Annotated in this window: 212 protein-coding genes (2 of these 212 cut by a window edge); 109 read left to right on the plus strand and 103 right to left on the minus strand. The window is 56.6% G+C overall.

Features of this window, described 5'->3' with window-relative positions:
• Positions 1-438, plus strand: the 3' portion of a protein-coding gene (gene cydB / locus BMW97_RS03070) for a cytochrome d ubiquinol oxidase subunit II (protein ID WP_045910507.1). It extends 573 nt beyond the left edge of the window; 438 of the gene's 1,011 nt are visible here — the last part of the coding sequence; its start codon lies beyond the left edge, outside the window; the stop codon is at positions 436-438.
• Positions 439-446: 8 nt separating this feature from the next.
• Positions 447-2,072: an alpha-amylase family protein gene (locus tag BMW97_RS03075; RefSeq protein ID WP_045910506.1), complete on the plus strand. Its 1,626-nt coding sequence runs from the start codon at positions 447-449 to the stop codon at positions 2,070-2,072.
• Here the strand turns inward: BMW97_RS03075 and BMW97_RS03080 are convergent, their stop codons facing one another.
• Genes BMW97_RS03080 through BMW97_RS03095 form a run of 4 tightly spaced genes read right to left on the minus strand, consistent with a single transcriptional unit; the run spans position 2,073 to position 4,566 of the window.
• Positions 2,073-3,059 carry an SDR family oxidoreductase gene (locus BMW97_RS03080; RefSeq protein ID WP_045910505.1) on the minus strand — a complete coding sequence of 329 codons (987 nt, stop codon included), beginning with the start codon at positions 3,057-3,059 and terminating at the stop codon, positions 2,073-2,075.
• A 17-nt stretch (positions 3,060-3,076) separates the two neighbouring features.
• Positions 3,077-3,595, minus strand: a complete 519-nt coding sequence (locus BMW97_RS03085) for a 2-oxo-tetronate isomerase (protein ID WP_045910504.1) — start codon at positions 3,593-3,595, stop codon at positions 3,077-3,079.
• 11 nt (positions 3,596-3,606) lie between these two features.
• Positions 3,607-4,053 (minus strand): DUF421 domain-containing protein, encoded by a 447-nt coding sequence (locus tag BMW97_RS03090; protein ID WP_008502280.1) that lies wholly within the window; start codon positions 4,051-4,053, stop codon positions 3,607-3,609.
• A gap of 9 nt (positions 4,054-4,062) precedes the next feature.
• Positions 4,063-4,566, minus strand: a complete 504-nt coding sequence (locus tag BMW97_RS03095) for a hypothetical protein (RefSeq protein WP_045910626.1) — start codon at positions 4,564-4,566, stop codon at positions 4,063-4,065.
• Between the two features lie 138 nt (positions 4,567-4,704).
• On the opposite strand from BMW97_RS03095, the gene BMW97_RS03100 reads away from it, so the two are divergent.
• The 4 genes from BMW97_RS03100 (at position 4,705) to BMW97_RS03115 (ending at position 9,787) form a co-directional block, all read left to right on the plus strand.
• A complete protein-coding gene (locus BMW97_RS03100) occupies positions 4,705-5,094 on the plus strand; it encodes a YdeI family stress tolerance OB fold protein (protein ID WP_045910503.1) in 390 nt (129 codons plus the stop codon).
• A 64-nt stretch (positions 5,095-5,158) separates the two neighbouring features.
• On the plus strand, positions 5,159-6,043 hold the full coding sequence (locus BMW97_RS03105; RefSeq protein ID WP_045910502.1) for an SDR family oxidoreductase: 885 nt from the start codon (positions 5,159-5,161) through the stop codon (positions 6,041-6,043).
• A gap of 181 nt (positions 6,044-6,224) precedes the next feature.
• On the plus strand, positions 6,225-7,148 hold the full coding sequence (locus BMW97_RS03110; protein WP_045910501.1) for a LysR substrate-binding domain-containing protein: 924 nt from the start codon (positions 6,225-6,227) through the stop codon (positions 7,146-7,148).
• A gap of 257 nt (positions 7,149-7,405) precedes the next feature.
• Entirely contained in the window at positions 7,406-9,787 is a 2,382-nt protein-coding gene (locus BMW97_RS03115; RefSeq protein ID WP_045910500.1) for a glucose/quinate/shikimate family membrane-bound PQQ-dependent dehydrogenase, read from the plus strand.
• Positions 9,788-9,905: 118 nt separating this feature from the next.
• Here the strand turns inward: BMW97_RS03115 and BMW97_RS03120 are convergent, their stop codons facing one another.
• The 3 genes from BMW97_RS03120 to BMW97_RS03130 form a co-directional block, all read right to left on the minus strand.
• Positions 9,906-11,597: a methyl-accepting chemotaxis protein gene (locus BMW97_RS03120; RefSeq protein ID WP_045910499.1), complete on the minus strand. Its 1,692-nt coding sequence runs from the start codon at positions 11,595-11,597 to the stop codon at positions 9,906-9,908.
• A gap of 160 nt (positions 11,598-11,757) precedes the next feature.
• A complete protein-coding gene (locus tag BMW97_RS03125) occupies positions 11,758-12,876 on the minus strand; it encodes an S-(hydroxymethyl)glutathione dehydrogenase/class III alcohol dehydrogenase (protein ID WP_021242543.1) in 1,119 nt (372 codons plus the stop codon).
• 31 nt (positions 12,877-12,907) lie between these two features.
• Positions 12,908-13,183 (minus strand): metal/formaldehyde-sensitive transcriptional repressor, encoded by a 276-nt coding sequence (locus tag BMW97_RS03130; RefSeq protein ID WP_008502288.1) that lies wholly within the window; start codon positions 13,181-13,183, stop codon positions 12,908-12,910.
• Between the two features lie 199 nt (positions 13,184-13,382).
• Here BMW97_RS03130 and BMW97_RS03135 point away from each other — a divergent pair, with 199 nt between their 5' ends.
• Positions 13,383-14,006 carry a hypothetical protein gene (locus BMW97_RS03135; RefSeq protein ID WP_032651840.1) on the plus strand — a complete coding sequence of 208 codons (624 nt, stop codon included), beginning with the start codon at positions 13,383-13,385 and terminating at the stop codon, positions 14,004-14,006.
• Complete coding sequence (locus BMW97_RS03140) at positions 14,003-14,500, plus strand: surface-adhesin E family protein (RefSeq protein ID WP_025911200.1); 498 nt, start codon at positions 14,003-14,005, stop codon at positions 14,498-14,500. The genes BMW97_RS03135 and BMW97_RS03140 overlap by 4 nt, the downstream gene beginning before the upstream one ends.
• Before the next feature lie 83 nt (positions 14,501-14,583).
• Here BMW97_RS03140 and BMW97_RS03145 read toward each other — a convergent pair whose 3' ends face one another.
• Entirely contained in the window at positions 14,584-15,513 is a 930-nt protein-coding gene (locus BMW97_RS03145; RefSeq protein ID WP_045910498.1) for a LysR family transcriptional regulator, read from the minus strand.
• A 90-nt stretch (positions 15,514-15,603) separates the two neighbouring features.
• Here BMW97_RS03145 and BMW97_RS03150 point away from each other — a divergent pair, with 90 nt between their 5' ends.
• From BMW97_RS03150 to BMW97_RS03160, 3 genes are all read left to right on the plus strand, one after another.
• Positions 15,604-16,080, plus strand: coding sequence for a GNAT family N-acetyltransferase (locus tag BMW97_RS03150; RefSeq protein ID WP_045910497.1), 477 nt, complete (start codon positions 15,604-15,606; stop codon positions 16,078-16,080).
• Between the two features lie 124 nt (positions 16,081-16,204).
• The gene (locus BMW97_RS03155; RefSeq protein ID WP_045910496.1) at positions 16,205-16,873 is read left to right on the plus strand and encodes an epoxyqueuosine reductase QueH; all 669 of its coding nucleotides are present in this window, start codon (positions 16,205-16,207) and stop codon (positions 16,871-16,873) included.
• 119 nt (positions 16,874-16,992) lie between these two features.
• Entirely contained in the window at positions 16,993-17,265 is a 273-nt protein-coding gene (locus tag BMW97_RS03160) for an ElaB/YgaM/YqjD family protein (protein ID WP_045910495.1), read from the plus strand.
• Positions 17,266-17,296: 31 nt separating this feature from the next.
• On the opposite strand, the gene BMW97_RS03165 is transcribed toward BMW97_RS03160, so the two are convergent.
• Positions 17,297-18,760, minus strand: coding sequence for an EAL domain-containing protein (locus BMW97_RS03165; protein ID WP_045910494.1), 1,464 nt, complete (start codon positions 18,758-18,760; stop codon positions 17,297-17,299).
• 276 nt (positions 18,761-19,036) lie between these two features.
• Here BMW97_RS03165 and BMW97_RS03170 point away from each other — a divergent pair, with 276 nt between their 5' ends.
• A complete protein-coding gene (locus BMW97_RS03170) occupies positions 19,037-19,921 on the plus strand; it encodes a helix-turn-helix domain-containing protein (RefSeq protein ID WP_045910493.1) in 885 nt (294 codons plus the stop codon).
• Positions 19,922-19,956: 35 nt separating this feature from the next.
• Here the strand turns inward: BMW97_RS03170 and BMW97_RS03175 are convergent, their stop codons facing one another.
• The 4 genes from BMW97_RS03175 to BMW97_RS03190 form a co-directional block, all read right to left on the minus strand.
• Positions 19,957-21,132, minus strand: coding sequence for an HlyD family type I secretion periplasmic adaptor subunit (locus BMW97_RS03175; RefSeq protein WP_045910492.1), 1,176 nt, complete (start codon positions 21,130-21,132; stop codon positions 19,957-19,959).
• Positions 21,129-23,309, minus strand: a complete 2,181-nt coding sequence (locus tag BMW97_RS03180) for a type I secretion system permease/ATPase (protein WP_045910491.1) — start codon at positions 23,307-23,309, stop codon at positions 21,129-21,131. Before BMW97_RS03180 ends, BMW97_RS03175 begins: the two co-directional genes overlap by 4 nt.
• A 72-nt stretch (positions 23,310-23,381) precedes the next feature.
• Positions 23,382-41,387 carry an Ig-like domain-containing protein gene (locus BMW97_RS03185; RefSeq protein WP_090392527.1) on the minus strand — a complete coding sequence of 6,002 codons (18,006 nt, stop codon included), beginning with the start codon at positions 41,385-41,387 and terminating at the stop codon, positions 23,382-23,384.
• 121 nt (positions 41,388-41,508) lie between these two features.
• Positions 41,509-42,846, minus strand: coding sequence for a TolC family outer membrane protein (locus BMW97_RS03190; RefSeq protein WP_045910489.1), 1,338 nt, complete (start codon positions 42,844-42,846; stop codon positions 41,509-41,511).
• A 740-nt stretch (positions 42,847-43,586) separates the two neighbouring features.
• On the opposite strand from BMW97_RS03190, the gene BMW97_RS03195 reads away from it, so the two are divergent.
• Together BMW97_RS03195 and BMW97_RS03200 are read left to right on the plus strand one after the other, a co-directional pair.
• On the plus strand, positions 43,587-44,330 hold the full coding sequence (locus BMW97_RS03195; RefSeq protein WP_023618764.1) for a DeoR/GlpR family DNA-binding transcription regulator: 744 nt from the start codon (positions 43,587-43,589) through the stop codon (positions 44,328-44,330).
• A 13-nt stretch (positions 44,331-44,343) separates the two neighbouring features.
• Entirely contained in the window at positions 44,344-45,411 is a 1,068-nt protein-coding gene (locus BMW97_RS03200) for an oxidoreductase (protein WP_045910488.1), read from the plus strand.
• Positions 45,412-45,510: 99 nt separating this feature from the next.
• Here the strand turns inward: BMW97_RS03200 and cybB are convergent, their stop codons facing one another.
• Positions 45,511-46,041, minus strand: a complete 531-nt coding sequence (gene cybB, locus BMW97_RS03205) for a cytochrome b561 (RefSeq protein ID WP_045910487.1) — start codon at positions 46,039-46,041, stop codon at positions 45,511-45,513.
• A gap of 189 nt (positions 46,042-46,230) precedes the next feature.
• Here cybB and gap point away from each other — a divergent pair, with 189 nt between their 5' ends.
• Positions 46,231-47,232, plus strand: a complete 1,002-nt coding sequence (gap, locus tag BMW97_RS03210; RefSeq protein ID WP_024908382.1) for a type I glyceraldehyde-3-phosphate dehydrogenase — start codon at positions 46,231-46,233, stop codon at positions 47,230-47,232.
• 56 nt (positions 47,233-47,288) lie between these two features.
• Here gap and BMW97_RS03215 read toward each other — a convergent pair whose 3' ends face one another.
• The gene (locus BMW97_RS03215) at positions 47,289-48,083 is read right to left on the minus strand and encodes a YdcF family protein (protein WP_045910486.1); all 795 of its coding nucleotides are present in this window, start codon (positions 48,081-48,083) and stop codon (positions 47,289-47,291) included.
• Between the two features lie 327 nt (positions 48,084-48,410).
• Between BMW97_RS03215 and BMW97_RS03220 the strand changes: the two genes are divergently transcribed.
• The 5 genes from BMW97_RS03220 (at position 48,411) to BMW97_RS03240 (ending at position 54,750) form a co-directional block, all read left to right on the plus strand.
• Complete coding sequence (locus tag BMW97_RS03220; protein WP_045910625.1) at positions 48,411-49,730, plus strand: MFS transporter; 1,320 nt, start codon at positions 48,411-48,413, stop codon at positions 49,728-49,730.
• A gap of 158 nt (positions 49,731-49,888) precedes the next feature.
• Positions 49,889-51,541 (plus strand): MFS transporter, encoded by a 1,653-nt coding sequence (locus tag BMW97_RS03225; RefSeq protein ID WP_045910485.1) that lies wholly within the window; start codon positions 49,889-49,891, stop codon positions 51,539-51,541.
• A 22-nt stretch (positions 51,542-51,563) separates the two neighbouring features.
• Positions 51,564-52,643: an HlyD family secretion protein gene (locus BMW97_RS03230; RefSeq protein WP_048223106.1), complete on the plus strand. Its 1,080-nt coding sequence runs from the start codon at positions 51,564-51,566 to the stop codon at positions 52,641-52,643.
• The gene (locus BMW97_RS03235; RefSeq protein ID WP_090392529.1) at positions 52,643-54,022 is read left to right on the plus strand and encodes an efflux transporter outer membrane subunit; all 1,380 of its coding nucleotides are present in this window, start codon (positions 52,643-52,645) and stop codon (positions 54,020-54,022) included. The genes BMW97_RS03230 and BMW97_RS03235 overlap by 1 nt, the downstream gene beginning before the upstream one ends.
• A 68-nt stretch (positions 54,023-54,090) precedes the next feature.
• On the plus strand, positions 54,091-54,750 hold the full coding sequence (locus tag BMW97_RS03240; protein WP_045910482.1) for an O-methyltransferase: 660 nt from the start codon (positions 54,091-54,093) through the stop codon (positions 54,748-54,750).
• An 81-nt stretch (positions 54,751-54,831) separates the two neighbouring features.
• Here the strand turns inward: BMW97_RS03240 and hrpA are convergent, their stop codons facing one another.
• Positions 54,832-58,734 carry an ATP-dependent RNA helicase HrpA gene (gene hrpA / locus BMW97_RS03245; RefSeq protein WP_045910481.1) on the minus strand — a complete coding sequence of 1,301 codons (3,903 nt, stop codon included), beginning with the start codon at positions 58,732-58,734 and terminating at the stop codon, positions 54,832-54,834.
• A gap of 205 nt (positions 58,735-58,939) precedes the next feature.
• On the opposite strand from hrpA, the gene azoR reads away from it, so the two are divergent.
• A complete protein-coding gene (gene azoR / locus BMW97_RS03250) occupies positions 58,940-59,545 on the plus strand; it encodes an FMN-dependent NADH-azoreductase (RefSeq protein ID WP_008502313.1) in 606 nt (201 codons plus the stop codon).
• Between the two features lie 89 nt (positions 59,546-59,634).
• Positions 59,635-60,321, plus strand: a complete 687-nt coding sequence (locus tag BMW97_RS03255; RefSeq protein WP_045910480.1) for an RluA family pseudouridine synthase — start codon at positions 59,635-59,637, stop codon at positions 60,319-60,321.
• 7 nt (positions 60,322-60,328) lie between these two features.
• On the opposite strand, the gene BMW97_RS03260 is transcribed toward BMW97_RS03255, so the two are convergent.
• Positions 60,329-60,868 carry a DUF2058 domain-containing protein gene (locus BMW97_RS03260; protein WP_008502315.1) on the minus strand — a complete coding sequence of 180 codons (540 nt, stop codon included), beginning with the start codon at positions 60,866-60,868 and terminating at the stop codon, positions 60,329-60,331.
• Between the two features lie 390 nt (positions 60,869-61,258).
• Here BMW97_RS03260 and BMW97_RS03265 point away from each other — a divergent pair, with 390 nt between their 5' ends.
• The 4 genes from BMW97_RS03265 to BMW97_RS03280 all read left to right on the plus strand — a co-directional run bounded on the left by BMW97_RS03265 (position 61,259) and on the right by BMW97_RS03280 (position 65,307).
• Positions 61,259-62,374: a DUF8093 domain-containing protein gene (locus tag BMW97_RS03265; protein WP_045910479.1), complete on the plus strand. Its 1,116-nt coding sequence runs from the start codon at positions 61,259-61,261 to the stop codon at positions 62,372-62,374.
• Positions 62,375-62,384: 10 nt separating this feature from the next.
• A complete protein-coding gene (locus BMW97_RS03270) occupies positions 62,385-63,068 on the plus strand; it encodes a YrhA family protein (RefSeq protein ID WP_045910478.1) in 684 nt (227 codons plus the stop codon).
• A gap of 213 nt (positions 63,069-63,281) precedes the next feature.
• The gene (locus tag BMW97_RS03275; RefSeq protein WP_023292484.1) at positions 63,282-64,256 is read left to right on the plus strand and encodes a DUF1852 domain-containing protein; all 975 of its coding nucleotides are present in this window, start codon (positions 63,282-63,284) and stop codon (positions 64,254-64,256) included.
• Positions 64,257-64,278: 22 nt separating this feature from the next.
• Positions 64,279-65,307 (plus strand): methionine synthase, encoded by a 1,029-nt coding sequence (locus BMW97_RS03280; protein WP_045910477.1) that lies wholly within the window; start codon positions 64,279-64,281, stop codon positions 65,305-65,307.
• Positions 65,308-65,312: 5 nt separating this feature from the next.
• Here BMW97_RS03280 and BMW97_RS03285 read toward each other — a convergent pair whose 3' ends face one another.
• Positions 65,313-66,245, minus strand: a complete 933-nt coding sequence (locus tag BMW97_RS03285) for a LysR family transcriptional regulator (RefSeq protein WP_045910476.1) — start codon at positions 66,243-66,245, stop codon at positions 65,313-65,315.
• A gap of 95 nt (positions 66,246-66,340) precedes the next feature.
• On the opposite strand from BMW97_RS03285, the gene BMW97_RS03290 reads away from it, so the two are divergent.
• The gene (locus BMW97_RS03290; RefSeq protein WP_045910475.1) at positions 66,341-66,775 is read left to right on the plus strand and encodes a DMT family transporter; all 435 of its coding nucleotides are present in this window, start codon (positions 66,341-66,343) and stop codon (positions 66,773-66,775) included.
• A 3-nt stretch (positions 66,776-66,778) separates the two neighbouring features.
• The gene (locus BMW97_RS03295; protein WP_045910474.1) at positions 66,779-67,237 is read left to right on the plus strand and encodes a DMT family transporter; all 459 of its coding nucleotides are present in this window, start codon (positions 66,779-66,781) and stop codon (positions 67,235-67,237) included.
• A gap of 423 nt (positions 67,238-67,660) precedes the next feature.
• Here BMW97_RS03295 and BMW97_RS03300 read toward each other — a convergent pair whose 3' ends face one another.
• Genes BMW97_RS03300 through BMW97_RS03335 form a run of 8 tightly spaced genes read right to left on the minus strand, consistent with a single transcriptional unit; the run spans position 67,661 to position 73,532 of the window.
• Complete coding sequence (locus tag BMW97_RS03300; protein WP_045910473.1) at positions 67,661-68,188, minus strand: DUF3833 domain-containing protein; 528 nt, start codon at positions 68,186-68,188, stop codon at positions 67,661-67,663.
• Positions 68,185-68,706 (minus strand): hypothetical protein, encoded by a 522-nt coding sequence (locus BMW97_RS03305; protein ID WP_045910472.1) that lies wholly within the window; start codon positions 68,704-68,706, stop codon positions 68,185-68,187. The genes BMW97_RS03300 and BMW97_RS03305 overlap by 4 nt, the downstream gene beginning before the upstream one ends.
• Positions 68,703-69,188 (minus strand): DUF2878 domain-containing protein, encoded by a 486-nt coding sequence (locus tag BMW97_RS03310; RefSeq protein ID WP_045910471.1) that lies wholly within the window; start codon positions 69,186-69,188, stop codon positions 68,703-68,705. Before BMW97_RS03310 ends, BMW97_RS03305 begins: the two co-directional genes overlap by 4 nt.
• Entirely contained in the window at positions 69,185-70,405 is a 1,221-nt protein-coding gene (locus tag BMW97_RS03315) for an SAM-dependent methyltransferase (protein WP_045910470.1), read from the minus strand. Before BMW97_RS03315 ends, BMW97_RS03310 begins: the two co-directional genes overlap by 4 nt.
• Positions 70,402-71,124 carry a DUF1365 domain-containing protein gene (locus BMW97_RS03320; RefSeq protein WP_045910469.1) on the minus strand — a complete coding sequence of 241 codons (723 nt, stop codon included), beginning with the start codon at positions 71,122-71,124 and terminating at the stop codon, positions 70,402-70,404. The genes BMW97_RS03315 and BMW97_RS03320 overlap by 4 nt, the downstream gene beginning before the upstream one ends.
• A gap of 1 nt (position 71,125) precedes the next feature.
• Positions 71,126-72,385, minus strand: a complete 1,260-nt coding sequence (locus BMW97_RS03325) for an NAD(P)/FAD-dependent oxidoreductase (RefSeq protein ID WP_045910468.1) — start codon at positions 72,383-72,385, stop codon at positions 71,126-71,128.
• The gene (locus BMW97_RS03330; protein WP_045910467.1) at positions 72,382-73,101 is read right to left on the minus strand and encodes an SDR family NAD(P)-dependent oxidoreductase; all 720 of its coding nucleotides are present in this window, start codon (positions 73,099-73,101) and stop codon (positions 72,382-72,384) included. Before BMW97_RS03330 ends, BMW97_RS03325 begins: the two co-directional genes overlap by 4 nt.
• Positions 73,098-73,532: a nuclear transport factor 2 family protein gene (locus BMW97_RS03335; RefSeq protein WP_045910466.1), complete on the minus strand. Its 435-nt coding sequence runs from the start codon at positions 73,530-73,532 to the stop codon at positions 73,098-73,100. The genes BMW97_RS03330 and BMW97_RS03335 overlap by 4 nt, the downstream gene beginning before the upstream one ends.
• 261 nt (positions 73,533-73,793) lie before the next feature.
• Between BMW97_RS03335 and BMW97_RS03340 the strand changes: the two genes are divergently transcribed.
• Positions 73,794-73,991, plus strand: coding sequence for a hypothetical protein (locus tag BMW97_RS03340; protein WP_008502331.1), 198 nt, complete (start codon positions 73,794-73,796; stop codon positions 73,989-73,991).
• A gap of 1 nt (position 73,992) precedes the next feature.
• Positions 73,993-74,781 carry a hypothetical protein gene (locus BMW97_RS03345; RefSeq protein ID WP_045910465.1) on the plus strand — a complete coding sequence of 263 codons (789 nt, stop codon included), beginning with the start codon at positions 73,993-73,995 and terminating at the stop codon, positions 74,779-74,781.
• On the opposite strand, the gene BMW97_RS03350 is transcribed toward BMW97_RS03345, so the two are convergent.
• Genes BMW97_RS03350 through BMW97_RS03365 form a run of 4 tightly spaced genes read right to left on the minus strand, consistent with a single transcriptional unit; the run spans position 74,762 to position 76,752 of the window.
• Positions 74,762-75,274 carry a GNAT family N-acetyltransferase gene (locus BMW97_RS03350; protein ID WP_045910464.1) on the minus strand — a complete coding sequence of 171 codons (513 nt, stop codon included), beginning with the start codon at positions 75,272-75,274 and terminating at the stop codon, positions 74,762-74,764. The genes BMW97_RS03345 and BMW97_RS03350 overlap by 20 nt on opposite strands.
• 18 nt (positions 75,275-75,292) lie before the next feature.
• The gene (locus tag BMW97_RS03355; protein WP_045910463.1) at positions 75,293-75,697 is read right to left on the minus strand and encodes a VOC family protein; all 405 of its coding nucleotides are present in this window, start codon (positions 75,695-75,697) and stop codon (positions 75,293-75,295) included.
• A 30-nt stretch (positions 75,698-75,727) separates the two neighbouring features.
• Positions 75,728-76,360, minus strand: a complete 633-nt coding sequence (locus BMW97_RS03360) for a TetR/AcrR family transcriptional regulator (protein WP_021241367.1) — start codon at positions 76,358-76,360, stop codon at positions 75,728-75,730.
• Complete coding sequence (locus tag BMW97_RS03365; RefSeq protein ID WP_072052297.1) at positions 76,357-76,752, minus strand: DoxX family protein; 396 nt, start codon at positions 76,750-76,752, stop codon at positions 76,357-76,359. The genes BMW97_RS03360 and BMW97_RS03365 overlap by 4 nt, the downstream gene beginning before the upstream one ends.
• A 172-nt stretch (positions 76,753-76,924) precedes the next feature.
• On the opposite strand from BMW97_RS03365, the gene BMW97_RS03370 reads away from it, so the two are divergent.
• Positions 76,925-77,482, plus strand: a complete 558-nt coding sequence (locus BMW97_RS03370) for a histidine phosphatase family protein (RefSeq protein WP_032674726.1) — start codon at positions 76,925-76,927, stop codon at positions 77,480-77,482.
• A 115-nt stretch (positions 77,483-77,597) separates the two neighbouring features.
• On the opposite strand, the gene BMW97_RS03375 is transcribed toward BMW97_RS03370, so the two are convergent.
• Positions 77,598-78,176 (minus strand): TetR/AcrR family transcriptional regulator, encoded by a 579-nt coding sequence (locus tag BMW97_RS03375; RefSeq protein WP_045910462.1) that lies wholly within the window; start codon positions 78,174-78,176, stop codon positions 77,598-77,600.
• 104 nt (positions 78,177-78,280) lie between these two features.
• Here BMW97_RS03375 and BMW97_RS03380 point away from each other — a divergent pair, with 104 nt between their 5' ends.
• Positions 78,281-78,748: a nuclear transport factor 2 family protein gene (locus BMW97_RS03380; protein ID WP_032674724.1), complete on the plus strand. Its 468-nt coding sequence runs from the start codon at positions 78,281-78,283 to the stop codon at positions 78,746-78,748.
• Between the two features lie 39 nt (positions 78,749-78,787).
• Here the strand turns inward: BMW97_RS03380 and BMW97_RS03385 are convergent, their stop codons facing one another.
• From BMW97_RS03385 to BMW97_RS03395, 3 genes are all read right to left on the minus strand, one after another.
• The gene (locus tag BMW97_RS03385) at positions 78,788-79,327 is read right to left on the minus strand and encodes an ester cyclase (protein ID WP_045910461.1); all 540 of its coding nucleotides are present in this window, start codon (positions 79,325-79,327) and stop codon (positions 78,788-78,790) included.
• 65 nt (positions 79,328-79,392) lie between these two features.
• Positions 79,393-80,112: an SDR family oxidoreductase gene (locus BMW97_RS03390; RefSeq protein ID WP_045910460.1), complete on the minus strand. Its 720-nt coding sequence runs from the start codon at positions 80,110-80,112 to the stop codon at positions 79,393-79,395.
• Positions 80,109-81,224, minus strand: coding sequence for an alkene reductase (locus BMW97_RS03395; RefSeq protein ID WP_045910459.1), 1,116 nt, complete (start codon positions 81,222-81,224; stop codon positions 80,109-80,111). The genes BMW97_RS03390 and BMW97_RS03395 overlap by 4 nt, the downstream gene beginning before the upstream one ends.
• A 99-nt stretch (positions 81,225-81,323) precedes the next feature.
• Here BMW97_RS03395 and BMW97_RS03400 point away from each other — a divergent pair, with 99 nt between their 5' ends.
• The 7 genes from BMW97_RS03400 to BMW97_RS03430 all read left to right on the plus strand — a co-directional run bounded on the left by BMW97_RS03400 (position 81,324) and on the right by BMW97_RS03430 (position 89,128).
• A complete protein-coding gene (locus tag BMW97_RS03400) occupies positions 81,324-82,235 on the plus strand; it encodes a LysR family transcriptional regulator (RefSeq protein ID WP_045910458.1) in 912 nt (303 codons plus the stop codon).
• 83 nt (positions 82,236-82,318) lie between these two features.
• Positions 82,319-82,633 carry a PTS sugar transporter subunit IIB gene (locus BMW97_RS03405; protein ID WP_045910457.1) on the plus strand — a complete coding sequence of 105 codons (315 nt, stop codon included), beginning with the start codon at positions 82,319-82,321 and terminating at the stop codon, positions 82,631-82,633.
• A 308-nt stretch (positions 82,634-82,941) separates the two neighbouring features.
• The gene (locus tag BMW97_RS03410; RefSeq protein ID WP_045910456.1) at positions 82,942-83,556 is read left to right on the plus strand and encodes a TetR/AcrR family transcriptional regulator; all 615 of its coding nucleotides are present in this window, start codon (positions 82,942-82,944) and stop codon (positions 83,554-83,556) included.
• Positions 83,557-83,630: 74 nt separating this feature from the next.
• Complete coding sequence (locus tag BMW97_RS03415; protein WP_045910455.1) at positions 83,631-84,740, plus strand: efflux RND transporter periplasmic adaptor subunit; 1,110 nt, start codon at positions 83,631-83,633, stop codon at positions 84,738-84,740.
• Positions 84,737-87,826 carry an efflux RND transporter permease subunit gene (locus BMW97_RS03420; protein WP_090392531.1) on the plus strand — a complete coding sequence of 1,030 codons (3,090 nt, stop codon included), beginning with the start codon at positions 84,737-84,739 and terminating at the stop codon, positions 87,824-87,826. The genes BMW97_RS03415 and BMW97_RS03420 overlap by 4 nt, the downstream gene beginning before the upstream one ends.
• 34 nt (positions 87,827-87,860) lie before the next feature.
• The gene (locus BMW97_RS03425; protein WP_045910453.1) at positions 87,861-88,454 is read left to right on the plus strand and encodes a TetR/AcrR family transcriptional regulator; all 594 of its coding nucleotides are present in this window, start codon (positions 87,861-87,863) and stop codon (positions 88,452-88,454) included.
• Positions 88,455-88,528: 74 nt separating this feature from the next.
• The gene (locus BMW97_RS03430; RefSeq protein WP_045910452.1) at positions 88,529-89,128 is read left to right on the plus strand and encodes an NAD(P)H-dependent oxidoreductase; all 600 of its coding nucleotides are present in this window, start codon (positions 88,529-88,531) and stop codon (positions 89,126-89,128) included.
• A gap of 114 nt (positions 89,129-89,242) precedes the next feature.
• Here BMW97_RS03430 and BMW97_RS03435 read toward each other — a convergent pair whose 3' ends face one another.
• Positions 89,243-89,545, minus strand: a complete 303-nt coding sequence (locus tag BMW97_RS03435) for a hypothetical protein (RefSeq protein WP_045910451.1) — start codon at positions 89,543-89,545, stop codon at positions 89,243-89,245.
• A gap of 400 nt (positions 89,546-89,945) precedes the next feature.
• Between BMW97_RS03435 and BMW97_RS03440 the strand changes: the two genes are divergently transcribed.
• Positions 89,946-90,488: a cysteine hydrolase family protein gene (locus tag BMW97_RS03440; protein ID WP_045910450.1), complete on the plus strand. Its 543-nt coding sequence runs from the start codon at positions 89,946-89,948 to the stop codon at positions 90,486-90,488.
• A gap of 65 nt (positions 90,489-90,553) precedes the next feature.
• On the opposite strand, the gene BMW97_RS03445 is transcribed toward BMW97_RS03440, so the two are convergent.
• Both BMW97_RS03445 and BMW97_RS03450 read right to left on the minus strand, forming a co-directional pair.
• A complete protein-coding gene (locus BMW97_RS03445; protein WP_045910449.1) occupies positions 90,554-91,030 on the minus strand; it encodes a WbuC family cupin fold metalloprotein in 477 nt (158 codons plus the stop codon).
• 140 nt (positions 91,031-91,170) lie between these two features.
• The gene (locus BMW97_RS03450) at positions 91,171-91,848 is read right to left on the minus strand and encodes a DUF1963 domain-containing protein (protein WP_045910448.1); all 678 of its coding nucleotides are present in this window, start codon (positions 91,846-91,848) and stop codon (positions 91,171-91,173) included.
• 250 nt (positions 91,849-92,098) lie between these two features.
• On the opposite strand from BMW97_RS03450, the gene BMW97_RS03455 reads away from it, so the two are divergent.
• Entirely contained in the window at positions 92,099-92,569 is a 471-nt protein-coding gene (locus BMW97_RS03455; RefSeq protein ID WP_045910447.1) for a hypothetical protein, read from the plus strand.
• 47 nt (positions 92,570-92,616) lie between these two features.
• Here the strand turns inward: BMW97_RS03455 and BMW97_RS03460 are convergent, their stop codons facing one another.
• Complete coding sequence (locus BMW97_RS03460; RefSeq protein ID WP_090392533.1) at positions 92,617-93,540, minus strand: LysR substrate-binding domain-containing protein; 924 nt, start codon at positions 93,538-93,540, stop codon at positions 92,617-92,619.
• A 24-nt stretch (positions 93,541-93,564) separates the two neighbouring features.
• The gene (locus tag BMW97_RS03465; RefSeq protein ID WP_045910446.1) at positions 93,565-94,101 is read right to left on the minus strand and encodes a MarR family winged helix-turn-helix transcriptional regulator; all 537 of its coding nucleotides are present in this window, start codon (positions 94,099-94,101) and stop codon (positions 93,565-93,567) included.
• 130 nt (positions 94,102-94,231) lie between these two features.
• Here BMW97_RS03465 and BMW97_RS03470 point away from each other — a divergent pair, with 130 nt between their 5' ends.
• The 3 genes from BMW97_RS03470 (at position 94,232) to BMW97_RS03480 (ending at position 96,360) form a co-directional block, all read left to right on the plus strand.
• The gene (locus BMW97_RS03470; protein WP_045910445.1) at positions 94,232-95,392 is read left to right on the plus strand and encodes an MFS transporter; all 1,161 of its coding nucleotides are present in this window, start codon (positions 94,232-94,234) and stop codon (positions 95,390-95,392) included.
• Between the two features lie 79 nt (positions 95,393-95,471).
• Positions 95,472-95,909 (plus strand): VOC family protein, encoded by a 438-nt coding sequence (locus BMW97_RS03475; protein WP_045910444.1) that lies wholly within the window; start codon positions 95,472-95,474, stop codon positions 95,907-95,909.
• A gap of 13 nt (positions 95,910-95,922) precedes the next feature.
• A complete protein-coding gene (locus BMW97_RS03480; RefSeq protein WP_072052296.1) occupies positions 95,923-96,360 on the plus strand; it encodes a VOC family protein in 438 nt (145 codons plus the stop codon).
• Positions 96,361-96,485: 125 nt separating this feature from the next.
• On the opposite strand, the gene BMW97_RS03485 is transcribed toward BMW97_RS03480, so the two are convergent.
• Positions 96,486-97,379: a dihydrodipicolinate synthase family protein gene (locus BMW97_RS03485; RefSeq protein WP_045910442.1), complete on the minus strand. Its 894-nt coding sequence runs from the start codon at positions 97,377-97,379 to the stop codon at positions 96,486-96,488.
• A 21-nt stretch (positions 97,380-97,400) separates the two neighbouring features.
• Positions 97,401-98,096, minus strand: a complete 696-nt coding sequence (locus BMW97_RS03490; RefSeq protein WP_045910441.1) for a B3/B4 domain-containing protein — start codon at positions 98,094-98,096, stop codon at positions 97,401-97,403.
• A 43-nt stretch (positions 98,097-98,139) separates the two neighbouring features.
• Here BMW97_RS03490 and BMW97_RS03495 point away from each other — a divergent pair, with 43 nt between their 5' ends.
• Both BMW97_RS03495 and BMW97_RS03500 read left to right on the plus strand, forming a co-directional pair.
• Positions 98,140-98,742 carry a helix-turn-helix domain-containing protein gene (locus tag BMW97_RS03495; RefSeq protein ID WP_045910440.1) on the plus strand — a complete coding sequence of 201 codons (603 nt, stop codon included), beginning with the start codon at positions 98,140-98,142 and terminating at the stop codon, positions 98,740-98,742.
• 63 nt (positions 98,743-98,805) lie between these two features.
• A complete protein-coding gene (locus BMW97_RS03500; protein ID WP_008502363.1) occupies positions 98,806-99,267 on the plus strand; it encodes a GNAT family N-acetyltransferase in 462 nt (153 codons plus the stop codon).
• A gap of 240 nt (positions 99,268-99,507) precedes the next feature.
• On the opposite strand, the gene BMW97_RS03505 is transcribed toward BMW97_RS03500, so the two are convergent.
• Positions 99,508-100,080 carry a flavin reductase family protein gene (locus tag BMW97_RS03505; RefSeq protein ID WP_045910439.1) on the minus strand — a complete coding sequence of 191 codons (573 nt, stop codon included), beginning with the start codon at positions 100,078-100,080 and terminating at the stop codon, positions 99,508-99,510.
• Positions 100,081-100,208: 128 nt separating this feature from the next.
• Here BMW97_RS03505 and BMW97_RS03510 point away from each other — a divergent pair, with 128 nt between their 5' ends.
• Positions 100,209-101,108 carry a LysR family transcriptional regulator gene (locus BMW97_RS03510; RefSeq protein WP_045910623.1) on the plus strand — a complete coding sequence of 300 codons (900 nt, stop codon included), beginning with the start codon at positions 100,209-100,211 and terminating at the stop codon, positions 101,106-101,108.
• 89 nt (positions 101,109-101,197) lie between these two features.
• On the opposite strand, the gene BMW97_RS03515 is transcribed toward BMW97_RS03510, so the two are convergent.
• The 15 genes from BMW97_RS03515 to paaA form a co-directional block, all read right to left on the minus strand.
• A complete protein-coding gene (locus tag BMW97_RS03515; protein ID WP_045910438.1) occupies positions 101,198-101,680 on the minus strand; it encodes a glutathione peroxidase in 483 nt (160 codons plus the stop codon).
• A gap of 52 nt (positions 101,681-101,732) precedes the next feature.
• Positions 101,733-102,476: an SDR family oxidoreductase gene (locus BMW97_RS03520; protein ID WP_045910437.1), complete on the minus strand. Its 744-nt coding sequence runs from the start codon at positions 102,474-102,476 to the stop codon at positions 101,733-101,735.
• Positions 102,477-102,578: 102 nt separating this feature from the next.
• Positions 102,579-103,175, minus strand: a complete 597-nt coding sequence (gene paaY, locus BMW97_RS03525; RefSeq protein WP_045910436.1) for a phenylacetic acid degradation protein PaaY — start codon at positions 103,173-103,175, stop codon at positions 102,579-102,581.
• Between the two features lie 9 nt (positions 103,176-103,184).
• Positions 103,185-104,120 (minus strand): phenylacetic acid degradation operon negative regulatory protein PaaX, encoded by a 936-nt coding sequence (gene paaX, locus BMW97_RS03530; protein WP_028016008.1) that lies wholly within the window; start codon positions 104,118-104,120, stop codon positions 103,185-103,187.
• A 185-nt stretch (positions 104,121-104,305) separates the two neighbouring features.
• Complete coding sequence (paaK, locus tag BMW97_RS03535; RefSeq protein ID WP_090392535.1) at positions 104,306-105,622, minus strand: phenylacetate--CoA ligase PaaK; 1,317 nt, start codon at positions 105,620-105,622, stop codon at positions 104,306-104,308.
• Between the two features lie 27 nt (positions 105,623-105,649).
• Positions 105,650-106,786 (minus strand): thiolase family protein, encoded by a 1,137-nt coding sequence (locus BMW97_RS03540; protein ID WP_090392537.1) that lies wholly within the window; start codon positions 106,784-106,786, stop codon positions 105,650-105,652.
• Positions 106,786-107,208: a hydroxyphenylacetyl-CoA thioesterase PaaI gene (paaI, locus tag BMW97_RS03545; RefSeq protein WP_008502373.1), complete on the minus strand. Its 423-nt coding sequence runs from the start codon at positions 107,206-107,208 to the stop codon at positions 106,786-106,788. The genes BMW97_RS03540 and paaI overlap by 1 nt, the downstream gene beginning before the upstream one ends.
• On the minus strand, positions 107,198-108,622 hold the full coding sequence (paaH, locus tag BMW97_RS03550) for a 3-hydroxyacyl-CoA dehydrogenase PaaH (protein ID WP_045910433.1): 1,425 nt from the start codon (positions 108,620-108,622) through the stop codon (positions 107,198-107,200). Before paaH ends, paaI begins: the two co-directional genes overlap by 11 nt.
• Position 108,623: 1 nt before the next feature.
• Entirely contained in the window at positions 108,624-109,412 is a 789-nt protein-coding gene (paaG, locus tag BMW97_RS03555; protein ID WP_086374926.1) for a 2-(1,2-epoxy-1,2-dihydrophenyl)acetyl-CoA isomerase PaaG, read from the minus strand.
• Positions 109,412-110,179, minus strand: coding sequence for a 2,3-dehydroadipyl-CoA hydratase PaaF (gene paaF, locus BMW97_RS03560; RefSeq protein ID WP_045910432.1), 768 nt, complete (start codon positions 110,177-110,179; stop codon positions 109,412-109,414). The genes paaG and paaF overlap by 1 nt, the downstream gene beginning before the upstream one ends.
• A complete protein-coding gene (gene paaE, locus BMW97_RS03565; protein ID WP_045910431.1) occupies positions 110,176-111,246 on the minus strand; it encodes a 1,2-phenylacetyl-CoA epoxidase subunit PaaE in 1,071 nt (356 codons plus the stop codon). Before paaE ends, paaF begins: the two co-directional genes overlap by 4 nt.
• 7 nt (positions 111,247-111,253) lie before the next feature.
• Positions 111,254-111,751, minus strand: a complete 498-nt coding sequence (gene paaD, locus BMW97_RS03570) for a 1,2-phenylacetyl-CoA epoxidase subunit PaaD (RefSeq protein ID WP_045910430.1) — start codon at positions 111,749-111,751, stop codon at positions 111,254-111,256.
• Positions 111,752-111,762: 11 nt separating this feature from the next.
• Positions 111,763-112,509, minus strand: coding sequence for a 1,2-phenylacetyl-CoA epoxidase subunit PaaC (gene paaC, locus BMW97_RS03575; protein ID WP_045910429.1), 747 nt, complete (start codon positions 112,507-112,509; stop codon positions 111,763-111,765).
• 8 nt (positions 112,510-112,517) lie between these two features.
• Positions 112,518-112,805 (minus strand): 1,2-phenylacetyl-CoA epoxidase subunit PaaB, encoded by a 288-nt coding sequence (gene paaB / locus BMW97_RS03580; protein WP_008502380.1) that lies wholly within the window; start codon positions 112,803-112,805, stop codon positions 112,518-112,520.
• 11 nt (positions 112,806-112,816) lie between these two features.
• Positions 112,817-113,746 (minus strand): 1,2-phenylacetyl-CoA epoxidase subunit PaaA, encoded by a 930-nt coding sequence (gene paaA, locus BMW97_RS03585; RefSeq protein WP_045910428.1) that lies wholly within the window; start codon positions 113,744-113,746, stop codon positions 112,817-112,819.
• 284 nt (positions 113,747-114,030) lie between these two features.
• Here paaA and paaZ point away from each other — a divergent pair, with 284 nt between their 5' ends.
• From paaZ to BMW97_RS03600, 3 genes are all read left to right on the plus strand, one after another.
• Complete coding sequence (paaZ, locus tag BMW97_RS03590; protein ID WP_045910427.1) at positions 114,031-116,070, plus strand: phenylacetic acid degradation bifunctional protein PaaZ; 2,040 nt, start codon at positions 114,031-114,033, stop codon at positions 116,068-116,070.
• Positions 116,071-116,275: 205 nt separating this feature from the next.
• A complete protein-coding gene (gene tynA / locus BMW97_RS03595) occupies positions 116,276-118,549 on the plus strand; it encodes a primary-amine oxidase (RefSeq protein WP_045910426.1) in 2,274 nt (757 codons plus the stop codon).
• A 117-nt stretch (positions 118,550-118,666) separates the two neighbouring features.
• The gene (locus tag BMW97_RS03600; protein WP_045910425.1) at positions 118,667-119,773 is read left to right on the plus strand and encodes a GGDEF domain-containing protein; all 1,107 of its coding nucleotides are present in this window, start codon (positions 118,667-118,669) and stop codon (positions 119,771-119,773) included.
• Positions 119,774-119,850: 77 nt separating this feature from the next.
• Here BMW97_RS03600 and BMW97_RS03605 read toward each other — a convergent pair whose 3' ends face one another.
• Positions 119,851-121,350, minus strand: a complete 1,500-nt coding sequence (locus tag BMW97_RS03605) for an aldehyde dehydrogenase family protein (protein ID WP_045910424.1) — start codon at positions 121,348-121,350, stop codon at positions 119,851-119,853.
• Positions 121,351-121,591: 241 nt separating this feature from the next.
• Between BMW97_RS03605 and feaR the strand changes: the two genes are divergently transcribed.
• Entirely contained in the window at positions 121,592-122,500 is a 909-nt protein-coding gene (feaR, locus tag BMW97_RS03610) for a transcriptional regulator FeaR (protein ID WP_090392539.1), read from the plus strand.
• On the opposite strand, the gene BMW97_RS03615 is transcribed toward feaR, so the two are convergent.
• The 4 genes from BMW97_RS03615 to BMW97_RS03630 form a co-directional block, all read right to left on the minus strand.
• On the minus strand, positions 122,501-122,818 hold the full coding sequence (locus BMW97_RS03615; protein WP_008502387.1) for a YdbL family probable chaperone protein: 318 nt from the start codon (positions 122,816-122,818) through the stop codon (positions 122,501-122,503).
• Positions 122,819-122,825: 7 nt separating this feature from the next.
• Positions 122,826-123,017 carry a YnbE family lipoprotein gene (locus BMW97_RS03620; RefSeq protein ID WP_045910423.1) on the minus strand — a complete coding sequence of 64 codons (192 nt, stop codon included), beginning with the start codon at positions 123,015-123,017 and terminating at the stop codon, positions 122,826-122,828.
• Positions 123,014-125,653 (minus strand): YdbH family protein, encoded by a 2,640-nt coding sequence (locus BMW97_RS03625; protein ID WP_045910422.1) that lies wholly within the window; start codon positions 125,651-125,653, stop codon positions 123,014-123,016. Before BMW97_RS03625 ends, BMW97_RS03620 begins: the two co-directional genes overlap by 4 nt.
• Before the next feature lie 215 nt (positions 125,654-125,868).
• Positions 125,869-126,192, minus strand: coding sequence for a hypothetical protein (locus BMW97_RS03630; RefSeq protein WP_045910421.1), 324 nt, complete (start codon positions 126,190-126,192; stop codon positions 125,869-125,871).
• Positions 126,193-126,518: 326 nt separating this feature from the next.
• Here BMW97_RS03630 and BMW97_RS03635 point away from each other — a divergent pair, with 326 nt between their 5' ends.
• Positions 126,519-127,508: a 2-hydroxyacid dehydrogenase gene (locus BMW97_RS03635; protein ID WP_028013015.1), complete on the plus strand. Its 990-nt coding sequence runs from the start codon at positions 126,519-126,521 to the stop codon at positions 127,506-127,508.
• Positions 127,509-127,526: 18 nt separating this feature from the next.
• On the opposite strand, the gene BMW97_RS03640 is transcribed toward BMW97_RS03635, so the two are convergent.
• The gene (locus tag BMW97_RS03640) at positions 127,527-128,732 is read right to left on the minus strand and encodes an MFS transporter (RefSeq protein ID WP_032674689.1); all 1,206 of its coding nucleotides are present in this window, start codon (positions 128,730-128,732) and stop codon (positions 127,527-127,529) included.
• 456 nt (positions 128,733-129,188) lie between these two features.
• Between BMW97_RS03640 and BMW97_RS03645 the strand changes: the two genes are divergently transcribed.
• Positions 129,189-129,860: an MgtC family protein gene (locus tag BMW97_RS03645; protein WP_045910420.1), complete on the plus strand. Its 672-nt coding sequence runs from the start codon at positions 129,189-129,191 to the stop codon at positions 129,858-129,860.
• 71 nt (positions 129,861-129,931) lie between these two features.
• Here BMW97_RS03645 and BMW97_RS03650 read toward each other — a convergent pair whose 3' ends face one another.
• Positions 129,932-130,387, minus strand: coding sequence for a MarR family winged helix-turn-helix transcriptional regulator (locus BMW97_RS03650; protein ID WP_223540411.1), 456 nt, complete (start codon positions 130,385-130,387; stop codon positions 129,932-129,934).
• A 68-nt stretch (positions 130,388-130,455) separates the two neighbouring features.
• Here BMW97_RS03650 and BMW97_RS03655 point away from each other — a divergent pair, with 68 nt between their 5' ends.
• Together BMW97_RS03655 and uspF are read left to right on the plus strand one after the other, a co-directional pair.
• A complete protein-coding gene (locus BMW97_RS03655; RefSeq protein WP_032674687.1) occupies positions 130,456-130,746 on the plus strand; it encodes a DUF1330 domain-containing protein in 291 nt (96 codons plus the stop codon).
• A gap of 125 nt (positions 130,747-130,871) precedes the next feature.
• A complete protein-coding gene (gene uspF, locus BMW97_RS03660) occupies positions 130,872-131,306 on the plus strand; it encodes a universal stress protein UspF (protein ID WP_032674686.1) in 435 nt (144 codons plus the stop codon).
• A 57-nt stretch (positions 131,307-131,363) separates the two neighbouring features.
• Here the strand turns inward: uspF and BMW97_RS03665 are convergent, their stop codons facing one another.
• Together BMW97_RS03665 and dcp are read right to left on the minus strand one after the other, a co-directional pair.
• Positions 131,364-133,946, minus strand: a complete 2,583-nt coding sequence (locus BMW97_RS03665) for a bifunctional diguanylate cyclase/phosphodiesterase (protein WP_090392541.1) — start codon at positions 133,944-133,946, stop codon at positions 131,364-131,366.
• Positions 133,947-134,265: 319 nt separating this feature from the next.
• Complete coding sequence (dcp, locus tag BMW97_RS03670) at positions 134,266-136,299, minus strand: peptidyl-dipeptidase Dcp (protein WP_045910418.1); 2,034 nt, start codon at positions 136,297-136,299, stop codon at positions 134,266-134,268.
• A gap of 142 nt (positions 136,300-136,441) precedes the next feature.
• Here dcp and ydfG point away from each other — a divergent pair, with 142 nt between their 5' ends.
• Together ydfG and BMW97_RS03680 are read left to right on the plus strand one after the other, a co-directional pair.
• Positions 136,442-137,188: a bifunctional NADP-dependent 3-hydroxy acid dehydrogenase/3-hydroxypropionate dehydrogenase YdfG gene (gene ydfG, locus BMW97_RS03675; RefSeq protein ID WP_023292548.1), complete on the plus strand. Its 747-nt coding sequence runs from the start codon at positions 136,442-136,444 to the stop codon at positions 137,186-137,188.
• A 91-nt stretch (positions 137,189-137,279) separates the two neighbouring features.
• Positions 137,280-137,966 (plus strand): GntR family transcriptional regulator, encoded by a 687-nt coding sequence (locus BMW97_RS03680; protein WP_090392543.1) that lies wholly within the window; start codon positions 137,280-137,282, stop codon positions 137,964-137,966.
• Between the two features lie 35 nt (positions 137,967-138,001).
• Here the strand turns inward: BMW97_RS03680 and BMW97_RS03685 are convergent, their stop codons facing one another.
• On the minus strand, positions 138,002-138,433 hold the full coding sequence (locus tag BMW97_RS03685; RefSeq protein WP_045910417.1) for a universal stress protein: 432 nt from the start codon (positions 138,431-138,433) through the stop codon (positions 138,002-138,004).
• 287 nt (positions 138,434-138,720) lie between these two features.
• Here BMW97_RS03685 and ydfZ point away from each other — a divergent pair, with 287 nt between their 5' ends.
• Positions 138,721-138,924, plus strand: a complete 204-nt coding sequence (gene ydfZ / locus BMW97_RS03690) for a putative selenium delivery protein YdfZ (RefSeq protein WP_014883679.1) — start codon at positions 138,721-138,723, stop codon at positions 138,922-138,924.
• 43 nt (positions 138,925-138,967) lie between these two features.
• On the opposite strand, the gene BMW97_RS03695 is transcribed toward ydfZ, so the two are convergent.
• The 5 genes from BMW97_RS03695 to BMW97_RS03715 form a co-directional block, all read right to left on the minus strand.
• Positions 138,968-140,431, minus strand: coding sequence for a mannitol dehydrogenase family protein (locus tag BMW97_RS03695; protein WP_045910416.1), 1,464 nt, complete (start codon positions 140,429-140,431; stop codon positions 138,968-138,970).
• Positions 140,432-140,650: 219 nt separating this feature from the next.
• Positions 140,651-142,018, minus strand: a complete 1,368-nt coding sequence (locus tag BMW97_RS03700) for an MFS transporter (RefSeq protein WP_045910620.1) — start codon at positions 142,016-142,018, stop codon at positions 140,651-140,653.
• A 73-nt stretch (positions 142,019-142,091) separates the two neighbouring features.
• Entirely contained in the window at positions 142,092-143,111 is a 1,020-nt protein-coding gene (locus BMW97_RS03705) for a Zn-dependent oxidoreductase (protein WP_045910415.1), read from the minus strand.
• Positions 143,112-143,125: 14 nt separating this feature from the next.
• Positions 143,126-144,340 carry a D-mannonate dehydratase ManD gene (gene manD / locus BMW97_RS03710; protein ID WP_023292552.1) on the minus strand — a complete coding sequence of 405 codons (1,215 nt, stop codon included), beginning with the start codon at positions 144,338-144,340 and terminating at the stop codon, positions 143,126-143,128.
• A 110-nt stretch (positions 144,341-144,450) separates the two neighbouring features.
• Positions 144,451-144,777: a YnfA family protein gene (locus BMW97_RS03715; protein ID WP_024909097.1), complete on the minus strand. Its 327-nt coding sequence runs from the start codon at positions 144,775-144,777 to the stop codon at positions 144,451-144,453.
• Positions 144,778-144,929: 152 nt separating this feature from the next.
• Between BMW97_RS03715 and BMW97_RS03720 the strand changes: the two genes are divergently transcribed.
• Both BMW97_RS03720 and speG read left to right on the plus strand, forming a co-directional pair.
• Entirely contained in the window at positions 144,930-145,268 is a 339-nt protein-coding gene (locus tag BMW97_RS03720) for a DUF1283 family protein (protein ID WP_023335541.1), read from the plus strand.
• Positions 145,268-145,828: a spermidine N1-acetyltransferase gene (speG, locus tag BMW97_RS03725; protein ID WP_048030664.1), complete on the plus strand. Its 561-nt coding sequence runs from the start codon at positions 145,268-145,270 to the stop codon at positions 145,826-145,828. The genes BMW97_RS03720 and speG overlap by 1 nt, the downstream gene beginning before the upstream one ends.
• Before the next feature lie 143 nt (positions 145,829-145,971).
• Here the strand turns inward: speG and BMW97_RS03730 are convergent, their stop codons facing one another.
• Complete coding sequence (locus BMW97_RS03730) at positions 145,972-146,682, minus strand: YnfC family lipoprotein (protein ID WP_072052294.1); 711 nt, start codon at positions 146,680-146,682, stop codon at positions 145,972-145,974.
• Positions 146,683-146,786: 104 nt separating this feature from the next.
• Here BMW97_RS03730 and BMW97_RS03735 point away from each other — a divergent pair, with 104 nt between their 5' ends.
• The 5 genes from BMW97_RS03735 to BMW97_RS24280 all read left to right on the plus strand — a co-directional run bounded on the left by BMW97_RS03735 (position 146,787) and on the right by BMW97_RS24280 (position 151,533).
• Positions 146,787-147,056 carry a DUF1161 domain-containing protein gene (locus tag BMW97_RS03735; RefSeq protein WP_045910412.1) on the plus strand — a complete coding sequence of 90 codons (270 nt, stop codon included), beginning with the start codon at positions 146,787-146,789 and terminating at the stop codon, positions 147,054-147,056.
• Between the two features lie 131 nt (positions 147,057-147,187).
• Positions 147,188-149,626: a selenate/tellurate reductase subunit YnfE gene (gene ynfE / locus BMW97_RS03740; RefSeq protein WP_045910411.1), complete on the plus strand. Its 2,439-nt coding sequence runs from the start codon at positions 147,188-147,190 to the stop codon at positions 149,624-149,626.
• Positions 149,627-149,719: 93 nt separating this feature from the next.
• On the plus strand, positions 149,720-150,334 hold the full coding sequence (gene dmsD, locus BMW97_RS03745) for a Tat proofreading chaperone DmsD (protein WP_045910410.1): 615 nt from the start codon (positions 149,720-149,722) through the stop codon (positions 150,332-150,334).
• A gap of 156 nt (positions 150,335-150,490) precedes the next feature.
• Positions 150,491-151,060, plus strand: a complete 570-nt coding sequence (locus BMW97_RS03750; RefSeq protein WP_045910409.1) for a hypothetical protein — start codon at positions 150,491-150,493, stop codon at positions 151,058-151,060.
• Between the two features lie 248 nt (positions 151,061-151,308).
• Complete coding sequence (locus tag BMW97_RS24280; protein ID WP_045910408.1) at positions 151,309-151,533, plus strand: hypothetical protein; 225 nt, start codon at positions 151,309-151,311, stop codon at positions 151,531-151,533.
• A gap of 134 nt (positions 151,534-151,667) precedes the next feature.
• Here BMW97_RS24280 and BMW97_RS03760 read toward each other — a convergent pair whose 3' ends face one another.
• Positions 151,668-153,389 carry a SulP family inorganic anion transporter gene (locus tag BMW97_RS03760; RefSeq protein WP_045910407.1) on the minus strand — a complete coding sequence of 574 codons (1,722 nt, stop codon included), beginning with the start codon at positions 153,387-153,389 and terminating at the stop codon, positions 151,668-151,670.
• A gap of 292 nt (positions 153,390-153,681) precedes the next feature.
• On the opposite strand from BMW97_RS03760, the gene BMW97_RS03765 reads away from it, so the two are divergent.
• From BMW97_RS03765 to BMW97_RS03780, 4 genes are all read left to right on the plus strand, one after another.
• Positions 153,682-154,089, plus strand: coding sequence for a cell envelope integrity TolA C-terminal domain-containing protein (locus tag BMW97_RS03765; RefSeq protein WP_090392546.1), 408 nt, complete (start codon positions 153,682-153,684; stop codon positions 154,087-154,089).
• A gap of 229 nt (positions 154,090-154,318) precedes the next feature.
• Complete coding sequence (locus BMW97_RS03770) at positions 154,319-154,798, plus strand: hypothetical protein (protein WP_045910406.1); 480 nt, start codon at positions 154,319-154,321, stop codon at positions 154,796-154,798.
• 236 nt (positions 154,799-155,034) lie between these two features.
• Positions 155,035-155,436, plus strand: coding sequence for a hypothetical protein (locus BMW97_RS03775; protein WP_045910618.1), 402 nt, complete (start codon positions 155,035-155,037; stop codon positions 155,434-155,436).
• Between the two features lie 178 nt (positions 155,437-155,614).
• The gene (locus tag BMW97_RS03780; protein ID WP_045910405.1) at positions 155,615-155,998 is read left to right on the plus strand and encodes a SecDF P1 head subdomain-containing protein; all 384 of its coding nucleotides are present in this window, start codon (positions 155,615-155,617) and stop codon (positions 155,996-155,998) included.
• A 184-nt stretch (positions 155,999-156,182) separates the two neighbouring features.
• Here the strand turns inward: BMW97_RS03780 and BMW97_RS03785 are convergent, their stop codons facing one another.
• A complete protein-coding gene (locus BMW97_RS03785) occupies positions 156,183-156,590 on the minus strand; it encodes a hypothetical protein (protein WP_233100168.1) in 408 nt (135 codons plus the stop codon).
• Between the two features lie 402 nt (positions 156,591-156,992).
• Here BMW97_RS03785 and BMW97_RS03790 point away from each other — a divergent pair, with 402 nt between their 5' ends.
• Positions 156,993-157,541 carry a hypothetical protein gene (locus tag BMW97_RS03790; RefSeq protein WP_231597206.1) on the plus strand — a complete coding sequence of 183 codons (549 nt, stop codon included), beginning with the start codon at positions 156,993-156,995 and terminating at the stop codon, positions 157,539-157,541.
• A gap of 107 nt (positions 157,542-157,648) precedes the next feature.
• Here BMW97_RS03790 and BMW97_RS03795 read toward each other — a convergent pair whose 3' ends face one another.
• On the minus strand, positions 157,649-158,485 hold the full coding sequence (locus BMW97_RS03795) for a MipA/OmpV family protein (RefSeq protein ID WP_045910404.1): 837 nt from the start codon (positions 158,483-158,485) through the stop codon (positions 157,649-157,651).
• A gap of 203 nt (positions 158,486-158,688) precedes the next feature.
• Between BMW97_RS03795 and BMW97_RS03800 the strand changes: the two genes are divergently transcribed.
• The 3 genes from BMW97_RS03800 to BMW97_RS03810 all read left to right on the plus strand — a co-directional run bounded on the left by BMW97_RS03800 (position 158,689) and on the right by BMW97_RS03810 (position 161,371).
• On the plus strand, positions 158,689-159,366 hold the full coding sequence (locus tag BMW97_RS03800; protein WP_045910403.1) for a response regulator: 678 nt from the start codon (positions 158,689-158,691) through the stop codon (positions 159,364-159,366).
• Complete coding sequence (locus tag BMW97_RS03805; RefSeq protein ID WP_045910402.1) at positions 159,366-160,754, plus strand: sensor histidine kinase; 1,389 nt, start codon at positions 159,366-159,368, stop codon at positions 160,752-160,754. Before BMW97_RS03800 ends, BMW97_RS03805 begins: the two co-directional genes overlap by 1 nt.
• 137 nt (positions 160,755-160,891) lie before the next feature.
• A complete protein-coding gene (locus tag BMW97_RS03810; protein ID WP_025760257.1) occupies positions 160,892-161,371 on the plus strand; it encodes an efflux pump transcriptional repressor OqxR in 480 nt (159 codons plus the stop codon).
• A gap of 67 nt (positions 161,372-161,438) precedes the next feature.
• On the opposite strand, the gene oqxB is transcribed toward BMW97_RS03810, so the two are convergent.
• Complete coding sequence (gene oqxB, locus BMW97_RS03815; protein ID WP_021241210.1) at positions 161,439-164,594, minus strand: multidrug efflux RND transporter permease subunit OqxB; 3,156 nt, start codon at positions 164,592-164,594, stop codon at positions 161,439-161,441.
• A gap of 24 nt (positions 164,595-164,618) precedes the next feature.
• Positions 164,619-165,794 carry a multidrug efflux RND transporter periplasmic adaptor subunit OqxA gene (locus BMW97_RS03820; RefSeq protein WP_045910401.1) on the minus strand — a complete coding sequence of 392 codons (1,176 nt, stop codon included), beginning with the start codon at positions 165,792-165,794 and terminating at the stop codon, positions 164,619-164,621.
• Positions 165,795-166,131: 337 nt separating this feature from the next.
• Between BMW97_RS03820 and BMW97_RS03825 the strand changes: the two genes are divergently transcribed.
• The gene (locus BMW97_RS03825) at positions 166,132-166,485 is read left to right on the plus strand and encodes a helix-turn-helix domain-containing protein (protein ID WP_045910400.1); all 354 of its coding nucleotides are present in this window, start codon (positions 166,132-166,134) and stop codon (positions 166,483-166,485) included.
• Positions 166,486-166,555: 70 nt separating this feature from the next.
• Positions 166,556-166,873 carry a YebG family protein gene (locus BMW97_RS03830; protein WP_024909116.1) on the plus strand — a complete coding sequence of 106 codons (318 nt, stop codon included), beginning with the start codon at positions 166,556-166,558 and terminating at the stop codon, positions 166,871-166,873.
• A gap of 187 nt (positions 166,874-167,060) precedes the next feature.
• On the opposite strand, the gene BMW97_RS03835 is transcribed toward BMW97_RS03830, so the two are convergent.
• Positions 167,061-167,771 carry a YnfC family lipoprotein gene (locus tag BMW97_RS03835; RefSeq protein WP_045910399.1) on the minus strand — a complete coding sequence of 237 codons (711 nt, stop codon included), beginning with the start codon at positions 167,769-167,771 and terminating at the stop codon, positions 167,061-167,063.
• Positions 167,772-167,909: 138 nt separating this feature from the next.
• Positions 167,910-168,212 carry a hypothetical protein gene (locus BMW97_RS03840; RefSeq protein ID WP_254783040.1) on the minus strand — a complete coding sequence of 101 codons (303 nt, stop codon included), beginning with the start codon at positions 168,210-168,212 and terminating at the stop codon, positions 167,910-167,912.
• A 321-nt stretch (positions 168,213-168,533) separates the two neighbouring features.
• On the opposite strand from BMW97_RS03840, the gene BMW97_RS03845 reads away from it, so the two are divergent.
• Entirely contained in the window at positions 168,534-168,944 is a 411-nt protein-coding gene (locus BMW97_RS03845; RefSeq protein ID WP_045910398.1) for a YybH family protein, read from the plus strand.
• Between the two features lie 43 nt (positions 168,945-168,987).
• Here the strand turns inward: BMW97_RS03845 and BMW97_RS03850 are convergent, their stop codons facing one another.
• Complete coding sequence (locus BMW97_RS03850) at positions 168,988-169,443, minus strand: hypothetical protein (RefSeq protein ID WP_045910397.1); 456 nt, start codon at positions 169,441-169,443, stop codon at positions 168,988-168,990.
• 398 nt (positions 169,444-169,841) lie between these two features.
• The gene (locus tag BMW97_RS03855; protein WP_045910396.1) at positions 169,842-170,345 is read right to left on the minus strand and encodes a winged helix-turn-helix transcriptional regulator; all 504 of its coding nucleotides are present in this window, start codon (positions 170,343-170,345) and stop codon (positions 169,842-169,844) included.
• 61 nt (positions 170,346-170,406) lie between these two features.
• Here BMW97_RS03855 and BMW97_RS03860 point away from each other — a divergent pair, with 61 nt between their 5' ends.
• Positions 170,407-170,643 carry a tautomerase family protein gene (locus BMW97_RS03860; RefSeq protein WP_045910395.1) on the plus strand — a complete coding sequence of 79 codons (237 nt, stop codon included), beginning with the start codon at positions 170,407-170,409 and terminating at the stop codon, positions 170,641-170,643.
• 65 nt (positions 170,644-170,708) lie between these two features.
• Here BMW97_RS03860 and BMW97_RS03865 read toward each other — a convergent pair whose 3' ends face one another.
• Positions 170,709-171,593: a LysR family transcriptional regulator gene (locus BMW97_RS03865; protein ID WP_045910615.1), complete on the minus strand. Its 885-nt coding sequence runs from the start codon at positions 171,591-171,593 to the stop codon at positions 170,709-170,711.
• Between the two features lie 114 nt (positions 171,594-171,707).
• Here BMW97_RS03865 and BMW97_RS03870 point away from each other — a divergent pair, with 114 nt between their 5' ends.
• The 4 genes from BMW97_RS03870 (at position 171,708) to BMW97_RS03885 (ending at position 175,673) form a co-directional block, all read left to right on the plus strand.
• On the plus strand, positions 171,708-172,835 hold the full coding sequence (locus BMW97_RS03870; RefSeq protein ID WP_045910394.1) for an alpha/beta hydrolase: 1,128 nt from the start codon (positions 171,708-171,710) through the stop codon (positions 172,833-172,835).
• 49 nt (positions 172,836-172,884) lie between these two features.
• Positions 172,885-174,069, plus strand: coding sequence for an MFS transporter (locus BMW97_RS03875; protein ID WP_045910393.1), 1,185 nt, complete (start codon positions 172,885-172,887; stop codon positions 174,067-174,069).
• A gap of 84 nt (positions 174,070-174,153) precedes the next feature.
• Entirely contained in the window at positions 174,154-174,777 is a 624-nt protein-coding gene (locus tag BMW97_RS03880) for a glutathione S-transferase family protein (RefSeq protein WP_045910392.1), read from the plus strand.
• Positions 174,778-174,935: 158 nt separating this feature from the next.
• Positions 174,936-175,673, plus strand: a complete 738-nt coding sequence (locus tag BMW97_RS03885; protein ID WP_045910391.1) for a YoaK family protein — start codon at positions 174,936-174,938, stop codon at positions 175,671-175,673.
• Here the strand turns inward: BMW97_RS03885 and BMW97_RS03890 are convergent.
• A complete protein-coding gene (locus tag BMW97_RS03890; RefSeq protein WP_045910390.1) occupies positions 175,623-176,072 on the minus strand; it encodes a MerR family transcriptional regulator in 450 nt (149 codons plus the stop codon). The genes BMW97_RS03885 and BMW97_RS03890 overlap by 51 nt on opposite strands.
• 91 nt (positions 176,073-176,163) lie before the next feature.
• On the opposite strand from BMW97_RS03890, the gene BMW97_RS03895 reads away from it, so the two are divergent.
• The 6 genes from BMW97_RS03895 (at position 176,164) to clcB (ending at position 182,233) form a co-directional block, all read left to right on the plus strand.
• On the plus strand, positions 176,164-177,111 hold the full coding sequence (locus tag BMW97_RS03895) for an NAD-dependent epimerase/dehydratase family protein (protein WP_045910389.1): 948 nt from the start codon (positions 176,164-176,166) through the stop codon (positions 177,109-177,111).
• Between the two features lie 276 nt (positions 177,112-177,387).
• On the plus strand, positions 177,388-178,098 hold the full coding sequence (osmY, locus tag BMW97_RS03900; RefSeq protein ID WP_045910388.1) for an osmoprotectant ABC transporter permease OsmY: 711 nt from the start codon (positions 177,388-177,390) through the stop codon (positions 178,096-178,098).
• A gap of 18 nt (positions 178,099-178,116) precedes the next feature.
• Positions 178,117-179,016, plus strand: coding sequence for an osmoprotectant ABC transporter substrate-binding protein OsmX (gene osmX, locus BMW97_RS03905; protein ID WP_090392550.1), 900 nt, complete (start codon positions 178,117-178,119; stop codon positions 179,014-179,016).
• 8 nt (positions 179,017-179,024) lie between these two features.
• Entirely contained in the window at positions 179,025-179,672 is a 648-nt protein-coding gene (gene osmW / locus BMW97_RS03910) for an osmoprotectant ABC transporter permease OsmW (RefSeq protein ID WP_014169860.1), read from the plus strand.
• Complete coding sequence (gene osmV, locus BMW97_RS03915; RefSeq protein ID WP_045353850.1) at positions 179,672-180,820, plus strand: osmoprotectant ABC transporter ATP-binding protein OsmV; 1,149 nt, start codon at positions 179,672-179,674, stop codon at positions 180,818-180,820. Before osmW ends, osmV begins: the two co-directional genes overlap by 1 nt.
• A gap of 102 nt (positions 180,821-180,922) precedes the next feature.
• Complete coding sequence (gene clcB, locus BMW97_RS03920) at positions 180,923-182,233, plus strand: voltage-gated ClC-type chloride channel ClcB (protein ID WP_065365952.1); 1,311 nt, start codon at positions 180,923-180,925, stop codon at positions 182,231-182,233.
• Here the strand turns inward: clcB and bioD are convergent.
• The 3 genes from bioD to BMW97_RS03935 all read right to left on the minus strand — a co-directional run bounded on the left by bioD (position 182,168) and on the right by BMW97_RS03935 (position 185,241).
• Positions 182,168-182,863, minus strand: coding sequence for a dethiobiotin synthase (gene bioD, locus BMW97_RS03925; RefSeq protein WP_045910385.1), 696 nt, complete (start codon positions 182,861-182,863; stop codon positions 182,168-182,170). The genes clcB and bioD overlap by 66 nt on opposite strands.
• A 130-nt stretch (positions 182,864-182,993) precedes the next feature.
• Positions 182,994-184,214: a sugar metabolism global transcriptional regulator Mlc gene (mlc, locus tag BMW97_RS03930; RefSeq protein WP_045910384.1), complete on the minus strand. Its 1,221-nt coding sequence runs from the start codon at positions 184,212-184,214 to the stop codon at positions 182,994-182,996.
• 94 nt (positions 184,215-184,308) lie between these two features.
• Positions 184,309-185,241 carry a LysR family transcriptional regulator gene (locus BMW97_RS03935; RefSeq protein ID WP_045910383.1) on the minus strand — a complete coding sequence of 311 codons (933 nt, stop codon included), beginning with the start codon at positions 185,239-185,241 and terminating at the stop codon, positions 184,309-184,311.
• 121 nt (positions 185,242-185,362) lie between these two features.
• Here BMW97_RS03935 and BMW97_RS03940 point away from each other — a divergent pair, with 121 nt between their 5' ends.
• The gene (locus tag BMW97_RS03940) at positions 185,363-186,616 is read left to right on the plus strand and encodes an MFS transporter (protein WP_045910382.1); all 1,254 of its coding nucleotides are present in this window, start codon (positions 185,363-185,365) and stop codon (positions 186,614-186,616) included.
• A gap of 63 nt (positions 186,617-186,679) precedes the next feature.
• Here BMW97_RS03940 and BMW97_RS03945 read toward each other — a convergent pair whose 3' ends face one another.
• A complete protein-coding gene (locus BMW97_RS03945; protein WP_008502450.1) occupies positions 186,680-188,071 on the minus strand; it encodes an APC family permease in 1,392 nt (463 codons plus the stop codon).
• Positions 188,072-188,427: 356 nt separating this feature from the next.
• Positions 188,428-189,846 (minus strand): glutamine synthetase family protein, encoded by a 1,419-nt coding sequence (locus tag BMW97_RS03955; protein WP_008502452.1) that lies wholly within the window; start codon positions 189,844-189,846, stop codon positions 188,428-188,430.
• Between the two features lie 213 nt (positions 189,847-190,059).
• Here BMW97_RS03955 and puuD point away from each other — a divergent pair, with 213 nt between their 5' ends.
• From puuD to BMW97_RS04005, 8 genes are all read left to right on the plus strand, one after another.
• Positions 190,060-190,824: a gamma-glutamyl-gamma-aminobutyrate hydrolase gene (gene puuD, locus BMW97_RS03960; protein WP_045910614.1), complete on the plus strand. Its 765-nt coding sequence runs from the start codon at positions 190,060-190,062 to the stop codon at positions 190,822-190,824.
• A 25-nt stretch (positions 190,825-190,849) separates the two neighbouring features.
• The gene (gene puuR / locus BMW97_RS03965; RefSeq protein ID WP_008502454.1) at positions 190,850-191,407 is read left to right on the plus strand and encodes an HTH-type transcriptional regulator PuuR; all 558 of its coding nucleotides are present in this window, start codon (positions 190,850-190,852) and stop codon (positions 191,405-191,407) included.
• A gap of 157 nt (positions 191,408-191,564) precedes the next feature.
• Positions 191,565-193,058, plus strand: a complete 1,494-nt coding sequence (gene puuC, locus BMW97_RS03970; protein ID WP_045910380.1) for an aldehyde dehydrogenase PuuC — start codon at positions 191,565-191,567, stop codon at positions 193,056-193,058.
• Positions 193,055-194,335, plus strand: coding sequence for an NAD(P)/FAD-dependent oxidoreductase (locus tag BMW97_RS03975; protein WP_045910379.1), 1,281 nt, complete (start codon positions 193,055-193,057; stop codon positions 194,333-194,335). Before puuC ends, BMW97_RS03975 begins: the two co-directional genes overlap by 4 nt.
• Before the next feature lie 26 nt (positions 194,336-194,361).
• Positions 194,362-195,633, plus strand: coding sequence for a 4-aminobutyrate transaminase (gene puuE / locus BMW97_RS03980; RefSeq protein ID WP_045910378.1), 1,272 nt, complete (start codon positions 194,362-194,364; stop codon positions 195,631-195,633).
• A gap of 150 nt (positions 195,634-195,783) precedes the next feature.
• A complete protein-coding gene (locus BMW97_RS03985) occupies positions 195,784-197,271 on the plus strand; it encodes a carboxypeptidase M32 (RefSeq protein WP_045910377.1) in 1,488 nt (495 codons plus the stop codon).
• A gap of 550 nt (positions 197,272-197,821) precedes the next feature.
• Positions 197,822-198,292 carry an acid resistance repetitive basic protein Asr gene (gene asr, locus BMW97_RS03995; RefSeq protein ID WP_045910376.1) on the plus strand — a complete coding sequence of 157 codons (471 nt, stop codon included), beginning with the start codon at positions 197,822-197,824 and terminating at the stop codon, positions 198,290-198,292.
• A 278-nt stretch (positions 198,293-198,570) separates the two neighbouring features.
• Positions 198,571-199,392, plus strand: a complete 822-nt coding sequence (locus BMW97_RS04005; RefSeq protein WP_045910375.1) for a trypsin-like serine peptidase — start codon at positions 198,571-198,573, stop codon at positions 199,390-199,392.
• Between the two features lies 1 nt (position 199,393).
• Here the strand turns inward: BMW97_RS04005 and BMW97_RS04010 are convergent, their stop codons facing one another.
• From BMW97_RS04010 to mdtJ, 3 genes are all read right to left on the minus strand, one after another.
• Positions 199,394-201,556, minus strand: coding sequence for a bifunctional diguanylate cyclase/phosphodiesterase (locus BMW97_RS04010; protein ID WP_045910374.1), 2,163 nt, complete (start codon positions 201,554-201,556; stop codon positions 199,394-199,396).
• An 84-nt stretch (positions 201,557-201,640) separates the two neighbouring features.
• Positions 201,641-201,970, minus strand: a complete 330-nt coding sequence (gene mdtI / locus BMW97_RS04015) for a multidrug/spermidine efflux SMR transporter subunit MdtI (protein ID WP_045910373.1) — start codon at positions 201,968-201,970, stop codon at positions 201,641-201,643.
• The gene (gene mdtJ / locus BMW97_RS04020; RefSeq protein ID WP_008502463.1) at positions 201,957-202,319 is read right to left on the minus strand and encodes a multidrug/spermidine efflux SMR transporter subunit MdtJ; all 363 of its coding nucleotides are present in this window, start codon (positions 202,317-202,319) and stop codon (positions 201,957-201,959) included. The genes mdtI and mdtJ overlap by 14 nt, the downstream gene beginning before the upstream one ends.
• 421 nt (positions 202,320-202,740) lie before the next feature.
• Here mdtJ and BMW97_RS04030 point away from each other — a divergent pair, with 421 nt between their 5' ends.
• On the plus strand, positions 202,741-203,775 hold the full coding sequence (locus BMW97_RS04030; protein ID WP_032651092.1) for an AI-2E family transporter: 1,035 nt from the start codon (positions 202,741-202,743) through the stop codon (positions 203,773-203,775).
• A gap of 3 nt (positions 203,776-203,778) precedes the next feature.
• Here the strand turns inward: BMW97_RS04030 and BMW97_RS04035 are convergent, their stop codons facing one another.
• A complete protein-coding gene (locus tag BMW97_RS04035) occupies positions 203,779-204,726 on the minus strand; it encodes a zinc-dependent alcohol dehydrogenase family protein (RefSeq protein WP_045910372.1) in 948 nt (315 codons plus the stop codon).
• Between the two features lie 25 nt (positions 204,727-204,751).
• A complete protein-coding gene (locus tag BMW97_RS04040) occupies positions 204,752-205,777 on the minus strand; it encodes an LLM class flavin-dependent oxidoreductase (RefSeq protein ID WP_045910371.1) in 1,026 nt (341 codons plus the stop codon).
• A gap of 196 nt (positions 205,778-205,973) precedes the next feature.
• Between BMW97_RS04040 and BMW97_RS04045 the strand changes: the two genes are divergently transcribed.
• Entirely contained in the window at positions 205,974-206,867 is an 894-nt protein-coding gene (locus BMW97_RS04045) for a PhzF family phenazine biosynthesis protein (protein WP_045910370.1), read from the plus strand.
• A gap of 77 nt (positions 206,868-206,944) precedes the next feature.
• Entirely contained in the window at positions 206,945-207,292 is a 348-nt protein-coding gene (gene yajD, locus BMW97_RS04050) for an HNH nuclease YajD (RefSeq protein WP_003857471.1), read from the plus strand.
• 38 nt (positions 207,293-207,330) lie between these two features.
• Here yajD and BMW97_RS04055 read toward each other — a convergent pair whose 3' ends face one another.
• Complete coding sequence (locus BMW97_RS04055; protein WP_045910369.1) at positions 207,331-208,116, minus strand: MipA/OmpV family protein; 786 nt, start codon at positions 208,114-208,116, stop codon at positions 207,331-207,333.
• Between the two features lie 124 nt (positions 208,117-208,240).
• Here BMW97_RS04055 and BMW97_RS04060 point away from each other — a divergent pair, with 124 nt between their 5' ends.
• The 4 genes from BMW97_RS04060 (at position 208,241) to BMW97_RS04075 (ending at position 214,430) form a co-directional block, all read left to right on the plus strand.
• Positions 208,241-208,936 carry a response regulator gene (locus BMW97_RS04060; protein ID WP_045910368.1) on the plus strand — a complete coding sequence of 232 codons (696 nt, stop codon included), beginning with the start codon at positions 208,241-208,243 and terminating at the stop codon, positions 208,934-208,936.
• Positions 208,933-210,129, plus strand: a complete 1,197-nt coding sequence (locus BMW97_RS04065; RefSeq protein ID WP_045910367.1) for a sensor histidine kinase — start codon at positions 208,933-208,935, stop codon at positions 210,127-210,129. Before BMW97_RS04060 ends, BMW97_RS04065 begins: the two co-directional genes overlap by 4 nt.
• A 78-nt stretch (positions 210,130-210,207) precedes the next feature.
• On the plus strand, positions 210,208-211,356 hold the full coding sequence (locus BMW97_RS04070) for an efflux RND transporter periplasmic adaptor subunit (RefSeq protein ID WP_045910366.1): 1,149 nt from the start codon (positions 210,208-210,210) through the stop codon (positions 211,354-211,356).
• Complete coding sequence (locus BMW97_RS04075; RefSeq protein ID WP_090392552.1) at positions 211,353-214,430, plus strand: efflux RND transporter permease subunit; 3,078 nt, start codon at positions 211,353-211,355, stop codon at positions 214,428-214,430. Before BMW97_RS04070 ends, BMW97_RS04075 begins: the two co-directional genes overlap by 4 nt.
• Before the next feature lie 18 nt (positions 214,431-214,448).
• Here the strand turns inward: BMW97_RS04075 and BMW97_RS04080 are convergent, their stop codons facing one another.
• A complete protein-coding gene (locus BMW97_RS04080; protein ID WP_045910364.1) occupies positions 214,449-215,216 on the minus strand; it encodes an arylamine N-acetyltransferase family protein in 768 nt (255 codons plus the stop codon).
• A gap of 96 nt (positions 215,217-215,312) precedes the next feature.
• Here BMW97_RS04080 and BMW97_RS04085 point away from each other — a divergent pair, with 96 nt between their 5' ends.
• Positions 215,313-216,767, plus strand: coding sequence for an aminotransferase-like domain-containing protein (locus BMW97_RS04085; protein WP_090392554.1), 1,455 nt, complete (start codon positions 215,313-215,315; stop codon positions 216,765-216,767).
• Here BMW97_RS04085 and BMW97_RS04090 read toward each other — a convergent pair.
• Complete coding sequence (locus BMW97_RS04090) at positions 216,739-217,623, minus strand: LysR family transcriptional regulator (protein ID WP_045910362.1); 885 nt, start codon at positions 217,621-217,623, stop codon at positions 216,739-216,741. The genes BMW97_RS04085 and BMW97_RS04090 overlap by 29 nt on opposite strands.
• 134 nt (positions 217,624-217,757) lie before the next feature.
• Between BMW97_RS04090 and BMW97_RS04095 the strand changes: the two genes are divergently transcribed.
• On the plus strand, positions 217,758-218,738 hold the full coding sequence (locus BMW97_RS04095; RefSeq protein ID WP_045910361.1) for an NAD(P)H-dependent flavin oxidoreductase: 981 nt from the start codon (positions 217,758-217,760) through the stop codon (positions 218,736-218,738).
• A gap of 40 nt (positions 218,739-218,778) precedes the next feature.
• Here the strand turns inward: BMW97_RS04095 and BMW97_RS04100 are convergent, their stop codons facing one another.
• On the minus strand, positions 218,779-219,834 hold the full coding sequence (locus BMW97_RS04100) for an SDR family oxidoreductase (protein ID WP_045910360.1): 1,056 nt from the start codon (positions 219,832-219,834) through the stop codon (positions 218,779-218,781).
• A 97-nt stretch (positions 219,835-219,931) separates the two neighbouring features.
• Between BMW97_RS04100 and BMW97_RS04105 the strand changes: the two genes are divergently transcribed.
• On the plus strand, positions 219,932-220,828 hold the full coding sequence (locus BMW97_RS04105; RefSeq protein WP_045910359.1) for a LysR family transcriptional regulator: 897 nt from the start codon (positions 219,932-219,934) through the stop codon (positions 220,826-220,828).
• A 7-nt stretch (positions 220,829-220,835) separates the two neighbouring features.
• On the opposite strand, the gene umuC is transcribed toward BMW97_RS04105, so the two are convergent.
• From umuC to BMW97_RS04120, 3 genes are all read right to left on the minus strand, one after another.
• A complete protein-coding gene (gene umuC, locus BMW97_RS04110) occupies positions 220,836-222,098 on the minus strand; it encodes a translesion error-prone DNA polymerase V subunit UmuC (protein ID WP_045910358.1) in 1,263 nt (420 codons plus the stop codon).
• On the minus strand, positions 222,082-222,516 hold the full coding sequence (umuD, locus tag BMW97_RS04115) for a translesion error-prone DNA polymerase V autoproteolytic subunit (protein ID WP_045910357.1): 435 nt from the start codon (positions 222,514-222,516) through the stop codon (positions 222,082-222,084). Before umuD ends, umuC begins: the two co-directional genes overlap by 17 nt.
• Before the next feature lie 159 nt (positions 222,517-222,675).
• Positions 222,676-223,542: an aldo/keto reductase family oxidoreductase gene (locus BMW97_RS04120; RefSeq protein WP_039025407.1), complete on the minus strand. Its 867-nt coding sequence runs from the start codon at positions 223,540-223,542 to the stop codon at positions 222,676-222,678.
• A 143-nt stretch (positions 223,543-223,685) separates the two neighbouring features.
• On the opposite strand from BMW97_RS04120, the gene BMW97_RS04125 reads away from it, so the two are divergent.
• On the plus strand, positions 223,686-225,347 hold the full coding sequence (locus BMW97_RS04125; RefSeq protein ID WP_045910356.1) for a methyl-accepting chemotaxis citrate transducer: 1,662 nt from the start codon (positions 223,686-223,688) through the stop codon (positions 225,345-225,347).
• A 27-nt stretch (positions 225,348-225,374) separates the two neighbouring features.
• On the opposite strand, the gene smrA is transcribed toward BMW97_RS04125, so the two are convergent.
• Both smrA and BMW97_RS04135 read right to left on the minus strand, forming a co-directional pair.
• On the minus strand, positions 225,375-225,938 hold the full coding sequence (smrA, locus tag BMW97_RS04130; protein ID WP_045910355.1) for a DNA endonuclease SmrA: 564 nt from the start codon (positions 225,936-225,938) through the stop codon (positions 225,375-225,377).
• A gap of 356 nt (positions 225,939-226,294) precedes the next feature.
• Positions 226,295-227,206, minus strand: coding sequence for a LysR family transcriptional regulator (locus BMW97_RS04135; protein WP_045910354.1), 912 nt, complete (start codon positions 227,204-227,206; stop codon positions 226,295-226,297).
• Between the two features lie 175 nt (positions 227,207-227,381).
• Here BMW97_RS04135 and BMW97_RS04140 point away from each other — a divergent pair, with 175 nt between their 5' ends.
• On the plus strand, positions 227,382-228,692 hold the full coding sequence (locus BMW97_RS04140; RefSeq protein WP_090392556.1) for a M20 family metallo-hydrolase: 1,311 nt from the start codon (positions 227,382-227,384) through the stop codon (positions 228,690-228,692).
• A protein-coding gene (locus BMW97_RS04145) for a M20 family metallopeptidase (RefSeq protein WP_045910352.1) crosses the window boundary here: on the plus strand, positions 228,692-228,703 show its beginning. Its footprint extends 1,434 nt past the window's final position; only the first 12 of its 1,446 coding nucleotides appear in the window; the start codon lies at positions 228,692-228,694; its stop codon lies off the right edge, out of view. Before BMW97_RS04140 ends, BMW97_RS04145 begins: the two co-directional genes overlap by 1 nt.

A 228,703-nucleotide genomic window follows, 5' to 3' on the forward strand; every position in this document is an offset into this window, starting at 1 on the left:
CGTGAGCTGACCCGCCACGTGCTGCTGGCGCTAATGGTGGTTATCGCGGTAGTCAGCGTCTGGACGCCGCTCGGCTGGCAGTACGTCGCCGACCGCTGGTTTACCCTGCCCAACTTCTTCTGGTTCCTGCCGGTTCCTCTGCTGGTCGGTATCTTCAGCGTGCTGATCTGGCGCCTGACCCGCAACCCGGACAGCCACGCGCGCCCTTTCCTGCTGACGCTGGGGCTGATCTTCCTCGGGTTTAGCGGGCTAGGCATCAGCCTCTGGCCAAATATTATTCCGCCGCGCATCACCCTGTGGGAGGCCGCAGCCCCGCCTGCCAGCCAGCTGTTTATGCTGGTTGGGACGTTACTGATTATTCCGGTGATCCTGGTGTACACCGCCTGGAGCTACTACGTTTTCCGAGGCAAGGTCTCGGATACTGAAGGCTATCACTGAGGAACGCTATGACGGACTGGCATACACGGGCCATTATTTACCAGATTGATACCGCACTCTTTTATGATTTGAACGGCGATGGCTGCGGGGACATCGCCGGGATAGCGGCCAAGCTGCGCTACATTCGCCGGATGGGGGCGACGGTTATCTGGATCACCCCGTTTTACCTCACGCCCTTTCTCGATGAAGGCTATGACGTCAGCGACCATCTCCAGGTGGACCCCCGCTTCGGAAAACTGGCCGATATTATTGCCCTTATCGAACAGGCCCGCGAGCTGGGCATGCAGGTCATTATTGAGCTGCTGATCCAGCACACCTCCGACGCGCACCCCTGGTTCCAGCAGGCCCGCCGTAACCCGGCGTCACCCTACCGGGATTACTACCTCTGGTCAGATACTGACGAGGACGATACGCCCCCGATGTTTCCCGGCGTGGAGGAGAGCATCTGGAGCTGGGACGACGAGGCGGGACAATACTACCGGCACATGTTCTATCGCCACGAACCGGACCTGAACCTGACCTCGCCCGCGGTGCTGAAAGAGATTGAGAACATCATCCTCTTCTGGCTCAAGCTGGGCGTATCGGGGTTCCGCCTGGATGCCGCCTCCCACCTGACCACGCAGGCGGGAAATGGTGATGAAAAAAAGGGTCTGTGGATCCTCGAGCATATGCGCCGTCTTATTGAGGAGCATAATCCGGAGGCGATCCTGCTGGGTGAAGTGGACGTCGAGGTGGAGGCCTATCAGGACTACTTTGGCAATAATGACCGCCTGAATCTGGTGCTCAATTTCTGGCTCAACAAGTATTTTTACGTCAGCCTGGCCCGCAAAAGCGCCCGTCCGCTGCGCAACGCGGTGAAGAAGATGATCGTCCCGCCGGATTCATGCTGTTTTGCCAACTGGCTGCGCAATCACGACGAGTTGGATCTGGAGGGCATCAGTCAGAAAGACAAACAGTTTGTCCTCGATACCTTCGCCCCTGACGACGAGATGAACGTCTATCAGCGCGGGATCCGTCGTCGCCTGGCCCCGATGCTCAACGGCGATCTGAAGCGGCTGGCGTTCTGCCACGCGGTACTCTTTTCCCTGCCTGGCGTTCCGGTGATGCGCTATGGCGATGAGATCGGCATGGGGGATGACCTCGATCTGGAGGAGCGCTACGCCGTCCGCACCCCCATGCAATGGGCGGGATCGCAAGGCGGCGGTTTTTCAGCGGCCGATCCGGGCAAATTTATTGCGCCGATTATCGACCACGGCCCTTATCGCTATCAGAAAATCAACGTCGCTGATTCGCTGCTCCACCGCAACTCGCTTCTGCACCGGATCATTGATATCGCCAATACCCGCTCGGAGTTCCCCGAAATCGCCGTTGCGCCCTTTCGGCTCCTCACGATCGATAGTGACGCGGTGCTGGGGATCTATTACGAGACCGAAGAACGCAGCATCCTGACCTTTGTTAACTTCAGCGACCAGCCGGTACGGTTCACCGTCAAGGGGATCCGCAACGCCACCTGGACCGCCTGTCTTGCGGACAAACGCTACGATGACGCGCTGGTTTGCGGTAAAACCGTCGAGCTCAGCCTTGGCGGCTACGGCTATCGCTGGTTCTGGACGCACCGCAGCGCGCTGCGCTGATTACGGTTTCCGGCGGGTGAGCAAACGCGTTAATACAATTCCCGCCACTGCCAGCCCCCCTAACGCTACTTTGCCCGGCATACCGGAGGTCACGGACGTCGCGCGAGTTTTCGCTTCGTCAGTGAAACGGCCATGGATTTTGTGCAGGTCGTTAACCGGCTGGTCGAGATAGTCCCGGCGGTCCGGCGCGTTCAGATCGTCCGTCATCTGACCTTCCCAGGCTTTCTTCACCATCAGCCGGTCCAGAAAACCCGGGAAGAGGAACTGCCCGACAATCGACTGGATGGTGCTGCTGCCTACCCACAGCTCACGCACCGGCTTTTGCGCCACCCTGAAGATGGCGCTGGCGGCAACTTCAGGCTCGAACACCGGCGGTACCGGCCGCATCGCCCACGCGAACTTGTTCCTTGCCCATTCAAACTGCGGCGTGTTAAGCCCCGGCATCTGCACCATCGAAAGCTGAACCCGGCTGTTCTCATGCATCAGCTCGGTACGTACCGCGTCGGTAAACCCGCGGATCGCCGCTTTGGCACCGCAGTAGGCGGACTGCAGGGGAATGGAACGGTAGGCCAGCGCGGACCCTACCTGGATAATCACCCCCCTGTCGCGCGGAACCATAAGCTCGAGCGCCGCGCGGGTACCGTTCACGTAGCCGAGGTACGTCACCTCAGTCACGCGACGAAACTCGTCCGGCGTAAGGGTGCGAAACGGCGCCAGCACAGCCCCCATGGCATTGTTAACCCAGACATCAATCGCGCCGAGGCGATACTCAATGTCGTTAGCCGCGTCCACCACCGCCTGACTGTCGGCGACGTCAGCCTGCACGGCGTGTGCATTCACGCCGAAGCGGCGCAGCTCCTCCTGGGTGGAGTGCAGGCTTGCCTCATCGCGGGCGATGAGGCCGACATCGTAACCTGCTTTTGCAAAGCGCAGCGCCGTGGCTTTTCCCACGCCCGCCGTCCCACCGGTAATCACTATGACAGCCATAGAACCTCCACGTGAAATCAACCGTTATGCCCGTCCGACAATGCTGTCACCAGCTCGGCCAGCGAAAAATGCACCGCTTTTTCCACCACGTCCTGACAGTCGCCGGAGAAAAGTACGGTGCGGGTTTGCGTCTCGCCCTGGATGTTCCACGCAAAGCAGACCGTCCCCGCCGCCGTGCCATCGTCGCCCCCTTCCGGGCCAGCATAGCCGCTGATGGCGATACTGATATCCGCCTGGGCGATGTCGCGGATGCTGGCGGCCATCTCGGTCACCGTCTGCTCACTGACGGCGGTATAGCGCGCGAGCGTCTCAGGACGAACGCCGAGGATCCGCGCTTTGGCTTCGTCGCTGAATACGACCAGGCCAACATCATAAAAATCGGCCGTGTTCTCTTCGGCGCAAAGTGCTACCGAGAGCTTTCCGCCGGTGCAGGATTCCGCCGTGGTTAAGCGAAGCCCGAGATCGGTTAATTTGCTCGCCAGTTTTTTCGTCAGTTCACCCACGGTATAATTATTGTCGTGAAAAAGATTGCTCATCTTTTCGCCTCTTATTTCTCGAAAGGAATGATTGAAATATGTCCATTGCGCTCAAGTATGGCATATTTAATTTGGCTTATTTCGGTAATGCCATTATTTTGACGTGCTGACACCAGAATATCATCGCAAGAGACATCGACCTTTTTGAGTTTATCCGCCAGGGGTACGCCGTTTTCCACCAGAATCACGGGAGTACCGTCAAGAATATTCTCCACCGGGGAAAAATACTTCTTCATAAGGCCAAAAATAATGTCCACTACCACCAGGGTGGTAATCGTAATCATCGCACCGGTGACGGAAAAATCTTGTCCGAGAAGCGCCTGCTGAGTAGCTTCACTAATTATCAGGAGCAGAATGAGATCGAAGCTGGTCATCTGCAGCAGCGCACGCCGCCCGGCCACTTTAAATACCACCACGAGGAACAGATAAATCGCCAGCGCACGAAAGACCATATCCATATCAGCCTCCTAGGGGTAAATAAATTGCCAGAGGGTTATCTCCGGCTCGTTGTTTACACGAACGGTCGTGTTCCATTTACCGGCTCTCGAAGGCGTGGTGAAGAGTAACACCGCGAAGCGGTCTGACTTTTTCAGGTTGTTATAGACAAAATAGAGGGTCTTGCCACGGCTGAACATGCTGTCCGGCTGCGGCCAGACGCTGCCAGGCTCGTAAACATCGCTGCTCTCGCTGGCCATGCTGAGAACATACTTTCCCTCTGTTCGCACCGGGAACGCCAGCGCCATTCGCGTCTCCGTCTCCCGGCGGCCAAACCGTTCATAGCTTATGGTCAGTGATTTAGCGGAATTGGTTTTAACCGTATCGCTGACCCACCCGCTTGAAAACAGACCGGCAATGGCTGCGATGATAATAGCCAGCAGAACAATAAAACCCACCTGACGAAACGCGTATTCAAACGTCAGCAAGCGATAACTCTCATCTATCCCGGGCAACTTTTCATTTTCACGCTTCATGGTCATCGTCACCGTTTCGCTTATTATCCGATAAGTTTGATTTTTCACGCGAATGTTTTTAGGACTTATCACATTTGCCACATAAAGAAATAGCAACAATACTTAATAAGTCAAGACACCCAAAATGAAGGATATCCGATGAAATTATCGCTTATTTCCGCTTTTATGATATTTCTGGTTCCGGCCGCCTTCGCAGATAATAACGGCGGGTTACAAAAAGGTGAAGCTCCGCCGCCACCTCATGCGCTGGATAGCGGATATCGCGGAACCGATGATGCGCGTATTATGACCATCGATCAGGCAAAACAACTGCACGACGGTGCGACCATTTCATTACGCGGTAATCTTATTGACGGTAGCGGCGATAAGTTTGTATTTCAGGATAAAACCGGAAAAATTGACGTTATTATTCCCCAGGCAGTCTTCGACGGCAGAACGGTAAAACCCGATCAGATGATCAGTATCAACGGTTCACTTGATAAAAAATCATCCCCTGCCGTCGTCCGTGTTGATCGTTTGCAGAAATAATTCAGCGAAGCGTTAACGCTGCAGTTATCCATCAAATCTCACCCCTTGGCTTAAGGAGTCAGCTATGAGTGATACTAAACAACGTACGAACGCTTACCCGCAGCCCCCGTTCCCGGAACAGCCACAAACGCCACCGGGACTGGCATCCGAAATGCAGCCCGTACCCGACCACGGGGAAACCAGCTATAAAGGGCACGGCCGCCTGGCGGGCAAAAAAGCGCTGATCACCGGCGGTGACTCGGGTATCGGTCGCGCTGTAGCCATCGCCTATGCCCGCGAAGGCGCGGACGTGGCCATTAACTATCTGCCTGAAGAGGAAAAAGACGCCGCTGAGGTTATCGACCTGATCAAAGCCGAAGGGCGGAATGCCGTCGCGCTACCGGGGGACGTCCGGGACGAAACCTTCTGCCAGAACCTGGTCGAAGAAGCCGTCTCGAAGCTGGGCGGGCTGGATATTCTGATCAACAACGCCGGTCGCCAGCAGTTCCGTGAATCGCTTGAAGAGCTGACCACCGAAGATTTTGACGCGACGTTTAAAACTAACGTGTACGCGCCTTTCTGGATCACGAAGGCGGCTCTGCGCCACCTGAAAGCCTCGTCCGTGATCATTAATACCTCCTCCGTCCAGGCGGTGAAGCCCAGCCCGGTGCTGCTGGACTACGCTCAGACGAAAGCCTGTCTGGCGGTATTTACCAAATCCTTAGCCAAGCAGCTGGGTCCGAAAGGCATTCGCGTCAACGCGGTCGCTCCCGGGCCTTACTGGACGGTGCTTCAGTCCAGCGGCGGCCAGCCGATGGAAAAAGTGAAGGAGTTTGGCGGAGATACGCCGCTGGGACGTCCGGGTCAGCCCGTCGAGATTGCCCCGCTGTACGTCACGCTGGCCTCGGATGAATGTTCATTTACGTCCGGCCAGGTGTGGTGTTCTGACGGCGGTGACGGGGTAATCTAACCGCATAACCCTTTCCCCTCAGCAATGAGCAATAAATGAACAAGGATGTTCGCTCTTATTCCCCTGCCGAAAAACATGTTGTAACTCAAACAGATCAAATGTTAAAAATATTTTGCTATCAGGTTATCAAAATTAAACAACTTAACTTGTCACCCGCATCGCTCTGTTTTTAACATCGCCTATGGAAAAAAATGGTCTGTTCAGTCAGCGCATACGCTTGCGCCATTTGCATACATTTGTGGCCGTCGCTCAACAGGGAACGCTGGGGCGTGCGGCTGAAACTCTTAACCTGAGCCAGCCTGCGCTCTCGAAAACCCTCAACGAGCTGGAACAGCTGACCGGCGCCCGTCTTTTTGACCGCGGTCGGCTGGGCGCGCAGCTTACCATCGTGGGCGAACAGTTCCTGACGCACGCCGTTAAGGTGCTGGATGCGCTCAATACCGCAGGCCAGTCCCTGCATCGAAAAGAAGAGCACAGCAGCGAGGTCGTCCGCGTCGGGGCCCTGCCTACCGCCGCGCTCGGCATTCTTCCGCCGGTGATTGGTCAGTTCCACAAGCAGCAACGGCATACCACGATCCAGGTTGCCACCATGAATAACACCATGCTGCTCGCGGGGCTGAAATCGGGCGAACTGGATATCGGTATCGGCCGCATGTCCGATCCTGAACTGATGGGGGGTCTCAATTACGAACTGCTGTTCCTGGAATCCCTGAAGCTGGTGGTTCGTCCCGATCACCCTCTGCTGCAGGACACGGTGACGTTAAGCCGCGTGATGGAGTGGCCGGTGGTGGTGTGTCCGAAAGGGACCGTCCCACGTCAGACCGCCGAAACCTTGCTGCAAATGCAGGGGTGTACGCTGCCATCAGGGTGCATCGAAACGCTCTCAGCCTCGCTTTCACGCCAGCTCACCCTCGACTATGACTACGTCTGGTTCGTTCCCTCTGGCGCGGTAAAAGATGATTTGCGCCAGGGCACGCTGACCGCTCTCCCGGTAACGGCCCCCGGCGCTGGTGAACCTATTGGTATTTTGACCCGGGTAGATACCCCGCTTTCCACAGGCGCGCAGACGCTGCTGAGCGCCATCCGCAAATCAATGCCGGTTTAAAACCTTTTCGACCCTCCCCCTAACCCTCTCCCCTCAGGGGCGAGGGGGCTGTCCTGTGCGTTAATCAAATAATGCGGAATAAATCATTAACAATTGCGTAAAACAATTTAACAGTTTTATCATAGCGGCGAATTCACCAAATGGTTCGCTAATTATTTGACAGAAACGAATTCACCGGCATTAACCATCAATCCCACCGCATTTATTACCCAACTGGTACATACCCGACACGGCGGCGGGATCTAAAGGAGAGAGAAATGGCATTTGGCAGCGCGCCACGTGGAATACCGCGTATTCTGCAGTGGCTTCTTGCCGGACTGATGATGCTCATCGGTCTGGCGGTCGGCGGGTTGGGCTTTAAGCTCGCCACCGTAGGCGGGAGTAGTTACTTCCTGATAATGGGCGTGGCAATGGTGATTGCCGCGATCCTGATTTTCCTCAACCGCACCAGCGGGATCCTGCTTTACGGCATCGCGTTTATTGCCTCGCTGTTCTGGGCGGTAAGCGATGCGGGCTGGGATTTCTGGCCGCTCTTCTCCCGCCTGTTTACCTTTGCCGTGCTGGCGTTCCTGTGCGCCATCGTCTGGCCCTTCCTGCGTGCGGCAAACCACACTGCACCAAACAAAGCCCCCGCTTTTGGCGTCGCGGCGCTGCTCGCGGTGGCCATGCTGGTCAGCCTCGGCTGGATGTTTAAGCCGCAAACCCTTGTGGCAGCGAACGAGCCCGTTCCGGTGAAACCCGTTGCACCCGGCGAGCAGCAAAAGAACTGGGAACACTGGGGCAACACCACCCACGGCGACCGTTTCGCCGCGCTGGACCAGATTAACAAGCAAAACGTCAGCTCGCTGAAAGTCGCGTGGGTTGCGCACACCGGCGATATTCCGCAGAGCAACGGCTCGGGTGCGGAAGATCAGAACACCCCTCTGCAGATTGGCGACACGCTGTATGTCTGTACGCCGTACAGTAAAGTGCTGGCGCTGGACGTGGATTCCGGTAAAGAAAAATGGCGTTATGATTCGAAAGCGACCGCGCCGAACTGGCAGCGCTGCCGCGGTCTGGGCTACTTTGAAGATCATGCAAACGTGACGGCGTCACAGACCGGAACATCGCCAGCGGCATGCCCTCGCCGCCTGTTCCTGCCCACCACCGATGCCCGTCTGATTGCCATTAACGCGGATAATGGCAAGGTCTGCGACGACTTTGGCGACCACGGCACCGTGGATCTGAGCGTCGGCATGGGTGAGATCAAGCCCGGATATTATCAACAGACCTCCACGCCGCTGGTGGCCGGGAACGTTGTTGTCGTCGGCGGTCGCGTCGCGGATAACTACTCGACCGGTGAACCGCCGGGCGTGGTGCGCGCCTACGACGTTCACACCGGTAAACTGGCCTGGGCGTGGGATCCGGGTAATCCGAACCTGACCGGCCTGCCGCCGGAAGGCCAGACCTACACCCGCGGTACGCCGAACGTCTGGTCAGCGATGTCTTACGACGCCAAACTGAACCTGATCTACCTGCCAACCGGCAACGCCACGCCAGACTTCTGGGCGGGCGAGCGTACCGCGCTGGACGATAAGTACAGTTCCTCCATCGTCGCCGTCGACGCGGCCACCGGCCAGGTCCGCTGGCATTTCCAGACCACCCACCACGACCTGTGGGACTTCGACCTGCCTTCCCAGCCGCTGCTGTACGACCTGCCTGACGGTAAGGGCGGCACCACGCCGGTGCTGGTGCAGACCAGCAAGCAGGGCATGATCTTCATGCTTAACCGCGAAACCGGCAAGCCGGTGGCGAAGGTAGAGGAACGCCCTGTCCCGGCGGGTAACGTTGAAGGTGAACGCTACTCCCCAACCCAGCCGTACTCCGTTGGCATGCCGATGATTGGCAACCAGACGCTGACCGAGTCCGACATGTGGGGCGCCACACCTGTTGACCTGCTGCTGTGCCGCATTCAGTTTAAAGAGATGCGTCATCAGGGCGTCTTCACCCCGCCTGGTCTCGACCGTTCCCTGCAGTTTCCTGGCTCACTCGGCGGGATGAACTGGGGCAGCGTCTCCGTTGACCCGAACAACAGCCTGATGTTCGTCAACGATATGCGTCTGGGTCTGGCGAACTATATGGTGCCGCGCGCGAACGTGGCGAAAAATGCCAGCGGCATCGAGATGGGGATTGTTCCAATGGACGGCACGCCGTTCGGCGCGATGCGTGAACGCTTCCTGTCACCGCTGGGCATTCCGTGCCAGAAGCCGCCGTTTGGCACCATGTCAGCCGTTGACCTGAAAACCGGCAAGCTGGTGTGGCAGGTTCCTGTCGGCACGGTGGAAGATACCGGCCCGCTGGGCATTCGCATGCACATGCCAATCCCAATCGGTATGCCGACCCTGGGCGCGTCGCTCTCTACCCAGTCCGGTCTGCTGTTCTTTGCCGGTACCCAGGATTTCTACCTGCGCGCGTTTGATACCGCCACCGGGAAAGAGATCTGGAAAGATCGCCTGCCGGTTGGCAGCCAGTCCGGCCCGATGACCTACGTGTCGCCGAAAACCGGTAAGCAGTACATCATCATTAACGCCGGTGGCGCCCGCCAGTCGCCGGACCGTGGTGATTACGTTATCGCGTACGCGTTACCTGATAAGCAGTAACAGATGAAAAAAGGGACCTTTCGGTCCCTTTTTTTTGCCCGGTGGCGCTACGCTTACCGGGCCTACAGTTATACGTAGGTCGGGTAAGGCGAAGCCGCCACCCGACGCAACACGCCACTCAGAACGTCTCCCAGTTATCCCCGGAAACCGTCGCCGCCGGGCGTAACGGTACGTTCTGCGCCACCGGCGCAGCCGTCACCACGCGGCCCTGCTTTGCGCTGTTCAACCGAAACGCGCCAACCGCCTCGGTCAGACGCGCGCCCTGTTCTTCCAGAGACGCCGCCGCCGCGGAGGCTTCTTCCACCAGCGAGGCGTTCTGCTGGGTCACTTTATCCATCTCAGAAATCGCCTGGCTCACCTGCACAATACCGCGGCTCTGCTCATCGGACGCCGCGGCGATCTCCAGCATGATGTCGGTAACGCGTTTCACCGCGTCGACAATCTCATTCATGGTGTTACCGGCGGCAACAACCTCGCCGGAGCCCTGGTCGATCAGCGATACCGATTCGTTGATCAGGCTTTCGATCTCTTTTGCGGCATTCGCACTGCGGCTTGCCAGAGTGCGCACTTCACTTGCCACCACGGCAAATCCGCGCCCTTGTTCACCCGCACGGGCCGCTTCTACCGCCGCGTTAAGCGCCAGGATATTGGTCTGGAAGGCAATGCTGTTAATCACGGCGGTGATTTCAGAGATCTTCTTCGAGCTGCTGGAGATATTGCCCATGGTTTTCACCACGCCGGAGACCATCTGGCCGCCGCGGGTGGCTTTGCCGGAAGCATCTTCCGCCAGCTTGCTGGCATGATGGGCGTTATCGGCGTTCTGCTTCACCGTCGCGGTCAGCTGTTCCATGCTTGCGGCGGTTTGCTCGATGGCGGCAGCCTGCTGCTCGGTGCGGGAAGAGAGATCGGTGTTACCGGCAGAAATTTCGCTGGTGCCACGGTAGATTTCCTCCGCCCCCTGACGCACGGTGCCGACCGTTTTTTCAAGCGAGTGCTGCATGGTTTGCAGATCGCGCGTCAGGCGACCAATTTCGCTGCGCCCCGCCACGTCGTCCGGCATCGTCAGGTCGCCCTTAGCGATATTCTCGATACGTTTCGCTGCCCGCTGCAGCGGATTGATTACCGTGCGGCGCAGCACGACAAAGGTCATCGCCGTCAGCACCAGCGCCAGCGCAAACGCGCCCACCATAAACATCAGGCCCAGCTGCGTGCGGCTGTGCGCCTGCGCCGTGAGCGCATTGGCGCGGTCGGTACGGATCTTAATCGCCTTCAGCAGTACGGCGTTATAAGCGTCATCCAGCGGACGTGCCGTTTCGTTTTCGTGATTGATGATCGCTTCGAACATGCCGTTTTTGGCGAATTTCACCATCGGCTGCATGCCAGCAATATAGGCGTCGTAACGCGCCTTGAGATCCGCGTCCAGCGCTGCGCCCTCGGCGGTGCGCACGGCACGATTCATGTAGGCGGTAAAGCTCTCCTGGGACTGCTTAATGCGTGTTTCCGCCTCGCTGATGTTCTGCTTCATGGCGTCCATCTCCGCGATACGGCTTGCCGCACCGGCGTGGATCAGATTGATACGCGCGGTTCGCAGATGGTTTGAGCTGTTCGACAGCCCCATACGCACCTGAATTTCAGCTGTGACATCCTGCTGATCGTTATCGGCCTGCAGCAGGAAATAACCCGCAAGACCCGAGCTCAAGGCAAACAGAAGAATAATGCCACCGAGAATGGAGGAAAACAGCGGAACCAGCCTGATGTGATGCAAGAAGCTCAGCTTGCGCTGCGCCAGCATCGAAGTAGTGTTGTCCATGACCGTCGACTCTCTTGTAGGTAAGATGCGTAAAAACACGCCTGTTAAATAGTCATCGGCACGGCACAGATTAAGATTACGGCTAAAAACGCCGCACTGGTCACACTTTAGAGAAGATTATTAAAGAAACGCCAGCGGCTAAAAACCGCTGGCAGAAGAGTTACTTGTCGCCGAAATGGATAACGGTACGGATGGATTTTCCTTCGTGCATCAGATCAAACGCCTCGTTGATCTGCTCCAGCGGTAAGCGATGGGTAATGAACGGATCGAGCTGAATCTTGCCGACCATGGCATCTTCAACCATACCCGGAAGCTGGGTACGCCCCTTCACGCCGCCAAACGCGGAACCGCGCCATACGCGCCCGGTGACCAGTTGGAATGGACGGGTTTTAATCTCCTGACCCGCACCGGCCACGCCAATGATGATGCTCTCGCCCCAGCCTTTGTGGCAGCACTCCAGTGCGGAACGCATCACGTTCACGTTGCCGATACACTCAAAGCTGAAGTCCACGCCGCCGTCGGTCATCTCAACGATGACGTCCTGAATCGGCTTCTCGTGATCTTTCGGGTTTACGAAATCGGTCGCGCCCATTTCACCCGCCAGCCTGAATTTCTCCGGGTTAGTGTCGACCGCGATGATACGACCGGCCTTCGCCTGCACCGCGCCCTGAATCACCGCCAGACCAATGCCGCCGAGACCGAACACCGCCACGGTATCGCCCTCTTTGACTTTTGCCGTGTTATGCACCGCGCCAATACCGGTGGTCACGCCGCAGCCCAGCAGGCAGACTTTGTCCAGCGGCGCCTGCGGGTTCACCTTCGCCAGCGAGATCTCCGCGCAAACGGTGTATTCGCTGAAGGTGCTGGTGCCCATGTAGTGATAAACCGGCTCGCCGTTGTAAGAGAAACGGGTCGTCCCGTCCGGCATCAGCCCTTTCCCCTGGGTGGCTCGAACCGCCTGGCAGAGGTTAGTTTTGCCGGATTTACAGAACTTGCATTCACCGCATTCCGCGGTGTACAGCGGGATCACGTGATCGCCCGGCTTCAGGCTGGTCACGCCTTCGCCCACTTCCACTACAATCCCGCCGCCTTCATGACCGAGCACTGCCGGGAAGACGCCCTCCGGGTCATCGCCCGAGAGCGTAAACGCATCGGTATGGCACACGCCGGTATGGGTGATTTTGATCAGCACTTCGCCTTTCTTCGGCGGTGCCACGTCAATTTCAACGATTTTGAGCGGCTGGCCGGGGCCAAATGCAACTGCAGCGCGAGATTTCATATGCCTTCCCTTTTTTGTCAGGTATGTGGATTTATTTTAGATAAGAGCGCAGTAAATGGCCGACTTCCGCCATGCGTACGGCTCGCTGATCCGGCGTGGTGTCCCCCGCTACCAGCTCATCTTTGAGGTGAATTTCAACCATTTCGCCCATCAGGCCATTGGCAGCCCCGCGCACGGCGGCAATTTGCTGCAGGATGGCCAGGCAGGGGTCGCCCGACTCCAGCGCGCGTTCAAGGGCATCAACCTGACCCCGAATGCGACGGACGCGGGTAAGAATACGTTTTTTATCTTCGGGTGAATGCGGCATACGCCCTCCTGATACTATAGGGGGGTATGGTACCTATTTTGTTACCGCTGTGTAAACCTAAAGATTAAAGGGTTGAGGTTTTGTACAAAACTCGGGGGAGGCATTGAACACGCCAGATAACGAAGCAAAATAAAAAAGCGTAAAGTCTCATCCTGATAAGCCGATAAAAATAGGGACTTTTTTAATATAGGGATATTACATGCGTAAACTCATCTCCTCCATTGGGCTCATAGCAGGTATGGCTGTAGCCACACCCGCGGTGCACGCCAGCACGTTGACACAAACGTTGACCCGCTGCGACTCAACCTTTTTCAACGAGATTTATCATCAGCGAGCCAAACTCAGCCGCGTAGCCCCCTTAACGCTCAACAAGCATTCGCAGGCCTGGTTCAAAGCCCCTGAAGACGGCAATCGCACCATCTGGTTTGCCCAACCCCTGCATGAATTAAATCTGACGGTGTCGGGATATTACCTGCAAACCAGCAATCTCGATGAAATCAATTACGGTAAGTACTATTACTGGGGACTCATTTTCAAAGAGTCGCAAGAAGAAGTGATGTCCAGACTTGATCATTTATCCTGGAAAAAGGCGGGAGATGATTATGTTTCTCAGACAATGATTAAAATCAACCCAAACAGTGAGTGGGAAGACAACGCGCAGGCGGTGACAGGTATTGCTCCGGCAAAAGAAAGTACCGAAAAGCTGTTAATGCTCAGCAAAAGCAAAGACGGGACATTATTGCTCTGTACCGTTCAGGGAAATGTAACGCCTGACATGCTGACGACATTACGGCCTGATTTATCCGCAGGGGATGCGAAATGAAAAAGCTAACATGGCTGGTATTACTTATGCTGACAGGTTGTACCGGGACAAGTAAACCCCAGCCCCAGTCTACCCCCAAGCCACCGGCAGGCGTCATAAAAATCCTTGAAGATAAAAGAATTGCTTCGTATATCGATTTTCGGGTGATTTCAACTTATCAGGGTAACGATCACTTACGCCGCTTTTATTTCATCAATAACTACGCCGAGCAGACACTCATTATAAAAAATCCTCCCGTCTACATAGCGAGCTCACGGGCAATCGACGTGATTAACTGCGACAAAAACCAGCGTGCCGTTATGGCGCGAACCTATTTTTCGAAACCGTTCGCGGAAGGCGATGTCGTACATGTGACACAGGATGTGGGACAATGGGAAAGTTACCCGAAAGACTCTCTTTTTGGGATAATAGCGGAAAGCATGTGCAGTATTCCCGTTGAAAAACTCAAGCCAGAGCCAGCGAAAGATAATCGAAAACCGTTACTGGATGAATAAAATCTTCAGGACCTAAGCTTCTATGGACAGACTCGCTCTGCTCTATATTAAAGCGCGGGCTGGGCTGTCCGCTAACAAATAGCCTACCGTCCCCTGACAGCCTGCGCCAGCGTTTGCAGTTCCTCCTTCAGCCAGCGGGTCGCGCCCCGCTGGCCGCTGCGTTTATGCGAGTAAATTTTCACTTCAAACGTGCGTATCGGAAACGGTAGCGCAAAAATCCTGAGATCCGCTGTCTTAATCAGCTTCTCCGCGGCATAGCGGGGGATCGCCATCAGCAGGTCACTTTCCGCTACGATAAACGGTGCGCTTAGCATCGACGGCGTTTTGATCGCGATTTGTCGGGTAAAGCCCAATTGTTCAAGCCGCACGTCCAGAACGCCCTGCTTCTCATTCCACGGCGTAACCACCAGGTGCCGGGCCGCGAGATAATCCTCCAGCGTCAGCCGGGTCCGGCTTGCGTTGCTGATGACCACATACTCATCTTCAAACCAGCCGATCTCTTCCAGTTCCGGATGACGGATATCCTCCGGCGTGCTGAAGCCCAGCGCCAGATCCACTTCGCCCGCCAGCAGTTCCGTCAAAGCCGGGCTGTGCGGCAGATAGCGCAATTCAAAGCGTAAACCTGGGGCTGTAAGCTGCAGCCTGTGCATCAGAGCCGGAAAGATGCAAAGTGCGGTAAAGTCCGTTATCGCAATCTGCAAGCTCTCCGTACTGCTGGCTGCATCAAACTCCGGCTGCGGGGTCAGCTCATGATTCAGGAACGACAGTGCAGAAGCAATCGAAGGCGCAAGCTGAGAGGCATACACGCTGGGGGACATGCGGTGCCCTTCACGAAAAAACAGCGGGTCATTCAGGGTGGCGCGCAGGCGCGACAACGCATGGCTGAGCGCGGATGTGCTCATCGCCAGCTCGTCAGCGGCCAGCCGAACGGAACGGTGGCGGTATATCGCGTCGAAAACGGGCAGTAGGTTTAAATCAAGCCGTCTCAGTATCGGATGCATAATATTCATCATATGTTGATTTCATTGCACTTAATTCTTCGGACAATACGCCGTATGCTTAATGCCATCAATCAGGACACACGCTAAAAAGCAGGAAAAACAATGAGCATCACCCTTCGTCAGGCCCGTCCCGAAGATGCGGCGGCCATTTACGCCATGATTTACGAGCTGGCAGTGTATGAAAAAGCCCCGGAAGAAGTGGTTACCACGCCGGAGGAGATCCGGGAAACGCTCTTTGGCGCAGGTACTAAAACCGAGGCATTGATCGCGGAGTGTGAAGGCAAGATCGCCGGCTATGCCGTGTTCTTCACCAGCTATTCGACCTGGCTCGGACGCAACGGGATTTATATGGAAGACCTTTACGTTTCCCCAGATTATCGCGGCCTGGGGGCGGGAAAAGCACTGCTGAAACATATCGCCCAGCTCGCCGTACAACGGCAGTGCGGTCGCCTTGAATGGAGCGTGCTGGACTGGAACCAGCCCGCCATCGATTTTTATCTGAGCATTGGCGCGCTGCCGCAGTCCGAATGGGTGCGCTACCGTCTTGACGGAGAAGCGTTGCTCAAATTTGCCGAATAGCGGCACGCGCTACCCGAGAAGATCCCGCCCCGCGGGATCGCGCTTTCCTGCGTCGATCCCGTCTCAACAGTTTCTAAATTTATGCTACCCTTCCATAAATTTCATAAACATAGTGCAGAACGCCATGACGACAGTCCCTTTTATCCGCCCACAACTTACCCTGCCAGACGGTGCCGACAAGCTGCTGCTTCACTCCTGCTGCGCCCCCTGCTCGGGTGAAGTGATGGAGGCTATTCAGGCGTCGGGCATTGAGTACACCATTTTCTTCTATAACCCCAATATCCATCCGCAAAAGGAATACCTCATTCGTAAGGAGGAGAATATTCGCTTTGCGGAAAAGCACGGCGTGCCGTTTGTTGATGCCGATTACGACACCGATAACTGGTTTGAGCGTGCGAAAGGCATGGAATGGGAACCCGAGCGCGGCGTCCGCTGCACCATGTGCTTCGATATGCGTTTCGAGCGCACGGCGCTCTATGCGGCAGAAAATGGATTCAGCGTCATCAGCAGCTCGCTGGGGATCTCCCGCTGGAAGAACATGCAGCAGATAAACGACTGCGGCCAGCGTGCGGCCGCGCGCTATCCGGGTATGGTTTACTGGGACTATAACTGGCGCAAACAGGGCGGATCCTCACGCATGATTGAGATCAGCAAGCGGGAACAGTTTTACCAGCAGGAATATTGCGGGTGCGTTTATTCGCTGAGGGACAGTAACCTGCACCGTAAGTCTCAGGGTCGCCCGCTGATCCGCATCGGGAAACTGTATTACGGTCAGGATGACAATGAGAAATAACGGATTCCCGGTATAGAGATATATCCGAAAACCGCCCTGTCAGGTGCCGAATTTAGCCTTGCGTCTCCCACATCCGCAAAGAGCGGCTATCCTTTAACTATCAACAAAAGGAGGCAAAAATGTCTGATATCGGTACTGATAAAAACACCCAGTTTGCTGAAGACAAGGCAAAAAATAAATTTGATGAACTTGCAGGTTCAGCGCAGCAGCAGTTTGGTGAATTCGTCGATTCACCAAAACATCAGGTAAAAGGTGCCGCGAAAAAATACGCCGCTCAGGCTAGCGATGCCGTTTCCGACGTCACAGAAGCGGTCAGAAATAATCCCCTCACCGGCCTCATCGCCGCGGGTGCTGTCGGTATTGTTCTCGGCCTGTTGCTGGGTCGAAAATAAATCAGAGCCCTTCGGGGCTTTATTTTTGTCATCAGCTAAATAACCGTACCATGCGGTCTAACTCATCCTCTTTCACGGCACGTGAAAGATAATATCCCTGAAAGTTTTTAACGCCCAGCGCGACGAGTTTCTCGAACTTTTCTTCGCTATCAACCCCTTCTGCAATACAGTCAGTGCCGGTCATGTCGCTATAAATCTGAATCGCTTTTATCAAATTGTAGTCATTGTCATTTGCCACAAAGTGATCGACGATGTCCCGATCCAGCTTGAGTCCATCGAAATGGACCTGGCGCACCGGGAACATAGTTTGATGGTTAGAAAAGCAGTCATCCAGAAATAAACGACACCCCGTTTTGCGTAAATGCCGCATGGTTTCAGGGATCCTTTTATCCTTCGTCACGTCAATATCCTCTGCAAATTCAAAGACCAGCTTTTCCGCCCACTGCGGTTTAAGCAGCATATCGATGGCCTTTCGTGCCATATCAGGCAAGGCATTTCCGGAAGCCAGACGAGGTGGGATATTCACAGAAAAATAATATTTTCCGTTATACTTATTAATACCTAAAACGGCAGCATGGATGACCAACGCCGTTATTTTCAGCCATATTTCATGATTGGTAATATCCGTTAAAAAACTGGCAGGTTTGACAATTTTACCGTTTTTATTCCAGCGAATCAGGATTTCAAACCCAACCCCTTTTTTATCCCGATCGGTAATAATCTGATATGCCGGAAATATTTCGCGATTACGTAGGGCATTAAAAATGTCGGTTTCCTTCTCCGTGAGCCCCGTTTTTTGACGTGGGTGTTTAGCAGGCATTTCTGCTTTAAAATTATGCGGATCGTGTAGCCAACGCTTAATTAAGTGTAATTTAAGCACACCTTCCTTACGGTGGGTATACACCGTTTTATTCGACAACCCCATTCTATCGCACATTTCTTTTACGGACATGCCGCGGTAGAAACTTAATAATACGTCAATTTCTCTTCGTGTTAACCACTTGAGATTTTCTTGCGAGGAAATATCCATGTAGCGTTCGCGTAATGCGCGAGAGCGATCCTTAAAACTTTTGTAATGGGTATGAAAACAGGCTATTACATCAGAAACGCTGGCTACGCGAATCAATGATAGTTGATAGCGGTTATTTAAAAGACTGCCCAGCGTGCGGTACAGCCAGCCATCAGGAATATCACCATACAGGGTGACATGCCGAATAACGGGGAGTGCATTGAGTACCGAGGCCAGTCGCTTCAGGCTTTCCAGGAGGTTGACCACGCCTTTCCCGAGAAACACCACGATATGGGCATCCTGATTTTTAAGGATATTTTCAATATCCTGTTGAGATGCCTCATCTCCGTTAAAGTGGATCCGGGAAGCATGGATTCCGTATTTATTAAGGATCGAACAATATCCCTGGAATGTGAAACCGCAGGCTGAGATGACAAACTTATGTTCATCGCACGCCCCATTTCTGAGAGAAATTTTGTGGGTCATAACCTGCTCCTGGGCACCAAAGCGCCATTTCCATTTGAGTATGCGTAAAATTTATTGCATCTGTTGCGAAGTATAATTTTACAGTAGCACCCAGGGTTAAGAAACTGTTATCAGCCTAATTCACCGGAACATCTTTGCGTTAATCACCCGCGTTTAAATATACTTTTCTTTTCAAATAACCACGGCAAATGTTTTATTCTCAGGGTATAATGAAAATTCCGAAAAAGAAGACTGGATACTTCATCTATCGGCTCATTCAAATACGAGAAAAATGCTATGGATAATCATATCTCATCCAGGGCCTTGCTACATCGAAGGGATGTTATAAAAAACAATCCACGATTCGGTGAGGCAATATTAGAGCACTACACAATTAATGACACCATCTACAAAAAACAACCTTTGTTCTACAAGACAATGCTGCAGGAATCACGGTTCAACATTATCCTCTCCATGTGTTGTTTTATTTTTGGAAATCAGGCCGAGTCAGTCTCAGAAATTAAAGAGTTATGCTCTCGCTATAAGATAGCCAGCCCCAACAGCGTTATTGCGATCATCACGATACTCAGAACCACCGGGCGCATCAGGACCTGGCGCTGTACGGAAGACAGACGCAAAACGAGAATCGCGCCAACCGAAAAAGGCCTGAATGAACTTAAGCGATATATGTCCGGCGCTTTTTTGCCCGTCAGTATTCTTTACCCAACATTCAATATTAACGTGAACCTGCTGGATAATGATATTTTGAGAAATAACTTTTTCCGCCGCGCGGCAGAATATCTTTTTCGGGGATTAACGTTCAGAAAGGTGTTGCCTGAAGTGGGATTATTTATCGATAAAGATGGCGGGCGTATGATTATGCTTTATCTTTACCTGCAGGCTATGAAAAATAAATCTGCCCATGGTGCCGTTATCGACTATTCAGCCAGCACGCTCGCAAAAGAATTTTTTGTATCGCGCATCCACGTCAACCGGATTATCAAATCGGCTCAGGAGGCAGGCTATCTGAAAGATCGGGGTGATGGTCGGCTATCGGTCTATCCGGCGTTTATCGAACTCGTCGAAAATTATGCCGGGTTATATTTTGCGTATGTTACGCATTACATCAACGTTGTTCCTAAAGAGCGACGCCACGTTCACAACGTGACGTCAACCGTATAATCCACCAGGCGTTCGGTATCCCGAACGCCTTTCACTTATCTTTCCCGCAGCGCCTCTTTTGCCTTGTTCAGCGGTTTCAACAGATAATCCAGAATGGTTTTGCTGCCGGTTTTAATATCAACAGTGGCAATCATGCCCGGAAAGACCGGAAATTCCTGACCCTGCTTATTGGTCAGATGGTTACTGTCGGTACGAATATAGACGCGATAGTAATAAACATCTCTTTTCACCTCATCCTGCAGGGTGTCCGGCGAAATCATGGTCACTTCCCCTTCCAGCCCACCGTAAATGGAGTAGTCATAGGCCGTCACTTTCACCAGCGCCTTCTGGCCGGGATGGATAAACGCCACATCGCGCGGTGAAATTTTCGCTTCTACCACCATCTGATCGTCAAGCGGAACCAGACTCATCAGCTTGCCGTTCGGCGGGATGACGCCGCCCACGGTCGTGACGTCAATATCCTTCACGATCCCGCGAACCGGCGCATTGAAGGTCAGTCGGGTCAGGGAGTCTTCCCGCCCCTTCATCACCGAACGCTGGGCTTCAATCTCCGCATTGGCTTTCGCCAGCTCTTCGCGGGCGCGGACGTAATACTGGTTTTTCATCTCGGTGATTTTATTCTCAAGCTCATTTTTTTGACGCTCAAGACGCAGCACCTCCACCTTGCTGGCCGCCCCCTGGGTCACCAGCGGACGGGTCAACGACAGCTCGCGCTGCACCAGCTCGGCACCCTGACGTAAACCAGCCAGCCCTTTTTCAAGGCTCTCGCGACGGGACTGATAGAGCGCCGTTTCCTGCTTAACCAGCTCAACGTCGTCATCCAGCTCCTCGGGAAACGTCAGCTCCGTGTCGTTAACTTCGGCCTTCAGGCGTGCCGCCGTGGCCAGCGCCGCATTCAGACGCGACTCGCTCTCCAGCACGCTCGACTCGGTTTTTGTCCGATCAAGCTGCGCGAGCTGCTGGCCGCGCTCGACGATGTCGCCTTCGCGCACCATCAGGCTGTGGATAATGCCGCCTTCCAGGGACTGGATGACCTGCTCATGCGAAGACGGTATCACCTTGCCGCTGCCTGTCGTCACCTCATCAAGATGGAACAGGCTCGCCCAGGCGATAAACACCACCAGCAGGGCGAACAGGGACCATGCCACCAGGGTAGAGCGCGGAAGACGCGGCTCCTTCAGTCGGCTATTAAAACGGGAGAAATCATTCATGCCGCCCCCTCCTCTGCAACCGCCGCCGGTTTCATGGTCACGGTGCGCTGCGCTGTCTTTTGCGGCGCCATACCATGCTGGTGCAGGATGGCGTCGCGCGGGCCGTCCATCACCACCTTGCCGTTTTCCAGCACGATGATGCGGTCGACCAGGTCCAGAATCGGCAGGCGATGCGTCGCCACCACCAGCGTCCGACGCTTACCCAGCCATGTGTGAAGATGCTGAATAAACTGCTTCTCGCTCATTTCGTCCAGCCAGGCGGTAGGCTCGTCCAGCAGCAGAATAGTCGGCGAGGTGATCAGGGCGCGCGCCAGCAGCAGCGCCTGACGCTGTCCGCCCGAGAGTCCCGTTCCGCCCTCGTTGATGATAGTGTTCAGCCCCATTTTCTGTTTGCGCACAAACTCCAGCGCGCCGCTGTTGACCAGCGCCTGGTGAATCTCATCGTCGGTCGCCAGCGGGTTACCCATCAGGATGTTGTCCCGCACGGAGCCAAAGAACAGACGGGCCTGCTGGCTCAGCAGCTGCATGTCGCGACGCACGTCGGCCGGGTCGAGGTGATTGAGGGCAATATCGTCCAGCAGAATGCTGCCCTGCTGCGGCTCCTGCATGCCCGCCAGAAGCTGTAACAGCGTGCTTTTGCCGGAGCCATTGCGCCCGAGCACCGCCACGCGTTCTCCGGCGCGGATCTGCAGCTTGCTGATGTTGAGCACGGTGAGTTTCTCTTCCTCGTCGTAGTAAAACCCCACGTTCTCAAGGGCATAGTCGCCGCGCAGGTGGGCTTTGTGCACCTTCTTGCCGTGCTGCGGATCGTCAATCGGCCGCTGCATCAGGTCGTCCAGCCCCTTACGGGCCACTTTTGCCGACTGCCAGCGCGAGAGCACGCCTGAGATCTGCGACAGCGGCGCAATGGTCCGCGACGCCAGAATCGAGGTACCCACCAGCGCACCGGTGGTCATGTCGCCGCTGATGACCAGATAGCAGCCCACCAGCAGCACTACCGCGTAAACAATGGACTGCACCTCCTGGGTCCAGGTAAGCAGCAGGCCCGTCAGCCAGCGCTGCTTCATGCCGACGCTGGCGGCAACGTCGTTGGTGTTATTCCACTGATTCTGGAAACGCTGCTCGGCGCGCATCAGCTTGATGTCTTCAATGCCCTGCACCGCTTCCACCAGCGTGGCGTTACGAATGGCGGATTCACGCATCCCTTCGCTGGAGAGTTTCCCCAGCGGGCGCTGCACCAGCAGGCCCGGAATAAGCAGCAGCGGCACGGCGAGCAGGACCACCAGCACCAGCGGACCGCCAATCATCCACAGAATGAAGACGAACAGCAGGAAGAACGGCAGATCGGAGAGGGCCGCAATGGTCGTCGAGGTGATCAGCTCGCGCACCGACTCCAGCTCGCGGATCTGAGCGATAAACGATCCGGTTGATTTCGAGCGCGCGCCGTTTTTAATCCGCAGCGCGTGGGCAAAAACGCGTTCAGAGATGCGCAGATCGGCGCGCTTCCCCACCACGTCAGAAATGTGTACGCGCAGCATGCGCATGATGAATTCGAACACGATGGCAATCATCACGCCGCCAAACAGCACCCACAGCGTGGCTTCTGACTGCGACGGTACCACCCTGTCGTAGACCTGCATGGAGAAGACCATGCCGGAAAGCGCCAGCACGTTGGCGACCAGCGCCACCAGCATAATGTCGCTGTAGCGTCGCCAGTCCTTCAGCGCCAGCTGCCAGAACCAGTTTTTCTCATACGGTTTGATGTAGTCATCCACGCGGGCATCCGGCGTGGACTCGAGCGGGCGCAGCACCATCAGGCCCTTTAATCGCGACCCGAGCGCCTCGCGCGTCAGCGTCGTCTCCAGGCCGCCGTCGCCGCTGAACTGCAGGCTGACGTTGCCTTCGTTGTCCATGCGGTTGATCACCGCAATCTGCCCGCCGGTGAATTCTGCCAGCAGCGGCAGACGCCACGGATCGAGGGAGACCGCTTCCGCCGCCACCACACGCATCCCCAGCCCAAGCTGGCGCGCCATCTCCTCCAGCACCAGCTGGCGCGGCGACTGGCTTTCATGGTTAATCGTGACCCGAACGTGCTCCACCGAAAAGTCCAGCCGGTAGTGCTTCGCGATGATGAGCATGCCCTGCAGCCAGGGTTCGTACTGTGGATGTGTCTTCATAATCTCCGGGTTAACGCAATTCGTGTAAAAAAACGCCAAAAGGCCGCGGGGATCGCTCCCCGCGGCGTTGTTTTACGCAATTAACAGTTGATGGTTCGCCAGCAGCGTCGCCAGATCCGTCTGCACGCCGTTCAGCGTCACCAGGGTGGTTGGCGAGAACTGACCGCCGGTACCGTCCAGGTCAACCTGGATCTCGGTATTGCTGCCGTTCTGCACCACGCGGATGTAATCGCTGATATTGCCCGCGCTGCTGTCCAGCGTGGCCACGCCGTTCACGTAGCTCGCCGAGCCCGTGCCGGTATAGCCGCTGCCGGAAAGCAGATCGCGCAGGTCAATACGATCCGTGTCCGCCGTCCCTTCCCAGGTGCCGACCGTAAAGCCGTTCACCACGTCGTGACCGTTACCGCCCGTGGCATCCGAGGCGTTGATCAGCTTGTAGAGCAGCGTATCGTGGCCGCCGCTGCCGATGTTGAAGGTGTCGTTTCCGCCGCGGCCTTCGAACCGGTTATCACCGCTGTTGCCGGTGATGACGTCGTCGTAATCCGAGCCGTTAATCCCTTCAATGTTCAGCAGACGCGTGGTGCCGAAGCCGGTGTCCTGCGCGGTTGAGAGGCGCAGGTCAACGGTCACGCCAGAGGTCGCATTGCGGTAATCCACCACGTCCATCCCACCGGTGTTGCTCCAGGTGTCATGGTCGGAATGGGTAGTCCAGCCGCCGGAACCGTTGTAGGTATAGGTACCCTGCTCTGCGATAAAGGTGTCGTTATACCCGGTTCCGGTAATGGTTCCGCTGTTGCCGCCTGTGGCCGCTTCGGCCGTCAGGACGTAGCCCTCTTTGCCGTTGCCCGCTTCCAGACCGCTCCAGGTGACGTTATCCGACACGCCGTTGGTGATCTTCAGGATCTCGGCCGAATAGGTTTCATTCGGATCCAGCCCGTAGAAGCTCACCAGCGCGGAGGTGTCGTTCGACCCGATACCGGACTGGGCGTTGATGATCTGCGAGGCCACCAGCACGCCCGCGGCGTTGTACAGGTTGACCGTATTGCCGTAGTAGGCGTTGATGCCCTCGCTGTCGACAATGTGCAGATGCATCGCGGTGCCATCAGCAATGGTTTTGCTGTTTTGCACCAGCACCACCTTGCCGTTCTGCTGAGAGACCAGCAGATCCTGCGCGCCGTCCCAGTTGTAGTCCACTGCCGCCACGCCGGTGGCGTAAGCAATGCCGGACGCCAGTTGGCTTGAGGTCCAGGTGGAGCCGTAGCCGTTGTTGGTGAACAGGGTCGCCGTCTGCGAGCCGCCGTAGGTGCTGAGCTTGATGATGTCCATCTGCCCGTCACCGTTCCAGTCCACCGCCACCGACAGATAGCCCGCCGCTGCGTTAGAGGCCTCGACCGCGCTCTTGGTGGCCGAGAGCTTCCCGGTACCGTCGTTGTAGTAGATCACCCCGCCGTTGTTGTTGTAGCTGCTGCCCAGGTACAGATCCATGTAGCCATCGCCGTTGAAGTCTGCCCACGTCATGGACGCCGCCGTGGTGGTATTCGAGGCGTTAGCCACAAACACGTTCGTCAGGTTCTGACCGATGGATAACGTCCCGTTACCGTTGTTGTTGATCACGGTTAACGAGTACGCGCCGCTGCGGTTGGTGTGCTGAACAATATCCACCGTACCGTCGTTGTTCAGGTCAACGCCGGAGATTTCGCGCCCGGAATCAAACTGGCCGTAGAAACCGCCTTCTCCACCGGTGCCGTCCGGCGACAGGACACCCTTGTTGTTCACCAGATAGGTCAGGGAGTCCATACCGGCATCGCCGTACGCCAGATCCAGATACCCATCCCCGGTTTTATCGTACGCAATCACACCGCCGTACCAGATGGTGGTCCCCATTGCCAGCTGACTGGCGTTATAGGTGCTGCCATCGTAGGTCCACATCACCTGCGTTGACCCGGCGTAGGTATTTTCCGTCGCGAAAATGTCCTGCGTGCCGTTACGGTCAAAGTCGGCGGCGGTCTGGCTCACCACGTAGTAGTTACGGGTGTTAGTCAGCGTATTGCCGGCATAGGTCGAGCTATCGCTGCTGGAGTAAGACTGGCCGTTAGCGATGATATTCCACAGACCGCTGCTGTTCATGCCGAGGGTCATGGTGGAGTTGTTGCTGTTCCCCGCCGTGGTTGCCCAGTCGGTGTTCACCGAGGTGGTATCAATCACCAGGCTACCGGTCGCCGTACCCGTGGTATTGCCGTTACCCGCGCTGCTCTTCACCTGCGCGGTCACGCTGTAGCTCGCCACGCCCAGCGCATCGCCGTCCGGGATCTGCAGATACCAGGTGTTATGATCCGGGTCGACCACCACCGCGCCGCCGGTCTGGGAGGTGTAGGTTTTGCCGTTCACCGTCACCACCAGATATTCACCGTTCACCAGGTCAGCGGAGACGGTACCGGTGACGATCGGCGTGGTATCAGACGTGGTCTGCGCGGTAATCGCCGCCGTGGTGGTCGGGATGCTGGTATCAACGTTCAGCACGAAGCCGTCGGATTCCGTGTAGTTTCCGGCCCTGTCGGTGACGCGCACGATGTAGGTGTGATTCCCGTCGCTCAGGCCGTTGTCCTGGAAGGACCAGCTTGCGCTGCCGTTCATGGTCACCTGGCCGAGCAGGACCCCGTCACGGTAAAGCTGCACGATCTCGCCGTCATCCGGGGCGCGGTTAAGCGTCCCGTTGATCAGCGGCGAGTTATCGTCCGTTGCCACCGCGCTGCCAAAGGTGCCCTGACGCTCACCTTCACCGTCGGTGTAGCTCACGACCGTGCCAACCGTGGTCGGCGGCGTGGTGTCTACCGTGACGACCTGAGACGCGGTGGACCCCACGTTGCCCGCCTGGTCGATAATCCGCACCTGGTAGGTGTAGTCCCCGTCAGGCAGATCGCGGGTATCGGTGTAGCTCCAGCGCTGGTTGGTGACCGTGGTATCGAGCCAGGTATTCCCGCCGTCGAGGCTGATCTGTACGCGCTCGTCGCTTGCCAGCGCGCTGCCCAGCGAACCGTTGATGGTCAGCGTGGTGTCCATGGTGATGAAATCACTGCCGGACTGGCCGGTATCTTCGCTGATGCTGTCGATGGTGACGCCGTACTGCGGCGCCTGCGTATCCACCGTCACCGCCTGCGAGGTGGTGGCTCCAACGTTCCCCGCCAGGTCAACGACCCGCACCTGGTAGTTATGGCTGCCGTCGGTCAGGGTTCGCGTGTCGCTGTAGCTCCACTGCGTCCCGCTTACGGTGGCGTATACCCAGGTCGTGCCGCCGTCCATGCTCACCTGCACGAATTCACCCGCGCCGAGTTCTGCGCCGAGCGTTCCGTGCAGCGTGTACGAGGTCGAACTGGTCAGGAAGTCGTTATTATCGAAGCCGGTATCCACGGTAATGTTATCCACGGTCACCGTAATCGCCGCATCCGGGGCGACCGTATCGACGGTCACCTGCTGATGGGCGCTGGCCCCCACGTTACCGGCGGCATCCACCACGCGGACGTAGTAGTCATAGGTCTGGTTACCCAGCGTGCGGCTATCGACGTAGTACCAGCTGTTGCCGGTGACGATCACGTTCTGCCAGGTGACGCCGCCGTCGATGCTGATCTGGGCGTATTCGCCGTCGGCCAGCGTCGCGCCGAGCGAGCCGTGCAACGTCAGGGACGTGTCGCGAGTGATAAAGTCGCTGCTGCTCAGGCCGGTATCGTCGCTGATGCTGTCGATGGCGATCGTTTTGCTGGCGTCCGGCGCAACGGTATCAATGGTCACCACCTGAGAGGCGGTGGCGCTGATGTTGCCCGCATCGTCAATCACGCGCAGCTGGTAGTTGTAATCCCCGTCGGCCAGCGTACGGCCATCGACATACGTCCAGCTCAGGCCGCTGACGCTGACGTCGGTCCAGGTGACGCCGCCGTCAAGGCTGATCTGCGCGTGGTCGCCGCTGCCCAGCGCCGCGCCCAGCGTCCCTTTCAGGCTGATCTGGTTGTCGCTGGTGATAAAGTCGCTGCCGGACAGGCCGGTATCCTGCGTAATGGAATCCACGGTAATGGTGGTTGCCGCAGGCTTCGTCAGGTCAATCACCACGTCCTGGCTGTCCGTGGCCCCCACGTTGCCCGCGTTATCAATCACGCGGACCTGGTACTGATACGTCCCGTCCGTCAGGGTGCGGCCATCGGCGTAGCGCCAGGTGGTGCCGGTCACGGTCAGGTCAATCCAGGTGACGCCGCCGTCGAGGCTGATCTGCGCCTTCTCGTTATTACCGAGCTGCGCGGTCAGCGAGCCGTTGACGACGACCTGGCTGTCGTTGGTGATGAAATCCGTTGCGCTCAGGCCGGTGTCGTTTTGCAGCGAATCAATAGCGATCCCCATCGACGGCGCAGTCAGATCGACCGTGACGGTATGGTTATCGCTGGCGCTGTTGCCGATGGTATTGCTGACCTGCGCGTTAATCACGTACGAGCCGCCGTCTGCCAGCGCGGTCACGTCAGCGCTTCCCACCGTGTAGCTCCAGGTACCGTCATTCTGGACGGTAGCCGCATAGGTTTTACCGTTCAGCGTGATGGTCACCGTCTGGCCTGCCGGCGCATCGGTGGTGCCGCTGATGACCAGCGGCGTGCCGTGCTCTGCGGCGTTGACGATGTCGTCCTGCGCAAAGGTGTTAATGGTGATGGTTGGAACATCGCCGTTCAGCGTCACGTCGTGCGTTGCGCTGCCCGGGTTGCCCGCCTTGTCGCTCACCGACGCGGTGATGGTGTACTCCCCGTCGCTCAGGCCGAGGAAATCACGGCCCGGCACGAAGACCGACCACGATCCGTCTGCCCCGACGGTCGCCTGATAGCTGTGCCCGTTGAAGGAGACGGTCACCGTCTGGCCCTGTTCCGCCGTGGTCGTGCCGCGGATGGTCTGGCCCGTCAGCTGCTCCGCGTTGTTGACGATATCGTCATCGGCCACGGTGCTGATGGTCACGGTTGGCGCGACGGTATCCACTGTTAAGGTGTGCGTGGTCTGGCCGTTATTACCCGCTTTATCGTTGACGGAGGCGGTGACCGTCAGCGCGCCCTGGCTCAGGGCGGCCAGGTCGGCTGCCGGCACGTCGAGCGTCCAGGTGCCGTCGCTGCCGACAAGCGCAGTGTAGGTTTTGCCGCCCAGCGTCACGGTAACGGTCTGACCCGCCTCCGCGCTGGAAGATCCGTGCACGGTCAGCGGCTGCTGCGCTTCCGCGGCGTTCAGCATGTCGTCAACCGACAGCGTCCCAATGCTCACCACCGGCGCAGTAGTATCCACGCTGATGCCGTGCGTTGCCGACGCGCTGTTGCCCGCGCTGTCCTGTGCCGATACGGACACCTGATAGCGCGCGCCATCGGCCAGGGCGCCCACGTCGGCGGCCGGTACGGTGGTCGTCCAGGTGCCGTCGTTCTGAATCGTGGCGGTATAGGTCTTGCCGTTCAGGGTCACGGTGACCTGAGTCCCGCTGGCGAGCTGCGCGCTGGAGCCGTTAATCACCAGTGACGAACCGGCTTCAGCCGCGTTGATGACGTCGTCACCGCTAACGGTGTTCACCGTCAGCGCCACGGAGGCGGTGTTGATCACCAAGTCATGGGTCTGGGTGCTGCTGTTACCCGCGCTGTCGGTAATGGTCGCGCTGAGGGTCACGGTGCCGTCGGTCAGCGCGGAAATCACGCTGGCCGGAACGCCCACGCTCCAGTTGCCGCTGGCGTCAACGGTAGTGGTGTACTGGTGCGAACCGAGGGTGATAACCACTTTATCACCGACGTTCGCGCCGGTTGCCGACCCGCTGACGATCTGCGCCTGGCCGTGCTCCACGCTGTTAATCACGTCATCGCCCGCCACCACGTTAAAGCTGACGGTCGGCGGCGTGGTATCAAGCGTAATCGTCTTACCCGCGCTGCCCGGGTTCCCCGCCGCGTCGCTCACGCTCACCTGCACGGTGTAGCCGCTATCCGCCAGTGCGGTCAGATCGCTGCCCGGAACGTTCACGCTCCAGACGCCGCCCTGCTGCACCTGGGCGGTATAGCTCTTCCCGCCCAGCGTCACGGTGACCGTCTGCCCGGCTTCCGCCGTGGTAGTGCCGGAGATAGCAACGCCCGCAGCCGCTTCGCTGCCGTTAATCACGTTATCGCCTGCGACCGTATCAATGGTCACGGTTGGCGCAGTCGCGTCCACGCTGTACTCCCGGCCCGCCGACGCGCTGTTGCCGTGCGCGTTGGTGACACTCACCTGCACGCTGGCGTCACCGTCTTTCAGGCCCGCGAGATCTGCGGACGGCACGGTGGCCGTCCAGTTACCGTCAGCATCCACCTTCGCGGTGTACGTCTTGCCGCCGAAGCTAACCGTAACGGTCTGGTTTTCCTCCACGTTCGAGGTGCTGCCGGAGAGCACCAGATCCACACCTTTCTCCGCCGCGTTAATCACGTCGTCGGTGGCAATCGCATCGATGCTGATAGCCACCGCCGCCAGATCGACGGTCACGTCATGGCTGATGGTCACCGGGTTGCCCGCCGCGCTCTGGCCTGCAACGGTCACGGTGACCGTACCTGCTGCGAAGGCCGCGACGTCTGCCGCCGGGATCGCCGCGCTCCAGGAACCGTCTGCCAGCACGGAGGCCGCATAGGTTTTGCCATTGACGGTCACGGTGAGCGTTGTGCCTGCCGCCAGCCCGTCGCTGGTGCCGGAGACGATCAGGTTTTGAGTATGTTCGATGCTGTTAATCACATCGTCGCCCGCGACGGTATCGACGCGCAGGCCCGGCAGGTTAGCGTCGATCGCGATCTCGCGCTCGCCGGTCCCGGTATTGCCATGGCCGTTGGTGACGGTTGCTGACACGGTCAAATCGCCATTGCCCAGCGCCGTCAGGACGGACTCCGGCACGTTCACGGACCAGGTCAGATCGCTCTGCACCGTCGCGGTGTAGGTGTTACCGCCAATGGTCACGGTGACGGTATTGCCCGCTTCCGCGTTCGTTACCTTGCCGCTGAGGGTCTGGCCCGCGGCCACTTCCGCCGCGTTGATAACGTTATCGCCCGCGATGGTGTTGATGGTGACGCCCGGCAGCGCGGTATCCACCTGCAGATTCGCGGTGTTGCTCACGCTGTTGCCCACGCCGTTGGTCGCGGCCGCGCTCAGGGTGTAGTTGGCTTCGCCCAGGCTCGCCAGATCCGCCGCCGGGACCGTCAGGCTCCAGGTGCCGTCTGCGGCGGTCGTCGCCGTGTAGTTTTTGCCGTTCAGGGTCACGGTCACCACGGTGCCTTCCGCCAGGTTGGCGCTGGTGCCGCTCACGCTCAGATCCTGACCTTTCTCCACCGCATTCAGCACGTTGTCACCGCTGATGGCGTTGAAGCTGACCGATGGCAGACCGGTATCGACGGTCACGTTATGGCTGCCGGTGCCGGTGTTGCCCGCCGCGTCTGTGACGGACGCAGTCACGGTCACGGTGCCGTCGCTGAGGCCGGAAATGACGCTGGCCGGTACGCCCACGCTCCAGTTACCCGCCGCGTCCAGCACGGTGGTGTACGTCTGGCCGCCGATGGTGACGGTGACCTTATCGCCCGCGGCCGCGCCGGTGGCGGTACCGCTGATGATGTGCGCCTGGCTGTGTTCTGCGAGGTTAATAACATCGTCACCCGCTACGGTGCTGATGGTCACCGCCGGAACGGTGACGTCCACCGTCAGGTTGTGATCAACGGACACCGGGTTACCCGCCTTGTCGCTGACGCTTGCGGTCACGGTCACACTGCCGTCCGTCAGGGCCGCTACATCGGCCGCCGGGACGTTCAGCGTCCAGCTGCCGTCCGCGCTGACGGTGGTGGTGTAGTCTTTGCCGTTCAGCGACACGGTCACCGTCTGGCCCGCTTCGGCAGAGCTGCTGCCGGACACGGTCAGATCGCTCTTCGCTTCGGCGGCATTAAGAATGTTGTCCGTCGCCAGGGTGTTGATGGTCACGCTCGGCGCGGTCGCATCCACGCTGTACTCGCGGCCCGCCGAGGCGCTGTTGCCGTTCACGTTGGTGACGCTCACCTGCACGCTGGCGTCGCCGTCCTTCAGGCCAGCCAGATCCGCAGACGGTACGGTACAGGTCCAGTTGCCGCTGTCGTCCACTGTCGCACTATAGATTTTGCCGTTCAGGCTGATGGTCACGGTCTGCCCGGCTTCCACGTTGATGGTCGCACCGGACAGCACCAGATCCGCGCCCTTCTCCGCCGCGTTAATCACGTCGTCGGTGGCAATCGCATTGATGCTGATGGCAACGGTCGCCAGATCTACCGTCACATCGTGGCTGATGGTAATCGGATTGCCCGCAGCGCTGTCGCCAGTGACGCTGATTTTGACGGTGCCTTCCGGCCACGCGCTCACGTCGGTAGACGGCACAGCCGCGCTCCAGCTGCCGTCCGCCAGCACCGTGGCCGCATAGTCTTTGCCGTTGATGGTGACGGTCAGCGTCGTGCCCGGTGCCAGCCCGTCGCTGGAGCCGGTGACAATGAGATTCTGCGCATGCTCAATGCTGTTGATGACGTTGTCGCCCGCCACGGTGTCCACACGCAGGCCCGGCAGGTTAGCGTCGATCGCGATCTCGCGCTCGCCGGTGCCGGTGTTGCCGTGGCCGTTGGTGACGGTCGCCGTCACGCTCAGGCTGCCGTTGCCCAGCGCGGTCAGCACGTCCGACGGCACGTTGACGGACCAGGTCAGGTCGTTCTGCACCGTTGCGGTGTAGCTGTTGTCACCAATGGTCACGGTCACGATATTGCCCGCTTCGGCATTCGCCACGGTGCCGCTCAGGGTCTGGCCTGCGGCCACTTCCGCCGCATTAATGACGTTATCGCCCGCCACGGTGTTAATGGTGACCGTCGGCAGCGCGGTGTCCACCAGCAGGTTCGCGGTGTTGCTGACGCTGTTGCCCACGCCGTTGGTGGCGGTCGCATTCAGGGTGTAGTTGGCCTGACCCAGACCGGCCAGATCCGCCGCCGGAACCGCCAGGCTCCAGGTGCCGTCTGCCGCGGTCGTCGCCGTGTAGTTTTTGCCGTTCAGGGTCACGGTCACCACGGTGCCTTCCGCCAGGTTGGCGCTGGTGCCGCTCACGCTCAGGTCCTGACCTTTCTCCACCGCATTCAGCACGTTGTCACCGCTGATGGCGTTGAAGGCCACGGACGGCAGACCGGTATCGACGGTCACGCTATGCGTGCCGGTGCCGGTGTTGCCCGCCGCGTCGGTGACGGACGCAGTCACGGTCACGGTGCCGTCGCTGAGGCCGGAAATGACGCTGGCCGGTACGCCCACGCTCCAGTTCCCCGCCGCGTCCAGCACGGTGGTGTACGTCTGGCCGCCGATGGTGACGGTCACCTTATCGCCCGCTGCCGCGCCGGTGGCGGTGCCGCTGATAACGTGTGCCTGACTGTGTTCAGCCACGTTAATCACATCGTCACCCGCGATGGTGTTGATAGTGACCGCAGGAACGGTCACATCCACCGTCAGGTTGTGGTCCACGGACGCCGGGTTACCCGCCTTGTCGCTGACGCTTGCGGTCACGGTCACGCTGCCGTCCGTCAGGGCCGCAACATCGGCCGCCGGAACGTTCAGCGTCCAGCTGCCATCCGCGCTGACGGTTGTGGTGTAGTCTTTGCCGTTCAACAATACGGTGACCGTCTGGCCCGCTTCGGCGGTACTGGTACCGGACACGGTCAGATCGCTCTTCGCTTCGGCGGCATTAAGAATGTCGTCCGTCGCAAGGGTGTTAATGGTCACGCTCGGCGCGGTCGCATCCACGCTGTACTCGCGGCCCGCCGAGGCGCTGTTGCCGTTCACGTTGGTGACGCTCACCTGCACGCTGGCGTCGCCGTCTTTCAGACCCGCCAGGTCGGCGGCTGGCACCGTGGTCGTCCATTTGCCGTCGGCGCCTACGGTCGCGGTGTAGCTCTTGCCGCCGAAGGTGATGGTAACGGTCTGGTTTTCCTCAACGTTTGAGGTCGCCCCGGAGAGCACCAGATCCGCGCCCTTCTCGGCGGCGTTAATCACGTCGTCTGCGGCAATCGCATCTATGCTGATGGCAACGGTCGCCAGGTCCACCGTCACATCATGGCTGATGGAGACCGGATTACCGGCGCTGCTCTGGCCTGCCACGGTCACGGTGACCGTGCCTGCATTCAGCGCACCCACGTCCGCAGCCGGGATCGCCGCGCGCCAGGTGCCGTCCGCCAGCACGGTCGCCGGATAGGTTTTGCCGTTGACGGTCACGGTCAGCGCCGCGCCCGCCGCCAGCCCGTCGCTGGTGCCGGTGATAATCAGGTTCTGCCCGTGTTCGATACTGTTGATCACGTCGTCGCCCGCCACGGTATCCACGCGCAGGCCCGGCAGGTTAGCGTCGATAGTGATATCGCGCTCAGCGGATCCGCTGTTGCCGACGCCGTTGGTCACGCTGGCCGACACCGTTAAATCGCCGTTACCCAGCGCGGTCAGCACGTCCGAAGGCACGTTAACGGACCAGGTAAGATCGCTCTGCACCGTTGCGGTGTAGATGTTACCGCCAATGGTCACGGTCAGGGTGTTGCCCGCTTCGGCATTCACCACCTTACCGCTGATGGTCTGGCCGGCTGCCAGCTCGGCGGCGTTAATCACGTCGTCGCCCGCAATGGTGTTGACGATCACGCCCGGCAGAACGGACTCCACGTTTACGGTGTGCGACGCGCTGGTGCTGTTACCGACGCTGTCCGTCGCCGAGGCGGTGACGGTGTAAAGCGCCTCGCCCAGCTGACCGACTTCGCTCGCCGGAACGGTGGTGGTCCATTTTCCGTTATCGTCCACCTGCGCGCTGTACGCTTTGCCGTTCAGCATCACGGTCACCACCGCGCCTGCCGCCAGGCCGGAAGCCGTACCGGAGAGGGTCAGATCCTGGGTTTTCTCGGTGTTATTGATCACATCGTCACCGGAAACAGTGTCAATGGTCAGCCCCGGCGCGGTCAGGTTCACCGCCACGCCGTGCGTGGCGCTGTTGCTGTTGCCCGCTTTATCGGTCAGCGCCGCGGTAATGGTGTAATCCCCGGCGGCCAGCGCGGTGACGTCCGCCGCAGGCACGCCCACGCTCCAGTTGCCGGAGGCGTCCAGGGTGGCGGTGTACGATTTGCCGTTGAGGGTGACGGTGACCACGTCGCCCGCCGCCGCGCCGGTCACGGAACCGGTGACAATCAATGCCTGCACGTGCTCGGCGCTGTTGATCACGTCGTCGTCGGACACGGTGTGAATGGTCAACTGTGGAACGGTGGTATCCACCAGCACGTCGCGATCCGCGGAGGCCGGGTTGCCCGCTTTGTCCGATACGGCGGCGCTGACGGTGTAGTTCCCGTCGGTAATACCGTTCAGATCCGCGGACGGCACGGTCACGCTCCAGCTGCCGTTGGCCTGCACGGTGGTGGTATAGTCCACGCCGTTCAGGGTCACGGTGACGGTCTGGCCCGCTTCGGCGTTGGTGACGCCGTTAATCACCAGATCCTGCTGCGCTTCAGCCGCATTGATGATGTTGTTGTCGCTGATGATTTCAATAGACACCGTCGGCGCGGTCGCGTCCACGCTGTACCCGCGGCCCGCCGAGGCGCTGTTGCCGTTCACGTTGGTCACGCTCACCTGCACGCTGGCATCGCCGTCCTTCAGGCTGCCCACGTCGGCAGACGGTACGGTAGCCGTCCAGTTGCCGTCGGCATCGACCGTCGCGGTGTACGACTTGCCGCCGAAGATGATGGTAACGGTCTGGTTTTCTTCCACGTTGGTGGTGGAGCCGGACAGCAGCAGGTCCGCGCCTTTCTCCGCCGCGTTAATCACGTCGTCAGAGGCAATCGGGTTAATACTGATGGCGACTGCCGCCAGATCCACCTTCACGTCATGGCTGATGGTCACCGGATTCCCCGCGGTGCTTTGCCCCTCCACGGTCACGGTGACCGTGCCCGCAGCCAGCGCGCTGACGTCGGCCGCCGGAATGGCCGCCGTCCAGGTGCCGTCCGCCAGTACGGTGGCCGCGTAGGTTTTGCCGTTGACGGTGACCGTCAGCGCCGCGCCCGTTGCCAGTCCGTCGCTGGAGCCGGTGATAATCAGATTTTGAGCGTGCTCAATGCTGTTAATCACGTCGTCGCCTGCCACGGTATCGACGCGCAGGCCCGGCAGGTTTGCGTCGATGCTGATGTCGCGCTCGCCGGTGCCGGTGTTGCCGTGGCCGTTGGTGACGCTGGCTGACACCGTCAGATCGCCGTTACCGATGGCGGTTAAGACCGAGGACGGCACGTTGACCGACCAGCTCAGATCGTCCTGAACCGTCGCCGTATAGGTATTGCCACCAATGGAAATGGTGACAGTGTCACCGCTCGCCGCGCCGCTCACTTTCCCGCTCAGGGTCTGTCCCGCAGCTACTTCCGCGGCGTTAATGACATCGTCCGTGGCGACCGGGTTGATGGTGACCTGCGGCAGCGCGCTGTCGACCAGCACGCTGTGGCCGGTGCTCGCGCTGTTGCCCGCGGCGTCAGTCACGCTCGCCGTCACGGTGTAACTCGCTTCGCCCAGCGCCGAGACGTTTGCCGCCGGAACGGTCACGCTCCAGTTCCCGCTCGCGTCGGTGGTGGCCGTATAGCTGATTCCGTTCAGGGTCACCGTAATGGTCGTTCCGTCCGGCTGGTTACTGGTGCCGGATACCTGTAGATCCTGGCCTTTCTCGGTCGCGTTGATCACGTCGTCAACCGCCAGGGTATTGATGGCAATGACCGGCGCGGTCAGGGAGACGTCAAATTCGTGCGTCGCGCTGGCGCTGTTACCGGCTTTGTCGGTGAGGGTCGCGGAGATCGTCTGGTCACCATTGGCCAGCGCGCCCACGTCCGCCGCCGGAACACCCACGCTCCAGCTGCCGGACGCGTCCAGCATGGCGGTGTAGTCTTTACCGTTCAGGGTCACGGTAATCACGTCGCCCGCCTGCGCGCCCGTCACCTTACCGGAGACGATCAGCGCCTGGCCGTGCTCGGCAATATTCACGATGTCGTCGCCGGCAACGATGTTGAAGGTGATCTGCGGCACGGTGGTGTCCACCAGCACCGAGGATCCCGCGCTGGCCGGGTTACCTGCTTTATCGGACACGGTCACCGTGACCGCCGCGCTGCCGTCGGTAATGCCTGCCAGATCCGCCGCAGGCACGTCGAGCGTCCAGCTGCCGTCCGCCTGCACCTGCGCGCTGTACTGATTGCCGTTGAAGGTCACGGTGACCGTCTGGCCTGCTTCGGCCGTAGACGTCCCGCTCAGGGTCAGATCCTGCGCCGCCTCAGCCGCATTCAGCATGTTATCGCCGCTGATGGTGTTGATGGTCACCGTCGGCGCGGTGGTGTCGACGCTGAATGCCTGCGCCGAAGAGGCCGTGTTGCCGTTCACGTTGGTCACGCTGACCTGCACGCTGGCGTCGCCCTCTTTCAGGCCGCTCAGATCGGCAGCCGGAACGGTCCAGGTCCAGTCGCCGTTGCCATCCACCGTCGTGGTATACGTTTTCCCTGCGAAGGTGATGGTGACGGTCTGGCCCGCTTCAACGTTGGATGTCGTACCGGACAGCACCAGATCCTGGCCTTTTTCCGCCGCGTTAAGCACGTTATCGTCGGTCACGCTGCTGATGGTGATGGCGACCGGCGCGAGATCGACGTCCACGACGGTCCTGATGGTTACCGGGTTGCCGGAGGCATCCTGCGCGCTTGCCTTGATATCCAGCGAGCCATCTGCCCACTGGGACACGTCCGCCGCCGGTACCGCCGCCTGCCAGGTACCGTCCGCCAGCACCGTTGCGGAATACGCTTTGCCGTTGATGGTCACGGTGACGGCGCTGCCCGCCGCCAGATCGGTGCTGGTGCCGGACACAATCAGGTTCTGTGCGTGTTCAATCACGTTAATCACGTCGTCGCCTGCGACCGTATCAATACGCAGCCCCGGAAGCTGGGCGTCGATGGTGAAGTCGAGAGAAGAAGAGCCGGTATTGCCGTGGCCGTTGGTGACGCTGGCCGATACGGTGAGATCGCCGTTGCCGAGCGCGGTCAACTGGCTCTGGGTTAACGGCAGGCTCCAGGTGAGATCGTCCTGAACGGTAGCCGTGTATGTCTGGCCGCCGAGGATAATCGTGACAGTGTCACCTGACGCCGCGTTCGTTACCTTACCGGACAGGGTTTGCCCTGCCGCCACTTCCGCCGCGTTAACGATATTGTCGCCCGCCAGCGTGTTGATCGTTACCACCGGCAGCGAGCTGTCCACCAGCACATCGTGCGAGGTTGAGGCGCTGTTGCCTACGCTATCGGTGACGTTCGCCGTCACGGTGTAATTCGCTTCGCCCAGCGCCGAGACGTTTGCCGCCGGAACGGTCAGGCTCCAGTTTCCGCTCGCGTCAGCGGTGGCCGTATAGTGAATGCCGTTCAGGATTACCGTAATGGTCGTGCCTTCCGGCTGGTTGCTGGTGCCGGAAATCTGCAGAGCTTCGCCTTTCTCAGCCGCGTTAATCACGTCATCTGCCGCCAGCGTGTTGATACCGATGACAGGCGTCACGGTATTCACCACCACGTCCAGCGAAGTGCTTCCGGTATTGCCGGACCTGTCGGTCACGGAGACGTCGATGGTCCAGGTGCCGTCATTCAGCCCCTGCACGACGGACGCCGGCAGGCCAAGGCTCCAGTTGCCCGCCGCATCCACCACGGTGGTGTAATCGACGCTGTTAATGGTAATGGTCACAAGGTCGCCCGCTGCCGCACCGGTGACGGAGCCGCTCAGGATTTGCGCCTGTGAATGGGCGAGCTGGTTAACGGTGTTAGTGTCGGTGACAAAGTCGTTAATGGTCACCTGCGGCACGGTCGCGTCCACCAGACCCACGCGGTCGGCGCTGCTGCTGTTGCCCGCCACGTCGCTCACGGTGGCCGTCACGGTCACGATGCCATCGTTGAGGGCGCCGACATCAGCCGCCGGAACGATCAGCTGCCAGGTACCGTCCGTCTGGACCGTGGTCTGATACGTTTTACCGTTCAGCGTCACGGTGACCGTCTGGCCTGCTTCAGCACTGCTGGTGCCGCTCAAGGCTAAATCCTGCTGCGCCTCAGCCGCGTTGATGATGTTGTCGGCGGTCAGATTATCGAGCGTAATCGCTGGCGGCAGCGTATCCACCGTGACCACGCGCGACGCGTCGGCACTGTTGCCATTGACGTTCGTGACGCTGACGCTCACCTGCGCGCGCCCGTCGATCAGGGTTTCCATGGCGCTGGCAGGCACGGTCAGGCTCCAGGAGCCGTCCTGCTGCACCTGTGCGGTAAAGGTCTGGTCGGCGAATTTCACCACCACGGTCTGCCCCGCCTCCACGCCCTGCGTCTGGCCGGAAAGGGTTAAATCGGCGCCTTTTTCTGCCGCATTCAGCAGGTCGTCGCCGGAGACGGTATCAATGGTGACCGCCACGGCGTTCAGATCGAGTTCAATCGGGTGTTCAGCCGCAACGGTATTGCCCCAGGCATCTTCAGCGCTGACGCTAACCGTCACCTCTCCCGCGGTCCAGGCCTGCAGGTCCGCAGCCGGGACGCCGATCTGCCAGTGGCCGCTGGCGTTCACCGCGGTAACGTACTCAACGTTATTGATGGTGACGGTAATCTGCGTGCCGGCAGCCAGATGGGTGCTGGAGCCGGTGACGGTCAGATCCTGCTGCTGCTCAATGGCGTTGACCACGTCATCGCCGGAAATGGTGTTCACACGCAGGCCCGGCAGCTGTGCGTTGATGTTGATATCGCGCTCGCCGGTACCGGTATTGCCGTGCGAATTGGTCACCGACGCGGTGAAGGTTAAATCGCCGTCGCCGAACGCCTTAAGATCCGCTGACGGGATTTTCACGCTCCAGGTCAGATCGCTGCCCACCGTGGCGGTGTAGCTCTTGCCGCCCACGGTGACAGAAACGGTATCGCTCGCCGCCGCGCCGGTGACGCGACCGCTGAGCGTTTGATCCACACCCGCTTCGGCGTTATTGACCAGGTTGTCCCCTGCAAAGGTGTTGATGATCACCTGCGGCAGCACGGTATCCACCAGCAGCGTCGCCGCGGCAGAGCCGCTGTTACCCACGCTGTCAGTACCGCTGACGCTGACGGTGTAAAGGGTGTTCGCCAGATTCAGGACGTCGGAAACCGGCACCTGGACCGCCCAGATGCCGTTTTCAACGGTGGCCTGATAGCTGACGTTGTTCAGCGTCACGGTGATGGCGCTGCCGTCAGGCAGGTTGCTGGTGCCGGTCAGGCTCAGCGGCTGCATTGCCTCCTGAGCATTCAACACGTTGTCCTGGCTGATGGTATCAATCGTAAATTCTGGCGGGTTGCCGCTCAGCGTAATGCCGTGTGTGGCGCTGCCGGTGTTGCCTGCCGCGTCGGTCACGGAAACTGAAATCGTGTGGTTGCCTTCACCCAGCGCGCCCAGCACGGATGCCGGAACGCCCACGCTCCAGCTGCCGTCCGCCAGCACCACGCCGGTGAAGGATTGGCCGCCAACGGTCACGGTGACCACATCCCCCGCAGCGGCGCCGTTTGCCTGCCCGGAGATAATCTGCGCCTGACCCTGCTCGCTGGTATTGAGAATATCGTCGCCCGCCACGGTATCGATGGTGACGACCGGCGCGGTGGTATCCACCGCAAAATCGGCGGTGACAGACGAGCCGTTGCCCGCTTTGTCGCTGACGTTCACCGTCAGGGTGTGATTGCCCTCGCTGAGCGCCTGCACGTCGTTCGCGGCCAGCGTGACGGACCAGGTGCCGTCGCTGCCCACCGTGGCGTTGTAGTTTTTACCGTTCAGCGTGACCGTGACGATCTGACCGGCTTCCGCATTCGTTTTGCCGGTCAGCGTCAGCGGCTGGCTGTGCTCGGCGGCATTAATGATGTTGTCCTGCGCGAGGGTATCGACAGAGAGGGTTGGCGCGACGGTATCCACGCCGATTGTCTGGCTGCCGCTCACGGTGTTACCCGCTGCGTCTTTGCCGCTGACGTTGACCGTCCAGGCGCCATCGCCCAGCGCCTGCGCGTCGGCCGCGGGTACGTTAACGCTCCACGTCCCGTCAGCGCCCACCTCGGCCGCGTAGATTTTACCGTTCAGCGTCACGGTAAGTTCGGTGCCCTGCGCCAGATTCTTGCTGGCGCCGGAGAGCGTAAAGCCTGCGGATTGCTCGCTGGCGTTAAGCACGTTATCGCCCGCCGTAGTGGCCAGCGTAATGGCGGCCTCGGCGGTCGAGACCGTTACGGTGATATTGCCCGCATCGGTAGTCTTACTGCCGTCGATCTGCACCACCGACCAGGTGTGTTCCCCGTCCGTCTGGGTCGGTAATTTTACCGTCCAGGTGCCCTCTTTACTCACCATGGCGCTGGCGATGGTGCTGCCGCTGCTGTCTTTGATCTGGATCGTCGCGCCCGGCTGACCGGTGCCGCTAAAGGTTGGCGTGTTGTCGTCCGTGATCGCGTTTGCTGTCAGCACGCCCTGCTTGTCGCCCGCTTTATCCGACAGCAGGAAGGTTGGCGTGGCGCTTTCCACCTCTTTCGTATTATCAATAACTTTTGTTTTAGTATCGCCGTCGCCGCCGTTTGCCAGCAGCGCCCCGATGGCACCGCCGCCTAATGCAGCTCCCGCAATCCAGCCCCACGGCGCATCGCTTAAGACGCTTTCCTGCTCCAGGAAAGGTTGAATGCTGCTAATCGGTGTGGCCTGCGCGGTTAACTCGGTCACCGCCACGCCTGATGCTTCCCCGGCATCGGCAAAAGAAATATGCGTCAGTTCCTGACGATCGTTGAATACCAGCTCTGACTGAGTATGCGTTTCAGGATCTTCAACAAAATAGTTATTGCAGCGAATCACGCTGCCATCTTTCATATAAATGAGGAGGTCTTTCCCCTGACGGACATAACGCGCCACATCCTGAGCAGAACCCTGGATTTCAATCACGCTCGGGGATGAAATAGAGACCGACAAATTCCCTTCGCCGGTTAATTTCGTTTTCTCCGCCGTTTTGCGAATGATGACATCAACAACCTTTATGTTACTCATATTTCTCTCCTTGCAGGTGTACGGATTCCTGTGGATATGTCCACCAGACGGATGTAGCTATCCCTGGGAAAAAACACCCATTATTTTCAGACTTATTTTGCGCGACAATACGCGTCTTTTTTTAACTCAAATCGGGTAGTTTTGCGGCAGCGTTTTTCTCTATTCCAATAAGCGGCATTAAATTATCAACCGCGGAAGCATAATTAATTGCCGAACTCCAGCCATCATACTCAGCGATTATTTTCGCCGAGGTGGCCTGCCAGACATCCTGCTCAACGCTGAGCAGATCGTTAATGCTCCGCTTGCTAAGGGTGTACTCATTTTTATAGACATCACGGGCGCGCAGGGCATTTTCCAGCTGCTGTTTCCCGGCCTCCATTCTTCCCCGTGCACCGGTCCAGTCCGCCTGCGCGACGGAGGCTTTTTGCAGGACATCGAAACGCGCCTGATCGACCTGAGAGGAGGCCATGGCCCGTGCCCCTTCAGCCTGCCGCACGCGTGCAGAGACCGCGCCGCCCTGATAAAGCGGTGCGTCAATATTGAGCTGGATCTGGTCGTCCCAGTACGAACGGTTGTCCGACTCGTAACGGGTACGTCCGCCCTTCAGGCTTAGGGTCGGCCAGTGCTGGGACTTCGCCGTTTCCACGCCATACTGGGCTGAGCGCTCCATGTTTTGCGCGGCCATGACCGCCGGTATCAGCGAATAATCAATGCGGTTGAGCGAATCAGGCTCAACAGCGAGATTTGCGGGTACAGGCGAAAAGTTATCGGCCTGCATTCCGGTTAATACCGCGAGCCTTGCGCGGGCGCTGTTTAAGGCGGCGTGATACTGCGCGACCGTCGCCTGCATGCCGGCAATACGCGTGCGGGTCTGGAGCTCATCGGAGGTCGAGCTCACGCCCGCGTCGGCGCGCAGCTTTGCCAGCTGCTCAACATTTTTTAGCGCCTGAACGTTCTCCTTTGCCGCCTGCAGCAGATCGGCATAGCGTTTGACCTCGACATAGCTCAGCGCCGTTTTTTCCGCCACGTCAGAGAGTGTGCTCATCAGCTGGTAGCGATAGCTATCGCGCTGGGCGGAAGACTGGCTGATGCTGTTATTGGTCTTGCCAAAGTCATATATCAGCTGCGTCAGGCTCAGCCCCCACGCGGCTGAATTCTTCAGCGACCCGCTGGAATCGGTGGTCTGGCTATGGCCCGTGCTGCCGTTCAGCGATATTTGCGGCATCCAGCCGCTGCGCGCTTCATCTATTTGCGCCTGACCAATACCGAGTTGCGCGGCCTGCTGACTAATCGACGGATCGCGATCGATAGCAAAAAGAATACTTTCTTTTAAGGTTGTCGTGGCAACCGGGGCAATACCCACCTGACTACTATTGGCGTACGCCGTATTTATGGCTAATGAAATGAATGCCAGTGCTGCTGTAAATCGACGTAACATAGGCTTTCGCAATATCGTCATTTTTATCTCCCTGACTCTGAGTGACACTGAAGCAATTACCCAAAAAGAGGTACAGATAATTAGACAAATATCTTATTTCGCATCCTTGCCGAATTTTAGGTAAAACTCCCCATACCCATTTCCTCTGGAGATGAGATCTGCCTGCGTCTTATTTAAATTAAGAATTTACTTATTTCCTAAAGTGGTTAGCAGCATAACAAAATGCGTTATAAGCCACTACACCCCCAATGTTAATGTGGTGTTACAATTAAGAAAAAAGATGGGGTTTCTGGACAAAACTCTTAAAATGACCTTTCAGATGAAACATATAAACCGACTGTTATTTAAGGAAAATTCTTAATTCGTCACCTGCACATTTTTGCGTTAATTTCCGGGCGGGTCAGACACAAAGATTTTCAAAGAAGTGTCAATTTAAGTAGCTAAACCAGACAAATTAGAATTTAATGCCATTAATAAACTAATTAAAGCAATCAAAAGCCACACTAACAATATTTTTCAGAATAAAAACCCAGACAATAGGAATGCAGTAGTTACATAACCCAAATCGTTAAATAAAACATAACAATAACATTGTGGTTAACATTCAAAACGGCTTGCTTATACCTGTTTAATAAAATTTTAATAATCACGCATCTGAATCATTACCTAACTCCACGACATCAAAACCACGTTGCCCTTCTCTCTGCGTTAAAATGCTGTATTATGCAAACTATTGCGACATTTTGCAGGAACGCACACCGATGCACAAAACCGCACGACAACGCCACGTTCTGGATATCCTGAGCGAGCAAGGCCAGGCCAGCATCACCGAGCTGGCAGAAAAACTGCAGGTTTCAGCCGATACCATCCGTCGGGATCTGACCGACCTGGAAAACCAGGGGCTGGCGCAGAAGAACCACGGTGGGGCCATCGCGCTGAATCTTTCCGCCATGAATCGCCAGGGCCGCAATACGCTGCTGCCGGAAACCAAACAGCGCCTGGGAAAACAGGTCGCACAGCAGGTTCCTGCGGGTTCTACCCTGTTTCTGGATGCGGGCAGCACGGTGATGGCTGTCGCCTCCTTTCTTCGCGGGCCGCTCACCGTCATTACCACGTCGCTGGATATCGCCCAGCACTTTAGCGACCGGGAAGACGTTGAGCTGATCCTGCTCGGCGGGAAATGGGACCATAAGCAGCGCCTGTTTGCCGGAAGCGCCACCTTGTCCTTGCTGTCCCGCTATCGGGCAGATATTGCCATCCTCGGGGCGTGCGCCATTCATGCTGAACTCGGTTTGAGCGCCGGTAAAGAAGCGGATGCCGAGGTTAAACGCGCGATGCTGGACGCAAGCCATGCGCACTGGATTGTTGCCGACCACCTGAAAGTCAACCGCTGCGAACCGTATCTGGTTTCCGGGTTATCTAACATTCAACAACTCTTTTTAGATCGTCCCTGGCCTGAGCTTGGGGACCCTGGCGCATTGCAGGTCACGGTGTGCGCGAATTAACGTGGAGAAGTTCATGAGTACAGTTCGAACAATTAACATTGCGCTGATCGGGTATGGATTTGTGGGCAAAACTTTCCATGCCCCGTTAATCCAGTCTGTGGACGGGCTTAAGCTGGCAGTGGTCTCTTCTCGTGATGAAGAGAAGGTGAAACGCGATCTGCCGGACGTAGAGGTGATCGCCACCCCTGAAGAGGCTATTCAGCATCCTGATGTTGACCTGGTGGTGATTGCCTCCCCCAACGCCACGCACGCCCCGCTGGCGACGCTGGCCCTGAACGCAGGTAAACACGTGGTCGTGGATAAGCCTTTCACCCTCGACATGCAGGAAGCCCGCGACCTGATTGCGCTGGCGGAGGAAAAGCAGCTACTGCTTTCTGTCTTCCACAACCGCCGCTGGGACAGCGATTTCCTCGGCATTAAGCAGGTCATTGAGCAAGGCACGCTCGGCAAGGTTAAGCACCTGGAGTCGCATATCGACCGCTTCCGCCCGGAAGTGCGCGTGCGCTGGCGCGAGCAGAATGTCCCCGGGAGCGGCCTGTGGTTTGACCTGGGGCCTCATCTTATCGACCAAACGCTACAGCTCTTTGGTCTGCCGCAGTCGGTTCAGGGGAATATCGCGACGCTGCGCGACGGCGCAGAAATCAACGACTGGGCGCACGTGGTCTTAAACTATCCGGAACATAAGGTGATTCTGCACGCCAGCATGCTGGTGGCAGGCGGTACGGCGCGCTTTGCCGTCCACGGGGACAAGGGCAGCGTGTTGAAGGCCAGAATCGATCAGCAGGAAGCGCAGCTGCTCTCCGGGGTGATCCCGGGCAGTGAAGCCTGGGGCGAAGACAGCGACACTATGGTGTTCTTTGGCGCTGACGGCGCATCGCAGACGATCCCTACCCCGAAAGGCGATCAGCGCCAGTATTACATCAATGTGCGTGACGCGCTGCTTGGGAAAATCACCAATCCGGTCCACCCGGTTGAGGCACTGGCAGTCATGGCCGTGCTGGAAGCGGCGGTGAAGTCCTCGGAGACAGGGTCAACCCAGGCGCTGGCATTAACAGCTGCAGAGCGTGCTTTGCTGGGTTAAAAAACAAGCCGGGGTGACGCGTAGCGATCCCGGCCTACGATTCTGGAATTGCATTGTAGGCCGGGTAAGGCGTAGCCGCCACCCGGCAAGCGTTAATGACTACGAACGCTTTTTCGGCATCATGCGCAGAAGAGTATTATCTTTCCAGAAATAGTGATGCATCAGCGCCGCCGCCGCGTGCAGGCCAATCACAAAATAGCCCAGGTTTGCCAGCGTCTCGTGCCACGCCTTCAGCGTATCCACCAAGTCAAAATTGGACTCCGCCGCATGCGGCATCGCCAGGCCAAAGGCAAACCAGTCGCTGCCCCGGTTATACATCATCACAATGCCAATCAGCGGAAGCGCAATAAACAGCAGATACACCACCAAATGCCCCAGATGAGACATCCCCGTCACCATCGCTTTTGGCTTCGGCTGAATCGGCGGCGCGCGGAACTTCAGGCGAACCAGCAGACGCGTCACCATCAGCACCAGAATACCGATCCCGCATGAGACGTGGATCATATTGATCGCCGGACGCGCGGTGCGCGGGAAGAAACCTCTGAACTCCATCGCGCAGTAGGCGACGATGATTAACAGAAACACCAGCCAGTGGATGCCGATTTGCAGGCTTGTATATTTAGTGCGCATGTGATTTCTCGATTAAAAACAGTTACCGCGCCAACATAATCCCCTTTCCTTAAAAATTCATTAACTTTTCTGTATGGTTTTTCAAATACTTCCCCCCGCATGAAGCATCTTCAATTGCCGCCCTGCCCGTGATGGTCTAAGCCTGGATGAGTTCAAACTGTCGCATCGACACGTTTACAGGAGAACACCATGAGTAAAATTGGCATTAACGGCTTTGGACGCATCGGACGTCTTGTTCTGCGTCGCCTTCTTGAAACCCAGGACAGTAATACCGTCGTCGCCATCAACGACCTCACCTCCCCGAAAGTGCTGGCCTACCTGCTCAGGCATGATTCCAACTACGGTGGCTTCCCGTGGAGCGTGGATTTCACCGAGGATGCGCTGATCGTTGACGGTAAAACCATAGCGGTCTATGCCGAAAAAGAGGCAAAGCATATTCCGTGGAAAACCGCCGGTGTAGATATCGTCGTGGAGTGCACCGGTTTTTATACGTCTGAAGAAAAATCACGGGCGCATCTGGACGCGGGCGCGAAGAAGGTGCTGATCTCTGCGCCTGCGGGCGACATGAAAACCATCGTCTACAGCGTGAACGACGACACCATTGACGCCGGTGATACCATCATATCCGTCGCCTCCTGCACCACCAACTGCCTCGCCCCGCTGGCGAAAGCCCTGAACGACGCGTTTGAAATTAAGGTGGGCACCATGACCACCATTCACGCCTATACCGGTACCCAGGCGCTGGTGGATGGCCCGCGCGGGAAAGATCTTCGCGCCTCGCGGGCGGCGGCAGAGAATATCATTCCGCATACCACCGGCGCCGCCAAAGCCATTGGTCTGGTGATCCCTGCGCTCAGCGGCAAACTGAAAGGCCACGCGCAGCGCGTGCCGGTTAAAACGGGCTCCGTTACCGAACTGGTGGCCATTCTGGGCAAGAAAGTGACCGTTGAGGAGATCAACGCCGCGCTGAAAAAGGCGACGCAGGGCAATAAATCGTTCGGGTATACCGATGAAGAGATCGTGTCGTCAGATGTGATTGGTTCACATTATGGTTCAGTGTTTGACGCCACGCAGACGGAGGTGTCAGAAGCGGGAGACCTTCAGCTGGTGAAAGCCGTTGCCTGGTATGACAACGAGTATGGGTTTGTGACGCAACTGGTGCGGACGCTGGATAAGTTTGCGGCGCTGTGATTTCCCCCCCCTCACCCTAACCCTCTCCCCAAAGGGGCGAGGGGATTGTTCCGTGCCTAAATTATATTACGTGCACCCTTCAGGACAGGATCCTGCTGTAGCTGTTTCCACGCGGCAGTCACCGCCTCCGGAAAGGCAACGTGGGCGATAAAATCCCGCCCGGCCGGGCCATAGCCGTTGGCGTCATCATACAGGCGCGGCAGTTCCCCCATAACCAGTGAAAGGTAACGGTCAACGGGCCACAGGCCGGTGTTGCCCTCGCTGAATTCCACGCCCTCGTTTCCGTTTTGCAGTGTCGGCGTAAACCCCGGATGGCTGAGCCACTGCGGTGAAACGGGCTCATCCCGACAAACGCGGGCAAACGTCGCCATCGTGCGGCGCTGCATCGTCGGATCCTGCACCACCAGCACCCGCCCGTTCGTTCGATGACGCTGTTTCAGCAAGTTCCAGCTAAAACGCGCGTTTTCACCGCAGTTGGTGGAGCGATCCTCAACCCACAGCTGCGCCTCGGGGATCTGCCAGAACGCCCGCGCAATGTCGGCAAGAATGCTCGCTTCAGGCCGCCCCGTGACCGGTACGGTGTGGTAACACGGATGATTGCCAATCGCGGTATATAAAAAGCTAGTCGAATGCCCGATGCCGCCGCTAATCAGAAGCGGCACGTCTTGCTGAGAGGCCATCCGGCAGGCCGCGTCAATGGTTGGGATCACCGCGTTTCCTGCCAGAATCACCGCATCGACTTCCGGGAGCGGACGCGTCGCGCTCAGGTCATCCTGCGCCAGCCATTCACCGACAGTATTGATGGCCGCCAGCGTGGCATTCGCCAGAACGGGAAAATGGGGCTGAACCATGGTGAACTCCTCACGTTGTTGAAGCACCGAATTTATCATTTTTCTGAAATAACCAGAAACATCCAAAAATCATCGGGTTGCACCTGCCTATTATGCTTTTGATTTCCAGCCTTACAAAACATTGTATTGTACAGGCGTCATGAAAAAGCACCCAGCGCTGCTTATTTCACCGTGATCTGACCAGTTTTATCCCCCCTGCGCTTGCCAAACGCAACATCCAACCCTAAGTTGCTTAACAATTTCACAACCTTTTTCATCATCACAGGTTGCACCTGAAGCGCGCCAGGTGACACCTCTCTCATCATCAACGTGGCGGGGTTTCAGGTCATGACAGAACATGAAAGTACGACGACGGTGTTACGTAAAAATAAAAAGGTGTTAATCGCCAGCCTTACCGGGAGCGCCATTGAATGGTTTGACTATTTTCTCTACGGTACGGCGGCCGCGCTGGTATTCAATAAGATCTTTTTCCCGATGGTCGATCCGGTGATCGGACTCATTCTCTCTTATCTCTCTTTCTCATTAACCTTCTTTATTCGCCCCATTGGCGGGGTACTTTTCGCTCACATTGGCGACCGCATCGGACGTAAAAAAACCCTCGTGCTGACTCTCTCTTTGATGGGAGGTGCAACCGTCATGATTGGCCTGCTGCCCACGTATGAGATGATTGGCCTGTGGGCGCCCGCTCTGCTGATCCTGATGCGTATCATTCAGGGGATGGGCATCGGTGGTGAATGGGGCGGCGCGCTGCTGCTGGCCTACGAATACGCGCCCGAAAAACGTAAAGGCTTCTTCGGCAGTATTCCGCAGGCGGGCGTGACCATCGGTATGCTGATGGCAACCTTTATCGTTTCGCTGATGACCCTGTTCAGCGAGGCGGATTTCCTCTCCTGGGGCTGGCGCATCCCGTTCCTGCTGAGCTCGGTTCTGGTGTTGCTCGGCCTGTGGATCCGCAAAGATATTGATGAAACGCCCGATTTTAAGCGAGTCAAAGCGTCCGGTCAGGTGGCTAAGGCCCCGCTGCGCGATACGCTGAAGCATCACTGGCGCGAAGTGCTGATTGCCGCCGGTCTGAAGGTGGTTGAAACCGCCCCCTTCTACATCTTCTCGACCTTCGTGGTGAGCTATGCCACCAGCACGCTGACGTATCAGAAATCGCAGGCGCTGGAAGCCGTGACGCTGGGCGCGCTGGTGGCGACCATTATGATCCCGTTGATGGGGCTGCTCTCCGATAAGGTAGGTCGCCAGCGCATGTACGCGATCAGCGTCTTCGTGCTGGGCCTGTTTATCGTACCGTGGTTTATGCTGCTCAATACCGGCACCACATGGGGTATCGTGCTCGCGACGGTCATCGCCTTTGGCGTGTTGTGGGCCCCTGTCACCGCGGTACTCGGCACGCTGTGCTCTGAAATCTTTAGTGCAAACGTGCGCTACACCGGCATTACGCTCGGCTATCAATTGGGTGCCGCGCTGGCTGGCGGTACCGCGCCGCTGATTGCGACCGGACTGCTGGCAAAATACGACGGCGACTGGGTGCCGGTGGCCTGGTATCTTGCCGTCACGGTGACCATTTCTTTAATCGCGATTTTCTGCGCCAGCCGCGTTAAGCGCGCCACTCTCATCCAGGCGCAGCCCGAACGTCTCTGACCCTTCCCGGCCCGTCCTGCGGGCCGCTCTTTTTCCTTAAATTTCCCTTCACCATTTGATTAACATGCGTAAATCATATTCACTTGAATTATCATTTGCGGCAGACGTAGAATCGCTAGCCCGCTAATTATTCAATCATTTCTAAGGTAAACGACGTTATGCGCCTGCCCGAACGCGACCCTTATGCTCCTCGCGAGTGGCAGCCACATGAGAAACCCGCCCTGCTGGGTTCGCCCTCCACGCCCGAACACAGTACGCCAAAACGCATTGCCTACGGCGTCGTGGGCCTGCTGGTCTGCCTGACGGGGGCGCTGGGGAATGCGGTGGTGACCGCCAACCTGCAAAATTTGCAGGGGACTTTCGGGGCCTGGTCCACCGAAATCGCCTGGCTGCCCGCGGTCTATGTGATGACCAACATCTCCATCAACCTGCTGCTGGTGAAATTCCGCCAGCAGTACGGTTTGCGCGCCTTTACGGAAGGTTTTCTGGTGCTGTACGTGCTGGTCACCTTCTTCCATCTTTTCGTAAACGATCTCAGCTCGGCGCTGATGGTGCGCGCCGCGCACGGCATGGTGGCCGCCGCGCTCAGCTCCCTGGGGATTTACTATCAAATCCAGGCCTGGCCTGCGAAGCACCGCCTGAAGGCGCTGACCATCGGCATCACCGGATCGTCACTCGCCATTCCGCTGGCCCGCCTGTTTTCGACCGAGCTGCTGCAGCTGGACGAGTGGCGCGGGCTCTATTTCTTCGAGCTGGGGCTGGCGCTGATCTCCCTGGCCTGCGTGATAGCCTTAAAACTGCCGCCGGGCGACCGGCGCAAGGTCTTCGAGAAAAAAGACTTTATCACCTTCTTTTTAATGGCCCCCGGGATGGCCCTGCTCTGCGCGGTCCTCTCTCTAGGCCGCCTTGACTGGTGGTTCGAAGCGCCGTGGATCGGCTGGTCGCTGGCGCTATCGCTGGTGCTGATTGTCGCAGCCATCGTCTTTGAACATAACCGCAGCAACCCGCTGCTGAACACCCGCTGGCTGTCGAGCGGCAGCATCGTCCGCCTGGGGCTAATTATGCTGCTGATCCGAATCGTGCTGGCCGAGCAGAACACCGGCGTCATCGGCTGGCTGCAGTACGTGGGCTTACAGAACGAGCAGATGACGCACCTGGCGTGGTCTATTTTCGCCGGGATCGTCTGCGGGATTGTCACCAGCTGTCTCACCATCAAGCCGACGAAACTGGCGTGGCCAATCATCACGTCTCTGGCGCTGATGATTGTTGCCTCGCTGCTGGACAGCCAGTCTAACAACCTGACCCGTCCGGATCAGCTGATGGTAAGCCAGTTCCTGCTGGGCTTCGGCAGCGCCTTCTTCCTGGCGCCCGCTATGCTGGCCGCCATTGGCGGGGTGATCGCCGACCCGCGTAACCTGGTCAGCTTCTCGGTGATGTTTGGCATGAGCCAGAACCTCGGTGGCCTGCTGGGCTCCGCGATCCTCGGCACCTTCCAGACCTGGCGCGAGAAATACCACTCCAGCCTGCTGGCGGACCAGCTCACCACGCTCAACCCGCTGGTCAACGAGCGAATTCAGCTTTATACCCAAATGTACAAAAGCCTGATTGGCGACAGCGCGCTGCTGGGCACCCAGGCGATAACGCAACTGCAAACGGTGACCGCGCTGGAGGCGAATATTCTGGCTTATAACGATACTTATCTGCTGACGGCGAGCATCGCTGCCGCCACGCTGGTCTGGATTTTATGGCGCTTGCTGCGCCTGCGCATCACTGCCCGTCTGGCGCTGAAGAACGCCACCGGCAACAAATAATATAAAGAGTTCTGGAGAGTTTATGAGTCAGCAGGATGCCGCCAAAGAGCAGGCCAACACCCGCAAAAATGTGCGCATTGTTTCCGTTTTCACCGCCGCAGCCATCGGTATCGTCGGCGTACTGGTGATCCTTTATGCGTGGCAACTGCCGCCGTTCACCCGTCACGCGCAGTTTACCGATAACGCCTACGTGCGCGGCCAGACGACGTTTATCAGCCCGCAGGTGAACGGCTATATCACCGAGGTGAAGGTTCAGGACTTTGTGCAGGTCAAAAAAGGTGACCTGCTGCTGCAGATTGATGACCGTATCTACCGTCAGCGCGTGCACCAGGCCGAAGCGCAGCTGGCGATGAAAATTGCCGCCCTGAATAACAACCTGCAGCAGCGTAAAAGCGCCGAAGCAACGATCGCAAAAAATGACGCGGCGCTGAAAAATGCCCGTGCCCAGAGCCTGAAAAGCCAGGCGGATTTAAAGCGGGTGAAAGAGCTGACGTCTGACGGCTCGCTTTCCATTCGCGAGCGCGACGCGGCGCTGGCCAGTGCCGCTCAGGGCAGTGCCGACATCGACCAGGCGAAAGCTGCCCTTGAGATGTCGCGTCAGGATCTGCAGACGGTGATTGTCAATCGCGGTGCGCTGGAGGCGGATGTTGAAAACGCCAAAGCCGCTCTGGAGCTGGCACAGATTGACCTGCAAAACACCCGCATTGTGGCACCGCGTGACGGTCAGCTCGGCCAGATCGCCGTGCGCCTCGGGGCCTACGTGACCGCCGGGACGCACCTCACCACCCTGGTGCCGCCGCAGCACTGGGTCATTGCCAATATTAAAGAGACCCAGCTCGCGGAGCTGCGCGTCGGTCAGCCGGTGAAATTCACCGTTGATGCCCTGAACAACAAAGCGTATCAGGGCCGCGTGGAGAGCATCTCCCCGGCAACCGGCGTGGAGTTCAGCGCCATCACGCCGGACAACGCCACCGGCAACTTTGTCAAAATAGCCCAGCGTATTCCGGTGCGCATTGAGGTGCTCGGTAAGCCAGAAGATTCCGCGCTGCTGCGTCCGGGTATGTCGGTACAGGTGACCATTGATACACGGGAGGCGAAGTAATGATCCTTCGCCCGATAGCCGCGCTGGTGGCGGCGGTCATGCTGGCCGGATGCCAGTCCGTTGACGTCAAGCCGGCGCAGCCGACGCTGCACATCCCCACCCAATGGCGCACCGTCTCCGGCCCTGCCAGCCCGACGGAGCAGCTCTGGTGGCGCAATTTCCATGACAACCACCTGAACCGCTATGTGGATCAGGCGCTACAGCATAACAGCGACGTGCTGATCGCCCGCGAACGGATAAACGAGTATCAGGCGCGGGTCTTCGCGGCCGACGGCAGCCTGTTTCCTTCGCTTGATGCAGGCGTAACCGGGACGCGCGCCCGTTCACAATCCGCTGCGACCGGGCTGCCGGTTTACGGCACATTGTACAAAGGGAGCCTGACGGCAAGCTATGACGTGGATATCTGGGGCGTCAACCGCAGCACCTCGCACGCTGCCGAAGCCTCGCTGGAGGCGCAAAAAGCCGCGGCCGCGGCCGCGGATTTGACCGTCGCCTCGTCTGTGGCATCCGGGTATGTCACCCTGCTCTCGCTTGACGAGCAGCTGCGGGTGACCGAATCCACGCTGAAATCGCGCGAGGAGGCATTTAACCTCGCGAAACGTCAGTTTGAGACGGGCTACAGCTCGCGTCTGGAGCTGATGCAGTCAGATTCCGAACTGCGCTCCACGCGGGCGCAGATGCCCGTGCTGCAGCACCAGATTGCACAGCAGGAGAATGCCCTGAGCCTGCTGCTGGGAAGCAACCCCGGCGACGTGACGCGCAGCGAAAGCTTCGCGGCACTGACGCCGCTGACGCTGCCGTCGCAGCTGCCTTCTGCGCTCCTGAACCGCCGCCCGGATATCGTCCAGGCCGAACGCCAGCTGGTGGCGGCTGACGCCTCGCTCGCGGCGTCGCGCGCCAGCCTGCTGCCGTCGATCAACCTTACCGCCACCGGATCGGTTCAGGATCGCACCCTATCCGGCCTGCTGGACAACCCGCTTCAGCTCTGGAGCGTCGGGGGCAGTATTCTCGCCCCGCTGCTGAACCGTCAGGCGCTGAATGCGCAGGTAGACATTTCGCAGTCCCAGCGTAACCAGGCGCTGTACGCCTATGAAAAAACCGTGCGTAACGCGTTTGCCGAAATAAACAACAGCCTTGATGCGATAAGTCGCTATCAGGAACAGCTGACGGAGCTGCTTGCCCAGCAGGATGTGGCGCAGGAGACGCTGCGCATTGCGCAGAATCGCTATCGCAACGGTTATTCCTCCTATCTTGACGTGCTGGACGCGCAGCGCACGCTGTTCTCGGTCCAGACCAGCGTCGTGCAGGTGAAAAATAACCTGCTGCTGGCGCAGATTGATTTGTATAAAGCGCTGGGCGGCGGCTGGGTCAGTGCCTGAAACATTTCACCCCGTAGGCCGGGTAAGGCGTAGCCGCCACCCGGCAATCCCTCCCAAGGAGTCACTCTATGCAACAACAGTGGTCTGCAGTTGATAATTTCATGATTTCTTCGCTTATTCCTGACGATGACGTACTGAGCCAGGTTCTGGAAAACAACAAGCGCGCCGGGCTACCCGAACACGATGTCGCCGCCAATCAGGGGCAGCTGCTGGCACTGTTCGTGCGCATGACGCAGGCAAGACGCATTCTTGAGATTGGGACGCTGGGTGCCTACAGCTCAATCTGGATGGCGCGTGCGCTGCCGCCGGACGGTAAGCTGATTACGCTTGAGGCCGATCCGACGCATGCCGGGGTTGCCCGCCAGAATATTCACCTCGCGGGGCTAGACGAACGTATTGAATTAATTGAAGGCCCGGCCCTGAGCTCGCTGGAGAATTTCGGTGAGGTTCCGCCTTTCGACCTGATCTTTATTGATGCCGATAAGCCAAACAATCCCGGCTATCTGGAATGGGCGCTGCACTACTCCCGCCCCGGCACGGTAATTATCGGCGATAACGTGGTGCGTGACGGCGAGGTAATCAACGGGGAAAGCGACGATGCGCGCGTGCTGGGCGTGCGGCGTTTTATTGAGATGATGGGGGATAACCCGCGCTTAACCGCCACCGCGCTGCAAACGGTGGGGATTAAGGGTTGGGATGGGTTTACGCTGGCGATTGTAGAACGATAACCAGCCGGGTGGCGGCTACGCCTTACCCGGCCTACCCGTTCTCCCGTAGGCCCGGTAAGCGCAGCGACACCGGGCAAGGGTTTAACCGGAAATCTGCTCCATCGCCTGCAGGATACGCTTATCCGAAATCGGATACGGCGTACCGAGCTGCTGGGCAAAGAAGCTGACGCGCAGCTCCTCGATCATCCAGCGGATCGCCTGCACGTCTTCATCGTCGCGGCGCGCTGGCGGCAGCTTGTTCAGCCACTGCTGCCACGCCTGCTGCACGCTCTCCACTTTCAGCATCTGCGCACGGTCGCGGTGCGGGTCGATAGCCATTTTCTCCAGCCGTTTTTCAATCGCCTGCAGATAGCGCAGCGTATCGCCAAGACGGTTGAAGCCGTTGCCGGTAACAAAGCCGCGGTAGACCAGTCCCGCCATCTGCGCCTTCACGTCCGACAGCCCCAGCGCCATGCTCATATCCACGCGCCCTTTCAGACGCTTGTTGATATTGAACACGGTGGTGAGGATCTGCTCGACCTGTTTGGCAATCTCCACCACGGTGTCGTTCAGCTCCGCACGCACCTTCTCGTGAAGCTGAGCAAAGCCCTCTTCCGTCCAGACCGGGCCGCCCGCCTCGTGGATCAGTTTGTCCACGCCACAGGAGATGCAGTCGTCAATCAGATCCAGCACCTTGCCGTACGGGTTAAAGTAGAGCCCCAGCTTGGCCTTGTTCGGCAGCTTCTCGTGCAGATACTTGATCGGCGACGGGATGTTGAGCAGCAGCAGGCGACGCAGCCCGCGCCACATCATCTGCTGCTGTTCCTGCGGGTTATCAAACAGTTTGATCGCCACGCTGTCGCGCTCGTCCACCAGCGCAGGCCAGGCTTTCACCTTATAGTTGCCGCGCTTCTGCTCGTAGCTTTCCGGAAGCTGGCCAAAGCTCCAGATGTGCAGCCCGCTCTGCTCGATGCCGTCGTCGGCCACCGCAGACAGCGTCTCCTGGACTTTGCCTTTCAGCGCCTCTTTCAGCTCGCTCAGGGAACGCCCTTCCAGCAGCTTTTTGTTTTTATCGTCCACCACGCGGAAGCTGATTTTCAGGTGATCGGGCACCTGATCCCAGTTCCAGTCGTCGCGGTCGATGGTCGTTCCGGTCATGCGGCGGAACTCACGCTCCAGCGCGTCCAGCAGCGGCAGCTCCAGCGGCGTGACGCGGCCCAAAAACGCTTCCGCGTAGTTTGGCGCAGGCACAAAGTTGCGGCGAACCGGTTTTGGCAGGGATTTGATCAGCGCAATCACCAGCTCGCGGCGCAGGCCGGGGATTTGCCACTCGAACCCGCTCTCGTCAACCTGGTTTAACAGCGGCAGCGGAATGTGGACGGTCACGCCGTCCGCGTCTGCCCCCGGCTCAAACTGATAGGTCAGACGCAGCTTGAGGTTGCCCTGATGCCAGAAGTTCGGGTAGTCGAGTTTGCTGACCGACTCCGCGCCCTCTTTAATCAGCATGCTCTTTTCAAAGTTGAGCAGGTCCGGCGTCTCTTTGCTGGCCTTCTTCCACCAGCTGTCGAAATGGCGAGCGGAGATGACGTCGTGGCTGATGCGCTGGTCATAAAACTCGAACAGCGCTTCATCATCCACCAGAATGTCGCGGCGGCGCGATTTATGCTCCAGCTCTTCCACTTCAGCACGCAGCTTCAGGTTTTCACGGAAGAAGGCGTGGCGCGTCTGCCAGTCGCCCTCCACCAGCGCGTGGCGGATAAACAGCTCGCGGCACAGGGCCGGATCGATCTGACTGTAGTTGACCTTACGCGCGGCGACCACCGGCAGGCCGTAAACGGTCACTTTTTCGGTCGCCATCACCGCGCCCTGCGCGCGCTCCCAGTGCGGTTCACTGTACGAGCGCTTAAGCAGATGCTGCGCCACCGGCTCCACCCATTCCGGATCGATACGTGCGGCAATGCGTCCCCACAGGCGGCTGGTTTCCACCAGCTCCGCGACCATGGTCCACTTTGGCGGCTTCTTGAACAGGCCGGAACCGGGGAAGATAGAGAAACGCGCATTGCGTGCGCCGGTATACTCCTGCTTCTCGGCGTCCTTCATCCCAATGTGGGACAGCAGGCCGGTCAGCAGCGCGATATGGATTTCGCGGTACTCCGCTGGTTCGCTGTTGACCGGAATACCCAGCTCTTTCACCACCTGGCGCAGCTGGGTGTAGATATCCTGCCACTCGCGCACGCGCAGGTAGTTGAGGAAATCTACGCGGCACTGACGGCGGAACTGATTCGAGGAGAGCGCTTTCTGCTGCTCGCCGAGGTAGTTCCACAGGTTCACAAAGGCGAGGAAATCGGACTCTTTATCGTGGAAGCGGCGGTGCTTTTCGTCCGACGCCTGCTGTTTGTCCATAGGACGCTCGCGCGGATCCTGAATGGAGAGTGCCGAGGTAATGATCATCGCCTCGCGCACGCAGCCGTGCTTTTGCGCTTCCAGCACCATGCGTGCCAGACGCGGGTCGACCGGCAACTGGCTGAGCTGGCGACCCAGCGGCGTCAGTTTGTAGACCGTCGCCTGCTCGTCGGTGGTGATCGCCCCGAGCTCTTCCAGCAGACGCACGCCGTCCTGGATATTGCGTTTGTCCGGCGCTTCGACGAACGGAAACGCCGCGATGTCGCCCAGCCCCAGGGCGGTCATCTGCAGGATAACGGACGCCAGGTTGGTGCGCAGAATTTCCGGGTCGGTAAATTCCGGACGCGACAGGAAATCGTCTTCGGAATAGAGACGAATACAGATCCCTTCCGACACGCGGCCACAGCGGCCCTTACGCTGGTTAGCAGACGCCTGCGAAACGGGCTCAATCGGCAGCCGCTGAACCTTGGTACGGTAGCTGTAGCGGCTGATGCGCGCCGTACCCGGATCGATCACGTATTTAATGCCCGGCACGGTGAGCGAGGTTTCCGCCACGTTGGTCGCCAGGACGATGCGGCGTCCGCTGTGCGGCTGGAAGACGCGGTTCTGTTCGCTGTTGGACAGGCGGGCATACAGCGGCAGGATCTCGGTGTGGCGCAGGTCGCGCTTGTTGAGCGCATCGGCGGTATCGCGGATTTCGCGTTCGCCGCTCATGAAGATCAGAATGTCGCCTGCGCTTTCGTTACCCAGCTCGTCAACGGCATCGAAGATGGCCTGCAGCTGGTCGCGCTCGGTATCATCCGCCTCTTCCACAATCGGGCGATAGCGCACTTCCACGGGATACGTGCGACCTGACACCTCGATAATCGGCGCATTGTTGAAGTGCTTCGAGAAGCGCTCCGGATCGATGGTCGCGGAGGTGATGATCACTTTCAGATCCGGGCGACGCGGCAGCAGCTCTTTCAGGTAGCCGAGCAGGAAGTCGATGTTCAGGCTGCGCTCGTGCGCTTCGTCAATGATGATGGTGTCATACTGCATCAGCAGACGATCCTGCTGGATTTCCGCCAGCAGAATACCGTCGGTCATCAGTTTGACCATGGTGTTTTCGCTAACATGATCGCTGAAACGGACCTTGTAGCCGATGCAGCCGCCCGGCTCCGTCTGCAGCTCTTCGGCAATACGGTTGGCAACGGTGCGCGCCGCCAGACGACGCGGCTGGGTGTGGCCAATCAGGCCTTTGATCCCGCGGCCCAGCTCCATACAGATTTTCGGCAGCTGGGTGGTTTTCCCCGAACCGGTTTCACCCGCGACAATCACCACCTGGTGGTCGCGGACGGCCTCAAGAATGTCCTGTTTCTTCTGGCTGACGGGCAGGTTTTCCGGGTAGGTAATCGCCGGGCGCGCAGCTTCGCGCAGCACAACCTTCCCTGCTGCCTGTTCAATCTCTTTCGCCATCTCCTGGTAAATGGCCTGTTGTGCATCAGGATTTTTAACCTTCTTGACGCCGTGCAGACGGCGGGCGAAGCGCTGTTTGTCGCGCAGCGTCAGAGAATCGAGCTGTTGCAGGAGCATCGGGAAGGTGAATTTTTGTTGTTCTGTCATAGCGTTAAAGGGCAGTACACGCCCTGATAAACTCTCTTTTTAATGATTGCTATAGAGTACCACACTGACGCCTTTCGCGCCTTATTCAAAAAATTCGAACATAGGCTTCGATATATTGCGCTATCTCTGTGGCAGGATTGTGAATAGAGTGTCAACAAGCAACGGGGCAACCCCCTTCAATCAAATGCAACAACAGGAATCACCCATGAGCAAAGTATTAGTTTTGAAATCCAGTATTCTGGCAGGGTACTCTCAGTCTGGTCAGCTGTCTGATTACTTCGTTGAACAGTGGCGTGAACAGCATTCTGCTGACGAAATCACCGTGCGTGACCTGGCTGCAAACCCAATTCCTGTGCTGGATGGCGAGCTGGTTGGCGCGCTGCGCCCAAGCGATGCACCGCTGAGCCCGCGTCAGCAGGAAGCGCTGGCCCTGTCCGACGAGCTGATTGCTGAGCTGCAGGCACATGACGTTATCGTCATCAACGCCCCAATGTACAACTTCAACATCCCAACCCAGCTGAAGAACTACTTCGACCTGGTGGCGCGCGCTGGCGTAACCTTCCGTTACACCGAGAACGGCCCGGAAGGTCTGGTGAAAGGCAAGCGTGCGATCGTACTGACCAGCCGTGGCGGTATCCATAAAGACACCCCAACCGACCTGGTTGCGCCGTACCTGAGCCTGTTCCTGGGCTTCATCGGCATCACTGACGTGAACTTCGTGTTCGCGGAAGGTATCGCTTACGGTCCTGAAGTGGCGACCAAAGCGCAGACCGACGCGAAAGCCGCCATCGACAGCCTGGTTGCAGCGTAAGACTTCACCCTCTCACCGCCCGGTGGGAGGGTTTTTCTTTTCCCCGCATTTCGTTATCATCCGCTCCCACTCTCCAGCCGGGCGGCCTGATGTCTGCGATTATTGATTCTTTTATTGCCCCACAGTGTCACGATGACATTCAGATCCTCTGGCAGGATGAACATCTGCTGCTGATCGACAAGCCTTCCGGCCTGCTCAGCCTCTCGGGCAAAAATCCGCAAAACCTTGATTCCGTCCATTATCGTCTGGTTCAGACGTTCCCGGGCTGCACGCTGGTGCACCGTCTGGATTTTGGTACGTCCGGGCTGATGGTGGTTGCGCGTAATAAGGCCATCAACGCGGCACTGTGCCAGCAGTTTAGCCAGCGCAACGTGGAGAAAGTCTACTGCGCCCTGCTTTGCGGCCACGTGGAAAATGATGAAGGGGTTATTGATGCGCCGATTGCCAAAGACCCGGCGCTGTTCCCGCTGATGTCGATCTGCGCCATTACCGGTAAACCCGCCCGCTCCCGCTACCAGGTTGTGGAACGGTTTTATCAGGGGGCGGGATTACCGTTAACGCGGGTGAAACTGATCCCGGAGACCGGGCGAACCCATCAGCTGCGTATTCACTGCCAGCAGCTGGGACACCCGATTCTGGGCTGCGATCTGTATGGCGGTCTTGACGTGCCGGGTGCTGAGGAAACGCCCCGGTTGATGCTGCATGCCTGCGAGCTGAATTTTATTCATCCCGTGAGCGGCGAGCCGGTTAACGCCCGTCACGCCGCCCCGTTCTGAACGCGGTTTACCACATCAAATCGTCAGGGATTTTGAAGTCCGCGTACGGATCGTCTTCGTCCTGCTCTTCCTGGCTGAGCGCGCTGTTTAACACGATGCTGTCGGCATCGCGCTGGGCAATTTTATCGGCCACCACTGCCGGAATGATCGCGTAGTCGCAGTCACCGTTAGCATTGAGCACCAGGCGCGCAATCGCCAGACGGCCGTTGATCAGCTGGGTCTGCGTTTGCTTATCGACTTCAATCTTTTTAATCAGCGTACCGTCGGTAAAGTTAAAGGTGATGTTGCCTTTCGCCACGGTGATGCGGTTCATCTCAATCAGCTGCTTCACCTGCGCCTTAAACTCTTTCGCCAGCACGGCCTGCTTCTGCTGCTCGCTCAGCAGCTTATCACGCTCGATCTGCGCCTTCTTGTTCTCTTCTACCGCTTCCCGAGCCTCACGCGCCTGAACGCGTGATTTCTTTGCCGTACGCTGCACTTTCGCCGCTTTCTTGCTGCTGACGAGGCCCGCTTTCAGCATCTGCTCTTGTAAGGTGAGTTTTGTCATGATTGTTTCTAAACCGGTTGGAAATTTTGGGAATTATAGCGGGAATTGCGGAGCGTGTGCCAGAGATGTAGGCATGGCGTTTTGCTGCCGGAGTCTGGTTCATTCTTCATGCAACTTCTACGAATGGTAATGCGTGAATAGTGGTTAAAAATCACCAGGTCATTTTCTTAAAAAATGAGCCGTTCATAAATATGATGTGAGGTTTATATCTGTACCCACTACAGGCGTTGGCATATTCATAGCGCATTTCAGGAAACTGTAATTTACATTTTTTGTCTGCCTCTATTCATGATCAGCACTGAATTGTTAAATATTCACTGTGTTCATCGGTTGATTTTTAAACTGTCGAGGCGGAGAATCCACAAAAAAAATAAAGGATAAGGATTTCAGATGTTTCGACTCTACAGGTCACATGAATTAACACGGCGATTAGACCCTGAAGATTTTCAATATATTCTGACGCCTGCGGGCTCGCTGAGAGAGGCATGTATTTATTACGATCTCTCTTATGAAGCGAACGGTCACAGTCTTACTTTTGGTCTCCCCAAGAAAAAATATAGCGTATCCCCACATCAAAGACCGTATGAACGCAGGTATCGCAGCGGCGCAGATCCCATTTATGACGAAGTAAAACACGAGCTGAAAATTGGTTGGCTTGTTGGTGTGGATACCTCCAGGCGCTGGAGCAGCGACCGGAACCCGTTTTATATCGACAATAACGGCGAGCTAATTTTCACCCCTACTTCCTCATCGTGGCATGCATGGTATAAGGACGAAATCCTGAGTGCCTACCGGCACGTTATTGCCGATCGGCAAGGCAGGAAGCCCGCTCCTACTCAACGGATGCATTATGATTATTACGCGCCAACCACTGCACCGTCGGAGAAAACGCTGAACAGTAAAGCTGTGGGTCGTCTGCTCGCCGCGGGTGGTATTTATAACGGCAATATTACAGGGTTTCATGAAACCGCGCTGCAGCTTGGCGGAGATGCTCCAGCAGGTTATGAGCAAGTCATGAACAACAAAGGGTTAATCATTGCGAGCGCCTCCGTTGCAGCAGGATTAACAATGGGCAGGTTAAATCCTTTAAGCGAAATAGATGAAATATCGGGGCTCAGTAAAATACCAGCACTTGAGAGCCCATATGTAAAAGGTTTCACCTCTCAGAGCGGCACACTAGTGAATGCTGAACACGCGATTGTCGACCCGAAAAAACTCGCGGCTTATGCTTTAGATTCAACACATCCTACTGGAGGACACAAAGCCCGAGTGTTTGAGTCAGCGCTGGGATACAACCCAACTAATGCAGATGTTTTAGCCGCAAGAATTCAGGACGGCGTATTATTGGCCCCAGCAAAAGTTTTGCAGGCAAATAGTTACGGTCAAACAATGGCTGTCGAAATGCCCATTTTAGGCGTCAACGGTGAAACAGCGATCGTGCGTACTGGCTGGATGTATGAAACAGACGCGTTAGTTCCTCGCCTGACAACCCTATTCGTTAAATGAGAAAGTACAAATGAAAAGAGCCGAATTAGACGTTGTGGTTTTAGGAGAGGATTTACCGAATGAAGGGCTGGAAAAAGGGACTATTGGTACGATTGTTATGGTTTTCAATACCCCGACGCTGGCCTATCTTGTCGAGTTTTGCGACGAAGAAGGAAGAACAATAGCAATGCCTGCTTTGCTTCCCGCTCAGTTGAAGAGTTATTTCACCCCAAATATCCTTAAAACATTGCTGGTTGACAATAATTTCCCCGTAGCCAACCCAGTAGATCCAGACGTAATAGCAGATTTGATGCGCAACGCCGCCCCTGCTGAATGGGATGCTCAGAAGAGAACAGTTTACGAGGATATCCAACGCCTGATGATTAACCGGCTGGACTACTCTGGTATGTTCGCAATCATGGATGGGCTTGAGTATAACGGTTTGACGCTGTACAGCCTGGTGCAGCCGGAAAACGGTGAACCCGTATGGTCGAATATCTACATTCGAAACGTTGAAATACGTGACAACGACATCTATGTTGATCCAAACCTTACTGACAAGGTACTCATTGGTGAAGATGCTATGTCCGTGTTTGCCTACAACTTCAAAAATGACTGTTTCGAGATCCGTGATAAGGCATCGACCGAATTTGCCATTGAATCACATGTTAACTTCAGCGAATTGTTGTCCGCGCTGATTGATACAATGAACTGAAATCCGCAACATCCATTGCTGGTTGTAATTGCAACCAGCCTATTTCTTCCCAGCGCCGCCTGAACAATCACAAACCAGATAACCATCGCAGTCCGTTCATGAACTTCCCTCATGTTGCATTGAAATTAAGTCACTTCCCCTGCGCCACGGGCTCAGGCATAAATTATGCATTGGTAACTTCTTAGCAACATGAACTTAGGATGCATAACCACAATGAGCAAAGCTTTCACATATACCCTTAAGCGCAGTTGCTTCGATGAGAATTACAACCCGTCAGAAAATACGCGTACGACCACCAACTTCGCCAACCTGGCCCGCGGGGAAAAGCGTCAGGAGAACCTGCGCAATACGCTGGTGATGATCAACAACCGCTTTAACGCTTTAGCGCGCTGGGATAACCCAAACGCCGATCGCTATGCGGTTGAGCTTGAAATCATCTCTGTCGATTTGAATATTGGCGCGGAAAAGCCGTTCCCGGCCATTGAGATACTGCAAACCACCATTGTCGACAAGAAAAACAACCAGCGTATCCCTGGCATCGTCGGGAATAACTTCTCGTCTTACGTGCGGGATTATGATTTCAGCGTCCTGCTGCTGGAGCACAACAAGAACCAGCAGCACTTCAGCATTCCGGAAAAGTTTGGCGAACTGCACGGCAATATCTTCCGCCATTTTGTGAGTTCACCGGAATACAAAGAGAACTTCACAAAAGGACCGGTGATTTGCCTGAGCGTCTCCAGCAAAGACACCTATCGCCGCACCGGTAACCAGCACCCCGTGCTGGGCGTTGAGTACCAGCCGGATGGCGAATCGCTTACGGAGCAGTACTTCGCGAAGATGGGCCTGAGCGTGCGCTACTTCATGCCGGAACACAGCGTGGCGCCGTTCGCGTTCTTCTTTACCGGGGATTTACTGAGCGACTACACCGATCTCGAACTGATCGCCACCATCAGCACGATGGAGACGTTTCAGAAGATCTATCGCCCGGAAATTTATAACGCCAACTCGGCGGCCGGACTGTGCTACCGACCGGATCTGAACCAGCAGGATCACTCATTAACCAAAATTGTGTATGACCGGGAAGAGCGAAGCCGTCTGGCGATTGAACAGGGTCGATTTACCGAAGAGTACTTCATTAAGCCTTACAAACACATTCTTGAGCAGTGGTCTGATAACTACACGCTTTAATACATCAAAAAGGTCTTTTATTATGAAAACATTGCTCCCGACTTCAACGGCTGGCAGCCTGCCTAAGCCGACCTGGCTTGCGCAACCTGAAACGCTCTGGTCACCCTGGAAATTGCAGGATCAGGAACTGCTGGCAGGCAAGCAGGATGCGCTGCGCCTGTCTCTGGATGAGCAGATCCGTGCGGGAATCGATATCGTCAGCGACGGGGAACAGACCCGCCAGCACTTCGTCACCACCTTTATTGAACACCTGAACGGCGTCGATTTTGAGAACCGCCAGACGGTGCGCATTCGTAACCGCTATGATGCGAGCGTGCCGACCGTGGTCTCCGCCGTCGCGCGCCAGAAACCGGTCTTCGTCGACGATGCAAAATACCTGCGCCAGCTCACGGACAAGCCGATCAAATGGGCTCTGCCGGGGCCAATGACTATGATCGACACCCTGTACGACGCGCACTATAAAAGCCGCGAAAAGCTGGCCTGGGAATTCGCCAAAATCCTCAATCAGGAAGCGCGAGAGCTAGAGGCCGCAGGCGTGGATATTATCCAGTTCGATGAACCGGCGTTTAACGTCTTTTTTGATGAGGTCAACGACTGGGGCATCGCCGCGCTGGAGCGCGCCATTGAAGGGCTGAAGTGCGAGACCGCGGTCCATATCTGCTACGGCTACGGCATCAAGGCCAATACTGACTGGAAAAAGACGCTCGGATCCGAGTGGCGCCAGTACGAAGAGGCCTTCCCTAAGCTGCAGACCTCTAACATCGACATCATCTCCCTGGAGTGCCACAACTCCCGCGTGCCGATGGATCTGCTTGAGCTGATCCGCGGCAAGAAAGTGATGGTTGGCGCGATTGACGTAGCAACCAACACAGTTGAAACGCCGGAGGAAGTGGCCGATACGCTGCGTAAAGCGCTGCAGTTTGTTGACGTCGACAAGCTATATCCGTCGACCAACTGCGGCATGGCTCCCCTCTCCCGTCAGGTGGCTAACGGCAAGCTGAGAGCACTCAGCGCTGGCGCAGAGATTATCCGCAAAGAGCTTGGCGCGTAATCCCCTTACCTTTGCCAGTAAAGCGGCGTGCCAAAACGCTCGACGTAATAATCAATTACCGCCCTGACGTTCAGGGGCGGATGTCGGGCATCGGGGTAGATCGCCGCGATCGCCTGCTGTTCCGTATTGATGGCACACTCCAGCGTGGGCAGGAGCGGAATCAGCTCACCGCGCTGGAGCGGCTCGCTCACCAGCCAGTCCGGAAACAGCACGATCCCCATCCCACCCCGCGCCGCAGCCAGCAGCGCTTCCGCATTATTCGAGGTCATCAATGGCGTCACGGGATAGTGTATCCACGCCTCGCCCGCTCTGCGCAACAGCCAGCGGTTAGGCCCTGACGATCCGCGATAGACAAGACAGTGATGGCGATTCAGATCGTCCGGCCCTTCAGGCGCACCGTGTCTACGCACGTAATCTGGCGACGCGGCCAGATGATACACCTGCTGCCCGAACACCCGCGCCCGAAACGAGGAGTCCGTCAGCACGCCAATGCGGAAGATAAGGTCTGCCGCATCCCGGTGGGGGTCAATGAAATCATCGGTCAGCGTCAGCTCTACGCTCAGGCGAGGATAGCGTTCCGACAGGCCGGGAAGTCCTGGGGCTATGTGCTTCTGGCCGAAAAACACCGGTCCGTTAATGCGGATCGCACCGGACGGTTCCATCGCACGCGCGTCCAGCTCCCGGCGCGCCTCTTCCAGGTTTTCCGCCATTGACCGGGCGTAGCGAATAAACAGATGACCGCTTTCCGTGGGAATGACGGCCCGCGTATTGCGATAGAAAAGCTGCTGCCCGAGCGCATCCTCAAGCTGGTGGATCACGCGCGATATCTGCGAGGCCGATATCCCCTGCCGCCGCGCCACGACGGAGAAGTTCTGCGCTTCATACACGTCGATAAAGATCAGCAGCGCGCGGATGTTGATGTTGCTGGCGTCAACCATTAATGCATATCTCGCAAAGGTGTTTACTGCATTATGGCATTTTTCTCATTGGACAACCCACGTAATCTTCTTCGCCTGAAAACGGAGGAAGAAGAATGCAGTTTGTTTTGATTTTACTGGTTATTGCTGGCGGGATGGGCCTATCCGTCGAGGCGGGCCTGCTGGGACCGCTGGGGGGAAAGGTCGGGGATTTATGGGCGACGTTCAGCATTTTTGGCGTCGGCGCCGCGCTAACGTTTCTGCTGATGCTGTTTTTCAGCCCGCGCAACAGCCCGTCGTTTTTCGCACAGCCCGGCTGGCAGCTGCTCGGCGGCGTGCTCGGTCCGGTATACGTGGTCATCCTGACCGTGGCGACACCCACCATCGGCATCGCCATGACCATGATTGGCATTCTGGCCGGCCAGGTCTTTAAAAGCCTGATCATTGATCATTATGGTCTGCTGGGTTCGCCGCACAGGAAGATAAACGCAAAGCGCATTATCGCACTGGGGTTCATTATTGCGGCACTGGTTCTGGTCGCGCAGGGGTAACGTATGACACTGATTATGATTCTTCTGGCCGTGTGCGGCGGCGCAACGCTAAGCATTCAGGCCGCCATTAACGGCCAGCTCGGCAGCAGCGTGGGGGTATTTAAAAGCGCGTTTCTGACCTTCTCCGTCGGCGCGCTGGTGACCGCCCTGCTGATTTTCTTCTTTGAGCCTAAGCAGGCCGTCAGCCTGCTGGATGTACCGAAATGGCAGCTTCTCGGGGCAATGTTTGGCGTGCCTTATATTGTGATTATGGTCGTGGCGGTGCAGCGCATCGGTACCGCCGTCGCCACGGTGGCGGTGATCTTTGGCCAGCTCGCCATGAGCATGTTGATTGATCACTTTGGCTGGCTGGGTAATCCCGCCATTTCGTTCTCGCCGAGTCGTCTGGGGGCGGTAGTCTGCCTGGGGATTGCGCTTGTCTTTATTTACTCGGGTAGTAAAACCCGCACCGACAGGACATGAGATCGCATCTTTCGGACTGAGGGCTCCCCAGAAAATTTTTACCGAAAGCGATTAAGTTTTTTTAAAGTGAAGCAATTACTTGCAGCCATGCCCTGGTCCGGCTGTAAATCGCCGAAGCGTTTCCGTAAGGCCGGGGCGAGGCGCAGGGATGCGCCGAGAGGGCGTGGCCTGCAGGGATGCAGGCTCATGCCCGACCCGATAGCCTGAAGGAATAAGCTGAGGGTACCGCGAAGCGGCGATTTACCGCCGGGAGCCCGGGTCGCCAGGGTGGTGGCGACTGAGCCACCCTGGCACGTTCACCGGTCATGTCGTTACAGAGTAGCAAGGAACATAAAGTGAACGGAAATACCACCTTAGCCGTATGTTCCCCTCACCCTAACCCTCTCCCCATAGGGGCGAGGGGATTGTTCACTGCTCGTATCATCACTCTTTACGGGTAAAGAACAGCGTCACCGTGGCGACGGTGACGCCCAGTTTCTTCATCTCGGTTTTATTAAACAGATGGTTCTCATCCTGCAGGTACATCCAGTCGTCAAAGTTCAGTAGCCAGGTGCTGCCGTTGGCCTTCACGTTCATGCTGTAATGCCAGTTGAAGGCGTTGCCTGCGGCCTGCCCAGTCGCAACCCCTTCGATATCCCCCGCCGTGCCCTCGTAGCGATCGTTCCCCAGGCGCCGGATATGCCAGACTCGCTGTTGCTTCTCGCCGTCGTCGTAAACGAAGTGCTCGTTCAGGGTCAGCGTATCGCCGATAACGTCCCCGGCAATCTCAACGTGAAAACGTCGGATCTGCTTGCCGCTGCGATCCTGCACCATCCCCCACGCTTCGGTTTTGCCCTGGAAGAAGTGGAAGATATCCAGCCGCGGCTGCTGGTGGCGGTATTCGGTCACCTCCGTGCTACAGCCCGCCAGCAGCATCGTTAATGCCAGCACCATCATCAGGAAACGTTTCATTTTTGGCCTCCGATTAACTGCTGACGCAGCTCAGGATATTGCGTACGGGGAGCCAGCCAGATGGCCAGAAAACGGGTACTGAACGCTTCTGACTGGCGTGGTCCCAGGGGAATAAAGGTTTTCTGAAGGGTCGGATCGCGGTACCAGAACTGCCCCTGCTGGTCATTAAGGACAAACGCCAGCTGTGAGCCCGGTCGAACATCGGGCCACAGCGACCGGAGCATCCGCAGCCAGGCTTCGCTTTGCGGTTCCTGCGCCAGGATCCCCTGCGCCTGCCACTGGTCGCGGGTCGCCTCGACCAGCTCATCGCGATCGATGTCGCGCGCATAGGTAATTATCAGCGCCTGATCCTGGTTCTCCCGACCGTAACGCCCATCCGGCGTACGCAGCTGGGAGGTGTAGACGGTGAACGGCCCCCAGGTGAGCGTGGCATCGCCCACCTTACGCCACGCCAGCCAGTCGGCGGCCTGGGCCGCAGGCAGGGCGATCAGCCAAAGCAGCAAAATCGTAGCTCTCATTTTTGTCTCCCCATCAGCAGGTGGAAAAACAGCATCAACACCAGCCAACCCGGCGCCATCCAGCTGACGACGATAAAAGTCGGCTCCAGAAATGAAATGGCATCCAGCCGCTCGCCAATCAGGTACGCCACCGGGCCTCCCACGGCGGCCAGCAGGGTCAGCAGCCAGCCGGGCAACGTGGTGGTGCGCGTAAGCTGCGTCCAGACGGTGGCGAACATCAGCCACAATGCCACCATCCATAGCGGCATCAGAGACTCGCCCGTGAAGGCTATCAGTCCCGTCAGCGCCCAGAGCGTATCCAGCAAACTGCCCGCCGCGGCCAGCCCGATGGCGTAAAAACGGTATACAGACGGCAAGAGCAGGCACGCCAGGATCGCCAGCGCGAGCCAGATAATCAGGCCCTTTTCGCGAAAGAGCACCACCAGCGTCCAGTAAAGATCGAACGCGACGGCCAGCAGAAAGACCTGAAGATATCGTTTCATACGCGCTCGGCGGTCAGCTGCACCACGCTGATGGTGCGGGCGTTAAACCCGGCTTCGCAGTAGCCAAAGTAGTACAGCCACATGCGGCGAAACCGCTCATCAAAGCCGAGCTTTTCAATCTCCTGCCAGGCGTGGACAAAGCGCTGCCGCCAGTGCGCCAGCGTGCGGGCGTAGTCCGGCCCCATGTCGAACAGATTGCGCACCACGAAATCGGTGTGGCGCGTCATCAGATCGTTCATCGCGGTGATGCTCGGCAGGAAGCCGCCGGGGAAAATGTAGCGCTGGATAAAATCGACGCTTTTGCTGTAGTCGCGATAGCGCTGGTCCTGAATGGTGATGGCCTGAATCGCCATGCGTCCTCCCGGGCGCAGCCGCGCCTGACAGGTACGGAAGAATGTGGGCAGATAGCGCTGCCCGACGGCTTCAATCATCTCTATCGAGACCAGCTTGTCATACTGCCCGGTGAGGTCGCGATAGTCGCAGAGCAGCACCTCGACCCGATCCTGTAGTCCGGCGCGGGCAATTCGTTCGGTCGCCCAGACGTATTGCTCCTGCGATAGCGTGGTGGTGGTCACCCGACAGCCATAATGACGGGCCGCGTATTCCGCCATCGCCCCCCAGCCAGTGCCAATTTCCAGCAGATGATCGCCCGGCTTCAGCGCCAGCTGTTCGCACAGACGCGCCATTTTGGCCTGCTGGGCCGCCGTGAGATCCTGTTCTTCCTCCGTAAACAAGGCGCTGGAATAGAGGAGCTCCTTATCCAGAAAATGGGCATAGAAGGTGTTACCCAGATCGTAATGGGCGGCAATATTTTCACGCGCCTGCGCGCGGGAGTTTCGTCGCGTCCAGTGCCGTAGCCGCTCCAGCGGCCTGCCGAACAGACGGAACCCGTTTTCCAGACGGCCAAGCACCTCGCCGTTGAGCGCCAGAAGTTCCAGTAGCGGCGTAAGGTGCGTAGTTTCCCATTCGCCGTCCATCCAGGCTTCTGCCGCGGCAAGGCTCCCGCCCGTTAAGACACGCCAGTAGACGCCGGGCGTGAGGATCTGCACGTCGGCATGCAGCGCGGAGGATGACTCACCAAAATGAAAGGTCTGCGCCCCTTCACGCAGCGTGAGCGAGCCGCCGCGGATACCGCTTAACAGACGAAAAAGCAGCCAGCGCGCAAAGCGCACGTTGCGCGGGATATCGGGTTCTAACGCAAAGACGGGATCGGTCATGAGCGTTCACTCCTGCTGACGGGATGGTTATACAGCGGCACGCGCTTGAGCCACAGGCGCAGCGCCTGCCAGTAAATGGCGAAAACGGTTTTCAGGGTCATAAGCGGGATGCGCAGAAGCAGCGAACGCAGCGCGGGGCGCGTCAGAGGCTCCCGGCGTAGCGCCAGCGTGGCGTCGAACACCTTCGCCTCCTGATGATTTTCAATGTGCATATGCAGCGTGTTATCCGGGTCGTTGAAGCGCCAGTGGTAGATCATGTCCATCGGGTTGAAGGGGGAAACGTGAAACGCTTTTTCCGTAGGCTGGGCATGTTGCCCGTCGACCGCGTAATAATGCCGCTCGTTCCACGGCGTGTTGCGAACCTCGGCCAGTACCCAGCGCAGAGTCTCCTTCCCGTCATAGCAGTAGTAAAAGTTGACCGGATTGAAATGAAAGCCGAAATAGCGCAGCTGCGTCAGGAGCATGACCCGCCCGTCAGGACGTTCCCCGGTCAGGCTCTCCAGCCTGCTCAGCACGTTCTCTTTAAGCGGCGTGCCGAGCGGATAGTCCGCGTCATGGAAAGAGGCGGCAGCAAAGCGATTGCGTCGCACGCCGACGGACGCGAGCAGCGGCAGCTCATCGAGATCCAGCCAGGCCATAAACACGCTGTAGCGAAATTCATGGGTTTTCGGCTGCAGGCGGCGGTGGCGTAATACGCCGTGGTAAAGGCAGCTGTTCATCTCAGTTCCCCTCCCCGGCCGCTATCGCATTGACCACGTCCAGCGCGCTGCGCACCCCGTCCTCATGAAAACCGTTGTACCAGTAGGCTCCGCAGAACCAGCTCCGCCGGTGGCCGTTGATCTCGCCGCGCCGCGCCTGCGCCTGCCAGCTTTGCGGGTTAAACAGCGGATGCTCATAAACGAAGCGTTGCAGAACGAAGCGCTCATCCACCGGCGCGTCCGGGTTCAGGGTGACGCAGAACAGCGGGCTGCCCGCAGGCAGCCCCTGCAGGATATTCATGTTGTAGGTGACACAGGCGCTGGCCTGCGCCTGCTCGCTCAGGCGGTAGTTCCAGCTGGCCCAGGCGCGCGGCCGCACCGGCAGCCAGCGCGGGTCGCTGTGCAACACAACCTCGTTGCGCTGCCAGCCGATATCGCCCAGCACCTCGCGCTCTGCGGTGGTCGGGTCGTCAAGCATGGCCAGCGCCTGAGCGGAGTGGCAGGCAAATATCACCTGATCGAAGGTATGGCTGCCGTTTTCGAGCTGGAGCGTGACCCCGTCCTCGTGGCGGCTCACCCGCTGCACCGGTGAATTGAGATGCAGCGTCAGCCGGTCGCCCAGTTTGTCCAGCATCGCGCGGATATACTCCCGCGAGCCGCCCGGCACCACGTACCACTGCGGGCGATGAGTGATATCAAGCAGACCGTGGTTTTGGAAGAAACGTAAAAAGAGCGGCAGCGGGAAGCGCGTCATCTCCTGCAGCGACGATGACCAGATGGCGGCCCCCATCGGCAGAATGTAGTGGCGCGCAAAAAACGGCGTAAAGCCGTGCTGGTCCAGAAACGTCTGCAGCGTGGCGTTCGGATCCACTTCCCCGTCCAGCGCCTGTTTTGCCAGGCGGTTAAAGCGAACGATCTCGCCCAGCAGCCGCCAGAATGCCGGATTCACCAGGTTTCGACGCTGGGCAAACAGCGACGTCAGCGTGTGGCCGTTGTACTCAAACCCCGTCGCGGGGTCGTGCACCGAAAAGCTCATCTGCGTTTTTTGCCCGCTGATGCCCAGCTCGCTGAGCAGGCCCATAAAGCGCGGATAGGTACGGTCGTTGTAGACGATAAACCCGGTATCGATCGCGTATGTACCCTGTGGCGTCGTCACGTCAACCGTTGCGGTGTGGCCGCCCGGCGTGGATCCCGCTTCAAACAGGGTCACCTGATGGTGTCCGGCCAGCCGCCAGGCGCAGGTCAGCCCGGCAATGCCACTGCCGATAATCGCAATGTTCATGAACGCACCATCCTGCGCAGCAGCGTGCGCTGAAGAAACGCAGGCAGCCCGGAGAGCAGCCGCAAAATGAAGCCAAACCCGGACGGAAACGCGATGTGCATTTTCCCTGCCGCCAGTCCGATACGGATCGCCTTGACCGCCTCGTCGACGGTCACCCTGCCCGGCATGGCAAAATCATTTTTTTGCGTCAGGGGCGTATCGACAAAGCCCGGAGAGACAACCGTGACGGCAATCCCTTTTGGCTCCCAGTCCAGGCGCAAACTCTCGGCAAACCAGCTCAGCGCCGCTTTGGACGCGCCGTAGGCCTCTGCGCGGGGGAAAGGCAGCCAGTGGGCCATTGAGCTCACCAGCACCACACGGTTACCGGCAACCAGCTGCGATTGTAGCGCCTCAAGGCAGTTCACCGGCCCAAGGAAATTGGTGTTCATGACCCGCTCCACCAGCGCCGCATCCACCACGCCAGCATCGAGGTATTCGCAGGTACCCGCGCAGAGAATGATCAGGTCGGCGTAGCTGCCGGTCAGCGCCTGGCGACAGGCGTCCCTGTCCGTCATATCGAACAGGCGCACGGTGAGATTGGGGCAGATCTGATGCAGCGCTTCCAGACGCGCTGGATCGCGCCCGCAGGCAATCACATGGTAGCCGTCAGCAGAGAAGGATTTCGCCAGCCCGGCGCCAATCCCCGAGCTTGCGCCGGTAATCAACACCGTCTTCATGATTTTACCCTCCGCTTCACGCCGCGAACCGCCCAGCCCAGCAGAGGAAGATGTTCGTAGATCATCTCTCCCGCATCGTAGTAGTCCCGCTGACGCGTGATGAGATCGTTTTCCGTCTCCACCACCGAGCACCCCGGCAGATCGAGCGGTTCGCCTCCGGCAATGCGCGGATGCGACCAGTGCATCACCCAGGTGACAACAAACCGGTTCCCGCTGCAGAGCGGCGGATCGATAGAAAAACGGCAGTTCTCGACGTTGGCCAGCAGATGGGTGAAATAGCGCTGAAGCGCAAAAATACCGTTGTGCTCACCGAAGGGATCGATAAGCGTGGCATTCGAATGATAAAGCCCCGCCAGCGCGGACGGCGGCTGGCTATCCAGTGCGGCGTAGTACTCGACGAACCGACTCACGACAGAGGGCAAAGTGCTCATGGGTCACATCCTGGCTGTAAACAACGTGGCGTAATCGCATAATTAAAACTTACACAATTAACGTTATTTGTCCAAGTTTGTGCAAATTTATTTTTTATTACTCATAAATATCAATAGGTTGAAAGATCATTCATTTGAAGGTTTTGTAGGCCGGGTAAGGCATAGCCGCCACCCGGCTTTCACTCACTTTCAGGTTATCCTTAAGGCAAATTCAGCGGTCATCTTCCAGGCTTATCCTTTTTATTCATAAGGATGCCTGACATGAAACGTTTCTTTCTCTCCCTATTCTCAAGCCCGGAATCCTTACTGCAGGTGATGAGTCAGCAGGAAATTATTGAAGCCGTGGAAGATGGCGACCGTATCATCATCGACCAGGACGGGAACGCCTCGGTGAACTACAAGAGCAACGAGGTGCGGCAGGACTTTCTGCGTCACGTTAACGCGCTGAAGAGGGCCTGATATGGGAACGGCGATATTTATGGTGCTGATGGTCTGCGGGTACTGGTACACCAGCCGCGACCTGTCGACCCGCTTTAAAATCAAGCGTTCCTTTGGCTGGGACGTCTATTTTCTCGTTGCGCTTTACGGCTGTATTTTCGTTCTGCAGGGGGTGATTGCCACGGGGTTGCTCTGGCTGCTGCTGCTTAGCCTTTCCGCCGCCAACAACGCTTTCCACTTTGCCTCACCGAAATACACCGACTGGCAAATCGACTTTATGAACTGGAGTTTTTTAGGCATTCAGGCGCCGGTGGTGGTAATGCTGGCGTTTGCCATCCTGTTTTGTCTCTACCGGTCTAACTGGGCAGGCAGCGCCAGGCTGGATGGCGAGAGTCGGAAAAAGCTCTACAAACGGCTTGCGCAGGCGAGCGGGATCGAGCAACTGCTCTATCAATGTATGGAGCAAGGCGAGCTGGCGCAGGTCACGCTCCGCTCGAGGCGGATATACGTGGGTATGATCCACACCGCGACGCTGGAATATGAAAAAACGGCCAATATCGTGCTGATCCCGATGTTGAGCGGGTACCGGGACGAGAAGACGATGAACCTGCGCATCGAGAATAATTACAGCCGGTGGTACGCCGAGCATGACATTACGCTCGACTCGGAACCCCGCAGCGCCATGTCATTCCGCAAGGTGATTTTACTCAATCAAATTGAGAGCATCTCGCTGTTCGATCCCGCCAGCGCCAGCGCGCTGTCGCTGGCACAGCGGGATGAGAGCCCTGGCCCTAAAGAGACATCCCCATAATTCTGAGTATGCTCTGCTGTGAGGCTGTTTCAAAAAGGACGTTCTTAATGCAGAGCATGCCCTGCTTCTGGTAGAACCGATACGCTCCTGCGTTCTGCTCAAGCACTTCCAGCCAGAGATAGTCCTTTCCCCTGCTCCGGGCCATGTCGATAATTTTATTGAACATGTCCTGACCATAGTTCTTGCCGGTCTCGGCAGGATCGAGGTAGAGCTTGTTGAGGAGAACGCCCCTCTTGTCCGTTTCTGGAAGCATGGCGTCCCAGGTCACTTTCATGAATCCCACTGGCCGATCGGTCTCTGCAACATACCAGGAAACTGTGTTATCTATCAGGCTCTGTTCAAGTACAGAAACGGCGTACTCGCCGTCCAGAAAGGCCTTCATCTCGGCGTCTGATACCCACAGATGCTGAAAATGGGCGGGGTATATGCGGTATCCAAGTTCGCTTAAGAGCGCAGAATCGGCCCCGCTGGCCTGTCGAATTCGAAGAGTCATGGAAGGTATCCCTGGTCATCACCCGCGTTGGGCATGTTGATAGAGGTCCCAGCGGTTGCCGTAAATATCTTCAAACACCACCACCATACCGTACTCTTCCTCACGAGGTTCTTCACAAAAATGAACGCCTTTTGCTTTCATGGCATGGTAATCGCGCCAAAAATCATCCGTCTGAAGGAACAGGAAAACTCGGCCACCGCATTGATTACCGATAAAACCTTCCTGCCTTTCGTTAGACGCACGAGCCAGCAAAATATTGCAGTCGCTTTCCGGGTTGGGTGAGACGACTACCCAGCGTTTTCCCGGTTGGGGCGTATCCTCTACAAGGGTAAACCCCAGCTTGCCGGTGTAGTATTCAATGGCGCGATCGTAGTCATCAACCACAATAGCCACGCAGCCGAGGCATCGTTTCTGTGTTCTCATTTCCGTTACCTTTACTCTAAATGGTTATGCTCAGCGCTTTTCCACTGAATACGCGCACATAAAAACAGCGATCGCATGCGTAACCCGACGAGCAATTTCTTCATCAGATAAGCTTTTTCTGGCGCCAAGCTTTATCTCAAGGCTTGTCATCCCGAGCCATAACCCGGCCAGGTCGTCAGCTGCTTCGCGCGGGGAGCACGCGATCAGTAAGCCCTTTTCAACGGCTTCACCGATAATTGTCTCCAGCATCTGCTGCGCCCTGCCGGGACCTGCCGCATAAAAACGCGCGGGTAACTCCGGATGACGAATAGCGGCGGAGGCAATTAAGCGGTCCCAGCCCGTCAGCTCGCGCTGGTTGATGAAGCGGACAAAACGGTTGCCAAACGCGGTTAAGACCTCGGTCAACGACAGATGATGCCGCTCGGAAAAATCACTGTCACTGATGGTCAGATCCGATTCCTTACGGAGTACGGCCTCAACAAGCAGATCTTTATCCGCGAAATTGGCATAAAGCGTGGCTTTTGCCACCCCGGCAACGCGGGCAATTTCTTCCGTCGTGACATCGAGGCCTTTCTCGAGAAACAGGCTTCTTGCGGCCTGCAGTATCGCCTGCTCCTTTGACGGATCTTTTGGGCGGCCTTTCTGCCGAACCTTTTCTCTCATCGTTTACGACCTGACAAAAGCATGCTCATCATGAGCCCCCCGATAACGGTTATGTGTTCAAGCGCGATATGAAACTCCTGGGTGCGCTGGGGCTCGCTAAATTTCCAGAATGGATGCCCCACCGGAATGGTGAGTAATGTAAACACAATCAGCATTGCCGATCCAATCCATCCGTAGCCCGCAAAATTCGAAATCACCAGAGCAGAGCCTACAAGCTGACAGAGAATGGTGCCTGTCGCGAATAAGACGGGCCAGGGGAGACCCACGTCCACCATTTCCAGCACAATCTCTCCAAAGTTGAACAACCCGTAAAAGCCTGCCATCCAGAAGAAAAAGGTCAGTAAAATTCTTGAAAGACAGAGTGTTGGGATAGATGACGTGATTTTTGACACTGAATTATCTCTTTGATCATTTAAAAGACTGGCGAGTCTACTTATTAATTAACAGACCGACAAGTCTGATAAGTGCGATCAACGCCGTGAAACACCAAAACGGGTGGGTGAAAATCAGTGTGAGAACGCGCTAGTCTGCCTCTGGTGAATGGATGGTGAGCGATGAAGACATATGGAAATTATTTTGATGCGCCACGGCGAACCCGAATACAGGGGCGCGGGAAAGGTGTCGTACAGGGAAATGGTGGGATGGATCGACAGCTATAACCGCTCTTCAACGGGCCGCGACAGACCTTCGGAGATGGCTCAAATCCTCGCGTGCCGCGCGCTGACGTTTCTCAGCAGCCCTCTCCCGCGAGCCCTTTCATCATTGAAATCGCTGGGGTGTGAACCGGGCTTAATTGATGAGGTTTTCCGGGAAGCAGAGCTGCCGGTGTTCCGTATTCCGGGGTTACGGCTATCGCCTTTTTACTGGGCAGCGCTGTTTCGCGTTCTTTGGCTCTGCGGCCTGTCTGGCGAGTCAGAGCGCGTAAGCGCCGCAAAAGAACGTGCCGTTAAGGCGGCAGAAATCCTGGTGAATGTAGCGAAGGACTCTGACGGCCCCGTCTTGCTCATGGGGCACGGGGTCATCAACCGGTTCATTGCAAAAGAACTGATCGCATCAGGCTGGAAAGAACAGACTCGTCCGGGTAAGGGGTACTGGGGAGCGGGGGTTTACAGCATTGTATAGCGGCACATGCTGAGGCCGAGGATTGTTCATCCTCGGCGCACGCCAGCCGACTGTTATTCGCAAATGTTGAATGCACCTGTCAGCCATCGTCTGGAGGACTAAGGGGGGATCCTCGCTAGCCCCCGATTAAGTCTGCCAGCGCCCTCTTCAACGACGTGATGACCTCATCCGTCTCCATGCCCATCTGCGCATGAATAATGGCACCGTCAATGAGCAGCATGATTTCATTGACGACGCGCTCATCCGCGATCGTCGTCAGCGACGCAATAATATTCTTTGTTTCGATTTTATGATCGCGGCATATCGCTTTTATTTCGCTTTCAATATCTTCGGATTTTGCCTCTGCGCTGGCATTAATAAACGCGCAGCCGTGGAACTCAGGCGAAATAAACCATTCACAGAGCGTTGCAGAAATCGCATCAGCAGGTATTTCGCCTTCATCGAGATGTCGGCGCAGCGTGGATTCAAACCAGTTAATCCATATTTCATGCCGATAGTGCAAATAGGCGAGAATAAGTAAACTTTTGCTCGGAAAATGGCGATAAAACGTCACCTTCGTCACTTTCGATTCTTTAATCAGCGTATCCACCCCCGTCGCCCTGAAGCCCGTGGAATAAAACAGATCGTGCGCCGTGAGTAATATTTTATCCCGGACGCTAATTTTTGTTTCGTTGCCTGCGTGTTCGGTTTTCATTTTTTCGACAGCCTCAAAAAGGGTGTTGACAGCGTTATTTTTCAGGCATAGATTACCCCAAGTAGACAGACCTGTCTACATAAAATCACACTGAGGTAACCGCCATGAACACACGTCCTCCTTTACCGCCCTTCACCCGTGAAAGCGCCATCGAAAAAGTCAGGCTGGCAGAAGATGGCTGGAACAGTCGCGACCCGGCGAAAGTCGCGCTGGCCTATACGCTGGATACCCAATGGCGCAACCGTGCAGAGTTCGCCACCAACCGTGAAGAGGCCCGGGCGTTTCTGGAGCGGAAATGGAAAAAAGAGCTGGATTATCGTCTGATTAAAGAGCTGTGGGCCTTTACGGATAACCGCATCGCGGTCCGCTATGCCTATGAATGGCATGATGATTCAGGCAACTGGTTCCGCTCGTACGGCAACGAAAACTGGGAATTCGCCCCAGACGGCTTGATGAAGCGCCGTTTTGCCTGCGTAAACGATATGCCGATAAAAGAATCCGAGCGACTGTTCCACTGGCCGCTGGGCAGACGCCCGGACGATCATCCGTCGCTGAGCGATCTGGGCTTATAGGATTTTTACATCACTCCGGGGCGCCCCGGAGTGATGCGTTTAGAGTGCGCCCAGCTGTTTCATCAGCGTCAGGTTGTCCTCAATATGCCAGTTTGCCGCAATTTTACCGTCGCGGACTTCATAAATATCCGTAGCGATGAAATCTATTTTCTGCCCTTTTCCTTTCAGCTTGCCGAATGTCCCGGTGAATGTGCCGTAAAAATGCAAATGCGAAACCACGCGAGTGCCTGAAATAATCATCTGCTCAACGTCGCAGCGCAAATCGGGCACGGCCGTGCGAAACGCACGCGAGGCTAAAATAGCGCCTTCAGGCCCCTGCTTACGACCTTCCGGGGGCGTTTTATCGATGAAATTCACCGCCAGCGCATCACGCGCCAGGGATTCTTCTCCCGTATTCCAGAACGTTGCATATTCTCTGGCAACGGCTTCATTCGCCCTTAATTGCGCCTGGGGCAAGCTCTTATCAACAATAAGCTGTTTCGGCTGAAGCCATTCCAGCTGCGCCGAAAATGTGGTGCCGGACAGACAGGCAAGAATAAGCATCGCCACAGATGGACGAAAACACGTCGTATATTTCATGATGTCTCTCAACAGAGTATTACGTTACCCGCAGACGATTTCCTGCGGTTCAAACCGGTGGGGATTCAGTTAATTAACGCCCCGCCCTCAATATCAATGACCGACCCCGTGACAAAGGGATTGTCCATGGCGAAGAGATATCCTTGCGCGATGTCCTCCGCCCTTCCCCAGGCTTTGGCTGGCAGGGTATCCGCCGCGCCGGCGAGCATTTTTTCCCGCGCGGCGGCGTCCATCCCCGCATACGCTTCCGTGTCGGTCAGCCCCGGACTCACGACGTTGACGCGCAGCGGGGAAAGCTCCTTCGCCAGCACTTTTGTCGCGGCCTCAATGGCGGCATTCATCGTGGTTTTTACGATGGCGCCCGCCACGGTGCGGCGCGCCACAAAGCCGCTGGTGAAGGTCAGCGTACCGCGGGGAGCGATGTTCCCGCTGAGATAGCGGGCGACATTGAGGCTTCCCCAAAATTTTGTATCAAAGGCCACTCTTGCCGCACGGAGATCCAGCCCGGAAAGCAGCCCGCCCGGCGCCTGTGAACCCGCCGTGACGACAATATTACTGACCTCGCCCAGCGTTTCACTGAGCGCAACAAGCTCTGCCTCACGGCTGATATCCAGCACGAGGGTGCTAACAGACGCGGCATGAGCGCTCAGTCGTTGCCGTGCCGCGTCCAGTTTCGCGCTGTCGCGCCCCGCAAGAATAATCTCCTCGCCGCGCCCGGTAAGCAGAGTGCCCACGGCGAAACCGATGCCGGAAGCGCCGCCGATAATTAAGGTTTTACGGGTCATAACGTTTCCTCCTCCAGGGTGTACGTTGGGTAATCGGTATATCCCGTCGCGGTGCCGCCAAACAGCGTGGCGGGGTCGCGCACCTGGGCCAGCGGCAAGCGGTGCGCCAGCCGGTGAGGCAAATCCGGGTTGGCAATAAACGGTCGTCCGAAGGCAATCAAATCGGCATAGCCCGCCGCCAGAATTTCTTCGGCTTTTGCAAGGTCATAGTTACCTGCGACGATCAGGGTTCCGCTGAAGGTCTCACGAAGGGATTGACGGAAACGCTCGGGTATCTGCGGCGCGTCGTCCCAGTCGGCTTCCGCCAGGTGGATGAACGCAATCCCCTTTTGTTCGCACCAGGCCGCAAGCGCGAGTATGGCTTCAGAGACCTGCGGGTCGTTCATCCCGCGCTGGGTAATAAACGGCGAAAGACGGATGCCCGTACGTTCGTGACCAATGGCTTCGGCAATCGCGCTTAACACTTCCTGGGCGAAGCGGATCCGGTTCGCCAGCGTGCCGCCGTACTCGTCCGTGCGTTTGTTGGAGGTTTGGCGCAGGAACTGGTCGATCAGATAGCCGTTTCCACCGTGGATCTCCACACCATCAAACCCGGCCTGGACGGCATTCAAAGCGGCCTGGCGATAGTCCGCGACGATGTTCTGAATGTCCTTGCGTGAGAGCGTTCTCGGCTGCGGGCAGTCAACCATCTCGCCTTCACCACGCTCATTCACCACCCACACCTGCGCGTCCGGGGCCAGCGCTGACGGGGCGACGGGCTGACCGTCCGGGTGAAAACTGGCGTGCGACATTCGCCCAACGTGCCAGAGCTGAGAAAAAATGACGCCGCCCGCCTGATGCACGGCCCCCGTCGTGAGCTGCCATCCTGAAACCTGCTCCGGCGAATGGATGCCGGGCGTCCAGGAGTATCCCTGACCCTGAGGCGAGATCTGCGTGGCTTCGGTGATGATTAACCCCGCGCTGGCCCGCTGCCGGTAATACTCGGCCATCAGCGCGGAGGGAATGTTGCCCGGCTGAAGGGAGCGCGCGCGGGTCATCGGTGCCATGACGATACGATTTTTCAGCTCTAACTGACCCAGCCTGTAACGTTCAAAGAGTGAGGTAGGTTTCATGTTTTCATCCCTTATGGTTTGGATGAAATCACTTTACAGTCGGCATCTGATTTTGATAATTACGATAAAAATAGATGCACTTTTCGGAAAAAATGAATAATGGGTAAACTCGAAGACATGGCCTTACTGGTGGAAGTCGCCAGGGCCGGAAGTCTTTCCGCCGCCGGACGACGCCTGTCGCTTTCCCCTGCCACCATGACGGCCAGGCTGAAGGCGATTGAGGAGCGTTACCAGACGCGGCTGTTTCATCGCTCCACGCGATCCCTCACCCTGACCCGCGCAGGCGAAGAGTTTTACCACGCCGCGCTGCGCGTGCTGGAAGAGGTGCATCACGCCGAGTCGCTGCTGACGCAAAAAGAGGGCGTGCTCAGCGGCAACATTCGCCTTTCCTCTCCCTCGGACTTTGGCAGACAGTATCTCAGCCCTGCCGTCATTGAATTTTCCCGACGCCATCCTGCCGTAAAATTTTACATCTCGCTAAAAGAACACGTTGAGGATCTGGTTGCTAACCGGCTGGATATGAGCGTGCGTTTCGGTAACCTGCCGGACAGCAGCCTTGTCGTCAGAAACATCCGCCCGAACCATCGGGTGCTGGTTGCCTCCGGGGCGTATCTTAACGACCACGGCATCCCCGCCACGTTTGCAGATTTAGTCCGACACCGGTGCCTGGCGCTGGAGTCTCAGGGCGTGGTGATGAACGAATGGCGTTTTGAAAAAGAGGGAGAGGAAAACATTGTACGCGTCGAGCCCGCCATGGTGTGCGACGACGGCGCAGTGCTTCGTCAGTGGGCGCTCAGCGGGGCCGGCATCGCGGGGAAATCGTGGTGGGACGTCAAAGACGACGTTGAGGCCGGAAGACTCACGGTGCTGTTTGCCGACAGCTTCACCGGCTTTAGCCGATACGATCGCAAAGATGTCGGGCTGCAGTTTGTTTATCCGCAGCGCAAGCTGCAGCCGCTTCAGGTTACGGCGTTCAGCCAGTTTTTTCTCGACTGGCTAAAAGAACATTAATTTGTCGCCAAAATAAGAGACAGCGCCCATTTCGGTGCCCCCCTCAGGACTACCCTGAGAGCGGTTTTCAGGAGGAACAAAACATGAAAAAGCTTCTGATATGTTGTTTGTTTGGTAATACCGCAAACTCCCTCGCCAAAAAGATGCAGTCTCTGGCAGAACGCGAAGGCTATCCGCTGATGATTAGCGCTGTAGGGCTGGATAACTTCGCCAGCGTCGCTCCCGCCTTCGATGGGTTTCTCATCGCACCGCACATTCAGTACAAACTCGATGAGATAAAAGAAACGGTGGGTAATACGCGTTCACTCGCCATCGTTGAGAGTCTTCCCTATGCCTCTCTGGACGCGAGGAAGGTATTGGATTTCGTAAAGGAACAGATGCCTGAACTGGCTGCCTGAAATATAAGGCCGCATCGGTTCTGCGGCCTCCTCTCACCCGCCGATCAAAACACGGTTTCCTCGGACATTCTGATCATATTGCGTCCACTCTCGGCTTAAGCAAAAAAGGTCTTTGCTCAGCGCAAGGGAACTGCGCTGAAACCCTCGCTTATCGTCGGCAGATAGATGCCATAGTGCGCGAAAAACAGTGATACACTTACCCCACCGGGTTGATCGTCCCATCTGAAGGGCTCATGATCAATGACGGTAACCAAAGTACTAAATGGTCACTCGTTGTTAATCGTCGCCTGTCGCGCTAAGCTTACATAATGACTAAAACTATGAACGCCCCATCAATACGTGGTCCGCTTGACCACTCTGTCAGAGAGCAAATCGTCGAAGCGGCTTTTGAGCACTTCGGTCACTACGGCTATGAAAAAACCACCGTCGCCGAGCTGGCGAAATCGATCGGTTTTTCAAAGTCCTACATTTATAAGTTCTTCGATTCCAAACAGGCTATCGGCGAGGTGATCTGCGCTAACCGCCTGGAGCTGATCATGGCGGCAGTGCTTTCCGCCCTTGAGGGTGCACCGTCAGCAAGCGAAAAATTACGCCGGCTCTTCAAAGCGCTTACCGAGGCAGGAAGCGAGCTGTTTTTCCACGATCGCAAGCTTTACGACATCGCCGCCGTCGCCGCGCGCGAGCAGTGGCCGTCGACAGAACGGTATGCTGAAAGCCTGATGAAGCTGATTGAGAGCATCATTATCGAAGGCAGGCAGGCCGGAGAGTTTGAAAGAAAAACGCCGCTGGATGAGGTCACTCAGGCCATCCACATGGTGATGTGTCCTTTTATTAATCCCGTTCAGTTGCAGTACAACCTTGAAATGGCCCCTGCTGCCGCGGTGCTTCTCTCCTCACTGATATTAAGAAGCCTGGCCCCCTAATTTGTGACCATTGACATTATTGGTCACTAGTCAGAGAATGCGGATACCGTCCTGTTACTTCAATAAGGTTTCCCATGCTCAGGCTCACTTCAGCCCGCGTTGCCGTATGTCTTCTGCCGTTTGCCCTGGTGGCGTGCGGCGATAATTCCGCGAGTGACGATCCGCGCACTAAGCCACCGCTTGTCAGATCAGCCTCTGTCGAGATGGCGAACCCTGCCGCCCGCGCCTTCACGGGCGTGGTGGTGGCCAGAACGCAAAGCGACCTGGGCTTCAGGGTTCAGGGAAAAATCCTCGAACGCCTGGTGGATACCGGGCAGACCGTCAGACAGGGACAGCCTTTGCTGCGTCTCGATCCTGTTGACCTGAAATTACAGGCCCAGGCGCAGCAGCGCGCGGTGGATGCTGCCCAGGCGCGGGCGAGAAAAGCCACCAGCGATGAGGCGCGTTATCGCGGCCTGGTGGCGTCCGGCGCGGTTTCCGCCTCGGAGTACGATCAGATTAAAGCGGCGGCCGATACGGCCCGGGCGGATCTCAGCGCTGCCCGCGCGCAGGCCAACGTGGCGCAAAACGCCACGGGCTATGCCGTACTGCTGGCGGATTCAGACGGCGTGGTGATGGAGACGCTCGCCGAACCCGGTCAGGTCGTTAGCGCCGGGCAGGTCGTCATCCGCCTTGCCAGAGCAGGACAGCGCGAAGCGCTTGTCCAGCTTCCGGAGACGCTGCGCCCTGCCGTGGGCAGCGAAGCGCAGGCCACGCTTTATGGCAGTGAACAACACCCGGTCACCGCGACGTTGCGCCTGCTGTCTGACTCCGCGGATGCCACAACCCGCACGTATGAAGCCCGCTACGTGCTGGATGGTCAGTTGGCGAACGCGCCGCTGGGGGCGACCGTCACGCTCAGCATTGAAGACGCGAAAACGGAAGATCAGGCGATGCAGGTCCCGCTGGCCTCACTCTACGATGCGGGTAAAGGGCCTGGCGTCTGGCGCATTTCCGCCCAGCCAGAAAAGGTCACATGGACGCCGGTTAAGGTGCTGAGCGTGGGCGAAGATGCGGTCCAGGTCACGGGTGGCGTGAAGCCTGGGGAGAAGATCGTTGCGTTAGGCGCCCATCTTCTGCACGAAGGTGAAGTTGTCAGGCTGGCAGAACAGCGCCATGCCGCTCCGGCGGAGAATGCGCCATGAGCCAACGTCACTTCAACCTGTCAGCGCTGGCCGTCCGCGAGCGTTCCGTCACGCTCTTTCTGATCGTTCTGGTGACGATTGCCGGTATTTACGCTTTTTTTGGACTGGGACGCGCGGAAGATCCGCCCTTCACCGTGAAGCAGATGACGGCGATCGCCGTCTGGCCGGGCGCAACCGCGCAGGAGATCCAGGATCAGGTGACCGAACCGCTGGAAAAGCGCCTGCAGGAGCTCAAATGGTATGACCGTACGGAAACCTACACCCGCCCCGGCATGGCGTATATCACCTTGTCACTGCAGGACAAAACCCCGCCTTCTGAAGTGCAGGAGGAGTTCTATCAGGCGCGTAAGAAGCTTGGTGATGAATCCCTGCGTCTTCCGGCGGGCGTCATTGGCCCGATGATCAATGATGAATTCTCGGATGTCACCTTTGCCCTCTTTGCCCTGAAAGCAAAAGGCGAACCGCAGCGGCAGCTGGTACGCGATGCCGAAGGCCTGCGACAGCAGCTTCTGCACGTTCCCGGCGTGAAGAAAGTGAACATTATCGGCGAACAGGCCGAGCGGATTTATATCGCCTTCTCCCATGACCGTCTGGCGACGATGGGCCTCTCACCGCAGGATATTTTCAATGCCCTCAATAGCCAGAACGCCCTGGCCGCGGCGGGAGCCATTGAGACCCGGGGCGCGCAGATTTTTATCCGCCTGGATGGCGCGTTCGATGAACTGCAGAAAATCCGCGATACGCCTTTAGTCGCCAAGGGCAAAACGCTCACGCTGTCTGATGTGGCAACGGTTGAACGAGGCTACGAAGATCCCCCGACGATGCTGATACGCAATCAGCATGAACCCGCCCTGCTGCTGGGCATTGTCATGCGTGAGGGCTGGAACGGCCTGGCGCTGGGTAAAGCGCTGGATGCGGAAACGGCGAAAATCAACGATAGCCTGCCGCTTGGCATGACCCTGACCAAAGTCACCGACCAGTCCGTGAATATCCGCTCGTCTGTCGATGAGTTTATGATCAAATTCTTCGTCGCCCTGCTTGTGGTCATGGTGGTCTGTTTTGTCAGCATGGGCTGGCGCGTGGGGGTGGTAGTTGCCGCGGCGGTACCGCTGACGCTGGCGGTCGTTTTCGTGGTGATGGAAGCCGCGGGAATAAACTTTGACCGCGTCACGCTGGGCTCCCTGATCCTCGCCCTCGGTCTGCTGGTTGACGATGCCATTATCGCCATCGAAATGATGGTGGTGAAGATGGAGGAAGGTTACGACAGAATCAAAGCCTCGGCCTACGCCTGGAGCCACACCGCCGCGCCGATGCTGGCCGGAACCCTGGTGACGGCCATTGGCTTTATGCCGAATGGTTTTGCCCAGTCGACCGCCGGGGAATACACCAGCAATATGTTCTGGATTGTCGGCCTCGCCCTGATTGCCTCATGGTTTGTGGCGGTGGTGTTCACACCGTATCTTGGGGTGAAGATCCTGCCGGCGATCCCCAAAGTGGAAGGCGGCCATGCTGCCATCTATAACACCCCCCGCTATAACCGTTTTCGCCAGCTCCTTGGCCGCGTTATTGCCAGAAAATGGCGCGTGGCCGGGTCCGTGGTCGCCATTTTCATTCTGGCCGTGCTTGGCATGGGGCTGGTAAAAAAACAGTTCTTCCCGACCTCCGATCGCCCGGAAGTACTGGTTGAAGTACAGATGCCTTATGGCACCTCGATTGCGCAAACCAGCGCCGCAACCGCAAAAATAGAAGCATGGCTGGGCCAGCAGCCGGAAGCCAAAATCGTCACGGCCTATATTGGTCAGGGCTCGCCCCGTTTCTATCTGGCAATGGCTCCCGAGCTGCCCGATCCCTCTTTTGCGAAAATCGTGATCCTGACGGACAGCGAGACGTCACGCGAGGCGCTTAAGTTCAGGCTCAGGGAGGCCGTCGCCAGCGGTCTTGCGCCCGAAGCCCGCGTGCGGGTGACACAGCTGGTGTTTGGCCCCTATTCGCCCTTCCCGGTTGCCTGGCGCGTGTCGGGGCCGGACGTCAAACAGGTACAGGACATCGCCGAACGGGTGAAAGCCGTGCTTCAGGCAAGCCCGATGATGCGAACCGTCAACACTGACTGGGGGTCACGCGTTCCGGTATTGCATTTCACTCTCGATCAGAACCGTCTGCAGGCGACCGGCTTAACCTCCAGCGCCGTTGCCGAGCAGCTTCAGTTCCTGTTATCAGGCGTACCTGTCACCTCCGTGCGGGAAGATATTCGATCGGTAGACGTCGTTGCCCGCGCGGCGGGTGGTATCCGCCTTGACCCGGCAAAAATCGAAGGCTTTACCCTGGTCGGCAATGCGGGACAGCGCGTGCCGCTGTCTCAAATCGGCAGGATTGAGATCGGCATGGAAGACCCGATCCTGCGCCGCCGCGATCGCACCCCCACGATTACCGTACGGGGTGATATCGCCGACAATCTTCAGCCGCCGGACGTGTCTGTCGCCATCATGAAGCAGCTCCAGCCGATCGCCGATGCGCTACCGGCCGGCTACCGTATCGACATGGCGGGTTCGATTGAGGAATCGGGTAAAGCCACGCAGGCCATGTTACCGCTGTTCCCGATCATGATTGCCCTGACGCTGCTGATCATCATTTTGCAGGTGCGCTCACTCTCCGCGATGGTCATGGTGTTCTTAACCGCGCCGCTGGGGCTGATTGGCGTCGTGCCGACTCTGCTGATATTTAATCAGCCGTTTGGCATCAACGCGCTGGTCGGTTTGATCGCCCTCTCCGGCATTCTGATGCGCAATACGCTGATTCTGATCGGTCAGATCGATCATAACCAGAAGGACGGCCTCGATCCGTTCCAGGCGGTGGTCGAGGCGACGGTCCAGCGAGCGCGACCGGTCTTACTCACCGCCATGGCGGCCGTGCTGGCGTTCATTCCCCTGACGCATTCGGTGTTCTGGGGCACGCTGGCTTGGACGCTGATCGGCGGAACGCTGGGCGGGACGATCATTACCCTCGTCTTCCTGCCCGCGATGTATGCGATCTGGTTTCGGATCCGCCCGGTTGAACAACGCGTTCAGCACGGCACGGAAAACGTGTAAACTACCATTGGTAGATAACTAATCTGAGGAAAGCATGGTTGTTAAGCGCTTAAGAAAAGAGGACCGCCGCGTGCAGCTGCTGGAGGTTGCGCGTGGAATCGTGCGTCAGCAAGGCACCGAGGCGTTGACCCTTGGCTATCTGGCAGAACGGGCCAACGTGACCAAGCCCATCCCCTACGACCACTTTGGCGATCGCGAAGGGCTGCTGATGGCGCTGTATCAGGACTATAGCGATCGGCAACTGGCGAAATTCCGCGAGACGCTGGCGGTTGACAGCAAAACGCTGGAGAAGACCATCCGCTTTTTCAGCGCGGCCTATATCGACTGTGCCATTGCCGCCGGGCCTGAAACCGGGCCAATCGCCGCGGCGCTGTCCGGTTCTCGCGCGCTGCAGACGTTCCGGGAAGCATGCGTGGCCGAATGTGCCGACTGCCTGCGCACCGCGCTTTCGCCTTTTATCGTCTTAAAAGGCGTTCAGGGGGAAGCGGTACTGACGGCCATCATTGGCGCTGCGGAGGCGCTCAGCACCGCGGCGGGCAACGGCGTGCTCGCCCGAAATGTGGCAGAAGATACGCTCAGCGGCGCCATGACCGGCGTGCTTGCGACCTACGCGAATAGCACAAAATGATCGCCGGGGGTGGATTGACACTTAAGTTACCAATAGTAACATAGGCATCTCTTCTCCCCCATTTTGAGGTTGCTATGTCTGCTACAAATGCCATGAGTAACGCGCTGATCGTGACGGCTCACCCTGTCGACACGTCCTTGTCCCATTCACTGGCCGCCCGCATTGCCGGAAAATTACGCGAGGAAGGTATGCAGGTTGAGTTCGCCGATCTGCATGCTGAAGGGTTTAATCCGGCCATGTCTCGCGCCGATCTTGACTTGTATCACGGGGATCCGAGCGCCCTCCCCGACGATATTCTGCGCGAGCAGCAGCGCGTCGAGCGTGCGGATATGCTGGTGTTTGTCTTCCCGGTGTACTGGTGGTCGGTTCCCGCGCTGTTGAAAGGCTGGTTCGACCGCGTATTGACCCTGAACTGGGCGTATAAGGTGGCTGACGACGGCCGGATCGTGGGTAATTTACGGGATGTTCCCGTTCGCCTGATTGCCACTGGCGGTAGCGATCTCACCGGGTTTGATAAACACGGCTATTCGACGGCGATTCAGACGCAGATAATCGAAGGGGTATTTGGCTTCTGCGGGTTGAAGAACGTTAAGCTCGATATCCTTTACCAGGCAGACACGGCGACGCCCGAGCAGGTTGACGAATTCATGAACGAGATCGGTAACCTAAAATAATATCGGCTATCCAGCCAGCAACGGCGTGCCTCCTTCGCCATAAGGAGGCACGAGTTCTCGATGTTACTAACTGTGAGGGATCCTGCTGGCAAACCGGAACTCTCTTTCTTGTGATTATTCAAAAAATAACGAGAAAAGGCCTATCGTCATCACTACACTCATAATCACCTGAATCAAAATAATAAAAAAAGCGATCCCACCCAATACCGTGATTTTTCGACGCAGAATGAAAGTTATGCCCGAAAGTACAGCACTGAACAGAATGGCTTTAAGTATATAGGAAAGCGGCACCATGGCCGGGTGACCGGTCTGTACTCCAGCAAGCCCAATGAGACCCAGTAGAAAATTACCGCAAAGTCCCCATCCCCAGAAAGTCATCGGTAAGCTCATCTGCCCCGCGACTAATCTTTTCAACATACGCACATCCTTTTTGTGATTTTTTATCGAAACACAACGGTTTTTATCCAGTCTCTCGCACTGTTGGATTGTGCAATAAGTCGAGCCGACAAATACGCAACTACCAAATATGCTGATATGATTTTGTTCATCTTTACATGCATATTGATGGTATTGAAAAGAACTATCGGCAGCAAATTTTTAAAGTTTAACGGCTCGTCCGGATATGACTTAAAAGATATATCAGCGAAGGTCATAATATGTTTACGTCAGTTCAGCCAACAACCACCCTCACCACCACCGGACCCTTCGGCGGCGTGAGTGTATCTGTAGCAAACGACTGACAAACAGAACCTCAATCCCCGCCGACATGGACGGGGAAATCTCTCTCCGTTCACCACCCTCTGAATGGAGAAAGAAAATGGTTTCATCTGACAATGCTCTCTTGATTATCGACATGCAGCAGGGCCTCTTTCGGGGCCCGGTTTCCCCTCGCTCCGCCGATGCCGTTCTGGCCAATATCCGCTTGTTAATCGCCAACGCCCGAGACGCGCAGGTGCCCGTCTTTTTTGCCCGCCATATTGGGCCTGACGGCTCCCCCTTCTCAGAAAAGGGGCCGTTAACCCAGCTGATACCTGAACTGGACGTGAAGGAGCAGGACGTTGTTTTCACCAAGCGCTATCCCAGCTGTTTTCGGGATACGGTATTGCTGCGAGAACTTAATCAGCGAGGTATTAAACAGCTGGTCATTGCCGGGATGAAAACAGAGTTTTGCGTCGATACGACCTGCCGGGCCGCACCGGAACTAGGTTTCAGGACGGTATTAATTTCAGATGCGCATACCACAATGGATAATGACTATTTATCCGCCAGCGACATTATTGCCCATCACAACAGCACGCTGGCAGGCCCGTTCGTGACGTTCTCGACTGCTCGTGACTGGCTTTTTAATACGGTGAGTTGACTCGCGTGAGCGCTTATCTCTTTACCCGGCTCGCCTTTCCGCGCGCCGGGCACATAAGAGAATAATTACAGGGTAAACCCACCGTCACCCACCTGTGCCTGAGCATACCATCGCATCAGCTTCTCGGTGCCAGGCTCGTTTTCTGCCGGTGACCATGGGGCGGTATCATGCTCGGGCACGGGCTGATACCCCCCGTGTTTAACCTCAAAAATGACGCCACCTTTATCCAGCGACAGCACGGCATGCCAGGTTCCGGCATCCATCTCCAGCACTTTACACTCTTCACCTAACACCACACGCCGGGTCACGTTGCCGCTGTCGTCAAAATTCAGCACCAGAAAGCGACCGCTCAGCGCCGTCAGCAGTTCAAAGGTGTGAGGATGGCGATGGGGGCGAACATAGGTACCAGGTTCCATTGCAATGGCCAGGCGCTGCACCGGGTCGCTCAGTTCAGGGTGTAAATTACGATGGGCGCGTAAGCGAGGAGAATGTGCGGCCTGCTCGCTTTGCTGCTGCAGGTCACTGAAAGTAATTTGTTTCATATACACCTTTAGGAATGTGGGCTGTCTACGGCAACCCGATTGCCGCAAGACGTTATACCATCCTGAACGGTCGAGGAGCGATGGGATTTGTGAAACAAATCACTGCCGGGTGAGTGGTCAATCCCCCGGCAGGAAGCTCATCAGTAGAACTGACATGAAAACCGCCATTCCCCTTCTGATGACCGGTGAAAGTAACCGATACCGTTATCCGCCCACATCCAGTTTACTTTTTCTTCTGACCCAACCTGAAAAACAAACTCTTCGATTCCCACACCGTGTTGTATCTCAGTCGGAAATCCCCCTACCTTGGTTCCCCTGTAGCGATTGAAATCTTCAAAAAAACTATCACTGGCCTGCTCATCATCATTTGCGCAAGAGAGATCAATAATATCCCAGGCATCTTCCCATCCAGGTGCATCGTCAATGACACTCAGCCATTGAACTGGAAACGGCCGATACGGTGTGTCCAATTCAGGCAATGGCTGAAGCCCTTCGAGGGTGGCATACTCGCGAATTAACCATCCTTCACCGTGCGGTTCGTCAAAGGGATGTTGTTCCAAATTGTGAAACAACACCAGAAGGGCTATGCCCTTCAACTGGTCAGGAATAACAGGAAGCTCGTCGATCCTGATCTGAAGAAGTGGAAACATTGGTTTGCCCTTCCAGGTGGGTAATCCTTCATCTACGCGAGAAACGCCCTTCAGAAACCATGACGTAATGGGATCTTCAGGCGGCCGAAACCCACCGACCTGCGCGACCGATGCGGGTCTTAGCCTGGTCCGGAGTTCTTCTAAAACTGACGCACTCTCTAATCTCATGTTTGCTCGCCTCTGTAGACGCTTGTCGGATAGATATTCTGCTGTTCATTGTAAGTTAATCATCACATCTGGAGAATCTCATTGAATAATAAAACCTATGTTGAGTAAAACTCACATTGATTCCCACTATTTCTCGTTTTTCAAACCTGATCGCATTGAAATACCATCCCTTCATTCCCAATCTCTTCCTGACCTGGAACAGGGAGCGAAACTCAAATAATAAATACACCTGCAAGTCTATGGAGTACGTATGACACTCGATGTCTTATTTCATCTAATGAAAATGATCTCACCTGAAAAAAACATCGCGGGTGAAAATATACATGCGTTAATAACGTTACTTTCGTCAGAAGGCGATAGCGCTGAGGTGCTTTCACCCTTTATTCATCGCCTGCATCTTCTGTCTTTCGCTCAAAGCAATCCGCGTAACGCCGAAGAGTTACTCTCTGCGCATTTACCCAAAGACGACGGGATCCTTCCGGTTCTGAACTTCGCGGACTGGCCCCGGGTGCGTTACGTGGGGTCAGGTGAAGTTCAGACGCCTGAATCTGAGAAGTACTTCCGTGAAATGACATCGGCTACCAATCTGTTACGTTCTGCGCTGATCGAAGCTGAACGCGCAAAGGGAACGCCCGCTCTTTATATACTGGATAAATTACTCAATCTGAACAGCGCCCTGCCGGAAAGATATAAAAAGATGGCAAATATTCCCTACGCATAAATACGTTCACTATGCGGAATATCTCCCTGTTAATATTCCGCTATTTATTAAATCCGCTTTTCATTGAAATCAAGACAGACAATATCCAAAGAGGGCACCACTGGCGCATTAAGGTTAAGCCAGGTCAGCAACCGTTCAATACTCTGTCCTCTGAGCGAATTTTTGGGCCAGACAAGGTAGTAACCGTCCCCTGTTGCTATCGCCTCCCTGAAGGGCAGCGCGAGAAGGCCGCTTTTCAACGCGTCGAGCGTGAGCCGGAGATCGGCCATCGCTACGCCGTGTCCGTGCATGGCAGCAAGGCTTCCCTGCTCCAGGGTGTCGAACACGATCCCACCGCTCATGTCGAGGCCGGGGAATAAGCCCGTCCTTTTCAGCCAGCGCTTCCAGTCCCGTCTGTCCGGTGACGGATGAATAAGATCGCATTCTGGAAGCTGATGCCGGGCAGGCTCCAGCAAAGACGGCGTACAAACCGGAATAAGCCATTCGCTGAACAGCAGCCGGCTCTCCGTTGACTCGCCGAAATAACCGTTACCGAGGAGGATCGCACAATCGTAGGGCTCGCGGCTGAAGTCAACGGTGTCGAAGTCCATCCAGACGCTGGCGATTTCGATTTTCGGCTTCGCGTGGTTCTCGCGAAAGGATTTAAGCACATTGAGGAGCCATCGCATCGTCAGGGTGCTGGGGGCTTTGAGGCGCAGAAGGTGGTTTTCACTTTTGAATGCGCGACAGGCCCACTCAATATTCGAGAAACTTTCGCTAAGCTGCCCGGCCAGAATGCGCCCGGCGTCGCTGACCTCCACTCTCGGACCCTGCCGTTTAAACAGCTCGCAGTCAAACCACATTTCAAGCGTCCGGACATGCCTGCTGACCGCCCCCGGCGTGATATTCAGGACTTCAGCCGCTTTGCTAAAGGAGTTCAGCCGTGCGGCAGCTTCGAACGCGCGCAGCGCATACAGTGGCGGTAAAGACATATGTTCCCTTTTTGTCAGGTGTAATCATGCAGGTTTTGTATTATCGGCACTCGGTGACGTTTCATCCCATTCCTCAGCCGGAAACGTCAGCAGCAGCACCCTGAGCAGGGACTCAAGCTGCGCGCGTTGCGCCTCAGAGAGGTTTCTCAGCAGCGCATTTTGCGTTTCCGTGTGTACGAGCAGCGCCTGTTCGATACGCTCCTGCCCGTGCGGCGTCAGGCTGACGAGCGAGCTGCGCTTGTCATCAGGATCGGCAATCCGCCTGATAAGGCCTTGTTGTTCAAGATGGTTGAGCCGGTTCGTCATCGCCCCTGAGGTGATCAACAGGGATGTATACAGTTGCGTGGGCGAAAGGCAGTACGGCTCCCCGGCGCGACGCAGCGTGGCGAGGACGTCAAACTCGCCCTCACGAAAGCCAAACGGCGCCATGGCCTGCGCGCGTTCTTTTCCCAGGTGCTTCATCAGCCTGAGCATTCGGCCAAAAATTTTCATCGACGAGGCGTCCAGCTCAGGCATGGCGCTGCTCCACTGGCCGACAACGAAGTCTACATGGTCTTTCATCTTCACCCCGGATGGCGTGGCAATTTATCGAGTTGTGCGGTACATCTTACACTAAAACAGATTTTATCTTAACGTTAAGATAAATGCTCGCGGCAATTTGCCTGGGCCATTCACAACCGAAAAGGATGCCATGTTGAAACGTACATCACCGTTACTCTTCGCCGTTATCGCTTTTATCGTCGGGCTGAACCTGCGCCCCATTCTGGCCTCGGTCGGCCCTCTTTTCTCCGTGCTGCAGCGCGAAGCGGGGCTGACCGCGACGCAATTCAGCCTGCTGACTACCCTGCCGGTGGCGATGATGGGACTGGCTGCCCTGTGTGGCCCCTGGCTTTTAGCCAGGATCGGTGCCGTCAGGGGAATAATGCTCGGGCTGTTCATCCTGCTGGTAGCCTGTTCATTACGCGGTTTTAGCACCTCGCTGACAGGTTTGATGGGCACCGCGTTACTGGGCGGGGCCAGCATCGGCACGATCCAGGCGTTAATGCCTGCCCTGATAAAAAAGGCGTATACGCAAACGGCCAGCACGATCATGTCGCTATTCAGCACGGGCATTATGGCCGGTGCGGCAGTCGCCGCCGCCAGCGCCGAGCCGCTGTTTTCATGGCTCTCGCTCAAGCCCGCGCTGGCTATGGCAGGCGTGCTCGCGCTGCTGGCGCTGATGCTGTGGTTACCCCTGGTTAAACAGCCTCAAGGGGAACAAACAGCACATGAACCCGTTACGCTCTCTTCCTCCCGGACTGGCCTCCTTCTGCTCTTTTTTGGCGTGGGGACGGGTGCCTACACGCTGGTCTTAGCCTGGCTGCCCCCGCTCTATATTCAGGCAGGATGGTCAGCACGCAGCAGCGGCTATATGCTGGCCTGGCTGACCTTAACCGAGGTGGCCGCCGGGTTTGCCGTCTCCGCGCTGATCGGTAAATTCCCCGACCGCCGTGTTCCGCTGATAACTGTACTGTTACTGCTGCTCGCGGGATTACTGTGTCTGGTCTTCTCTCCAGGTACCACGCCGGTCTTATCAACCTTGCTTCTTGGCATCGGTATCGGCGCCCTCTTCCCGCTGTCGCTTATCGTCACGTTCGATCATGCGCGAACGCCCGCGCAGGCCGGGAAGTTACTGTCTAAAGTTCAGGGAGGAGGATATATGATCGCCGCGCTCATGCCGCTAGTTGCAGGGATCGTTCGCGACAGTTCGGTCTCGCTGACCAGCGCCTGGTTAGTGATGAGTGCAGGAGTCGTGCTGTTGATCGTTATCGCGTTCACTTTCAAACCCACCGTGAACGTGCAGGCGCGGTGAATGCGATACCAGAATTGAGAGTCGTATTTCAGAAGGCTCTACGCTAAATTCCATTATTTCAGGCTATTAAGGAGTGGATATGTCGCAGACGTTACCGGGAATTGATGTCATGTTCGTCGCCGGGTTCGGGCCTATTTCACAGGATACAGCGTCCAGCACCGCGTTTTATATCCAGACTCTCGGACTGCCGCTGAAGCCGATGGAGGGCAATGCCGATTATCTGCTCACTGAAGAGGGACGCTTACCGGGCGTGAAGCATTTTGCCGTCTGGCCGCTGTCACAGGCGGCAACGTCCTGTTTTGGTGAAGCGCAATGGCCCCTGGAGCATCCTATACCGCAGGGATGGATTGAATATGAGGTGCAGGATCTCGATTCCGCTACCCGTGTTTTGAGTGAAAAAGGCTATCGGTTGTTAGTCGCCAACCGCACGGAACCGTGGGGGCAAACCGTCACTCGCCTGCTCAGCCCGGAAGGCTTGCTGACCGGACTAACGATTACGCCGTGGCTGCGTGGATAGAGGATGTTATAAGGTGCTGGCTTATATCACGATAGGGACAAATGACTTTCAGCGCGCCGTGAACTTTTATGACGCTATTTTTAACGTGCTGGGCTATTCACGTCTGCCCGCCTGGACTGATAGCTGGGCAATGTGGGGAAACGAAAATCATCCGGATGACGAATTTAGCTTCTGCATTTGTCCTCCTTTTGACCAGCAACCCGCGACGGCGGGAAACGGGACAATGTTCGCATTCAGAGCCGATAACGGGGAAATTGTCAGACGCTTCCATGCAGCGGGCCTCCGTGCAGGAGGAAAGGATGAAGGCGTGCCCGGTACACGAACCGCCTACGGCCCCGATTTTTATGTTGCCTATCTGCGCGATCCTGACGGGCATAAACTGGCATGCGTTTACCGGAATTATTCACCTGATGCAGATACGCTCTCAGGAGAGGAAGAGTCACGTCACTAATAAAGTTTTAAAGTATGGTCCGCTTTTAGCGAAGAGCGGACCTAAAGAACTTGTGTCAAACATCTGACGATTGATCCCCCACCAGGTTTCAAAAGGACCGGTAGACACCCCGTCCTGCGGAGAGATCACTTCAGCTCCAGCATGCTTATCACATGGGCAATATCCGCGATATCACCAGCTGACAATGGTTGCAGAGGTCGAGGCAGGCAATCCATGTCGGTAAGCCCAAGCACACCAGCAGCAGCGGCAATAACGCGAATACTTCCCCCATGTTTCCGGAAGAGCGACCACAACGGCTCGAGGCGGGTTGTCAGGGCTGTAACGCGTTGATGATCGTTTGCCGCCGCAGCTTCGGTGATTTGTTTCGCCATCTCAGGGAACAGACCGCCACACACGGAATACCACACTTCACAACCGGCGTTTAATCCCAGCCCCGCATAAGCGTCGCCACTAATACCGATTGTTACGCCAGGGCGCAAATGTTGACGTAACGCATTCACCCGCTCAATCGCTGCAGCGGGGCTATCCGGGACGCCAGGGATCTTGACCGAGCGAACCCCCTCAAGTGAGGAGAGACGACCGTGGAGTTCATCCGTAAAGGTAAAATGCGTAGTGCCCGGATTATCATAGATACACACCGGTACAGAAACGTGCCGGGTAACGGTCTCAAAGAGTGAGAAGACTTCTTCGTCACGGAGTGGCTGGTAACTGACCGCCGGGAGTAACAGCGCATTCGCACCAGCTGCCTGTGCATCATCTGCCAGATGCAGAATGGCATCGGTACTGACCGCTCCCACACACACCATAACGGGGATGTTCCCTGCATGCTGTTTTGCCAGCGTTGCTACGCGCTTGCGCTGCTCCCGGGTCATATAGGCGTAGCTTCCGGTTGACCCCAGGATGCCCATAGAATCAACCCGAGCGTCTGTAAGACGGGAAAGAATATGGCTGAAACCCTTTTCATCTACGCCGCTGGCAGTGACTGGGGTTAATGGAAACGCCGACAAACCGGTAAACATAACTGTTTCTCCTGAAGGGTATTACTGCTGTTGTTCTTCGATGAGAGCAACTTCAAACCACAGACCGGGCATCATTTTTTCCAGGCCGTCGGTCAGCATCTTCCCGGCTTCGTGAAGTCTATCCAGCGGCATCTGCGGGAGACTCTCCAGAATGAACCACATTTCCTGAGCTTCCACGCCTAAGCGGGTTCTGATCCCCTGTCGCCAGTTCCAGCGACGGCAGGTCACGCCGATATCATCACACCAGATAACCTCGCCTTGTGAAGGATACTCAACGGTGGCCTCTCCCTCTTTGACGGTATCAAAAGGCTCTGTTCCTTTTGCGACAGTCAGACGCGGCGCCCCCTGATAGGCAGAGAGATTCTCTCCACCAACCGGAACGGCATAGCGGAGACTAACGGCATTATAAAGATCAACGATAGGATCGAGCGCTGGCATCGTTCCGTCACGTAACACGCGCTTGCGTAACGCATCCGCTGAGCAAGGAGTGCGTTTAGGTTTAGCACCAAACTTTTGAAAAACGTCGGCCCATGCCGCCAGATGAGAGTCCGCCCACTCTGGTTCACCGGCCAGAACGGCTTCACAGGCTTCACGCAGCGCCATTTCTCCAGTGTCGGGATTAAGCACTGGCGCAGCTTTTACGCAGATGCTGAGTGCCCGAAAACCGGGAGCAATACGATAAATTTCAGGGGCAATTGACGGCGATACTGTTAGCACGTGATAATCCTGTAATGACCAATTTATTCCATGATAATGACCAATGACCAAAAAAGTCAATTTAATGACCGATGCAAATTCGATCGCCAGTTCCGTGAATGAAGCCGTATCGCAGCGAATAAAACTGTATCGTAAGCAAAAGAAAATCTCCCTTGATGAACTCTCGCGTCGGGCAGGCGTCAGCAAGGGAGCGCTGGTTGAGATAGAGGGATGCCGGGCGAATCCCAGCATTGCCCTGCTATGCCGCCTGGCTGCCGCAATGGGGGTTTCAGTGGCTGATTTTGTGGATGTCAGTTCAAAACCGACCGTGCATCTCATCGCTGAAGATGAGATCCCTGAATTGTGGGAAGGTGAAAAAGGCGGGAGAGCAAGATTGCTAGCAGGGTCGGGTGGCCCTGATATGACCGAGCTCTGGATGTGGGAAATGCAGCCGGGGGAAAAGTTTGCGTCCCCCGGCCACACGGAAGGTACGCTTGAACTGTTTTATGTGCAGTCGGGCACGCTCACACTCGGCGTACAGGAACACGTGTATCGGGTAAATACTGGCTGTTCGGCAACCGCCAGAACGGACGTTCCTCATTTCTATGAAAACCAGGGGGAGAACCCGCTGGTATTTATCATGACAGTACATGAAAAAGCATCCTGAGCATTCCCCGGCATAGAGGACAGCCCTGTGCCTCATCACAAGTAGCCCAAAAGGAGGAGTTCGGTGAATAATCAGCATCTGCGTTTTACCAAAGACAAATTTATTGTCACAACCGATCCCAGCTTTTTTCAGCTGGAAGCCATTCACGATTACCTCTCGCAATCGTCCTGGGCTCCTGGTATTGATGCTGAAACGGTCAGGATATCAATCCAGAACAGCCTTTGTTTCGCGCTCCTGGATGGAACAAGACAAATCGGCTTCGCCCGTCTGGTCACAGACTATGCCACTTTTGGTTATTTGTGTGACGTCTACGTGCTGAACGATTATCAGAAAAGTGGTCTTGGACGTTGGCTGATTGAATGCTGTCATGCCCATCCATTGTTGTCACGTCTGCGACGGATAATGCTGGTAACCGACAGCGCGCCATGGTTATACCAGAAGCTGGGGTATAACCCATTGAACCGACCAGATTTTGTCTGGCAAATCAATCGACCCGATATTTATCGTAACCCCGGGCAAAAATAAAAGTACTTTTCAGAGAGTAATGATAAATGTGAATCCGCAGGGCCTGTCACTCTGATGCAGAAGAATTTGCTCTTTTAGCCGAACGAATCTTACGACATCCGCTTCTGGCACTGAGCGGATATGCTAACTGAGCTAAAGGTCCGCTGTGAGTGAGAAGCAAACATCTTAAGTAGGTTGTTCTTTTATGCTACTACCTCTATGTAGCCATGTTATATGGCTACATTTATGCAGAAGTAAGGATTAGTCTTTTCCCGGCCCATAATTAAATTTTGTCCCTTTGCCAATGGCGTAAAACTGTCCGCCAGCAACGTAATGGACAGTACGTAATTCATCTGGTGCATCATCAAAAATCCAGTGCCCATTTTTGAAAACGCGGTCATCACTCCATGCTCCGACAATTTCCCCCATGAACAAGTTGTGCTGCTTTTCATTTTCTTCATTGGGTATGACCTTACATACTAACCAGCCAGCGCAACCTTCAACTAAAGGCAGATCAAACTCTTTCTGATAAAATAGTGGGGTTTTACTATTTTTATCGGGCGTGTCGGAATAACTGTGACCTCCAGCATATAAAACCATTTCCATCTGATTTACTACTGGGATCTGTACAACGTAATATCCGCTTTTTTCTACAAGTCCGCGAGTAAATGCCTGTGGACCTATAAAAGCCATCACTTTGTTATTGCCTACTAATCCCACCCAGGCCGCTGCCATGACATTTTCAATGCCATCATTTTTAGCCGATATCATCGTCGTTGGCCCGACCTGTAATAAACGATAGGCTTTGTTTAACTCTACTGGTTGAATTGACATAGTTTACTCTTTTGAGTTCTGATAAAAAGTAAGACAGGTTACTTATTTGATTGTTCTATTATATGGCTGGAATAGTTGCAAATTAATTGCTATTATCAAAATACATTATTGCAGATTTCACAATAATCATGGACAAACTTGACGCTCTAAAATTTTTTATCATCGCCTCTGAGACCTTGAACTTCCGCGAAGCAGCCATCAAGCTGTCGGTTTCACCATCAGTAGTAACCCGAACAGTCGCTGAGCTGGAGAAACAACTTGGTGAACCTTTATTCAAACGCAATACTCGTTCGATCTTTCTCACCAGTTTCGGCGAACTATTTTTACCCCAAGCGAAGCGACTGCTTGAAGATTCTGAAAAACTATTTCAGACAGGGAAAGATGATAATGACATGAAGGGTATTGTTCGTATCACATTACTTCGATTTCCAAATCATGAACAAATCTTGTATGAACTATTGACTGCACTACGTCCCTATCCTGAGTTATTTATCGACTGGCGTTTAGATATGATGAAACTTGATACTATTGAGCATCGTATCGATATAGGTATACGCGTAGGGCGAGAACCTAATCCAAACTTTATCATTAAAAATATCGGACAAGTTGAACATATTTTGGTTACATCCCCTGAACTTATTGAGCGACTGGGAGCACCTACTGATTTAGAAGATCTTCGACAGCGTTATCCATTTAGTGGTTTAATTAATCCTGAAACGGGAAAATCATTTGAGTTTATGAGTGACGCAGTAAATACTTTTGTCCCTCGTCATATTGAGTTTTATACTACAGATCCATATGCCGAAATTCAGGCTGCATTGGCCGGGAGAACGGTTGTACAGTCCAGCGACTTTATCTGTAGGGAGTACTTAGCAAGCGGCCAACTTGTTCCCCCATTGCCAGAACTGCGACAGGAGAAATGGCAATTTTATTTATATCGGCCTTACCAGCTGATTACTCCCAAAAGGGTGACGGTCGTTTTCTCGTTATTAGAAAAAATATTACGCAAATATTTCGCATCAAAATAACATTCTCCTCGAGGTCCGCATCTGGCACAGAGCGGACATCAGAATATCGGCTATCCCCGACAAACAGATGGCTCTAGCGACAAAAACACTCACCTTCCCAGTGCCGCAACAATTACCTCCTCCATTTTCTCGGGCGTGGTCACCGGTGCAAAGCGCTTGAGGGGTTTACCGTCACGCCCGATCAGGAACTTGGTAAAGTTCCACTTAATCCGCCCACCCAGCACGCCAGACAATTCGTCTTTCAGATAACGAAAAATCGGATGTGCTGCGGCACCGTTGACCTCGACTTTCTCGAACATGGGAAAGCTGACGCCGTAGTTAATGTAACAGGTCTTTGAGATGTCGTCGGCACCGCCAGGTTCCTGCTTACCGAACTGGTTGCAGGGGAAGCCAAGCACCACCAGCCCTTGATCGGCGTATTTTTTAAACAGTGCTTCAAGACCCGCATACTGGGGCGTAAAGCCGCACTGGCTGGCCGTATTAACAACCAGAACCACCTTACCCGCATAGTCGGCCATTGAGATCGGCCGGCCATCAAGGCTGGTAGCGGTAAACTCGTAAAAGCGCGTCATCTGTGTGGTCCCTGTTCTGCTAAATCGAGAGGTGGATACAAAAATACGAGGTTCAGGACTGACATTCCAGATCTTCGCGAGTGGGCCCCTGAAAGTAGACGGTACCAATGTGGCAGCTACGGGGCTGAGTCAGCACAAAACGCACCGTTTCCCAGACAGATCGTCCATTCATTAAGCGCTCCCCCATTCGTGAGCGATCGTCGACAAGCGCATCTAACCCGGTAAGTTCAAAATCGGGTGGATACAAGCCGGTCACCCTTATATTTTCCCGGGACAATTGTTTTGACAGTTTGGTGATAAAGCCGCTCATTCCATGTTTGCTGGCAAAAAAAGCGGGATGGGCAATGGAATCTGTAAAGTTCGGAATACCGCATGCGGATATAATCGCAATGATGTCTGCGCCGTCTGAGCGTCGCATTCCTGATAGCAGCGCCTGGGTGAGCAGGATTGAACCTGTCAGGCCTGAACTGACGGTATTGACGATTTCTGTGCTCGATTGTTCGTCTAGAGTCCCTGACAGCCACTGAGCAGCATTCAGTAGTAAAATATCGATTGGCCTGTCTGCATGTAAGACCTGCGAAGAGAACTGAGAAACGGATTCCGGCTGGGCTAAATCGCAAAGATACCCTCTTGCCACACCCCCTTCAGCCGCGATGAGGGCACAGGTTTTTTCTATATCCTCGACCCGACGGGCGCTAAAATCCACGTCAACGCCCTCTCGCGCCAGCCAGACGCACAGCGCCTGACCAAATCCCCCGCCGCCACCCGTGATAACAGCGCGTTTTCCTCTCAGCATAACTCTGCGTCCTTTATCGTGATGAGTCTGTGTCGGAGGATTTATAGCATGGTGAGGCGGGGTAACATCTTCCCGTTAGTGCCGTGGCGCGAACTTCCCGTCCTACACCGCCGACTTCGGCCGTAAATTCTCGTCAAACGTCAGCCGCTTGCGTTCAGGCTCAGCCTCGCGCAGCGGCTCGACCTGATGCATCGTCAGCTTGCAGCGCTCCACCAGTACCTGGTATTCCCGCGTGCCCTGCTGCTTCCAGGCCAGTTCCTGCTCGCTCAGCTCACGGATCGCCTTAGCCGGGCTGCCGATGATCAAATGGTTGGCAGGCATCTCCGCTTTGGCCTTAACGAACGCCGCCGCGCCGACGATGCTGTTTTCACCAATGACCGCCCCGTCCATCACCACCGCGTTCATGCCCACCAGCGCATTGCGGCGGATCACACAGCCGTGAAGAATGGCGCTGTGGCCGATGTGCCCGTCCTCTTCCACCACCGTGTCCTGCTCCGGGAAACCGTGCATCACGCAGTTATCCTGAATGTTCGCCCCGTCTTTCACCACGATACGGCCAAAATCACCGCGCAGGCTGGCATTGGGACCGACGTAAACGCCTTTGCCCAGAATCACGTCACCAATGAGCACCGCTGTGGGATGAACGTAGCTCTCGTCCGGCACGACCGGCGTCAGGCCGTCAATTTGATAAACAGGCATCTTCCCTCCTTATGCGCTTGTAAGACCACCAAAGCGTTGATAGTAGAGCGTGCCGGGCACGGGCAGTTCGCCGACAGAGGTTTCGCCCTTCTCGCTGACAAACGCCAGCGCCCCCGGCGCGACACGCTGATAGATATTAATGCAGAGCTGTCGGGCGCTTTGTCCCGCCCAGTGCGCAGGCAGTAACTCTTCCGGCAGCAGCGGGTCCTTCAGCACCACGCGACGATAAAAGTGAATCAGCAGCAGCTGGATCTGGAAGCAGCGTTCCGGCGTCAGCTCCTCCGGCGCGGCCTCTTTCAGCAGCGGCAGCAGCGGCCGGAATGAGCTGATAAACGACTCGTACATCGCGTTTTGCTCGGTTAACTGCCAGCACTCTTCTACGCGTGAACGCAGCGCGGCGCGCGAGAGCGCCAGCGGCGAGTGGGCTTCAAAGAAAATCACGTTTTCCGCCACGCCGGCATCGTGAAGCAGGGACTGCACGTCCGCCAGATGCTGTGACGGCGAGGCCATCAGGCTCGGCGCCAGCGTGCCAAACCCCTGCCAGATCAGCTGCTTTTTAACGTCGGCCAGGGTGGTTTTATCCAACCCCTCGGAGAGCAGCAATAACCATTTACCGTCCCAGGCGGGCAGTTCCGCGCGGTAGATCTTATTCTCCGCGCGACGCGTCAGACGCAGCCCCTTATCGCTCAGGCGGTAAAAGCTGCGTCGCCCGATGCGCGAGACGTCCAACCAGCCCTCTTTGTTGAGGCGAAACAGCGCGGTACGCACGAACCGTTCGCCAAACCCCATGCCTTCCAGTAAGGCAGCCAGGCTGCCGAGCCAAATCTCACCGCCGCGATGGGAAAGCGCGTCACCGTATAACGAGGAGATAAGCGAGGTCCCGCTGACGGGAACAGAGCTGACCGCGTGCTGGATAAAGGCGTCGAGTTTATTCATGTGATTCATTCTGTTGTTATTTTTGTCCTGGATGAATCATAGCATAGGACCCTCACCCTGACCCTCTCCCCAGAGGGGAGAGGGGAAAATGCCACACCGAGCAGTCCCTTCGCCCTTTCTGAGGAGGCAAAAGACCGCACCGTACCGTCCCTTCTCCCCTTCGGGGAGAAGGCCAGGATGAGGGGGGTGTTGTTTTAACCGTTGGCCGCAACTTTACGCAGGTCAAACACCCGGCAGGCTTTGCCCTCCGAGCGCGGGATGCTGCCGCAGTTCACGATTGTCACGTCGGTGGAAATCCCCACCATCGACTTAATACGGTGGCGCAGCTGGTGGCACACCTGGCAACGCTGCTCGTGCGTCAGCGTCAGACTGCTCTCTTTCAGCTCCACCTTCACAGAAAGTGAATCAAGATGTCCGCGACGGTTCACCTCAAGCTGGTAGTGCGGAGAAAGGTGTTCGAACTTCACAATCTCCTCTTCCAGCTGCGACGGGAAGACGTTGACGCCGCGAATGATCAGCATATCGTCGCTGCGGCCGCTGATCCGATCCATACGACGCATGCTGCGCGCGGTTGCCGGGAGCAGACGCGTCAGGTCGCGGGTGCGGTAGCGGATCACCGGCAGCGCCTCTTTGGTCAGCGTGGTGAACAGCAGTTCGCCCTGCAGGCCGTCATCCAGCGGCGTGCCGTCGTTCGGGTTGACGATCTCCGGGTAGAAATGATCTTCCCAGATGGTCGGGCCGTCGACGGTTTCGATACACTCCATCGCCACGCCCGGCCCCATCACTTCGGAGAGGCCATAGATGTCCAGGGCCGTAATCCCTAAGCGTTTTTCAATTTCACGACGCATGGCCTGCGTCCACGGCTCGGCGCCGAAGACGCCCACGCGCAGGGAACAGGTGCTGGCATCGCCGCCCATCTGGCGCTCCAGCTCTTCAATCAGGTTGAGGCAGTAGGACGGCGTCACCATGATCATGTCCGGCTGGAAATCACGGATCAGCTGCGCCTGTTTCTCCGTCTGGCCACCGGACATCGGGATCACCGTCGCGCCTAAACGCTCCGCCCGGTAGTGCGCCCCCAGCCCGCCGGTAAACAGACCATAGCCATACGCCACGTGAATTTTGTCCTTCGCGCTGCCGCCCGCCGCGCGCAGGGAGCGCGCCACCAGGTTGGCCCAGTTGTCGATGTCACCCTGCGTGTAGCCGACAACCGTCGGTTTGCCGGTGGTGCCGGATGACGCGTGAATGCGCACCACCTGCTCCATCGGCACGGCGAAAGTATCGAACGGATAGTTATCCCGCAGGTCCTGCTTGGTGGTGCACGGGAACTTACGGATATCCGCCAGCTCTTTGAAATCGTCAGGATGAATGCCCGCAGCATCAAACTTGCGTTTGTACATCGGCACGTTGTTATAGGCGTGATGCAGCGTCCATTTCAGACGCGCGGTTTGTAGCGCCTGTAACTCGTCAAGGGAGGCCGTTTCAATCGGATCAAGCTTTGTTGTATTTGTCATTGTAGGGTACTCACATTGTTTTTATGCTCAAACACGCTCAAGGATCATGGCAATGCCCTGACCCACACCGATGCACATCGTACACAGCGCGTAGCGCCCGCCGCGTCGGTGCAGTTCGTTACTCGCGGCCAGCGCCAGCCTGGCGCCGCTCATGCCCAGCGGGTGGCCCAGCGCAATCGCGCCACCGTTCGGGTTGACGTGCGCGGCGTCATCCGGCAGGCCCAGCTGACGCAGCACGCCCAACGCCTGCGCGGCGAAAGCTTCGTTAAGCTCAATGACGTCCATATCGTGAATACTGAGTCCGGCGCGCTCCAGCACCCTGCGGGTGGCCGGTACCGGGCCGAGCGCCATCTTCTCGCTGGCGACAATCAGCGCCGCCGCGCCGTCGTTAACCCCGGAGGCATTTCCGGCCGTGACCACCCCGTTCTTACGGAACGGCGTTTTCAGCCCGGCAAGCTGTTCGAGTGTGGTGTCCGCGCGCGGATGTTCATCCACGCTGAACTCAGTGATCGCCCCTTTTTTACCCGGCACCGGCACCGGCACCGGGACAATCTCCTGCGCCAGAACGCCGTTTTGCTGCGCCTGCGCGGTACGCTGCTGGCTGCGCAGCGCGAAGGCGTCCTGATCGGCACGACTGATATTTAACAATTCAGCTACATTCTCTGCCGTTTCCGGCATACTGTCAGTTCCGAATTGCTGATGCATGAGCGGATTCACAAATCGCCAGCCGATGGTGGTATCGAAGATCTCCGCCTGTCGCTGAAACGCCGCGGTAGCTTTGCCCATCACAAACGGCGCGCGGGACATCGACTCCACGCCGCCCGCAATCAGCAGGTCGCCGTCGCCCGCCTTAATGGCGCGCGCGGCAAAACCAATCGCGTCCAGCCCCGACCCGCACAGGCGGTTAATGGTGGTTCCGGACACCGTCTGCGGCAGCCCGGCCAGCAGCGACGACATACGCGCCACGTTGCGGTTATCTTCACCCGCCTGGTTCGCGCAGCCGAAGATCACGTCGTCAATCCGCTCCAGATCGAGCTGCGGATAGCGGGCCAGCAGCGCGCGCAGCGGCACGGCACCGAGATCGTCAGTTCGAACAGCGGAAAGCGCGCCACCGTAGCGGCCCACCGGGGTTCGAACGCCATCACAAATAAATGCGTCACGCATCAGGCCTCTCCTGTCACGCTGCCGCCGATGCGGTGAGATTTTCCGCGAAAAAGGGCGACGGTTTTCTGTTGTTGGTTTTGGATTTCAATGTCATACACGCCGGTCAGTTTGCCCTGATGCTTCACCCGCGCGGTGGCGGTGAGCGTGTCCCCAGCGAAGCCCGGACGCAGAAAGTCAATCGAGCAGCCGGAGGCTACCGCCGCCAGCCCCTGGCTGTTGCAGGCGTAGGCAAAAGCGGTGTCCGCCAGCGAAAACAGCTGGCCGCCGTGGCAGGTTTTATGGCCGTTCAGCATCTGCGGAGTGATGGTCATGGTCACTACCGCGTAGCCCTCGTCCATCTCGACAATGTCCATCCCCATCGCCTGCGCGCAGGCGTCCCGTTCGTACATGGTGCGGGCGTTATGCCAGGCGTTATGACTCATAGCTACTCTCCAGAAGCGCGCGCTGGCGCAGCAGTGAACAGGGGCGATAGCGCTCTTCGCCGTAATGACGCTGCAGGTTCTCCAGCAGCGTCAGCAGGCGCTGCCAGCCCAGACGCTCGCCCCAGGCGATCGGCCCGCTCGGGTAGTTCACGCCCAGGCGCATGGCCGTGTCGATGTCCTTCTCGCTGGCGACCCCTTTTTGCAGGGCATCCAGCGCCTCGTTGGCAATCATCGCCAGCGTCCGCCAGATCAGCAGGCCGGGATAATCGGCAATTTGCACCACCCGGTGTCCCTGCTGCTGCAGGTAGCGAATGGCTTTTTGCGTCGCGGTATGCGGGTTACTGGCGGCAGCGGCAATGACCGCCACGTCACGCTCAATCCGGTCGACCACCACCACCGGGCCGTTGAGCCGTAGCGCCAGCGCCTGCGCGGTCTCGCCCTGCGTTTCAACCAGATAGACATCATCTATTTCCGTGACACCGTCACGTCTTTTTTCCACGCGCATCGGGCTATAGCTGTCGTTCACCGACTCAACCCACTGCACGTCAGGTTTGTCACCCTGCCAGTCGTACACGCCCTTTCCGCTCTTTTTGCCCAGCCTTCCTGCCAGCACCAGTTCCTGCTGAACCAGCGAAGGCAGAAAACGACGATCCTGCCAGAAGGCGTTAAATACCGAGCAGGTCACCGCAAAGTTGACGTCCTGACCAATCATGTCGGTCAGCTCCAGCGGCCCCATCGGGAAGCCGCCGCCTTCACGCAGGGCGGCGTCAATCACCTCCGGCGGAGCGACCTGTTCTTCCAGCGCGCGCCAGGCTTCGGAATAGAACGGACGCGCGACGCGGTTGACGATGAACCCCGGCGTTGACTGGCAGCGAACGGGCTGTTTGCCCCAGTTCAGCGCCAGCTCGCACAGCGCGTCGGCCACTTCCGGGGAGGTCGCCAGCCCGCTGACCACCTCCACCAGCTTCATGACCGGCGCCGGGTTAAAGAAGTGCAGGCCTGCGACGCGTTCCGGGTGGTGGACGTCCGCCGCTATCGCCGTGACGGAGATGGAAGAGGTATTGCTGGTCAGCACCGTCTGCGGCGGGCAGATCTCCGCCAACTGCGCAAACAACGCCTTTTTCACCTCCAGCCGCTCGGAGGCCGCTTCAATCACCAGATCGGCCGCGGAAAGCGCGTCAATATCGGTGACGGGAACCAGCCGGGCAAGGATCTGGCTGCCGGCATCGGCGGAAAGCTTTCCGCGCGTCACCCGGGAGGCCAGACGCTGGCGGATCCCGTCGATGGCACGTGATATCGCATCGCTGGAGATGTCGTAGATCAGAACCTGATGACCATGGCTGGCGGCGACTTCGGCAATCCCTGCGCCCATCGTGCCGCTGCCGATCACGGCGACAGTCCGTATGTTCAGCATCTTATTTCCCCGTAAAGTTCGGCGCGCGCTTCGCGAGGAAGGCGCTGACGCCCTCGCGGTAGTCGTCGCTGCGCCCGGCCAGGCGCTGATAGTCGCGCTCGAGATCGAGCTGAGCGTCCAGAGTATTGGTTTCCGCGGCGTTGATCGCCTGCTTGATCAGCCCCAGGCCGAAGGTCGGCTGCGACGCAAAATGCAGGGCCATCTGCTGTGCCGTGGTGGAGAGCTGTTCGTCATCCACCACCTGCCAGATCATGCCCCACGCCTGCGCCTGTTCGGCGCTGAGTTTGTCCCCGAGCAGCGCCAGCCCCATGGCGCGGGCGCGTCCGGCCACGCGCGGCAGCAGCCAGGTGCCGCCGCAGTCTGGCACCAGGCCAAGCTTGCTGAAGGCCATCACGAAGTTGGCCGAACGGGCGGCAATCACCATGTCGCACCCGAGCGCCAGCGTGGCGCCCGCGCCCGCCGCCACGCCGTTAACGGCACAGATGACCGGCTTCGGCAGCTTTGCCAGGCGGCGCACCAGCGGGTTGTAGAAGGTTTCAACGGACATGCCCAGATCGGGCGCCGGGCCGTTGGGGTCGACGTTGCGGTCATTCAGGTCCTGACCGGCACAGAAACCACGTCCTGCGCCGGTGAGCAGCAGGCAGCGAACGGTGTCATCGCGCTCGGCCTGTTTCAGGCACTCAGCCAGTTGCTGGTGCATCACGTCGTTAAAGCTGTTCAGACGCTCCGGACGGTTCAGCGTAATGGTCATCACGCCCTGTTCTACATGACTGAGAATAAATTCCACAATTAGCGTCCTTTAAAGTCGGGGGTGCGTTTTTGTAAGAAGGCGTCGATGCCTTCCCGGCGGTCTTCAGTGGCGGAAAGTAGCGTAAACAGCTGGCGCTCCTGGGCCAGACCGGCCTGGAGCGGCACCTCCTGTGACTGGCGCAGCGCCTGTTTGGCCGCCTGCAGCGCCAGCGGCGAGTGGCGCGCCATCAGGGCCGCCTGCTTCAGGGCATACTCCAGCGTCAGCGCCGCCGGGAAAACATCGCTCACCAGCCCGGCGTTCAGCGCCTGCTCGGCGGAAATGCTCTCGCCGGTCAGCACCATTTTGCTGGCGAGCGATTTCCCGATGCTACGGATAAGGCGCTGGGTGCCGCCCGCGCCGGGCATGATGCCGAGCGTGATTTCCGGCAGGCCGAAACGGGCGTTGTCACCGGCAATCACCACGTCGCACAGCAGCGCCAGCTCGCAGCCCGCGCCCAGCGCGAAACCGTTCACGGCGGCGATCAGCGGTTTAGGAAAAGCATTGATACGCGCCCACAGCTGCGGGCGAATATCGTTCAGGGTGGCAGGCAGGTCTTTCTCCGCCATCTCATTGAGATCGGCCCCGGCGGCAAAGCAGCGCTCGCTGCCGTAAATCACGCAGACTGCGATGTCGGCATCCACAGCGGCGGCCTCAAGCTGTTCCGCAAGCTGGGTCAACAGCGCGTTGTTGAGGGCGTTGCGCGCCGCCGGACGGTTTAGCGTCAGCTGCAGCACGCGGCCATGACGGGTAACAGTCAACTCGCTCATGCCATCCCCTTCGCGTCGAAGTCGACGATCACGTCGGCGGTTAACGGTAAAGACTGGCAGCTCAGCACATACCCGGCGGCCAGCTCGTCCGGCTCCAGGCTGTAGTTGGTCGCCATGTCCACCTTCCCGCGCAGCACTTTGCATTTGCAGGTGGCGCAGACGCCGCCCTTGCAGGCATACGGCAGATCCGCCCCCTGACGCAGGGCGGCATCAAGAATGCTTTCGTCGTCCGCCGTCAGGGTAATTTCACGGTCGCGCCCGTCCTGGCGAACGGTCACTTTCTGTCCGCCCGCCTGCACGTGCACCGCGCGCTTAACGGTGATTCCGGAGGTGTTAAAGCGCTCAAGGTGAATGGATTTGTCCGGCATCCCCAGCGCCTTCAGCGTAGCTTCCGCGTCATCCATCATTGCAGACGGGCCGCAGATAAAAGCCTCGTCATACTGGCGGAAGTTGATCAGGGTTTTCGCCAGCGCCTGCAGCTTTTCCCCGTCGATGCGGCCATAGAGCAGGTCGCTGTCCAGCCGCTCCTGGCTGAAGATGGAGAGCAGCTGCAGCCGCTGCGGATATTTGTCCTTCAGGTCCGCCAGCGCCTGGCGGAACATCATGCTCTGGCTGCTGCGGTTGCCGTAGATCAGGGTGAAATGGCTGTTGGGTTCGGTCGCAAGCGTCGCGGAGATAATCGCCAGCATCGGGGTGATCCCCGAGCCTGCCGCAATTGCCAGGTAGTGGCCTTCGCGTTCGGCCTGTGGCTGGTAGCCAAACTGCCCCTGAGGAACCATCACCTCCAGCGCCATGCCCGCTTTGATCTCATCCCGGGCATAGCGGGAGAAGCGCCCGCCGTCGATGGCTTTGACCGCCACGCTGATTTCGCCCGGAGCGGTACTCCGGCAGATGGAGTAGCAGCGGCGCAACTCGTCTCCGCCAAGCGTCGTTTTTAACGTCAGGTGCTGGCCGGGACGAAAGCGGTAGGCCTCCTGCAGCGCCTGCGGCACCGCAAAGGTAATGGTCACCGCGTCGCGGGTTTCGGGTTCCACTTTTGCCACAGTTAATGAATGAAACGTTGTCATGGCAGCCTCAAATACATTTGAAATAGTCGAAGGGCTCACGGCAGGAATTGCAGCGGTAGAGCGCTTTGCAGGCCGTCGAGCCAAATTCACTGATAAGCGAGGTGTCGGTGCTGGCGCAGCGCGGACAGCTCACCTCCACCGGCGCGTGCGCGTGACAGCTATGCCCCACCGGCGGACTGATGCCGTACGCCCGCAGGCGCTCACGCGCGTCGGGGGTCATCCAGTCGGTGGTCCAGGCGGGTTCAAGCTGGAGCACAATGTGCACCGGAGTAAAGCCGTGCACGGTCATCGCCTCGCGGATCGCCCCCAGCAGGTGTTCCGTCGCCGGACAGCCCGAGTAGGTCGGCGTAAAGCCAATGACCCAGCCTTCCCCCTGCGCCTTCACGCTGCGCACCATGCCTAAATCGGTGATGGTTAACACCGGAACTTCCGGGTCCGGAATCTGGCTGAGCAGCGCCCAGATCTGCGGGATTTGCGCGGGCGCGATGTCGACGAGGCGTTGCATAGCGTTCTCCTTTACCACTGCTGACCGGGATACACGCGCTGGAGGTACTGCATTTCCGCCAGCATCGGGCCCAGATGTTCGGTGTGCAGCCCCTGCTTGCCCCCGGTGCGGTACGCCGCCTCGGCGGGCACCTGCAGGCAGGCTTCATTCAGACCGGCATACACTTCGCTTTCCCACGTCTGGCGCAGGAGGCGCGGGTCAACCGCCACGCCGGACTCAATCAGCTCCCGCTCGACGTCATCGGCTTCAAACAACTCGGCCGTAAAACGCCACAGATTGTCGATGGCCTGCTGCATTTTTTGCGCAGACGTTTCGGTCCCGTCGCCCAGACGCACCAGCCAGCCGCGGCTGAAGCGCAGGTGGTAGCGCGCCTCTTTAATCGCTTTGGCGGCAATGGCGGCAAGCTGGCCGTCGCGGCTTTGGGTCAGGCGTTCGTACAGCGCCACGTTCCAGGCATCCATCAGGTACTGGCGGGCAATCGTGTCGGCGAAGCTGCCGTTCGGCTGCTCCACCAGCAGGACATTGCGGAACTGGCGCTCATCGCGGCCAAACGCCAGCGTGTCTTCATCGCCCTGGCCTTCCCGCTCCGCGGCATAGGTCAGGAAATTGCGCGCCTGTCCCAGCAGGTCGAGGCCGATATTGGCGAGCGCGAGATCGATCTCCAGCTCCGGCGCGTGGCCGCACCAGGCGCCGAGACGCTGGGAGAGGACCAGACCGTTATCGCCCAGACGCAGGGCATAGGCAGTGACTGAATTCATTCTTTGCCTCACATGTGCTCGATGCCGTCAGGGATGGTGTAGAACGTCGGATGGCGGTAAACCTTGCTTTCCGCCGGGTCGAAGAATTCGCCGCGCTCTTCCGGCTGGGAGGCGACAATCTCGCTCGCCTTAACCACCCAGATAGAACAGCCTTCGCTGCGGCGGGTGTAGGCATCACGTGCATTTTCCAGCGCCATGCGATCGTCGGCGGCATGCAGACTGCCCACGTGACGGTGGGATAACCCTTGTTTGCTGCGTACGAACACTTCGTACAGCGGCCAGTAGACATTGCTCATCGTGATTCCTCTTAAGCCACTTTGCGGGCGTGTTGTTTTTCGGCGTGCGCCAGTGCGGCTTCCCGCACCCACGCCCCCTCTTCCCAGGCTTTACGTTTGGCGGCCAGGCGTTCGTGGTTGCAGATGCCGCGCCCGTTAATGACCTCGTCAAACTCGTGCCAGTCAATCTCGCCGAAGCGATAATGACCGCTCTCTTCATCAAAATGCAGGTCGGGATCGGGCACCGTCATGCCCAGCATCTCTACCTGCGGCACCGTGTTGTCGACAAAGCGCTGGCGCAGCTCGTCGTTGCCGAAGCGTTTGATTTTCCACGCCAGGCTGCGGGCGCTGTTCGGCGAATTGTCGTCGTTCGGCCCGAACATCATCAGCGCCGGCCACCAGAAGCGGTTGATGGCGTCCTGCAGCATCTGGCGCTGGGCTTCATTGCCCTGCGCCAGCGCCATGCAGGCTTCAAAGCCCTGACGCTGGTGGAAGCTCTCTTCTTTACAGATTTTCACCATCGCGCGGGCATACGGACCGTAGGAGGTTCGGCACAGCGCCACCTGGTTGACGATGGCCGCGCCGTCCACCAGCCAGCCGATCACGCCGATATCGGCCCAGCTCAGGGTCGGATAGTTGAAGATGGAGGAGTATTTCATCTTGCCGTCGAGCATTTTCTGGTAGATGTCTTCCCGTGCGCAGCCCAGCGTTTCCGCCGCGCTGTAGAGGTAAAGCCCGTGTCCGGCTTCGTCCTGCACCTTCGCCAGCAGGATCGCCTTACGGCGCAGCGTCGGGGCGCGGGCGATCCAGTTCCCTTCCGGCAGCATGCCGACAATTTCGGAGTGCGCATGCTGGCCAATCTGGCGGATCAACGTCTTACGGTAGGCGTCAGGCATCCAGTCCTGAGGCTCAATCGCCGTCTCCTGCGCTATGCGCTGCTCAAACCGTTGTTCTTGCGTCACGTCATCACCTTTATGATTCGTTAGTTTGCAAATTAAAGCGTAATGTTGAATCACTTTGTTTTTTAAAAGTTACACAAAGGTTAAATATAACCCCAAGAATTGTTTCCTGATTATGTGACGCTGCTCGCAAGGCTTTTACTACAGGCGCGCTGGAGAGCTTCCTGGCGCGCCGCGTTTCATCAGAGCGGATCACAATGTTAACAATTCATTAAAACTCAGCTTGATTTTTATGATTCATGATCAAACTATTAATGGGTAAATTACGTAACATTTGGAGATAAGCGATGCAGCAGTTAGCCAGCTTCTTATCCGGTACCTGGCAGTCTGGCCGGGGCCGCGAACGCACTATTCATCACGCCATCAGTGGCGAAGCGCTGTGGAGCGTGACCAGCGAAGGGCTGGACATGGCGGCCGCCCGTCGCTATGCGATTGAGCGCGGCGGCGAAGCGCTTCACGAGATGACCTTTATCGAACGCGCGGCCATGCTGAAGGCGGTGGCAAAGCACCTGCTTAGCGAGAAAGAGACGTTTTATGCCCTGTCCGCCCAGACCGGGGCGACAAAATCAGACAGCTGGGTCGATATCGAAGGCGGGATCGGCACCCTCTTCACTTATGCAAGCCTGGGCAGCCGCGAGCTGCCGGATGACACCGTGTGGCCGGAAGATGAGCTGATCCCGCTGTCAAAAGAAGGCGGCTTTGCCGCGCGTCACGTCCTGACCTCCAAATCCGGGGTGGCGGTGCACATCAACGCCTTTAACTTCCCCTGTTGGGGAATGCTGGAAAAACTGGCCCCGACCTGGCTTGCCGGCATGCCCGCCATCATCAAACCCGCCACCGCCACCGCACAGGTGACGCAGGCGATGGTGAAATCCATCGTCGACAGCGGGCTGGTACCGGACGGCGCCATCAGCCTGATCTGCGGCGGCGCGGGGGATCTGCTTGACCAGCTCGACAGTCAGGACGTGGTGACCTTTACTGGCTCCGCCAGCACCGGGCAAAGCCTGCGCGTGCACCCGAATATTGTGGCGAATGCCATTCCGTTCACGATGGAAGCCGACTCCCTTAACTGCTGCGTGCTGGGGGAAGACGTCACGCCGGAGCAGCCGGAATTTGCCCTGTTCATTCGGGAAGTGGTGCGCGAGATGACCGCCAAAGCCGGGCAGAAATGTACGGCCATTCGCCGCATTATCGTCCCGCAGAGCCAGATTGACGCCGTGAGCCAGGCGCTGGTTGCCCGGCTGGAAAAGGTGGTGGTGGGCGATCCGGCGCAGGAAGGGGTAAAGATGGGCGCGCTGGTCAACGCCGAACAGCGTGCGGACGTGCAGGAGAAAGTGGAGCAACTGATCGCCGCAGGCTGCCAGGTCCGCCTGGGTGGCAAAGCGGATTTGCAGGCCGCTGGCGCGTTCTACCCGCCGACCCTGCTGTTCTGCCCGCAGCCGGATGAAACTCCGGCTGTGCACTCAACCGAAGCTTTTGGCCCGGTTGCGACGCTGATGCCGTATCGCAACGCGCGCCACGCAATGCAGCTTGCCCGCGCGGGCGGCGGCAGCCTGGCGGGTACGCTGGTCACCGCAGACCTGGACATTGCCCGCCAGTTTATTACCGGTGCGGCGCGCGCCCACGGGCGTATTCAGATCCTCAACGAGGAAGCCTCGAAAGAGTCCACCGGCCACGGTTCCCCGCTGCCACAGCTGGTGCACGGCGGCCCGGGCCGCGCGGGCGGCGGCGAAGAGCTGGGCGGCCTGCGCGCGGTGAAGCACTACCTGCAGCGCACCGCCATTCAGGGCAGCCCGACGATGCTGGCGGCTATTGGCAAACAGTGGGTGCGTGGCGCAGCGGTGCAGGAAGATCGTGTGCATCCGTTCCGCAAATACTTTGAGGAGCTCCAGCCGGGCGACAGCCTGCTGACGCCGCGCCGCACCCTGACGGAAGCGGACATCGTGAACTTTGCCTGCCTGAGCGGCGACCACTTCTACGCCCATATGGACAAGATCGGCGCGGCAGAGTCGATCTTTGGCGAGCGCGTAGTGCACGGCTACTTCCTGATTTCTGCCGCAGCAGGGCTGTTTGTTGATGCGGGCGTCGGGCCGGTGATCGCCAACTACGGCATGGAAAACCTGCGCTTTATCGAGCCGGTTAAACCGGGCGATACCATTCAGGTGCGTCTGACCTGCAAGCGTAAAACGCTGAAGAAACAGCGTACCGCCGAGGAAAAACCAACCGGCGTGGTGGAATGGGCGGTTGAGATCTTCAACCAGCACCAGCAGGCCGTGGCGCTCTACTCCATCCTGACGCTGGTGGCGCGCCAGCAGGGGGATTTCTGACACCTTCCCTTCACCGCCTTTCCTGCCGGGTGGCGCGATGCTTACCCGGCCTACGACGACCACCCGGGGTGTGACATTGCCCCGCTCTTTTTTTAACCTGGCAAGACTGGCAAATAATCTGGCAGATGCAGGCAAACGCTTTTCTCAGGCGCCTGTCAGGATAAGGCTGTCACAACACAATAAACACAACAAGATGAGGTCTACGATGGGAAGCAATTCTTCTTTTTCTGCCCGTAGAACGGCGCTGGCTATGGCCGTTGCGCTGTGTTGCGCCTGGCAATCCCCTGTTTTCGCCCACGGCAGTGAGGCGCATATGGTCCCGATGGACAAAACGCTGCAGGACTTTGGCGCCGACGTTCAGTGGGATGATTACGCACAGATGTTCACCATTGCGAAAGACGGCGCCTTTGTGAAGGTCAAACCGGGCGCGAAAACCGCCATCGTCAACGGGAAAACCCTCAAGCTCGAGGTGCCGGTGGTGATGAAAGGCAAAAAAGCCTTTATCTCTGACAGCTTCATCAACGATGTTTTCCAGTCCGGTCTTGACCAGACTTTCCAGGTTGAAAAACGCCCTCACCCGCTAAACGCGCTGACGGCGGACGAAATTAAGCAAGCCGTTGAGATTGTCAAAGCCTCAGCGGATTTTAAACCGAATACCCGCTTTACCCAGATTGCCCTTGCTGAGCCAGAGAAAGCCAAAGTGTGGGACTTTGTGCTTAACGGTACGGCGGTGGATGCCCCGCGTCAGGCAAAGATTGTGATGCTCGATGGGAAGCACGTTATCGAAAGCCTGGTGGATCTGAAGGATAAAAAAATCCTGCGCTGGGAGCCGGTGAAAGATGCGCACGGCATGGTGCTGCTGGATGATTTCACTGCGGTACAGCAGATCATCAACGACAGCACGGAGTTTGCCGAGGTGCTTAAAAAACACGGCATCACCGACCCGAAAAAAGTGATTACCACGCCGCTGACCGTCGGCTATTTCGACGGTAAAGATGGCCTGAAGCAGGAAGATCGCCTGCTGAAAGTGGTGAGCTATCTGGATGTCGGCGACGGCAACTACTGGGCGCACCCGATTGAAAACCTGGTGGCCGTGGTCGATCTTGAGCAGAAGAAAATCCAGAAGATTGAGGAAGGTGCCGTTGTTCCGGTTCCGATGACGCCGCGCCCCTACGATGGCCGCGACCGTATAGAGACGCCGAAAAAACCGCTCGACATCATTGAGCCGGAAGGCAAGAACTACACCATTACCGGCGATATGGTGCACTGGCAGAACTGGGACTTCCACCTGAGCCTGGACTCCCGCGTCGGCCCGATGATTTCAACCGTCACCTATAACGACAACGGCAAAAAACGCCAGATTATGTATCAGGGGTCGCTCGGCGGCATGATCGTTCCTTACGGCGATCCGGACGTGGGCTGGTACTTTAAGGCCTATCTTGATTCCGGCGACTACGGCATGGGCACCCTGACCTCGCCGCTGGTGCGCGGTAAAGACGTGCCGTCCAACGCGGTGATGCTCAATGAAACCATCCCGGACTACACCGGCGCGCCGATGGAGATCCCGCGTGCGATTGCGATTTTCGAACGCTACGCAGGCCCGGAATATAAGCATCAGGAGATGGGCCAGCCTAACGTCAGCACCGAACGCCGCGAACTGGTGGTGCGCTGGGTGAGTACCGTGGGCAATTACGATTACATCTTCGACTGGGTGTTCCATGAAAATGGCACCATCGGCATTGACGCCGGTGCGACGGGTATCGAAGCGGTGAAAGGCGTGCAGGCGAAAACCATGCACGATGCCACCGCCAAAGACGATACAAAATACGGTACGCTGATCGACCACAACATCGTGGGCACCACGCACCAGCACATCTACAATTTCCGTCTTGATATGGACGTGGATGGTATCAACAACAAGCTGGTGGCCATGGATCCGGAAGTGAAGCCGAATACCGCCGGTGGCCCGCGCACCAGCACCATGCAGATCAATCAGTACGATATTGATACCGAGCAGCAAGCAGCGCAGAAGTTCGACCCGGGCACGATTCGCCTGCTGAGCAACACCCGTAAAGAGAACCGCATGGGCAACCCGGTATCGTACCAGATCATTCCTTACGCGGGCGGCACGCACCCGGTGGCAACCGGCGCGAAATTTGCCCCGGACGAGTGGATTTACCATCGCCTGAGCTTTATGGACAAACAGCTGTGGGTGACCCGCTACCACCCGGATGAGCTCTACCCGGAAGGAAAATTCCCTAACCGCTCCGTGCACGACACCGGCCTGGGGCAGTACAGTAAGGATAACGAGTCGCTCAACGATCAGGATGACGTGGTCTGGATGACCACCGGCACCACCCACGTGGCACGTGCGGAAGAGTGGCCGATCATGCCAACGGAATGGGTGCATACCCTTCTTAAACCGTGGAACTTCTTCGACGAGACGCCAACGCTCGGAAAGAAAAAAGACGAAAAATAACCATCCACCGGGCAATTGCCCGTTTTTTTTGCCCTGAAGTTTGAGGATCGCCCTGGCTTGCTTATAGTTACTGATATCTCACCTGCATGATTTATCCCCCGGACGGGAAAGGCCTTTATGGAAAAAAGAAAACAACCGACGCTGGAACGGGCAACCTGGTCCACGCGCCATGCCATGGTCATGCATGGGCTGGCGATGAACCTGCCGTGGCTGGCCTTCGTCAACGTCAGTTTCGCGGTGATGATCCTGCTGCGACACATCCTGCTTAAGGCCAGCGATCCCCTTTATCCGCACTCGCCGCAGCTGACGAGAATGGTCGATGCCTCCATGCTCGGCATTATTATTCTCTCTGCTGCGCTGATCCTGATGGCCTGGCGGCGTATCGCCGGAATCAGCGTGGTGTTGTTTATCTGTAGCGCCATCTGGTCGGTCTCCTGTTTCTGGTTCATCACGCAATTGCTGCTGCCCCACGTCTGGCCGCTGTGCGTCATTCTGTTACTCGCCGGGTTAACGGCGCTTTATTTTTACCCTGAGGGGCTGCTCGCCTTTGTGCTCCCGCTCTGGATCACCCTGCCGGTCGCAAGCTGGGTACGCAATGATGGCCTAAACCTGCACTTCATCATCATCTGGAGCGTGTTTACGCTGATCCTGGTCTGCGGGCGTTTCATTCTGCTGAGCTGGTTTGACGAAGCCTGGCGACGTAACCAGCAAAATCAGCTGCTGATATCACGGCTGGACGCGCTGGCGCACCAGGACCCGTTAACCAAGACCGCCAATCGCCGGAAAATGGAGGTGGTGCTGGAGAACGCGGTTGAGCAGAAAAAAACCTTCTCGGTGATCATGCTGGATATCGACTACTTCAAGCGCTACAACGATACCTACGGGCACCAGGCAGGCGACGACTGTCTGACCCGCGTGGCGCGCGTGCTGAAGCAGTCGGTGCGCACACCTGATGATGTGGTGTCACGCTACGGGGGTGAGGAGTTCGTGGTCATCCTCTTCAATTGCCCGGCAAACATCGCGGAAAAGGTTGCCCTGCGTATTCAGGACGGCCTGCGTACGGAAGCCATACCGCACGACGCCTCCACGGTCAGCGACCATGTCACCGTAAGCATGGGGATTGCGAGCATGGCGGAGGGGCTGGCCGGCACCGAGATCATCGCTCGCGCCGATGCGGCGCTTTATCGCGCGAAAGAGGCCGGACGGGATCGGTGGTCGCTCTAAATAAAAGCCGGGTGACCCGGCCTACGGATCGAGGTGTTGTAGGCCGGGTAAGGCGTAGCCGCCACCCGGCTTGCTTTTTAATACCGCACGCAAACCGACTTGGTTTCACACCAGCCGTCCAGCCAGTCCGGACCAAAGTCGCGTCCTGTCCCGGACTGCTTCATGCCGCCGAACGGCAGGTTGGCGTCGATCAGCGTATGGCTGTTGACCCAGACGGTGCCCGCCTGCAGCCGGTCGGTATATTCCAGCGCCTTGCTGATATTCTGCGTCCAGACGCTCGCCGTCAGGCCATAGTCGCTGTCGTTTGCCAGCTGCAGCGCCTCTTCACCGTCGGCAACGCGCACCACGTTGACCACCGGGCCAAACACCTCTTCGCGGGTCAGGCGCAGCGAGGCATCCGGGTTCACCACCAGCGTAGGCGAAACGTAATAGCCTTTGCCTTCCGGCCCACGGTTACCGACAATCAGCTCCGCGTTGCGCGACTTCGCCTCATCGAGGAAGGTCTGCACCTTGTCACAGTGCGCACGCGACACCAGCGGGTTGATAAACGCCTCTGGCGACATGCCCGGCCCGACGCTGAGGGATTTCACCGCCTGTTCAAACCCGCTGACCAGCGTGTCAAACAGCGGCGCTTCAATATAGATGCGGGAACTTGCCGCGCACACCTGCCCCTGGTTCAGGAAGCTGCCGGTCATCAGGCCTTCGATTACCCACGCCGGGTCCGCATCCCTGAGCACAATTGCCGGGTTTTTCCCGCCAAGCTCCAGGGTCACGCCGGTGAGCGTGTCCGCCGCCGCGCGGGCGATTTGCTTACCCGTCGCCGTTGAGCCGGTGAAGCTCACCTTTGCAATATGCGGATGCGAGGTCAGCGCTGCGCCGCACACCGCGCCGCTGCCAGTCACCACGTTGAACACCCCGTCCGGGATGCCCGCTTCAGTGGCCAGTTCCGCCACGCGCAGCATGGTCAGCGGCGTGGTTTCAGACGGCTTGATGACAATAGAACAGCCCGCGGCCAGCGCTGGCATCACTTTCCACATCCCGATCATCAGCGGGAAGTTCCAGGGCACAATCCCGGCCACTACGCCAACCGGCTCTTTACGCGTCCACGCCTGATAGCGGGCGCCCTGCGGTAACGGGATGGAGAGGTCGAGGGTCTTACCCGTAATTTTGGTGGTCAGCCCGGCGGTATAGCGCATCCAGTTCAGGGTGCAGCTGACTTCAAACATACGGGAGATGTTGATGGATTTGCCCTGCTCCAGCGTTTCAAGCTGGGCCAGCTCCTCACTGTGCTGTTCCACCAGATCGGCGAAATGGAGCAGGATCCGCTCGCGCTCCGCCGGGAGTTTTCCGGCCCAGGTTCGGGCCACAAAGGCGCGCCAGCCGGACATGACGGCACGATCAACGTCGTCGACGCTGGCGTCGGCAGTCGAGGCGATGACCTCGCCCGTGGCCGGGTTGTAGACATTCAGCCGCTTTTCACTGTCCGATGCGGCCTGACGCCCTTCAATCCACAGGCCATGCTGTCGGTCTAAAAATTGCTGCACGGCAGGCTGAATAGCTACCAGTGATTCAGACATAGGATACTCCTTCGTTATTCTTCGCAGGGTGTTCATCCAGTCTAAGTGGGGTTTTGCATTCTCGCTTTTGTCTCTGTGACATTCGCTTTGCCACCTGTGACAGGCTCCGCAAATCACGATAATTGCCGCTTATATCGCTGTTACCGGTGAGTGTTCTTTCCTATAGTCAGCCTCATAGCTCTGACAAAATGCAACACAAATGCAACAATGCGAAAACGTTGACGGTGCAGTGAGAGAAACGATGGCGTGTGCAAGCGAGCAGGAACAGTATCAGCAGTGGCTGGCGCAAATTAATCAGGTTTGCGGGCGTTTTAACGCACAGCCCACCGAGGGAAAATTCTACGGCGAGCTGGAGACCAGCTATCCGCGCAGCCTGAAGCTCAGCACCGTCACCGCCGGCGGCGTGAACCTGTTCCGCTCCCGTCAGGAGATCAAACAGAGTAACGATGCCTGGTTCTATACCGTGTTCCAGCTCGAAGGGAGTGCGGAAATTGAGCAGGATGACCGCCGCGCGGTACTCAGAACCGGTGATATTACGCTGATTGATGCCTCACGCCCCTGCTCGATCAACTGGCAGGAAAAATCCCGCCAGATTTCGCTCCTGGTTCCCCGTCAGATTATTGAGCAGCAGTGCCGCTTTCAGGAGATAAGCTGCGCCACCGCTCTTTCCCGCACGCTGCCCACGGTCCAGCTGAGCCATCGCCTGTTGATGGAGAGTATGAGCAATACCAGCCTGAGTGACCGGGAGAGCGAAGCGGCGCTCGAAGCGATGATCTGCCTGCTGCGCCCCGCTTTCCAGCAGCGCGAAATCATTCAGCCGCGTAAGGAACGCCAGTTCCAGCATGTGGTGGCGCTGATTGACGACCACATTCAGTCTGAATCGCTGCGCCCGGAATGGATTGCCGCCGAGAGCGGTATGTCCGTGCGCAGCCTTTACCGCATGTTTGCCGAGAAGGGGCTGGTGGTTGCACAGTACATTAAAAACCGCCGTCTGGATCGCTGCGCGGAGGTGCTGCGCGCTGCCGGTGATGACGAAAAGCTGGCGGGCATTGGCTACAGCTGGGGGTTCACCGACCATAGCCATTTTTCAACGGCGTTTAAGCAGCGCTTTGGCGTTTCGCCGGGTGAATACCGCAAGCGCTACCGCTAGCTATTTTTTGAGCCACTTTCCGTTAATGCCCTTCACGTACTCGCCCGGCTGCGCGCGGGCAACCAGTTTCTGCCCTGCCATTTTGGCCACTTCATCGACCGGCAAATTATTGCTGTCAGCCAGCTTCTGGTAGCTTTCCGTGCGTGCCGCGTTGATGCGATTAACCAGCGCCAGCGTTTCGGCGTCCTGTTGAATCGGGGCGAGATAACCGCTGAGGGTTTCCCCCACGCGCCCCTGTGCCCGGGCGTCATTTAGGGTGAGCGTAGCCGCCTGCACGTTCATCCCCAGCGCCAGTAAAATCAGAGCTACTCGTTTCATGGCGTCCTCAGAACAGATCGCTGCGCGTTTTCAGCAAAGTTTCAACGTCTTTATCGACCTTAATGTGGATCTCATGTTCGATTTTGACATTCATATTGATGGTAATCGGCTCCTTTGGTGCAGCGACTTCAATGCGCGGCGTACAGCCGGACAGTAGCGCGGCAACGGCAACGGTGAGCGCACCAGCCATCTTTTTCATTGTTGTTCCTCACTTTCCTTGCCAGTCGAACTGCGGAGACCGGGTATCGCCGCGTGTTGCTCAAACCAGGTTTGCAGATTGTCTCCAAAACGCAGGCTGCGCCAGAGGGTAAAGACATTCTCGTCATGGGTATAGTTCAGGTTGACGGAGCTGCTCTTGCCATCGACCCGGCTGGTCCCCTTGATGGTCGCCTGCATGGTTAATTCACCCAGGTTATCTAAATTGATTCTCGTCCACGAACGCGAAATTTCCATATAGCGGAGCCAGTTAATCGCGGCACCCGCGACCATATTGTCTTTGACGATGGCGTCGGCCGTATTTTTGTCGATGCGCAGCGTCATAGGCCCCGGGTTAGTCAGCCAGCCATCCTTAATGATCCATTTTTCGTTGTCCAGCCAGAACGGCAGCGCCCCGCTGACCGACCCCGACATGGCAAACTGTTTTGGATTGACGGCGCTAATCAGCTCGCTCGATGAGATATTGTCCACGCGCAGCAGGGCCGGATCGTGCTGCGGCATCCGCAGCTGCTGCATGGTGATCTTCCCGCCGAGGGTTTCCACCTTCACGTTGGTGAGCAGCAGCGGATTGTCCTCCGTCCAGGGATAATCGCCCTGTAAATCCGCGGTAATGTTGCGCGCGGTCACCAGGTTTACCACTTCGCCAATGCGCAACGTGACCGGTCCGCGCGTGCCCAGAGACCAGGTTCCCTCGCTGAAGCGGAACGGCAGCACAAAGTCGACGCCGTTAATCTGGTTGTCCGGCATCCAGGCGCTGCCGGATTTCAGTACCCCGTGCCCACCCGCTTCAAAGCCCTGATCGGCCGCCGCCGAGAAGGCGACCTGCGCATAAAGCTCACCGTCGCGCAGCGTCATTTTCCAGTCCGGCGGGATAAGCGGCTGGAAAACGGTGAGGGACTGTTTCGGCCACCAGGCCTGCCCGCGAAGGCGCACGCCATCCCACCTTCCGTTGACCTGTACCGGGCCGATGTTGTCCGCATGGAGGTCGCCCTTAAACTGAAAAATTGTCGGGTCGGTGCCATCGACGCTGAAGGTCAGGACCGATGGCGGCAACACGCTGCCGCCGGAGAAGCGCGTTTGCCCGGCATTCAGCGACAGCGCACCGCTGAAGGCCGGTTTTTCGGCATCGCGCAACCAGCGTACAGGCTGATCCAGCACCAGACGCGGCTTGCTGACCTCCATCGTGCCGTACTGAAGCTTGTCAAAACCGGTGGAGAGCGCCGTCAGCTCAATAAGGTTGTCGCGCCACTCGCCTTTCCCGGCGACATCCCAGCGGGCATGCATCGGCGTAAAGCCGCCTTTCCCCCAGTATCGCCACTGCCACAGGCCGTTATCAGGTAAAAAGTCGTTGGCCTGACCGTCCAGGTGGAGTTCAAAATCGCCCATCTCGTTTTCATGGGCGCGTAAAATCGCCTGTAAACGACCGTCCACGCCCTTCTGGGTGAGCTTCACGCCCGCCAGCGGCCAGCGGATTTCATCGATATCGAGTGAATTGATGATGCGCCCGCGCGAGCGGAGCAGCGCGCCCGGCTCAAAGGCGAGCTGCGGTTCATACAGGCTGCCGGTCAGTTTTGCCGGTAATTTGGCGTAAAGAATGAGATCGTTTTGCTTCGCCTCGCCGCTCAGGTGCAGGGGCATGTCGCTGTTTTCCATGCTGAGCCTGCCGGGTCCGATATTCAGTACCGCGTTGCCTTTCCCCGCATCGCCTTGCGTCAACACGTTCAGTCGTCCGGTCAGCGTGGCTTTCTCCAGCCCCTGCTGCCAGTTGTCGGCGCGAAGGGACACCCGCCCGCTCAGCGGCATACCTGAGAGATCCCAGTTCCAGCGTCCGTCGCTGATGTTGAGCTGTTCCGCCGTGATCTGCCACGGCAGGTCGAGAAGCGGATCGGGGTTGTCTCTCGCCATCACCACCAGCTGTCCCTGATTGTCTTCCCAGTCGAGATCGGCATCGACCAGAGACGTTAACTGTGGCACGTTAAAGGTCGCCACCGCGTGGCCTTTCACCGGCACGCCGTCCGGCACCAGCGGCAAGGTAAACTCGCCCACCAGCTTAATCGGCTGCGGCTGATCCGGGAGCTGAACATCGAACTGGCTGACCGAGAGCGTCTGACCGCGAAGCGTGCCTTTAATGCTGACCTGCTCGCCTTTATAGGCGATCTCCTGACTGGACGGGGTCAGCGACGCACGCAGCTCGCCCTGCCACTGCTGCCAGGGCGACAGCGTCAAACGGTGAATCGTGAGCCAGGTATTGGGTAATACTGCCTGCCATTCCGCCAGCGTTTTCGGGGCGACCGTTGAAGGCGCTGACTGGGGAATTTTGCTCAGGCAAACGGAGTTAAGATCCAGCGCGCCGATATCCAGCTTCCAGCGGCTGGGATGTGACAGCGTCACGTTATCGATGCGGGCAATTTCGCAGTCCTCCACCAAATAGCGAAGGTCGGGGATCACCAGCGCGTGGCGAGTCAGTTTCGGGCTCTCTTCGAAAGCGATGCGCGTCCCGACGGGAAGCCAGATCCCAGCGAGCGTCGGCACCCACTGGGCGAGCGTCATCAGCAGCGTCAGCGGCAACAGTATGAACAGCAGTAAAAGCGCAAGAGCGGCTTTGTATTTACCCTTCATGGGCAGTTAATATCCTGATTTAGCGAAAGAATTAAGCCGGCAGTGCCGATCATTGTCGCATGTTTAGCGGTTGAGTTGAAGTTAACGCCAAGATTAAGGATAGATGCTGTAAATAGTATGAGGTAACTTTTTTGCTATGCGTAACCTAAAGAACACAATTTAGATTCAGTGGGTTACGCATAATTTCAGGCGAAGAAGTCGGAATAACTGCGTAATTAATACCTGTTCCTGGGCATTGCCAGCAGGTAAAGCATTGCGAATATCAATGACCCCCAGTACACCGAGTCGTACCGCCAGGGATCAAAATCGATATGTAAGAAACCGCGAACAAAATCATAGCCGTTGGCAAAAACGTTAATCTGGATGGCTGCAATGGCTATCACAAACAGCGTATAGCCAATGAACAGTGGGTATTTTCGTAGCCGGTTAATCTTCTGTTTCCCGATATATAACAAGAAAAAAACTACTATAGATACAATGAAATAGTACAAAGCGGGCAGCATTGACGGAGATAAGGACAACCCCAGTTGTTGCGACATGCATCATTCTCCCTCTTTATCAGAAACTCACCCGGTTCCTGATATCGTCCCATCACATCCAGAAGGATTGCAGTTTTCACACCCTCTTGCCATTCTTTAACGTAATTAAGACAGGCTTTTTTCGCATCCTCAACCCACTGCATTTTTCTCTACACGCCCTGACCTGATTCACGCCAAAGATTCCTCGTAGCAAGAATATCATGGAGTTAGGGTGGACATATGCTCTAGAATAATTGATAGAACTTATTGAATTCAATAATATTTTAGAAATTGTAAGATAATTTTAATCATGCTAACGTGAATGCAAAATCACTGGAGAAAGTCTTATGAAACTCGCGGTATACAGCACAAAGCAGTACGACAAAAAGTATCTGCAACATGTTAACGAGGCTTACGGGTTTGAGCTTGAATTTTTCGACTTTCTGCTGTCCGAAAAAACCGCTAAAACGGCGCACGGCTGTGAAGGCGTCTGCATTTTCGTAAACGATGATGGCAGTCGTCCGGTGCTGGAAGAGTTGAAAAAACAGGGGGTGAAGTACATCGCCCTGCGCTGCGCGGGCTTTAACAACGTGGATCTCGACGCGGCAAAAGAGCTGGGTCTGAAGGTGGTGCGCGTCCCGGCGTACTCCCCGGAAGCGGTGGCGGAACATGCGATTGGCATGATGATGTCGCTCAACCGTCGTATTCACCGCGCTTATCAGCGCACCCGTGACGCCAACTTCTCGCTGGAAGGGCTGACCGGCTTTACCATGTACGGCAAAACCGCTGGCGTGATCGGGACCGGTAAAATTGGCGTGGCTGCCCTGCGCATCCTGAAAGGCTTCGGCATGCGTCTGCTGGCATTCGATCCGTACCCAAGCGCCGCAGCGCTGGATCTGGGCGTGGAGTACGTCGACCTGCCGACGCTGTTCTCGCAGTCCGACGTGATCTCCCTGCACTGCCCGCTGACGCCGGAAAACTACCACCTGCTTAACCAGGCAGCATTTGACCAGATGAAAGATGGCGTGATGATCATCAACACCAGTCGCGGCGGGCTGGTTGACTCCCAGGCCGCTATCGAAGCGCTGAAGACCCAGAAAATTGGCGCGCTGGGGATGGACGTCTATGAGAACGAACGCGACCTGTTCTTTGAAGACAAGTCTAATGATGTCATCCAGGACGACGTGTTCCGTCGCCTCTCTGCCTGCCATAACGTGCTGTTTACCGGACATCAGGCGTTTCTGACTGCCGAAGCGCTGATCAGCATTTCGGAAACCACGCTGGGTAACCTTCAGCAGTTAGAAAAGGGTGAGCCGTGCCCTAACGAGCTGGCTTAAGTGCTACGCGGGGTGGGGCTAAGCCTCACCCGGCGCGTTTGTTTCCCAGCTCCGGTGCGCAACGCGCCACCAGAGCAGAACGGCGGCCAGGGCAATGGCGCTCAGGACACTGAATGCCGTCGCAAAGGAGTAATGTCCGGCGATCGTCCCGGTTAACGCCGGGCTCATGGATGCCCCTACTCCCTGCATCAACATCACCACACTCTGCCCGGCATTGACGTGCCCGCTTCCACGCAGCAGCACCACAATAAACGACGGTACGACGACTCCCAGGATCCCGGCGGCCAGGCCGTCGAGAATTTGTACCGGGATCATCATTAACGGCGCGTCCGTGGATGCCGCCAGCGCCGCGCGCACCGGCATAACCAGCAGCGCCAGCATAATCAAGCGCCAGTAACCATAGTGTTCGATCCGGCGCGAGGCCCAGATGGCGACGGGGATCATCACGGCCTGAGAGATGATGACGGTACCGGCCGCATACAAACCGGGGTTGATCGCGGCAGGTGCAGCGGCAACCCTCATGCTCAGCATCGGCAGCAGCGCGGCGTTCGCCAGGTGGAACAGCAGCAGCGTCAGTCCGGTCACAAACAGCGCCCGGTTTTTCATCAGCACGGCAAAACCGGGGACCGGCAGGCTCGCTGAAGAGGACAGCCCGCGCGCCGCGTCGTTATCGATATCGCTGTTGCGAATGGCAAGCAGCGCACACAGCGTTAGCAGCGTGGTGCTGGTCATCAGCAGGAAAATCCCGCCCACGCCCCAGTACCACGCAATGCCGCCCGCAATCAGCGCGGTGACAAAATTTCCGCCGTGATTGAACGCCTCGTTTCTGCCCATCTGCGCGCTGAAGCCGCTCTGCCCGGTCAACCCCAGCGTAATCCCGGCGATCAACGGCCCGACAAATGCCGCACAGATACCGGTGACGATTTGCGACACGGCGACAACGCCGCTCTGCTGGCTAAACCAGAGCAGAAGCGTGCTTAGTGTGATCAGAATGCACAGCAGCGCGAGTACAGCACGCTTGTTGCGGGAGGTGTCGGTGATGAACCCCGCCGGCAGCGTGGCCAGTAACCCCGCCAGCCCGCCGGCCGTCATCAGAATGCCAATATCATCAGGGGTCCAGTGGCGTTCGGTCAGAAAAATACCGAGAAAAGGCCCCAGGCCATCGCGGACATCTGCAATGAAAAAACTTGTCAGGCATAGCGCCCGCAGCGAACGAAGAGACATACTTCCTGCCTTGCCTGTTATCGCCTGAAAAAAAGAAAATGTAGTATACCGGGTATTTTTGAAAATCAGATGACGTCTTAAAAAACATGCCTTCCGAACTTAAACAATTCATAACGGACGTTGTTTTTTCACTTTACTCATAATCGACCCTGACTATACTGGCAATAAATTTTCACAGGAGTCCTTCGTTGGAAAGTTATTTTATCGTCGATACGAAGGTAAGCTGACGCGATTTTCTCGCTGCTTACCTTAAGGGTGGGCAGCAATCCTCTTGACGTGATTGCATCCCAATACATTAAGAACGACCAATTTTTTGGGGCATCGCGATGTTCATGTTTCATCATTCACTCTTTCCACCGCCCTCGCGCTGACATGCTTTGCGTTTTAATGGCGTCATACTGTGCTTTGTGAAGCGCTGACGCTTATCGTTTAATCATGTTAACAGGCGACAGGCTGATGTTCCCTTATATCTCTCATCTGCTCGCAGCGATGCTGCTGGGCGCAATTATCGGCGCGGAAAGACAATGGCGCCAGCGTATGGCGGGGCTTCGTACCAATGCACTGGTTGCGACGGGCGCGGCCGTGTTTATTTTAAGTTCCCTCTCGACCTCACCCGATAGCCCGGGGCGCATCGCAGCGCAGATCGTCTCCGGCATAGGTTTTCTTGGCGCAGGCGTTATTATGCGTGAGGGAATGAATATCCGGGGTCTTAATACCGCCGCGACGCTGTGGTGTTCGGCCGGAATTGGCGTGCTATGCGGATTAGGTCAATTCTGGAATGCCGGTATGGCCAGCGTGATTATTCTGTGCGCCAACATTCTGCTTCGCGAAGCTGCGCAGCGGATTAATCAACTGCCCGCGCTCCATGAAGGCGAAAAATGCTATGTCCTTAAAATCACCTGTAATGACGAGCATGAAGATGCGGTGCGGCAGAATATTGTCAACATGGCGAAAGAGTTGACGTTAAGCCTGAAAGCCATTTATTGCGATACGGCGCAAGCAGAAGGTAAAACCGAAATACGGGCCGAGGTGATGACTCGTGAGGAATACCGGAAATTACTCGAGCTAATTATGGGTAATATTGGTGGGAATAAAATTATGGCTTCCGTAAGCTGTCACGCAATATAAACACGATACCGGGCATTGCGCCCGGTTGAGGTTTTGCTGTTTTGCAGAAATGGACAGCGACGCGGAGAGAATCATACAGAAGCGCTGATTCTGGCAAGACTTTTCATCATCTTCGTCGTAAGGCTAAGCTGCTCGCTGCCCATAAGTTGGGACAATTCCTGCTTAGCGGATTGCCATACCGGAATGACCTGTTCAAGCAGACGCCAGCCTTCCCCCGTCAACATGAGTCGTTTTCCTGAACGTCCACGCCCTCCAGTAGAGCCAATAATGCCTCGGGACTCCAGACTACGGATATTACGACTCAGTGTTGTCGCATCCACCCCTGCTCTGGCGGCGAGTTCCGCAACGGTTTCATTAGGAGAACCCCCGATGCCAACTATCAGACTGAACTGCTCAGCGGTCAGATCAAACGGTCTGAAGCAGGCGTTGTAATAGCGCGTAATAGCCCGAGCAGTAGCGCGCGCCTGAAACGCCGGGCAGACTTCCGGAATGGCCTTCAACAACGTCACATCAATATTGCTCATCATTTCATCTCGACATTCAATGCTAAAGTTAATAGTGTATATACACTATTAAGCATGTTTGAGGAACGGTTATGCCAGCCTTTGTTCATATCAACTTACGCGTTATTGACCCAGCCAGACAGGCCAGCCTTGCCCCCCGCTTCACGTCAGCATTAGAGGAAGCAGGCGGTAAAATTGTTCATTTTGGTGCTGTCGCACAGGTACTGGAAGGTGATGAAGAGCCGTTACCCTATGCGGGCATTTTTGAATTTCCGACGTTAGATCAGGCCCTTGCCTTCTATCATTCGGAAAAATATGCGCCGATTAAGGCTGAACGCCAGCTCGCCCAGGAAGCAAGAATGTTCATTGTCACGACGGAATGACAGGCAGGTTCAACTGTACCTAAATCACAGAACCGAAATTTGTCCCCGTTATGACAACCTGCTCTCTGTTTTGCTGGAAATAACGGTTTACCCTGAGTTGTGCAAAAAATACTCAGGAGGGACACATGTACAATTCAATTTTGGTTCCCATTGATATCTCCGAGGATAGCCTGACGCACATGGTTATCCCTTTCGTTCAGGCACATACCGCACTTAACACGGCCAAAGTCCACTTTCTAACCGTTATTCCTTCGCTTCCCTATTATTCATCATTAGGTTTGGCCTACCCCGTAGAAATGCCGAAGATGAAAGAATTCCAGCACGCGGCGTTAGCAAAACTGGATGAAATAGTTAAGCAATTCAAAATCCCTGCAGACAAGATACAGACGCATGCCGTGACGGGGTCTCCGAAGGATCAGATCCTTAAGCTCGCAGATACGATCGGCGCCGACCTGATCATCATTGCCTCCCATAAGCCGGACATCTCGACCTATCTGTTGGGCTCAAACGCTGCGGCAGTGGTTCGGCATGCGAAATGCCCTGTGCTGGTTGTAAGATAAAAAAACCGGGCGTAACGCCCGGTTTTTCATTTACGCTTCCCTGAATGAAAGCACGCTTTAAAGATTTACGCTGTTTGCATTTAAATTTAAGTCCGTAATAGCGGCTGGTTTTCCCAACAAGTAGCCCTGAACTTCATCACATTTATTTTTTTTAAGAAAAGAGAGCTGTTCGGCGGTCTCCACCCCTTCTGCGGTTACCGCCATCGAATAGGCTTTACCCAGATCGATAATTTTCTCCACGACTGATTGGTTCTGAGGCGAATCGCCCAGGGTAAAAATAAAACTCTTGTCGAGCTTGAGCCCGTCAAACTGAAACTTCCGCAGATAGCTCAGGGATGCATAGCCGGTACCGAAGTCGTCAATCAGGATGCGGATGCCCATTTTTTTGAGAGCCTTCATTGTCTGCAAGGTTTTTTCAGGATCGGAAAGCGTGACATTTTCAGTCACTTCTATTTCCAGACGGTTAGGTTCAAGTCCTGTTTCGTGAAGTATCTCTTTTATCCTTTCGGCAAGATCGCTTGCCTGAAATTCGATGGCCGAAATATTTACGGATACCGATAACCCCGGCAATTTCTCTTTTGTCTCCGCACACGCTGTACGTATGACCCAGTTGCTGAGGTTAATAATCAGGCCTGTTTCTTCCGCCAGGGTGATGAACTGATCGGGCATCATCGTCCCTCGCTGCGGGTGCTTCCAACGTACCAGCGCTTCGACGGCATCTATTTTTGAATATCGGAGGTTATAACGCGGCTGGTATACCAGGTAGAGCTGCTCTTCACGAATTGCAGTCTTCAGTTCTAATTCCAGTTTTCTCCGTTCGGTCAACTTTTCCGACATATCCGGACGATAATAGACCCATCGGTTTCTGCCGGATTGTTTCGCCTGGTAAAGCGCGATATCTGCATAGCGTAAAAGATCGCTTGCGCTGCTGCTATCCTGGGGAGCCAGCGCAATACCCATGCTTACGCCTATCGCCACATCATTGCCCTCAATGGAGAAAGGACGGTTAAGTTCTTGCACGATACGGTGACACACCTCCTCAATTTGCGCTTTTTGGCTGCTGTTGCCGAGGAGCAGCATAAATTCATCTCCCCCCTGCCTTGCGACAAAATCACCTCGACGAACACAATTTTTTAGACGTAAAGCGACCTCGCCAAGCAGAGCATCGCCCGCGGAATGCCCAAAAATATCATTAACGGGTTTAAACTTGTCTAAATCGAGGCAAATCATGGCAAAGGGGTAATGACTGACGCCTTCTTTAGCGAACTGGCCCGCAAGAAACTCCTTAATATGATACCGGTTCGGCAGACCGGTTAATTCATCATGGCGTGAAAGGAACTCCACACGTTTTGTTGCTTCAACTTCCTGAGAGACGTCGGTTGCCGCGCCTCGCAAAACCACCGTTCCATCAGGTTGAGTCGAAAACTTTGCCAGAAGCGTGCAATAGGACGTGGAATGTTGCGCGTGTGTATAAGGACAGTTCTTAAATTCAAATCGTTCAGTTAACTCGCGGCGGCTGACACAGCCATGTAATAATGCGCTTGTCGAGGAAAAAAGGTCATCTAACTTACGGCCTATCCATTCGCTATTTTCATATCCCGTCACTGTAGAAAAACGACCTGAAAGCCAGGTAATCTTTAACGATAAATCTGTTTCCCAGAACCAGTCGCTGGTTGTTTCACTGACGTCCCGGAATCGTTTTTCACTGGTGATAAGATTCAACCGCGCCTGATCGAGGAGAAAGGTATTTTCATCAAGCATTCTTGCCTTCTGCATAATATGACGCATGAGAATAACCGTCATTGATACCGTCAGAATGACTGAAAGGATGAGTAATGGTAAAAAATAAACAATCAACGCCTGGCCGGGGTTTTCGCTGTCCCAGATAATTTGCACATCGCCATCCTGAGTCCTTAAGGTAAATGCTGTCTGATTGTTTATTGGAGAACTGATTATTGTGGGTGAAGTACGAACATTTTTGATTCCGGCATCCTGCCCAATCGTAAGGAGTTTTTCAGCCGTTAATTTGTCGATAAACACCATTGTCGAAGGTTTCCCCGGTAAGGGTTGCACGCTCGTATCATCGCCCGTCGTTATCCATTCCGCAGAAACAATGGACGGAACGGAGTCGATGAGCGCGAGCATAGAAACCGGCAATCCATTTCTTATGCTCACATCATGGAGTAAACGGTCTTTGGTTGATTTATCTAACCAGCGCTCAAGATCCTGAAGCTTCAGTTTCCCGTCAACCACACTGTATCGCGTGGTGCCTGCCGGGGACAGAACAAACACCCCTTCGTAACCAAAGTTGTCATAAAGGGACTTACCCAGGTTTTGCTTATCCCATGCCCAGTGAACGTCAGTGTTCAGATGAAGATGTTTGTAGGCATCTCCCCACTCTGCATTGTCTTTCAAATGACTTCGCATGCTTTCCTGACGGGCATCCAGCGCTTTCCTTAACAAAAATTCATCATGTTTGTCGCTGATTTCATTAACATTATTTTTTATTATTAGCAGAGATATTATTGCTGCGATGAAAATACTAATCAACAGCGTTACTATATAGGTAAAGGTTTTATTTATCAGGCCTTTAGAAGGCTCGGTATCCGTGAAGCCCGGAGTGTTCAGAGGTAGAGTCATCTTTCGCCTTCTTAACAACTATTACGACAATTCTTATGCCACCTTCATTTATCGGCAAAAAATAATAAAATTTTACAGTTAAAAATATGAAGCTAAAGAATAATTAATTTTTACAGTCCAGATCAAATTATTAATCATAAATTCTTTTACAGCCCAAACCAGGTTAATTAAATATACCGTTCAAAGTGACTGTTAACCTCAGCGGTTGTATTTACTCAGAATGGGTATTAAGACTATTTTTGTTATCGTGGTCACAGGAACGATGAAACGTATAAAAAACCGGGCATAAGCCCGGTTCTGTTTTCTGACGAGACTGACTCTATTCGCTCAGCCCGCGATTCTCCAGCATCGGCTCAATCTTTGGATCGTGCCCGCGCCAGTTGCGATACAGTTCAGCTAAATCCGTGCTGTTACCACGGGACAAAATTGCCTCGCGGAATGTCTGCCCGTTTTCACGGGTCAGGCCGCCGTGCTCGACAAACCACTGGTAGCCATCGTCAGCGAGCATCTGCGTCCACAGGTAGGCGTAATACCCCGCCGCGTAGCCGCCGCCGAAAATATGGGCAAAATAGCTGCTGCGGTAGCGCGGCGGCACGGCAGGCAGAGCCAGCCCCTCTTTTTTCAACGCAGCCGCTTCAAAATCCTCCACGCTCGAAACGGCCTCGCCGATGCCGTGCCAGTTCATGTCCAGCAGCGCGGCAGCCAGCAGTTCGGTCATGTCATAACCCTTGTTGAAATGGGTCGCGTTGAGCATGCTTTCCCGCAGCGCGTCCGGCATCGGCTCACCGGTTTCGTAATGGCGCGCATAATGGGTAAACACCTGTGGATGGCTGGCCCAGTGCTCGTTGATTTGCGACGGGAACTCAACAAAATCACGCGGCGTATTGGTGCCGGAAAGCGTGGCGAACCGCTGGCTGGCAAAGAGACCGTGCAGCGTATGGCCAAACTCGTGGAACAGGGTTATCACGTCATCCCAGGAGAGAAGCGCGACACCGCCATTCGCCGGTTTTTGATAGTTACAGACGTTGTAGATCACCGGACGGGCAGCAAACTCGAAGGATTGCTCGACGAAATTCCCCATCCATGCCCCGCCCTGTTTGGAATCACGGGCAAAGAAGTCACCGTAAAACAGCGCCATGCCCTCACCGGTGTGGTCGAAAATTTCCCATACGCGGACGTCCGGGTGGTACACCGGGATATCGAAGCGTTCGACGAAGCGAATGCCAAACAACTGGCTGGCTGCCCAGAATACGCCATCCTGCAGCACGGTATTGAGCGCAAAGTAGGGCCTGATCTGCGACTCATCGAGGGCATATTTTGCCTGGCGCACGCGCTCCGCATAAAAGGCCCAGTCCCAGGCCTCCACGGTGAAACCGCCCTGCTCGTCGTCGATGACTTTCTGAATATCGGCCTGCTCGCGTTCCGCGCGGGCGCGAGCGGCAGGCACAATGCCGCGCATAAATTCCAGCGCGGCGGCCGGGGTTTTCGCCATCTGGTCAGCGATGCTCCAGCTGGCGTAATCCTCAAAGCCCAGCAGACGGGCCTGTCGCGCACGTAGCGCCGTCAGACGCAGGATCAGCGCGCAAGTATCGTTTTCATCCCCTTTCTGGGTACGCGTCCAGCCTGCGTTGAAGAGGTTTTCGCGCGTCTGACGATTGCGCAGCGCGGAAAGCGCGGGCTGCTGGGTGGTGTTCAAAAGCGGGATCAGCCAGCGATCGTTTAGCCCTCGCTCCGCGGCAGCCTGAGCCGCATCAGTAATCTCACCGGCGCTTAGCCCGTCAAGCTGGTGCGCATAGTCCACCACCAGCCCACCCGTTTTATCGGCCGCCAGCAGACGCTGGTTAAACTGGCTGGTCAGGGAGGCCGCCTCGGTATTCAACGCCTTTAGCTCGGCCTTTTCTGTCTCATTCAGACGCGCGCCGGCCAGAATAAACCGCTGATACGTCTCTTCGACCAGACGGCGGGATTCGGCGTCAAGCGCGGCACGGTCCTGCCAGACGCTCTCCACGCGGGCAAACAGCACGTCATTCAGCCAGATATCGTTTGCCAGCGCGGCAAGCTCGGTGGAGAACTGTTCCTCCAGCTCCTGTAAATACGGATTGGTGTGCGCGGAAGTCATGGCGAAGAACACGCTGCTGACGCGCGCGAGCAAAGCGCCGCTTTTCTCCAGCGCCAGCACGGTGTTAGCAAAGTCAGGCGCAGCGGCCTGAGCGACAATCGCGTCAATGTCCACCCGCTTCTGGCGAAGGGCTTCATCGAAGGCCGGACGATAGTGACTGTCGTTGATCTCATCAAAATGGGGGGCCTGGTAAGGCAGCAGGCTGATGTTAAAAAAGGGATTCGTGGCCGTCATCTTTCGCTCCTGAGTACGGGTATCCTCCCAGAGTAGGCCAGGCCGCCTTCCCCTGCAACGCTGTCATACAAATGTTGCCTTAACGCACCCTCTACGGCCGTGCTATGTTAGTACAACACAAAAAGCGTTGAGGAACAGTGAGATGATTATTTTAGTTACCGGGGCAACGGCAGGTTTTGGTGAAAGCATCACGCGTCGCTTCGTCGCCAACGGGCACAAGGTTATCGCGACCGGCCGCCGTCAGGAACGTCTGCAGGAGCTGAAGGACGAACTAGGCGACAGCATTCTGACCGCGCAGCTGGACGTGCGTAATCGCGCGGCGATCGAAGAGATGATTGCGAATCTGCCAGCAGAATGGCGCGCCATCGACGTGCTGGTCAACAATGCCGGTCTGGCGCTGGGCATGGAGCCTGCCCACAAAGCCAGCGTGGAAGACTGGGAAAACATGATCGACACCAACAACAAAGGGCTGGTCTATATGACCCGCGCGGTGCTGCCGGGCATGGTCGAGCGCAATCGTGGCCACATTATCAATATCGGCTCCACCGCCGGAAGCTGGCCCTATGCAGGCGGTAACGTCTACGGGGCGACAAAAGCGTTTGTGCGCCAGTTCAGCCTTAACCTGCGGACCGATCTGCACGGCACCGCCATTCGCGTCACCGACATCGAGCCGGGCCTGGTGGGCGGCACCGAGTTTTCCAACGTGCGTTTCAAAGGCGATGACGCGAAAGCAGACAAAACCTATGAAAACGCCAACGCCCTGACGCCGGAAGATGTCACCGAAACGGTCTGGTGGGTGGCGACGCTGCCAAAACACGTCAACATCAATACCGTAGAAATGATGCCGGTCAGCCAGAGTTTTGCCGGACTTAGCGTCCATCGTGGCTAACGCTGCCCTTCCCGGCCTGCGGGCCGGGTCTGTTTCGGGTTATAAAAGAATGGTAGTATGTTCAGGCTAACTCTCTGAGAAATGACAACTCATGGCCGCAGAATCGCAACTCAATCCCACCCAGCCCGTAAACCAACAAATCTATCGCATTTTGCGACGTGATATTGTCCATTGCCTGATCCCACCGGGAACGCCGCTTTCTGAAAAAGAGGTGTCCGTGCGTTTTGACGTTTCCCGTCAGCCGGTGCGTGAAGCGTTTATTAAGCTTGCGGAAAACGGTCTGATTCAGATCCGCCCGCAGCGCGGCAGCTACGTGAACAAAATTTCACTCTCTCAGGTGCGCAACGGCTGTTTTGTTCGCCAGGCCATTGAATGCGCGGTGGCGCGCCGTGCCGCAACGCTCATCAACGACAAGCAGTATTACCTGCTGGAGCAAAACCTGCATCAGCAGCGGATTGCGATTGACCGTAAGCAGCTGAATGATTTCTTCCAGCTTGATGATGAATTCCACCAGAAACTGGCGCAGATTGCGGATTGCCAGCTGGCCTGGGACACCATCGAAAACATCAAGGCCACCATCGACCGCGTGCGTTATATGAGTCTCGATCACGTCTCCCCGCCGGAAATGCTGCTCCGACAGCATCACGATATTTTCAGCGCGCTGGAAAAACGCGACCCGGACGGCGTGGAAAAAGCGATGACGCTGCATCTGCAGGAAATTAGCGAATCCGTGCAGCTGATTCGTCAGGAAAATAGCGAGTGGTTTAGCGAAGAGTAATATTACGCCGCCCCCTTTCGGACGCGGCGATAGGTTTAGCGAACGACTAACACCGGAATTGTGGCGTAGCGCAGGATAGATTCCGCATTTGATCCCAGCAGATGGGTGGTGATGCCCGGATTTTTCGACCCGATGACAATCACGTCATATTCCCCCTCCTTGCTCAGCCTGATGATTTCATCGCGGACGTTGCCAAAGCGCACCAGGCTGTCAATTTTCTCCGGCGAGATATCGAACAGTCTTTTTAACGCGTTCATTTTCTTACCGGATTCCTCGGTCATATACTCTTCGAACTTTTTAATATCGGCATTAAATCCGCGCAGCAGGGATCGGCTGCTGGCCGGCAGAATATTGACCAGGGTAATCGAGGCGCGCTCTGCCTTCGCAAGGTTTGCCGCGTGGCGAACCGCTTTGTCGCTCAAATCCATTTCAAACACATCAACAGGCATCAAAATCTTCTTATACATAAGCCTGACTCCTTATTCCGATGAAAGGGTTATTTCCTGTACCCAGAATGGCACCGGGAATATAAACCAACCCTCAACGCTTCCCTTCTGAAACTATCAATAAATGAAAATAACGGTCTGCTTTGTCAATTGCTGTCGTGAACCGTCAGCGCCCGACACAATAAAGAAAAAAGTGTGAGTTTGATCAAAAACAAAAACATGTGATGCAGACAGGCGTATTTATATGCTCCGTGAACGGCAACCCTGAAATAACGCCGTAACGAACAGGTTAGAGAGGAGAAAATACCATGATGACATACGACCGTAACCGCAATGCAATCACCACCGGCAGCCGCGTCATGATCAGCGGCACGGGCAAAACTGGCGTGATTAAAGCGATCCACAGCGACGGGCTGGATGCCGCGCAGGTGCGCCGCAGCAAAACGGTTGAAGTGGAAGGATGCGAAGGTAAGTTCGAACCGATTGAGCTGATTCGCCTGGGTATGCACTAAACGGTGCGCAGACATGCCGCCGCGAACGGCGGCATGTGCTGAATTACCGTTGAGACACGTACTGTGCCACGGTCGCTTTCGCACCCTTTTGCAGCAGCGTCTGGTACGCCTTCATCACCGCATCAACAAAGACGGCTTCACGCGGTAATTCCTTGCCGAAGATGGCCTCGATGCCGAGCAGCGCCTTGACCCGGCTTTCCCCTTCCGCACTGCCTTTAACCGCCGCCTGAATCACTGCCAGCTGCGGATCGCTCACGTCAATCGCATTACCCTGCTCGTCCACGCCGCCGACATAGCGCATCCACCCTGCCACGCCCAGCGCCAGCAGCGGGAAAGGCTTCTGATGCACCAGGTGCCAGCGCACGGAATCCAGCATGCGCTGCGGAAGCTTCTGGCTGCCGTCCATCGCAATTTGCCAGGTCCGATGGCGCAGGGCCGAGTTACTGTAGCGGGCAATCAGGAGATCGGCATAGCGTCCCAAATCGACGCCTTTGACCTTCAGCGTAGGCGCCTGCTCGTTGAGCATCAGCGCGTGCGCGGCGATGCGGTAATGTTCATCTTCCATACAGTCGTTGATATGCTGGTAGCCCGCCAGATAGCCCAGGTAGGCCAGAAATGAGTGGCTGCCGTTAAGCATGCGCAGCTTCATCTCTTCAAACGGGATCACATCCGACACCAGTTCGGCACCGGCTTTTTCCCACGCAGGACGCCCTGCCACAAAGTTATCTTCGATTACCCACTGGCGGAACGGTTCACAGGCCACCGCCGCCGGATCGCGCACGCCGGTCAGCCGTTCAATTTTATCCAGCGTGTCGGGGGTGACCGCAGGCACGATGCGATCCACCATGGTTGACGGGAAGGTGACGTGGGATTCGATCCAGTCCGCCAGCTCACCGTCTACCGCACGGGCGTACGCGCAGGTGACATTGCGCATCACGTGACCGTTCTCCGGCATGTTGTCGCAGGACATCACGCTAAACGCCTGCAGACCTGCCGCTTTACGTCGCGCGAGCGCTTCCACGACGACACCCGGCGCAGATTTTGGCTGGTGCGGGTTTTGCAGGTCGGCGACGATAAACGGATGATCGAGCATCAGTTGCCCGGTCGCCGGCGAGTGGCAGTACCCTTTCTCGGTGATGGTCAGAGAGACAATCGCGACCTGCGTGTCACACATCGCCGCCAGCACCGTCTCCAGCCCGTCAACCTGCGCATGAAGGGCCTTTTTGACCACACCCACTACGCGGGAGGTCCACGCATCGGCAGACATTTCCGCCACGGTATAGAGGTTATCCTGCGCGTTCAGATCGGCAATCTGCTGCTCACCACCAATCAGGTTAACCTCACAGTAGCCCCAGTCGCTGCCGTGCTCAGCGGCGAGAATATCGGCATACACTGCCTGATGCGCCCGGTGAAATGCGCCAAAACCTAAATGAACGATGCGTGCTTTAAGGCTGTCGCGATCGTACTGAGGCAGCGTCGCATTGGCCTGTAATAAGGTATTTTCCATGATTAAGACTCGTTAATTAGAAAGCTGTGGATCGCTGCCGCTCTTTCTGAAGCGGCAGCGCCTGCTGACTACACCAACTAGAATGGCAGTTGGGGTAAAAAATTACTGCCATCAACCATACTGATACTGCCGTTTGAGATTTTGATTTATATTAACTTTTGGTCATGTGGTGTGACATAAAAACAAAGTTGTGTGACAAGTCACGCAAGCTATAAACCACTAGCGTCGCGAGGAGACAGCGCCGTAACCGACCGTCTCTTTTGGCGCAGACTCAGCTGCGTCATGCGCCGCGCTCAAATCACGGTCGCGCACTTCCGGCATCAGGATCGCCGAGACCAGTCCAATCACGGAATAGGCCACCAGCATGGCAACAATCGGCCACCAGGAGCCGGTCATATTGCAGAAGATCCCTGCCAGCACCGGACCAAAACCCACCGCCACCAGACCACCCGCCTCTTTGGAGATGGCCATACGCGTAAAGCGGTTTCGCGAGCCAAACATCTCCGCCATGGTGATATTTTCCAGCGCGAACAGCCCCAGAACGGCGAAGTTATGGATAACGATGATAGAGAGCATGATCGTCCCCGGCGCATAGCTCTTATCGACGATGATCGACAGCATTGGGTACGCGAGCAGAATGGCGGAGATATTGAGAATAATGTACGGCAGACGGCGCCCCACTTTATCGGAAAGCCAGCCCAGCAGCGGGATGGAGATAAACCCCAGAATGGAGCTGATCATCAGCGCATCGGTAGGGATGGCCTTATCGAACAGCAGCGTCTGGACCAGATAGCCCGCGAGGAAGGTCTGGATCAGCCCCGAGTTGCCCGCCTGGCCGAAACGCAGGCCAGTCGCCAGCCAGAAGGATTTGCTTTTCACCATGGAACCGAGCGACGTGTCCGGTTGCACAGTTTGTGCATCGTTCACTTTCTCAAAGACCGGGCTCTCCTTGAGATTCATACGCAGCCAGATGGCAAAGATCATCACCACGACGCTGGCGAGGAACGGCACGCGCCAGCCCCAGGCGAGCAGCTGTTCACGGTCAAGGGCAAAGAACATGATGGCCCAGATCGCCGTGGCGCTCAGCGTCCCGCAGTTAGTGCCCATCGCCACCAGCGAGGAGATGATGCCGCGTTTTCCTTTCGGCGCGTACTCCGCCAGCATGGTCCCCGCCCCGGAGATCTCAGCCCCGGCGCCCAGGCCCTGAATGATGCGCAGCGTCACCAGCAGAACCGGGGCAAAAATCCCGATCTGCGCGTAGGTCGGCAGGACGCCAATCAGCGTGGTGCAGATCCCCATCATAGTGATGGTGATAAACAGCACCTTCTTACGGCCAATGCTGTCGCCCATTCTGCCGAAGATAAAGGCCCCGACGATGCGCGCAATATAGCCTGCGCCGTAGGTCCCCATCGCCAGGATCAGCGCCATCGCGGCAGACTGTTCGGGGAAGAAGATCTCATGGAAGACCAGGGCGGCCCCCAGCGAGTAAAGCTGAAAATCCATGAACTCCAGAGCGGTGCCAAGCCAGCCGGAAACGGCGGCTTTCACCAGATCGGCGGTGGATCGTTGCGGTTGTACTTGTGTCATGATGGCTATCTCTGAAAGGTAAAATGCGAACCACATAGAGCCTGTCTGCGCAGGCTCTTAATCGCGTAAATGATTATTGGCCGAACGTGAGTAAGACTTTGCAGCACTGCCGCTGATCTTTCTCAAACAGTTCGATGGCGTCTGTTACGTAGTGATAGTCAAAAGTATGGGTGATCAGTTTTTCCGGATCGATCAGCCCCCTCTTCAGCCAGTCGATGACGACCGGGAATTTGTTGGCATTCAGGCGCGAGGAGAAGATCGCCAACTCTTTGCCGGTAATGCCCTGCTGAACAATCTGGCTCGGCTCGCTGGAAAAGCCCATCAGCACGATGCGCGCCGCTGGCGAGGCCAGGGTTATCGCTTCCTGCAAAATAGATGGATGGCAGGCGGCATCAATGATTAACGTCGGTTTGATGCCTTTTTCCTCCAGCGCGGCCTGCAGCGACTGCTCGCCGTTATTAAAGACCCAATCCGCGCCGCTGCGCCGCGCCATCGCCAGGCGCTCGTCTATGCGGTCAACCATGATAACCTGCTTCACCTTATAGACGCCTTTCAGCGCCTGCACGGTGACCAGTCCCATCGGGCCAGCGCCGTAAATCAGCGCGACGTCCTGTTCCGTCGGTTTCACCTGCCCCGTTACGTTGGCGGCGATGGTAAAGGGCTCAACCATGACGGCGTGTCGATCGGGAATGTCATCCGGAATGGCCCAGGCATTTTGAGCAGGCACTGCCGCATATTCACTGAAGCCGCCATCACGGTGCACCCCCAGCACGACCAGCGAGGTGCAGACGTTCGGTTTTCCCACGGAGCACGGGTAGCATTGTCCGCAACTGATCACCGGGTCAACCGCGACGCGCTGGCCCAGGCGGGCAGCGTCAACCCCTTCGCCTGTGGCGTCAATCACGCCAAAGAACTCGTGGCCGATCGTGCGTGGGTATTTCGCAAACGGGTTATGCCCGCGATAGATGTGGCTGTCCGACCCGCAGATACCTGCCAGCGTGATTTTCACGCGGACTTCGCCTGCGCCTGGTTCCGGGTGTGGCCGCTCTTCAATCACCAGTTGGTTTGGCTGCTGAATCACTACGCTTTTCATCGTTCGCTCCTCGCTTACCAGTTCCACAGCGTGCCGTCTTCAAGGCGGGCCACCGGCAGATAGGCCGGATCGTAGGGGTATTTCGCCGCCAGCTTTTCATCAAACTCAATGCCCAGCCCCGGCTTATCGCCCGGATGCATATAGCCGTTATCAAAGCGCCAGCTGTGCGGGAAGACTTCCAGCATCTGTTCGGAGTAGCCCATGTATTCCTGCACGCCAAAGTTCGGCACCCACAGGTCGAAATGCAGCGCGGCGGCATGACAAACGGGCGACAGATCCGACGGACCGTGTGAACCGGTACGCACCTGATAGAGCGAGGCAAAATCAGCGATGCGACGCATCCCGGTAATGCCGCCCGCGTGGGTAATGGTGGTGCGGATATAGTCGATAAGCTGCTCTTCGATAAGCTGCTTGCAGTCCCAGATGCTGTTAAACACTTCGCCTACCGCAATGGGGGTGACGGTGTGCTGGCGGATCAGGCGGAAGCAGGCCTGGTTTTCCGCAGGCGTTGGATCCTCCATCCAGAACATGCGGAATGCTTCGATGCTCTTGCCGAAGCGCGCCGCTTCAATTGGCGTCAGGCGGTGGTGCATGTCGTGCAGGAGGTGCTCATTGAAGCCGAATTTACTGCGCACCGCGTCGAACAGCTTCGGCGTGAAATCGAGGTATTTTTCGGTAGACCAGAGCTGCTCTTCCGGCCAGTCGCCTTTGGTCGCAGGCTCATAGGCCAGGCCCTTTCCTTTGGCCATGCCGTAGGTGGTTTTCATGCCCGGCACGCCGCACTGTACGCGGATCGCCTTGAAGCCCATCTCTTTATGACGGGCGTAATCTTCCAGCACGTCGTCAATGGTGTGGCCGGTAGTATGGCAGTAGACCATCACCCCTTCCCGGGAGGCGCCGCCCAGCAACTGGTAGAGCGGCATGTTGGCCGCTTTGGCTTTGATATCCCACAGTGCCATATCCACGGCGGAGATGGCCGACATGGTAACCGGACCGCGACGCCAGTAGGCGCCTTTATAAAAGAACTGCCAGATGTCTTCGATGCGGTGCGCATCGCGGCCAATCAGCTGGGGGCAAAGGTGATCCTTCAGGTAAGAGGCCACGGAGAGCTCGCGTCCGTTTAGCGTAGCGTCACCGAGACCGACAATCCCCTCATCGGTGGTGATTTTAAGGGTGACAAAGTTCCGCCCCGGGCAGGTAACAAACACGTCAGCCGCGACAATCTTCATAATTCCTTTCCTTACATCGTTCGTTGTGATGCTGGAAATTTACCCATCAACCCTACTACCATACAAGTATAATGATCATAAAATCAGCTAACGATCACAAAACCCGGGGCTCACGCGCGCCCCCATCCCGCCACAATAATCAGCATACCGCACAGGGCAATCAGCGCCCCGGCCCAGTCGTATGCGCTGAGTTTGATGCCGTCCACCACGCGTAACCACAGCAGCGCCGTGCAGACATACACGCCACCGTAAGCCGCGTAAACGCGCCCACTGGCCGCCGGATGCAGCGTTAACAGCCAGACAAACAGGGCCAGCGCGACGCTTGCCGGGATAAGCAACAGTACGGTTCCTCCCTTCTTCAGCCAGAGCCAGGGCAGGAAGCAACCGATGATTTCGCATAGCGCGGTGGCAAAAAAAAGCAGCGTCGTTTTAAGCATTTTTCACGTCAGGTGAGGATTTATTTAACCATCATACCTGATGATGCCCTTTACTTTTCCATACTTGCTCCGCGGGTATGCCGTCATTTCGCTTTAGTGTAGAATCTGTACGGGGTAACTTGATTATCTGCACCCATTTAAAAGGAAACGCTATGACCACATTAAGCAAACGCCTTTGTCTGACAGCCCTGCTGGCGCTGTCATCGTTCGCCTTTGCCGCCTCTGCGACAGCGGAAACCAGCAAGCTCATTATTGAGTCTGGTGACAGCGCGCAAAGCCGTCAGAACGCCGCCATGGACAAAGAACAATGGAATGACACCCGTAACCTTCGTCAGAAGGTCAACAAACGTGCTGAAAAAGAGTGGGACAAAGAAGATGTCGCTTTTGACGCGCGCGATAAGTGTCAGCAAAGTGCAAACGTCAATGCCTACTGGGAGCCTAACACCCTGCGCTGCCTGGATCGCCGCACTGGCCGCACGGTAGCCCCATAATGTCGGTGTCCTGCGACGTTAAACTCCGTCCGCTGGAGCGTGAGGACCTGCGCTTTGTCCACCAGCTCGACAACAATGCCAGCGTGATGCGCTACTGGTTCGAAGAGCCTTACGAGGCGTTTGTCGAGCTGTCCGATCTCTACGATAAGCACATTCACGATCAGAGTGAACGTCGTTTTGTGGTGGAGTGTGAAGGTGAAAAAGCGGGTCTTGTGGAGCTGGTTGAGATCAACCACGTTCACCGCCGGGCGGAGTTTCAGATCATCATCTCCCCTGAGCATCAGGGAAAAGGCCTTGCGTCACGGGCGGCTAAGCTGGCAATGGATTACGGATTCAACGTTCTGAATCTCTACAAGCTTTACCTGATTGTGGACAAAGAGAACGAGAAAGCGATCCATATCTACCGCAAGCTGGGCTTCATGGTGGAAGGCGAGCTGATTCACGAGTTCTTTATTAACGGTGAATACCGCAACACCATCCGCATGTGCATTTTCCAGCATCAGCACCTGGCCGGACACAAACCGTCAGGCGCCAGCCTGCTGAAACCTACCGCGCAGTGAGATTGATGACAAACCTTGTCATGAACCATTGCGCTGTCTTTCTTGCCGGGTGGCGCTGTGCTTACCCGGCCTACAGTGTGCTTCATTGTAGGCCCGTGCAAGCGTAGCGCCGCCGGGCGAAACGTACAAAATGCACGTTACTCTCAGTAATATTCAATCGTGTTCTTGATGGTGTACTTGCGCTCAACGGCAGGTTTGACGCTGTCGTCCGTGATCGTCAGATCGCAGCTCACCGGGTTATTGTGGCGGTCGTAATCGCAGCTCTGCTTCACGTTGCCCAGCGGCTTATCATTCAACATGCTCACTGCCGAGTAATCCATTCTTTTGCGAAGATCTTTAGACGGCGTCGACTGGACGGACAGATGCTGATCCCCGGAGACGGTGGTTTTGCCCAGCGGGTAGCCATCCGCGTCGTAGCGATACTTCACTTCCATCTCTTTGCCGTGCGCCGCCACCACAAAACCGTTGTCGTCGGTATCCCACGTCACCCCGGCTGACGGCAGTTCGGCCAGCTGGCATTTCCCCTGCAGCTTCACTTTGCGCTGCTGGGTTTCTGCGTCGAGATAGTAATTGGCATCCAGCACCAGCGCCACGCCGGTGTTGGCCTCCAGGTCGTGCAGCTCCAGCGTATCGAAACACCCTTCCGTCGAGACGGTGCCGGTGACCCGTTTGGACACTTCGCCCTTCTCGTTGAACAGCGTCTGGGTAAAGTCTTTGACCGGCCCGCGCAGCGGATCAAAATCAAACTCGTTTGAAAAACTCGCCATCTCGGGCGTAAACGACAGCGGCGCGGAGCTGTTGTCGCACCCCATCAGTGTTGCTGCCAGTAGCGTTATCGCTGCGTATTTCTTCACATTTATTACCGTACAGGGAGATTATTCCCAATCATATTAGCAAATACAGTTGTTTACACGAAGCCTGCTAAAATTAATCTCTACACAGAGAAAAGGAGCTACAGATGAAACGGTTACCCTGGATTACCGCCCTAGTGTTAATGAGTGCCTCAACAGCCGCGCTGGCGGCACCGGATTCCTGCGAGCGCGTGAAAAGCGACATTCAGCAGAAGATTATCAACAACGGCGTGCCTGAATCAGGGTTTACGCTGAGCATTGTGCCGAACGACCAGGCCGACCAGGCGGGCACGCAGGTGGTGGGCCACTGCGCCAACGACACCTTCAAAATTTTATACACCCGCACAGGCAGTGGTGCGGCAGCTGAAGCTCAGTAATTGACCCTCAATCCCCTTTGATTTGATGAGGATTAAGATTTAATACCCCCAAATAAGTAACACTCACCCCATCATTAGCCCGGATATCATTTCGGGAAAAATAATACGCAATTATAATGATGGGGTGAGCCATGTCCGATATTGAACATCACGGCGGAATTAGCCGTCGAACTCTCGTGAAATCTACGGCGATAGGTTCTCTGGCGCTTGCCGCTGGTGGGATCTCGCTGCCTTTTGGTTTAAAAAGCGCCGCCGCGGCGGTGAAGCACGCCGTCCAGCCGCCTGAAGATACCGTGGTGTGGGGCGCCTGCTCGGTCAACTGCGGCAGCCGCTGTGCGCTGCGTCTGCACGTGCGTGACAACGAAGTGTACTGGGTCGAAACGGACAACACTGGTGAGGATGTGTATGGCGATCACCAGGTGCGCGCCTGCCTGCGCGGACGTTCAATTCGCCGTCGCATCAATCACCCTGACCGTCTGAACTACCCGATGAAGCGCGTGGGCAAACGCGGCGAAGGTAAGTTCGAACGCATCACCTGGGATGAAGCGCTCGACACGATCGCCGCCAGCCTGAAAGACGTGGTGGCCGACTACGGCAACGAAGCGGTGTATATCAACTACTCCTCCGGGATTGTCGGGGGCAATATCACCCGCTCCTCCCCTTACGCTTCGCTGGTGGCGCGTCTGATGAACTGCTACGGCGGTTTCCTGAGCCACTACGGTACCTACAGCACGGCGCAAATTGCCTGCGCGATGCCCTACACCTACGGCAGCAACGACGGCAACAGCACCTCGGACATCGAAAACACCAAACTGGTGGTCATGTTCGGCAATAACCCGGCGGAAACGCGCATGAGCGGCGGCGGGATTACGTACTATCTGGAACAGGCCCGCGAGCGGTCTAACGCGCGCATGATTGTTATCGACCCGCGCTACACCGACACGGCAGCCGGACGTGAAGATGAGTGGATCCCGATCCGTCCGGGTACCGATGCCGCGCTGGTAGCGGGTATTGCCTGGGTGTTAATCGACGAAAACCTGGTCGACCAGCCGTTCCTCGACAAATACTGCGTCGGCTATGACGAAAAAACGCTGCCGGAAGGCGCGCCCGCTAACGCTCACTACAAAGCGTATATTCTCGGCCAGGGTGATGACCACACGGCGAAAACGCCGGAGTGGGCCTCACGCATCACCGGCATTCCGGCGGATCGCATCGTTAAGCTTGCCCGCGAAATCGGCTCCGTGAAACCGGCCTACATCAGTCAGGGCTGGGGACCACAGCGCCAGGCAAACGGCGAGCTGACGTCCCGCGCCATCGCGATGCTGCCGATCCTCACCGGAAACGTGGGGATCAACGGCGGGAACAGCGGCGCGCGTGAGTCCACCTACACCATCACCATCGAACGTATGCCGCTGCCGGATAACCCGGTCAAAACGCAAATTTCCTGCTTCAGCTGGACGGACGCTATCACCCGCGGTCCGGAGATGACCGCCCTGCGCGACGGCGTGCGCGGCAAGGATAAGCTGGACGTGCCGATTAAGTTCATCTGGAACTACGCGGGCAATACCCTCATCAACCAGCACTCCGATATCAATAAAACCCACGATATCCTGCAGGATGAAAGCAAGTGCGAGATGATTGTGGTCATCGATAACTTCATGACGTCGTCAGCGAAGTATGCCGATATCGTGTTGCCAGACCTGATGACCGTCGAACAGGAAGACATCATTCCTAACGATTATGCGGGTAACATGGGCTACCTGATATTCCTTCAACCCGTGACCGCGCCGAAATTTGAACGCAAGCCCATCTATTGGATCATGAGCGAAGTGGCGAAACGCCTCGGGCCGGATATCCATCAGAAATTCACCGAAGGACGGACGCAGGAACAGTGGCTGCAGTATCTGTATGCAAAAATGCTCGAAAAAGACCCTCATCTGCCGTCCTATGACGAGCTAAAAAAAATGGGTATTTACAAGCGTAAAGATCCGAACGGCCATTTTGTGGCCTATAAAAAATTCCGCGAAAACCCGGAAGCCAACCCGCTGAAAACGCCATCGGGTAAGATTGAAATATACTCCAGCAAGCTGGCGGAGATTGCGGCCACCTGGGAGCTGGAAAAAGATGAGACCATCAGTCCGCTGCCCGTCTACGCATCAACCTTCGACGGCTGGGATGCGCCCGAGCGCGCGCAGTTCCCGCTGCAGCTGTTTGGTTTCCACTTTAAGGCCCGTACCCACTCGAGCTACGGTAATGTAGACGTGCTGAAAGCCGCCTGTCGCCAGGAGGTCTGGCTTAATCCTGTCGATGCCGAAAAACGCGGCATTAAGAACGGCGATACGGTGCGCGTCTTTAACGAACGCGGCGAGGTGCGAATTGAAGCAAAAGTGACGCCGCGCATCATGCCCGGCGTGAGCGCTATGGGCCAGGGTGCCTGGCACGACGCCAATATGAGTGGCGATCGCATCGACCACGGCTCATGCATCAACACCCTGACCACGCACCGCCCTTCACCACTGGCAAAAGGCAACCCGCAACACACCAATCTGGTGCAGATCGAGAAGGTGTAGCGGGTGAATGGCGTGGTCGTGGTTTATTCTATGGTTTGTATTATCGGTTAACACAGTCGCGCGGACACCCTCCGCGCGAACAAGGAAGATGTAATGAAAGATGTCTCACATCGTGAATCGTTCGCATTCAGCGCCCGGGTGCTGGGCGCGCTGTTTTATTTCGCGCCAGACAGCGAGCAGGCCGCGCCGCTGGTGCAGGCCCTCACCGCAGGGGATTGGATTCAGGACTGGCCCCTGCCCCCGGAAACGCTGCAGCCTGTAGCTGACACCTTTGCCGCGTCTGCCGATGAGCCGCTGAAGGACGCCTGGCAACGGCTGTTTGTTGGCCCTTACGCCCTACCCGCGCCACCGTGGGGCTCCGTCTGGCTTGACCGCGAATCCGTACTGTTCGGCGACTCGACCCTCGCGCTGCGCCAGTGGATGCGGGAGAAAGCTATCGCATTTGAAATGCAGCAGAATGAACCGGAAGATCACTTCGGGACGTTGCTGCTGCTGGCGGCATGGCTGGCCGAGAATGGCCGCGATGCGGAGTACGCTCAACTTCTGGCGTGGCACTTGCTGCCGTGGAGCACCCGCTTCCTGTCCGTGTTTGTCGACAACGCCGGGCATCCGTTTTATACCGCGCTGGGTAAGCTTGCGCAGCTGACGCTCGCAGACTGGCGATCCGGGCTGCTTATTCCGGTTGCGGAAAAAACGCTGTATCGCTAAGGGGTGTGGCTTGCTCGCGGATAGCGAGCAAGCTACGGTCAAAAGAGGAAGCTTAAAAAATTTAACTCGAAACAGGAGGCATATTGAATTTAATAATATAAAATAGCTTTTCCTGGTAAGGTCAACACTTTCGTTTGATACATACAAAACAAAACCATGACTAAAAATTATTCTTTCGAAGATAAACGCAAGAAATTACTTGTTACAGCCGTGATATTCAGCGTTTTAGGTGGATGGCTCTGGTATATGTCATGGGCATCTGGCATCTCCCATAATACTATATTAAAAAAATCCGTTCCTGAATGGATGACATATATTTCACTTGGCGTTTTGATTGGAACAATTTTTGTTATGCGCGCTTTTTACCTGCGCACTTTTAACAAAACATTAGAATATATTGCCAGTGCTTTTTTTAGCGGCTTTTGCCTTGGGTTTGTATTGAGCTTAAATTGCTATGATATTTATGTCTATCTCTTCCCGGACAAAATAATTGGCTATGAATCTGAATATGAGGTTGTCTTTCCGGGGCCTTCGAGAGGTAAGTATGGCCATTGTGAAGCGGGTCTCTGGTTAAAAGATCAGAACACCAACAGATGGATACAGCTTTGTACAAACAAAGAATATCTGCACAGCCACCGTAAGCAGGGAATGACTGGGGTGTGGGTAACGGCTCGTGTGAATAATATTGGAAGTTACATTGTGAATTATGAGTTTATTTATTTGTAGGCACGTCCCTATCTATTTTTGTTCCGGCAAAAATGAATGGTACTCAAGGTCCGCTCCTTGCTTATAGCCGTCAGCCTGATACGTCGCACCACAGATTGCGCATTCACAGCGGAGAAACCGGCTATGGGCAGGGTCATCTCAAAATCGAATCAGGGTAAATTTCATTCATACCCCCACATTTAGTGGTGGATACGTGACGACTGTTCATCTATTCTGCTTTTTCAGCGAGCAAGCCGGAGTCATTTTTAGTGGATAATCCCATATTTCTGAAAACTATCATTATCTTTATTCTCATCCTGTGGGTAATAGACGTAGTCAGGAGAAAGAAAAAAAAGCGTTATGACTCCGCTATAGCAGAGGCTAATGCCAGAGAACGCTATGAATGGCGCTATCTCAGATGGGGTTGGCAGGCAATACGAGTGGCGGCGGCAGTGTATATCTTTGTTCAGCTGATTCAGTTTTTACTGAGATAGATGGCAGAAGAAGGTAAGACAGGCTAGGAACACCTCACTGTCCAGGCCAACTGTAGTTGCGCCTCGGTGGTAGAAAGTGTGAGGGTTCCCTGCCTGCCAGTAGCATGCGTTACAAGCCTTTAACCAGTATTTGGTTATGTATCACTGACTGATTCCCCCTCACTCGCACTCTCTTTACTTTGAATGAACCGAAGTGCCAGGTAGAGGTCTGGCGCCAGAATCATGTCATCATCATTCATTGTTGGCCGACTGTCTTTAAACCAGCGTGTTAATTCCGTTTTCCTGCCCGCAAGGATTAATTTAATCTGTCGGCCTTTCAGGTCACGCTTTAACTCATTAATGGTTGCCAGGACGCTGATGTCTGAATAGGTGAAGCAGGCAACGGCATCAATGACCACCCATTTAGGTTGTATGGCTGCCCCATCAACCAGGTTCAATACCCGACGTTTAAAATAAGCCACATTAAAATAGGTCAACGGTGAGTTAAATCGATACATCAGCACGCCCGGGACCATTTTAATATCGGTGGTATTCCCTAACGAGTGAATCATTCCCTCTTCGTCAGTGCCCAGCAGGTGCTCAGAGGGACGAAACACCGTACGAAGGAATTGTAACAACCCAAGCAATACCGCAAGGCCAATCCCCTGGATAACGCCGATAATTAAAACACAGCCAAACGTGAAGAAGGCCAGGCGAAATGCCTGTTTATTTCTGCGCCTCAGGTTCCATAACCCACGTAAATCGATTAATGACCACGATGCATACATTAGAACAATACCTAACGCAGATACCGGAATGTATTGTAATGGCTGAGTGAAAAACACCACGACAATACCGATGATCAAGGCGGCGACCACGGAAACCAGCTGGCTTTTCCCCCCAACCGAATCATTCACCGCGGTCCGGGAATCGGCGCCACTGATAGCAAACCCCTGAGATAACCCCGACATAATGTTCGCAATACCCAGAGCCCGGAACTCTGCATCAGCATTAATTTCATAGCCATTTTTTGCGGCGAAACTGCGGGCGGTCAGCATCAGACTGACAAAACTGACCAACGCCAGGTTCAGCGCCGGGATCACCAAATCACGCATCGGGCCCGGCTGGAACGCCCCCCAGTGAACAACCGGTAAACCAGGCTGGAAGCCATCTCCCCCTATCGTGGCAATACCGTACTGTTGCGCAGAGGTCACCCATACCAGTGCCGTTGTTATTACAATGGCGATTAAAGGTGCTGGCCACTGGCTGCGATACGTTTTGATCACCATTAAAATAATTAACGTAAAAAGGGATATTCCTACGGTTAATAAATGGCTATCTGAAAGTCGACCTGGCAAGGCGATTATTTTTTCAATAACCTGCGCCTCATCAAGCTTGATCCCCAATACCTTGCCTAATTGCCCGACGATAATCGTCACGGCTACGCCATTAAGTAAACCGGTAAGAATGGGATGAGAAAGCAGATCGGCAAGCGCGCCCAGGCGAAATTTACTGGCAAGGAGGCACCACCCGCCCATCATCAATGTCATGATGATCGTCAGCTGCCAGTGCAGTTCGGGATTCCCGGCAGAAAGCGGAAATACGACGGCCGCAATCACCGCACAGGTTGTGGCATCAGGGCCCACAATAAGCTGGCGTGAAGAGCCAAACAGTGCGTAAGCTATCATTGGTAAAACGCAGGAATAGAGCCCTACAATTGCCCCCACACCCGCCAACTCAGCGTAAGCAATCGCAACAGGGAGCGCGACAGCCGCAACGGATAACCCCGCTTTAACATCATGTTTTAGCCAGCTTTTATCGTAGGCCAACAAATTTTGTAGCCCTGGCATGTAGTTCAACAATAGCTTTCCGAACACGTTATTCTCCGGACATGAATATTACCCACGAAATGTTGCCACACTTTAAAGTGAGGTTCTGGCTTTCAAATGCTCCGGAGGGAGGCCCCGCCGCTCAGGTCCTGTAAATACTTAACCATTTTATTATTCTGACTGGTGTTAAACATAGTTCAAAAACGAACGGTTAGTCGGAGGTGGAACCGGCAGCAAGGTCACCGACGTTGTAACCCGTTATTGGTAGTTGAAAAGAGGCCAGGAAATACGGAAGAATATTTAAACATTACTGAAGCTAAAATGGATTGCGGGGTAAGAGATGGGAATGTCTCAAGCAGTAAAGAAAATCGCTGTGGTGGCTATAGTGGTGAACCTGGCCGCGGGATGCGCCCCGCTACACCCTTCCGGCTGCCATAAGACCACGGCAACGGGTAATTGCGGTTCAGGACGCTGGGACGATCGGGATGAATGGGGCGCGCAGGCGCGGGCAATCAGGGCGGCAATAAACGCCGAAATTGAAGAGCCGCAAAACTGGAAAGGGAAACAATGCAGGTTGCATATTGAATTTGCTCAGGATGGCACACCTTTAAGCATCTCAACCAGTAACGGCAATAGCGCCTATTGCGAAGCGATAAAATCAGCCGCCCATAAAGCCAATTTCCCGGCCTTCAGCAATCCGGAAGTTTATAAAGATTTTCAAAAATCCGGCTTCGACATGCGCGGTTAGCTTCAAGATTATGTCTTGAATGGTGCGCTTTGCTAAACTCCGCCATGCTGCTTCAGGCCATGTTCTCTTTATGTCATGAGCGGATTTTTGGGTAGTTTCAGTAGGACGGTATTTCAGCATAATGCGACTGTCTGTAATCGTGGTTGTTTTTAATACAGCCACACACTAATGAATCTAGCTCCGGCAGGCGCTACCGCCCCACAAAAGAAAGGATGCACGAGATCGAACTATGCGTACTCATCAACAGAATAAGTCCCGTAAGCTGTATCGCAGCGTCAACACCACTACACGACACCAATCTAATAATCCTGATGCTGAGTATCGCTGGGAACGCAACGGTAAAAAAGTCGGAAATGAGCTAATGGCAAAGCGCGGGACAATGCATGGCAGACAGAAGCGTGGCCGAGATTACACACCCTTGTTTTATTTCCTGATCAAACACAATGGCAAACCATGGGATGAAATATTCAGTGAAGTATGTGGGCGTCTTGATACTACCGAGCCTGTATTCTGGTTAGTCGCACGACATGAGCATCAGCGAAGAGATTTAGTCTGCATTGGTGAAAGTAGTTTTTATCCGGGTCTGTTTGTTGATGAGAATGGAATTCTTCAACAGGTAAATCCTTCAATTTCGGGAAAGGACGTGAAAGTAACTTGCCGCTGCTGCACACACACCTATATTGGTGAACCTGTCCCCTGGATAGAGTAACTGACAACATTTCCTGGGCTGACATGATTGCCGCTGACACCCGCTATGAGAGCGATTGCAAACTTCCGCTCCTCGATCCAAACTGACCTACTATTTCTGCAATGTCAGTTTTGTGCCAGGGGCAGACATTGAGAACAAGAGTCTTAGTTGGTCAACGGGGAGCAGGTCAGCGGTTGTTGTCAATGCCAGGCTTCAAAGTTTTAAATATTGCATTCATAATGGTAGGGACTCTCCACATGAAAAAACAATTGTTACTGCTTATATTGCTCGTCACTTCCCAATCGTGGGCAAATCAATCCTCCCCTAGGGAGCAAGCTAAACAAATGGCTGAAGCAGCATGTCTATACCAATACAATGTTATCTACTCTCGCTTTACTTTGGGTTTTTCTGAGGAAAAAGCAATTCAAGTATCTTCTCAAATACTAACTAATTATTTGGAAATTCATAAAGAAAATGCAGGGGACTTTTTTCTTTCCTCGATTCGTAGAAGCACAATCGCACAATTACGGGAGTTAGAAGTAAATAAAGCGGCAGTGCAGCAACTAAAAACTCCCCCATCAGATTTTAAAGATAATTTTTTATCCTCTTGTAATGCAATAAAAAAAGAGCAATTGGAAACTATGCATGTTTTTGGTTAAATCCACCATACATGCTGATGAGCTTATTTTTCGGCCATCGCATTTGTTACTTTTAGCCGGCCCTCATAGCATATTTCGCGGCGCTTCAGGCGGTCCGTTGCAAGCCAAAAGCAGACGTTGATAACGTTGAGATATGTTAATTTATGGGGATCAGGTCAACACATAAAAGGAGAAGAAGATGCAAATCAAGTTTGGGGTGTTGTTACTCGTGGTGCTTGTGCCATTGACATCGACTGCAGCAAAAGGGAGTTTTGTTTTTTCGGTCGGTAATGAGAAAACTTCGTTTGACTCTGGATGTGTAAAGTCAATTGATTATGTAGAGAAGGATGAGACAGGAGCAGAGAATTTAGTCTTTAGATTCTCCGATGAATGTGGCAAAAGGTTGTCGGACATGACCCTACAGAATATCGGAAAGCATATGACCATTGCCTACGATGATAATAAAATTACTTCCGCTATGATTGCCTCGCGCCTGAGTACCAGTTTCAGAATATCCACAAAAGACATACCAAGAATAATGTTAATGCAAATACTTAATGATTATGATGGTGTTCGTGATTAACCAGAAAAAAAGCGGCAAATAATAATTTATTTGGCAATATAAAAGTCATTCATAAATACAATTTTCGCTCTTCGCTCAGAGCGGATATCGATCTTCGAGTCGATCCGCGCCGTGACACGATCGGATCTTTCTATGGCTATTGCGTGTCAAAAAATTGAGCGCATGCCGCATCAGCATATCATATCTATAAGTCAATTTCTCTATCTGCAACATAAATCACACCTTTCACTTTATTTGGCAATGTTTCATATTTCAATGGTGTTTTTGGTTGCGAAATTAATTTATACCCACCTTGTTCATAGTTGTAGCTGAACAATCCTTTACTTGACATCTCAACAAATGAGCGCAGATAGCAAGAACGTTGATTTTCATTTGAAAAAGCAGGCAGATTGCCTTCTATCACATAGACCTCTGACAAGGGTTCCAATGAGTAAATATAATCAAGAATAAAATTATAGTCCTCGACAGATGACTTGATCCTTTCAGGAATCGGCCCCTGACCTGCTGTTGCAAAATGCGCTAAGTACCCTTCCTGGCTGGATAAAAACCAGTCCAGATCATATTCTAAAAAGTCATCGTCCATTTTCGTCATTTTTTAACACCAAATATCTTTGTTCATTTCTTACACCGTAGAATCACATCGCCACTACCTGACCAGATGCGATGACCTACCCCCGGTAGATTATCACATGCTAGTGTTAGTCCTGCATCTGATACAGAATGGATTAAAGGACCGTTTTTCGCTCACTGCGAACCTTAAGCTCAGTCAGATCGTCCGCATCGAGCCAGAGGCGGACTGTACCAGCCGTGTACTGAATTGAGATGACTCGCATGGAACTGTCTGACAAGGTCCGCGTTGTCTGCACCGAAAGCGAACATTGTCCCGTTCCCGTGACGCAAGATCACAACGTTCCGTATGTATGCTAAAATTTGTACAGCTACAGGCCAAAAATTAGTTCTTATAAATTCAGTACGTTAGCCAAAGTGAGCGAATATGGATAATATTCCACATAAGCAGACAGCCCGTAAAAGATACCCCGCATGGCTGTGGTGCGGAAGTTTTTATCTGGTTACATGGAATTGCTCTGCAGATGAAATAAATCTGTATTCTATAAACACGGGCTCATACGTTTATCATCTGACAAATAATCACGGACAATACACGGAGAACTTTGAAAACAAGTTTATATCCGTGGAGAGGAAATTTTCGGACACATCGAAATATAGTGTTGTGCTAGGCACAATGAAAAACAGCTTTAATGACAGATGTCTGGCTGCCGGCGTAAGAAGAGACTGGGCTGGGTGGAATAACGGTTGGGTTTTTAAGGGAATCTATGGATATGTAGGCGAATTTTTCTTTGATACATTCGATGATTGTGGTGACCATGGTTCATACCATGATTTTAAAAAAGTAACCGGGATAGGATTTTCTCCCTATATATATCACGGATTCCAGTATAATTTTACGTCTTATTTTGGCATGGATGTGGGTATTATCATCCCCTCCGTGTTTGTCATCACAGCCCAATGGAGCTTTAGATAAAACCGTCAACCACGTGTGGTGTAACTGTCAGCAAGAGGTTCCGCCCCGCCATCTAAACCGGAGCGGCTTATATACGGCTCAAGACCACCAGCCGCCGCAACCCACAATTAAAAACTGTACGTCACCTTCAAACTCCCCGTGGGCGACGTTTTGTGTTGCACAATGGGACTATCACCGGCATCCCCCGTCAGCTGCGTCACGCCCGCAGAGGCAAGGACGCTCCAGCGAGAGGTGAGCTTGTGGGTCCAGTCAAGGTTCATCGACCAGGCATAAACCCCGGCCCCGGCGTCATGTCGGGCAAAGCCCGATGCGGCCGACTGGGCGGCGTTGACCCCGTAATACGTCTGCATATACTTGTCGGATCCCCAACTGCCGCTCAGCGCCAGCGTCACCGCATTTGTTGGTGAGGTATAGAGCGGGCTGCTCAAGCCGAAATGCACCGCCTCTCCGTTGTCTCTCTCAGACACCGGAACCTCAGCCTGCAGCTGCAGATTCAGCCAGTCGGCCACCTTGTACCCCAGCCCGGGCACCACGATAGCCGAGCCTTTAATCTCTCCCATCCCTCTCAACTCGTCGCTGCCGGAGCTGATCGAATCGCTGCTCACGTCTTTATCTTTACGGCCAACTCGATAGCTCAGCGCTGCGCTGTAATCCAGGTTGCCAACGTTGTTACCGTAACCGATCCCACGCGTGGTGCCGATAAAGAAGCCATTTGCCATGGAATAATCCACTACCTGAGCCGCTGAGACGCGGGTTTTATCTGAACCCGAGTAGCGCGGCCCCACATCCACGCCGCCCCCCAGGGTTAAGACGTTACCCTGGCGCTGTTCTTCCGCCAGTACAGGCGTAGCCAGTAACGCCAGAACGACGCCCGGCACGAGGGTTTTCAGGCAGCGGTCCGAAAGTAAATGAGGGAACGTATGACGCAGTTCAATATTTCTCATTAAGGAAGTCCTTATGGATTCAAATGATGACGATGCAGGCGGTTAAACGCCGGAACGCCCATTTTGAAGAGTGACCCTAAGGTTCTTATGAGCCGAAAATGAAGAAACACTGAAGCGCGGGCAGGTGCTGTCATCCGGACAGATTTCCTGCTACCGTTTTTTTCTTAAGTTATTCTTCATTCACGGTTGATACCGTTACCAATGTGAAAATTCTACTTATCGAAGACGACCTGGATCTCGGCAATGGCGTACGTATCGCCCTCTCAGATCAAGGATTTGACGTCATATGGGTTCGCCGTAAAGAGGATGCGCTGCATCAGCTTGACGTCTGCGTGCCGGAACTTATTTTGCTCGACCTGGGGTTGCCCGACGGCGATGGCATGAGCCTGATGACGCGTTTGCGTCAGCAACTCAAGGGGATCCCCGTCATCATCCTGACGGCGCGAGGGACGCTGCAGGATCGCCTGTGCGGGCTGGATGCCGGCGCGGACGACTATCTCGTCAAACCCTTTATTCTCGCCGAGCTGCTGGCGAGAGTGCGAGCCCTTGCACGGCGCAGCTACGGTTTTGAAAATGAGGCGATAGAAATTCGTGGGCTATCACTTCATGTCCCGACGCGCCGCGTGACGGTGAGTTCGCGGCATATCGATTTAACGGCCAGTGAATACGCGCTGCTGGAAACGTTGATGCTGCGCGCGGACCGCGTGCTGACCCGGCGGTTTCTGGAAGAAAGGATATTCGGCAACAAAGAGAACCTCAGCAACGCGCTCGACGTGCATATGGGAAATTTACGGCGAAAAATCGGCGACGGCTATGTGCGAACGGTCCGGGGCGTCGGGTACGTTATTGATACCGTCTCAATACAAAAGGTGACCGGTTAATGCAAAACGTCTGGTATCACCTGAGGCGTCCGACGCTGGTACGGCGTATTATCATCGCCCAGATGCTGCTGCTTACCCTGCTGTGGTGTCTTTTTTTAACCTTTATTCTGTGGGAGGACCTGCGCAGCCCCCCTATCCTCACGGGCAGTAAAACGTACGAAACCGTTTTTAACCTGGCTGAGCGTATGGATGGACGCCCGCAGGATCGTACCGCCGTGCTGGAGGACTTCAGCAAGGCGCTGCGTGAAGGTTACGGCGGAGGGGAAGATCCCGTGCTATCGATTAACCTCATCGTTCGCAAAAATAATACCGTTATTTTTGCCTCCGACGGTGCGCCCGCAGGGATAACAAACACCCGGTTCGGCGAACTGGAGCATGTTCAAAGTGGTGATCGAACCTGGACCAGTCGCACCCTCAAATCCCCGCACTCCGACGTGGAGGTTACCCTTTTCACCCCAGCCAGCGGCTGGAACTTCTTTATCTATCTGAACTCACGCGGGTACTACATCCTGCCGCTGCTGGTCTGCTTCCCTTTTCTGCTGTTTCCCGCGTGGCTGTCAATACGCATTGCGATGCGTCCCTGGAATAAGGTGGTCAATGAGATTACGTTACGCACGCCGGACGATCTCTCCCCGTTAAAAGCCGTACCGAAGCACAGAGAGCTTCGCCAGATGGTGGACGCGATCAATGACTTTCTTGCCAGGGTGCGTGAAAGCGCGGAAAGGGAGCGTGTTTTCATCGCGGATGCCGCGCACGAGCTGCGTACGCCCCTCGCGGCGATGCGCATCAACGTGGAGGCGCTGCAGTCCTGGGTCATCAGCGAAAGCCAGCAGGAGCTGCTTGCCGGCGTGATCCGCAGCAACAGCCGCGCCGCGCGTCTCGTCAATCAGTTGCTGCTGATGATGCACAGCGAAGCGCGTATTGATACGGCCATGGAGCCCGTGCCGCTGACGACACTCATCCAGGCGCGTATGGCCGAGCTGGAGCCCTTAGCGTCTGCGCGGAGGATCGAGCTGGAATTCTTTGCCGAGGATGAAGTGTGGATCTCAGGCGTCAGGGAACGCCTGGTGTCGCTGATTGATAATCTCATTGAGAACGCCGTGAAGTACAGCCCCGAGGGCGGGCGGATTCAGGTCGACGTGCGTGCAGGCGATCGCGTCGTTCAGCTGCGCGTCTCCGATGCGGGCCCGGGTATTCCGGTCGAGCTGCAGGAGCGCGTGTTCGACCGCTTTTTCCGCGATCCCAATCAGGTGCAAAGCGGCAGCGGCCTGGGGCTTGCCATCGTCAAAGCGGTGGCGCAGCAACACAACAGCAGCGTAAATCTGAGTACCTCTGCAGAAGGTGGCCTCCTGGTGACGGTTGACTTCCCGAACCGCACGTTTAGCTAAAGCAGAACAGGGGGTTTGATCGCAAATGCCGCAGATTGCTTCAAAATAATTACCGTATTTGTTATATTGTTGTTTATTGCTTATTCACCTCTGCGGTGCCAAAAAGAACAAGATTCACCGCAACCCAGGACAGAGAAATGTTAGATTACCGCTTCCCGACAGCTTTGCAGATGGTTCTCAGCGTAGCGATGGCGGAGCAATTGGGTGAACGTTCAACGAGTGCGATTCTGGCCTATGGCCTGGAAGCGAACCCGAGCTTCATCCGCAAATTGATGGTTCCGCTGACGCGAGACGGCATTATCGTCTCAACGCTTGGCCGTAACGGCTCCATTCATCTTGGTCGCCCGCCGGAAGAGATCACCCTGCGCGACATCTATCTGTCGGTCATCGAAGATAAAAAGCTGTGGGCGTCGCGCCCTGACGTACCGGCTCGCTGCGTGGTCAGCGCTAACGCGTGCTGGTACTTTAAATCAATTTCCGAAGAGGCCGAGCAGGCGTCGTTAGCGGTACTGGCCCGCCATACCGTAGCAAGTGCCCTGGAAGCGGTGAAAAACGCCGACAGCAGCGGCTGGGATCCGCTCCCCGACCTCATCGCCCAGTATCAAAAAACGTCTTAACGTTTTACCTGATGCAAAAAAAAACCGCCTTCACAGTGAAGGCGGTTTTTTTTTATCAGCAACGTCCTTAAGCGGGCAGCACGTCCCTTTCCTCTTTCTTCCCACGCGTGACGAACTTACGCAGCGTCACGTAGAACACCGGCGTCAGGAACAGACCAAACAGCGTCACCCCCAGCATACCGGAGAATACCGTGATCCCGGTGACGCCACGTACTTCTGCGCCCGCGCCGTGGCCGAGGATCAGCGGAATGGTCCCGGCAATAAAGGCGATGGAGGTCATCACAATCGGGCGTAAACGCAGGCGGCACGCTTCCAGCGCGGCCTCCATGATGCCTTTACCCTGAATTTCCAGCTCGCGAGCAAACTCCACGATAAGAATGGCGTTTTTACAGGCCAGCCCCATCAGCACCACCAGCCCCACCTGCACGAAGACGTTGTTATCGCCCCCGGTCAGCCAGACGCCAAACAGTGCGGAGAGCATGGTCATCGGCACGATGAGGATCACTGCCAGCGGCAGCGTCCAGCTTTCATACAGCGCCGCCAGAACCAGGAATGCCAGCAGCACCGCGACCGGGAAGACGATCAGCGCCGTGTTGCCCTGGGTGGCCTGCTGGAAGCTCAGATCCGTCCATTCGATGTTCATCCCGTTCGGCAGGATCTGCTTAGACATCGCGTCCAGCTGCGTCATCGCCTGCGCTGATGAGAGCACGCGCGGGTCGGCATCGCCAATCAGATCCGCCGCCGGGTAGCCGTTGTAGCGGATCACCGGATCCGGCCCGTAGGTGGTCGTGATGTTTACCATACTGCCAATCGGCACCATTTCGCCCTGGCTGTTACGGGTGCGCAGATTCGCAATATCTTCCACGCTGTCGCGGAACTGCCCGTCCGCCTGCGCCATCACGCGCCAGGTACGTCCGAACTGGTTGAAGTCATTGACGTACGACGAGCCCAGATAGGTTTGCAGCGTCCCGAAGAGATCGGTCAGCGACACGCCCTGCGCTTTCGCCTTATCGCGGTCAACCTGCACGTCCAGCTGCGGCACGTTAGCCTGGTAGGTTGAGATCGGGAAATGCATCCCCGGCGTCTGCATAATTGCACCGGACATGGTGTTCACCGCATTTTGCAGCGCGCCATATCCCAGACCACCGCGGTCCTGGATGTACAGGGAATAGCCCGACCCCTGACCCAGCCCTAAAATCGGCGGCGGCAGGATGGAGAAGCCAAAGCCCTGCTGGATTTGCGCGATTTTCGCGTTAATCTCGGCATTAATTTCCGCCGCGGAATGTTTACGCTGGTCGAACGGCTTCAGACCGAAGAAGACCGTCCCGGTATTCGGCGTGTTGGTGAACTGCAGCGCATTCAGTCCCGGAAACGCGACCGCATAGTCCACGCCTTCGGTATTCATCCCGATTTCGCTCATTTTGCGGATCACCGCATCGGTGCGGGCCAGCGAAGAGCCTTCCGGCATTTTCACGCCGCCGATCAGGTAAAGCTTGTCCTGCGTCGGAATAAACCCGCCGGGCACCGCTTTAAACATGACGCCTGCGGCACAGAGCAGCAGCAGATAAACCACGAATACCGCCCCGCGTCGTCCCAGCGTTTTGCCCACCAGCCCCTGATAGCCGTTTGAGCTGCGGAGGAAGAAGCGGTTAAACGGACGGAAAATCCAGCCGAAGAGACGATCGATAAGCCGGGTCGGGAAATCTTTCGGCGCGCCGTGCGGCTTTAACAGCAGTGCCGCCAGCGCCGGAGAGAGCGTCAGCGAGTTAATCGCTGAAATCACCGTAGATATCGCGATCGTCACCGCAAACTGCTTGTAGAACTGGCCGGTAACGCCCGACAGAAACGCCATCGGCACAAACACCGCGCACAGCACCAGCGCAATCGCGATAATCGGCCCGGACACTTCACGCATCGCCTGGTGCGCAGCCGCAAGCGGCGCAAGCCCCTCTTCGATGTTTCGCTCGACGTTTTCCACCACCACGATGGCGTCGTCCACCACGATACCGATGGCCAGCACCAGCCCGAACAGGCTAAGGGTATTCAGCGAGAAGCCCAGCAGGTAGAGAATGCTGAAGGTACCCACCACCGACACCGGCACCGCGATCAGCGGAATGATCGACGCGCGCCAGGTTTGCAGGAACAGAATGACCACCAGCACGACCAGCACCACGGCTTCCAGCAGCGTCTGCACCACCGCACGGATCGAATCACGCACGAAGACCGTCGGATCGTAAGGTGCCGCCCACTTCATGTCTGCCGGGAAGCGCGTGGACAGTTCGTCCATTTTCGCGCGCACCGCGTTAGACAGGTCGATAGCGTTCGCCCCGGGTGACTGGAAGATACCAATCCCGACTGCGTCTTTATTGTTCAGCTGGGAACGCAGCGCATAGCTCCCGGAGCCCATTTCAATCCGCGCCACGTCGCGCAGGCGGACGACCGTACCATCCTGCGTTGTTTTCAGGACAATATTGCCAAACTCTTCTTCGGTATGCAGGCGGCCCTGGGCGTTAATGGAGATCAGGAAATCACTCTCTTTCGGCAGCGGCTCGGCGCCAAGCTGACCGGCGGAGACCTGTACGTTTTGCTCCTGCATCGCCGTGACCACGTCCGAGGCGGTCAGACCGCGCGCCGCCACTTTATTTGGGTCCAGCCAGACGCGCATCGCGTACTCGCCGGAGCCGAAAATCTGGATCTGGCCGACGCCGGGCAGGCGCGCCAGCTCATCCTTCACCTTCAGCGTGGCGTAGTTGCGCATATACAGCGAGTCGTACTTACCGTTTGGCGAAAACAGATGCACCACCAGCGTCAGCGTCGGGGACTGTTTCTGGGTGGTAATGCCCAGACGCCGCACGTCCTCCGGCAGACGCGCCTCGGCCTGCGCGACGCGGTTCTGCACCTGAACCTGCGCCTGATCGGGGTCAGTTCCCGGACGGAAGGTCACGGTAGTCACCAGCACGCCGTCCGAACCCGCGACGGATTTCATGTACATCATGTTCTCAACGCCGTTGATCGCCTCTTCCAGCGGCGTCGCCACGGTCTCAGCAATCACTTTCGGGTTGGCGCCCGGGTACTCCGCGCGCACCTGCACGCTTGGCGGCACGACATCAGGGTATTCGCTCACCGGCAGCAGCGGGATGGCGATTAACCCTGTGATAAAAATCAGAATCGACAGGACGGCAGCAAAGATCGGCCTGTCGATGAAAAAACGGGAAAAGTCCATGGGTTGGATTCTCAGGTCAAGGGATCAGTTGAGGGCGCTGGTGGCGGTCATGGCAACGGTTTTGGCGTTAACCGGCATACCCGGCATAAACACTTTCTGTAAACCCTCGACGATGACTTTGTCGCCAGGGTTCAGCCCCTGCCGCACAATGCGTAAACCGTCTGCCAGACGTCCCGGCGTAATGTCGCGACGCTGCGCTTTCCCCTCTTTATCCACGATATAGACGTATTTTCGATCCTGATCGGTCAGCACCGCCTTGTCGTCGATAAGCGTGGCTTTGAACTCCGCGCTGCCCGGCAGGCGTACGCGGGCAAACAGTCCCGGCGTGAACTGACGCTGTGAGTTATCCAGCAGCGCGCGCATGCGGATGGTCCCGGTGCTCGGCGTGAGCTGGTTATCCAGAAAATCCACTTTGCCCTGATGGGGATAGCCCTCCTCGCCCGTCAGGCCAATCTCAACCGGCAGCGCCGTGTGATTGCTGGTCGCCCCCTGCCCGCTGCGGGCCAGGTTTTGATAGTGAAGGTAGGTTGACTCGTCCACGTCAAAGTAGACGTACACCGTCTTCTGCGAGACCAGCGTGGTGAGGACGCTGGCAGTGTCGCCCGCAGTCACCAGGTTCCCGCTGGTGATCAGCGCCCGGCTGGCGCGACCATCGATAGGCGCGGTCACTTTGGTAAAGTCCAGGTTGAGCTGGGCTGCGTCAACCGCCGCCTGCGCGGCGCGAATGTCGGCCTGCGCCTGAACGGCAGCCGAACGTCGCTGCTCCCACTCTTCCCGTGAGACCAGATGGGTATTGATCAGCTTATCGGTACGGTTAGCCTCACTTTGCGCGAGGCTGGCCTGGGTTTTGGCTCTCGCCAGGTTCGCCTGCGCCTGTTCCAGCGCGGCGCGATAGGTACGATCATCAATAGTGAACAGCACCTCGCCCTTCTTCACTTCCTGGCCGTCGGTGTAATTCACCTTATCAATGTAGCCGGACACGCGCGGGCGCAACTGAACGCTCTCCACCGCTTCAATCCGACCGTTAAAGCTATCCCACTGGCTAATCGATTTCACCACCACGTCAGCGGCACTCACGGCAGGCGCAGGTGGCGCAGCATTTTGCGCGACGCTGTTATCGCATCCGACGAGCAGCACGGAGAGCAACATTGCCCCCAGCGCGCTCAGATGAGAATTACCCCAGGTTTTTTGCAGGCTCATTATTTTTATTCCGATAATTGTCGCCACCGGGCAAGACGCAGCAGGAGGCACCGCGCCACTTCCTTTGTCCGGAGGCTGTCTTAAGGCCATTTGTGTCGTTCATCGCCACAAAACTGTAACAGTTGCGAATACACTATTCGCGGCGATTGTAGGAAGGCGCTTAACTAAGTGCAAGAATAATTGTTGCACTTTATGTGCTATTTGAGTGGATGTGAAAAGACCCGTTTCGGTCAGGGATTTAAATGCAACAATAAAACTTGCAATTACCGCAAAAACGCGCCACCTTTAAATGCAACAGACAAAGATACTTTTTCATCCGCTGCGTGGGGGTAACCAGATGAACACTGGCGCATTTATGCATGATTTACTCGACTGGATCGACAACAACCTGGACAGCCGACTGGACATTGAGACCGTCGCCAGGCGTTCCGGCTACTCTAAATGGCACCTCCAGCGCCTGTTCAAAGAGCATACGGGCTATCCCCTCGCCGGGTATATTCGCGCGCAAAAGCTGCAAAAATCGGTTGAGCGGTTATCCCACAGTGACGAACCGATTCTGAACGTGGCGATCGCGCTGGGCTTTGACTCCCAGCAATCCTTCAACCGCAGCTTTAAGCGTCAGTATGGTCAGGCGCCTGGGGCATGGCGACGGAGTATGAGTGGCCCGGAAACACAGCAGCTTCGCCAGTAATGCATATTTTGCTGCAACATCGATCTGTTGCTGTTATACTGTATATAAACACAGTATAGCGAGGTGCACGATGGCTGTTGAAACAAAATTTGTTGTCGTAAGAAAAGGTGAAGAGAAAATGACATTTGCCAGTAAGAAAGAGGCTGACGCTCACGACAAGCTGCTCGATATGGCAGATGCGTTCACCGACTGGCTGTTGCAAAGCGGAATGCAGATGGATGAAACGCAGGCTGAAAATCTTGGCCTGTATCTCGCCGAGCAGAAAGAGACCGTGCAGCATATTCTGCGTACCAGCAAGCTTCCCGATCTCACTGCTCCAGCTGTAGCGGATAAAACAGAATCCGACGCGGCTGACGCCAAAAAAATCAGGGCTGTGAAAGCGGCCTGATTGCCAGAAAATCATCACCGTTCTGGAAGCCGTAAGCAGATAACTGCTTACGGCTTTTTGGCTGTCTATAGTACTCTCCTGCTGATTGATGTTAACGATACCATCGTTTCAAAGCAGGAGATGATGCAATTACATAAAAAAATAGGACTTTCGGGAAGGTGACGTGGGTTCAGTCCTTTTAAATAATTTAGAAATATTCATTTTTGTGATTAGAAATCCATACGAGGCTTGAGTCACGATAGTCGTCGTTAGTGGATGCTATCACCGAGCATTTATCTGCATTACCATCAGCGGTGTAAGCACAGCTTTGCTTCACCATGAAAGTGATGTCCTCTCTTTTCGACACTAATTCTGAGTCAAGGAATTGCGCACTCCCGGATGGGTAAACGATGCGTTCATCTTTTGGATCTTTGTAGTTTATTATGCGAACGGGGAATTGGCTGTTGTGATATTCATATCGCTCTACAACTTCGCCCGTATCTTTGTCCATTATTTTTTCCAGCAAGCCACGTATATTATAACTGAGTAAGTAATTACCTTTTTCATTCTCAAGCTCAGTAATTTCGCAGCGCTTATTTATTTTCCCGGTAATACGCTGGCCTTTAAGTGACGTCAGTAATCCATCTTTATTGACCAAATGAAACTCTCGATCATTTGCCTTGTCAACCATGTTGATACTCGTAAAGCATCCGCTGCGATCGTATCTAACTTCTGTCATAACCTGAAGTTTACCTGTAACATCCCGCATCCACTGGAGGCTATGTTTTACGTTCCCGGTGGTTGCATCATGATCGAATAAAAGAGCAGCATTTAAGACCGCCGGTTTGAATTGAGTAAATGCCGCGACATCAAATGATAACGTCAAAAATAATAGATTTAAAAAAACACCTGCTTTCATAAGTCATCCCTTTATTAATAAAATAGTATTCAACGATGATGTGAATTCGCGCTCTCATATTTTACGAATAATCAAAGCGTTTCCATGACACACGTTAAGTGTCTGCTTTTTGTTCTAATCAATCGATACAAGGGCCCCTCATTTTTTGTGTGCACTCGCTTTCCGACGGATCTCAATCATCCTGATATACATATCACGCAACTCCTTATTCTGCTTGATCACCATTTCTTTGGGCAAGGATTCTCTCTCACGATTCCATTCATCAACGACACCCTGGCACGCCAGATAAGCGTCATTAACAATATTTTCAGCTGGAATCATCGTGTTGATATAGGGAAAGGTATGTTTGTTCAGGCATACAGAGACAGGTGGGCCATAATCATGTTCTTTGGCATGTAAGGTAATAGCAATAAGGAGGATAAACAATGTTAGAAATCTCAACTTCTTTTTCCCCTGATAAATACTGTTTCGGCAAATGACTGTCTTCCGGGGAGTTATCGACTTTGTGCAAAAAATCTTTAGTTACCCAAGGAAGTTATTATCCTGCTGTAGTGACTGCTGACACAAAACCTGACAGATGCAGGTTTTAATGACTTGATATCAGTTTAGAAATCACCCCGTTGAGCTCACAATTCATAGCAGGCGTAACCTTAAAACTATCCGCTTCTATGCTAAACCTTCCAATCACAAAACCTGGTAGCTATACAAACACGCCAGACTGTTACGTTAATACACGTTCCCCCCACCAACGAGGGATCGCGCATGACCCCACATCCGCTACACCAGATCATCAAATCCTGCGATCGCGCCATCACCACCAAAAACTATGACGCGCTGATGGAATACTACGCCGAAGACGCGGCTCTGGTCGTTAAACCCGGCATGACGGTTACAGGCAAAGAAAACATCCGCAACGCGTTTATTGCCATCTCGGATTATTTCCAGGACCAATTGATTGTGGAACAAGGAGAGATGCAGGTGATCGAAGGCGGTGACAATGCCCTCGTTATCATGGAAACCGTTCTGTGTTTTCCTGATGGTCAGGGTGGAATAACGGAAATGTCGCGCCGCGCGACCTATGTTTTTCGGCTGGAAAGCGACGGTCGCTGGCTTTGTACTATCGACAACTCCTACGGCACGTCGCTTCTGGATACCGGGAACCGATCGCGTTAATCACACTTTCAAAGGGGCGCTGCCGCCCCTCCACGCCAGCCCCTTAATGCGCAGTAATGCGCGGCTCCTTCACAAACTCAGCCAGCAGCCACACCATATCGTGCAGCAGGCCCGTCAGCTCTTTCGCTACGTGAGCGGGTAGCGTTCTCCCCATAACGGCTTGCGTCAGCGCCAGAACATAGTCCACCTGCGTTAAGGTATCCTGCCAGCAGTCGGGCACGCAGGAGTTGGTTTTCTCACCCTTGATCAGCTGTTCAATCAGGTATGGCGGAAGATCGACATCACAGAGTTCACGCAGCCTGCGCATGGCCTCAAGAAGACGCTCGCACAGCGCTGTACGGCTCGCGATATCATCGGTTTCGACCAGCACGCTCACCAGCGCGGCGCAGTTGTCGGCGACGACAAAAAGATCGGCATCAGCCGGAAGCGGCCGGGAGATAAGTTGCAGAATGACGTTTTCGTCAGACGGGAGATAAATCAAGGTTGGGATAGTCGCCATACAAGGCTTCCTTCTATATGGAGTTTATTTAACCACCCTTTGAGTTCCTACGCTCGGGGGGTAGCGCTGACAGAGGTAGGAATACCGCCCATATAGAAAACGGCCAGCCTTACGGCTGCTCCGTCAGCGCCACCGTTATTGTAACGAGATCGGCACTGCTGCGACATACGTAATGTCACTATATGGTTGACGGGTTCCTACGCCCGGTTGCGGATGTGCCGCAACGCAGGCACTTTACGACCGCGCCCCGTAGAGGAAAAGACATAACGCTGAATTTCATAAGGTTACTTTGCGGTTTGCGATGCGCCTTCCAGAATGACAACGCTGCCCTAAATTTTAAGGGTATCAATCACCGCTCTCGCTGGGCTTTGACTCCCGGCAGTCCTTCAACCGCAGCTTTAAGCGTCAGTATGGTCAGGCGCCTGGGGCATGGCGGCTAAGTATTGGCTGTCGTGAAACGTTAACCGAACGTTTTTAGGGTCAACGAACTTACCGTCGGCGGTAACATAGGCGTTATTCACCACTTCTCCACTTTCTTTGTCTGTTAACGCAATATGCGGTGCGTCGTGCAGTATGTTTTTATGACCCCACTCCATCAAAGAGAAAAGAATCGGCGCAAGGCTGCGGCTTTTGGCGGTGAGAACATACTCATACCGTTCACGCGCCCCTTCTTCCTGATAAGGGATTTTGCAAAGCAGGCCGAGTTCAGTCATTTTTTTTAACCGGTTCGCCAGCGTCTGCCTGGTGATTTTTGTATGATCCCGTATCGTTTCAAAGCGTGTTACCCCATAAAACGCCTCTCTCAGAATCAACAAAACCCATTGATCGCCAAGAAGCTCAGCGGCCGCCGCTAACCCACAAAGCTCAGGTAATAAGTACGGTAATGATTTATTTTTTGACATCTCTTCGTTTGCCTCGTAACCTGAGTATGATTTAAAGACTCAGTTATTTAAGGAGAATACAATGCCCTTCGTAAATGTGCAAACCATTAAAGGAATTATGAATTCGGAGCAAAAAAAAGAACTGCTACGCCGTATGACTGACCTTATTGTTGAAATTGAGGGAAACGGCGATCCTGAATTCCGGCGTTCAGTATGGATCCGTATTGACGAGCATGAACCGGAACAGTGGAGTCTTGGGGGAATACAGCCCACATCTGAAATGATTGCTGCAAAATTTTCCTCACCACAGCGGTCCTGATTTATTTTTAGTCATAGCTCACCGGCGGGCAGTTTGAATGTCCGCTCTCGTGATGTTATATCGCCCTAAATTTTCAGCGTATCGATCACAGCCCTCAGGGCAGGCGACACGTTGCGGTGCGGATAATAGAGATACAGCCCGTCCATGCGCAGGCTATAGCGCTGCAACACCCGGATAAGCGTTCCGCGCTCCAGATCGTCAGCCACCAGCTCCACCGGGACATAGGCCAGCCCAAGCCCCAGCCGGGCGGCCTCGGCTTCCATGTAGCTGTCAGACAGCGCCCATTGCCCCTCTGGCCGATGGGTGATTTTTTTCCCGTCCTGCACCAGTTCCCACTGATAGTCACTACCGTCGGCAAACTGGTAGGCAATGCAGGGATGAGCCACTAAATCGGCAGGCGTCTGCGGAAAACCGTAGCGTCTGAAGTGTTCCGGGGCAGCCACCGCGGCCATTTCCATATCAGGCGTGATACGCACTGCAATCATTCCCTGCCCCACTTCCGGCCCCAGTCTGACACCCGCATCGAACCGCTCGGCGATAATGTCGACGAAGCGGCTTTCATTCATCAGTTCCAGCCTGATGTCCGGGTAACGCTGTTTAAAAATGGCGAGCTTTGGCAGCAGACATTTATCGATAGCGTGCTGGCTGGCATTAATACGCACCGTGCCGGACGGCGTCTGACGATAGTGTGCCAGGGTCGCCAGACCCGTATCGAGCGTATCGAATGCAGACTCGGCGGTCTGATAAAGCTGTTCCCCGGCATGGGTGAGCGAGAGCTTGCGCGTGGTGCGGACCAGAAGTTGAACGCCCAATCGCTCTTCCAGCTCGCGAACCGAGCGGCTGATCCCGGATTGCGCCAGCCCAAGCCGCTGCGCAGCCGCCGTGAAGCTCCCCTCCCGTACCACCTGCATGAACAGGTACAGCTCATTATAGTTTTCCCGTTTCGCCATCATCCCCACCCATTTATAACAATATGATATGAATCCTAGCAGCTTTCGCCCTCTAATCAGCACTATTTCTGCTAACTATAATGACCGCAACACAACAACCCAGGGTTCATTTCTATGAAAACATTTACCCAAAAACTGTCCGTTGCGATGCTGCTATGTGCATCATTAAGTGGAGTGACAACAATGAGTTATGCAGAAACCACCAACCCAAACGCGCCTGTTTCGATGGTGAGCACATGGGATAAAACCTTCGCCGAAAGTGACAAAGTCGATCACCGTAAGGTGTCCTTCCAGAACCGATACGGGATCACCTTGGTAGGCGATCTGTATCTTCCCAAAAACCGCGGCGACCGCAAGCTGGCAGCGATTGCGGTCAGCGGGCCATTTGGCGCGGTCAAAGAGCAGTCCAGCGGCCTGTATGCGCAAACCCTGGCAGAAAATGGGTTTGTGACCCTGGCGTTCGATCCGTCCTATACGGGCGAAAGCGGTGGCCAGCCGCGCAACGTAGCGTCTCCGGATATCAACACCGAAGACTTTAGTGCGGCGGTGGACTTCCTCGGGTTGCAGAAAGAGGTTGATCGTAACCGCATTGGTATTCTCGGCATCTGCGGCTGGGGCGGTATGGCGCTCAACGCAGCATCCATGGACACCCGCGTGAAGGCGGTCGCCACCAGCGTGATGTATGACATGAGCCGGGCGATGGGCCACGGCGTGGGCGACGGGAAAGATCGCTATTCAACGTCTGACCGCCGTGCCGTTCTGCAGTATCTGAACGCACAGCGCTGGAAAGATGCTGAGAACGGTACCTTCGCGCACGGCGGCCATGACCTTTATGTCGATGAGAACGGCAAGGTGACGGCAGCTGAACGTATTCTGCCGGAGGCGTTACCTGACAACCCGAATCCGGTACTCAAAGAGTTCTTTGACTACTACCGTATGCCGCGCGGCTTCCATGCGCGCTCCGTCAACTCCACCGGCGCGTGGACCGCGACCACGCCATTATCATTTATGAATATGCCGCTGCTGAGCTACGCCGGGGAAATTACTATCCCAACGCTTATCGTAACCGGTGAAAAGGCACACTCCCGCTACTTTGCTGAAGATGCGTTTAAAGCGGTCGGCAGCAAGCAGAAGGAACTGGTGATTGTTCCGGGCGCAAACCATGTCGATCTGTACGATAATGCTGCCGGGAAGATCCCCTTCGGCCAGTTTGAGCAGTTCTTCAAAACCAACCTGAAATAAACCTCTACCCCACCCGCCCTAAACGGGTGGCTCTTTGTGAAATCTGACTATGTCTACACTGAGCCGCACCACATCACAGAACACAGAGCATGCACACTGGAGTGGCGTTTTTGCCATGACCCTGTGCGTATTTGTCCTGATTGCCTCGGAATTTATGCCCGTCAGCCTGCTTACTCCCCTTGCCAGAGATTTGGGCGTTACGGAGGGTCTCGCTGGCCAGGGGATCGCGATTTCCGGCGCGCTGGCGGTGCTGACCAGCCTCTTCCTTTCCCGGCTTGCCGGGAATATAAACCGCAAACACCTTCTTCTGGGCATGACGCTCCTGATGGCGCTCTCGGGGATGATTATCGCTTTCGCCCCAAACTATCTGGTTTACATGACAGGCCGCGCGCTGATCGGTATCGCTATAGGCGGGTTCTGGTCCATGTCTGCCGCAACGGCCATTCGCCTTGTTCCGCCGCATAAGGTTGCGCGCGCGCTGGCCATTTTCAACGGCGGTAACGCGCTGGCAACGGTGGTGGCCGCCCCGCTTGGCAGCTATCTTGGGGCCACTATTGGCTGGCGCGGCGCATTTCTTTGTCTGGTGCCCGTGGCGATAGTCGCGTTCATCTGGCAGTGTTTAAGCCTGCCTGACATGAACGCGCGTAAAAACGGTACATCACGAGGAAGTGTTTTTCGGTTATTCCGCCAGCCTGCCGTTTCCGTTGGTCTGCTGGCCTGCGGCCTGTTCTTTATGGGGCAGTTTGCGCTGTTTACCTATCTGCGCCCGTTCCTTGAAACCGTCACCCGGGTGAGCGGAGCCGGGCTGTCGCTGATTTTGCTCACCATAGGCGTTGCAGGTTTTGTGGGCACCCTTTTCGTTGCCCTGGTGCTTAATGCCGCGTTTTACATAACGCTGATCGCGATCCCTCTACTGATGGCGGCCATCGCAGTCGCGTTGATTCTCGCCGGGCATAACGTGTGGATTGTGGCCCTGTTATCAGGCCTATGGGGGATGCTGGCAACATCAGCACCGACGGGGTGGTGGACGTGGATTGCGCGAACGCTGCCGAAGGATGCTGAAGCCGGCGGTGGACTGATGGTTGCGGTGATCCAGCTCGCCATTGCGCTCGGCTCAACGGCGGGCGGTATAGCGTTCGATCGTTATAGCTGGCAGAGCACGTTTGCATTGAGTGGCATAGTGCTCCTCTTTGCGGCAGCGCTAACGTTTCTGCTTTCGCGTCTTCACAAATAACGCGCCGGATGATTTTTTGACGCTTTTCTTCACCGTTCGTGTATTGTTTTTAAACAATAACATCCATTAAAGGACACCTGCGCAATGATCACCATTCTCGGCAAAACCACCTCCATCAACGTTCGTAAAGTGCTCTGGACCTGCGAAGAAGCGGGCATCGCGTATCAACAGGAAGATTACGGCAGCGGTTTCGCCTCAACGGAAACGGATGCCTTCCGCGCCCTGAACCCCAACGCCATGGTGCCGGTGTTGATTGATGGTGATTTCGTGTTGTGGGAGTCCAATTCCATCTGCCGTTATCTGGCGCGCAAGGCCGAACGTCACGATCTGCTGCCCGCAGAACCGCAGGCCTGTGCCAACGTAGAGCGCTGGATGGACTGGCAGGCCACTGAATTTAACAACGCCTGGCGCTATGTCTTCCCGGCGCTGGGGCGTAAAAACCCGGCCTTTAACGACCCCGAGCGTATTGCGGCAGGAATCAAGGAGTGGAACCACTGCATCACCATTCTGGAACAACAGCTGCAGCGCACCGGGGCCTTTGCGGCGGGCGAGACGTTTACCCTCGCTGACGTGGTGCTTGGGCTGTCGGTGAATCGCTGGAAAATGACGCCGTTTGATAAGCCAGACGTGCCCGCCATTGAGGCCTGGTTCGAGCGTCTTAACCAGCGTCCGGCATTTTTGCGTCACGGCAATAACGGCATGGTGTAAAACTTAATGCCTGAATGAATACCGCAACGAGGCTGTTTTTTTAATTACGAAACCCTGATTGTCGTCAGAGGGAATAATAATTAAGCCATATCCTGGACAGCCCGTTGCACCGCTTTGCTAGCCTGAATAGTCAGGCAAAGCTCAACCCGGAGGTATTCTTGCTGATTAAACTCAAGAAAGAACGAACGCATCAGGAGGATCGCCGGCTTGCTCTCTGGCTGGCGACCTCAGCAGGTTTGCTGAACGCCATCGCCCTCGGGGCATTTGGCTTTTTCCCCTCACACATGACCGGCAACACCTCACAATTATCCAGCGAAGTTTCTTCTACCGATCTGAGCGATATTATTTTCTTCGGCTCGATAATTCTCTCTTTTGTGGCTGGCGCCATTATTGCGCGCACGATCGTCATATGGGGTATTATCCATAACGTCAGGCTGGTTTTTTGCCAGATCCTTTTTGTCGAGGGGATATTACTGACCGGCGTTTCCTTCTACGAAATGTATTTCTATGCGCTCACCAGCAATCGCGAAATTATTCTTTTTCTCTGCTTTCTGATGGGCATTCATAATTCCACCTCCACGCAGCTTTCTGGCGGACGGGTAAGATCAACGCACATTACCGGCACGCTAACGGACGCGGGGATTTCCCTGGCCTCCGTAATGGTGGCGATGCTGCGCCGGGATTACTCCAAAGATACGGCGGCGCAAAAAAGTCAGCTAAAAACCCACTTAACCACCCTGTTTTCGTTCATTACGGGCGGTATTGCGGGGCTGCTGCTGTTCAGATGGATTGGCTTCAACGCCATGCTGGCGCTGGGGTTGATGCTCGCGGTTGTCGCCACCGTCTCAATTATCACCGTCTCGTCGCGGGTTCGACGGGTTCGCGCTGGCGTCTGAGGGTTGCAACTGCCCCAGCAGGCGCTGCATGTTGTCATCACAGGTGATGCCCTCCGGCCTGTGGGTGATACTCGTGACCAGGTCCAGCAGCTCCCTTCGGTTTTCCTCCAGCTGCTTCTGCATCGCCTCTATTTCAGCAATGCGTGTCTTCAGGGACTGGATCAGCCCCTCATGATCCCAGCGCTGTTGCGGCTGCGGCAAGAAGCGCCGTATTTGCTCAAGGGTGAACCCGGTCCGTTGTGCATTGTCGATAATGTTCAGCAGCGCAACCGCATCAGCGGAATAGGTACGGTACCCGTTCCCCTGCCTGACGGGTCGCGGCAGTAAGCCTTCCGCCTCATAAAAACGAATGCGCGACGGGGTAATTCCCGTCATTTTCGACAGCTCGCCAATTTTCATTTCGTCCGCTCTGGCATATTGACCTTAAAGTTAACTTTAAGCTTAAACTTTTTATGCGGTCAACCGGATCGTCATCTCATCAGGAGCTAAAATGCACACTATTCTGGGCGCCAGCGGGCAAATTGCCCGTGAACTTGCCCGCGAGCTTAAACGCGAATATACCGACGAAATCAGGCTGGTCAGCCGCCATCCGCAGAAAGTAAACGCCAGCGATAGCACGGTTGCAGCCGATCTCCTGGATGCGCAGCAGACGCAGGTGGCGATTAACGGTAGCGATACGGTCTATTTTACCGCCGGTCTGCCGCCTGATTCCGCGCTGTGGGAGCGTCATTTTCCGACCATGCTGGACAATGCCCTGGAGGCCACGCGTAAGGCGGGGGCAAAATTCGTTTATTTCGACAACACCTATATGTACCCCCAGAGTAACGTGCCGCAAACCGAAGAGACGCGCTTTGCGCCCCGGGGGCGGAAAGGCCACGTGCGCGCCCTGATGGCAAACCGGGTGCTTGACGAAATGCAACGGGGCGACATTCCCGTCCTCATCGGTCGGGCGCCGGAGTTTTACGGGCCTGAGAAAACGCAGAGCTTCACCAATACGCTCATTATCGACAGGCTGAAGCAGCATAAGCGTCCGCGCGTTCCGGTGCGTGACGACACGCTTCGCACCCTCATCTGGACGCCGGATGCCAGTCGCGCGCTCGCTCTGCTGGGCAATACTCCTGAGGCCTACGGGCAGACGTGGCACTTGCCCTGCTGCGATGAAAGGCTGACGTACCAGCAGTTCGTCACTCTCGCCTGTGAGGTCTTTGGACAGCCAGCGGACTACTCCGTCCTCGGCAAGTTGGCCTTCGCCGCGACGGCGCTGTTTTCGCAAGGCGCGCGCGAAATGCGCGAGCTGTTGCCCCGGTACGAGGCTGACAACCTGTTTGATTCGACGAAGTTTAAAGAGCATTTCCCTGCGTTCACCGTTACGTCATACCGGAAGGGACTCGAGAACATCTGGCAAGAGTGGAAATCAAAAGAGCCCGGTGCAGCGTAATTACGGCGCCGCGTCACCGGGAATGCGGTGTATTATTCGTGACAACGTCACATTCAAATCTCTTCTTTAGGACTATTCTGCCCGCCCCACAATCAGGCCTTACGCCATAAGGCCTGACCTCAGGTTGCCACTAGTTTCATAGGGTTACTGATTTTCCCCCTTCGCTGGAACCCTTCCCAAACGCTTGCTATAGGTCATCTACCCCTGCCGAAACATGGCATAACAACAGGCAACCGGTGGTTGCTATAACGCATGCGCACAGGGAGACACACCGCAATGCACCCATTACTCAAACTTTCGCTGCTGTTTGTCGGCGCCATTATCGTGGTTCTCGCCCTCCTCGTCTGGGGGATCGGGCTGGAGACCCTCAGAGCGCGACAGGTTGACCTGATCTATCTCGGGCAACAGCATATGATTCTGGTTTTCTCATCAATGTTCTTTGCCCTGCTGGTGGGTATTCCGGCTGGCATTCTGCTGAGCCGCCCGGCCGCGCGGGGTATCGCTGAATATGTGATGCAAATCTTCAACGTCGGCAATACGCTGCCACCGCTGGCCGTGCTAGCCCTGGCGATGGTGGTGATCGGCATCGGCGATACGCCCGCCATCATCGCCCTGTTCCTCGCCTCGCTGTTGCCGATCGTGCGTAATACCTATGCCGGGCTGTGCTCGGTCCCGCCGTCGCTGCTGGAAGCGGCAAACGGCATCGGGATGACCAAATGGCAGCGTCTGCGCCAGGTTGAGCTGCCTGCCGCCTGGCCGGTAATGCTCTCGGGGATCCGCATCGCCACCGCCATTAACGTCGGTACCGCACCGCTGGCGTTCCTGATTGGTGCCAGCAGCTACGGCGAGCTGATTTTCCCCGGCATTTATCTGAACGATTTCCCGACCCTGATCCTCGGCGCGGCGGCTACCGCCCTGTTCGCACTGATCCTCGATACCCTGCTGGCGGCGCTGGGTCGCGTGATGAGTCCCCATCTCGCTCGATAACAATAACAAGGAGCTTTTATGAGACTGTTTTCCGGCCTGACGGCACTGTGTGCAGCGGTGCTGTTCACCAGCCAGGCGATGGCGGCCCCGCTGATTCTGGCAACCAAGAGCTTTACCGAGCAGCATATTCTCTCGGCGATGACCGTGCAGTACCTGCAAAAGAAAGGATTCCAGGTTCAGCCGCAAACCAATATCGCCACGGTGATTTCCCGTAACGCGATGATCAACAAGCAGATTGACATGACCTGGGAGTACACCGGCACGTCATTAATTATCTTTAACCACATCAACAAGCGCATGTCGCCAGAGGAGTCTTACGAGACGGTGAAACGTCTGGACGCGAAGCACGGTCTGGTCTGGGTCAAGCCCGCCGACATGAACAACACCTATGCGTTTGCCATGCAGCGCAAGCGCGCCGAGGCGGAACATATCAACACCATGTCGGACATGGTGGCGAAGATTGAGCAGATCCGTAAAACCAACCCGGACAAAAACTGGCTGCTGGGCTTAGACCTGGAATTTGCCGGACGTAGCGACGGCATGAAGCCGCTTCAGGCCGCCTATAAGATGGACCTGGACCGCCCGCAGATCCGTCAGATGGACCCCGGCCTGGTCTATAACGCGGTGCGCGACGGCTTCGTCGACGCCGGGCTGATTTATACCACCGACGGGCGCGTGAAAGGCTTCGACCTCAAGGTGCTGGAAGATGATAAAGGCTTCTTCCCGAGCTATGCGGTCACCCCGGTGGTCCGCAAGGACACGCTGGAGGCCAATCCGGGCCTGGAAGAGGCGCTGAACACCCTCTCTGCCCAGCTCAACAACGACGTTATCACCGAACTGAACAAGAAGGTTGATATCGACCATCAGTCACCGCAGCAGGTCGCCCGTGATTTCCTGCGTAGCAAACAGCTGCTGTAGGAGGCGCTATGGAGACGATTCACTACATTCTGGACAACTGGGACTACCTGTTAACCCTGACGCTGCAGCATCTGTGGCTGGTGGCGCTGGCCGTGGGCTTAGCCATTCTCATCGGCGTACCGCTCGGCATTCTGATTGTTCGCCACAAGTGGCTGGCAACGCCGGTGCTGGGGATTGCCACCATCGTGCTGACCATTCCGTCCATTGCGCTGTTTGGCCTGATGATCCCGCTGTTTTCGCTGATCGGTCAGGGGATTGGCGCCCTGCCCGCGATCACGGCGGTGTTTCTCTACTCGCTGCTGCCGATTGTGCGTAACACCCATACGGCGCTCGACAGCCTGCCGCCTGGCCTGCGTGAAGCCGGACGCGGTATCGGCATGACCTTCTGGCAGCGCCTGCGCTGGGTCGAAATCCCGATGGCGCTGCCGGTGATTTTCGGCGGGATCCGCACCGCCGTGGTGATGAACATCGGCGTGATGGCGATCGCCGCGGTGATCGGTGCGGGCGGTCTGGGCCTGCTGCTGCTCAACGGCATCGGCGGAAGTGATATCCGCATGTTGATCGCGGGCGCGCTGATGATTTGTCTTTTAGCGATTGTGCTCGACTGGCTGCTGCACCGTCTGCAGGTGGTTCTGACTCCAAAGGGGATTCGATAATGATAAAACTGGAAAACCTCACCAAACACTTTTCACAGAAGCACGGCCAGACCTTTAAGGCCGTCGACAACGTCAACCTGAACGTACCCGAAGGGGAAATGTGCGTCCTGCTCGGCCCGTCCGGCTGCGGGAAAACCACCACCCTGAAGATGATTAACCGTCTTATTACACCCAGCAGCGGGACGATCCTGATTAACGGCGAAGACACCAGCGGGATGGACACCGTCACCCTGCGCCGCAACATCGGCTACGTGATCCAGCAGATTGGCCTGTTCCCGAACATGACCATCGAAGAGAACATTACCGTCGTGCCGCGCATGCTGGGCTGGGATAAAGCGCGCTGCAAAACCCGCGCCGAAGAGCTGATGGATATGGTGGCGCTGGATCCGCATAAGTTCCTGAATCGCTATCCGCGTGAGATGTCCGGCGGCCAGCAGCAGCGCATCGGCGTGATCCGCGCCCTGGCGGCGGACCCTCCGGTGCTGCTGATGGATGAACCCTTCGGCGCGGTGGACCCGATCAACCGCGAGGTGATCCAGAACCAGTTCCTGGAGATGCAGCGCAAGCTGAAAAAAACCGTCATGCTGGTCAGCCACGATATCGACGAAGCCCTGAAGCTCGGCGACCGTATTGCGGTGTTCCGTCAGGGGAAAATCGTGCAGTGCGCCAGCCCGGATGAACTGCTGGCGAAACCGGCGAACGAGTTTGTCGGCTCGTTTGTCGGTCAGGACCGCACGCTGAAGCGCCTGCTGCTGGTCTCGGCGGGCGATGTCACCGACCAGCAACCGACCATTACGGTGCGGGGCTCTACTCCGCTCCCTGAAGCCTTTGCGACCATGGATGATAACGATATTCGCGCGATTACCGTAGTTGACGAGCACGGCAAACCGCTGGGCTTTGTGAAGCGTCGCGAAGCGCGTAACGCCAGCGGAACCTGCGCCGACATCCTGCATCCGTTCCGCATGACCGGCAAAGCGGAAGACAACCTGCGTGTGGTCCTGTCACGCCTGTATGAGAGCAACACCAGCTGGATGCCGATCGTGGATGAGGACGGTCGCTACAACGGCGAGATTTCTCAGGACTATATTGCCGAGTATCTCAGTTCAGGGCGTACGCGTCGGGCACTGAATATTCATAGCGACAGCTAACCTTTCTGGCCGGGCATCGCCCGGCTTTTTCGCACGCATACCTTTTGCTAACCCCGCGATTTGCCGCCACAATATTGTATCGTCCCCGTTTACTCGCGACTCATGCAACGTCTTCATACGTACCCCGACATCCGCGCGATGTTTCGCCGACTGCTGATTGCCACCGTCACCGGCGTGCTGGCCGCGCTGGCCGTTGCAGTATTCCGCCACAGCATGTACCTGCTGGAGTGGCTGCTTCTCAGCAACGACAGCGGCAGCCTGGTGAATGCCGCCGCCTCGCTCTCACCCTGGCGGCGCGCGCTGACGCCCGCGCTGGGCGGGCTGGCTGCCGGGCTGTTGCTATGGGGATGGCAACGGCTGACCGCCCAGCGGCCTCATGCCCCTACCGATTATATGGAAGCGCTGGAGACCGGCGACGGCCAGTTTGATTACGGCGCCAGCCTGGTGAAATCCCTTGCCTCACTGCTGGTCGTCGCCAGCGGAAGCGCCATCGGGCGTGAAGGGGCGATGATCCTGCTTGCCGCCCTCGCCGCCTCCTTTTTTGCCCGGCGCTTTACGCCCAAATCTGAATGGAAGTTATGGATCGCCTGCGGCGCCGCGGCCGGGATGGCCAGCGCCTACCATGCTCCGTTAGCCGGAAGCCTTTTCATTGCGGAGATTCTGTTTGGCACCCTGATGCTGGCCTCGCTCGGGCCCGTGGTTATCGCGGCGGTAGTGGCGCTTCTCACCACGCAGCTTCTGGCACCGGGTGCCGGCACGCTCTACGCGGTCCACCTGAGCGGCATCCTCACCGCGGCCGATTATGCCCTGCTGGTCGCGATGGGGCTGGTGGCGGGTCTCTGCGGGCCACTGCTGATGTGGCTGATGGCGTTCAGCCACGGTCTTTTCCTGCGCCTCAAACTTTCGCCGCCGTGGCAACTGGCGCTCGGCGGTGCGATCGTCGGGCTGCTGTCTCTTCTGACGCCGAAGGTATGGGGGAACGGCTACAGCGTGGTGCAGGCTTTTCTGCTCGCGCCGCCGCTGCTGTCGGTCATTGCGGGCGTCTTTATCTGTAAATTGCTGGCAGTACTGGCGAGCAGCGGGTCGGGCGCGCCGGGCGGGGTGTTCACGCCGACGCTGTTTGTCGGTATGGCAACGGGTATGCTGTTCGCGCAGCTTTTCGCGCTGTGGCTGCCGGGTTCTGAGACGGCAATTTTGCTGGGGCTGGCAGGGATGGCGACACTACTCGCCGCGACCACGCATGCGCCCATTATGTCGGCGCTGATGGTCTGTGAAATGACCGGACGGTATTTTTTACTGCCCGGTTTGCTGGTCGCCTGCGTGCTGGCATCCGTGCTGTCGCGGACGTTACGCCACGACTCTGTCTACGGTCAACACGCCACCGAGGGCAGAGAGATCGATGTACTGCGCTAGTTCGCGCTGCTCGGCGCGAGGCAGATAAGGCAGCTCACCCACCAGCGGTCCGGGCAGTTTAGCGCTCAGCACGTCGATGATCTCCGCATAGTGCGCGAGGCCCGGGTTGATGCGGTTGGCCACCCAGCCCATCAGCGGCAGGCCGTCATTGGCAATCGCCTGCGCCGTCAGCAGCGCGTGGTTGATGCACCCTTCCTGGATCCCCACCACCATCACCACCGGAAGCTGTTCCTGGACCACCCATTCCGACAGCGGGCGCAGGTCGTTCATCAGGCTGCGCCAGCCGCCCGTCCCTTCGACCACCACGTGATCCACCTTCTCGCTCAGGTTCGCCAGGCCGTCGGACAACAGGGGATAGTTAATCAGGCCGCTGTGCGCCACGCTGCTCTCCTCTTCGCTTAACGCGATGGGATTGACCGCATGATAAGGCAACTCCAGTGACGAGACGCTTTGCAGCACCAGGGCGTCTTTATTACGCAATCCCTCTGGCGTCTCTTTACTCCCTTTTGCGACCGGTTTGTACCCTGCCACGCGTTTACCGCTTGCTGCCAGCGCCTGCAGCAATGCGCGGGATACGACGGTCTTGCCGACAGAGGTATCAGTACCAGTAACAAAGAAACGCTTAAGCATGACTCACTCCACCTCTTGGGTATGCTTCGAAAATATAAACCAGGTAAATAATTCAGTGGAGGAAGTCTACGGGATGCGTGCGCTACCCGGCTTGAGATAGCGCAATTTTTCTTACATCTGCGGAAAAGAGTTAACCCTGTAACAGGCGGATCAACAGCGAGCCATTATACATGGCATCTTTGACCAGCGCCGCGCCTGCCATCGTGCCCTGATTGGAAAACTGGGTGCTTTCTACCGCAATATTCCGGCTGTAGGCGGGAAGCGACTGCTGCTGAATACAGGCCGTAATCGCCGGGAAGAGGATCTCCGCCGCCTGGCTGAGCGGTGAGCCAATGAGGATTTTTTGCGGGTTGAAGAGGTTCACCATAATCGCCAGAATGCGGCCAACGTTATTCCCCACCCCGGTAATAATGTCCTTCGCCAGCAGATCGCCCTGACGCGCGGCGGCGCAGAGAGAATCCACCGTTAAGGGCTGTCCGTGCAGCGAGGAGCTCATGGACTGGCTGAGCCTGACCTGCGCCAGCTCCAGCACGCTTTCCACGCTGGCAATGGTCTCCAGACAGCCGTGGTTGCCGCAGTAGCAGCGCTTGCCGTACGGGTCGACCTGGGTGTGGCCAATTTCCACCAGGCTGCTGCTTCCGGCGTGGAGAAGACGTCCGTCGGTGATCACCCCCGCCCCGACGTTATGATCGATAACCACCTGAATCACATCCCGCGCGCCGCGGGACGCGCCGAAGAGCGCCTCCGCCATCGTCCAGGCGCTGATGTCATGCTGAATGTAGACCGGCACGCCGGTATGGTTTTTCAGCACCTCTCCCAGCGGCATCTCTTTGACATCGTCATAAAACGGCATGCGGTGGACAATACCATTTTCGGTATCAATAATGCCCGGCATGGTGATGGCAATCGCCGTTAAGCGTTCAAGCCGCTGCTGATGGCGGATAAAGAAGCGATCGATGTGCGAGACAATCGCCTCGAGGAGCGATTCCTCGGCGTTGAGCGGCAGTTCAAGACGGTCCTCTACCACCAGCTTGCTGCTCAGATCGCGCAGCGCAAGGAAGATCTCGCCGCGGCTGATGCGCAGCGACAGGTAGTGCCAGGCTTCCGTCTCCACCACCAGCCCGACTGCCGGACGGCCACGGCTGCCCGGCTCCTGAATTTCCGTCTCCTGAACCAGGTGCGCTTCCAGCATCTCGCGGACAATCTTGGTGATACTGGCGGGTGCCAGCTGTGCCAGGCGCGAAAGATCGATACGCGAAACCGGACCAAGCTGATCGATCAGGCGATATACCGCGCCAGCGTTGGTCTGCTTAATCTGATCAATGTGCCCTGGCTGACTATCAGCGACCACCTCGTACTCCCTTATTTTCGAGCTTCGAAATAAACTGTTGGCTATGGTGAAGCACTTGCATGGCTGCCGTCAAATATTTACTTAGCCATGTGATTTACTGCACATTTTTGCCCACTTTTCCCTGAAAATGCCCCCCGGCGGAGGCGTTCATCAACTGCTGTTTGAAGCGCTGTGCGGCATGGCTCTGTTCGCGATGTTTTGCCCAGACCAGCCACATCTCTGAAACGGCATCCTCTTCGGCGATGGTCACCCAGCGCATTTCGCGCAATTGTACCCTTTTAAAGGAGGCCGGAAGAATAGAGACGCCCAGCCCGGCGGCGACCAGCCCGATAATGGTCATCGCCTCCCCGACTTCCTGGGTAATGACCGGGGCAAGATCGTAGCGGCGCATCAGCCCCAGGATATCGTCATACAGACCCGTTCCGACCTGCGGATCAAAAAAGACAAACGGCTCTTTTGCCAGCTCTGCCAGCGACACCGTCGGACGCGACGCCAGCGGGTGATCGTGTGGGATCATGGCCATCAGCGGCTCGCGCAGGATCACCTCCCACGCCAGCGAGTCCGGCAGTTGGGTATTACGCATCAGCCCCAAATCCAGCGAACCTTCATTTAGCGGCGCAATCTGCTCGCGGGTATTGATCTCGCGCGTCTGAATATGAACATCCGGGAAATGGCGGCGGAATGACGACAGCGTTTCCGAGACGGCGCTGATAAACGGCGCGGACGAGGTAAACCCAATGCGCAACTCTCCGGCTTCCCCGAGATACAGCCGTTCTGCCCGAGCGGCGGCGTCCTCAACCATGCTCAGAATTTGTCGGCTGTCGATGAGAAATTGCTTGCCCGCCGCCGTCAGGCTCACGCTACGGTTGGTGCGGGCCAGCAGGCGCGCGCCGACCTGCTGCTCCAGGATCTGAATCTGCTGGCTTAACGGTGGTTGAGAGATATTCAGCCGTGCCGCCGCGCGGCCAAAATGCAGCTCTTCGGCGACGGCGACAAAGTAGCGGAGATGACGCAGCTCGATATTCATATTTCTAACGTATCATTTGAGATTATTAATATATTAGACAGAATATTTACATTTTCCTACCCTGAAGAGGTGGTCATACCCGTCACCAGAAATCACGGGGATGTTTAAGCAAGGAAACTGTGTGAGTCGTACAACTGCCATTGATATCGATCCGGCAAGCGATATCAATGATTTACCTGCAACATCGCAGCCGGTTCAGTTCATTAAACGTGGTACTCCCCAATTTATGCGCGTCACGCTGGCGCTCTTTTCCGCCGGTCTGGCCACCTTCGCCCTGCTCTATTGCGTTCAGCCGATCCTGCCCGTGCTCTCCCATGAGTTTGGCGTATCGCCTGCTAGCAGCAGCGTTTCACTCTCCATTTCTACCGGCATGCTGGCGATTGGCCTGCTCTTTACCGGCCCTCTTTCCGACGCCATTGGGCGTAAACCGGTGATGGTAACCGCGCTGATGCTGGCTTCGGTCTGTACGCTACTCTCGACCATGATGACCAGCTGGCACGGCATTCTGGTGATGCGCGCGCTGATCGGGCTCTCGCTCAGCGGCGTGGCGGCGGTCGGGATGACCTATCTCAGCGAAGAGATCCACCCGAGCTTTGTTGCCTTCTCTATGGGGCTTTACATCAGCGGGAACTCGATTGGCGGGATGAGCGGACGTCTGCTGAGTGGGGTATTCACGGACTTCTTTAGCTGGCGGATTGCGCTGGCGGTCATCGGCTGTTTCGCGCTGGCATCTGCCCTGATGTTCTGGAAAATTCTGCCGGAATCGCGTCATTTCCGCCCGACATCGCTGCGCCCGAAAACGCTGTTTATCAACTTCCGTCTGCACTGGCGCGACAAGGGGCTGCCGCGCCTGTTCCTGACCGGCTTCCTGCTAATGGGCGCCTTCGTCACGCTGTTTAACTATATTGGCTATCGCCTGATGCTCTCACCGTGGCATCTGAACCAGGCTATTGTCGGTTTACTCTCGGTGGCTTATTTGACCGGTACGTGGAGTTCACCAAAGGCCGGGGCGATGACCGCCCGCTATGGACGCGGCCCGGTCATGCTGTTCTTCACGGCGGTGATGCTGGTCGGCCTGCTGCTGACGCTCTTCTCCTCCCTGTGGCTGATTTTTGCCGGCATGCTGCTCTTTTCTGCGGGGTTCTTCGCGGCCCACTCGGTCGCCAGCAGCTGGATTGGCCCGCGCGCGCGTCGCGCCAAAGGTCAGGCATCGTCTCTTTATCTGTTTAGCTATTACCTGGGGTCCAGCATCGCCGGGACGCTCGGCGGCGTCTTCTGGCATAACTACGGCTGGAACGGCGTGGGCGGGTTTATCGCGCTGATGCTCTGTGCCGCACTGCTGGTGGGCGCAAGTCTTCATAAACGTCTGAAATAATATGCTCGCGGGGGATGTCCGTTTCCCTAAAAACGGCACCAGCGTACTGGTGCCGTTTTTCGTTCAGGAATCCCAGGCCTGTTCTATCTTACCGGCTTCAAACTGCGGAGGCGGTTTTCGGAAACGGCGCGTGAGCCATGTCAGGTAAAGGATCCCCAGTGCCGCCCAGATGAGGCCAAGCGTCAGGGACGTCGCTTCGAGGTTTATCCACAGCACGCCGACCGTGACGGCACCAATGAGCGGCAGCAGGAGATAGTGGAACCGATCTTTCCACGTTTTGTTCAGCCCCTTACGCCGCCAGAAATGGTTGTACACCGAGAGATTAACAAACGTAAACGCCACCAGCGCGCCAAAGTTGATCAGCGCCGTCGCGGTCACGAGATCAAAGTACAGGGCCGACAGCGCCACTATCCCAACCATAATGACGTTCAGGGCCGGCGTACGCCATTTCGGATGCACGTAGCCAAACACCCGCTCCGGAAAGACGTTGTCACGTCCCATCACATACAGTAAGCGCGAGACGCTGGCGTGCGAGGCCAGGCCTGAAGCGAGCGTATTCACAAACGTGGTACACAGAAACACCGACTGGAAAAGCTTGCCGCCCACGTACAGCGCGATTTCCGGCAGCGCGGCGTCCGGGTTCTTGAAGCGGGCGATCGTCGGGAAAAAGAGTTGCATGAAAAACGAGGCAACAATGAATATCAGCCCGCCATACAAAGCGGTGAGGAAAATGGCTTTGGGGATCACCCGCGCCGCGTTTGGCGTCTCTTCCGACAGCGTGGTGACCGCGTCAAAGCCGAGGAAAGAGAAGCAGACGATAGTCGCACCGGTAATAATCGGGATCAGGTGAGCGTTCTCGCTGATAAACGGCTGGAGCGACCAGACGGTGCCGACGCCCTCCCCCTTATGCAGTCCGTGCACCACGAGGATGACAAACACCACCATGATGGCGATCTGCACCAGCACAAACAGGGTGTTGAAGTTGGCGACCAGATTCACGCTCTTCAGGTTCGCCAGCGTCAGGATCGTCACAAACCCCACCACCCAGACCCACGGCGGAACTTCAGGGAACAACGCGGAAAGGTAGATCTTCGCCAGCAGCACGTTAATCATCGGCAGGAAGAGATAGTCCAGCAGCGATGACCAGCCGACCATAAAGCCTAAGTGGGGGCCGATCGATTTCTGCGTGTAGGTATACGCAGAGCCCGCTTCCGGGAACTGCCGTACCAGTTTGCCGTAGCTGATGGCGGTAAACATGACGCCAGCCAGCGCCAGGAGATACGAGGCGGGCACGTGGCCGTTGCTGATACCGGACACAATGCCGAAGGTATCAAACACGGTCATAGGAGTGAGGTAAGCCAGCCCCATCATGACAACCTGCCAGAGCTTGAGGGAACTGCGCAGCCGGGTTCTTCCGGCCATGCGCGGCGAGTCAAGAGAGGTGTTAGTCGCCATAAACCATCCCCCCCATGCTTACCGTGGTTTGCAATCGCGCTGTCCTTAACGCAAACCTGCTTAGCAAAGGGGGAAGTTGTAAAGAACACACGCGATCGTACCAGCGCACCGTCTCTGGCTCGCACTCACAGCAGGCGCCTGACTGGCCCCCTTCGCCCTGCGGATAGTTGAACATCTGCATCATTTCCTACCTCGTCACACAGTGTCGTTAAGAAAATCCCTGTGCCGCCTGCGCTCCATAACGCGACTCCCGGGAGATAGCTGGCGTGCCAGCAAACAGTTAGGCCAGGCTCCGCGCAGGCCGTTTGGTGATACGTATGAGATGAAACAAAGCGGCCCCTTACCGGGGCACGTCATCAGGCGTTTTTGAGCATCCACTCAATTTCAGTTTCGGTAATCAGGCGTTCAAACTGCAGTAATTCATCATTTTTGCAGGCGTGATAGACGTGGCAGAAACGTTCGCCCAGCCGCTCGCGAAGGCTATCGTTTTGCATAAATTCCCACAGCGCATCGCTCTGACGAATTGGGAACGGCAGTCCGTCCTGCTCCAGACCATTGCCTTCCACTTCTTCCTGCAGGGGTAAATCGTTATCCAGGCCATGTAAAATACCGGCAAAAATCGCCGCCATCACCAGATACGGATTCGCGTCAGCGCCCGCCACCCGGTACTCGACCCGATGGTTATGGCGATCGCCGCAGGGGATACGCAGGGCAACGGTGCGATTATTGTGTCCCCATGACGCCTGCGTCGGCACGTACATTCCCGGCTGGAAACGACGGTAGGAGTTGACGTTCGGTGCCAGCAGCGCCATGGACGCAGGCATCAGATCGATCATCCCGGCCAGCGCGCGTTTCAGCAGTGCGGAATCCTCGCCGTTGGCGTCTGCGAGCACGTTTTCGCCTCGGTTGTTTTGCATGCTGATGTGGATATGCATCCCGCTGCCCGCATGCTCTTCATACGGCTTTGCCATAAACGTGGCGTGCATCTTATGTTTTTCCGCCATCTGCCTGACAAGACGTTTTAGCGCCAGCGCATCGTCGCAGGCATCGAGCACGTTTTCCGTATGGTGCAGGTTTATCTCAAACTGGCCCGGGGAGGCCTCAGCCACTGCCCCGTCAGCGGGGATCAGCTGCAGCTGCGCCAGTTCGTCAATGTCGTTCAGCACGTCAGCAAAATGGTTAAGATTATCAACCGAGTAGACCTGACTCTGCGTGTTGCGTACGTCGGTGCCCGGCGCGCAGGGTGGCTGCAGATAGCCGTCGGCATCGCGTTTACGGTCAAGTAAATAGAACTCCAGCTCTACCGCTACCACGGGGAACAGACCGCGCTGGCGCAGCTGCTGCCAGAGTCGGTTGAGTACGTTCCGCGGCTCAACGTCAAAGGGAGCGCCATCTTCATCGACCATGGTGAGCTGCACCTGACCAATGTATTCCGGGTCGGCGGCGGACGGTGTCAGGGTGCCCGGTACCGGCACGCAGATGCAGTCCGGCTCGCCGAGCTCCTGCCCCAGGCCCGCCTCTTCCACGACGTTACCCAGAATGTCCATGGCGAAAACCGATGCCGGGAAATAGCAGCCTTTTTCAAGCTTGCTCAGTCCGGCAACCGGGATGCGTTTGCCGCGAAAACAGCCGTTCAGGTCGGTCAGGAGGACATCAATAAACTGGGTGTCAGGATACTTTTCTAAATAGCGCTTCACTTCCTGCGTAAAGGCGCTGCCCCGCCTCTCATCCGTGTGCTGCACAAAGTTCTCAACTTCTACGATATTGGTTTCCATGATTTACCACCGTTTTTGGATTTGCGTTCGCTGCTCTGGACTGTCAAATATAATGTCCACCCTATCGAATCTGTATGCAAATAAATTGTTTGTCAAATGTTAAATTAAGTTTGCAAAAGGCAGATCCCGTTGCTAGATTGAGAAAATATTGAACGAAAAGGCCGTTTTGCAGGCGATAATGGCCTAAATTTAGTCCACTTTGTGAGGGCGATCATGGAAAATATAATGAACAAGCCAGTTATTGGCGTGGTGATGTGTAGAAACAGGCTTAAGGGTCATGAGACCCAGACCCTGCAAGAAAAGTACCTGAATGCCATTATTAACGCGGGAGGCTTACCGATTGCTTTACCGCATGCGCTGGCAGAGCCAGAGCTCCTTACCGCTCTGCTCCCAACCCTGGACGGGATTTACCTGCCGGGCAGCCCAAGTAATGTGCAGCCGCACCTTTATGGTGAAAACGGCGATGAGCCTAACGCCGATCCCGGGCGAGATCTTCTGAGTATGGCGCTGATTGCCGCCGCGCTCGAAAGGCGCATCCCCATTTTCGCCATCTGCCGGGGGCTGCAGGAACTGGTTGTTGCAACGGGAGGGACGCTGTATCGCCGCCTGTTCGAGCAGAACGACCTGCTTGAGCACCGGGAAGATCCTGAACTGCCGGTTGAGCTACAATACGCCCCGTCTCATGAAGTTCAGGTTCAGGAGGGAGGACTGCTGTCTCAATTAATACCAGGCTGTAACACATTTTGGGTAAACTCGTTACACGGGCAAGGTGCACGGACGTTAGGACCACGGCTTCGCGTGGAGGCCCGCTCGACGGATGGGCTGGTCGAGGCGGTCAGCGTTCATGACCACCCTTTTGCCCTCGGTGTGCAATGGCACCCCGAATGGAACAGCAGCGAGTACGCCCTGTCACGTATGTTGTTTGAAGGTTTTATCACCGCCTGTCAAAGCCACATTGCTGAGAAGCAGCGGCTTTGACCACTACCGTAAAGGAAATGCAACTATGAGCGATGACGGACTGGCGCCAGGGAAACGTCTGTCTGAGATCCGCCAACAGCTGGGTCTCTCGCAGCGGCGTGCCGCCGAACTGTCTGGGTTAACACACAGTGCCATCAGCACCATTGAGCAGGACAAAGTCAGTCCTGCCATCAGTACGCTACAGAAGCTGCTGAAAGTTTATGGGCTGTCGCTCTCGGAATTCTTTTCGGAACCGGAAAAACCTGATGAACCGCAGGTGGTTATTAATCAGGAAGACCTTATCGAAATAGGCAGTCAGGGGGTTTCGATGAAGCTGGTTCATAACGGAAATCCGAACCGTACGCTGGCGATGATTTTTGAAACTTACCAGCCTGGAACCACGACCGGAGAGAGGATCAAACACCAGGGTGAGGAGATCGGTACGATACTGGAAGGTGAAATATTGTTGACCATTAATGGCCAGCAATATCACCTGGTTGCGGGGCAGAGCTATGCCATCAATACCGGCATACCGCACAGCTTCAGCAACACCTCGGCAGGCATCTGCCGCATTATCAGTGCCCACACTCCCACCACGTTCTAATTACCACTCAGTCCCGGCGTAAGCGCGCTTACGCCGGGACACATAAAAACGATCGCTGTCGGCATTTAACGGGTTAATTCCCGGGATGCCCCACGGCTTCGTATTGCCTGAAACGGCCATGCCTTTATTTATCTGATTGCGAAAGAAAGGAGTGAATATGCATTTTCAGCACCTGACTTACTGGCAGGATAAAGCAAAAAACAGCGCCATTGAGACCCGGTTATTTATTAACGGCGCCTATTGTGACGCCGCCGATAACACCACGTTTGAAACCGTCAATCCCGCGACCCAGCAGACGCTGGCGAACGTCGCACGGGGCAAGCAGGCGGACGTGGACCGCGCGGTTCAGGCCGCGCGTGAGGTATTTGAGCGCGGTGACTGGTCGCAGGCGTCTCCGGCGCAGCGCAAGGCCGTGCTAAATACGCTCGCCGATTTAATGGAACGCCATAGCGAAGAGCTGGCCTTACTGGAAACGCTGGACACCGGTAAACCCATCCGCCACAGCCTGCGCGACGATATTCCCGGCGCGGCGCGCGCCATTCGCTGGTACGCCGAAGCAGCGGATAAAGTCTACGGCGAAGTGGCGCCTACGGGGCCGGGCGAGCTGGCGATGATCGTGCGCGAGCCCATCGGGGTTGTTGCGGCCATCGTCCCCTGGAACTTCCCGCTGCTGCTGGCCTGCTGGAAGCTGGGCCCGGCGCTGATCGCGGGCAATAGCGTGGTATTGAAACCGTCGGAGAAATCACCGCTTACCGCCCTGCGGCTGGCCGGGCTGGCGAAAGAGGCGGGCCTGCCGGACGGCGTGCTGAATGTGATAAGCGGTTACGGCCACGAAGCGGGCCAGGCGCTGGCACTGCACCCGGAGGTAGAGGTGCTGACGTTTACCGGCTCTACCCGTACCGGCAAGCAGCTGTTGAAGGACGCGGGAGAAAGCAACATGAAGCGCGTCTGGCTGGAGGCTGGCGGCAAGAGCGCCAACATTATCTTTGCCGACTGTCCGGACCTGGACAAGGCCGTGAGCGCGACCGCCGCCGGGATTTTTTACAACCAGGGGCAAGTCTGTATCGCCGGTACCCGCCTGCTGCTCGAAGAGAGCATCGCCGATGAATTCCTGACCAAGCTGAAAGCGCAGGCCCGTCACTGGCAGCCGGGCGATCCGCTCGACCCCGACAGCACGATGGGCATGCTCATCGACGCTGCGCACACCGATACCGTCCACACGTTTATTCGCGAGGGAACCCGGAAAGGCTCGCTGCTGCTGGACGGGCGGGAACAATCATGGCCTTCCGCAGTCGGTCCAACCATTTTTGTCGACCTCGACCCCGCCTCCCCGCTGTGCCGGGAAGAAATTTTCGGGCCGGTGCTGGTCGTCACCCGTTTTAAAACCGAAGAGGACGCCTTAACGCTGGCCAACGACAGTGAATACGGGCTTGGCGCGGCGGTATGGACCCGCGATCTCTCCCGGGCGCACCGCATGAGCCGCCGCCTGAAGGCAGGCTCGGTTTTCGTCAATAACTATAACGACGGTGATATGACCGTTCCCTTTGGCGGCTATAAGCAGAGCGGCAACGGTCGCGATAAGTCCCTGCACGCGCTGGAAAAATTTACCGAACTGAAAACCATCTGGATTGCCCTGGAGCCTCAATCATGACCGAACATACCACCAGCTACTACGCGGCCAGCGCGAACGCGTACGAACCTTTCCCGACGCTTAACGAGTCGATCAGCTGTGACGTGTGCGTGGTGGGCGGCGGCTATACCGGCCTCTCCTCCGCGCTGCATCTCGCCGAAATGGGCTATGACGTGGTGCTCCTTGAAGGAGCGCGCATCGGCTTCGGCGCCAGCGGACGCAACGGCGGCCAGCTGGTTAACTCCTACAGCCGCGATATCGACGTGATCGAGAAAAACTACGGGCCCGATGCCGCCAGAATGCTCGGGAGCATGATGTTTGAAGGCGGGGAAATCATTCGGGAGCGAATCCAGCGCTATCAGATCCAGTGCGACTATCGTCCTGGCGGGCTGTTTGTGGCGCTAAACCATAAGCAACTGGAGACACTGGAGGAGCAAAAAGCCAACTGGGAACGCTACGGCAACACGCAGCTCGAGTTGCTGGACGCCAGCGCCATCCGCCGGGAAGTCGACAGCGAACGCTATACCGGCGCGCTGCTGGACCGCAGCGGGGGGCATATTCATCCGCTGAACCTGGCGATCGGCGAAGCGGACGCCATTCGCCTGAACGGCGGGCGGGTATTTGAACAGTCCCCGGTGACCGCCATTCAGCACACCAGCCCGGCCGTGGTGAGCACGCAGCATGGCCAGGTGACGGCCCGCTACGTGATCGTCGCCGGGAATGCTTATCTGGGCGATAAGATCGAACCGGAACTGGCAAAACGCAGCATGCCCTGCGGCACCCAGGTGGTGACCACCGCCCCGCTGCCGGAAGAGGTCGCCCGCACGCTGATCCCCAATAACTACTGCGTGGAAGATTGTAACTACCTGCTGGATTACTACCGTCTCACCGCCGACAACCGCCTGCTGTACGGTGGTGGCGTCGTCTATGGCGCGCGCGATCCGGACGATGTCGAGCGCCTGGTGATGCCAAAGCTGCTCAAAACCTTCCCTCAGCTGGCAGGCGTCAAAATCGACTACCGCTGGACGGGCAACTTCCTGCTGACCCTGTCGCGTATGCCGCAGTTTGGTCGTCTGGATAAAAACATCTATTACATGCAGGGCTACAGCGGCCACGGCGTGACCTGCACCCACCTGGCCGGACGGCTGATCTCGGAACTGTTGCGCGGTGACGCTGAGCGCTTTGATGCGTTTGCTAATCTTCCGCACTACCCCTTCCCGGGCGGTCGCAGCCTGCGGATTCCATTCACGGCGATGGGCGCGGCGTATTACAGCCTGCGCGATCGTCTTGGCGTATGATCGTTTTCGATAAAAGGGTATCTGATATGAGTAACCAGGAATTTCATCAGCGCAGACTTTCTGCCACCCCGCGCGGCGTTGGCGTAATGTGTAATTTCTTTGCCCGCTCGGCGGAGAATGCCACGCTTACCGACGTGGAAGGCAACGACTATATTGATTTCGCCGCCGGGATCGCGGTACTGAATACCGGCCATCGACATCCTGAACTGGTGGCCGCGGTGGAAAAACAGCTTCACCAGTTCACCCACACGGCCTACCAGATTGTGCCGTATGAAAGCTACGTTTCATTAGCCGAAAAACTTAACGAGCTGGCCCCGGTGCAGAGCCCGGCCAAAACGGCGTTCTTCACAACGGGCGCGGAGGCGGTGGAAAATGCCATTAAAATCGCCCGGGCCCACACCGGCAGACCGGGTGTGATTGCCTTCGGGGGCGGTTTTCACGGCCGAACCTATATGACCATGGCGTTAACCGGCAAGGTCGCGCCTTACAAGCTCGGATTTGGTCCCTTCCCGGGGTCGGTTTATCACGTGCCGTATCCCTCCGAGCTGCACGGCATCACGACGCAGGATGCCATCACGGCGATAGAACGCCTGTTCAAAGCAGATATTGAGGCGAAACAGGTGGCGGCGATTATTTTTGAACCCATTCAGGGTGAAGGCGGATTCAACGTCGCCCCGCCAGAGCTGGTGGCCGCCATCCGCCGCATCTGTGATGAGCACGGGATCGTGATGATCGCCGACGAAGTGCAGAGCGGCTTCGCCCGTACGGGTAAGCTGTTTGCCATGGAACACTACTCGGACAAACCCGACCTGATGACGATGGCTAAAAGCCTGGCAGGCGGAATGCCGCTGTCCGGCGTGGTGGGTCGCGCCGAAATCATGGATGCGCCGGCTCCCGGCGGCCTGGGGGGAACCTATGCCGGCAACCCGCTTGCGGTGGCCGCCGCGCACGCGGTGCTGAAGATTATCGACAACGAGTCGCTGTGCGCGCGCGCCCGTCAGCTGGGCGATCGGCTGAAAGCCACGCTGGAGGAGATTCAGGGCACCTTCCCTGCGCTCGTGGCGATAAGGGGAAGAGGATCGATGATCGCGGCGGAGTTTTTTGATCCCGAGAGCCGTGAACCTTCAGCCGCCATCGCGCAGGCGATCCAGCAAAAGGCGCTCGCTCAGGGCCTGCTGTTATTGATCTGCGGCCAGTACGGCAACGTGATCCGCTTCCTTTATCCGCTGACCATTCCGGATGCCCAGTTCAACCAGGCGCTGGCGATCCTGCAACAGGTTATGCGCGATAAGTCCTGAGTGCCCACCGAAAACCGTCTCCCGGAATGCCGGGGACGGTTTCAACGGAGGAGATCTGCACAGATTTCCTCCGCGTGGGAAATGTTGGGGAATTTGGTCTGTTTCATTGTATGCTCCCTGAAACACATCCCCGGCATGAGGAAATAAGAATTGGAAAAAACATCAGCCTATCAGTCACTTGTGAAAACCTTCCAGCGCCTCTCCCGCTTCTCGCACCTCTCCTCCATCGCCAGCTGGGACATGTTCACCATGATGCCGCCCGGCGGCAGCGCCGCGCGCGGCGAGGCGCTGGCGGAAATGAGCGTCCTGCAGCACCAGCTCCTGACCGATAAAAAAGTCGGCGACCTGTTAGCCGCGGCGGCAGGGGAAGATCTGAATGACGTCGAACAGGCCAACCTGCGGGAAATGACGCGCCACTATCAGCAGGCCTCGCTGCTGCCGGAAACGCTGGTGGAAGCCAAATCCCTGGCGGGCAGCAGGTGTGAACATGCCTGGCGTACACAGCGTCCCGCTAACGACTGGCAGGGTTTTTCCGCCAACCTGAAAGAGGTGGTCAAACTCAGCCGTGAAGAGGCGCGCCTGCGGGCGGAAGCCAAAGGCTGTACGCCGTACGATGCGTTACTGGATATTTTTGAACCCGACATGACCAGCGCCCGTCTGGACGTGCTGTTCGGCGACATGAAGTCCTGGCTGCCGGACCTGCTGGCAAACGTCGTGGAAAAACAGGCTCAGCGATCGTTTGTTCCTCCTCAGGGGCCTTTCCCGACGGCAACACAGCGTGAACTGGGCCTGGAAGCCATGAAGATGCTCGGCTTCGATTTTAACAGCGGTCGCCTCGACGTAAGCGCGCACCCGTTCTGCGGCGGCGTACCGGAGGACGTGCGCATCACCACGCGCTATGACGAGGATGAACTGCTCAGCGCGCTGTTTGGCGTGATCCACGAAACCGGACACGCGCGCTACGAACAAAACCTGCCGCGCGCGTGGGCAGGACAGCCGATTGCGCTGGCCCGCTCAACCGCGATCCACGAATCCCAGAGCCTGTTCTTTGAGATGCAGCTGGGACGAAGTGAAGCCTTCCTCAAGCATCTTCTCCCTGCGGTGCATGCCCGCTTTGGCAGCCAGGCGGCGTTCAGCGAAGAGAACTTTATCGCCTGGAACCAGCGCGTGAAGCCGGGCTATATCCGCGTCGATGCGGACGAAGTGAGCTACCCGGCGCACGTGGTGCTGCGCTATGAGATTGAGCGGTCGCTGATCAACGGCGAGATCGAAGTGGACGATATCCCTGCCCTGTGGGACGAGAAAATGCAGGCCTGGCTCGGGTTATCCACCAAAGACAACTACCGCAACGGCTGTATGCAGGATATTCACTGGACCGACGGCGGTTTTGGCTACTTCCCGTCGTATACGCTGGGGGCCATGTATGCCGCACAGTTGTTCCACGCCGCGAAAACGGCGCTTCCGGGCCTGCAGGCCTCCATCGCTGAGGGCGATTTTTCTGCACTCTTTGAGTGGCTGCGTCAGAACATCTGGCAGCACGGCAGTCGCTTCAGTACGTCGCAGTTAATCACCCAGGCGACGGGCGAGGATCTGAACATCCGTTACTTCCGCGAACATCTGACCGCCCGCTATTTGTAATCTGTTTGGGCGGGGATGAGGGACCTCAGGTAAATTTTTTAAGCAGAAGCGATACAGATTTTCGAAGCGTAATGATTGCCCCGCAGCGATGCCCTGGTCCGGCTGTAAATCGCTGAGGCGTTTCCTGCAGGCCGGGGCGAGGCGCATGGATGCGCCGAGAGGGCGGGCTTTACAGGGACGTTACCTCCGCCCGTCCCCGATAAGCCGGAAGGAATTAGCCGAAGGTACCGCGCAGCGGCGATTTACCGCCGGGAGCCCGGGTTGCCAGGGCGGCGGCGATTGAGCCGCCCTGGCACGTTCACAGGTTATGCCCCTACAGAGTAGCAAGGAACATGAAGTGAACGGAATGACCACTACAGCCGTATGTTCCCCCTCACCCCAGCCCTCTCCCTCAATGGAGAGTGGGCCGTCTGTGCTAGCCCCCCGGCAATGTACATATGGTTACACGCCGATACCAATCACTCACGGAAACCCCGAGTTTACAGGGATATAGTTATTTCAACGGCCCCGCAGTGGGGTTAAATGAAAAACCAAATTCGAGGGTATGAGAATGAATAAAGTATTAGCTCTGGTTGTTGCCGCTGCTATGGGTCTGTCTTCTGCTGCATTTGCTGCTGACACTACCGCAACTGCTGCACCGGCTGCCGCACCTGCTGCAACCACCACCGCAGCCCCAGCAAAAGCGGTTCATCATAAGAAACACCACAAAGCTGCAGCGAAAAAAGAAGCCGCTGCACCTGCAACCGCAGCACCAACCGAGCAGAAAGCGCAGGCTGCCAAAAAGCACCACAAAAAAGCCGCTAAACCGGCTGTAGAGCAGAAAGCGCAGGCCGCTAAAAAGCACCACCACAAAAAAGCCGCTAAACCCGCTGTAGAGCAGAAAGCGCAGGCTGCTAAAAAGCACCACCACAAAAAAGCCGCTAAACCGGCTGTAGAACAGAAAGCTCAGGCTGCTAAAAAGCATCACAAAAAAGCAGTAAAACACGAAGCTGCTAAACCAGCTGCACAGCCAGCTGCGTAAGAGTACAAGCTAAACCGTGCCCTTCGGGGCACGTTGGTAAACCGGCGCCGAACCGGAACAGGTTCCGCGCCGTTTTTTTATCCGGAGGGCGTATGCTGCGACGCTATCGGTTTGAGCTGATTCTGATCCTGCTTATTTTATGCGCGCTCATCGCCAGCCACTTTTATCTTTCCTGATTGTAGCACGCTGATTTTACTCCCACTTTAGCGCTGTCCCGTCTATAGTATTTTCATAGGGTTCACTTTTAATAATCATAATTACCCCCACCAGAGTGTGATATGCGTAAATCTGTTGTGTTGTTACTGGGAACGTTTGGTCTTTTTTCTGGATTCTCACATGCGGATGATGGCGGTGATGACACCATTAGCGCGAAAGAGCTAAAGACGCTTTTTTTCGGTCATGACGATCGCACGCGCGTCGCCGATCCCACCCAGGCGCCTTGGGATGCTATAGGTCAACTGGAAACCGCCAGCGGTAACTTATGTACTGCGACGCTGATTACCCCACAGCTTGCCCTGACGGCAGGCCACTGTCTGTTAACGCCGCCAAACGGCAAGCCGGATAAAGCGGTGGCCTTGCGGTTTGTGTCGCAAAAAGGCACCTGGCGCTATGAAATTCACGGCATTGAAGGCCGGGTCGATCCGTCTCTCGGCAAACGCCTGAAACCGGATGGTGACGGCTGGATCGTGCCACCGGCGGCCGCCTCATGGGACTTTGGCCTCATCGTTTTACGCTACCCCCCTTCCGGCATTACGCCGCTGCCGTTATTTGACGGCGACAAAGACGCCCTCACCGCCGCGCTGAAAGCCGCCGACCGGAAGGTGACGCAGTCCGGCTATCCTGTCGACCATCTGGATACGCTTTACACGCACTCCGACTGTATTGTGACGGGCTGGGCGCAAACCAGCGTACTCTCGCACCAGTGCGATACGTTGCCGGGTGACAGTGGCTCACCGCTGATGCTGAAAACAGATAACGGCTGGCAGTTGATCGGTGTGCAGAGTTCTGCACCGGCGGCGAAAGATCGCTGGCGCGCAGATAACCGGGCCTTGTCCGTGACCGGTTTTCGCGACAAGCTGGAAGCGCTGGCACAGCAGTAAATCAGCATCGTCTGACCTGATGTAATGCCCTGATTGACTCAATCGGCATCGGCTGGCTGAACCAAAAACCCTGCAGTTGATCGCAGCCAGCCAGCCGCAGCAGTTTCATTTGTCTTTCGGTCTCGACCCCTTCGGCGACCACCGCCATCCCCAGCGCGTTGGCGATCCGCACCGTGCCGCTTACCAGCGCGGCCGCCTGTTCATCGTTGTCCACCAGCCCGGCCAGCGATTTATCAATCTTGATGGTGTCGAAGTTAAAACGCCGCAAATAGCCAATGCTGGAATAGCCGGTGCCAAAGTCATCCAGCGCCACCGCGGTGCCCAGCGCTTTAAGATTGGCTATCGCCATGCGGGCACGCTCCGGGTTTTCCAGCACATAGGACTCCGTGACCTCCAGTTGCAGTCGGTTAGCAGGGAAATGAGTGGTCTCCAGCACGCTGGCCACTTTGTCTTCGAAGGCGGGATCGCGGAATTGCGCGGGAGAAATGTTAACGGAAAGCGTTAAGTCACCGTACGGCTGGAGATCCTGACAGGCGCGCTGCAGCACAAACTGGCCCAGCTTGTAAATCAGACCGCTGGTCTCCGCAATGGCGATGAAGGTATCCGGGCCCAGCGGCCCGTCCGGGCGACGTGGCCAGCGGACCAGCGCTTCGACACTGCTCATTTTCTGGCTGCGGGCGTCAATAATCGGCTGATACCAGACCTCAAACTCATCGCGCTCCAGACCGTTACGGATCTGATTTTCAATCGCCAGCTTGCGCTCCCGGGCGCTGTTCAGCTCGGCGTCGTAGTGGGTGATACGCCCTTTCCCGCTCATTTTGGCATGGTACATGGCAATATCGGCGCGGCGAAACAGCTCGGAGCTGGTGCATTCAATCAGGGTTCCGCTGGCGATACCGATACTGGCGCCGATATGGATCGTGCGTTCCCCCAGCTGAATCGGGGTGGTGAGAAAATCCAGCACCGAAACGGCAAAGGCGGTGGCCTGTGTTTCTGCCTCATCACCGCCGATGGTCATGGCAAACTCATCCCCGCCCATACGCGCCAGCATTCCCCCCGGCGGCACGCGTTCACTCAGCGTTTTCGCAATCGCCACAATGAGATCGTCTCCCACGCTGTGTCCGTAGATGTCATTCACGTCTTTAAAACCATCCAGATCGATAAACACCACGCTTTTGACGTCGATATCGCCGCGTAGACTCACCCGATCCAGCGCTTCGATGAGCGCTCGTCGGTTCGGCAGATGGCTTAGCCAGTCCGTTCTCGCCACCAGACGCGCCTGGCTTTCTCCTCGCGCAAGCTTGTACAGCCCCACGCTGCTCACCAGAATAAAGAGCAGGATCAGGGCCGATGCCAGCACAACAATCTGCGTGATATCAGAGGATGCCGCCCGGGCGGCCTGCGCCCCCGGAAGCCGTGCCTGCCAGTTAAGATAGCCCAGCTGCTCCCCTGCCGAACTGCGCAGCGGCATACTCATTTCGTTAATTTTTTCCGGCGTAAAGTGCAGATTATCGATCTGAAAGGTCGCCCCCAGGTCGGCTAAGATTCTGGCGTTCAGATGACGGGTGATCACCAGATAGCGGCGCGTTTCGTCGGTCACCTGTAATCTTCCGACCATTGGGCGAATCAGCCCAATGCCCACAAAGGCGACGCCGCTTCGCGTTTTGCTGATCCCGGCATAGATATTTTTGTCGCTTGATAAGGCGCGCGCGTGCTGAGCAATCAGGGCTTTCAGCCCCTTACCGAAAAAATCGAGATTCGTCTCCTGAAAAGGCTGACTTTGAAACGATCCCCAGATGACATTGAAATGCTCATCAAGCACGAAGGTGCCATCATAGAGGTTGTTGATTTTAAAGCCGGCGCCCCAGGTGTTATACAGCCAGTCGGTATCGAGCGTGGGACGGTAGGCCTCCCGCACCGCATCGTCCCAGACGGCGTTATCCAGCACCAGCGAGGAGACGCGGTTAACCGATGTCTGAATGGCCCCCTGCACGGAAAGCGCCGTGCGGTGTTCATCAATTTCATTGGTTTTGGTGCTGATAAGATGCAGGGAAAGATAGAGGAGTGCGACGACGGAGATGATTAAGCCGATGCCCGCCATAAAGACCATGGCAAACAACGTTCTCGCGGTGGGAATATTGCGCCAGCTTAATGTGCGATACATCAGCCATCCTCTTTAAGGTTTTGCTTTTCTAAGCGTAATACAGGCAGCGAATTTCGCTGCCTGTAAAGGATGGCTTTATGAACGTCAGGCAAGTTTTATCATAATCATACCTGCAAGCAGCAAGATGAGTCCCATCCAGCCCTTGTTATTTAAACGCTGACCGAAAAGCACCCAGCCTGCAGCCAGCGTCGCGGCGATACCAAAACCGCCCCACAACGCATAGGCGACCGAAAGATCGATTCCTTTTACCGCCTGGGACAGCGCGCTGAACGCCCCCAGAACCGCGGCAATCGACATCAGGCCGTAGAATTTACGGCGAAAACCATCGGAGAATTTCAGCAGAACGTTCGCCAGAATTTCCAGCACGATGGCGAACCCCAGCCAGGCCGCATGAACCCACTCAAACTGTTGCATGGTTCTGCTCCTTCTGCACTTTAGACGGCTTACGGGTACCTGATTTAATCAGCACAATACCCGCGACCAGCGTCGTTAACCCGGCGACCTTCATTGTTGTTAATGTTTCGTCAAATATCAGCACGCTGAACAGCGTAATCAACAAAATACCGATCCCTTCCCACAGGGCATACGCGACGCCCAGCGCAATTTTTTTCACCGCGAACGAGAGGAAAATATACGAAAGCGAAATCATCACCAGCATCAAAATAAAACCGGTGTTGCCATCGCTGACGCTAGCCCACTTCATCGACAGCGTGCCGGTAATTTCAGCGATAATAGCCAGGGCTAATAAAATCCAGTAAAACATGTTTTTCTCCTGCTTGAGAATATAATCCATCGTGGCCTGCTGCGTGCAGCAAACCCAAAAATACGAATTGAAATCAGTCAGCTAAGCGCTTAGCGCCAGCTCAGGCAGAAGAAATGACTATAGTGCGGTGCGCCAGTGTTGCTCACCAGAAAGCAGGCAGAAAGAGGTGGAGTATACAGCAGTATTGTTTGAAGAGTACGTCCTGAACATATTGTCCATAAAATTACAATTATCCGCGTTGTTGCTTCTCGTCTTTGCGGATGAAAATTGTCCTCGGTAGTTAAACACACCGAATTTGTACCATAAGCCAGGATTTTACTCAAAGTCTTTGCAATTCTTTACCCACTCCGTTTGATTTTGGTTAGTTTATTGCAATGCCTTTCACCTTTATTATAAATATAAAGAAAATTTCGGAGTCACCATGGCTAAACCCATCATTACCCTGAACGGGTTAAAAATTGTCATCATGCTGGGCATGCTGGTGATCATATTGACAGGCGTGCGCTTTGCCGCCGACATTATTGTGCCCTTTATTCTGGCCCTTTTTATTGCGGTGATCCTCAACCCGCTGGTTCAGCGCATGACGCGGCTACGCATCCCACGCGTGCTGGCCATCACGCTGCTTATCAGCATCATTATTGTGGCGATGGTACTGCTGGTGGCTTATCTGGGAACCTCGCTCAATGAACTGGCGCGAACGCTGCCGAAATACCGCTCTTCGCTGGCAATACCGCTGCTGCAGCTGGAGCCCTGGCTGCAACGCGCGGGTATCGAAGTCTCGGTTGAAGAACTGCTGAAATATATCGACCCCAATGCGGCGATGACGATCGTCACCAGCCTGCTGGCTCAGCTTTCCAATGCCATGACCTCCATTTTCCTGCTGTTTTTAACGGTGGTGTTTATGCTGCTGGAGGTGCCGCAGCTTCCTGCAAAGCTGCAGCAGATAATGGTCCGTCCGGTCGAAGGAATGGGGGCGATTCAACGCGCGCTGGACAGCGTCTCCCGCTATCTGGTGCTGAAAACGGCCATTAGCCTGGTGACAGGCGTTGTCGTCTGGGTGATGCTTCTGGCGCTGGACGTCCGCTTTGCATTCGTCTGGGGGTTACTGGCGTTTGCGCTTAACTACATTCCCAACATCGGCTCCGTGCTGGCGGCGATCCCCCCTATTCTTCAGGTGCTGGTTTTCAGCGGGCTTTATGACGCGCTGATCCTGCTGGCCGGATACCTGGTCATCAATCTGGTGTTCGGTAACATACTGGAACCCCGCATGATGGGCCGGGGTCTGGGGCTGTCCACGCTGGTGGTCTTTTTGTCCCTGATATTCTGGGGCTGGCTGCTCGGGCCCGTCGGGATGCTGCTCTCCGTTCCGCTCACCATCATCGTCAAGATTGGTCTGGAGCAGACGGCGGGCGGGCAAAGTATCGCCGTGCTGCTGAGCGATATGAGCCATCACTAGCCGTCATTCCGCCATCGACAGGAGGGGCTTGCGGGTCCTTCCACCTTCACGATAAGCGCTGAGCGCCCTTCGCCACTCTGCCAGCGGGTACACCGTAACGTCGCTGTACTCACTGTCGGGTAACCTCAGCCAGATGCGACCGAACTCCGCGCGCCACGCCTCAACGCTGAGCGCATCCAGACCGTTTCGGATATGGAACCACACCACACGCGGCGCAGGCCGCCGTTGTGTGAAGGTTTGCCCGGAGAGCAGCCCGTAGCAGACAAACATGCCCTGCTCGGGCATCACGCTGAGGATCGTTTCCGCAAGCGGCCCGCCGGTGGCATCGTAGACGATATCGCTACGGGCGGCGACGGTGCCGATTCTGTTTGCGTCATGCTGTGCGACAGGCGTGATGCCCATCGCCTCCAGCCGTTCAGCATGCACGGCAGAACGGTGAATGCCATACACCGCTTCCGCCCCCGCCTGACGCGCCCACTGCCCCAGCAGAATGGCGCAATCCGATCCGGCAGCCGTGAGCAAGACCCGCTTTCCACGCGGCGGGTAGCGGGTCAGCATCATCTGCGCCGCCAGCGGGTTAATATAGGCCCGCGCGGCCAGATGTGCGTCGACGGTGTCCGGAACGGGTATCGCATACTCTGCCGGGCAATCCACATAGCGCTGCCAGGTGCCCTGACCGCGCAGCGGCAGGACGCGCTGCCCCACCAGATGCTTAAACGAGGCGGGCGCCTCGGTGACAACACCGACACCTTCATACCCCGCGACCGCCGGTAACGGGGTTCTGTGGCGATAGGCACCGGTGATGGGGATAAGATCGGACGCGTTGACCGGAGAAAACAGCATCCGCACGCGGAGCTGTCCCGGCGCAAGCGCGCCCGGCGGCGCGGTTTCAGGTTGCAGAACAGATTCTGGCTCGCCAAACCGGCGATACCAGAGGGCCAGATTTTCCATTACGATCTCAAGGCTGATAGCGGAACTACTCGCGCCAGCCCATTGCCGGTGCGACATGTTTGAGAATAGACTCAATCACGTGCGCATTATAATCCACACCCAGCTGGTTCGGCACGGTCAGTAAGAGCGTGTCCGCCTCGGCAATCGCCTCGTCCTTTTTCAGCTGTTCAACCAGCTTTTCCGGCTCCGCGGCATAGCTGCGCCCGAAGATGGCGCGCGTTTTCTCATCAAGATAACCCACGCTATCGCTGTCGTTGCGGCTGGCCCCGAAATACATCCGGTCACGGTCGTCCATCAGAGCAAAAATACTGCGGCTGACCGACACCCGCGGCTCACGCGTATGCCCCGCCTCTTTCCAGGCCTGACGGTACGCACGGATCTGTTTTGCCTGCTGAATATGGAACGGCTCACCGGTTTCATCGTCCTTCAGCGTTGAGCTTTGCAGGTTCATGCCCAGTTTTGCGGCCCACACGGCCGTCGCATTGGAACCCGCCCCCCACCAGATACGCTCGCGCAGCCCTTCTGAATAAGGCTCCAGGCGCAGCAGCCCCGGCGGATTCGGGAACATGGGCTGCGGGTTCGGTTTGGCAAACCCTTCCCCACGCAGCACCTCAAGCAGCACCTCGGTATGACGACGCGCCATATCAGACTCGTTTTCCCCTTCCTGCGGGACATAGCCGAAATGACGCCAGCCATCAATAACCTGCTCCGGGGAGCCACGGCTGATGCCCAACTGCAGGCGACCACCGGAAATCAGGTCCGCCGCGCCCGCATCTTCAGCCATGTACATCGGATTTTCATAGCGCATATCAATCACGCCGGTGCCGATTTCGATGGTCTTCGTTTTTGCGCCAATGGCGGCCAGCAGAGGGAACGGCGAGCTAAGCTGTCGCGCGAAGTGATGCACGCGGAAATAGGCGCCGTCTGCCCCCAGCTCTTCAGCCGCCACGGCTAAATCGATGGACTGCAGCAGCGTGTCAGCCGCTGAGCGCGTGCCGGACTGCGGCGAAGGCGTCCAGTGACCAAACGATAAAAACCCGATCTTTTTCATAACTCTGTGTCCTGATAATGCATTGCGTTCTGTCCACTTTACGCATTACCCGGTAAGAATAAATGCCGTTTATTTAACGGAATGATTCAAATAAATTGATTGAAATAGTTTCATGTCCCTCAGGTAAAAACCCGTTGGTTATCCGTTTGAATTAACGTTACTACTATAGGTCGGGACCTTTCACACTGGATAAAAAATGAAAAGACGCTATGTTGTGGCGGATGTTTTTACTGACACGCCGTTTCTGGGTAATCCTGTTGCCGTCGTACTCGATGCGGAGGGCATGAGTAAAGCACAAATGCAGCAGGTCGCCGTTGAGTTTGGTTACAGCGAAACGACGTTTGTGCTGCCGCCAGACAATCCATCCAATACAGCACGCGTCCGAATTTTTACGCCCTCGCGCGAGATCCCCTTCGCCGGGCACCCGAATGTGGGAACCGCCTACGTGCTCGCTCATCACACTGCGATGAATGATCAGCACCTGCCTGATACACTGCGCTTCGAGGAAATCGCTGGCCTGGTGCCCGTGCGCCTGCTGCGTGACAACGATACGGTGACTGGCGCAGAACTCCTGGTGCCAGAGGCACTCTCCTGCCGCTCTGAAGTTAGCCCGGAAAACGTGGCTGCCTGCTTGTCCCTGAACGCAGAAGATATCCGTACCGAGGTACATATGCCCGTCGTCGCGTCGGTGGGTCTGCCCTTCCTGATAGCCGAGCTGGCCTCTCGCGAGGCGCTCCGTCGATGCGTGCCCAATTTACAGGGTTTTCGTGCAACGTTACCGCTGGACGGTGCAGTTTCACTCTATGCCTATACCCTGGATTCAGATTCCGATGCGCCCTGCGATGTGCAAGCACGCATGTTTACGCCCCGAATGACGGAAGATCCTGCAACAGGCAGCGCGACTGCCGCTGTTACGGCGCTACTGGCATTACACCGTGATAAAACGACGCTTGACCTGACAGTCAGTCAGGGGGTCGATATGGGACGAGCAAGCGTACTGTTCACGGGATACGATGCCACCTCAGGAAAGGCGGTGGTTCGCGTCGGCGGAAAATGCATAATTACGCTTGAAGGCACATTCTCACTCTAACGGAGGAAGCGTATATACATTTACAGTGCCTGATGAGATATATTGGCTCACTATTTTTATGACAGGTAAAACCGGCAATGGCTTTGATCCCCAAAAACTACGCGCGGCTGGAAAGCGGCTATCGCGAAAAAGCATTAAAAATCTATCCATGGGTGTGTGGACGCTGCTCGCGCGAGTTTGTCTATTCCAATCTGCGTGAACTCACGGTTCACCATATCGATCACGACCATACCAATAACCCGGAAGATGGCAGCAACTGGGAGCTGTTGTGCCTGTTTTGCCACGATCACGAGCATTCGAAATACACCGAAGCAGATCAGTACGGCACCACCGTGGTGGCCGGGGAAGATGCGCAAAAAGACGTGGGCGTTGCCACGTTTAACCCGTTTGCCGATTTAAAGGCGATGATGGATAAGAAGAAGTAATCCTCTCTCCCCCCTCGCTCACATCGTGCTCTGCGAATTTAAAATGTCCAGGTGATAGCGGCGGTTGCAGACCCCTCATTGCGCCGCATCACGATCGGGCTTTCATTGGCATGGTCGCCAAGCCAGGTATAGTCCGCGCTGAGGACCGTCCCCCAGTGAGCATCGAACTGATGGCTCCAGGTCAGGCTGGTGTCGACGCCATAAAATCCACCCGGCGCAGCATAGCGGCGATAGCCGGTGCGGCGGCTCTGCTGCTCACTGACGCCATACCAGGTATTCATATAACGGCTGTCGCCAAACAGGGCCGCAGACTGAAAGGCTATCGTGTCCTGGTTATTTTGTACCGGGATCAGCGTAACGGAGGCCTGATAGCTTGCCCCCTGATTGTCGGTTAACGGCAGCGTCGTTTTACCTTCCATGCTCAACCATGGCGCGGCCTGCCAGCCGACGGCAAGGCCGGTATTCAGGGTGGCATTAATGTCCCCCATCCCTTTCAGGTTGTTTGCACCCTCACGCCAGCCAGAATTTTTATCAGCCCTTCCGGGGTCGTAGCCCAGCGTATGTTCGAAATACCAACCGCTGTCGTTTTGCAGGTCATATCCCACCCCTTTTTGTGCATCAACAAAGAAAGCGCCTTTGCGTCCCTGCAGCACAGGAACCACCTGCCACACCTGCTTGTCTGAGCCTGAGTAACGCGGGGCATATTGCCCTCCCAGCCCGACGGTTAAGGAATCGGACGCGGTGCCATCATCCGCCTGCGCGACGGATGCCAAGACCATCAGAAGCGGGACGGACATATACAGGACTTTTTTTATCGCTATCATACTGCTCTCCTTACAGACGCTGGCGTCTCCTGAGACAGGGACAGCCATACAATGTTGGCGCAGTATGATTTGGCTGAATCAATGAATCGTCGGGATAGTGTTAAGAAATGGTCAAGGTGAACGGATGTTATCCAGAAGAGTACTGATTATTGAAGATGACGCCGACGCGGCTGGCGTGCTCGAAGCCTATTTACGGCGTGAAAATTACGACGTGACCATTACCGGGGACGGTCTTTCCGGGCTGGATATGGCGCAGCGGTGGAAGCCCGACCTCATCCTGCTGGACGTAATGCTGCCGGGACTTAACGGCACCGAGGTGCTAGCAGGTCTGCGTCGTAAAAGCGATGTGCCGGTGATCATGGTCACGGCCATGGGGGATACTCCCGATCGCATTGGTGCCCTGCGTTACGGTGCCGATGATTACGTTGTGAAGCCATATCATCCGGGCGAAGTGGTGGCGCGGGTGCAGGCGGTGCTGCGGCGCAGCAGTAAAAAAGAGACAGAGGAAAAGATCCTTCGCTGGCAAACGCTGGCGGTGGATGTCGCCGCCATTGTGGCGTGCGTGGACAACGGCGACGACACGCCTGTGATGCTCGATCTTACGCCAACGGAATTCTCGCTTCTGGCAACGCTGCTGCGCTCGCCTGCGCACCCGTTCTCCCGCCAGTATTTACTGGAACACTGTTTGCCGGAAAGCGAGGCGCTGGAGCGCGTGGTGGACACCCATATTTATAACCTGCGTAAAAAACTCGAAGCGGTGGGTATTTCCGGCGTGCTGATCAACGTGCGCGGCGTGGGTTACAGGTTCAGACAGCCATGATAAAAAATCGGCACGCCTCTCTGTGGCGCTGGATTTGCGCGCGCATCTTAGCGCTGGCCATCGGCAGCGTGATCGTCATTGCCACCTGCATGTGGCTGCGCTATGCGGTCCAGAACTACTGGATCATGGGCAGGATGCCGCCAGCGGTCCGGCAGGAGTTTCTGACGCTCAGCCAGAACCCGCAGGCCAACCCGGCCCGCTTCCACTCGATTGTGGACACCTGGTGGGGCCTGAGCTATTCCACGCCGTCCATCGCCTCAGCGGACTGGGTCACGGTGGCCCTGCTGGTGCTGGTGATGATCCCGTTTATTGTGGTGATGGGGCTCAAACACGCCCGCCCGCTGGCACTGCAGTTCAGCCGACTTCGCGATGCGGCAAAGGATGTCGCCGAAGGTCAGTTTGGCCGTCAGGCTGAGCTGATCAAAGATGCACCGGCAGAAATGGTCAGCTTTGCGACCGACTTTAACTCTATGACGGGACAACTTGCCCGCTATGAGAAAGAGCTCCGCGCCTCGCACGTCGCGATGGCGCACGAGCTGCGCTCGCCCCTGACGGCCGCCATCGGGCGTCTGCAGGGCATGTTAGACGGCGTGTTTGATGCCAGCCCGGCGCAGCTGGGCATGGTGATGAAACAGCTCCAGCACCTCAACCGCCTCACCGATGAACTCCACCTTCTCTCTTTGGCAGACGCGGGTAACCTTGTGCTGGAGGACCAGCCGTTCTGTCTGGATGAGCTGATTCAGGAGCGGGCTGCCTGGATCATGCCCCAGGCGGATGCGCATCATTTCAGGATAACGCTGCGTAACCCGCACACCAGCCCCTTCCGGGGCGATGCGTTCCGTATGGGACAGGTCGTTACCATCCTCATGGAAAATGCGCTACGTTACGGACGCGAAGGCGGCCACCTTGAGGTGGCTCTGCATTACGCCAGCGGGCATTACATCCTCGAATTCACCGATGACGGGCCGGGCGTGTCGCCTCAGTTCCTACCGGAAATGTTTAAACGCTTTAGCCGCGAGGAGCAGTCCCGCGCGCGGCATTCCGGCGGCAGCGGCCTTGGTTTGTCCATCGCTCGGGCGATTTGCCAGGCGCATGGGGGAGAGATTAGCGCGTCATTACCGGAAACCGGCGGCCTCGCGGTGTGCATTTTGTTGCCCTGGCATCCGTCCGATAATGAAAATCTCCACTCTTGATAAAGCCTTGACAGAACATCGAATCTTTCTCGACGTAGCGCGCATTTAATAACGCCATTCCCTTTATGGAGCGGCGTTATGTCAGACGAATTTTTTCTCTCCCTCCGCCACTGCCTGCATCATTTGTACGGCGTGGCGCGCACCCTTTCCTGGCTGCATTTTCTTCCCCTGGCCCTGCTTGCGCTGGCGATTTTTCCGCTGACCGGCTGCGGTGATAAACACGAAAACAAACCTGACCCAGTGCGTAAGGTACGCTACGTCGTCGTTGGCACCGCCCACTCCCTTCCCGCGCTGGAAAGAACCGGTGAGATCCATGCCCACGATGAAACGACCCTGAGCTTTCGCACCGGAGGCCGGATACTGACGCGTAGCGTTGATATTGGCGACCGGGTCACTGCCGGACAGCTGCTGGCCACGCTTGATAATACGACCGGGCAAAACCAGCTCGACAGCGCCGCGGCCGACTATGAAGGCGCCAAAGCCTCAGCCCAGGTCGCCGCGCTTAACGTCAGTCGCATGCAAAAGCTTATGCCAACAGGCGCGATAGCCCGCACGCAGCTCGACAGCGCCCGGGCTGACTGGCTTGTCGCTCGCGCGCGCTTAAAAAGCAGCGAGGCCGCATGGCGAAATGCCCGCGAAAGTCTCGGCTGGACGCGCCTGATCGCCCCACAAGCGGGCGTCATCACAGCCGTGAGCGCCTCTGCGGACCAGGTTGTCAGTGACGGTCAGTCCGTGCTGACGCTGGCGACCGGGGAAGCCCGCGACGTGGCGTTTGACATTGCCGCGCCCGATGCGATCCCGACTCTGGATAAAGCGGTTTTGCAGGTTTCCCTCCTCAGCGACCCGTCGGTGCAGGCGTCTGCCGTACTGCGGGATATCACCCCGCAGGCCGATCCTCAGACCCGCACGTGGCGCGTCAGAGCTACCCTGCAAAACCCGCCGGAGGCCATGGCGCTGGGCGCCAGCGTCACCGTGACGTTGCCCTCCGACGCCCCGCACGGGTACGCGCTTCCCGCGTCGGCGCTGACCCGCGTCGGCGACAAACCGGCCGTTTTCGTCATTACCCCGCGGTCGCAGGCGCAGCTGCGCGTGGTGGTGCCCGTCGGCTATACGGCCTCCTCCGTCATGATTGCCTCCGGCCTTGAGCCCGGCGACAGGGTGATTACGGCGGGCGTGAGCACATTACGATCCGGCGAGGCGGTGATGGCCGGAGAGGTTCAGCCATGAATACAGGATCGGAAACCAAATTTAACCTCTCTGCCTGGGCGCTGAAGAACCAGCAGATGGTCAGCTTTTTCATGCTGCTGGTAATTGCGATGGGCGTGTTCTGCTATGAAAAGCTGCCGCGTAACGAAGATCCGGCATTCACCATTAAAACGGCCGTCGTCTCCGCACAGTGGCCGGGAGCCTCCGTGACGGATACCACCCGCCTGCTGACCGATACGCTTGAAAAAAAGCTGCAGGAAACGCCCTGGCTGGACTATCTCGAAAGTGAAACCCGTGCCGGACGCACCGTTATTCACGTCAACCTCCGTGATGATACGCCCCCGCAAAGCGTGCCCGATATCTGGTATCAGGTTCGCAAAAAAATGCAGGACATCGCGCCGTCCCTGCCCGAAGGGGTGCAGGGTCCTGCCGTGGATGACGAGTTTGACGACACGTTCGGCACAATTTACGCCTTTATTCCCGAAGGTTTCACGCTGCGGGAGGTGCGGGATCGTGCAGAGACAATACGGCGCGAGCTCATGTCTCTGCCGGATATGGGTAAAACCACCCTGCTGGGCGAACAGCAGGAGCAGTGGGTTCTCGCCTTTTCTCCGGCGCGCCTGGCCGGTATGGGGCTGGATATTCAGGAGGTTACCGACGCCCTCCGGGCGCAAAACGCCGTTGTCCCGGCAGGAACGATGCGTACCGGGCAGGAGAACATGGCGATAAAGGTCAGCGGAGCGCTCACCACCGAAGCGAGTTTACGCGCCGTCACGCTGCACGTTAACAATCGCTATATTCCGCTGACCGACATTGCCACCGTCACCCGGGAAATCGCTGAGCCACCGGCCCCGGCCTACCGGGTGAACGGCAAACCGGCTATCGGGCTGGCGGTGTCGATGGCGCCGACAGGCAACATGCTGCGTTTCGGTGCTGCGCTGAACGCAAAAATGGCGACCCTCAGCGCCGGGCTGCCGCACGGTATCGAGATGGTGAAAGTCGCCGATCAGTCAGCGGTGGTCAGTGACGCGGTAAGCGGGTTTATCCGGGTACTTATCGAAGCCGTTGTTATCGTGCTGGCGGTTTCATTTGTCTCGCTGGGTTTGCGGGCCGGACTGGTGGTGGCGACGGCCATTCCGCTGGTGCTTGCCATGACGTTTGTCGGCATGATGCTCGCCGGTATTGGCCTTCAGCGTATCTCGCTCGGGGCGCTGATCATTGCCCTGGGCCTGCTGGTGGATGACGCCATGATCGCCGTCGAAACGATGGTCTCCCGGCTGGAAGCCGGGGATTCCCGTCGACACGCGGCCACCTATGCATTCAAAACGACGGCCTTCCCGATGCTCACCGGTACTCTGGTCATGATTGCCGGTTTTATTCCCGTTGGTTTTGCGGCCTCCAGCGCCGGTGAATACTGCTTCTCTCTGTTTGCGGTGGTGCTCATCGCCCTGCTCTGTTCCTGGGCCGTCGCGATCCTGTTTTCGCCGCTAACAGGCACGTGGCTGCTGCCGGAAAAAGTCAGACATCACGCGGCAGGACCGGGAAGGATCGCGCGCGGGTATGGACGGCTTTTACGCCTTGCGCTCCGCCACCGGCTCGCTACCGTACTGATTGCGCTTGCCGCGCTGGGGCTGTCAGCGTATGGCACGACGTTTATGCAGGGCGAGTTTTTCCCCGCCTCGGACCGGCCCGAGCTGCTGGTCAGCCTGACGCTTCCGGCCAACGCGTCGCAGCCGGAAACGCTCAGAGAGGTGGAAAAGCTGGAAAAAGCGCTGGCCGACAACAGCAATATCGATCGCTTTTCGACGTACGTTGGCTCAGGCGCCATCCGTTTTTACCTGCCGATGGACGTGCTGCTGGAAAATGAAAATATCGCCCAGTTGGTTGTCGTCGCGAAGGATCTTGCGGCGCGGGATCGTCTGCACGCACAGCTCAACACGATCCTGGCGACGCAATTTAGCGACATCATCACGCGCGTGTCGCCCCTTGAGCTGGGGCCTCCCGTCGGCTGGCCCATCAAATATCGGGTGAGCGGGCCGGATTATCTGCAGGTTCGGGCGCTTGCGAACCGTCTCACGGACGCGATTGGCCGCTCACCGTTCTCACGCGACGTTAACCAGACGGCCGGAGAGCCGGAGAGAGTCATTACCCTTGAGGTAAATCAGACGGCGGCCAGAGCGGCGGGAATATCGTCAGAAAGCCTCGCCCGCACGCTGAATACCGTCTGGTCCGGCAGCGTTGTCACGTCCATCAGAGATAATGACCGCCTTGTCGACGTGGTGCTCAGGGCCGAGGAAAGCGCGCGCCAGAGCACCGCCACCTTCTCCTCACTCACGATTCAGGGGAATGACGGTAAAAAAATTCCGCTCAGCGCCGTCGCAACGCCGGTTTGGGGCGTGGACGATCCGGTCATCTGGCGTCGGCAGCGTGTGCCCTTTATCACGGTGCAAACCGACCTCGCCCCGGGGCTGAGGGCTGAAGCGGTATCCGCCGCGCTGCGTCCGACGGTGGATAAACTGCGCGCGAGCCTGCCCGCAGGTTACAGCATTGAAGAAGGCGGCGCGGTTGCCGAATCGGATAAGGGGAACAGCTCCGTCTTTACCGTTCTTCCGGTAACGCTGGTCATCATGCTGTTGCTGCTGATGCTTCAGCTGCGGCGATATTCCCGGATGCTGCTGGCACTCCTGATGGCCCCGTTTGGTTTACCGGGGATCGTGCTGGCTATGCTGCCTGGCGGAACGCCGATGGGGTTTGTCGCGCTGCTGGGCGTTATCGCCCTGGCGGGGATGATCGTGCGTAACGCGGTAATATTGATTAGCGAGGTTGACAGCAATCTTGCCCAGGGTATGGCAAATGATGCCGCGATTATGGCGGCCGCGGAGCACAGGGCCAGACCCATCTGTCTGACCGCCTGTGCCGCCATTCTGGGGATGATCCCCATCTCTCACCAGGTCTTCTGGGGCCCAATGGCCTATGCCATCATCGGTGGGCTGCTGGCTGCGACGCTGGTGACGCTGACCGTGTTACCCGCGTCGTTTAGCCTGCTGTTACAGTGGGGGGCTCAGCGCAAAGCCACAGCCGACGGGCCGGGCTGAGTCTCCATTTTTCTCCGATTACGCGGCGGTGAGCGCAAAACGGTCTGTCAGGACATGGCGGATTTCATCCTCCGCCAGCTGCCGCGTTTCAGTGCCGTTCGCCGTGATGGTTTTCAGCATATCGCCCAGTAAAATCTGGCGCCCTTCCGGGCTATGCTGCACCACCACCCGCTTCTGCACAAAGATCGCATCCGGGTGCGTGGAGTTCAGGTAGTTGGCCGGGACGAAATCAATCCACTCCTGAGGCGTGAGATCGAAGCCGTATTGTCGGGCCCATTCGCCTTCCACCTTCGCCTCGAGCAGATACTCACCCTCTGCGCTGCGGCTCAGGCGAAACGTGTCAAAATCCTGGGGGACATCCACGTCAAGCGTGTCCAGCGCCATCGGGGCGCGGATGCCGTAGCTGCCGAACCCGAGATCGCAAAGCCACTGCCTGCTCTCCACTTCAGCGATTAACGCCATATGGGTTTTTGGCCGCCGCGCCGGGTAGAACATCGGACGCGCCGCCACGAAACGGTAAGGAATACCGAGTGCCTCCAGCGCCATGGCGAAAAGCCCGTTCACCTCATAGCAGTAGCCGCCGCGCCCTTTCTTTAACACCTTATCGGCAATGTCGTCTGGCGCCAGCGAGACAATTTTACCTGCCTGCACGTCCAGATTTTCAAAGGGAACGGAAAAGAGCTGATGACGCATCAGCGCATGCAGGGTGGTCGTATCGGCCGACGCCGGTCCGGTGTAGTTTATGCGTTTGAAATACGAGGAAATGTCGAAATTATCGCTGTGCATATTGCCTCCTTGTCCTGAACATGCCGGACACTATAGATGGCGCGCATCATTGGCTGTATAGTCAGTTTTATCGAAAATTAGCCTGAACAGATACCCATGTCTGCCCCGTCCACCTCCTCACCACACTATCGCCGGATTGCTGAGAGTCTACGCCTCACGCTCTCTTCAGGAGCATTGCGAGCCGGTGGCCGGATGATCTCCGCGCGTAAACTGGCCGAGCGCGAGCACGTTAGCCTTCCGACAGCGCTGGAGGCCCTTCGCTGCCTTGAGGCGGAGGGGCTGATCGTTGCGCGTCCGCGTTCGGGTTACTACATTCGCCAGATCAGCCAGCCTCAGCGTGCGGAGCCCGCGCGTTCCCCGGCAGGCCCGGTCCCCGTCACCCTGTCCGCCGTGGCCCGGTCGCTGTTCAGCAGTGCAGAAGCCCGTCTTGTCCCGCTGGGCGCCGCCCTGCCCGATCCCGCGTGGCTGCCCGGGGAGGCGCTGCAGCGGGCGTTGCACTCCGCGGGTCGTCGTCTGGACGCGCATGGGCAGAGCTACAGCCTGCCTCCGGGAAGAGCAGACTTGCGAAGTAAGATTGCCGCGCGCGCTGCGCAGTGGGGAGCCCGTTTCGGCGCGGACGATCTTATTATCACCGCGGGCGCGACGCAGGCGCTGCGCCTGGCCCTGCGGGCCGTGTGTCAGCCAGGTGATGTGGTGGCGATTGAGCAGCCCGCCTACTTCGGCACGCTCCTGCTGCTGGAGGATTTAGGCCTGAAGGCCTTAGAAATCCCCACCGATCCTGCTGAAGGCTTGTTACTGGAACCGCTGGCTGACGCCATCCGCTGCCACCGTCCTGCGGCCGTTCTGGCCTCGCCCACCGTGCAAAACCCATTGGGTGCCAGCATGCCCGTCGCGCGCAAGCAGGAACTGGTTGCTCTGCTTGAAGAAGCCGGTATTCCTCTGATTGAGGACGACGTTTACGGTGACCTGGTCGGTGACGGGCAACGTCCTCCGGCCTGCAAAGCCTTCGACCAGAGCGGGAATGTGATTTACTGCAGCTCCCTGTCTAAAACGCTTGCGCCGGGGTGGCGAATCGGCTGGATTGCCGCCGGACGCTATTACACGCAGGTCTTGCAGGCCCGCATGGCCGGAGAGTGGGCCGGTGCGCCGCTGCTGGAAGCCGCGACGAGCGAGATGCTGGCAAGCGGCGACTACGACCGTCACCTGCGGCGGCTAAAGCGGCGGATCGCTGAGGGAATCGCCGCCGTCGTGGCGCAGGTCGGGGTCAGTTTTCCCCCCGGTACCCGCGTAAACGTGCCCGCAGCTGGCTTTCTGTTGTGGGTCGAACTTCCTCCGCAGGTCAACGCGCTGGAGATGCATCGTCGCGCGCTGGCGCGGGGTATTGGCGTCAGCCCCGGTCCCCTGTTTTCTCCTGGCGCAGAACTCACGCACTTTCTGCGGCTAAACTGTGCAAACGAACCGACGCCCCGCCTGCTCAATGCCGTGGAGCAGATTGGTGCGCTATGCCATGAGCTGGCCGCTTTCACACCAGACTCTCCAGCCACTCGGTAAATACCCGCACCTTGCGGGAGAGATGACGGTGTGGGTAGAGCAGTGACAGTTTGCGGTCCGGCGAGCGACAGGCTGGCAAGACCTCAACCAGCAGGCCGCGGTCAATGTAAGGCTGAAGAAAGAGATTCATCCCCTGCATTACCCCCAGCCCGGCCAGGCCTGCCGCGATGTAGGCCTCGGAGTTATCCACCACCAGCTTACCGGGTAGCGCGATCTCCGCGACGCCTTCTGGCGTAGTAAACGTCCACGGCTGAATGTGCCTGCTGCTGTTGTTAATCCAGTTGATGGCCTGATGCTTGCGTAAATCCTCCAGCGTTTCTGGCGTACCGTGTTTTGCCAGCCAGGCCGGGCTGGCACAGGTCGTGATTTTGATGTTCCCGACTTTACGCGCGATATAGTCGCCATCGTCCAGCTCGCCCACCCGCAGCACGCAGTCCAGGCCATCCCGCAGCATATCCCGACGGCGGTCAGAGCTGCTCAGAATGATCTCGATCTCGGGATGCTGACGATAAAAATCAGGCAGATTGGGTATCACCCGCAGCGTTGCAAAAGAGACAGGCATATCGACTCGCAGCTGGCCGTGTATTGCACGGTCCGAACCAAACGACTCCAGTAATTCATCCGCCTGCGCCAGCAGGGGTTTACTGCGGCGATAAAACGCTTCCCCATCCGGCGTCAGGCTAATCCGACGCGTTGTGCGCTGCAGGAGCCGCGTGCCGCTGTGTTGTTCCAGAAGCTGCAGCGCTTTGGTCACTGCCGGTCGATGGACCTGCAGATTCTCTGCCGCCTGGGTAAGGCTCCCCGAGTCGACAATTTCAATAAAAATCCGAATAGATTCAAAAAGGTTTATTTGCATAAGGGATGTCTTGCCGCGAGCGGGAGAAAATGATTGTTATTGATTTTATAACAGTGATGAATCTTTCTGGCTATTTTTCCTAACAATCTTACTCTCTACACTCTCCCTCATTCAAACGTAAGGGAGAGTCTGCTATGAAAAATAACCGTATCTGTCAGATCCTGGGTATCGAAAAGCCCGTTATTCAGGGACCGTTATCCTGGCTTACTGATGCCCGTTTAGTGGCCGCGGTCAGCAATGCCGGAGGACTCGGCGTGCTGGGTCCCAACGCAGGGTTAACCGCCGATACCGCGGTCGCCACGCCGGAAGCAACCGCCGAAAAAATGCGGGAAGAAATTCGTAAAACCAAACGGCTGACCGAAAAACCCTTCGGCGTTAACCTGATCCCCACCGCCGTTAATGACGTCTGGACCGGGCCAATTCTTAAGGTGGTAAAAGAAGAAGGCGTCAGGGCCGTGGTGTACACGGGCTACGGGGAAGGCAGCATTATTCCCGCGCTGTTTAGTGAGTTAAAAGAGGCGGGCATTGCCATTATCTACCGCGACATCAATCCCACGCCGGAAAACACCCTTCTGGCTGAAGAGATGGGGGCAGACATCATCGTCGCCACCGGTTTTGACGAGGGTGGGACGCTACCCGCGACGGCGCTGGGGACCTTTTCCATCGTGCCGCTGATTGCCGACGCCGTGAAGCACGTCCCGGTGATGGCCGCGGGCGGTATTACCGATAATCGCACCGCCAGAGCGGCGCATGCATTGGGTGCGGAAGGCGTGTTTGCCGGTTCGGTGTTTATCAGTACCGAAGAAAGCCGCGTGCCGCAGGGGGTCAAAGAGAAAATTGTTGCCGCCAACGGCCTGGACCTGCTGCTTTTCCGCACCGTCCCCCACTACTATCGTTCTCTTCCCGGCAAGCTGGCGGAAAAACTGGCGGCGATGGATAAAGCGGGCGCAAGCAACGAAGCGCTGGGCAAGGCGATGGGCGGATTACGGGGCCTGCGCCTGGGCATGCTGGAAGATAACACCGATGAAGGCTATATCGCGCTCGGCACGGGGATCGGGAATATCCGCAGCGTGAAAAGCGTGGCCGAGGTTGTTGATGCGTTAACGGTTGAGTAAGCCCTCAGCGTCCTGACGGTTATCAGGACGCCCTGTGTTCTCAGGGAATAATCCGCGAGGCTCTCAACTGCGCGAACAGGTGGAAAAACATCTCATCCGTCGCCTGCATTTGCGTAAAGCCCGCCCTGCGCAGCTTGCTCCCGTCACCAAACATGTCGTAGTTCCAGCTAAAGACAAAATCGGCAAACCGCCCGTCGCTCAGCTGCAGAATATCCGCTTCCACCAGCCGCTCTCCGGCAAGCTCGCGCCATACGCCGCGATAGTCCGTAAACAGCTGATGAAATGACAGCCTCACCGGCGGTGCAGAGTCCAGGTCAAACCAGCGTGCGATGCGCGGCCAGAGCTCGCTCCAGCGCCAGATATCGCCATTATTCACGTTGAACGCCTGATTTTGTGCCGCAGGTGACGCGGCGGCCCACAGCGTTGCCTCGGCCAGCAGCCCGGCGTCGGTATGGTCAACGATACTGTGCCAGGTCTGTTCCGAACCGGGAAAACGCAACGGTAAACCCAGCGCCTTGCACAGGGAGGCGTACAGGGCAATGCTCAGCGCAAGGTTCATGGCATTGCCCGGTACCGCACTCCCTACCACGCCCGGCCTGATGGCATTCCAGTGCCAACCTTTCCCCCGCTGAAACTGGCTGAGCCACGCAAGCTGCGCGGCGTTAAATTCGGCACCCGGTACGCCGGGATCGCTTTCGCGCGCCGGGGTTTTAAACGGCCCCAGATGCGCGCCGTAGACCTTGTACCCCTGCATCAGGCTTACCGTCTGCAAAGGTGCCGTTTTTTCGAGGATGCTGACCAGATTACGCAGCATGGTGACGTTCGGCTCAACCATGTCTTCCCAGTTCGCCGCGTTCGCCCAGGCGCTGTAAAAGAGATGGGTGGCACCGTCCAGGGAGCACAGCGCCCGGGCGCTGTCCTTTTCATCCAGTAAATCTATCTTGACCATCGGAATGCCGTCAGGATGCGACCCGGCATGGCGGCTAAGGCCGATCACCTGCCACTGATGGTGCAGGAGCGTGTTGACCATCTGTCTGCCGACAATGCCGCTGGCGCCCGCGACCAGGGCGACGTTGTGTTGCTGCCTATTATTCATGGTATTTCTCCGGAAAGGGTGACAGACGCAGTGTGATATATTATTTTTTCTGGAGATATCCCATGAAACCGATGGCACTTATAAGCAAAATCATTAAATGAATAATAAGCTCAATGCCATTTCTACCTTTCTGCGCGTCGCTGAAGCGGGCTCGTTTTCAGCGGCTGCCCGTCAGACCGGTATTAAGCAGTCCGCCGTCAGTCAACAGATCGCGGCGCTTGAGGAATCGCTGGGTGTGGTACTGCTGCACCGTACGACGCGTACGATGAAGCTGACCGAACAAGGGGAACGCTACCGGCGTGATATGCAGCTCGTGCTGGACGCCATGGGGGAAGCGGAGAGACGTTTACATCCTGTCGATCATAGCGTTCAGGGACGCGTCCATGTCCAGTTGCCGAGCGGCCTGGGGCAGATCATTTTGCCGCATCTGCTGGCGTTACAGCGCCTGCATCCCGAGCTGCAGCTGATGCTTTCCCTGGATGACCGCCTTGCCGATCTGGTGGCGGAGGGCGTGGATGTCGCGATACGGCTGAGCAGCGAGCCTCCGCAGGCGCACGCGGCTCGCGTGCTGGGACGGATTGAAGCTGCACTGTTTGCCGCTCCCGGTTTTCAGGCGGTACACGCGGTCAGCGAACTGGCGACGCTGCCACACGTACGGTTCAGCGGCATTCCGCCGGATGCTCCCCTGCGCCTGATGTCTGACGAGGAAACGGTCGAGGTCAACGTGAATACCGTTTTCCGTGCCAACACCAGTGAGGCGCTGCTGCAGGCGCTGGAGTCAGGCATCGGTATCGGCGGCATGCAGCGACCGCTCGTGGCCAGGGCTCTGCAGGCGGGCACGCTGGTACCGGTGCTGCCCGACTGGCGGTTACCCGATCGCTTCCTCTATGCCGTTTATCCTGATGCCCGCTTTATTCCGCAGCGCGTCAGAAAGGTCGTCAACGTGATTGAGCAATTACTGCCTGAGATCGCGACCCACAACGCCACAAAATAACCGCCTTTTACCTCGCCACCGGTAAATCCGCGTATCGCGTCGTATAGGCCGGTGACAACATCTCTCGCTTCATCGCCCACGGTTTCTCAATCCCCTGCCCGGCGAACCATATCTTCCCTTTGCCGGAGTGATTGACGCTGTCGATCATCTCCATCAGCGCCGCGCTGTTGGCGCGCAGGCGATTGTCGTCAAACAGATTAAGCTGAGCGACACCGCTGCTGAAAAAGTCCGCCAGCATGACCCCGGCCTTCATATAGCGATACCCGTCGAGCCATATCCGCCCCAGCGCTTCAGTGGCGGCACGGATGATATCCCGCGAGTCATTGGTGGGCGTCATCAGGGTGACCGAAGCCTGATTACCGTAATAAATTTCGTTGTCCGCATGCGGGCTGGTGCGCACAAACACGCTGATAAAACGACAGTATTGATGCTCGCCGCGCAGTTTCTCTGCGGCGCGTTCCGCGTAGGCGCAAATCGCCTGGTGCATCTCTTCATATTGCGTAATGCGATGACCAAACGAACGGCTACAGATGATTTGCTGCTTCGTGGGGGTGTACTCTTCCAGGTCAAGACAGGGCTCGCCGCGAAGCTCGCGCGCCGTACGCTCCAGCACCACGTTAAAATGTTTGCGAATGACCCACGAGGAGGCCTCCGCCAGCTCCAGCGCCGTGGTAATCCCCATCGCGTTCAGTTTTTTCGTGATGCGCCGCCCTACGCCCCATACCTCCTCTACCGGAACCTTTGCCAGCAGTTTACGCTGCCGCTCCCGGCCCGACAGATCGACCACGCCGCCGGTACTGGCCCACCGTTTCGCCGCATAGTTGGCCAGCTTCGCCAGCGTTTTTGTCGGGGCAATGCCGACGCCAACGGTTAAGCCCGTATTTTTAAAGACCTGCGTGCGCATCTGGTGTCCGAACGCTTCCAGTGCAAGGCAGTTACCGATCCCTGAAACGTTCACGAACGCCTCGTCGATCGAGTAAATTTCTATGGCCGGAGCGAGATCGGTCAGCGTCTGCATCACCCGACTGCTGAGGTCGGCATACAACGCATAGTTTGAACTGAAGACGTAAACCCGTTCCGGAAACCGTTTTTCTTTGAATTTAAAATAGGGCTCACCCATTTTTATGCCGAACTGCTTTGCCTCCCGCGACAGTGAAATAATGCAGCCGTCGTTGTTGGACACCACCACGATGGGCTTCCCCTCCAGATCGGGGCGGAATACCTTCTCGCAGGAGGCATAGAAGCTGTTCACATCAACCAGCGCGAACATGTTTATGCGTTTTAAGCGTGTGGGTGACGACGCCGAAGATCTGCAGCTCCTCTTCGGACTGAAAGGTAATCGGCTGATAGCGGGCATTATGCGGCAGAAGTCTCAGAGCCGGGCGCGTCTGTAGCTCTTTCACCGTAAACTCACCGGCGACCGACGCCACGACGATATCCCCATGTTCGGCATTTAACGAACGATCGACCACCAGCAGATCGCCGTCGCCGATCCCCGCCCCAATCATGGAGTCTCCACTCACCTTGATAAAATAGGTCGCACTGGGATGTCTTACTGCCAGCCGGTTAAGATCGAGACGATCTTCCACATAATCCTGCGCCGGACTGGGGAAACCACAGGCTACACGCTCTGCAAACAACGGTAATTCAATAGATTGGTTTGGATGATAAGAAAAGAGAGTGTCCATAATGTCTTTCTCGCCAGATACTGTATATAAATACAGTATTACGGATTATGGCCAGGGATCAAGGTCATTTCCGGAAGCGAACCCAAACGCGTTGAAGTGTCAGAAGATTTAAAACGCGCAAAGCCCGGAAGTGCATGTCGGGCTTTGCGCCTGTGACGATCAGTCCATCAGCGTATTCAATGTTTCCAGCGCGTCAGGCGGCAACTGCAGTTCCCCCGCCGCGAGGTTTTGCCGCAAATGCGCCACGGAAGAGGTGCCCGGGATCAGCAGAATATTCGGGGAACGCTGCAGCAGCCATGCCAACGCAACCTGCATTGCCGTGACGCCCAGAGAATCCGCCACAGCCTTCAGCCCGGACGATTGCAGCGGCGTAAAGCCGCCCAGTGGGAAGAACGGCACATACGCGATCCCCTGCTGCGCGAGCAGATCCACCAGCGCATCATCACCCCGGTTCACAATGTTGTACATGTTCTGCACGCACACCACCGGCACCATCTTCTGCGCTTCCGCGACCTGGGTGGCCGTGACGTTGCTCAGGCCAATATGCCGCACCAGCCCCTGCTGCTGTAATTCTGCCAGGGTGGAGAGCGGTTCAGCAATCGACCCTTCCGCTGGCCCGTGCGCGCTAAACATGATCCGCAGGTTCACCACATCCAGCACGTCCAGCTGCAGATTACGCAGGTTGTCATGCACCGCCTGCGTCAGCTCCTGCGCGGAAAAGGCCGGCAGCCAGGCGCCTTTGTCGTTGCGACGGGCACCAATCTTGGTGACGATCGTCAGATCGTCCCGATAAGGATGAAGCGCCTCGCGGATCAGCTGGTTGGTGACATGAGGGCCATAAAAATCACTGGTATCAATGTGGTTCACCCCCGCCGCCACGGCCTCGCGTAACACGTCCAGCGCGGCCTGCTTATCCTTCGGCGGTCCAAAGACGCCCGGCCCGGCCAGCTGCATCGCGCCGTAGCCCAACCGTTTCACCGTCCGCGTCCCGAGCGCGTATGTCCCGCTTTTATCAATGCTGCTCATGTTGACCTTCCTCATAAAAATGATCCGGATTTACAACAGGTTCCCTCTGGGAGCCTTTAGTTAAGCGCGAGTTAATTAAAGTTTACATTCTCTACGACGATAGTAATGAAGTAACCCTGCATCTTCTCTAACGGACGACCGCTATGCTGAAAAATCTGCACGTGATTACCGGTATTATCTTTGCCCTCACCATATTCTGTCTGCTGCAAGTTGTCACGGGAGGGTTGTTCTACTCTGCCGTCAGCAACGATCGCCATAACTTCCAGAACTCCGGCGTACTCAACGCCCAGCAGGAAAGCCTGAGCGACAGCGTGAACACGCTGGTGAAAACGCGCGTCACCGTCACCCGCGTGGCGATCCGCTATCTGAAAAACCAGCGTGACCCGGCTTCCCTTGCGGCGATCAATAAACTGCTGGGCACCGCAAGCGACTCGCTGGCAAAAGCCGAAGCCTATAACAAAGAGTGGCAGAAACTGCCGCAGGTTAAGGGCCAGGAGGCGGCATTGACCGACGAGATGCAGAAATCCTGGAACCAGATGCACGAAGTCATGCGTTTATCGATTGAGTATCTGCGCGCCGATAACTATCAGGCCTATGGCGATCTGGACGCGCAGCAGGCGCAGGACGATATGGAAGCGGTCTATAACCGCTGGCGCGCCGAAAACAACACCCTGCTGAAGGCCGCAACCGAAGAGAACCAGAGCAGCTTTACGCAGATGCAGTGGACGCTGGCGGCAATTCTGCTGGCCGTTATCGCGGTTCTGGTGGTCATCTGGCAGGGTTTACAGCACCTGCTGTTAAAACCACTCCACTCCATTATGAACCATATTCGCGCCATTGCAGGGGGCGACCTGACGCAGGATATCGCTATCTCGGGCCGCAATGAGATGGGTCAACTGGCCGCGGGCCTGCATGAGATGCAGCAGTCGCTGGTAACCACCGTCAGCGCCGTGCGCGGAAGCACCGATTCCATCTACACCGGCGCAGGCGAAATTGCCGCAGGAAGTAACGATCTTTCCGCCCGCACCGAGCAGCAGGCCGCCTCGCTCGAAGAGACCGCCGCCAGCATGGAAGAGCTGACCGCGACGGTTAAACAGAACTCCGATAACGCCCGTCAGGCCACGCTGCTGGCGAAAAACGCCTCTGAAACGGCCGCGCGCGGCGGTCACGTCGTGGATAACGTGGTTCGCACCATGAACGAAATCGCCGACAGTTCGCAGCAAATTGCGCATATTACCAGCGTGATTGACAGCATCGCGTTCCAGACGAACATTCTGGCGCTTAACGCCGCGGTGGAAGCGGCACGCGCCGGGGAACAGGGGCGTGGCTTTGCGGTTGTCGCGGGCGAGGTCCGTACGCTGGCGAGCCGCAGCGCGCAGGCGGCGAAAGAGATCAAAGGGCTTATCGAGAACTCCGTCAGCCGGGTGAATACCGGTTCTGAACAGGTTAGCGAGGCAGGCACCACCATGAAGGAAATCGTCGCCGCCGTTACCCGCGTGACCGATATCATGGGCGAGATTTCCTCTGCCTCTGACGAGCAGAGCCGCGGCATTGAGCAGGTGAGCCTGGCCGTTTCGCAGATGGACAGCGTGACGCAGCAAAACGCCGCGCTGGTGCAGGAGTCCGCCACGGCGGCAGCGGCGCTGGAAGATCAGTCCGAACAGCTGCGCCAGGCGGTGGCCGCGTTTCGTCTGAACGGCAAAGAAAAAGCAGTAGCTCCACGTCCGGCCAGCGTGAAGACGCCTCAGCTGTTGCGCCCGGCAACCGCAAACGCCGCCACCGACAACAACTGGGAAACCTTCTGAGTTTCAGGCGGGCGAGAATATCGCCCGCTAGCGGCTGCGCTTGGCGTGCCGCTCCCAGTTCTCCTGTTTTGCTTCATCGGATTTACGCAGTGAAACGTAGCATGCCCCGCTGCCGCCGTGATGCGGCAGCGCCACGCAGAAGGCCTGTACATCCTCGAACTCGGTTAACCAGCGCGCCAGATAGCTGCGCACCACATTAGGATGTGAGTTCTGCTCCCGCCCTTTCCCGTGAATGATAATCAGGTTACGTAACCCGTCACGTCTGGCCTGGCAGATAAAAGAATAGAGCATCTGACGGCAGCGTTCGGCGGGCTGGCGCAGGAGGTTTAAGCTGGCCTGGCGGGCATATTTACCCGAGCGCAGCTTATCGATAACGCCCTGCTGCACCCCTTCGCGCTGGAACGCCAGCGGTTCTTCCAGGGGAAGAAGGTCAAGAAAATCCAGCGTCAGGAAGTTATCCAGCTGTTCACTATCCACCTCCTGGCGCGTCCGCGTATTGCGGCTGGGCTGCCAGTGAATATCCGGGCCACGCTTCAGCGGCTGGACATCTTCCATGGCGTCAAGAAAAAAGGATTTGTCGTCAGGGTTCATGGATATCCTCCGGCTACAACTGAGGACGGTACTATACCTGCGCCCGAGACAGGCCTCAATCACCGTTACAGGCCGTCGTGCGCAACAAATATTAACCTGATGAATATATATAGTATTTATAAAATAAACTTAAATATGACTTAACTAAAATTTCAGCAAAGATGAAATAAGTGATTTGTGTTAAATTTTCGTAAAATCAAACACTCAATATCCTTTCATTTTGCGGGAAAGGTGTTATACCTAAATATACCTGCTTCATGGATATAATACTCAGGATTGGCGAAAGGACGCACTGCTGTGTGTACTGGAGGATCTGTCTGATGTCGGGCAGATCCTGTTTTTTTATTATCTCACTTTCACGCCACGATTATTTTCCTCGCTTCCCGTCTGAACTGTGTAATTAACGATTCAGCCAGGGGCGTCTGACGTGAATCGCGGCGCTGAATTAAATAATATGCTGCTTTTGGAAGCGATTCGACAACCGGCAGCATGACCAGGCGGTGCGCCAGCAGCGGGTCACACCCTAGCTCCTGCGGCAATATGCTTAGAAAATCACTTTGCGCAACCAGGCTAATACAGGAGGAAAAGGTTTCGCAGACCACACCAATTCGCGGTATTTGCGAGCGATGGCTAAATACCTCTTCTAACTGCTTATAATAACTTCCCCGCGGCGTCGGCATTGTCCAGTTATAATGCAGAAGTTCATTAATCGACGTTGCCCCTGTTGCCGGATGCCCTTCGCGACAAAATACCGCAAACGGCTTTTCGAAGAGTTTTTCAAACGTAAATTCCTGGTCGTAAGGTCCCTGATAATAGGTGTTGATGGTGAAGTCCAGTTCGCCCTGCCGTAATTCGTTAATCATCGACACCAGCTGTCCTTCCATTATCCGCACTTTGACCTGCGGATGTTGGGCATGAAAGCGGGTGATGACGGCGGGCATCAGGGTGCGCGAAACGCTGGCCCCCATCCCGATGTTGATCTGCCCGGCCTGTTCCCCCTGCCGCTGACGAATGTCATCCTGCGCCGCGCGCAGCTCTTCCAGAATTAGCCGGGCGCGCTGGTAAAAACCCTCGCCGCATTCGGTCAACGCGACGCCCTTACTCCTGCGCACGAAAAGCTGCGCCGCCATGCCCTCCTCCAGCTCTTTGATGGATTTGGTCAATGCCGGCTGGGAAAGATTCAGCGTCCTGCTGGCACCGCGAATGCTGCCCTGACGAGCAACTTCAACAAACGCCCGGAGATGATGGAATTTAACCTGAAATGACATAGCCCGACCGATAACCGTTGTTTATCAGAGTAAAGAAACTGTCATCTACTTTACTGGAAAGGGATGTGCGAGGGTAATTCCTGAACGGTTAAAACTGTGAAAAATCGGTTAGTGATAAGTAAAAACTATCACAGCGTGAAGCAGTTCACATATTTTAATGAGGACAGGAACAGATATGGACACACTGGCGCACTACATCCAGACGTTAACCCCGCAGTTGAGCGCGTGGCGTCGCGATTTTCACCATTTTGCGGAATCCGGCTGGGTAGAGTTTCGTACCGCCGCGAAAGTCGCGGAGACCCTGGATTCGCTGGGTTACGCGCTGGCGATGGGGCGCGACGTCGTCGATGCCGAAAGCCGGATGGGGCTGCCCGATGACGCGACCCTGGCGCGAGAATTTGCCCGCGCGCGCAAGCAAGGCGCGCCTGAGAAATGGCTGGCGCCGTTTGAAGGCGGCTTTACCGGCATTGTTGCCACCCTGAATACCGGCCGCCCTGGCCCAACCCTGGCGTTTCGCGTGGACATGGACGCCCTTGATTTAAGCGAAGCGCTCGACGACAGCCATCGCCCGTTCCGCGACGGGTTTGCCTCCTGCAATCCGGGAATGATGCACGCCTGCGCACACGACGGCCACACCACCATTGGTCTGGGGCTGGCACAGGTGCTTAAGCAGAATGAAGCCCTGCTGAACGGCACCATCAAGCTGATCTTCCAGCCTGCCGAAGAAGGAACGCGCGGCGCGCGCGCCATGGTTGCCGCCGGGGCGCTGGATGACGTGGACTATTTCACGGCCATTCATATTGGTACTGGCGTGCCTGCCGGGACGGTAATCTGCGGCAGCGATAACTTTATGGCCACCACCAAGTTCGACGTGAGCTTCACCGGCGTGGCCGCACACGCGGGCGGTAAGCCGGAGGACGGTCGTAACGCTCTGCTCGCCGCCGCGCAGGCCGCCCTCGCCCTGCACAGCATCGCCCCGCACAGCGACGGCGCATCCCGGGTAAACGTCGGCGTGATGCAGGCGGGCAGCGGACGCAACGTGGTGCCCGCGAATGCGCTGATTAAGGTTGAAACCCGCGGTGAAAGCGAAGCGATTAATCAGTATGTCTTTGAACGCGCGCAGGCGGTGATTACCGGCGCAGCGGCGCTCTACGGAGTGAGCGCGGAGATGCGCCTGATGGGGGCAGCCACCTCCAGCGCGCCGACGCCGGCCTGGGTTGATTATCTGCGCGAACAGGCGAGCCAGGTTTCCGGGGTTGTTCACGCCATCGATAAGGTGAAAGCCCCGGCCGGATCCGAAGACGCCACGCTGATGATGGCCCGCGTGCAGCAGAACGGCGGCATGGCGTCCTATATGGTGTTTGGCACGGATTTGAGCGCCGGACATCACAACGAAAAATTCGACTTCGATGAGCAGGTGATGCCTGTCGCCATCGAAACGCTGGCGCGAACTGCGCTGAATTTCCCGTGGACGCGAGGTGTGTAATGCAGGAGAAC

Source organism: Enterobacter sp. NFIX58 (assembly GCF_900110475.1).
GTDB lineage: Bacteria > Pseudomonadota > Gammaproteobacteria > Enterobacterales > Enterobacteriaceae > Enterobacter > Enterobacter quasiroggenkampii.

Coding starts and splice junctions, on each gene's coding strand:
- BMW97_RS03865 (WP_045910615.1), bottom strand. CDS start 171,593: ATGGCGAAACGGGAAAACTATAATGAGCTGTACCTGTTCATGCAGGTG.
- BMW97_RS04080 (WP_045910364.1), bottom strand. CDS start 215,216: ATGCACAGCGATAATTTCGACATTTCCTCGTATTTCAAACGCATAAAC.
- BMW97_RS03345 (WP_045910465.1), top strand. CDS start 73,993: ATGGGAACGGCGATATTTATGGTGCTGATGGTCTGCGGGTACTGGTAC.
- BMW97_RS03455 (WP_045910447.1), top strand. CDS start 92,099: ATGACACTCGATGTCTTATTTCATCTAATGAAAATGATCTCACCTGAA.
- BMW97_RS03215 (WP_045910486.1), bottom strand. CDS start 48,083: ATGGTTCAGCCCCATTTTCCCGTTCTGGCGAATGCCACGCTGGCGGCC.
- BMW97_RS04120 (WP_039025407.1), bottom strand. CDS start 223,542: ATGAGCAGCATTGATAAAAGCGGGACATACGCGCTCGGGACGCGGACG.
- paaI (WP_008502373.1), bottom strand. CDS start 107,208: ATGAGTCATAACGCCTGGCATAACGCCCGCACCATGTACGAACGGGAC.
- BMW97_RS03400 (WP_045910458.1), top strand. CDS start 81,324: ATGGGTAAACTCGAAGACATGGCCTTACTGGTGGAAGTCGCCAGGGCC.
- BMW97_RS03295 (WP_045910474.1), top strand. CDS start 66,779: ATGACACTGATTATGATTCTTCTGGCCGTGTGCGGCGGCGCAACGCTA.
- BMW97_RS03410 (WP_045910456.1), top strand. CDS start 82,942: ATGACTAAAACTATGAACGCCCCATCAATACGTGGTCCGCTTGACCAC.
- BMW97_RS03155 (WP_045910496.1), top strand. CDS start 16,205: ATGACGACAGTCCCTTTTATCCGCCCACAACTTACCCTGCCAGACGGT.
- BMW97_RS03230 (WP_048223106.1), top strand. CDS start 51,564: ATGAGTCAGCAGGATGCCGCCAAAGAGCAGGCCAACACCCGCAAAAAT.
- oqxB (WP_021241210.1), bottom strand. CDS start 164,594: ATGGACTTTTCCCGTTTTTTCATCGACAGGCCGATCTTTGCTGCCGTC.
- BMW97_RS03975 (WP_045910379.1), top strand. CDS start 193,055: ATGACCGAACATACCACCAGCTACTACGCGGCCAGCGCGAACGCGTAC.
- BMW97_RS03430 (WP_045910452.1), top strand. CDS start 88,529: ATGTCTGCTACAAATGCCATGAGTAACGCGCTGATCGTGACGGCTCAC.
- puuC (WP_045910380.1), top strand. CDS start 191,565: ATGCATTTTCAGCACCTGACTTACTGGCAGGATAAAGCAAAAAACAGC.
- BMW97_RS04095 (WP_045910361.1), top strand. CDS start 217,758: ATGAAAAATAACCGTATCTGTCAGATCCTGGGTATCGAAAAGCCCGTT.
- BMW97_RS03835 (WP_045910399.1), bottom strand. CDS start 167,771: ATGAAAGCAGGTGTTTTTTTAAATCTATTATTTTTGACGTTATCATTT.
- BMW97_RS03870 (WP_045910394.1), top strand. CDS start 171,708: ATGAAAACATTTACCCAAAAACTGTCCGTTGCGATGCTGCTATGTGCA.
- BMW97_RS03115 (WP_045910500.1), top strand. CDS start 7,406: ATGGCATTTGGCAGCGCGCCACGTGGAATACCGCGTATTCTGCAGTGG.
- BMW97_RS03630 (WP_045910421.1), bottom strand. CDS start 126,192: ATGTCGCAACAACTGGGGTTGTCCTTATCTCCGTCAATGCTGCCCGCT.
- BMW97_RS03280 (WP_045910477.1), top strand. CDS start 64,279: ATGAAAACATTGCTCCCGACTTCAACGGCTGGCAGCCTGCCTAAGCCG.
- BMW97_RS04135 (WP_045910354.1), bottom strand. CDS start 227,206: ATGTCATTTCAGGTTAAATTCCATCATCTCCGGGCGTTTGTTGAAGTT.
- BMW97_RS03770 (WP_045910406.1), top strand. CDS start 154,319: ATGCGTACTCATCAACAGAATAAGTCCCGTAAGCTGTATCGCAGCGTC.
- paaE (WP_045910431.1), bottom strand. CDS start 111,246: ATGACAACGTTTCATTCATTAACTGTGGCAAAAGTGGAACCCGAAACC.
- BMW97_RS03695 (WP_045910416.1), bottom strand. CDS start 140,431: ATGGAAAATACCTTATTACAGGCCAATGCGACGCTGCCTCAGTACGAT.
- dcp (WP_045910418.1), bottom strand. CDS start 136,299: ATGACGGCCACGAATCCCTTTTTTAACATCAGCCTGCTGCCTTACCAG.
- BMW97_RS03110 (WP_045910501.1), top strand. CDS start 6,225: ATGGAAAAAAATGGTCTGTTCAGTCAGCGCATACGCTTGCGCCATTTG.
- BMW97_RS03715 (WP_024909097.1), bottom strand. CDS start 144,777: ATGCTTAAAACGACGCTGCTTTTTTTTGCCACCGCGCTATGCGAAATC.
- BMW97_RS03140 (WP_025911200.1), top strand. CDS start 14,003: ATGAAAAAGCTAACATGGCTGGTATTACTTATGCTGACAGGTTGTACC.
- paaC (WP_045910429.1), bottom strand. CDS start 112,509: ATGAATTCAGTCACTGCCTATGCCCTGCGTCTGGGCGATAACGGTCTG.
- BMW97_RS03395 (WP_045910459.1), bottom strand. CDS start 81,224: ATGAAACCTACCTCACTCTTTGAACGTTACAGGCTGGGTCAGTTAGAG.
- BMW97_RS03375 (WP_045910462.1), bottom strand. CDS start 78,176: ATGAAAACCGAACACGCAGGCAACGAAACAAAAATTAGCGTCCGGGAT.
- paaY (WP_045910436.1), bottom strand. CDS start 103,175: ATGCCTGTTTATCAAATTGACGGCCTGACGCCGGTCGTGCCGGACGAG.
- BMW97_RS03450 (WP_045910448.1), bottom strand. CDS start 91,848: ATGAGATTAGAGAGTGCGTCAGTTTTAGAAGAACTCCGGACCAGGCTA.
- BMW97_RS03650 (WP_223540411.1), bottom strand. CDS start 130,387: ATGATGAGCAATATTGATGTGACGTTGTTGAAGGCCATTCCGGAAGTC.
- BMW97_RS03135 (WP_032651840.1), top strand. CDS start 13,383: ATGCGTAAACTCATCTCCTCCATTGGGCTCATAGCAGGTATGGCTGTA.
- BMW97_RS03600 (WP_045910425.1), top strand. CDS start 118,667: ATGGAAAAAAGAAAACAACCGACGCTGGAACGGGCAACCTGGTCCACG.
- BMW97_RS03805 (WP_045910402.1), top strand. CDS start 159,366: ATGCAAAACGTCTGGTATCACCTGAGGCGTCCGACGCTGGTACGGCGT.
- BMW97_RS03355 (WP_045910463.1), bottom strand. CDS start 75,697: ATGAGAACACAGAAACGATGCCTCGGCTGCGTGGCTATTGTGGTTGAT.
- BMW97_RS03635 (WP_028013015.1), top strand. CDS start 126,519: ATGAAACTCGCGGTATACAGCACAAAGCAGTACGACAAAAAGTATCTG.
- BMW97_RS03890 (WP_045910390.1), bottom strand. CDS start 176,072: ATGAAAATTGGCGAGCTGTCGAAAATGACGGGAATTACCCCGTCGCGC.
- BMW97_RS03625 (WP_045910422.1), bottom strand. CDS start 125,653: ATGAAGGGTAAATACAAAGCCGCTCTTGCGCTTTTACTGCTGTTCATA.
- BMW97_RS03935 (WP_045910383.1), bottom strand. CDS start 185,241: ATGAATATCGAGCTGCGTCATCTCCGCTACTTTGTCGCCGTCGCCGAA.
- BMW97_RS03330 (WP_045910467.1), bottom strand. CDS start 73,101: ATGAAGACGGTGTTGATTACCGGCGCAAGCTCGGGGATTGGCGCCGGG.
- BMW97_RS03290 (WP_045910475.1), top strand. CDS start 66,341: ATGCAGTTTGTTTTGATTTTACTGGTTATTGCTGGCGGGATGGGCCTA.
- BMW97_RS04075 (WP_090392552.1), top strand. CDS start 211,353: ATGAATACAGGATCGGAAACCAAATTTAACCTCTCTGCCTGGGCGCTG.
- BMW97_RS03645 (WP_045910420.1), top strand. CDS start 129,189: ATGTTCCCTTATATCTCTCATCTGCTCGCAGCGATGCTGCTGGGCGCA.
- BMW97_RS03255 (WP_045910480.1), top strand. CDS start 59,635: ATGTCTGCGATTATTGATTCTTTTATTGCCCCACAGTGTCACGATGAC.
- BMW97_RS03360 (WP_021241367.1), bottom strand. CDS start 76,360: ATGAGAGAAAAGGTTCGGCAGAAAGGCCGCCCAAAAGATCCGTCAAAG.
- paaK (WP_090392535.1), bottom strand. CDS start 105,622: ATGACAAATACAACAAAGCTTGATCCGATTGAAACGGCCTCCCTTGAC.
- BMW97_RS03145 (WP_045910498.1), bottom strand. CDS start 15,513: ATGATGAATATTATGCATCCGATACTGAGACGGCTTGATTTAAACCTA.
- uspF (WP_032674686.1), top strand. CDS start 130,872: ATGTACAATTCAATTTTGGTTCCCATTGATATCTCCGAGGATAGCCTG.
- BMW97_RS03680 (WP_090392543.1), top strand. CDS start 137,280: ATGGCCGCAGAATCGCAACTCAATCCCACCCAGCCCGTAAACCAACAA.
- BMW97_RS03385 (WP_045910461.1), bottom strand. CDS start 79,327: ATGAAATATACGACGTGTTTTCGTCCATCTGTGGCGATGCTTATTCTT.
- BMW97_RS03495 (WP_045910440.1), top strand. CDS start 98,140: ATGACCAAAAAAGTCAATTTAATGACCGATGCAAATTCGATCGCCAGT.
- BMW97_RS03275 (WP_023292484.1), top strand. CDS start 63,282: ATGAGCAAAGCTTTCACATATACCCTTAAGCGCAGTTGCTTCGATGAG.
- BMW97_RS03130 (WP_008502288.1), bottom strand. CDS start 13,183: ATGCCGCATTCACCCGAAGATAAAAAACGTATTCTTACCCGCGTCCGT.
- BMW97_RS03615 (WP_008502387.1), bottom strand. CDS start 122,818: ATGAAACGAGTAGCTCTGATTTTACTGGCGCTGGGGATGAACGTGCAG.
- BMW97_RS03200 (WP_045910488.1), top strand. CDS start 44,344: ATGAGTACAGTTCGAACAATTAACATTGCGCTGATCGGGTATGGATTT.
- cybB (WP_045910487.1), bottom strand. CDS start 46,041: ATGCGCACTAAATATACAAGCCTGCAAATCGGCATCCACTGGCTGGTG.
- BMW97_RS03860 (WP_045910395.1), top strand. CDS start 170,407: ATGCCCTTCGTAAATGTGCAAACCATTAAAGGAATTATGAATTCGGAG.
- BMW97_RS03220 (WP_045910625.1), top strand. CDS start 48,411: ATGACAGAACATGAAAGTACGACGACGGTGTTACGTAAAAATAAAAAG.
- BMW97_RS04085 (WP_090392554.1), top strand. CDS start 215,313: ATGTCTGCCCCGTCCACCTCCTCACCACACTATCGCCGGATTGCTGAG.
- BMW97_RS03505 (WP_045910439.1), bottom strand. CDS start 100,080: ATGTCAATTCAACCAGTAGAGTTAAACAAAGCCTATCGTTTATTACAG.
- BMW97_RS03665 (WP_090392541.1), bottom strand. CDS start 133,946: ATGACTCTACCTCTGAACACTCCGGGCTTCACGGATACCGAGCCTTCT.
- smrA (WP_045910355.1), bottom strand. CDS start 225,938: ATGAACCCTGACGACAAATCCTTTTTTCTTGACGCCATGGAAGATGTC.
- BMW97_RS03780 (WP_045910405.1), top strand. CDS start 155,615: ATGCAAATCAAGTTTGGGGTGTTGTTACTCGTGGTGCTTGTGCCATTG.
- yajD (WP_003857471.1), top strand. CDS start 206,945: ATGGCTTTGATCCCCAAAAACTACGCGCGGCTGGAAAGCGGCTATCGC.
- BMW97_RS03795 (WP_045910404.1), bottom strand. CDS start 158,485: ATGAGAAATATTGAACTGCGTCATACGTTCCCTCATTTACTTTCGGAC.
- speG (WP_048030664.1), top strand. CDS start 145,268: ATGTCGGTGTCCTGCGACGTTAAACTCCGTCCGCTGGAGCGTGAGGAC.
- BMW97_RS03260 (WP_008502315.1), bottom strand. CDS start 60,868: ATGACAAAACTCACCTTACAAGAGCAGATGCTGAAAGCGGGCCTCGTC.
- BMW97_RS03700 (WP_045910620.1), bottom strand. CDS start 142,018: ATGACACAAGTACAACCGCAACGATCCACCGCCGATCTGGTGAAAGCC.
- puuE (WP_045910378.1), top strand. CDS start 194,362: ATGAGTAACCAGGAATTTCATCAGCGCAGACTTTCTGCCACCCCGCGC.
- BMW97_RS03285 (WP_045910476.1), bottom strand. CDS start 66,245: ATGGTTGACGCCAGCAACATCAACATCCGCGCGCTGCTGATCTTTATC.
- puuD (WP_045910614.1), top strand. CDS start 190,060: ATGGAAAATATAATGAACAAGCCAGTTATTGGCGTGGTGATGTGTAGA.
- hrpA (WP_045910481.1), bottom strand. CDS start 58,734: ATGACAGAACAACAAAAATTCACCTTCCCGATGCTCCTGCAACAGCTC.
- BMW97_RS04065 (WP_045910367.1), top strand. CDS start 208,933: ATGATAAAAAATCGGCACGCCTCTCTGTGGCGCTGGATTTGCGCGCGC.
- BMW97_RS03335 (WP_045910466.1), bottom strand. CDS start 73,532: ATGAGCACTTTGCCCTCTGTCGTGAGTCGGTTCGTCGAGTACTACGCC.
- BMW97_RS03720 (WP_023335541.1), top strand. CDS start 144,930: ATGACCACATTAAGCAAACGCCTTTGTCTGACAGCCCTGCTGGCGCTG.
- BMW97_RS03750 (WP_045910409.1), top strand. CDS start 150,491: ATGACTAAAAATTATTCTTTCGAAGATAAACGCAAGAAATTACTTGTT.
- BMW97_RS03390 (WP_045910460.1), bottom strand. CDS start 80,112: ATGACCCGTAAAACCTTAATTATCGGCGGCGCTTCCGGCATCGGTTTC.
- bioD (WP_045910385.1), bottom strand. CDS start 182,863: ATGCTTAAGCGTTTCTTTGTTACTGGTACTGATACCTCTGTCGGCAAG.
- BMW97_RS03785 (WP_233100168.1), bottom strand. CDS start 156,590: ATGACGAAAATGGACGATGACTTTTTAGAATATGATCTGGACTGGTTT.
- BMW97_RS03170 (WP_045910493.1), top strand. CDS start 19,037: ATGGATAATCATATCTCATCCAGGGCCTTGCTACATCGAAGGGATGTT.
- paaX (WP_028016008.1), bottom strand. CDS start 104,120: ATGAATCACATGAATAAACTCGACGCCTTTATCCAGCACGCGGTCAGC.
- BMW97_RS03075 (WP_045910506.1), top strand. CDS start 447: ATGACGGACTGGCATACACGGGCCATTATTTACCAGATTGATACCGCA.
- puuR (WP_008502454.1), top strand. CDS start 190,850: ATGAGCGATGACGGACTGGCGCCAGGGAAACGTCTGTCTGAGATCCGC.
- BMW97_RS03165 (WP_045910494.1), bottom strand. CDS start 18,760: ATGACCCACAAAATTTCTCTCAGAAATGGGGCGTGCGATGAACATAAG.
- BMW97_RS03820 (WP_045910401.1), bottom strand. CDS start 165,794: ATGAGCCTGCAAAAAACCTGGGGTAATTCTCATCTGAGCGCGCTGGGG.
- BMW97_RS04125 (WP_045910356.1), top strand. CDS start 223,686: ATGCTGAAAAATCTGCACGTGATTACCGGTATTATCTTTGCCCTCACC.
- azoR (WP_008502313.1), top strand. CDS start 58,940: ATGAGCAAAGTATTAGTTTTGAAATCCAGTATTCTGGCAGGGTACTCT.
- BMW97_RS03440 (WP_045910450.1), top strand. CDS start 89,946: ATGGTTTCATCTGACAATGCTCTCTTGATTATCGACATGCAGCAGGGC.
- clcB (WP_065365952.1), top strand. CDS start 180,923: ATGCAACGTCTTCATACGTACCCCGACATCCGCGCGATGTTTCGCCGA.
- BMW97_RS04105 (WP_045910359.1), top strand. CDS start 219,932: ATGAATAATAAGCTCAATGCCATTTCTACCTTTCTGCGCGTCGCTGAA.
- BMW97_RS03945 (WP_008502450.1), bottom strand. CDS start 188,071: ATGGCGACTAACACCTCTCTTGACTCGCCGCGCATGGCCGGAAGAACC.
- BMW97_RS04005 (WP_045910375.1), top strand. CDS start 198,571: ATGCGTAAATCTGTTGTGTTGTTACTGGGAACGTTTGGTCTTTTTTCT.
- BMW97_RS03685 (WP_045910417.1), bottom strand. CDS start 138,433: ATGTATAAGAAGATTTTGATGCCTGTTGATGTGTTTGAAATGGATTTG.
- BMW97_RS04140 (WP_090392556.1), top strand. CDS start 227,382: ATGGACACACTGGCGCACTACATCCAGACGTTAACCCCGCAGTTGAGC.
- feaR (WP_090392539.1), top strand. CDS start 121,592: ATGGCGTGTGCAAGCGAGCAGGAACAGTATCAGCAGTGGCTGGCGCAA.
- BMW97_RS04060 (WP_045910368.1), top strand. CDS start 208,241: ATGTTATCCAGAAGAGTACTGATTATTGAAGATGACGCCGACGCGGCT.
- BMW97_RS03775 (WP_045910618.1), top strand. CDS start 155,035: ATGAAAAAACAATTGTTACTGCTTATATTGCTCGTCACTTCCCAATCG.
- BMW97_RS03655 (WP_032674687.1), top strand. CDS start 130,456: ATGCCAGCCTTTGTTCATATCAACTTACGCGTTATTGACCCAGCCAGA.
- manD (WP_023292552.1), bottom strand. CDS start 144,340: ATGAAGATTGTCGCGGCTGACGTGTTTGTTACCTGCCCGGGGCGGAAC.
- BMW97_RS03620 (WP_045910423.1), bottom strand. CDS start 123,017: ATGAAAAAGATGGCTGGTGCGCTCACCGTTGCCGTTGCCGCGCTACTG.
- BMW97_RS03090 (WP_008502280.1), bottom strand. CDS start 4,053: ATGGATATGGTCTTTCGTGCGCTGGCGATTTATCTGTTCCTCGTGGTG.
- BMW97_RS03405 (WP_045910457.1), top strand. CDS start 82,319: ATGAAAAAGCTTCTGATATGTTGTTTGTTTGGTAATACCGCAAACTCC.
- BMW97_RS03420 (WP_090392531.1), top strand. CDS start 84,737: ATGAGCCAACGTCACTTCAACCTGTCAGCGCTGGCCGTCCGCGAGCGT.
- BMW97_RS03515 (WP_045910438.1), bottom strand. CDS start 101,680: ATGACGCGCTTTTACGAGTTTACCGCTACCAGCCTTGATGGCCGGCCG.
- BMW97_RS03465 (WP_045910446.1), bottom strand. CDS start 94,101: ATGAAAGACCATGTAGACTTCGTTGTCGGCCAGTGGAGCAGCGCCATG.
- paaZ (WP_045910427.1), top strand. CDS start 114,031: ATGCAGCAGTTAGCCAGCTTCTTATCCGGTACCTGGCAGTCTGGCCGG.
- BMW97_RS03380 (WP_032674724.1), top strand. CDS start 78,281: ATGAACACACGTCCTCCTTTACCGCCCTTCACCCGTGAAAGCGCCATC.
- BMW97_RS03460 (WP_090392533.1), bottom strand. CDS start 93,540: ATGTCTTTACCGCCACTGTATGCGCTGCGCGCGTTCGAAGCTGCCGCA.
- BMW97_RS03520 (WP_045910437.1), bottom strand. CDS start 102,476: ATGCTGAGAGGAAAACGCGCTGTTATCACGGGTGGCGGCGGGGGATTT.
- BMW97_RS03510 (WP_045910623.1), top strand. CDS start 100,209: ATGGACAAACTTGACGCTCTAAAATTTTTTATCATCGCCTCTGAGACC.
- BMW97_RS03240 (WP_045910482.1), top strand. CDS start 54,091: ATGCAACAACAGTGGTCTGCAGTTGATAATTTCATGATTTCTTCGCTT.
- BMW97_RS03310 (WP_045910471.1), bottom strand. CDS start 69,188: ATGAAACGATATCTTCAGGTCTTTCTGCTGGCCGTCGCGTTCGATCTT.
- BMW97_RS04070 (WP_045910366.1), top strand. CDS start 210,208: ATGTCAGACGAATTTTTTCTCTCCCTCCGCCACTGCCTGCATCATTTG.
- BMW97_RS03705 (WP_045910415.1), bottom strand. CDS start 143,111: ATGAAAAGCGTAGTGATTCAGCAGCCAAACCAACTGGTGATTGAAGAG.
- umuD (WP_045910357.1), bottom strand. CDS start 222,516: ATGGACACTCTCTTTTCTTATCATCCAAACCAATCTATTGAATTACCG.
- BMW97_RS03640 (WP_032674689.1), bottom strand. CDS start 128,732: ATGTCTCTTCGTTCGCTGCGGGCGCTATGCCTGACAAGTTTTTTCATT.
- BMW97_RS03195 (WP_023618764.1), top strand. CDS start 43,587: ATGCACAAAACCGCACGACAACGCCACGTTCTGGATATCCTGAGCGAG.
- BMW97_RS03790 (WP_231597206.1), top strand. CDS start 156,993: ATGGATAATATTCCACATAAGCAGACAGCCCGTAAAAGATACCCCGCA.
- BMW97_RS03880 (WP_045910392.1), top strand. CDS start 174,154: ATGATCACCATTCTCGGCAAAACCACCTCCATCAACGTTCGTAAAGTG.
- BMW97_RS03370 (WP_032674726.1), top strand. CDS start 76,925: ATGGAAATTATTTTGATGCGCCACGGCGAACCCGAATACAGGGGCGCG.
- BMW97_RS03415 (WP_045910455.1), top strand. CDS start 83,631: ATGCTCAGGCTCACTTCAGCCCGCGTTGCCGTATGTCTTCTGCCGTTT.
- ydfZ (WP_014883679.1), top strand. CDS start 138,721: ATGATGACATACGACCGTAACCGCAATGCAATCACCACCGGCAGCCGC.
- osmV (WP_045353850.1), top strand. CDS start 179,672: ATGATAAAACTGGAAAACCTCACCAAACACTTTTCACAGAAGCACGGC.
- BMW97_RS03540 (WP_090392537.1), bottom strand. CDS start 106,786: ATGCGTGACGCATTTATTTGTGATGGCGTTCGAACCCCGGTGGGCCGC.
- dmsD (WP_045910410.1), top strand. CDS start 149,720: ATGAAAGATGTCTCACATCGTGAATCGTTCGCATTCAGCGCCCGGGTG.
- BMW97_RS03485 (WP_045910442.1), bottom strand. CDS start 97,379: ATGTTTACCGGTTTGTCGGCGTTTCCATTAACCCCAGTCACTGCCAGC.
- BMW97_RS03765 (WP_090392546.1), top strand. CDS start 153,682: ATGGGAATGTCTCAAGCAGTAAAGAAAATCGCTGTGGTGGCTATAGTG.
- tynA (WP_045910426.1), top strand. CDS start 116,276: ATGGGAAGCAATTCTTCTTTTTCTGCCCGTAGAACGGCGCTGGCTATG.
- BMW97_RS03810 (WP_025760257.1), top strand. CDS start 160,892: ATGTTAGATTACCGCTTCCCGACAGCTTTGCAGATGGTTCTCAGCGTA.
- BMW97_RS03160 (WP_045910495.1), top strand. CDS start 16,993: ATGTCTGATATCGGTACTGATAAAAACACCCAGTTTGCTGAAGACAAG.
- BMW97_RS03150 (WP_045910497.1), top strand. CDS start 15,604: ATGAGCATCACCCTTCGTCAGGCCCGTCCCGAAGATGCGGCGGCCATT.
- BMW97_RS03105 (WP_045910502.1), top strand. CDS start 5,159: ATGAGTGATACTAAACAACGTACGAACGCTTACCCGCAGCCCCCGTTC.
- BMW97_RS04010 (WP_045910374.1), bottom strand. CDS start 201,556: ATGTATCGCACATTAAGCTGGCGCAATATTCCCACCGCGAGAACGTTG.
- paaD (WP_045910430.1), bottom strand. CDS start 111,751: ATGCAACGCCTCGTCGACATCGCGCCCGCGCAAATCCCGCAGATCTGG.
- BMW97_RS03225 (WP_045910485.1), top strand. CDS start 49,889: ATGCGCCTGCCCGAACGCGACCCTTATGCTCCTCGCGAGTGGCAGCCA.
- BMW97_RS03425 (WP_045910453.1), top strand. CDS start 87,861: ATGGTTGTTAAGCGCTTAAGAAAAGAGGACCGCCGCGTGCAGCTGCTG.
- BMW97_RS03315 (WP_045910470.1), bottom strand. CDS start 70,405: ATGACCGATCCCGTCTTTGCGTTAGAACCCGATATCCCGCGCAACGTG.
- BMW97_RS03340 (WP_008502331.1), top strand. CDS start 73,794: ATGAAACGTTTCTTTCTCTCCCTATTCTCAAGCCCGGAATCCTTACTG.
- mdtI (WP_045910373.1), bottom strand. CDS start 201,970: ATGCAACAGTTTGAGTGGGTTCATGCGGCCTGGCTGGGGTTCGCCATC.
- asr (WP_045910376.1), top strand. CDS start 197,822: ATGAATAAAGTATTAGCTCTGGTTGTTGCCGCTGCTATGGGTCTGTCT.
- BMW97_RS03445 (WP_045910449.1), bottom strand. CDS start 91,030: ATGAAACAAATTACTTTCAGTGACCTGCAGCAGCAAAGCGAGCAGGCC.
- BMW97_RS03435 (WP_045910451.1), bottom strand. CDS start 89,545: ATGTTGAAAAGATTAGTCGCGGGGCAGATGAGCTTACCGATGACTTTC.
- BMW97_RS04090 (WP_045910362.1), bottom strand. CDS start 217,623: ATGCAAATAAACCTTTTTGAATCTATTCGGATTTTTATTGAAATTGTC.
- osmW (WP_014169860.1), top strand. CDS start 179,025: ATGGAGACGATTCACTACATTCTGGACAACTGGGACTACCTGTTAACC.
- BMW97_RS03125 (WP_021242543.1), bottom strand. CDS start 12,876: ATGAAATCTCGCGCTGCAGTTGCATTTGGCCCCGGCCAGCCGCTCAAA.
- BMW97_RS03325 (WP_045910468.1), bottom strand. CDS start 72,385: ATGAACATTGCGATTATCGGCAGTGGCATTGCCGGGCTGACCTGCGCC.
- BMW97_RS03855 (WP_045910396.1), bottom strand. CDS start 170,345: ATGTCAAAAAATAAATCATTACCGTACTTATTACCTGAGCTTTGTGGG.
- BMW97_RS03955 (WP_008502452.1), bottom strand. CDS start 189,846: ATGGAAACCAATATCGTAGAAGTTGAGAACTTTGTGCAGCACACGGAT.
- BMW97_RS03350 (WP_045910464.1), bottom strand. CDS start 75,274: ATGACTCTTCGAATTCGACAGGCCAGCGGGGCCGATTCTGCGCTCTTA.
- BMW97_RS03845 (WP_045910398.1), top strand. CDS start 168,534: ATGACCCCACATCCGCTACACCAGATCATCAAATCCTGCGATCGCGCC.
- BMW97_RS03080 (WP_045910505.1), bottom strand. CDS start 3,059: ATGGCTGTCATAGTGATTACCGGTGGGACGGCGGGCGTGGGAAAAGCC.
- BMW97_RS04035 (WP_045910372.1), bottom strand. CDS start 204,726: ATGGAAAATCTGGCCCTCTGGTATCGCCGGTTTGGCGAGCCAGAATCT.
- BMW97_RS03300 (WP_045910473.1), bottom strand. CDS start 68,188: ATGAAACGTTTCCTGATGATGGTGCTGGCATTAACGATGCTGCTGGCG.
- gap (WP_024908382.1), top strand. CDS start 46,231: ATGAGTAAAATTGGCATTAACGGCTTTGGACGCATCGGACGTCTTGTT.
- BMW97_RS03875 (WP_045910393.1), top strand. CDS start 172,885: ATGTCTACACTGAGCCGCACCACATCACAGAACACAGAGCATGCACAC.
- BMW97_RS03265 (WP_045910479.1), top strand. CDS start 61,259: ATGTTTCGACTCTACAGGTCACATGAATTAACACGGCGATTAGACCCT.
- BMW97_RS04040 (WP_045910371.1), bottom strand. CDS start 205,777: ATGAAAAAGATCGGGTTTTTATCGTTTGGTCACTGGACGCCTTCGCCG.
- BMW97_RS03830 (WP_024909116.1), top strand. CDS start 166,556: ATGGCTGTTGAAACAAAATTTGTTGTCGTAAGAAAAGGTGAAGAGAAA.
- BMW97_RS03100 (WP_045910503.1), top strand. CDS start 4,705: ATGAAATTATCGCTTATTTCCGCTTTTATGATATTTCTGGTTCCGGCC.
- BMW97_RS03470 (WP_045910445.1), top strand. CDS start 94,232: ATGTTGAAACGTACATCACCGTTACTCTTCGCCGTTATCGCTTTTATC.
- BMW97_RS03320 (WP_045910469.1), bottom strand. CDS start 71,124: ATGAACAGCTGCCTTTACCACGGCGTATTACGCCACCGCCGCCTGCAG.
- BMW97_RS03095 (WP_045910626.1), bottom strand. CDS start 4,566: ATGAAGCGTGAAAATGAAAAGTTGCCCGGGATAGATGAGAGTTATCGC.
- BMW97_RS04030 (WP_032651092.1), top strand. CDS start 202,741: ATGGCTAAACCCATCATTACCCTGAACGGGTTAAAAATTGTCATCATG.
- osmX (WP_090392550.1), top strand. CDS start 178,117: ATGAGACTGTTTTCCGGCCTGACGGCACTGTGTGCAGCGGTGCTGTTC.
- BMW97_RS03850 (WP_045910397.1), bottom strand. CDS start 169,443: ATGGCGACTATCCCAACCTTGATTTATCTCCCGTCTGACGAAAACGTC.
- BMW97_RS03180 (WP_045910491.1), bottom strand. CDS start 23,309: ATGAAGACACATCCACAGTACGAACCCTGGCTGCAGGGCATGCTCATC.
- BMW97_RS03270 (WP_045910478.1), top strand. CDS start 62,385: ATGAAAAGAGCCGAATTAGACGTTGTGGTTTTAGGAGAGGATTTACCG.
- BMW97_RS03825 (WP_045910400.1), top strand. CDS start 166,132: ATGAACACTGGCGCATTTATGCATGATTTACTCGACTGGATCGACAAC.
- paaF (WP_045910432.1), bottom strand. CDS start 110,179: ATGAGCGAGTTGACTGTTACCCGTCATGGCCGCGTGCTGCAGCTGACG.
- BMW97_RS03120 (WP_045910499.1), bottom strand. CDS start 11,597: ATGGACAACACTACTTCGATGCTGGCGCAGCGCAAGCTGAGCTTCTTG.
- ydfG (WP_023292548.1), top strand. CDS start 136,442: ATGATTATTTTAGTTACCGGGGCAACGGCAGGTTTTGGTGAAAGCATC.
- BMW97_RS04045 (WP_045910370.1), top strand. CDS start 205,974: ATGAAAAGACGCTATGTTGTGGCGGATGTTTTTACTGACACGCCGTTT.
- BMW97_RS03190 (WP_045910489.1), bottom strand. CDS start 42,846: ATGACGATATTGCGAAAGCCTATGTTACGTCGATTTACAGCAGCACTG.
- BMW97_RS03305 (WP_045910472.1), bottom strand. CDS start 68,706: ATGAGAGCTACGATTTTGCTGCTTTGGCTGATCGCCCTGCCTGCGGCC.
- BMW97_RS03475 (WP_045910444.1), top strand. CDS start 95,472: ATGTCGCAGACGTTACCGGGAATTGATGTCATGTTCGTCGCCGGGTTC.
- BMW97_RS03895 (WP_045910389.1), top strand. CDS start 176,164: ATGCACACTATTCTGGGCGCCAGCGGGCAAATTGCCCGTGAACTTGCC.
- mdtJ (WP_008502463.1), bottom strand. CDS start 202,319: ATGTTTTACTGGATTTTATTAGCCCTGGCTATTATCGCTGAAATTACC.
- BMW97_RS04100 (WP_045910360.1), bottom strand. CDS start 219,834: ATGAATAATAGGCAGCAACACAACGTCGCCCTGGTCGCGGGCGCCAGC.
- BMW97_RS03185 (WP_090392527.1), bottom strand. CDS start 41,387: ATGAGTAACATAAAGGTTGTTGATGTCATCATTCGCAAAACGGCGGAG.
- BMW97_RS03735 (WP_045910412.1), top strand. CDS start 146,787: ATGAAACGGTTACCCTGGATTACCGCCCTAGTGTTAATGAGTGCCTCA.
- osmY (WP_045910388.1), top strand. CDS start 177,388: ATGCACCCATTACTCAAACTTTCGCTGCTGTTTGTCGGCGCCATTATC.
- ynfE (WP_045910411.1), top strand. CDS start 147,188: ATGTCCGATATTGAACATCACGGCGGAATTAGCCGTCGAACTCTCGTG.
- paaB (WP_008502380.1), bottom strand. CDS start 112,805: ATGAGCAATGTCTACTGGCCGCTGTACGAAGTGTTCGTACGCAGCAAA.
- BMW97_RS03605 (WP_045910424.1), bottom strand. CDS start 121,350: ATGTCTGAATCACTGGTAGCTATTCAGCCTGCCGTGCAGCAATTTTTA.
- paaH (WP_045910433.1), bottom strand. CDS start 108,622: ATGCTGAACATACGGACTGTCGCCGTGATCGGCAGCGGCACGATGGGC.
- umuC (WP_045910358.1), bottom strand. CDS start 222,098: ATGTTCGCGCTGGTTGATGTGAACAGCTTCTATGCCTCCTGCGAGAAG.
- BMW97_RS04055 (WP_045910369.1), bottom strand. CDS start 208,116: ATGATAGCGATAAAAAAAGTCCTGTATATGTCCGTCCCGCTTCTGATG.
- BMW97_RS03085 (WP_045910504.1), bottom strand. CDS start 3,595: ATGAGCAATCTTTTTCACGACAATAATTATACCGTGGGTGAACTGACG.
- BMW97_RS03235 (WP_090392529.1), top strand. CDS start 52,643: ATGATCCTTCGCCCGATAGCCGCGCTGGTGGCGGCGGTCATGCTGGCC.
- BMW97_RS03175 (WP_045910492.1), bottom strand. CDS start 21,132: ATGAATGATTTCTCCCGTTTTAATAGCCGACTGAAGGAGCCGCGTCTT.